This window comes from Nocardioides anomalus (assembly GCF_011046535.1).
Taxonomy (GTDB): domain Bacteria; phylum Actinomycetota; class Actinomycetes; order Propionibacteriales; family Nocardioidaceae; genus Nocardioides; species Nocardioides anomalus.
In genome coordinates this window covers 2,483,363-2,710,804 of the sequence record NZ_CP049257.1, presented here as the reverse complement: position 1 = coordinate 2,710,804, position 227,442 = coordinate 2,483,363, and the positions used below count along the sequence as shown (strand labels likewise).

Below are 227,442 nucleotides of genomic sequence, written 5' to 3'. Positions count from 1 at the left end.
CGTCGAGCGGCACGGCGGCCGGATCTGGATCGAGAGCGAGCTCGGCGTCGGCACCACGGTGCACTTCACGCTGCCCGCGGCCGCCCGGCGCACGGCGGACCCGGTGCCCCCCGGCGGCGGGGGCGACGGGCCGACCGGACCCACCGTCCTGGTCTGCGACGACGACGCCACCGTGGTCGAGCAGTTCGCGGAGATGCTGCGCGAGCACGGCTACCGCCCGGTCGGCGTCACCGACGGCGAGCAGGCCATCGACCTGGCCCGGTCGCAGCGACCCAGCGCGGTGGTGCTGGACCTGATGATGCCGGGCACCACCGGTGCGCAGGTGATGTCCACCCTGCGCAGCTCGCCGCAGACCCGCGACATCCCGATCGTGGTCATCTCGGGCATGGGTCCCGAGGCCGACCGTGACGCCGCCGGCGCGGCCGACGGGTGGCTGGTCAAGCCGGTCAGCGAGGAGCGGCTGGTCACGGCCGTCTCGCTGGTGATGAAGGACCACGTCGGCGAGGGCGTCGTGCTCCTCGTCGAGGACGACGAGCAGCTGGCCCAGGTCGTGAGCACGCTGCTGGCCGACGAGGGCCTGCGCGTCGTGCCGGCGGCCTCGGCCGCCGAGGCGATCGAGCGCGGTGCCCAGGAGCGCCCCGACGTCATCGTGCTCGACATCCGGCTCCCCCGACGGCGACGGCAGCGAGGTCGTCACCGCGTTCAGCCACCGCTGGCCCCTCGCCGACACCCCCGTCGTGGTCTACAGCGCCGCCGACGTGGACCCGGGCGCGCGCGAGGAGCTGCGACTCGGTAGAACTGTCTTCCTCACCAAGGGCCGCACCAGCCCCGAGCAGCTGCGGGACCAGGTGCTCGCGCTGGTCGGGGCGGTCACACGACAGCACGGGGTCACACAGGGAGAGGAAGATGGCGTCTTCACGCACTGAGTCCCTCGCCGCGGCTCCGGTCACCGGGCCGGCGACGACGGCGGACACCGCGGCGACCGCGACGACGGGAGGCGCGGCGGCCAAGGGGCTCACCATCTCGATCCGGACCGGCTCCGGCACCGGGCAGACGCCGCTGTCGGCGTTCGACTCGGCCCTGCTCGACGCCGGCGTCGGGGACTTCAACCTGGTGACCCTCTCCTCGGTCATCCCGCCGGCCAGCCGGATCCGCCACGTGGACGGCCCGCTCGCGGGCACCCACGGGGACCTGCTGTTCTGCGTGCGCGCCGAGGCCTTCGCCGACCAGCCCGGGCACACCGCGTGGGCCGGGCTCGGCTGGGTCACCGACGACACCGGCGGCGGGCTGTTCGTGGAGCACCACGGCACCAGCGAGGCCTCGGTCGTCGAGCAGATCGAGGCCAGCCTCGACGACATGAACCGGGCGCGCGGCGGGCACTACCGCGACCTGCAGATCACCGTGGCCTCGGCCGAGTGCGTCGACGCCCCCGTCTGCGCGCTGGTGCTGGCCGCCTACCGGGTCACCTCCTGGTACGACGGCAGCGAGCCGGCCCCCGCGGCCGTGGCCGCCGACGACGGCCTCGTCGCCACCCCGCCCGCAGCCTCCCCGGCCGCCGGCTCGGGTCCGGGCGGCACGCACACCCAGATCGCCGAGGAGTGGATCGCCGAGGACCACGGCACACCCGCCGGCACACCCCGCGTCTCGTCCAACGGCCACCGACCCGCCGCGGCCCGGCCCGCCCCGGCCCCGGTCTCGTCGGCCCCGGCCCTCGACCCCGACGGCCCGGTCAAGCGGATCAGCGTGGAGAAGGAGGTCGACTTCGCCACGGCGAAGCGCTACTACCAGCTGTACGTCGCGACGTTCGGCCAGCTCGACACCGAGGCCGCCGGGCGCCAGCTGCTCACCGAGGAGGAGTTCCTCGAGGAGATGCTCGACCCGCGGGTGCACAAGTACATCGCCTGGGACGAGGACGACAAGGCCATCGGCATGTCCACACTGGCCACCGACGTCGCGACGCTGCCGTGGGTCAGCCCGACGTACTTCCAGCACCACTGGCCCGAGGAGTTCGCCCGCGGCGCCATCTACTACCTCGGCTTCACCCTCGTGCACCCCGCGCACCGCGGCGCCGGCATCTTCCAGCTGATGATCCGCACCGCGCTGCAGCGGGTCGTCGACGACCGCGGCGTCGCGGCTTGGGACAGCTGCCAGGCCAACGACGAGCGCGGGATGAACGCCACCGCGGTCCGGCTGGTCGAGGAGGTCAGCGGGGTGACCCCGACGATCGTGGACCGGCAGACCTACTACGCCGGCCTGCTGGTCGGTGGCCTTCGCGAAACAGCCGCGCCCGACGCCTAGGGTCCCTACTCTGGGAGGTGACCCCGAACCGCGAGAGGCCGGCCATGCCCACACCGACCGTCCTGGTCGTCGACGACGACGAGAACATCCGTGACCTCACGCAGCTGGCGCTCGAGAGCGTCAGCGGGTGGACCGTGCTCACGGCCGACGGTGGGTACGCCGCGATCGACATGTGCCGCGAGCACCGTCCCGACGCCGTGCTGCTGGACATGATGATGCCCGACATCGACGGGCTCACGACGTTCCAGCAGCTCCAGGCCGACGAGCGCACCCGCGACATCCCGGTCATCCTCTTCACCGCCAAGGGCCGGCCCGGCGAGCGGCAGCCGTGGGAGGACACCGGCATCCGCGGCATGATCGCCAAGCCCTACAACCCGATGACGCTGGGGGACCGGGTCAGCGAGCTGCTGCACTGGAGCCTGCCCGAGGCGGGCTGAGCCCACCGCTCGCGTCGCCCGGCTAGGCGTGGTTGCCGGTCGTGGCCAGCGTCGCGCCCAGACCGATCATCATCAGCCCGCCGGTGGCGCCCAGCCGGTCGAGCCGCTCGGGCTTGCGCGCGAACCACCGCTTGGCGCGGGCCGAGGCCAGCGCCCAGCACGAGTCGGACACCGTGGCCATGAGGCAGAACAGCAGCCCGAGCAGCAGCAGCTGCGGCGCCGCCGGCCGGCTGTCGTCGACGAACTGCGGCAGGAACGCCGCGAAGAACACGATGGTCTTGGGGTTGGTCAGGCCGACCACCACCCCGATCCGCACCGACGTCCAGCCGCGCGACCGCGGCGCGGCGGCTGGGTCGTCCAGCGCGCGGCGCGCGTCGCCGCGGTGCCGGATCGCCTGCACGCCCAGGTGGACGACGTACGCCGCGCCGACCAGCTTGAGCACCGTGAAGGCGTTCGCGCTGGCGGCCACGACCGCGCCCAGCCCCACCGCGAGGAGCGCGATCTGCACCAGCAGGCCCAGCGCGTTGCCGACCACCGACAGCAGGGCGTCGGAGCGGCCCACGGTCAGCGCGCGGCCGATGGTGAACAGCAGGCTCGGCCCCGGCACCTGGATGAACAGTAGCGAGGCGATGACGAAGGCGAGCAGCGAGTGACCCACGGCGCGACGCTAGCGGCGCCGCGGGTCCTGGGGCGAGCGGGTTCTGCCGACCGGTGGGATCAGGCAGCGCCGGGGTTGAACGGCTTGACCTGGTCGGCCGGCGGCGCCTCGACCGAGACGTCGGCGCCCCAGTCGGAGAGTCCGAGCTTGATCGGCGCGCCCGCGATGTCCATCGTGAACTGGCGGATGCGGCCCTCGTCGTCGAACCACCACTCCTGGGTCAGGGTGTCGGGCAGGCCGGCCGCGCCGCCCGCCGCCTGCGGCATCTGCGAGACGAGCTTGGCGGTGTCGACGGTCGTCGTGTACTTGTCGAGCGTCTCGCCGTCGACCTCGTCGTCGCCGTCGTGGGTCGCCTCGGTCACCGCGGCGGCGTAGGTCTCGAACTGCTTGGCCGGGTCGAGCTGGTTGCCCAGGTCGCCCAGGGGGCTGCTCTTGTCGCCGGCCTCGATCGAGACCCACGAGTCACCGAACTGCGCACCCTTGAGGTAGATGGTCCCGTCGACCTGGCGGACCTCGAGGTCGCCCCCGAGCGCCGGCATGCTCAGCTTCACCGCGGTCGCGGGCGGGTCCTGGGTGTAGTCGGCGGCGCCGGTGCCCGAGCCCAGCTGGCCGAGGTCCATGGTCAGGTTGGCCGTCGTCGCCTCGTCCAGGGCGTTCTGCAGCACGTCGGTGAACTCCGCGGCCGTGACCGACTCGCCCGAGCCGCTCCCGGCGTCCTCGGTCGCGTCGTCGGTGGCGTCCGCGCTCGCGCTGGTGTCGTCGGACGCGCCGGTGCTGGCCGAGGCGCTGCTCGAGCTGCCGGTGTCGTCGGAGGCCTTGGACCCGCCGGAGTCGTCCCCGCCGCACCCGGCGAGCGCGAGCAGGGCGGCCGTGGCCGCCGCGGCGGCCAGCGTCCGGCGTACGGGACGGCGGGAGTGGCGGGGGAGCGAGCGCATGGCTACGACTGTACGGAGCCGCGCCCAGTCAGGGAGCGGAACGTCTGGAGCGTCACCACCGCGCTGCCGGCCGCCACGTCGTGCAGTCCCCGGCCGTCGGGGCGGTAGACCAGCGGCGGGATCACCACCGCGATCAGGACCTGGCGCACCAGCGCGAGGTGGAGCGGCAGCGGCCGCGGGTCGCCGTTCTCCCGCACCACCCGCAGCCGGGTGGCCACCTGCCCGAACGACCCGCCGCTCAGCGCGGTGAACAGCGTCGACTCGACGACGAAGACGCCCAGGACGTAGAACCCGGCCTCCTGGTCACCCGCCCAGTTCTCGTACCCGCCCACCGCGAACAGCACCACCAGGGTCGAGGCGAACCAGTCGACGGCCAGTGCGCCGATGCGCCGTGCCCACGTCGCGGTCTCCACGCCACCAGCCTCTCAGGCCGCTGGCGCGTCCCTCGAGTCCGGTGGCCGGGAGACCGCGACCTGAGCCCTGCGCATCGGCGCGCTGTTGGCCGGTGGTGTCTGGCGTACGGGCTGTTCACGGGGCCGGGACACCTGTTACACGGCCGAAACAATCGCGATACGGTCGAGAAACTGCCCCTGCATACGTTGCGCTGGACCTCAACAGCGTCAGGAGAGACTGCATGTTCCAGAACAGCGACGAGCTGCTCAAGTTCGTCAAGGACGAGGGCGTCGAGTTCGTCGACGTCCGCTTCGTCGACCTGCCCGGCATCGAGCAGCACTTCACCGTGCCGGTGTCCTCCTTCGACCAGAGCGTCTTCGACGACGGCCTGGCCTTCGACGGCTCCTCGATCCGCGGGTTCCAGGCCATCAACGAGTCGGACATGGCGCTGTTCCCGGACCCGACCACGGCGTACGTCGACCCGTTCCGCGTGGCCAAGACGCTCAACCTGAGCTTCTTCATCCACGACCCGATCACGGGCGAGGCCTACTCCCGCGACCCCCGCAACATCGCGCGCAAGGCGCTGACCTACCTCGGCACCACCGGGATCGCGGACACGGCGTACTTCGCGCCGGAGGCCGAGTTCTACATCTTCGACTCGGTGCGCTACTCCACCGACGCCAACGAGGGCTACTACCACATCGACTCGGTCGAGGGCTGGTGGAACTCGGGCCAGGAGGGCGACAACCGGGGCTACAAGACCCGCTTCAAGGGCGGCTACTTCCCGGTCGCGCCGTACGACCACTACGGCGACCTGCGCGACGCCATGGTCAAGAACCTCGAGAACTGCGGGCTGCTCGTCGAGCGGGCGCACCACGAGGTCGGCACCGCGGGTCAGGCGGAGATCAACTACCGCTTCGACACGCTGCTCAAGGCCGCCGACGACGTGATGAAGTTCAAGTACCTCATCAAGAACACCGCCTGGGAGGCCGGCAAGTCGGTCACCTTCATGCCCAAGCCGATCTTCGGCGACAACGGCTCCGGCATGCACGTCCACCAGTCCCTGTGGCGCGACGGCGACCCGCTGTTCTACGACGAGACCGGGTACGGCGGGCTGTCCGACACCGCCCGCTGGTACATCGGCGGCATCCTGCAGCACGCGCCCTCGCTGCTGGCCTTCACCAACCCGTCGGTGAACTCCTACCACCGCCTGGTGCCGGGCTTCGAGGCCCCGATCTCGCTCGTCTACTCCAGCCGCAACCGCTCGGCCAGCGTCCGGATCCCGATCACGGGCTCCAACCCCAAGGCCAAGCGCGTGGAGTGCCGGTTCCCCGACCCGTCGGCGAACCCCTACCTCGCGTTTTCCGCTCTCATGCTGGCCGGCGTCGACGGCATCAAGAACAAGACCGAGCCCCCGGCGCCCATCGACAAGGACATCTACGAGCTCCCGCCGGACGAGATGGCCGAGATCGACCAGGTCCCGACCTCGCTCGGTGCCGTCCTCGACTCCCTCGAGGCGGACCACGAGTTCCTGACCGTCGGCAACGTCTTCACGCCCGACCTGATCGAGACCTGGATCGACTACAAGCGCCAGAACGAGATCGCCCCCGTGCAGCTGCGCCCGCACCCGCACGAGTTCGAGCTGTACTACGACATCTGAGTCTTCCAGCGGACCGCCCGTGACCTGCTCATCAGGTCACGGGCGGTTCGTCGTCTCGGGGTCAGGCGTCCCGGCGCTGCAGCACGACCGCGGAGGCCACGAGACCGCCGAGGACCCAGGCGACCATGACGGCGAGCCCGACCCAGGGGGAGAGGGCGTGCGGCTGCGCCAGGGTGGTCGAGAAGCTCTGGCCGGCTCCGGTGGGCAGGTAGGCGGCGATGTAGGTGCCCCAGCTGGGGAAGACCAGCTCGAAGAGGATCGGCAGCACGAGGATCACGGCCAGGGTGGCGACGAGCGCTCCGGGGGTGCTGCGGACCAGCCAGCCGAAGACGCTGCCGATCAACCCGACGAGGGTGAGGTAGACACCGGTGCCGACCACGACCCGCAGCGTGCTGCCGTCGGACAGGCTGTACGTCGGGCGGTAGCCGGACAGGACCGACTGGGCGAGCAGGAACGCGACCACCGAGGCGACGACCATGGCCACGCCGACGACGACGGTGAAGACCACGGCCTTCGCCACCAGCACCGGCACGCGTCGCGGTACGGCGGCCAGGGTCGCCCGGATCATGCCGGAGCTGTACTCGCCGCTGACCACTAGGACGCCGAGCGCACCCATGAGCAGCTGGCCCAGGTAGTAGCCCTGCAGCGGCCCGGAGGCGACCAGATCCTCCGGGTCGACCCCCGCGGGGTGGCGGGTGTTGTAGGCGATGATCGCGCCGAAGGCGACCATGCCGACGACGGCGGCGGCCAGCACCAGCAGAGTCGAGCGGAGGCTGCGGAACTTGAGCCACTCCGAGGCGATGACGCCTCCCGCGGTGACCCGCCCGTCGACCCGGCCCTCGACGTGGGTGGCGCGGGCGACGGGTGCGGAGTCGTCGGCCGGGCGTGCGTGGGTGGAGGTGGTCACGAGGCGAGCTCCTGGCTGGGGTCGTCGGCGCGGTCCTGGTAGTCCAGGGACTCGCGGGTGAGGGCGAGGTAGGCGTCCTCGAGGGAGCCGGCGCTCGGGGTCAGCTCCCACAGGGTGATGCCCGCCTCGGCGGCGAGGGTGCCGACCTCACGGGCGGTGGTGCCGGCGACGGTCAGCGCCGGCTCGGTGGAGTCCTGGTCGGTGGTCACCGTCGCGCCGGACCGCTCGAGCGCCTGGGCCAGCCGCTCGCGGTCGGGAGTGACGACGCGGATCGAGTCCACGTCGGCCTCGCGGATGAAGTCGGCCATCGGCTGGTCGCGCAGCAGCCGGCCCTGGCCGATGACGATGACGTGGTCGGCGGTGACCGCCATCTCGCTCATCAGGTGCGAGGACAGGAACACCGTGCGGCCCTCGTCCGCCAGCCGGCGCAGCAGCGCCCGGATCCACCGGATGCCGTCGAGGTCGAGGCCGTTGACCGGCTCGTCGAGGATCAGCGTGTGCGGGTCGCCGAGCAGGGCGGCGGCCACCCCGAGGCGCTGGCCCATGCCGAGCGAGAAGGAGCCGACGCGCTGCCCGGCGACCGAGGTCAGCCCCACCATGTCCAGCACCTGGTCGACCCGGCCGCGGCTGATGCCGCTGGTCAGCGCGAGGGCGCGCAGGTGGTTGCGGGCGCTCCGGCCCGGGTGGATGCCGCGGGCCTCGAGCAGGGCGCCGACCTCGTGCAGCGGGGCGGCGTGCTCGGCGTACGGCCTGCCGTTGATCGAGACCGAGCCCGACGACGGGCGGTCCAGGCCGATCATCATCCGCATCGTCGTGGACTTGCCGGCACCGTTCGGACCGAGGAAACCGGTGACCACGCCCGGCCGGACGGTGAAGGAGAGGTCGTCGACCGCGAGCTTCGCGTCGTACCTCTTGGTGAGCGCTTGCGCTTCGATCATGACGACCTCTCGTGGTTTCCTCCCACGGTAGGCCGGACCACCTGCCGACAACCTGACTGCGCGTCCACGCCGGTCGCAGTCAGGTGTGTGACAGGTTGCGGGCGTCACCGTGCTGCCATGACCCAACGCACCGCCGTCGCTCCCGACGTACGACAGATGCTCAACAAGGTCCCCGAGGTGACCATCTGGTTCTGGGTGATCAAGATCCTGTGCACCACGGTGGGCGAGAGCTTCGCCGACTGGATCAACATGACCCTCGGGGTCGGCCTGGTGAAGACCGCCGTCCTGTTCACGGTCATCTTCGCCGTGGTCCTGGCCGTCCAGATGCGGCTGCGACGCTACGTGCCCGCGGCGTACTGGCTCACGGTCGTGGTGGTCAGCGTGACCGGCACCCTGTACACCGACATCCTCACCGACCAGCTCGGCGTGCCGCTGTGGATCAGCACCACCGTCTTCGCGGTGCTGCTCGCGGCGACCTTCTCGGTCTGGTACGCCCGCGAGCGGACCCTGTCCATCCACAGCATCGTCACGACCCCGCGGGAGAGCTTCTACTGGTTCGCCATCCTGGTCACCTTCGCCCTCGGCACGGCGACCGGCGACTGGTCGCTGGAGCTGACCGGCTGGGGTCCGGGCAAGTCGGTGCTGCTGCCGCTCGCCCTCATCGCCATCGTCACCGCGCTGTGGCGCTTCGGCGCCGACGCCGTGCTGACCTTCTGGGTCGCCTACATCCTCACCCGGCCGCTGGGCGCCAACATCGGTGACTGGTTCGGGCTGCCCAAGAGCGAGCAGGGGCTCGGGATCGGGGTGTTCGGGACCAGCCTGATCTTCCTCGGCGCGATCCTGGCCACCGTGGTCTACCTGTCGGTGACCCGGGCCGACGTGATCGAGGACGAGGACGCGCCGCGCACAGCGGCGCCGGAGTCGACCCCGCAGCGACGGCGCATCTCGCTCGTGGCCCTCGCCGCCACGGCCCTCGGCACCGTGGCCCTGCTGACCTGGGCCAACGCCCAGCCGCACGCCAGCGCGCTCGGCGAGGAGGGCCCCGCGCCCTCGTGCGGCAGCGGCTCCCCGTTGAGCCAGAGCCAGGCCACCGCAGCAGTGGGCAAGAAGTTCCCGTCCTCCTCAGTCGCGAACTACCGCACCATCGTGACCGACACTCAAGGGCTCGTGGACTCGGGAGACCAGAGGGGCGCACAGTCGCGCATCACCGATCTGGAGACCGCCTGGGACGACGACCAGGACACCTTGCAGCCGAAGGACTGCCAGGCCTGGACCTACGTCGACACCCAGATCGACGACGTGCTCTCCTCGATCCGCGACCAGAACCCCGACCAGGCGACGGAGGACAAGGCCATGCAGGCCCTGCTGACCACCCTCGGCTGACCCGCGTCCGCGACCGCGGCCAGTAGCGTCGGCCCGTGGCCACCGTCCAGGACTACGTGTGGTTCGGGGCCGGGCTGCTCGTCCTCGTGGCCGCGACCTGCCTGGTCGGGTGGCGGTCCGGGGTCGGTCTGGGCTGGTCACCGCTCACCTCCCTGGCCCGGGCGGTCCTCCAGCTGAGCGTGGTCGCCGTCCTGCTCCGGGGGATCCTCTCGGTGCCGGGGACGGTGGTCGCGTTCCTGGCCCTGATGCTGGCCACCGCGTCGTGGACGGCGTCCGGGCGGTTGCGCGAGCTGTGGCACGGCCGGCGCGCGGCGGTCGCCGGCGTCGCGGCCGGCGCAGCGGTCGCCCTCACGTCGATCTTCCTGTTGCGGCTGGTCGACCTCGAGGTGCGCTACCTGGTCGCCGTGGCGGGGATCATCATCGGCAGCGCGATGAGCGCCGCCACCCTGGCGGGCCGCAACTTCCTGCGCGGCTGCCGACACCGGCGCGACGAGATCGAGGCGTGGCTGTCCCTCGGGGCGACGCCGGCTCGGGCGCACCTGGACATCGGCCAGGAGGCCGTGCGGGAGTCGCTGCTGGCCAACCTCGACCAGACCAGGTCGACCGGGCTGGTGACCTTGCCCGGTGCGTTCGTCGGCGCGCTGTTCGGTGGCGCCAGTCCGGCGGAGGCGGCCCGGTTCCAGTTGGTCGTGCTGGCGGGGATCGCCCTGTCGATGACGGTGTGCGGGGTCCTGGTCACGCGGCTGCTCGGGCGCTCGCCGTACGTCCTCGGCGCGACCGCGGACGAGCGGTGAGGAGCACGGCGTACGTCGCGGACGCGAGCAGGGCGCCGAGCAGCAGCCCGCCGGCCACGTCGCTGAGGTAGTGCACGCCGAGGAAGACCCGGCTGGCCGCCACCAGCAGCGCGACCCCTCCGGCGCACCACCTCACCGCCGCGCGGCGCACGACGAAGGCGAGGGCGACCGCAGTGGTGGCCGCCGCCGTGGCGTGGCCGGACGGGTAGGACGCCGACCCCAGCACCGTGATGGGGTCGGCCCAGGACGGGCGTGCCCGGTCCAGCAGCAGCTTGGACGCCGGCGCCACGACCGCCTCGAGCAGGGTCAGCGCCAACAGCCAGACGGCCAGGTCCGCCCGCCGTCGGGCCTGCGCGACGGCGGCGGCGAGCAGCAGCACCACCCGCATGGGGTTCGGTGAGCCCCAGTCCGTGACGAATCGCCAGGCCGCCGTGCGACCTCCGTGGCCGTACGTCGCGTCGAATGCGCTCCGCGTGACGGCGTGGTCGAGCCGCAGCAGCGGCCCCCACGAGGTGGCGACCGCAACCGTGACGACGGCGACGCAGGCGGCCAGCACCGCGACCACTCGCCAGAGCCGTCCCGTCGCCTCGTCGTGGTGGGCCATGTGTGTCCGGTTACCCCGCGGACCGGTCCGCGCGACGGGCGTCGCCAGATCGGCAGGTTCTCGGCAGGCGCCGTCGGCACGCGGTCAGGTCGCGGTCAGGGTCCAGGCCGCAGCCTGGGCGCATGCTCCGGGACCGGGCTCGACAGGAACGCGCGCTCTTCCTCGGGATGCTGGTGTGCGCGGGGCTCGTCTTCGGCTGGGACCTCGACGTCTCCGGGTACGCCAACAGCTACTACTCGGCCGCCGCCCAAGCCGGAGCCGAGTCGTGGAAGGCGATGCTCTTCGGCTCCCTCGACCAGGCCAACGCGATCACCGTCGACAAGCCGCCGCTCGCGCTCTGGCCGATGTCCCTGTCGGTGCGGGCCTTCGGGATGTCGTCGTGGAGTCTGCTGGTACCGCAGGCGCTCGAGGGCGTCGGGTCCGTCGCGCTGCTCTACGCCTGCGTGCGACGGGCGACCGGAGCGGCGGCGCCCGCGCTCCTCGCCGGGCTCGTCTTCACGGTGACACCGGTCGCCGCGCTGGTCTTCCGCTACAACAACCCCGACGCGCTGCTCACCTTGCTGCTGGTGGGTGCCGCCTGGGCCGTCCTGCGTGCGGTGGACAGCCCACGGGCGACGTGGTGGCTGCTCCTGGCGGGGGCGCTCTGCGGACTCGGCTTCCTGACCAAGATGCTCGAGGCCTTCGTGGTCCTCCCGGCGCTGACGCTCACCTACCTGCGCCACGGTGCCGGCACCGTCGGAGCGCGCCTGTGGCGGCTGACCGGCGCCGGCGCCGCGGTGCTGGTCTCGGCGGGCTGGTGGGTCGCGCTCGTCGAGCTGTGGCCGACCGGCCGACGGCCGTTCGTCGGCGGGTCGCCCACCAACTCCGTCCTCGAGCTCGCGCTGGGCTACAACGGGCTGGGTCGGCTGACCGGCAGCACCACCAACACCGAGAGCTCGGCGACCGGCGGCGGGCTCGCTGCCACGAACCTGGCCCGGATCGGCCGCACCGACCTGGGTGGGGAGGTGATGTGGCTGGTGCCGGCCGCGATCATCCTCGGCGCGCTCGCCTGGAAGGTGAGCCGTCGCGAGCCGGCCCTGCGGGGAATCCGCCCGGGTCTGCTGCTCTGGACGTCCTGGGCGGCCGTCGGCACAACCACGTTCGCCGCGATGGCGGGCATCTTCCACTCCTACTACACCGTGGTGCTCGCCCCGGCCCTGGCCGCGGTGCTCGGCACCGGCACCTGGCTGGCCTGGCAGCGCCGCGACGATGTCCTGGTCCGGCGCCGTCTGTGCTGGTCGGTGCTGGCGACGGCACTGCTCGCCGCCGGGACCCTCGCCGTGGTCGGCGCCGACCTGGCCTGGGTGGCCCTCCCAGTGGTCGCCGTCGGTGTCGTGGTCGCCACGCTGCTCCACCCGGCGTCGGGTGCGGTGCGGGTCACCTCGCCACTGGCGGCCGCCGCTCTGGTCTCTGCGCTCGCCGGACCGGTCCTGTTCACCGAGGAGACGGTGCGGCTCCCGCACGTGGGGTCCGGGCCCATGGCCGGCCCGGGCCGGGCCGCGCCCACCACCGCGCTCCTGGCCGCGGGCGCCTCGCCGTTCCCCGGCCTGACCGGCTACCAGCCCCTCGCGCCCGGGGTCGTCGCGACCGTGGCGCGGGACTCGGACCGGTTCACCTGGGCGGCCGCGGCGATGGGAGCCAGGTCCGCGGCGGCCTACGAGTTGGCCCTCGACGAACCCGTCCTGGCCATCGGCGGCTACAAGGGGAGCGACCCGCTGCCGACACTGCACCGCTTCCAGGCGCTTGTGGCGGCCGGACAGGTCCACTGGCTCATCCCGGGCGGTACGGCGGGAGCGGCCGCGGAGGAGATCCAGCGCTGGGTCGCGGCCCGCTTCGCTCCGGTGGTGGTCGACGGGAGGCTGCTGTACGACGTGGCCGCCGGCCAGATCGCCGGTCAGGGTGCCTGACGGGTTCAGGTCGCTGACAGGTTCGGGCTCCTACCGTGCCGACATGGGCACCAGGACCGCGCCGCCTCCGCCGTCGATCGGGGCGCCGCGTCCTCGTTCGCGGTACGCCGAGGTCTGGGGCGCCGCCCTGCTGCTCACCTGCGCGGGCCTCGGGGTCTCCGCCGTGCTCCAGTCCCCGTTGCGGCCGCTCCTCGCGCTGGTCGTCACGATGGCGGTGTGGGGTGCGCTCGTGGGTGCTCTGGACCCGCAGAGAGCGAGCCGGCGAGGGGGGCCGTCCACGCCGCTGCGGGTGTCGGGCGGTGCGCTGGTCGGGGCGTGCGGGGTGCTCGTCCTGGTCGGCGTCGGCCACGACCCGGCCGCGGGCATGGCGAGCCTCGGGCTCCTCGCGGGAGTGAGCCCCTGGACCCTCAGGTGGATCGCCGGTCGGTGACGACCCGTCCACCCCGCGCCACCAGGGACACGACGTACAGGGGACGGTCCTGCGCCTCGACGTAGACCCGGCCGAGGTAGCTGCCGATCACGCCCATCATGACGAGCTGCAGACCGCTCAGCAGGAACATGCCCACACCCAGGAAGGCCCATCCGGGCACGGCCTGGTCGGGGTCGAGCACCCGGACCCCGAAGACGTAGGCGGCCAGCCCGACGCTGATGAGCGAGACGAGGAGGCCGGCCCGGCTGATCAGCCGCAAGGGAGTGGTGGAGAAGCCGAGGAGGCCGCTGGCCGCGAGCCGCGCCATGGCTCGGAGCGGGTAGCCGGACGTGCCGGTGGTGCGCGCGGCCCGGTCGTAGAGGACGGCCTCCTGCCGGAACCCGATGTGGGCGACGATGCCGCGCAGGAACCGGTCGTGCTCGCGGTAGCGGGCCAGCTCGGCCACGACCCGGCGGTCCATGAGCCTGAAGTCGCCGACGTCGCGCGGGATGGGCACGTCGGAGACCTTGTCCAGCGTCCAGTAGAAGGCCGAGGCGGTGGCGCGCTTGAAGACGCCGTCCTGCCGGCTGAGTCGTTGCGCGTACACGACGTCGACCCCGTGCTCCCACAGCGCCAGCAGCCGCAGGCTGACCGCCGGCGGGTCCTGACCGTCGGTGTCCATGACCACGACGGCATCCGCGTGTGCGCACAGGTCGATCCCTGCGGTGACGGCGACCTGGTGGCCGTGGTTGCGCGACAGCGAGACGACGGTGACGCGGTCGTCGTGCGCGCGGAGCGCCAGCAGCCGCTCCAACGAGGCGTCCCGGCTGCCGTCGTCGATGTAGACGAACTCGAAGGCGAGGTCCGGCCGGCACGAGGTGGCGTCGACGAGGTCGCGGTGGAAGGCGTCGATGCCGTCGGCCTCGTCGAAGACCGGTAGGACGTAGGCAACTGTCCGGGGGAGGTGCTCAGCCATCGAGGGCGCCGCCCCGGAGGCGCAGGCTCGCGAACACGTCGTCGAGCGGGGCGGCTCCGGGCGCCCGGCCCACCTCACGGAACCACTCGGTGCCCAGCACCCGGCGCCGGACCGGCGCCGGCAGTCGCAGGAGCAGGGCGAGGGTCCGGACGCCGTCGTCGCTGGCGACCTGGCTCGCGTGCGCCTCGAGGGCGTCGAGCTTGGCGTCGAGGTGCGGACGTACGTCGACGCGGTGGGTGAGCTCGGCGCGGGGGGTGAAGGACGTCTGGAAGTCGGGCAGGTCGGGCAGCGGGAAGAGGACGGCGCTCAGGCGCAGGAGCCGGCCGACGCGTTCGAGGAGGTCGCGGTCGACGGTCGCCTCGAGCACCACCGGGGTGCGGGCCATGCGGGCGGCGAGGAGCCCGGCCTGGTGGACCTGGACGTGGTCGGGGTGGCCGTACCCACCGGCCGCGTCGTAGGTGGTGAGCACGTCGGCGCGCTCCTCCAGCAGCACCTGGGCCAGCTCCAGGGCGACGTCGTGGGCGTCGAGCTCGGCGAAGGGCACCCGTCCGTCGTCGACCCGCTGACCGGCGACGAGCCCGGAGTCCGGGTGGCCGAGCGACACGACCCGGGCGGCGCCGATGGAGGCGGCGGCGGCGCGGAGCTCGGCCTCGCGGCGGCGGCCGAGCTCGGCCGCGTCGGGGTGTCCCGCCGCGAGGCCGGCCTCGCCGCTGGTGGCGACGACGAGGACGACGCGGTGTCCGTCGGCGACGGCGCGGGCGAGGGTGCCCGCGGTGAGCAGGGCCTCGTCGTCGGGGTGGGCGTGGAAGGAGACGATGGTGAAGCTCATCCGGCGAGCGCCTCCGTGCTGGCCGCGGTGACCCTGGCCGCCGCGTAGAGCTCCTCGTGCCGGGCCAGCGCCTCGGGCCAGCCGAAGGCGGGGCGCACCCGCCGGTTGTGGGCGGCCAGGCGGTCGCGCAGGTCGTGGTCCACGAGGAGGCGGACGAGCTGGGCGGCCAGGTCGTGGTCGTCGCGGGCGAGCAGCCCCTCGCGGCCGTGCCGGATGAAGGTGCCGACGCCGGAGTGGGCGCTGGCCAGGACCGGTACGCCGCTGGCCCGGGCCTCGAGCGCGGCGATGCCGAACGACTCGCGGTGCGCCGGGGCGAGGAAGACGCTCGCCGTCGCCAGCTCGCGCCGGATGGCCGCCCGGTCGAGGGTCCCGGTCAGCCGGACGCGGTCGCCGAGGCGGTGCCGGCGCAGGTGTCGCTCCATGGCGGCACGCTGTGGACCGTCACCGATCACCGTGGCGGAGAAGTCGGTTCGCGCCGCGGCGCCGCGCAGGATGTCCAGCAGCGGCAGCGCTCGCTTGACCCCGGTGAGCCTCATCACGCTCACGACGTGCGGTGGTCCGGGGTGTGGCTGCTCCGGCGCCGGGATCCACTCGTCCAGGTCGACCGCGTTGGGGACCACGTGCACCGGGACGTCCAGCAGCGCCCGCACCGGCGTGGCGGCCCGGTCGCTCACCGCGGCCCACGTCACCGGCCAGCGGCGCATCCCCCACAGCTCGCAGGCCAGCTCGGGCAGTGGCCCGACGTGGGTCCACAGCGAGTGGACCGTGGCGACGGTGGGGACGCCGGCTCGGGAGGCGCGCCGCGCCGAGCCCAGGGCGAACGGCGAGATGATCGAGACGTGCGCCTGCACGACGTCAGGGCAGAGCGAGCGGAGCCAGGCGTCGCCGGGAGCGGCCCGCCACAGCCCCGGTGCGGACTCGCCCGGTGTGGACGTCACGACCGTGACCTCGTGTCCCTGGGCTCGCTGCCGGGCGGCCAGGTCGCGCACGTGCAGCTCGATGCCGCCCAGCCGCGGCAGGTAGCAGTCGGTGACGTGGATGATCCTCACGCCGCCACCGGCCCCGCTGCCCGCTGCCGCCAGGTCCACCCGGCGAGCAGCACGCCGCCGACCGGGATCTCGAGGCCGAAGGTCAGCGCGCGGTAGACGAGCACGCCCGCGGCCACCCCGGCCGGGTCGGCCCCGGGCGCGAGGAGCAGCGCTCCGGCCAACCCGACCTCCACCAGCCCGAGGCCGCCGGGGGTGAGGCCGACGAGGGTGGCCAGCCGCTCGGCGCAGAAGGCGAGCAGGACGACCTCCCACGGGACGCCGGCGCGGGTGACGTACAGGCAGGACTCCAGCAGGGTGAACAGGAGCAGCGTGTACGCCGCCATCCCGAGGCTGAGCCGACCCCAGGCGCCGACGACGACGGCGGCCGCGACCCGGCGCACCTGCTCCACCCTGCGGCCGAGCCGGGCGGTCCAGCGCGGCCGACTGAGGAGCAGGCCGGCGAGCGCCGCCACGACGGGCAGCGCCACCGCGGCGGTCAGGACCACGTGCTCCAGACCGGGGGACACGGGCAGCCCCGTCAGGACGAGCGGCACCAGCAGTGCGGGGAGGACCAGCTTGGCCAGGACGTCCCACAGGTTGCTCACGACGGTGAAGGACGCGAAGCCGGCCGGGCTGAAACCCCACCGTCGGGTCATCTTGTAGTTGAGCGCGATGCCGGCGGCGCCGCCGAGGGGCAGGACGTTGGCCACCGCGCTGCCGGTCAGGCTGAGGAGCAGCGCCCGACGGTGGGTGAGCCCCGGCAGCGCGGCCGTGAGGGCCACGGTGTGCACGGCGAGCCCGGCGGCCCAGAGCACGACCAGCGCCGCGAGGGCACCTGCGGGCACCGAGGACACGGCGGCCGCCACGGCTCGCCACGGCGCCCCGGACACCCGGGGCAGCACGAGGACGAGACACGCAGCGCCGAGGACGACACCGGCGGCGTGCAGGAGGAGCCGCGCGGGGTGGGTGCGTCCGGTCCGCCGCCTCGGGCTGCTCACGCAGGCAGGATGGTCCGCCCCGCCTGCACGCCACCTGACCGCGACAGGCCAGCTCTGGTCAGGTCGTGTGCAGGTCGCCGGCCCGAGGCTGAGGCGTGGCCCTCGCGCGCATCTGGACCGTGACGGCGGCGTTCGTCGCGGTGACGCTCATCCGCTCCGCGGTCGTCGGGATCCCCGTCAAGGACCCGGGCGGGGCGTTCTTCGTGAGTCGGGTGGCTCTGACCGCAGCCCTCTTCGCGGCCTTCGCGCTCCTCGAGGGCTGGCTCCGGTCGCCCCGCGGACGGCGTACGCCGCGCGCCGTGTGGCAGACGGTCCGCAGCCGGTGGCCGCGGCGCCGGCTCGCGGTCGCGTGGTCTGCGCTGCTGGCCTACCACGTGGTCTACCTGAGCTACCACAACCTCAAGAGCTGGGACGTCCTCAACCGGCCTCGTGACGCCCAGCTGTCCGCGGTGGACCGGTGGCTGTTCCGTGGCCACTCGCCGGCCGTGCTCCTGCACGACGTGCTCGGCGAGGGTGTGGCTGCGCACCTCCTGCTCGGGGTGTACGAGGCGTTCCCCACCCTGGTCGTGCTCGTCGTGGCCGGCAGCGTGTTCACGCCGCGCCTCCGGTCGGGGCTGACCGTGCTCGCCTCGCTGATCTGGGTGTGGGTGCTCGGGGTCGCGACGTACTACCTGGTCCCCTCGCTCGGCCCGTTCCACGACCGCCCGCAGGACTTCGCGGGCCTGCCCGAGACCCTCGCGAGTCGGACGCAGGCGCTCTACCTGGCCCAGCGCGCGCACCTGCTGGCCCACCCGCATGCGCACGACGCCTTCGCCCAGGTCTCCGCCTTCGCGAGCCTCCACGTCGGCGTGACGACGGTGATCACGCTGATGGCCGGCCACCTCGGCCTGCGCCGGGTCCACCGGGTGCTGGTGGTCTTCCTGGCGTTGACCAGCGTGGCGACGGTCTACCTCGGCTGGCACTTCGCGGTGGACGTGCCGGCCGGTCTGGCCATCGGCTGGTTCGCGGTGCAGCTGGGCCGGTGGACCTCAGGCGGCGAGAGCGCCGACGGCCAGGGCCACGACGACGACCACGGCGAGCGCCAACCGGTAGCCGATGAAGGCGGAGAACGAGTGCCGCGCCACGAACCGCAGCAGCCACGCGATGCTCGCCAGTGACACCGCGAAGGCGACGGCGATGCCGAGGAGGAGCGGCCCGGCGGCACCCGCACCGGCCGCGTCCTTGAGCTCGTACAGCCCGGCGCCGGTCAGGGCCGGAACGGAGAACAGGAAGGACAGCCTCGTGGCGCGGACCCGGTCGAGCCCGAGCAGCAGTCCGGTGGAGATGCTCGCACCGGACCGCGAGAACCCCGGGAGGAGCAGCGCCAGGATCTGGCTGCTCCCGATGAGCAGGGCGTCGCGGACGCCCACGTCATCGCGTCGGGGAGCGCGCGCGGCGCGCCGGTCGGCCGCCGCCATGTAGAGCGAGCCCAGCACCAGGGAGGCCGCCACCACCCACAGGGAGGCCAACGGTCCCTCGATGAGCGGCTTGGCCAGGATCCCGACGGCGGCGAGCGGGATCGTCGCCAGCACGATCCACCAGGCGAGCCTGAACTCCTCCGTGCTGCGGGTCGGGGCGTGCACCAGGCCGCGGAGGCCGGCGACGGTGAGCGTGGCCAGGTCGCGGACGAAGTACACGAGGACCGCGGCGATCGCCCCGGTCTGGATGAGCGCGGTGTACGCCACGACCGCGTCGTCGCCGACGGGCAGGCCCAGCAGTGACTCGGTCAGCTTCAGGTGCGCCGTGGAGGAGACCGGCAGGAACTCGGTCAGCCCCTCGACCGTTCCGAGCAGGACCGCCTGCCACGTGTCGATGCTGGTCACGGCTGGGCTCCCCGGAGGTGGTCGACGACGGCAGGGCGGACCCGCTCCAGCCGAGTTGTGTGGAGCAGGCCCGCCAGCCGGAGCGTGTCACGCTCAACCTGCCGACAACCTGACCGGCACTCAGCGTCGCGGCAGCGTGACCTCGAACCTCGCGCCGGTGCTGCTGGGGGCGAGTGTGATGTCGCCGCCGAAGGAGCGTGCCACCCGTCGGGCGATTCCGAGACCCAGCCCCGCACCGCCGGCGCCGTGGGTGACGCCGGGCTCGAAGAGGTGCTCGCGCACGTCTGGGGAGACGCCCTCGCCGTCGTCGGCCACCGCGAGCAGGACGTGGTCGGGGTGGTCGACCGCGTCGAGGACGACCCGTCCGCGCGCGTGGCGCACCGCGTTGTCGACGACCGGCGACACCGCACGCACCACGAGCGCAGCCGGGGCGGCGATGCGCGCCGAGGAAGCCGCGGTCCGGTCCTCGACGACCGCGCGTCCGCCGACCGCCGCCTGCAGCGCGGGCGCGACCTCCGCCACCAGGCAGGTCTGGTCCCGGCCAGCGGCGGTGCCGTCGCGAGCGATGTCCAGCAGGGTCGCGATGACCCCCGCCATCTCGCGCGCGGAGGCCGAGATCTGCTCGAACTCCTGGCGCGCGTCCTCGTCGTCGACCCCGCGGAGCAGGGCCAGGTCCGCCGAGCCCTGGATGGCGGTCAACGGCGTGCGCAGCTCGTGGGCCAGCTCGGAGGTCAGCCGCTGCTCGGACAAGATGGCGGAGGCGACCCGGTCCAGCAGCAGGTCGAGCGTTGCGCCCAGCTCGCCGAGCTCGTCGTGCGGAGGGCCGAGGGCGAAGCGGTGGGTGAGGTCGTGCTCGCTCCACTCCGAGGCGCGCTGCGCCATCTGGGTGACCGGCCGGAGCGCCTGCTTGGTGACCCGCAGCGCGATGACTGCGGCGCCCGCGGTGACGAGCACGCCGAGCACGATGGTGGCCAGCAGGGCGTAGAACTCCGAGCGCTCGTACGGCGCCGTCTCCTGGCTGACGACGAGGACACCGTCCTCGCCGCTCGGGGTGGTGAACGGCGTGCCGAGGAGCCGCTCCTCGTCCGAGGGCCCGTCGACCGTGCGGGGTAAGTCGGTCGTGGCGAGGTCCCGGGCGGTGTCGCGCACGTCGTGCTCCACCGAGCCGGCCACGAGCCGGCCGTCGGCGTCGAAGACCTGCATCCCCGGCTCGAGGGTGTCCGGAGGAATGATGAGCCGGTCGCCCGAGGCCTGCTGGATGACCTTCACCGTGGCCTCGGAGCGGTCCGCCAGCACTTGGCGGATGTCGCGCTGCGCAGTCCAGGCCAGGACCAGCTGCAGGCCGAAGCCGGCGACGAGCATCGCAGCAGCCATCAGCGCGACCGTCGTCAGCACGATCTTGCCGCGGAAGGAGCGGGGCGCGAGACGACGCAGTCCCGTCGCCACTCGCCCGCCCCCGTCCTCGACGTCCATCACCGCAGTGTGTAGCCCACTCCACGCACCGTGGCGAGCTCCAGCGGCGAGTCGACCTCGCGCAGCTTGACGCGGATCCGACGGATGTAGGAGTCGACGGTGTTGTCGCTGACCATGCCGCCGTTGGGCCAAGCCGCCGCGACCACCGCCCGTCGTCGTACGACCTCGCCGGGGCGCGAGGTGATCGCGGCGAGCATCCGGAACTCGGTGGGGGTGAGCAGCGACTCCTTGTGGTTGCAGGCGACCGAGTGCCGCGCGGGATCGAGGACGAGATCGGTCGGCGCCTCGGCGACGACGAGTCGGCCCCGCTTCGCCAGGGCCTCGACGCGGGCGATGAGCTCCAGCACGTCGAAGGGCTTGGACAGGTAGTCGTCCGCCCCGGCGCTGAAGCCGGCGAGCCGCTCGTGCACGGCGCCGAGGGCGGTCAGGAACAGCACCGGGGCGGGCTGCCCGGCCGACCGGAGCGCCTGGCAGACGTCGCGGCCGTCGGCGTCGGGCAGCCCGATGTCCAGGATGATCACGTCGAGGGCGTCGTCGTCGGTGAAGAGCCGGAGCGCCTCGCCGCCGTCGTGGGCGTTGACCACCTCGTGGCCCGCGATCCGCATCGCGTCGTTCACCACGCGGCGGATGGCGAACTCGTCCTCGCACAGTCCCACACGTGCCATGTCGTCCCTCGTTCCGGTCGAGCGGGTCGTCACCGTCACGGTGCCGCGCCGAACCTGTCAGCAACCTGACTGGAGCCCGTCCCCGAGTCTGCCTCGTGGTCAGGTGTGGTGCAGGTGGGCCGCCGGATCCTGCAGAGCGTGAACACCGGAGGGGTCTTCGTCGTGTCGGGCAGCTACGGGGCCGGCCACGACGCTGCCGCCGACGCCCTGACCCAGCGGTTGCGCTCAGCCGGTCACCGCGTACGCCGTCTCGACGTGGCCGAGGAGCTGCCGTGGCGGATCGGCGCGCTGCTGCGCTGGCTCTACTTCATCCAGCTGCGGCTCCTGCCGGGCAGCTGGGGCTCCACCCTGCGCTTCCTGCAGCGCGACGGGTGGCCGCTCCGCCTGGTCCGCTGTCTGCTGGGGCTGCTCGGCCGTGGGCTGGCCGCGCAGGTCGCCGACGCGACGCTGGTGGTCTCGACCCACCCGTTCGCGAGCCAGGCTCTCGGGGAGGCCCGGGCGCGAGGTGCGCTCGACGTCCCGGTCGTCACCTACCTCACCGACGCCTCGGTGCACCGGCTCTGGGTGCACGGAGCGGTGGACCTGCACCTGGCCATCCACGAACTGACCGCCGGTCAGGCCCGCGCCCTGGGCGGCCGGACGGCCGTCGTCCGGCCGGTCGTGGCCGCAGTCGGCGTCCCGAGCCCTCTCGACTGGCTCGCCCCCTGGCCGGTCGACCGCCCGGCTGCCCTGGTCGTCGGCGGCTCCTGCGGCGTCGGAGACCTCCACCAGACCGCGGAGGACCTGCTGGCCACCGGGCTGGTCACACCCGTCGTCGCCTGCGGCAGCAACGACCGGCTCCGTGCGCAGCTCCGGGACGTGCCGGGCATCGTCGCCCTGGGGTGGCGCGACGACATGGCCGCTCTCGTCGCCGCTGCGTCGTGCGTGGTGCAGAACGCCGGCGGCATGACGTCGCTCGAGGCGCTGGCCGCGGGCACCCCGACGATCACCTACCGGCCGATCCCGGGTCACGGCACGACCAACGCGGAGGTCCTGCACCGTGCCGGGCTGGTGCCGTGGGCCTCGGACCCTGCCGACCTCCCGGGGGTGGTGGCCCGCGCACTCCTCCGATCGGCGCCGTCCGGGCTGCCGGCCGGCGCGCCCGACGTGCTGGAGACCCTCGAGCGCCACGCCCTGGTCGCGCCTACCCCGGCCCTGGTGGCGGCATGACCGGCCGACTCTCGGGCGTCTCGGAGCTCGCGCACGTCGCGCTGACCTACGACGACGGACCCGACCCGAGGTCGACGCCGGCGTTCCTGGCCCTGCTCGACCGGTACGCCGTGCGCGCGACCTTCTTCGTGCTCGGCCGGCACCTGGGTGACCTGACGCTCCTGAGGGACATGGCGGCGACCGGTCACGAGATCGGTGTCCACGGGTGGGACCACCGCCCGGCCGCCCTCCACGGGCCGGTCGCGCTGCGCGACGGACTGGTGCGCACCCGCGACCTCGTCGAGGACGCGACCGGCCACGCCGTGAGGTGGTACCGCCCGCCGTACGGCGTGACGACCGGCTCGCGCTGGGCGGCCAGCAGGGCCGGGCTGCAGACGGTGCGCTGGTCGGCCTGGGGCCGGGACTGGGAGCGCCGCGCCACCGCGGCGTCGGTCACCCGGCTGGTGACCGCGCAGCTGCGGCCCGGCGGCTGCGTCCTGCTGCACGACTCCGACCGCACGTCGGCACCCGGCTCGTGGCGGGCCACCCTGGGCGCCACCGAACGGCTGCTGCCCCACTGGCTCGCGTCCGGTCTCCGCGTCGGTCCACTCGCCGAGCACTGGTCGTGACCGCGCGCCTGTCCTGGCTCGCCGCGGCGGCGGCCGCCCTCGCCTGGCTGCCGTTCGTCACCAAGCCGCTCAGCCCCGACGAGGGCGGCTTCCTGCTCGTCGCCTCTCAGTGGCACCCGGGCCGGTCCCTCTACGGCCCGTACTGGGTCGATCGGCCACCCCTGCTGCTCACCGTCTTCGACCTCGCCGCTCACCTCGGAGGAGCAGTCGCGCTCCGGCTGATCGGCGTGCTCGCTGTCGTCGCCTCGGTCCTGCTGGCCGACCTGCTCGGCCGCAGGGCCGCGCCGCGCCGCTCGCTCACGCCCGCTGTCGTCGCTGCCGCATTCCTGTCCACACCGCTGTTCGGGACGACGATGGTCAACGGCGAGCTGCTCGCCGTGCCGCTGGTCCTGAGCGGGCTCGTCGCGCTCGTGCGGTCATGGACCGCCACGGGAGCGTCCGCCCTGGGCTGGGGTGCGGTAGCGGGCGTGACCGCAGCCGCCGCCGCACTGGTCAAGCAGAACGTCGTCGACGTGTTCGTCGTGGCCGCGGCCCTGGCCGTCCAGGCGCTGTGGGCACGGCAGGGCCGCCGGGCGGGTGCGCTCGTGGCGGGTGTGGTGCTGGGCGCGGCGGCCGCTCTCGTGGCGTGCCTGCTCTGGGCCGAAGTCCGCGGCACCGAGCCGGTCCGGCTGTGGGACGCCGTCGTCACCTTCCGGACCCAGGCGGACGCGGTCATCCGCCGTTCCGCCAACGGCGCCACCTCCGGACGGTTCCGCGAGCTCCTCGGGGCGGCCGCGCTGAGCGGAGCCCCGCTGGTCCTGGTCGTGCTGGCCCTCCGTGTGCGGCGGCCTCCGGAAGCCGCCGGGCGGCCGGACCTCCGCGTCCCGGCGGCCGTCCTGATCGGGTGGGAGCTGATCGGCATCGCCGGGGGTGGCAGCTACTGGCTGCACTACCTCATCGGCCTGGTGCCTGGGCTCGTGCTCCTGGCCGCGGCTGCTGCGCAGCGTCCCCCGGACCTGCGCCGCACCACCGCGGTCGCGGTCGCGCTCGCGGTCGCGTCCGCTTCCGTGGCCACCGTCACCTTCGCGGCCACCGAGCCGACGTACTCCACCGACCTCGCGGTCGCGACGTACCTGCGGGACCACAGCCGGCCCCGCGACACGGTCGTGGTCGGCTTCGGCCACCCCGACATCGTCTACGACTCGGGGCTGCGCAGCCCCTACGAGGAGCTGTGGAGCCTGCCCGTGCGTGTGCGCGACCCGCGCCTGACCGAGCTCACCCACGTGCTCGATGGTCGTCGGGCGCCGACGTGGGTGGTCGTCGACGGAACCTCGCTGGCGACCTGGGGTGTGGACGCCTCCACCGCGCAGACCGTGCTGGACACCCGCTACGCGCCGGCCACCACCATCGGGTCCTACGTCGTCTGGCGGCTCCACGCAGTCAGGTGAGCGGCAGGTCTCGACTCCTAGCGTCGCCAGCATGATCGACGTCTCGGGCACCCTCAGCGGGCTGGGTGGCCCTCTCAGCCTCCTCGTGATCGTGGTGATCGTCTTCGCCGAGACCGGGCTCCTGGCCGGCTTCTTCCTGCCCGGGGACTCGCTGCTCTTCACCGCCGGCGTGCTGCTCGCCGGAGGCGTCCTGCACCTGCCGTTCGCGCTGGTCGCGCTCGGCGTGGTGGTGGCGGCCTTCGCCGGGGACCAGGTCGGCTACCTCATCGGCCGCACGGCCGGCCCCCGTCTGTTCGCTCGACCGGACTCCCGGCTCTTCTCGCGCCGGCACGCCCTCCGGGCGCACGACTTCTTCCTGCGCCACGGACCCAAGGCGGTGGTGCTGGCCCGGTTCGTGCCCATCGTGCGGACCTTCACCCCCACCGTCGCGGGGGTCGGGGCCATGCCGTACCGCCGCTTCACGGCGTACAACGCCCTCGGTGCGGCGCTGTGGGGAGTCGGCATGCTCACCGCTGGCCACCTGCTCGGCGGGGTCCCGTTCGTGGCCGCGCACGTGGAGGTCATGACCCTGGCGGTCGTCGCGCTCTCCCTGGTCCCCGCTGCCGCCTCGGTGCTCCGGGCCCGGCGGACGCAGGTGCCGCAGGACGACGACGCCCCGGCCAGCGAGCTGTCCGGGGCGCCGAAGCCTTGAGTGGGAGGGGCTACTGCGAGCCTTCCGACCCCTCCGTGTCCGAAGCGTCCTGGTGGCCCGGCTCGTTCGGGTTCGCGTCGGGTCCGGTGTCGGTCGCGTCGTCGTTGGTCTCGCCGTCGGCCTGGTCGTCGCCGGGGTCCTCGGCCCCCTCGTTGGCCTCGTTCGACTCGTTCTCCTGCGCGTCGGGGACCTCGCCGTCGCCGTCGGACTTCTCCGTCGTCTGGCTCGACCCGTGGCGTCCGCTCGAGCCGCCGTCGGCGTGGGCACTGACCACGCCGCCGATCCCGAGCGCTCCGACGATCGAGGCAGCCGCGATCACGGCCGCGTTGCGGCGCAACCGGCTGGTCACGTTGAGCTTCATGGAACCTCCTGTGGTGGTGGTGGAACGTGTCCACGGTGACGCGAGAAGGCTGTGGTCCCGCTGAGACCGGCTGAGAGCACTCACAGGCGTGACTCGGGGGCGACGTCCTGATGCGGGTGCTGCTGGTGGAGGACGTCGAGGCGATGGCGCAGGCGGTCAAGCGGGGGCTGGAAGCCGAGGGGATGCTGACCGACGTGGTCGGTGACGGCCGCGCTGGGCTCGACCACGCGCTGACGGGTGACTACGACGCGGTGGTCCTCGACATCATGCTGCCGGGGATGAACGGCTACGACGTGTGCCGTGAGATGCGGGCGGCCGGTCGGTGGACGCCGGTGCTCGTGCTCAGCGCCAAGGACGGGGAGTACGACCAGCTCGACGCCTTCGACCTCGGCGCGGACGACTACCTGGTCAAGCCGTTCTCGTTCCCCCTGCTCGTGGCCAGGCTGCGAGCTCTCATCCGACGCGGCGGTGTGCCCCGGCCGGCCACCCTCACGGCGGGAGACCTCACCCTCGACCCCGCGACCCGCGAGGTCCGTCGCGGCAGCGTGCCCATCGAGCTCACCCCGCGCGAGTACGGGCTGCTCCACCACCTCATGCGCCACCGCGGGATGGTCGTCTCGAAGCTCGACATCCTCCAGAACGTCTGGGACTCCCAGCACGACGGGACCGACGCGGGCGAGAACGCGGTCGAGGTCTACATCGGCTACCTGCGCCGCAAGGTCGACGTGCCCTTCGACCGCACCGCGATCCAGACCGTCCGCGGAGCCGGCTACCGGCTCGCGGCGGACGGGGGCTGAGGGGTGCGGAGGGGCTGGTCGGTGCGAGCCCGGGCGACCGCGGCTGCGACCGTGGTGCTGGCCCCCGTGCTCGCCGCGGCCGGGGTCGGCGGCGTCTGGATCCAGCGCGAGGACGTGACCACCGGTGTCGCGTCCCTCACCGAGGATCGCGCCCGCACCCTGGCCGCCGACCTGCCCGACCAGGGAGCCCCGGCGGACCTGGCCGGTACGGAGGAGGTCGTCCAGATCATCTCCTCGACGACGGGTGAGGTCCTGGTCGCGACGTCGGAGGCCGGTGCCGAGCCGCTGCTGCCGGCGCCGACGGGCGCGGAACCCGTGCACCGGGTGATCTCGGGCGGGGTCGGAGGGGAGCCGGACCGGTACGCAGCGGTCGCTCTCCGCGCGGGCCGGGGCTCGACGTACGTCGTGGTGGCGCGGAGTCTGGAGTCGGTCGACGCGGCGACCGCGTCGACGACCGGCATCCTCCTGGTTGGTGGCCTGCTGGTGCTGGTCACCGCGGCCGGGTTGGTGTGGCTGGCGACCGGGAGGGCGCTGTCGCCCGTCGAGGCGATGCGCCGCCGGGCCGCGTCGCTGTCCGCCGACGACCTCGGCGCGCGGCTGCCCGTTCCCGTCGGAGGGGACGAGGTGGCCCGACTGGCCTCGACCCTGAACGAGCTGCTCGACCGCGTCGAGGACTCGACCCGCAGCCGGCGCCGGTTCGTGGCCGACGCCTCGCACGAGCTGCGCAGCCCCGTCGCCACGATCCGTGCCCTCCTCGAGTCCGACCGGGTGGCCGCCCACCCCGGCGGGCCGGCCGGGCTCTCGACGGAGGTGCTGGAGGAGACCGCGCGCCTCGCCGCCCTCATCGACGACCTCCTGCTCCTCGCGCGAGGAGACGCGAGTCGGCCCAGGGACCACGGGCCCGTCGACCTCAGCCGCCTCGTCACCAGCGAGGCCCGGCGCGCCCGCACCGTCCCGTTCGAGACCGACGTCGAGCCGGGGCTCCGGGTCGTGGGCGACCCGGCCCTGCTGCGAGCCGTCGTCCGGAACCTCCTGGACAACGCCGAGCGCTTCGCCACGGCCGGCGTTGTGGTGGCGGCCCACCGCCAGGGGGCGGAGGTGGTGGTCGAGGTGGTGGACGACGGACCCGGCGTACCCCCGGCCGACCGCGACCGCATCTTCGAGCGGTTCGTGCGCCTCGACGACAGCCGGAGCAGAGCGGCTGGGGGCACGGGCTTGGGGCTGGCGATCGTCCGCCAGGTCGTGTCCGACCACGGCGGCACGGTGACGGTGGGGCCCGCTGCCACCGCCGGCGCCCGCTTCGTGGTGCGGCTCCCCGTCGCCCCGCCCGTGGGCACGGACGCCGCGCAGCCGTGACGGGACTCCGACCCGCGGTCCTCGGCGGTCGCCGGGCTCAGTCGGACCCGGCCTCGACGGTGAACACCGACGAGACGCCCTCGCCCGCCATCCCCGGCTTGCACGACGCCGTGTAGGTGCCCTCCTCGAGCGCGACGACGAGGTCGCGGGACAGACCGGGGCCGACGTTCTCCACCTCGCCCAGGACCTGGCCCCCCGTCTCGTCCAGCACGTAGAACTCGGTGACCTCGGCGCCCTCGTTGCTGACGGTGAAGGTGAGCGTCCCGGCCGGGGCGCTGTCGGCGGACAGGTCGCAGCCGTCCTCGGTCGAGGTCACCGCGACCGCACGAGGGGCGGCGCCGCCGGCCGACGGACCCGGGTCGCTCTGCGTGCAGCCACCGGCCGCGAGGACCAGCCCGACCACGGTGACGGCCGTGCCCACCCACCTCATCGCACGGCGGCGGCGGGGGCCGCCGCGATCTGGCGGCGCCGGACGCCCCGCACGAACAGCACGACCACCGGCGCGGCGTACAGGATCCAGGTGGCGGCCTCGAGTCGGGTCGTGGCGGGGGAGAAGTTCAGGACGCCCTTGAGGACCGTGGCGTACCAGGTGCCGGGAACGACGGTGTCCGACACGTCGAACGCCATGCTCGTGAGCCCCGGGAGGAACCCGCCCTCCTGGAGGTCGTGGACGCCGTAGGACAAGACGCCGGCCGCGACGATGATCAGGAACCCGCCGGTCCAGGCGAAGAACGTGCTGAGGTTGATGCGGACCGCACCCCGGTAGAGCAGCCAGCCGAGGACCACGGCCGTGGCGAGGCCGAGCGCTGCTCCGACGAGCGGTTGCCACGTCGGTGCCGCCAGGCCGCTCGCCTCCCTGGTCCCCGCCTGGGTGGCCGCCCACAGGAACAGCGCGGTCTCGAGGCCCTCCCGGCCCACCGCGAGGACGCCCACGAGCACCAGCGACCAGGCGCTCCCTCCGGCGGCGTCGTCGATCTTGCCGCGGAGGTCGGCCCCGAGCCCTCGAGCGGCGCGCGCCATCCAGAAGATCATCCACGTGACGAACCCGACCGCGACGATGGACAGGACGCCGCCGATCAGCTCCTGGGCCTCGAAGGTCAGCCCCCGGGGGCCGAAGGTCAGGGCGGCCCCGAAGGCGAGGCTGATCGCGACGGCGACGGCCACGCCGCTCCAGATCCGGGGGAGCAGCTCGCGCCGGCCCGTCTTGACCAGGTAGGCGACGAGGATCGTCACGACCAGGGCGCACTCGAGCCCCTCGCGCAGTCCGATCAGGTAGTTCGCGAGCACGGTGGAGCCTTTCCAGGTGAGGTGAGCCTCACCTTGCTCGATCACCGGGAGCGAGATCAACCGGGCCCGCGAACTGTGCAGGTGGCGTGCAGGAACGGTGCAGGTGGTGCGAGGCGGTCAGGTGGTGTGCAGGCGGCGCGGTGCACCGTCGACGTCGTGGACCTCATCGTCATCCCGACCTACAACGAGGCGGAGAACGTCGTCGATCTCGTGGACCAGCTCCTGGGAGAGCTGCCCCGGGGAACAGCGCACGTGCTGGTGGTCGACGACAGCAGCCCCGACGGCACGGGGGAGCTGATCACCGCCCATCCGTTCTACGGCGACACGCTCCACCTCGAGACCCGCGAGGTGAAGGACGGGCTCGGCAACGCCTACCGGCACGGGTTCCGGTGGGCGCACGAGCGCGGCTACGACCGCGTCGTCCAGATGGACGCGGACGGCTCGCACGACCCCACGTCGGTGCGCCGCCTCCTCGCCGCGCTCGACGAGGCCGACATCGCGGTCGGCTCGAGGTACGTCGCGGGTGGCGTGACCAGGGACTGGCCCTGGTACCGGGAGCTGATCTCACGCGGCGGCAACCTCTACGTGCGGGCGCTCCTCGGGCTGCCCGTCCGCGATGCGACGTCCGGCTTCCGCGCCTACCGCTCGGCCGCCCTCGCCTCCCTCGTCACCTCCGGCGGGCAGGCGAACGGCTACAGCTCCCAGGTCGAGTCCACCTGGCGCGCCGTGGGCGCGGGGTTCGCAGTCCGCGAGGTGCCGATCACCTTCACCGAGCGACGGAGAGGGAGGTCGAAGATGGGCGTCGGCATCGTCGTGGAGGCGATGTGGCGGGTGCTGCGCTGGCGCTTCTCCGACCGCCTGGAGCGCCCGCTGGTCGAGTCCACGTGACACCTCGCCAGCCCGCCGGAGCTCGGCGACCTTGGGCTCACGGGCCCGGAGGACGTTCAGCGGGCGTTCAGCGGCCGTGCTCCAGGGTGGGCTCGACGCGGCGGTCGACGAGCGGGGGGTGCAGTGCGGCGCGACACCGGCAGCGATCGTGTCGATCAGTCGACCGTGCCCGACCTGCGTGACCGAGGACGGCCGGCGTCGATGCGTGACCCGGTGCTGCTGTTGACGGCCGCAAGCGCCGGCGATCCCGAGGCCTGGGAGGAGCTGTACGCCCGCCACGCCGGCCGCCTGGTGCTGTTCCTGAGCTGGCTCCCCACCGCGGACCGGTCGCTCTCCCCGCAGGATCTGGCCGCGCGGGCCTGGTTGATGGCCGCCTCCGAGCTCCCGAGGTCCCGGTCGGCCACTCGCGATTTCGAGGGCTGGCTGTTCGGCCTGGCCCGCCGTCAGGCAGTGGGACGTGGTCGGACGAGCATCGACGGCCGTCGCCCGCGGATCGAGGTGGATGCCGACCGGTCGAGGGGCCGGACAGGTTCGCCGACGGGGTCTCCGGCAGGCCACGCGAGAGTCGACCAGCTCCAGCGGGCCCTGGATGACCTGGACGCCCGCCACGCTGAGGTCGTGACCTGTGTGGACGTCGTAGGGCTCAGCACGCGGTCGACCGCGACGGCCCTCGGCATGACCCGGGTGGGGGTCCGTCTCGTCCGCCGACGGGCGCTGCGTCGTCTGAGCACGTTGCTCGACGAGTCGCTGCAGCGGACGGGGAACTGAGGACGACTCGACGCCGGTAGCGACTCGACGACGACCTCTCCTCGACCGCTTGCTGCATCAGCGACACATCGGGGCCCCTCCAGGCGCCTCTCCACGGCTGAGGTGGGCCCGTCCCGTCTCTGTGAGGACGAGCGTTCCGCGTCATCGACGGCAGCGTGCCGTGCTCACGAGCTAGCCAGTGATCGCGAAAGGTTGCGGCGCTCGTGCCTTGGCCGACGGCGGGTTCTCGGGGTGAGCCGGCGCAGACTCACAGGGCTCTGATCGCGGTGCCGAAGTCGGCCAGCGCTGCCCGGTAGAACCGGGGTCCGTAGGAGACGCGGGCTACACCCATGTCTCTCAGGGTCGCGAGGCTGAGGTGCGGGTTGCTGTTGCCGTTGATGGGGCTGTCGATGCCGGCGATGAGCTGCGCCAGGACGGTGGGGTCGCCGACACCGATGGGGTAGATGCAGTCGGCGCCTGCGTCGCGGTACAGCCGGCCGCGGCGGATGGCTTCGGCGACGCGCTCGTCATCTGGGACCGGACTGTTCGGGAAGAAGACGTCGACTCGGGCGTTGATGACCAGCGGTACGCCGGATGCGTCCGCCGCGGAGCGGACGTCGGCCAGCCAGCGTGCTTGCTCGTCGGCGTCCTTGAGTCCTCCGACGACGTGGTCGCTGTCTTCGAGGTTGCACCCGACGACGTCGATCTCGAGGAGCCGGCGAACCAGGTCGGCTGGCGCGATCCCGTAGCCGGCCTCGGCGTCCATGGTGACCGGTACGGAGACCGCCTTGGCGATGCGTCGGTTCGCAGCGAACATCTCTTCCCAGGGAGCTGCTTCCCCGTCTGGGTAGCCGAGCATGGCCGATACGGCTGCGCTGGCGGTTGCGACGGCTGCGAACCCTGCTTCTTCGACGACCTGGGCGCTGGCGGCGTCCCATGCGTTGGGGAGGACGAGCATGTCGCCGGTGTGGAGGCGTCTGAGGGTCTCGGCGAGCCCGGCGAGCCTGTCGATGTCGTTGTTGTTGATGGTCATTCGCCTGGTCCTGTCAGGTTGTGGGTGCGCGCTTGCCCGGCTCCCGGTTGGCCGGCCCGAGGGGGTGGTCCTGAGCCGGCAGTTCACCGCAGCGTCGACAGAGGACAGGGCGATGCGCAACCGTGGCCGCCCCAGGGGCTGAGGCAGTCGCCAGGGCGACCCGGTGGTGCTCGGTTTCTGGGGGATGCGGACGGTCACGCCTAGTCTTCGGCGGACTTGACCTCGACCAGAACGACGTTGACGTCGCCGGCGAGGAGCTCCCAGGAGTGGTCGAACGAGGTGTCCTGCCACACGACGGCCCCCGGGTTGAGGTCGACGAGCGAGGTGGTGCCGTCGGGCCAGGTGACCTTCTGGCGCCCGGAGCCGAGGTTGACGACGACCATCGGGGCGTGTGAGTGCATGTCGTTCTTCCAGCCCTGGGAGGCGCGTGCCTGGATGACGCGTACGTGCTCGTTCTCGAAGAGGATCTCGTGGCAGTCGGGGTCGACGATCGTGGCGTGCTGTGCCTGAGCGGTGTTCGTCATGGGTTCCGGCTCCTTCTCGTGGCGCCCGGGTGGGCGCGGTCGGTAGGCGCAACCACGGGTGTGGCGACGCTCGTGAGGTGGCGATCTCAGGTCGTGCGGTTGCGTTGGATCGCTTCCGCGATCTTCGCGATGCGCTGGAGTCGCGCGTCCCAGGTCTTGCCAACGGCATCGAGTTGGGCGACGGCACGGGCCAGTTGGGCTTGGTCGACCTCGTAGCGGCGTTCTCGACCAACAGTGGTCATGCGCACCAGGCCGACTCGATCCAGGACGTTCAGGTGCTTGGTGACGGCCTGGCGGGTGATGGGAAGCTCGTCGCTCAGCGATGTCGCTGTGCCGTCGCCCGCGAGCAGCAGGTCGACCATGCGCCTGCGGGTGGGGTCGCCGATCGCCGACCAGAGGTCATCGTCGACGACGGGACTCACGCGCTGGCCCCGACCCGGGCCGTGTAGGTGACCAGACGGGAAAGGAAGAGGTCCCATCCCGTCGTGTGAGCGCTGTACGTCTCGTCCCGGACCGATGCGTCCCAAGCCTTGTCCGCGAAGCCCGACTCGGAGAACCGCAGCAGGGTGCCGTCGCCCGCAGGGACGAGGTCGAACGTCACCAGGAGGGACCTCGGCGAGGTCCCCGGCTGGCCTGCGTCCTGGATCCACCGGAACGAGAAGCGGTTCGGGGGGTCCTCGTCGATGACGGTGAGGGTCTCGGACTTGCTCTCGTCGGCGCCGAACGTGATGCGGATCGTGCCGGCCTGGTCTGACGCGTCGGCTCCGTCCGACCACCACTCCCGCATGTGCTCGGGGGTGCTCACGACCTCGTAGACGACGTCGGGCGTCGCATCGATCCGTACTTCGCGTGCAATGGTGTCCCGCTCCATGTCGGTCCTCCTCGAGGTTGCAACCTTTGGTTGCACATGACCGTACGGCGCAGAGGGGCGAAATGCAACCTTCGGTTGCGTCACTCCGAATCCGAGCACTCAGTGATGACGGCCAGCGAGGTGGTGGTGGTGGCCGAGTCGGCCCTCGGCCCGCCGCGGCAGCTTCGCAGAAGAGCGACGACCATGCCGCCTTGCGGGCTGGACGGACCAGGCGCCGACAGTCGGCCTAGCCGGCCGTGGGCGGCTCCTGGCCACGAGGACTGTCACCACTGGGAGTGTGCAGTTCCACGCTCAGCACCGGGGCTGGACGTCACCCGCCCATGGGAGGAGTGACCACCGACCCGAGCCCCCACCAGTGAGCAGATCAGGACGCTGAACGCCCCCCAAGCGGTCTCTCGGACCCGAGACGTCCGCGTTCCGGCTGTTCAGCGCCCTGATGACTCCGACCCTAGGGGCGGCCACGTGACACACCGTTGCTCCAGAAGTGTGAATCGGCTGGACCCATGATGAGTCCGTGTGCGCCGAACCCGCCTTCCACACCGTGCTCGCCGCCGCCATCCAGACCCGCGGCACCACCCTCGCGGCCCTGCGGGTCCGACTCGCCGAACGGGGCAACCCGGTCAGCCCCGCCACGCTGAGCTACTGGCGCTCGGGTCGCCGCCGCCCCGAGGGCGCCGCATCGCTGGCTGCCGTTGAGGATCTCGAGCAGTTGTTGGACCTGCCTCGCGGGCACCTGACCTCTCGCCTCGGCCCATCCCGCCGACCGGGACCACCCGGCCGACGGGCTGACGTCCACGAGGTCGTCGCCGACCAGGCCGCGCTGGTGGAACAGGCCCTCAGCGACCTCGACCTGTCGGGACCGCTGGACCTCAGCGACGAGGCGCTGCACATCGTGGTCGAGGTCGACGCGAAGCGCTGCGTCAGGCACATCACCATCCGTGGCGTCTGGCGTTCCCTCAGGGAGGGAGCGCAACGCCTACCGCTGCTCTACGTCAACGACGGTCCCATCGTCGCGATGCCCGAGATCACCGTCGCGGGAGGGCGTCTTGGCCGCGACCTCTCGCGCCCCGAACTCGGGCTGGTCGCGATCGAGTTCATCTTGGACCGACCGCTCCCGGTCGGTCAGGAGACGATCGCGGAGCAACGCACCCGGTTCCTCGACGACCTCACCGACACCCACTACGAGCACTACCTCCGCAAGAAGCTCGCTGACCTCACGCTCTGGGTCCGGTTCGACCCGGAACAGCTCCCGACCACGGTCACGAGCTACACCGTCATCGACGACATCGAGACCGCAGAGCAGCTCAGCCTCGACGGCACCACCAACGCATCACGGTTCTTGCGCCCTTTCGGACCAGGACGCGCCGGCATCCGGTGGACCTGGGACTAGTTCCGCTGTGCGTGAGTGCCGGCGCGACGGTGCCGTCGTCAGCCCCGGTCGTGCGGGTCCTCGGCGCCGAGCCACGTCGCGTGGCCGTCGAGGACGCGGGCGACCGCGCCGTTGGGCACCGGGACCCACGAGGGCGTGCGGGACGTGGCCACCCCGAGGTCGTCGAGCGCGGCCCGGATGGCGTCGCCATGGCTGACCAGGACGGTGCCGTCGCGGACTCCGCCCACCGCCTCGGCCATGCGGGTGCGGAGCTGGTACGGCGACTCGCCGCCGGCCACGGGCAGGTGGGGGTCGGACCAGTTATGGGTCTCGGCCGCGGCCCACGTCTCGGCGTACGGCCGCCCCTCGAGGTCGCCGAGGTGCTGCTCGCGCAGGCGCTCGTCGAGGACGGGCTCGCCGTCGAACACCCCGCCGAGGACGTCGGCCAGGATCTTGGCGGTCTCGCGGGCGCGGACCAGGTCGCTGGTGCGGATCTGCGCCACCCGTTCGCCTGGGGCGAGGTCGGCGCGGATCAGCTCCCCGGCGGCCCGCGCCTGCGCCCGGCCGAGGTCGGTCAGGCGCGGGGCCACGGTCTGGCCCTGGGTGAGCTCGAGGAGGTTCCACTCGGACTGGCCGTGCCGCACGAGGTAGTACGGGCGGCGGGGCACGCGCGGGATCATGCCGGAGCCGCATCTTGGTAGCCTCAGCGGGCCAGCGACCTCGACCGAGGTCAGGGAACCCGGTGAGAATCCGGGACTGACGCGCAGCGGTGTGGGTGACGGGCGGGACACGACCGGGCATGCCCGGTCAGCCACTGGGTCCGCGAGGACCTGGGAAGGCGTGCCGACCCGGTTGATCCCGAGTCCGAAGACCTGCTGGCCCTGGTGGCGCGGTGCCGCCAGGAGGCTCCGGGCGACGCGCAGCAGCCCCTGACGACGGAGCTGCTGATGGCTCACGCGATGACGGTGCGGGACCGCACCGACCTGTGCCCGGGCGTCTTCCGCCCGTGGCCCGCCGAGGACGGGGGGCTGGTGCGGCTGCGGCCGACCGGCGGCCTGCTGCCCAGTCGGGCGCTGGTCGACCTGGTCGGGGTGGCCGAGGCGTACGGCGACGGGCGGGTCCACCTGACCAGCCGCGCCAACGTGCAGCTGCGGGCGCTGCCGCTCGAGGACGGCGCGGTCCCCGGGGAGGTCGTCGACGCGATCGAGGCGACCGGCCTGCTGCCCTCGCGCTCGCACGAGCTGGTCCGCAACATCATGGTGTCCCCGCAGAGCGGCTTCTGGGCGGGCAGGGTCGACCTGCGGCCGCTGGCCGACGAGCTGGACCGGCTGCTGTGCGCGGACCCGAGGCTGGCCGGGCTGCCGGGCCGGTTCCTGTTCGTGCTCGACGACGGGCGCGGCGACCTGCTGGACCGGACCCTGGACCTGGGCGTCGTCGGGGTCTCGCCCGCCGCCGTACAGCTGCGGCTCGGTTCCGAGCACTGGGGCGCGATGGTGCCGGTGGCCCGGGCGGCAGCGGAGCTGGTCGCGCTGGCGCACGTGTTCCTGGACGCCCGCGGTGAGGGCCCCGAGGCCCCGTGGCACGTCGACGAGCTGGGCGCGCCGCTCGAGCCGCCGTGCGAGCGGTACTGGGGGATCGGCGCCGAGCAGCCGCCGCTGCCCGACGGGGAGGTCCCGGGCGGCGTGCACCACGTCGTGGCCGACGGGGCCGTCGACCGGGCGCTGGCCGAGACCGTCGCGGCGGCCAAGGACGTCGTGGTCGTGACCCCGTGGCGCGGACTCTTCGTGCCGGACCGGGTGCGGCAGTGAGCGCGCTGCAGCCGCCGCCGCGGCGCTACGCCTACCAGACCGACGGGCCGTCGATCTACGTCGAGTCCTTCGCCACCATCCGGCGTGAGGCCCAGCTCGCGGCCGTCCCGTCGTCGGCCGAGCAGCTGGCGGTGCGGATGGTCCACGGCAGCGGCCAGGTCGACCTGGTCGACGACCTCGTCGTCCACCCCGACGTCGTCCCGCGGGCGCGCGCCGCCCTCGCCCTCGGGGCGCCGATCCTGTGCGACGCCCGGATGGTGGCGGTCGGCATCACGGCCGGGCGCCTGCCGGCCGACAACGCGGTGCACTGCTTCCTCGGCGACGAGCGGGTGCCGGAGCTGGCCAGGTCCTGGGGCACCACGCGCACCGCGGCCGCGGTGTCGCTGTGGGAGCCGCTGCTCGACGGCGCGGTGGTGGCCATCGGCAACGCGCCCACCGCCCTGTTCCACCTGCTCGAGATGCTGGTCGCGGGCGCGCCCCGGCCGGCCGCGATCATCGGGTGTCCCGTCGGCTTCGTGGGGGCGGTGGAGTCCAAGGACGCGCTGGCGTCGTTCGCCGCGGACCACGGCATCGACGTGCCGTTCGTGACCGTGCGGGGCCGGCGCGGTGGCAGCGCCATCACGTCGTCCGCGGTCAACGCGCTGGCCTCGGAGGTGGAGTGATGACGGCGTCGTCGGCCGGTCGCTTCTCGATCGTGGGTGTCGGCCCGGGCGACCCGGAGCTGGTCACGCTCAAGGCGGCCCGCCTCATCGGCGAGGCGGACGTCGTCGCCTTCCACGCAGGGGTGCGCAAGTCCTCCCACGCCCGCCGGATCGCCGGCGACCTGGTCCGCCCGGGCACGGTGGAGGAGGAGCTGCGCTATCCCGTCACCACGGGGACGACCGAGCACCCCGGCGGGTACGACGGCGCCATGGCCGACTTCTACGCCGCGTGCGCCGACCGGCTCGCCGCCCACCTCGAGGCCGGGCGGCACGTCGTGCTGCTGGCCGAGGGCGACCCGCTGTTCTACGGCTCCCCGATGGCCATGCACGACCGGCTGGCCGAGAGGTTCGAGACCCAGGTCGTCCCGGGCGTGCCGGCCTTCGCCGCGGCCACGGCGACCGCGCACACGCCGCTGGTCCGCCACACCGATGTGCTGACCGTCCTGCCCGGCACGCTGCCCGAGCCGGAGCTCGCGCGACGCCTGGCCGACACCCAGGGCGCGGTGGTCATGAAGCTCGGCCGCACCTTCCCCGCCGTGCGCCGCGCGCTCGAGGCCGCCGGCCGGCTGGAGGGTGCGGTGTACGTCGAGCGCGCCTCGATGGCCGACGAGCGCCGGCTGCCGGTCGCCGACGTGGACCCGGACACGGTGCCGTACTTCTCGCTGGTCGTGGTGCCCGGCGACACCGCCCACCGCGCCCCTGCCCCCGCACCGACCGCGGCCGCGGAGCCGGCCGCGGAGCTGCTGGTGGTCGGGCTCGGCCCGGGGCCGGACGGCTGGCTCACGCCCGAGGCGGCCGAGGCGCTGGCCGAGGTCTCGCACGTGGTCGGCTACGCGCCGTACGTCGACCGCGTGCCGCAGCGGCCCGGCCTGCAGCGGCACGCGTCGGGCAACACCGTCGAGCTCGACCGCGCCCGGTTCGCCCTCGACCTGGCCCTGCGCGGCGAGCGGATCGCGGTCGTCTCGGGCGGCGACGCGGGCGTGTTCGGGATGGCGGCCGCGGTCTTCGAGGCCGCCGAGGACCCGGCCTACGCCGGCGTCGCCGTGCGGGTGCTGCCGGGCGTGAGCGCCGTGCAGGCGGTCGCGGCCCGGGCCGGCGCGCCGGTCGGCGGCGACTTCGCGGTGGTGAGCCTCTCGGACCGGCTCAAGCCGTGGCCGGTCATCGAGCGGCGCCTGCGCGCGATCGCCGAGGCCGACCTGGTCCTCGCGGTCTACAACCCGGCCTCGCGGTCGCGCCGCGACCAGCTGGTCGCGGCCCAGAAGACGCTGCTCGAGGTGCTGCCCGCGGAGCGTCCCGTCGTGGTCGGCCGCGCGGTCGGGCGCGCCGAGGAGTCGCTCACGGTCACCACGCTCGGGGAGCTGGACGCCGACACCGTCGACATGTCGTCGCTGCTGATCGTGGGCTCGTCGGGGACGAGCGTCAGTCGGTCCGGACGCGTGTGGACGAGTAGAGGTGTGACTCCACCGCGCTGACGTCGTCGCGGGCCAGGGCCCGCCCGACCAGGATGACGGCGGCCTGGCGCAGGCCGGCCGCCTCGACCTGGTCGGCGATGTCGGCCAGGGTGCCGTGCAGGACCCGCTCGCCGGGCTGGGAGGCGCGGAAGACGACGACGACCGGGCAGTCCGCGCCGTGGTGCTCGACCAGCTCGGCGGCGAGCTCACGGACGCGGGTGATCGCCAAGTGCAGCACCAGGGTGGCGCGGGTCGCCGCGAAGGCGGCCAGCGACTCGGTCTGCGGCATCGCGGTCGACTGCGCCTGCGTCCTGGTGAGGACCACGGACTGGGCGACCTCGGGGACGGTCAGCTCCCGGCCGACGAGAGCGGCCGCGGCGGCGTACGCCGGCACGCCGGGCGTCACGTCCCACGGCACGCCGGCCGCGTCGAGGCGCCGGGTCTGCTCGGCCACCGCGGAGTAGAGCGACGGGTCGCCCGAGGTCAGGCGGACCACGTCGCGGCCCGCCGCGTGTGCGGCTACCAGGTGCGCGACGATCGCGTCCAGGTCGAGGCCCTGGGTGTCGACGCGCTCGGCGTCCGCGCGGCAGTGGCCGAGGACCTCGGCGTCGAGGTAGGTGCCCGGGTAGAGCACCACGTCGGCCCGGGCCAGCATCGCCGCGGCGCGCAGCGTGAGCAGGTCGGCGGCCCCGGGCCCGGCCCCCACGAAGTGGACGGTCACGGCCTGCTCCACGCCCACTGGACCACGGGCCGCGCCGGCGTCCAGCCCGTGAACCCGGCCAGCGGCTCGGCGCGCTCGACCGACAGCCGGGTCAGCTCGCCCCCGTGCTCGGCGTACTGCTCGAGCAGCAGGCGCTCGGTCTCCAGGGTCACGCCGTGCACCACGACCCGACCGCCCGGCCGCAGTCGCTCGCGGCAGGTGTCCAGGACGCCGGGTGCCGTCGCGCCGCCGCCGACGAAGACGGCGTCCGGGTCCGGCAGGTCCTCGAGGGCCTCGGGCGCCCGGCCGGTCACGACCTCCAGCCCCGGCACGCCCAGCGTGGCCGCGTTGCGCCCGATCCGCTGCGCGCGCGTCGCGTCGGCCTCCACGGCGACCGCCCGGGCCAGGGGGTGGCTGCGCAACCACTCGATGCCGACCGAGCCGGCCCCGGCGCCGACGTCCCACAGCAGTGCGCCCGGGTACGGCGCGAGGCGGGCCAGCGCCGAGGCCCGCAGATCGCGCTTGGTCAGCTGACCGTCGTGCTCGTAGGCCTCGTCGGGCAGCCCCGCGGTCCACTGGCCGGTGGCCGGACCGCGCAGCTCCAGGGCCAGCACGTGCAGCCGCGGGGCGATCGGACCGCCCTCGGCCGCGGTGGCGGCGTTGCGCGTCTCCAGGTCGGTGCCGAGGTCGCCCAGGGCGGTCATCACCGTGGCGCCGTAGTCGGCCTCCACCAGCAGCCGGGCCACGGCCTGCGGCGTGTGCTCGTCGGAGGACAGCACCAGCACCCGGTGCCCGGGCGCCAGGTGGCGCAGCACGGCCTCGAGCCGGCGGCCGACCACAGTCACGACCTCCGCGTCGTCCCAGTGCATCCGCGCGCGGGCCAGCGACACCGACGACACCGTCGGCACCACCGTGAGGCGGTCGGGTCCGAGCGTGCGCAGCAGGGTGGAGGCGATGCCCGAGACGTAGGGGTCGCCGGAGGCCAGCACGACGAGCTCGCGGTCGGCGTACGCCTCCAGCGGCGCGAGCGAGAACGGGCTCGGCCACGCCACCCGCTCCTGACCGGCCACGTCCGGGAGCAGTCCGAGCTGGCGGGTCGAGCCGAGCACGACCGACGCGTGCGAGACGAGCTCGCGCGCGGGGTCGCCCAGCCCGGGCCAGCCGTCGGCGGGCACCCCGACGACCGTCACGCGAGAGGGCAGGGCGGCGACCACGGGGCGTGACGCTATCGTGGCGCGCAGCTCCGAGGTGCCCCGAGGCTTGGGGAGAATCTGGGAAGCCGGTGAGAGTCCGGCACAGGCCCGCTGCGGTGACCAGGCGACGCACGACCCGACCTGGAAGTCCGAAGACCGGCCTCGGGGCGGTTCACCCCCAAGGCGAGCGAGCGGGAGCCTCACGTGCCGAAGCAGTACCCCTTCTCTGCGGTGGTCGGGTCCGAGGACATGGCCCTCGCCCTGGTGCTGACCACGATCTCGCCGGACGTCGGCGGCGTGCTCGTCCGCGGCGAGAAGGGCACCGCGAAGTCCACCATCGTGCGCGCCCTCGCCTCGGTGCTGCCGCCCATCGAGGTGGTCGCCGGCGACCGGTTCTCCTCCGATCCCCGCGACCCGGCGCCGCTGTCGCCGGACGGGCCCTTCGCCGCCGACGCCGCCACCGAGTCGCGCCCGGTCCGCCTGGTCGAGCTCCCCGTCGGCGCCACCGAGGACCGGGTGCTCGGCTCGCTGCACCTGGAGCGCGCGCTGTCGGAGGGCAGGGCGGAGTACGAGCCCGGGCTCCTCGCCCGCGCCCACCGCGGGATCCTGTACGTCGACGAGGTCAACCTCCTCCACGACCACCTCGTCGACCTGCTCCTCGACGCCGCCGCCATGGGCCGCTCGACGGTGGAGCGCGACGGCGTCTCGGTCGAGCACGCCGCCCACTTCGTCCTCGTCGGCACCATGAACCCGGAGGAGGGGGAGCTCCGACCGCAGCTGCTGGACCGCTTCGGGCTCACCGTCGAGGTCGCCGCCCCCCGCGACCCCGCCGCCCGGGTCGAGGTGGTCCGCCGCCGGATGGCCTTCGACCGCGACCCCGACGCGTTCGCCGCGTCGTACGCCGACGCCGAGCGCACTCTCACCGACCGCATCCAGGCCGCCCAGGCCCTGGTCGGCGACGTGGTCCTCTCCGACGCCGCGCTGCTGAAGATCGCCGAGGTCTGCGCGGCCTTCGACGTCGACGGCATGCGCGCCGACCTGGTCATCGCCCGCACCGCCGCCGCCCACGCGGCCTGGCACGGCCGCACCGCGGTGACCCGCGAGGACATCCGGGCCGCGGCCCGGCTGGCCCTGCCGCACCGCCGGCGCCGCAACCCCTTCGACGCCCCCGGGCTGGACGAGGAGCTGCTCGACCAGGTGCTCGGCGACCCCGAACCCGACCCCGAGCCCGAGCCGCCGACGCCCGACCGCGAGCCCGGCGCGGATGCCGAGGACGCCGGGGCCGCCGACGGCTCCGGTCCGGAGCCCTCGGCGTCCGGGAGCGACCCGACCGAGCCCGCCGACGGGCCCGCCGACGGCGCCGCCGATCCCCAGGCGGCACCCGCCCAGGACCCGTCGACCGAGCAGCCCGAGCAGCCCACGCCGCCCGCGCCGCCCGCGCCCGCCCCGCTCGGCGCCGGGGACGACGCCACGACGACGGTGGCCGCCGGCGCGCCGTACCGCACCCGGCTCTTCGCCGTCCGCGGCGTCGGCTCGGGGGAGTCCGGACGCCGCAGCCGAGCCGTCACCGAGACCGGGCGGCGGATCGGCGCGCGCCCCGGCACCCGCGGCCCGGTGCACGTCACCGAGACCGTGCGCACCGCGGCGCCGCACCAGCTCGCCCGTGGTCGGACCGGCGGCCCGCTCCGCTTCCTGCCGCAGGACCTGCGGGTCGCCGACCGGGAGGGTCACGAGTCCAACCTGGTGCTCTTCTGCGTCGACGCCTCCGGCTCGATGGCCGCCCGGCGGCGGATGGAGCAGGTCAAGACGGCCATCCTCAGCCTGCTGCTCGACGCCTACCAGCGGCGCGACAAGGTCGGCCTCGTGACCTTCCGCGGGCAGGAGGCCGAACTGGTCCTCCCGCCCACGCGCTCGGTGGACATCGCCGCCCGCCGCCTCGACGCACTGCCCGCCGGCGGCCGCACGCCCCTCGCGGAGGGGCTCCTCGAGGCCGCCCGGGTCGTCGAGCTCGAGCGCGTCCGCGACCCGCGCCGCCGCCCGCTGCTCGTCCTGGTCACCGACGGCCGCGCCACCGCTGGCGCCGACCCGGTCGGCCGCTCCCGCGCGGTCGCCGAGGGGCTGGCCCGCGCCGGTCTCGCCACGCTCGTCGTCGACTGCGAGAACGGCCCCTTCCGCCTCGGCCTGGCCCGCGTGCTCGCCGACCACCTGCGCGCCGACCACGTCCCCGTCGCGGAGGTCACCGCCTCGGTCCTGACCGCCGCCGTGAACGAGAGGGTGGCCTGAGGTGCCGCAGGGACAACCCGTCGCCGTGCCGGATGACGGCCTCACCACGGCCCAGCGCCGCCAGCTGCCGCTGCTCATGGTCCACACCGGCGACGGCAAGGGGAAGTCGACCGCCGCCTTCGGGCTGGCCATCCGCGCCTGGAACCAGGGCTGGGACATCGGCGTGTTCCAGTTCGTGAAGTCCGCCAAGTGGCGCATCGGCGAGCAGACCGTCCTCGAGCGCCTCGGCGAGCTGCACCGCGAGACCGGCGAGGGCGGCCCGGTCGAGTGGCACAAGATGGGCGCCGGCTGGTCGTGGTCGCGCAAGGCCGGCGAGGAGGCCGACCACGCCACCGAGGCCGCCGAGGGCTGGGCCGAGGTCAAGCGCCGGCTCGCCGCCGAGGCCCACGACCTCTACGTGCTCGACGAGTTCACCTACCCCATGGCCTGGGGCTGGGTGGACGTCGACGACGTCGTGGAGACGCTCGCGCACCGCCCCGGTCGCCAGTACGTCGTGGTCACCGGGCGCCGCGCCGACCCACGGCTCGTCGACGTCGCCGACCTCGTCACCGAGATGACCAAGGTCAAGCACCAGATGGACCGCGGCCAGAAGGGTCAGCGAGGCATCGAGTGGTAGCGCCGTGGTGAGCCTGCCGCGCCTGGTCGTCGCCGCACCCGGGACCGGGCAGGGCAAGACCACGGTCGCCACCGGACTGATGGCGGCGCTGCGCCGCCGCGGCACCGTGGTCAGCGGCCACAAGGTCGGGCCGGACTACATCGACCCCGGCTACCACGCGGTCGCCACCGGGCGACCGGGCCGCAACCTCGACCCGCACCTGGTGGGGGAGGAGCGGCTGGTGCCGCTGCTCCTGCACGGCGCGCGCCGCGCGGACCTCGCGGTCGTCGAGGGTGTCATGGGCCTCTACGACGGGCGCGTCGGCCACGCCGGCTTCGCCTCCACCGCGCACGTCGCGCGGGCGACGTCGAGCCCGGTGGTGCTGGTCGTCGACATCTCCCGCGCCTCGCGCACCATCGGCGCCGTCGTGCACGGGCTCGCGACCTACGAGGCCGGGGTCGACGTCGTCGGCGTCGTCCTCAACAACGCGGGCTCACCCCGGCACGCGGCCGAGGTCGCCGAGTCGGTCCGGCTCCCGGTCCTGGGCGTCGTCCCGCGCGCCGCCGCGCTGGCCACCCCGTCGCGGCACCTGGGGCTGGTGCCGGCGGCGGAGCGGGACGGCGCGGTCGAGGTCGTCGAGGCCTGGGCCGACGCGGTGGGCGAGCACGTCGACCTGGACGCCGTCCTCGCGGTGGCGAGCACGGCGCCGGACCTCGACGGCACCGCGTGGGACCCGCGGGCCGAGGTTGAGCCGGTGGCCGGGCGACCCGTGGTCGCGGTGGCCGGCGGCAGGGCGTTCACGTTCCGGTACGCCGAGACGGAGGAGCTGCTCCGGGCGGCCGGGTGCGAGGTGGCGACGTTCGACCCGATGGTCGACGCGCACCTGCCCGACGGCACCGCGGCGATCTACCTCGGAGGTGGCTTCCCCGAGGTGCACGCGCGCGAGCTCACCGACAACGTGGTGCTCCGGCGCGAGCTCGCGGCGGCGCTCGCGGACGGCGTCCCGACCGTGGCCGAGTGCGCCGGGTTGCTGTACTTGTGCGGGTCACTGGACTCCTCTCCCATGGTGGGCTCGATCGAGGCGACGGCGGCCATGACCGAGCGGCTGACGCTGAGATATCCGACGATGACCGCGGCCACCGACAACCTGCTGTCCCGGAAGGGTGAGTTGTCCACAGGCCACGAGTTCCACCGCACCCACACGGCCCCGGAGCGCGGCGCCCACGCGGCTTGGACGGTCGAGGGACGCGACGTCGGCTTCGCCGGACCGACCCTGCACGCGTCGTACCTCCACACCCACTGGGCCGGCCACCCGGTCATGGCCCAGCGGTTCGCCGAGGCCGCCGCCGGCCGTGGTTGACCTCCACCACCACGGCGACCGCGAGGTCGGCGCCGGCCTCCTCGACCTAGCGGTCAACGTGCACGACGGCCCGCGGCCGGCCTGGCTCGACGACGCGCTGCGCCGCAGCCTGGACGACGCGAGCGCCTACCCCGACCCCACCGGGGCCGAGGCCGCGCTGGCTCGACACCACGACCGGGAGCCGGCCGAGGTGCTGGCCACCGCCGGCGCCGCCGAGGCCTTCACGCTCGTCGCGCGGTGGCGGCGGTGGCGGCGCCCGGTCGTGGTGCACCCGCAGTTCACCGAACCGCACGCGGCCCTGGTCGCGGCCGGCCACGAGGTCACCGAGGTGATCCTCGAGGCGCCGTTCGCGCTCGACCCCGACCGCGTGCCGGACGACGCGGACCTCGTGGTCGTCGGCAACCCGACCAACCCCACCGGCGTGCTCCACGCGAGGGAGACGCTCGAGCGGCTGCGGCGGCCCGGCCGGGTGGTTGTCGTCGACGAGGCGTTCATGGACGCCGTCCCCGACGAGCCCGCGACCCTCGCGACCGCGACGACGCCGGGGCTGGTGGTGCTGCGCAGCCTCACCAAGCACTGGGGCATCCCGGGCGTCCGCGCCGGCTACCTGCTCGCCGAGGCCGCAGCCGTGGCCGAGCTGCGCCGCCAGCAGACGCCGTGGTCGGTCTCCAGCGCCGCCATCGCGGCGATGCGGGCCTGCTCCACGCCGGAGGCGTCGACGGAGAGCACCCGCCGCGCCCACGAGCTCCAGCGGTGGCGCGCCCACCTGCAGCGACGGCTGACCGAGCACGGCGTCGAGCACGTCGGCTCGCGCGCGCCGTTCGTCCTGGCCCGCGTCGGCGCGGGCGTGCACGCCGCGCTGCGCGAGCGCGGCATCGCCGTACGACGGGCCGACACCTTCCCCGGTCTGGACGCCAGCTGGGTGCGGATCGCGGTGCGCAGACCCGAGGTGGCCGACCACCTGGTGAGCGCTCTGTCGACGGTGACCGCGAGGGGCTAGAGTGCCCGTGCGGGCACGAGGAAGCCGGTGGGAATCCGGCGCAGTCGCGCTACTGTGACACCGCCTCCGGGCGGTGGAGCCAGACCCGAGTGTCCGCCACACCCCATCGAGCAGGGACGCAGAATCCCTGAGGAGGACACATGGCTCAGTCCACGCCCGTCGCCGTTCCGGTCGCGGTTCCCACCATCCCGTTCCGCGAGCTCCTGCCCTGGGCGCTCTTCTTCGGGTTGCTCGGGCTCGTCGTCATCTTCTTCGTCAGCGCCGACCAGGGCGCGGTCTCCATCCCGGCCGGCAACGCCATCCACGAGTGGGTGCACGACGGTCGGCACGTGCTGGGCTACCCCTGCCACTGAGCCCGCCGGCGCCCTCGCGCTGATCGCGTCCGTGGCCGAGCCGCGCGGCGCCTGCTGACCCACACCTCCACCCGACGGCGTCGCGACGCGTCGGGCCACTCGAACGGATCGTCATGACCGCACGCGCCTTCCTGGTGCGAGGACTCCTCATGGGCCTCCTCGCCGGCATCGCCACCTTCGTCGTCGGCTACTACGTCGCCGAGCCCCACATCGAGACCGCCATCAACCTCGAGGAGTCCGCGCCCGCCGCCGACGGCCACTCCCACGACGAGGCCACCGGTGGGCACACCCACGAGGAGGGCGGCACCGTCGTCTCCCGCCACGACCAGCGCACCTGGGGGCTGCTCACCGGCACCCTGAGCATGAGCGTGGTGTTCGGCGGCCTGCTGGCCCTCGTGGCGGCCGGGGTGGTCGGCCGGATCGGCACGCTGAGCGCCGGGCAGTCCACGGCCCTGGTGACCCTCATCGGCTGGGCGGCGGTGGTCCTGGTGCCGTTCCTGAAGTACCCCGCCTCCCCACCCGCCGTCGGCAACGCCGACACCATCGGCAGCCGCACGGGCTGGTACTTCCTGCTCCTCGCCCTCTCGCTGGTCGCCGCCGTCGCCTGCACCGTGCTGGCCCAGCGGCTCTGGGAGCGCGCGGGCGCCTACCCGGCGGTCGTGGCCGGCGTCGCGGCGTACGTCGTGGCGATGGTCGTCGTCGGACAGGTGCTGCCGACCGTCAACGAGCTGGGCGACTTCCCGGCGGACACGCTGTGGTACTTCCGCCGCTCCTCGCTCATCGTCACCGGCTCGATGTGGGCCGTCCTCGGCGTCCTCCTCACGGGCGCGGTGCGGCAGCTGGCCGACCGGGCGACGGCGGCCCGGGCGCGCCGCGAGCTGGCCCACAGCCTGTGAGGTCGCCGGACGCCGAGGTGCGCCGGGCCGCCGAGGAACGGCTGGCCGGGCTGGCCACACCGGCCGGCGCGCTGGGTCGCCTCGGCGACCTCGCGCTCTGGTGGGCGGCCTGCCAGGGTCAGGTGCCTCCGCGCCCGCCGGCCGACGTCCGGCTGGCGATCTTCGCCGGCGACCACGGGGTCGCCGCGCACGGCGTGAGCGCGTACCCCGCCGCGATCACCCAGGCGATGGTCGGCACGTTCGAGGCCGGGCGGGCCGGCGTCAACGCGCTGGCCCGAGCACACGACGTGAGCGTCCGGGTCGTCGACGTGTCCGTCGACAGCGAGAGCACCGGGCCGCACAAGGTGCGACGCGGCTCGGGCGCGATCCACCTCGAGGACGCGCTGAGCCCTGGCGAGACCGAGCGCGCGCTGGCGGTCGGGGAGCAGGTCGCGCGGGAGGAGCTGGCCGCGGGCGCGGACCTGCTGCTCAGCGGCGACATGGGCATCGGCAACACCACGCCGGCCGCCGCGCTGGTGGCCGCGCACCTCGGGCTGCCGGCCTCCGAGGTCGTGGGCCGCGGCACCGGCGTCGACGCCGCCGGGCTGGCCCGCAAGACCGAGGTGGTCGACGCGGCACTGCGGCGCGCGGGCGACCGCGTCGAGGACCCGGTCGAGGCCCTGACCGCGCTCGGCTCGGCCGACCTGGCCGCGGCGACGGCGTACGTCCTCACCGCCGCGCGCGCCGGCGTGCCCGTCCTGCTCGACGGGCTGATGGCCGTCGCATGCGCGCTGACCGCCGACCGCATCGAGCCGGGCGTCGCGGCCTGGTGCGCCGCGGGTCACCGGTCGACCGAGCCGGCCCAGTCGATCGCCCTCGACAAGCTCGGCCTCGAGCCGCTGCTCGACCTGGGGCTGCGGCTCGGTGAGGGCTCGGGTGCGGTGGCGGCCGTGCCGCTCGTGCGCAGCGCGGCCGCGCTGCTCAGCGACGTGGCCCTGCTCTCGGAGCTGCTCCCGGGTGGGTGACGGCTGGCGGCTCGCCGTCGGGACGCTCACCGCGCTGCCGGTCCGCTCGCCGGTGGCGCTGCGACCACGCGCGGCGCTGCTGCTCGCGCCGGTGGCCGTCCTGCCGCTGGCGGTCCCCGCCGCCCTGGTGCTGTGGCTGCTCCCGGTGCCGCCCCTGGTCGCCGGGCTGCTCGTCGTGGGCGTCCTCGCGCTCGGCACCCGGGCCCTGCACTGGGACGGGCTGTCCGACGTCGCCGACGGGCTGACGGCCTCCTACGACGCGGAGCGCTCACTCGCGGTGATGAAGACCGGGACCAGCGGACCGGCCGGCACCCTGGCGGTGGTCCTGGTCGCCGGTCTCCAGGCCGCGGCCCTCGCGGAGTACGCCGGCGCGTGGGCCGGTGCGCTCGCCGCGGGCGCGCTGATCTGCCTGTCGCGCTGTGCCCTGTGGATCGTGTGCGCCGCCGGTGTGCCGGCCGCGCGCCCGGACGGGCTCGGCGCCGTGTTCGCCGGGGTGGTCCCGCGACCGCTGTCGGTGGTCGGTGCTGTGCTGCTGTCCGTCATCGGAGGACTGGTGGTGCTCGGGTTGGTGGGGCGGGCCCGGGCCCGGATGGGAGGTGTGACAGGAGACGTGATGGGGGCGGCCGTCGAGGTCGCCCTGGCCACGACGCTGGTGGTGTGGGCGTGGGCGTTCTAGGGCGCGTCCTAGAGCACGAGCACGCGGCCGGCCACGACGAGGTGCACCTCGTCGCAGGCGGCGGCGAAGCGCTGGTTGACGGTGCCCAGCAGGTCGCGGAACAGGCGGCCCGAGCGGTGCTCGGGCACCACGCCGAGCCCGACCTCGTTGGTCACCAGGACGACGTCGTCGCCGAGCGCGGCGACGGCGGCGTCGCTGAGCGTCGTGACGTGGTCGAGCACGGTGGGGGCTGGGGCGTCCCACAGGCCGGCCTCGTCCACGACGGCGGTCAGCCAGGTGCCGAGGCAGTCGACGAGCACGGGTGCGTCGGTGGTCAGCGCGGCGGCGAGGTCGTGGGTCTCGACGGTGGTCCAGTGCGCCGGGCGGCGGGCCTGGTGGGCCGCGATGCGGGCGGCCCAGTCGGCGTCGTCGCGCGCCGGACCGGGCGCGACGTACCGCACCGCGGGCCGGTCGGCCAGCAGCGCCTCGGCGTGCGTGGACTTGCCGGAGCGGACCCCGCCCGTCACCAGGATGCGCATTGAGCGACCTCGCTCTCGGCTACGTCGCGGACCGGCTGGTCGGCGACCCTCGACGGTGGCACCCGGTGGCCGGCTTCGGGCGGCTGGCCGGCGCGCTCGAGCGGCTGACGTACGCCGACCGGCGGGCGCCCGGGGTCGGGCACCTGGCGGTGCTCGTCGGGGGTGCGGCGCTGGTCGGGCGTCGGGTGCCCGTGGCGCTGGCCACCTGGGTGGTGCTCGGCGGCACCAGCCTGGACCGCGAGGCGGCCGCGGTCGAGCGGCTGCTCGCGGCCGGTGACCTCGAGGCCGCGCGCCGCCAGGTCGGCCGGCTGGTGGGTCGGGACACGAGCGTCCTCGACGCGCACGGGGTGGCCCGGGCGGCGCTGGAGTCGGTCGCGGAGAACACCTCCGACGCCGTGGTCGCGCCGCTGGTGTGGGGTGCGCTCCTCGGGTCGCCGGGGCTGCTGGCCTACCGCGCGGCCAACACCCTCGACGCGATGGTGGGGCACCGCAGCGCGCGCTACGAGCGCTTCGGGTGGGCCGCAGCGCGCCTGGACGACGTGCTCAACCTGCCCGGCGCACGGCTCACCGCGCTGCTGGCCACGCTGCTCGGCGACGACCCCGCCGGCGCCTGGCGTGCCTGGCGCCGCGACGCGCGGCACCACCCCAGCCCCAACGCGGGTCCAGTCGAGGCGGCCTTCGCCGGGGCGTTGGGCGTCCGGCTCGGCGGCGTGAACGTCTACGCCGGACGCGCCGAGGACCGGCACGTGCTCGGCGACGGCCGCGCGCCTACCCACGAGGACCTGGCCCGGGGCCGGCGGCTGGCGAGCCGGGTGGGCTGGGCAGCGCTCGCAGCCTGCTCAGCCACGCGACTGCTCCGGCGACGTCGCTGACCTGCTCGACGCCCGGCGGGGGCGCCGGCCGGCGGACGACGACGACCGGCACGCCGAGCTCCGCGGCGGCGTCGAGCTTGGGGTGGGTGTGGTCGCCGCCGGAGTCCTTGGTCACCAGCACGTCGACGTCGTGCTCGACCATGAGCGCGCGCTCGCCGTCCAGGGTGTACGGCCCCCGGCTCAGCAGCAGCGTCCACCGCGCGGGCACCTCGGCCTCGTCGACCATCCGGGCCACCGCGACCGGCAGCCGCGCCGCGAAGGGCGCCAGCGACTGGCGGCCGACGGTGAGGAACGGCCTCGCGTACGCCGCCGCCCGCTCGGCGGCCTCCTCGTGCGAGTCGACCCAGACGTGGTCGCCGGACCAGCCCGGGCGCTGCAGGCGCAGGAGCGGTACGTCGGTGCACGCGGCCGCGGCGTGGGCGGAGATCCGCTGGGAGAAGGGGTGGGTCGCGTCGACCACCGCGTCGTGGTCGCGCGCGGCCACGCGCAGCCCCTCCACACCCCCGAAGCCGCCGATGCGCACCGCGCCGACCGGCAGCCGGGGGCGGGCCACCCGCCCGGCCAGGGACGTGGTGACGTCGTACCCGTCGGCCACGAGCGCCGCGGCGAGCTCGCGCGCCTCGCCCGTGCCGCCCAGCAGCAGGACCCTCATCGGATGCCCTCCCGCGCCAGCCGCAGCAGGCCGTCGACGTCGAGGTGCTCCTCGACCAGGTCGCCGAGCAGGTCGAGCCGCCGCTCGCGCGCGGCCGGGAACGACGCCCGGCTGGTGACGCCGAGCGCGTCGGCCAGGAAGCGCGCGCGGTACGCGTCGTCCTCCAGCGACCCGTGCACCATCGTCCCGACGACGGGGCCGTCGACCAGCGGGCCGGAGACCCGTCCGTGGTGGATCTCGTAGCCGGCGGGCTGGTGAGTGCGCAGCACCTTCTCCGCGCCGAACGTGGTGGTCAGCGCGAGCAGCCCCAGGCCCTCGGCCGTGGTCGGCGGCCCCTCGATGCCGTCCGGGTCGGCGATGGTCGTGCCGAGCATCTGGCAGCCGCCGCAGATCCCGAGCACCGGCCGCCCCGCCGCGGCGTGCGCGAGCACGGCCCGGTCGAGGCCACGCTCGCGCAGCCAGGCCAGGTCGGAGAGGGTGGCGCGGGTGCCGGGCAGCACCACGAGGTCGGCGTCGGCCAGCGCGCGCGGCGTCGAGGCGAACACGACGTCGAGGTCCGGCTCGAGGCCGAGCGCGTCGACGTCGGTGAAGTTGCTGATCCGCGGCAGCCGGACCACCGCGACGCGCGCGGTGCCCCCGGAGGAGCGGCGGCCCTCGAGGTCGAGCGCGTCCTCGCTGTCCAGCCAGACGTCGGGGTGCCAGGGCAGCACGCCGTACGTCGGCCGCCCGGTCCGCGCGGTCAGCTCGTCCAGGCCGGGCTGGAGCAGCGACCGCGCGCCGCGGAACTTGTTGACCACCCAGCCGGCGAGCAGCCGGGCGTCGTCCTCGTCGAGCAGCGCGAGGGTGCCGACGAAGGCCGCGAACACCCCGCCGCGGTCGATGTCGCCGACCACCACGACCGGCAGGTCGGCGTGCCGGGCCAGCCCCATGTTCACGTAGTCACCGCGGCGCAGGTTGATCTCCGCCGGGCTGCCGGCGCCCTCGGCCACGACCACCTCGAAGCGCGAGGCCAGGTCGTCGTACGCCGCGTGCGCGGCCCGCGCGAGGTGGGCGCGCCCGGCCTCCCAGTCCGTGGACGAGACCTCGCCCGCGGGGTGTCCCATCACCACGACGTGGCTGCGCTGGTCGCTGCCCGGCTTGAGCAGGACCGGGTTCATCGCGGCTTCGGGTTCTGCTCGCGCGGCCAGGGCCTGGACCCACTGCGCGCGGCCGATCTCGTCGCCGGCGCGGGTGACCATGGAGTTGTTGGACATGTTCTGGGCCTTGTAGGGCGCGACGTGCACGCCGCGTCGCGCGAAGGCCCGGCACAGCCCGGTCGTCACCACGGACTTGCCGGCGTCCGAGGTCGTGCCCGCGACCAGCAGCCCGCTCACCCGCCCAGCCGCCAGGTGTGCAGGACCCGGCAGTCGTGGTTGGCCCACCACTGCAGCTGGACGACCTCGGCCTTGGCCTCGACCGGCAGCGCCAGCTCGGCGCGCAGCCCGGCGAGGGTCGCGCCGGTCTCGGTGTGGTCGAGGGTGAGGTGGGGCAGCGGGTCGAAGGCGCCGGCGTACGGCGGCGTCTGCGGGAACGCCGCCACCAGTGCGGCGGTCAGCCGCGCGAAGGGTGCGGCCGGCTCCGGGGCGAGCATGAGCAGCCCGAGCGGCGTCTGCTCGAGCCGCTCGAGGGCGTAGGCGAAGGCCGGCTCCGAGGACACCACCTCGCCGACGACGGCCAGGTCCGCCGCGGTGGGAGCGCCGAGCCACGGCGAGAGCAGCGTGACATGGGCGTGCCCGAAGTCCGGCTCGGTCGAGACGAAGGACGCGTCGTACCGCTCGGTGCGCTCGCGCACGAACGGGTCGAGCTCCGGGACGGGCACGGCCAGCACCGTGTGCCCGCTCACCGCGGCGCCCGCAGCAGGAACACGTCCATCACCCAGTCGGCCTCGGCCCGGGCCGCCGCCCGCGCGTCGGCCAGCGCCGGCCGGACGTCGCCGACCCGACCGGCCACCAGCCGCTCCGAGGCGGCGCCGAGGTTCGCGCCCCACCAGATCGACCAGTCGTCCAGGCCGTCGAGCGACGCCCCCGAGGTGAGCATGACCACGACGTTGGTCTGACCCGCGGCGACGTCCTCGGCCAGCCGCCGCTCCGTCGTCACGTGGACCGGCGCGCCGACCTCGTGCAGCACGATCCCGTGCCGGGCGGCCAGCAGCTGCGGCGCCGAGATGCCGGCCACCACCTCGTAGGCCAGCCCGGTCGCCGTCACCACCCGGATCGTGGAGTCGTAGAGCGCCGGGTCGCCCCACACCAGGAAGGCCGGGTCGCCCGCGCGCGCGGCGATGGCCGAGCTCCAAGCCGCGGCCCGCGCGGCGTGCCAGTCGCGCACCGCGCCGCCGTAGTCCACCGGGTCCCGGTCCCGCGTGGGGTCGTCGACCTCGACGACCTCGAGACCGTGGGCCGCCGCCACCTCCCGGCGCACGGCGAGCAGCGGGTCGTCGGCCCCCTTGCGCGCCGCCACGACGTACGCCGACGCCCGCAGCGCCGCCGAGGCCTCGGGCGTGACGTGCTGAGGACCGCAGCCGATCCCGACGATCCGGACCACGGGAGCCGTCACTGCCGGTCCTCGAGGTCCCCCTCGAGCTCCAGGTAGACCTGCTGCATCTGGGCGACGACGTCCGCGTCGGGCTCGGCCCACAGGCCCCGGTCGATGGCCTCGTGCAGCTTCTCCACGATGCCGCGCAGCGCCCAGGGGTTCGACGTGCGCATGAACGCCTGGTTGGTCTCGTCGAGGACGTACTCCTGGGCCAGTGCCTGGTACATCCAGTCGTGCACCACGCCCGCCGTGGCGTCGAAGCCGAAGAGGTAGTCGACGGTCGCGGCGAGCTCGAAGGCGCCCTTGTAGCCGTGACGCTGCATCGCGCCGATCCAGCGCGGGTTGACGACGCGGGCGCGGAACACGCGGGTCGTCTCCTCCTGCAGGGTCCGGGTGCGCACGGCGTCCGGCGTGGTCGAGTCGCCGACGTAGGCCTTGGGGTCGGCCCCGGTCAGCGCGCGGACCGTCGCCACCATGCCGCCGTGGTACTGGAAGTAGTCGTCGCTGTCGGCGATGTCGTGCTCGCGGGTGTCGATGTTCTTGGCCGCGACCTTGATGCGCCGGTAGTTGGCGCGCATGTCGTCGGAGGCGGCGACCCCGTCGAGACCGCGGCCGTAGGCGAACCCGCCCCACGCGGTGTAGACCTCGGCCAGGTCCTGGTCGTCGCGCCAGGTCCCGGACTCGATGACCTGGAGGATGCCGGCGCCGTAGGACCCCGGCTTGGAGCCGAAGATCCGCGTGGTCGCGCGCCGCTCGTCGCCGTGCTCGGCCAGGTCGGCCCGGGCGTGCGCGCGCACGAAGTTCTGCTCCAGCGGCTCCTCGAGGGCCGCGACCAGCTGCACGGCGTCGTCGAGCATGGCCACGACGTGCGGGAACGCGTCGCGGAAGAAGCCGGAGATGCGCACCGTCACGTCGATGCGCGGCCGGCCCAGCTCCTCCAGGGAGATGACCTGCAGGTCGCGCACCCGCCGCGAGGCCTCGTCCCACTCCGGTCGTACGCCGAGCAGGGCGAGCACCTCGGCGACGTCGTCGCCGGAGGTGCGCATCGCGCTCGTGCCCCACACCGACAGCCCGACCGACTCGGGGTAGCCGCCGGTCTCCTCGCGGTACTTCTCGACCAGCGAGTCCGCCATCGCGAGGCCGGTCTGCCACGCGAGCCGGGACGGTACGGCGCGCGGGTCGACGGTGTAGAAGTTGCGGCCCGTCGGCAGCACGTTCACCAGCCCGCGCAGCGGCGAGCCCGAGGGACCGGCCGGGACGAAGCCGCCGTCCAGGGCGTGCACGAGGGCGTCGAGCTCGTCCGTTGTGCGCGCGAGCCGGGGCACGACCTGGGTGGCGGCGAAGGCCAGCACCTCCTGGACCTCGGGGGCGTCGTGCAGGGTGAGGGCGGCGGCCGGGTCCCAGCCGGCGTCCTCCATCCGCTGGACCAGGTCGTGGGCCTGCGCCTCGATCTCGTCCACGACGCCCAGGGCCTCGTGCCCCTCCTTGAGGCCGAGCGCGGCACGCAGCCCCGGGACGGCGTGGGACCGCCCGCCCCAGACCTGGGCGGCGCGCAGGATCGAGAGCACCAGGTTGACCCGGGCCTCGCCCTCGGGAGCGCCGCCGAGGACGTGCAGCCCGTCGCGGATCTGGGCGTCCTTGATCTCGCACAGCCAGCCGTCGACGTGCAGGACGAAGTCGTCGAAGGTCTCGTCGTCGGGCTGCTCCTCCAGCCCCAGGTCGCGGTGCATCTCGGCGGCGTGCATGAGCTGCCAGATCTCGCCGCGGATGGCCGGCACCTTGGCCGGGTCCATCGCGGAGATGTTGGCGTACTCGTCCAGCAGCTGCTCGAGCCGCGCGATGTCGCCGTACGACTCCGCCCGCGCCATCGGCGGGATGAGGTGGTCGACGATCACCGCGTGGGCGCGGCGCTTGGCCTGCGCACCCTCGCCGGGGTCGTTGACCAGGAACGGGTAGACCAGCGGCAGGTTGCCGAGCACCGCGTCGGTCGCGCACTGCGACGACAGTGCGGCGTTCTTGCCGGGCAGCCACTCCATCGAGCCGTGCTTGCCGAGGTGGACCACGGCGTGCGCGCCGAAGCCCCCGTCCGCCTCCTGGGCCTCCAGCCACCGGTACGCCGCCAGGTAGTGGTGGCTCGGCGCCATGTCCGGGTCGTGGTAGATCGCGACCGGGTTCTCACCGAAGCCGCGTGGCGGCTGGATGAGCAGCACGACGTGGCCGGCCCGGATGGTCGCGATCACGATCTCGTCGGCGTCGTTGACGAACAGCGAGCCCGGCGCCGCGCCCCAGGTCTCCACGATGCCGTCCATGAGCCCAGCCGGGACGTCGGCGGTCCAGCGCCGGTAGTCCGCGGCCGCGATCCGCACGTGCGCATCGGTGAGCTGGGCGCTGGTCAGCCACTCCTCGTCCTGCCCGCCGGCCGCGATGAGGGCGTGGATGAGCGCGTCGCCCGCCTCGGTGTCGTCCGCGAGGTCCAGCCCAGGCACGTCGCCCGGCTCGCCCAGGTCGTAGCCCTCGTCGCGCAACCGGCGCAGCAGCCGGATGGTCGAGACCGGGGTGTCCAGGCCGACGGCGTTGCCGACGCGGGCGTGCTTGGTGGGGTACGCCGACAGCACCAGCGCGAGCCTCCGCTCGGCCGGGGGCGTGCGCCGCAGCCGGGCGTGGTTGACCGCGATCCGCGCGACCCGCCGGCAGCGCTCGTCGTCGGCGACGTAGCGGGGCAGGCCGTCCTCGTCGATCTCCTTGAACGAGAACGGCGCGGTGATGATCCGCCCGTCGAACTCGGGGATCGCGATCTGGGTCGCCGAGTCCAGCGGCGTCACCCCGTCGACGGAGGCCTCCCACTCGGCGCGGCTGGTGGTCAGGCACAGCCCCTGCAGCACGGGGATGTCGAGGGCGGCCATCCGCTCGACGTCCCAGGCCTCGTCCTCCTCGCCGGCGCTCGCGGCCGCCGGCGTGCTGCCGCCGGCGGCGAGCACGGTGACGACCAGGGCGTCGAGCGTGCCGAGCGCGGCGTACAGCTCGTCGGGCGCGGACCGCAGCGAGCCGGCGAAGACCGGTACGCCGACCGCGTCGCCGGTCGCGTCGACCGCCTCGGCCAGCGCGTGCGCGAAGGCCTGGTTCCCGCTGGCCTCGTGGGCGCGGTAGTAGAGGACGCCGACACGGGGGAGGTCGGTGGCCCGGTCGGCCCGCTCGGCCATGCCCCAGGTGGGGATCGCGCGCGGCGGCTCGAACCCCTCGCCGGTCAGCAGCACCGTGTCGGAGAGGAAGGCGTGCAGCTGGGCGAGGTTCTCCGGTCCGCCCTCGGCCAGGTAGCGGTGGGCGTCGGCCGCCACCCCGATCGGCACCGACGAGAGCTCCATCAGCTCGGCGTTCGGCTCCTGCTCGCCGCCCAGGACGACGACCGGCATCCCGGTCGCCCGGATCCGCGTGAAGCCCGAGCAGAGGTCCTGCGGGGAGCCGAGGATCCGGCCCACGACCAGGTCGCAGCCCTCGATGACCTCGGCCATCGACTGGTGGCCCGGCCGCGCCGGGTTGGCGTAGACGTAGTCCGCGCCGGACGCTCGCGCCGAGAGCAGGTCGGTGTCGGACGTGGACAGCAACGCGATGCGCATGGTTTCTCCCGGGGTTCTCGCCCCTGTCGGCGGAGGTCCCGTGGCCAGTGTCTGGCTGTGCCGCGCGCTGACTGCTCGTGCGACTCACAGTGGCGGAACCGCCCCGGACTCGCACCGGGTTCCTGCTCCACGAGACGTGAGCCGTCAGCCTAGTCGGCCCGGGCGCCGGGGGAGCGGCCGCTCGGCGTGCGGACGACCGGGGCGCAGCTGCGACCGGCGACCGGGACCCGGGTCTACCTTCTGGTGGACCCGATGCTGACCACCGACGCGTGCACGCTGCCGACCTCCGAGCGGCCGCTGCGGCTGGCCGAGTTCGACGCACTCTTCGCCGACCACCTGGTCGGGCTCAGCGCCGAGGCCGAGGGCACCCGGATCCGGCTGCGCGGCGACCACGGTCTGGTCGACCGGGTCCGGGACCTGACCGCCCGCGAGTCCGCGTGCTGCTCGTTCTTCACCTTCGCCGCCCGCGGCACCACCACCGGCCCCACCACCGAGGTCGACCTCCTCGTGTCGGTGCCACCCGGGCGGCAGGAGCTCCTGGAGGCGCTCACCGCCCGCGCCGAGCGCGTCCAGAGCGCCTAGGGCGCCTAGGGCGCCTGGTCGCGCCGGGTCCGGGGGAGCCGCCGCTCGGCGTACGCACGGCCGGCCACGAGGTGCTCGGCGGTGATGGCCCGGGCGGCATCCGCGTCGACGCCGCCGTACCAGACGTCGTCGGGCTGCACGCTGACCACGGGCGCGTGGTTGCACGGCAGCTGGCAGCCGGTGTGGGTGATGAGGACGTCGTCGTCACCGAGGTCGTGCGCCATGCACGCCAGCACGAAGGCCTCGGCGGTCGCGTCGGAGCCGAGGGCGGTGCAGCGCGGTCCTCGGCACACGAGCAGCTGGTGCCGGTGGCGGGTGACGTCCTCCCAGGCCGCCGAGCGCAGCCCGGCCTCGTCGCCGTGCACCGGCCGGGTCTCCGCGAGCACCGCGCGAAGGTCGGCACGGTCCTGGACCAGCCGGGTCGCCACCGCCACCCGGGGTCGCGGCTCGGGCCGCTCGCGCCACCAGTGCGCGACGACCCGGCGCAGCCAGGACGCGGCGGGGGCGAGGGAGCCCAGGCTGACCCCGACCACGGTGACCTCCTCGAGGCCGGCGTCGGCGAGGCGGGTGAGCTCGTCGCGCAGCGTCGGGTCGCCTAGCTGGAGGTGCGCGACCGTGCCGCCCGCGTCGAGGGCGATCGCGGTGAGCTCGTCCTCGGCGACCACCTCACGCACCGACATCGCCACCACGAGCACCGCGGTCACGGGTCCACCTCCTCGAGCCGGTGGGACACCGGACGCCCAGCCCGCAGGAGGCTACTGCCCGTCCGGCGCGGTCAGGTCGGGCGGGGACTGCTCCCGCTCGCGCAGGCACAGGGCGACGACCACGGTGTCGTCGAGCCCGCTCTGGCTCAGCGGCCGGTCGGTGGGGATGAGCTCGCGGAGCACGTGGTCGACGAAGCCCTCGAGCCGGTCGGGGGCGCGGGAGACCACCTCGAGCAGCCGGTCCATGCCGGCGTCGAGGGTCTCGCCGGAGCGCTCGATCAGCCCGTCGGTGTAGAGCAGCAGGACCGAGCCCGCGGGCAGCGCGAACGTGGCGTCGTGGCGCCGGCGGGAGTCGCCGCCCACCCCGAGCAGCGGACCGCGGGCGTGGGGCGGGTCGAGGAAGGTCAGCTGCCCGTCGGGCAGGCGGACCAGCGGCGGCAGGTGGCCGGCCGACGACAGGGTCAGGGTCCAGGCCGCCTGGGTCGCCGGAGCGCTGCCCGGGCCGCCCGCGGCCGCGCGCGACGGCCAGTCGCCGGTGCGGCCCGACTGGAGCTCCTCGCGCTGGGAGTACGGCGTGGGCGGGCGCGGGGTGGGCGGCTCCAGGTGCAGGAACAGCGTCGAGGCCAGCCGACGCGACTCGTGGTCGGCGTCGGTGCGGACGGGCTCGGCGGAGCCGGGCAGCTGGAGCAGCTGGTCGACCTGCTCCAGCACGGCGGCGGGCAGCAGCCGGTGGGTCAGGGCGGTGGCGCGGAACAGGCCCTTCAGCTGTCCCATCGCCGCGGCGGCGTGGATGTCGTGGCCCTCGACGTCGCCGACGGCCACGCCGATGCTGTGGTCGTCGTGCTGGAAGAAGTCGAGGAAGTCCCCGCCGACCTCGGCGTCGCCGGCGCCCGGCAGGTAGCGGGCGTCGACCTCGAGCCACGGCAGCTCGGGCACCGCCGACAGCAGGCTGCTCTGCAGGGTGCGGGCGATCCGCTCCTTGCTGGCGTAGAGCCGGAGGTTCTCCAGGATCAGGCCGCTGCGGCGGCCCAGGTCGAGCCCGAGCAGCGCGTCGTCCTCGGTGAACGCCGGACGCTCGGGCGCGCGCGCCAGGACCAGCACGTCGCGCACGTGGTGGCGACCGGGCAGGGCGATGACCAGCGCCGAGGCCATCCGCAGCGAGGCGCCGACGCCGTCGCCCTGGCCCGGCTCGATCAGGTAGCCGAAGTCCTCGCCGGTGCCGGCCAGCGCCCCGGTGTCCGCGACGAGCCGGTACGGCGCGCCGTCGAGCAGCGAGCGCACGAGCCCGGTCGGAGGGACCTGCTCACGCACCTGGGCGGCGTACTGCTGGGCCGTGTCGCTCAGCGCCGGGTCCCGGTGGCGGGCCTGGTGGTCCACGACGCTGCCGGTCGCGTCGCAGTGGAAGATCATCGCGGTGTCGGCCAGCGCCGGCGCGAGCAGCCGGAGCATCCGGGCTCGCGCCTCGGCCTCGTCGAGCTGGCCGCTCAGCACCTCGGTGGCCTCGGCCAGCAGCGCCAGCCGGGCCTGGGCCTGCTCGGCCTCGCGCCGGGCGGCGTCGGCGACGGCCAGCGCACGGTCGCGCTCGCGGTCGGCCTCGACCCGCCCGCTCACGTCGGACTGCACGCCGACGAAGTGGGTGACCTGCCCCTCGGCGTCGAGGATCGGGGTGATGATCACCTGGTTCCAGAACGCCAGGCCGTCGCGGGTGTAGTTGAGCAGCGTGGTGACGATGCCCTCGCCGGCCTGCAGCGCCTCGCGGACGCGGGCCACGCTCTCCGGGTCGGTGCCCGGGCCCTGGAGGAAGCGGCAGTTGCGACCGACCGCCTCGTCGAAGCCGTAGCCCGTCGTCGTGGTGAACGCCTGGTTGACCCAGACCAGCGGCAGGTGGGGGTCGCGGGCGTCGGCGACGGTGAAGGACAACCCGGTGGCCAGCACGGCGCGGTCGCGCAGCGTCGCCTCCCGCTGGGCCAGCGCCTCGACGGCCGCGGTCGCCTCCTGCTCGTGCACTGCGAGGAACACCACCAGCGCGAACTCGTCCATCCCCGGAGCGCCGGTCATGGGTACGCCGACCACCCACAGCGGCTCGCGCTCCGCGCCCATCTCGCTGCGGCGCTGGGCGGTCACGGCCTGGCCCGGCACCGGCTCGGAGCGCAGCAGGCGGCTCAGCGGGTGCTCGGTCTCCGAGAGCACCTCGCCGCCCGGGTCGCGCAGGCCGGCGGCCTCGGACCAGGCGTCGATGCGCAGGGGGAGGCTGGTCCCGGGGGCCAGCTGCTGGGCCACGTCGTTGGCGTGGACCACCTCGCCCGCCGCCAGGTTGACCAGCAGTACGGCGGCCGGCGCGTCGCCGATCACCACGCGCAGCTCCGTCGCTGCCGACGTCATCGCCCCTCCATGGTCGTCCTCGTCCCGAGCCGAGTGGTGCGCGCAGCACCTCGACACCGCGTGCAAGTTTACGGGGCCGGACCTGGGCACCGTGCCGGGCCGGCTCGGTCCTTGGGCCACCCGACGTACCCTCGGTGCGGCGACCCGCCCCGGACCCGGGGGTCGGGCGCCTCGTCGAGGGAGTCCCGTGTCCACACCCGCGCCGCTCGTGGTGAGCCGGCACACGAGCCGCGGCGCCGACGTCCTCGCCGTGAGCGGCGAGCTGGACATCGCGACCGCGGCCGCGTTCCGCGCCGAGTTCGCCACGGTCCGCGACACCCTCCTGCCCACCCTGGTCGTCGACCTCAACGAGGTCAGCTTCATGGACTCCACCGGCGTCGGGATGCTGGTCGCGGTGCGCCGCTGGCTCCTGGCGCACGGCCGCGATCTCGTGCTGGCGTGCGCCGGAGGACAGCCCGTGAAGATCCTCCGGCTGGTCGGCCTGGACCAGGTCTGCACGATCGTGGACAGCGCCGAGGACCGGGACTGGGCCGCCGCGGGGGATTGAGACCCCTCCTCGCTGGGCAACGAGTGGGAGAGCTGGGCTCGACTTCACGCCAACACGGGTGGAATCGTCCACCCGCCCTGGGTGAAACGCTGGCTCTCGACGCCCCCGGCCGTGACTGTCGGCCGGGGGCGTCTCCCTGTCTCCAGGTGGCCACGTCCGACGCTAGCGGCGCCCACCGACAGCCACGGTGGCTCCGCACGCGGCACCGCCCGCCACCTGCCGTGCGGGTGACGGGCGGGTGACGGGCGGCGTGCTCCCTCGCGGGCGGTCAGACGCTGAGCAGCGCTACCAGGAAGGCGAGCACGGGCACGAGCCACAGCAGCGCCATGGCGATCGTGGAGCCGTGCGTCTCGATGCCCTCGCAGAACCGGTCGAGGCCGGGCCGCGAGGCGACGGCGGGTCCGGAGTGGGTGCTCATCGGCTCAGATCTCGGTGCGGCGCTCGCTGACGGACTGGGTGCCGTCGCTGTGCGTGGTGGTCGCGACGCTGTGGGCGCCGCGGGTGCGGTTGAGGCTGATCGCGGTCAGCGCCAGGATGACGACGCCGACCAGGGTCATGATCCAGCCGACCATGGTGAGGTCGACGCCGCTGATGCTGTCGGTGACGGCCAGCGCGAGGACGAGCCCCACGACGACCAGGAAGCCGCCGAAGCCGTAGCCCATGGTTGTGCTCCTTGTCTCGGTGACGGGCCTCGGGAGCCCGTCCGCTCCACAGGGCGTACCCGGCCTCCGGCGGCCGAACCCCGGGTGTGACCTGCGTCGGGGGTGCGGTCTAGAGCGATCTGGCCACTTCCTCGTCGGGTGTAACGCACGGGCCGCCCGGTGACAGGAAAAGGGACCGGTCAGGTGTCGAGCGCCCACAGCCCGAGGAGCACCTGCCGGACCTCCGCCGAACGGACCGGCCCCTCGGCCAGCGGTCGCGGCTCGCGGACCTGCGCGGCGCGGAAGCTGGCCGTGGCCATCCCGATCGGCACGGGGCGCAGGTCGGGCCGGGTGCGCAGCAGCTGCAGCCGCGTCCCGCGCCCGCCGCGCACCGGTCGCGGCGCGGTCAGGACCGTGGCCGGCGGGTGGACCCAGACCCGGCCGTCGTCGTCCTCGATCAGCTGGACCAGCTCGTCCCCGAGCGGCCAGCCGTGCGGCGCTGCGACGAGCAGCGCCTCGACGTCGCGGGGCGCGGCGCGGCCCAGCTCGGCGCGCACCAGGGCCTCGGCGGAGGCGCTCAGCCCGGTCCAGGCGGCCGAGGTGACGTGCAGGCGCTCAGCGACCACGCAGGTTGCCGCGCATCCCCTTCATGCTGGTCGGCACCGGGCCCTTGGGCAGCGGGATGGCCGAGCGCTGGGCGTCGAGCGCCTTGAGCCGGTTGAGGATGTCGGTCATCTCGGCCGGCTTGACCTCGCGGCCGAGCTTCTGCACGTGGCGCACCAGCTTGGGCAGCGGCACCTCGCCGGGGCCGTTGCCGCTGATGAGCTCGTGGATGGGGGTGTCGGCGACGACGCGCTCGTGCTTGCGTCGCTCGGTGGACATCAGCTGGCGCAGCCGGTTGGGGTTGCCCTCACCGATGAGCACGATGCCGGGCGGGCCGACGACGCGGTGCACGACGTCCTGCTGGCGGTTGAAGGCCACCGCTGGCTCGGTCTTCCACCCGCGACGCAGCATCCGCAACGCGGCCGCGGCGGCACCCGGCTGACCCTCCATCTGGGTGTACGCCGAGCGCTGGGCGCGCCGGCCGAAGACGATGAGCGCGGCCAGCGAGCCGAAGAGGAGCGCGCCGACGATGGCCAGGACGAGCCCGATCACGCCGCCGCTGGGCAGCAGGAAGTAGAAGACGACGAAGCCGAGCGCACCGACGAGCAGGAACGCGCCCAGGATCCACAGACCGATCCGGGGATCGGTCTTCTTCGACAGGCGGTAGGTGTCGCGGAACTGCTGGATCCGGCCGGTCTTCTCCGGCTCGGCCTTGGGGTTCGACATCGGGCTCTCTCTGGAACGGCTCGGGCTGCGGCTCAGCGCTCAGGCGGGGACGCCCTGGCGGGCGTCCACGGCCTGACGGTACAGCCGACCGGCGCGGTAGGACGAACGCACCAGGGGACCCGACATGACCCCCGAGAACCCGATCTCCTCGGCCTCGGCGGCCAGCTCGACGAACTCCTCGGGCTTGACCCAGCGCTCGACCGGGTGGTGGCGCAGCGACGGGCGGAGGTACTGCGTGATGGTGATCAGCTCGCAGCCCGCGTCGTGCAGGTCGCGCAGTGCCTGCGAGACCTCCTCGCGGGTCTCGCCCATGCCCAGGATGAGGTTGGACTTGGTGACCAGGCCGAAGTCGCGGGCCTGGGTGATCACGTCCAACGAGCGCTCGTAGCGGAACGCCGGGCGGATCCGCTTGAAGATCCGCGGCACGGTCTCGACGTTGTGGGCCAGCACCTCGGGGCGGGACTCGAAGACCTCACGCAGGAGCTCGGGCTTGCCGTTGAAGTCGGGGATGAGGTTCTCCACGCCCGTCTCCGGGTTGAGCTCGTGGATCGCACGCACCGTCTCGGCGTACAGCCAGGCGCCGCCGTCCTCGAGGTCGTCGCGCGCGACGCCGGTGATGGTGGCGTACTTCAGCCCCATCGTCTGCACCGACTCGGCCACGCGCCGCGGCTCGTCGCGGTCCAGCGGCTGCGGCTTGCCGGTGTCGATCTGGCAGAAGTCGCAGCGCCGGGTGCACTGGTCGCCGCCGATGAGGAACGTCGCCTCGCGGTCCTCCCAGCACTCGAAGATGTTGGGACAGCCGGCCTCCTGGCACACCGTGTGCAGGCCCTCGGACTTCACCAGGGAGTGGAGCTCGGAGTAGGCCGGGCCCATCTTGGCCCGGGTCTTGATCCACTCCGGCTTCCGCTCGATCGGGGTCTCGGCGTTGCGGACCTCGAGGCGGAGGAGCTTGCGTCCTTCGGGAGCCACCTGCGTCACGGGTAGAGCCTACGCTTGCCCCCAACGGTAACCGTATGGTTACCTGTTGTCGTGGACGTCTTCGGAGCGCTGGCCGACGGCACCCGCCGCTCGCTGCTCTCCGAGCTGGCCGGCGGACCGCGCCGGGTGGTCGACCTGGCCGCCCGTCACGACATCAGCCGGCCCGCGGTGAGCAAGCACCTGCGGCTGCTGCTCGAGGCCGGGGTCGTCTCGGTCGAGGACCGCGGCCGGGAGCGGTACTACGCGCTCGAGCCCGCGGCCCTGGGCCCCGTGGCGGCGTACGTCGCGGGGCTGACCGCAGGCCCGCTGCCGGAGCACGCCCTGGACGCCCTGGAGACCGAGGTCCGACGGACCACCCGAGAACGAGAGCAGAGGAGCACCCGTGACCAGCACACCGACCGGTCGGATCGAACGGCATGAGGGCCGACACGTGCTCGTGCAGACCCGGACCTTCCGCGCCCCCGTCGAGGACGTCTGGGCCGCGCTCACCGAGCCCGAGCGGCTGGCCCGCTGGATCGGCACCTGGACCGGCGACCCCACCACCGGCTCGGTCGACTTCCGGATGCTCTTCGAGGGCGACGACGAGGCCGCCGACGCCATGGCGATCCGGGTCTGCGAGCCCCCGCACCGGCTGCACCTGACCAGCCAGGTGGGCGACGAGCAGTGGCTGCTCGAGCTCGACCTCACCCACGCCGACGGCGTGACCACCCTGACCTTCCGCCAGCCCGGGATCGAGCCCGCGCAGGTCGGCGAGGTCGCGCCCGGCTGGGACTACTACCTCGACCGGCTCGTCGACGCCGTGTCCGGCGCCGACCCGGCGCAGCGGCGGTGGGACGACTACGCGGCCACCGGGGCGCACTACACCGAGCAGTGCTGAGTCCGGGTCACGCCTAGGGGCGGACGAGCTCGATCCGCGGTTGCTTGGCCGGGTCGGGCCTGGGCTCGTAGTCCGGCGTGGCGGCGTACGGCTGCCAGGCGAGGAGCTCGCTCAGCCGGGCCTGGAGGACCGGGAGCACCTCGGGAACGCCGACGCGGCGGCCCGTCTCGAGGCTCAGCGTGGTGACGCCGGCGTCGGCGATGCCGCAGGGGACGAAGCGGTCGTACCAGCCGAGGTCCACGTCGCAGTTGAGCGCGATGCCGTGCATGGTCACGCCCTGGGAGACGCGCAGGCCGATGGCACCGACCTTGCGCTCGGGGCGCACCTCGTCGGCGCGGAGCCAGACGCCGCTGCGGCCCGGGACGCGCGCGGTCGCCACGCCGAGGTCGCGGCAGGTGGCGATCATCGCCTCCTCGAGGCGGCGCACGAAGTCCACCACCAGCACGTGCTCGGGCAGCCGCACGATGGGGTAGGCCACCAGCTGGCCGGGGCCGTGGAAGGTGATCTTGCCGCCGCGGTCGACCTCGACCACCGGGGCACCGCCGCTGTCGGCCGGACGCTCGTGCGGCTCGGTGCGCTTGCCGGCGGTGTAGGTGGGCGGGTGCTCGAGCAGCAGCACGGTGTCACCGCGGGTGCCGGCCACGACCTCGGCGTGCACGCGGCGCTGCAGCTCCCACGCCTCGAGGTAGTCGACCGCCTCGTCGCCGAGCCCGACGACCTCGAAGACGGAACCTTCCACGTGTGCGAGCGTACGCCGACCCGGTAGGCACGGGCCGATGACCTTCCTCTCGGGAACCCCGCTCCGCGCACTGCTCCTCGCGGTGCTCGCCGTCCTCACCCCGCTCGCGCTGGCCGCCCCCGCCGGCGCGGTCTCGCAGTCCTCGGCCGCTGCGCAGCTCAGCGCGGCCGGCATCACGTGGACCTCCTCCGGCGGCTGCACCGATCCGGGCACCTCGACGTGCACCTCGTTCGAGGGCCTGCGCCAGGCCACCGTCGACGGCGCGGTCACCCTCGACGGCGCCAGCGGCTGCGCCCTCACCATCACCGGCGGCACCGAGACCGGGCACGCCGGCGGCACCTACAGCCACGCGGCCGGCTACAAGCTGGACTTCTCCCGGACCACCTGCCTGACCTCGTGGATCCACAGCGCCTACCGCTACACCGGCCTGCGTTCGGACGGTGCGGCGATGTACGAGGCCTCGTCGGGCAACGTCTACGCCGACGAGGGCAACCACTGGGACGTCACCTTCTACACCTGCGGCTGCTGATCCTCGCGCGCCCTCCCAGCCCCTGTGGATGAGCTCGGCACGACCCCCGCCGGTCGGGGTAGACCTGTCCCGTGCCCCTCCACCCGCCCCAGGATCCCGCCCCGCGCCGCCGCGCCCGGGCCGGGCTGCGGGGCGCGCTGCTCGGTGCGCTGGCCGCGCTGGTCACCGCGGCGGTGATCGGGGCCGGCGTGCTGCTGGGCGGGGCGCAGCGCGGCCCGATGGCGGCTGCGCCGCCGGCGACGCGGGCTCCGGCGGCCGTTCTCGGGGCCGCCGGAGCCGACGCCGCGCCACCCGAGGTCGCCGTGCTCCGGGCCTGGGACGCCGCCCGGGCCGACGCCTGGGCGCGCGGCGACCCCGCGCTCCTGCGGCCGCTCTACACGCCCGGCTCCGCCGCCGGCCGCCGCGACCGCGCCATGCTCCGCGCCTGGGCCGACCGCGGCCTGGTCGTCCGCGACCTGGCCACTCGGCTGCTCGCCGTCCGCACCCTCCAGCGCTCCGCGGACCGCTGGACGCTCCAGGTCACCGACCGCGTCACCGGTGCCGCGGCCGCGCGCGACGGCACCGCCCTCGGCCCGCTGCCGCGCGACGGCCCCACCACGCGCACCGTCCACCTGCGCCTGCTCGATGGGCGCTGGCGGGTGAGCGCCGTCCGGCCGGCCTGACCGCGCCCGGACGAACGAGCCTGGCGCGCCTAGCCGTTGCGCGGGCGCCGTGCTCCACGCCGATGTCGCACGACGGCCCCCGGGGGACGCCGCGCGTGCCGGGGCTGCCGCACGTGGACGAGCTGCGGGTCTGCGGCGGGGCGGTCACCGACCGCGTCACCTGCACCGCCGCCGCGCGCGACTGCACCGCTCTCGGCCCCCTGCCGCGCGACAGCCCCACCACGCGCGCCGTCCACCTGCGTCTGCTCGACGGGCGCTGGCGGGTGAGCGCCGTCCGGCCGGCCCGACCGCGCCCGACGTCTACCTGGGCTGCGGCACGTGGAGGAGCTGCGGGTCTGCGGCGGGCCGCCAGGAAGGCCTCAGTCCTCCGCGGCGAGCCCCGCGCGCACCACGGCGGTCACGTCGGGGTCCCGGAAGGAGTAACCCGACGCCTGGAGCGCGGCCGGCACGACGTTGAGCGAGCCGAGCAGCTCGGGCGCCATCTTGCCGGCGCCAACGTTCAGCGCGAACGACGGCACGCGCGCGAACGACGGCCGGTGGAGCTGGCGGGCGAGCTCGGCGGTGAACTCGGCGTTGGTCGGCGTCGTCACGCAGCACAGGTTGAACGGCCCCGAGGCGTCGGCGTGCTCGGCCAGGTGGACGGTGGCGCCGACCCAGTCGTGCAGCGAGATCATCGCCATGTGCTGGCGGCCGTCGCCGAGCTTGCCGCCGAGGCCGGCGAGGTAGAGCAGCCGCAGCTGCTTCAGCGGTGGGCTGCGGCGGTCCATGACGGGCGCGGTGCGCAGGACGCAGACCCGTGCCCCGGCCTCGGCCGCGGGGGAGGCCGCAGCCTCCCACTCCCGCGTCACCGAGGTGAGCAGGGCCTCGCCGCGGGAGTCGGCGTCCTCGGCGAGGACCTGGTCGCCGTGGTCGCCGTAGTAGGAGATGCCGTTGCCGGCCAGGAACGCCGGGCGCGACGTCGACGCGGCGATGGCCTCGGCCAGCACGCGGGTGGTCGTCACCCGGCTCTCGCGCAGCTCGCGGGCCCACTTCTCCGAGTGCGGGTTGCCGGCGGTGGGAGCACCGGCCAGGTTGACCACGACGTCGGCGGCCTCGACGGCCGCGGGGTCGAGGCGGCCGGCGTACGGGTCCCACGACGACTCGTGGGGACCCGACGCCGTGCCGCGCGTCAGCTTGGTGACCGTGTGCCCGCGCCCGAGCAGGGCCGAGCGCAGGTGCGTGCCGAGGAAGCCGGACCCGCCGGCGAGGAGAACGTGGACCACGATGGCCCGGTACCCCTCAGACCTCGAACGCGCCCGCCTCCAGCCGCCGCTTCACGTCCTGCAGGAACCGCCCGGCGTCCGCACCGTCGACCAGCCGGTGGTCGTAGGTCAGTGCGAGGTAGACCATGTAGCGCACCGCGATCGTCTCGCCGAGGTTCGGGTCGTCGATCACGACCGGCCGCTTCACGACCGAGCCGGGCCCGAGGATCGCCACCTGCGGCTTGTTGATGATCGGGGTGTCCCACAGGGCGCCCACGCTGCCGAGGTTGGTGATCGTGAACGTGCCGCCGGACAGCTCGTCCGGACCGATCTTGTTGGTGCGTGTCCGCTCGGCCACGTCGGCGATCTTCTTGGCCAGCCCGGAGATCGACAGGTCACCGGCGTCGCGCACGACCGGGGTGATGAGCCCCTTCTCGGTGTCCACCGCGAACGCGAGGTTCTCGCGGTCGTAGTAGGTGATCTCCCCGGCCTCGGTGTCGATCGTCGCGTTGAGCTTGGGGTGCTCCTTGAGCGCGTCGACCGTCGCCTTGGCGAAGAACGGGAGGTACGACAGCTTCACACCTTCGCGGGCCAGGAAGTCGGCCTTCACCGACTCCCGCAGCCGGGCGATCTTGGTGACGTCGACCTCGACGACCTGCGTGAGCTGTGCCGACGTCTGCAGCGAGTCGATCATCCGCTCGGCGATGATCTTGCGCAGCCGGCTGATCTTCTCGGTGGTCCCGCGGCGCGAGTCCGGCGTGACCGACGGGGGTACGGCGGCCGCCGGGGCGGCACCCGCACCAGCCCCGCCGCTCGGCGCGGCGGCCGCGGCCGGCTGGGCGGCGGCGCTCTGCTGGGCGCTCTGCTGGGCGGCCTGCTCGGCCTGGCGTGCCGCCTCGAGGACGTCCTGCTTGCGGATGCGACCGCCGACGCCGGACCCGGTGACCGTGGACAGGTCCACGCCGTGCTGGGCGGCGAGCTTGCGGACCAGGGGAGTGACGTACCCGGCGCCGTCGCCCGCGTCACCCGAGCCGTTGGAGGCGCCGGAGTCGCTCGACGACGAGGGCGCGGTCTGGGTGGGCGCGTCGGACTCCGTGGCCTTCGTGGGCGCCGGCTCCTCCGACCTGCTCTGGGTCGTGGACCCGCTCGTGTCGTCGGGCTGCGAGCTGCCCTCGGATCCGCCGGAGCCTGCGGACTCGGAGGACCCGGCGGACTCGGACGCGCCGCCCGAACCCTCGCCGGAGGCGTCGCGCGACTCGGCCTGCTCGGCCTGGGCGGCCTGCTCCTCGGCGCGCTCCTGCGCCTTGTCCTCGCCACCGCCGCCGGTGTCGTCGCTGGTGTCCTCGGCGCTGGTGTCCTCGGCGCTGGCGTCGCTCTGGCCGGCGCCCTCGCTGGAGCCGCCGTCGCTCGAGCTGGAGCCGGAGCCGCCCGTGGGCTGACCCGAGCCGACCAGGGCGAGCTCGGCGCCGACCTCGACGGTCTCGTCCTCGGCGACCTTGATCTCCAGCAGCGTGCCGGCGACGGGGAGGGGATCTCGGTGTCGACCTTGTCGGTGGACACCTCGAGCAGGGGCTCGTCGACGGCGACGTCGTCGCCGACCTGCTTGAGCCAGCGGGTGACGGTGCCCTCGGTCACGGACTCGCCCAGCGCGGGCAGGGTGACGGCGGTGGCGTCGCCGCCACCGGACCCGCCCGAGCCGCCGGAGCCGGACCCCGACCCGGACCCTGAGCCGGACTCAGGAGCGGAGGAGCCGGAGTCGGACCCCGCGTCGGAGTCGGACTTCTCGGCCTCGGGCGTCTCGTCGCCGGGCGGGAGTTCACCGGTCTCGTCGGCGATCTCCTCCTCCTGCTCGGCCTTCTTCTCGGCGTTCTCCTCGTCCTTGGGCTGAGCCTCGGGCGTGGCCGAGTCATCGGCCGACGCGTCGGAGTCCGAGCCGGAGCCGGAGGAGATGGAGCTCTCGTCCTTGTCGCCGATGACGCCGAGCACGGCGCCGACCTCGACGGTGTCGTCCTCGTCGGCCTTGATCTCCAGCAGCGTGCCGGCGACGGGCGAGGGGATCTCGGTGTCGACCTTGTCGGTGGAGACCTCGAGCAGGGGCTCGTCGACCGCGACCTCGTCCCCGACCTGCTTGAGCCAGCGGGTGACGGTGCCCTCGGTGACGGACTCGCCCAGCGCCGGGAGGTTGACTTCGGTGGCCATGTGTTTCCTTCGCTCTCGGGGCGGGTGGTCAAGCAGGGTGGTCAGGAGTGCGCGTGCAGGGGCTTGCCGGCCAGGGCCAGGTGCGCCTCGCCGAGCGCTTCGTTCTGGGTGGGGTGGGCGTGGACGAGGGGCGCCACGTCATCGGGGTACCCCTCCCAGTTGTAGATCAGCTGGGCCTCGCCGATGAGCTCGCCGACCCGGTCGCCGACCAGGTGGACGCCGACGACGGGGCCGTCGTTGCGGCGCACCAGCTTGACGAAGCCCTGGGTCTTGAGGATCTGGCTCTTGCCGTTGCCGCCGAGGTCGTAGGTGAGCGCGGTGATCGCGTCGGCGCCGTACTGCTCGGCGGCCTGCGCCTCGGTCAGTCCCACCGAGGCGACCTCGGGATGGGAGTAGGTGACCCGAGGGATGCCGGTCTCGTCGATGGGGGTCGGGTCGAGTCCGGCGATGGACTCGGCCACGAAGATGCCCTGCTGGAAGCCGCGGTGGGCGAGTTGGAGGCCGGGGACGATGTCGCCGACGGCCCAGACGTTGTCCAGGTTGGTCCGGCAGTGCTCGTCGGTGAGGACGAAGCCGCGGTCCGTGCTGACGCCCTGCTCGTCGTACCCCAGCCCGTCGGTGGCCGGCCCGCGCCCGACGGCGACGAGGAGGAGCTCGGCCTCGATGACGTCGCCGCCCTCGACGGTGACCGCGACGCCGTCGTCGGTGGTCTTCACGCTCTGGAACGGCGTGCCGGTGCGGAACACGATCCCGCGCTTGCGGAACGCGCGCTCCAGTGCCTTGGACGAGGCCTCGTCCTCGAGCGGGACCAGCCGGGGCAGCGCCTCGACGATGGTCACCTCGGCGCCGAACGAGCGCCACACGCTGGCGAACTCGCACCCGATGACGCCGCCGCCCAGCACGACGACCGAGGCCGGGACGCGGTCCAGCCGCAACGCCTCCTCGGAGGTCAGGACGTGGGTGCCGTCGACCTCGATGCCGAGGGTCTTGGGGTAGGAGCCGCTGGCCAGGACGACGTGCTCGCCGGTGTAGCGCCGCCCGGCCACCGTGACCTCGCGCGGGCCGGTGAGCCGGCCCTCGCCCTCGATGACGGTGATGCCGCGGCCCCTGATCAGCCCGGTGAGGCCCTTGAACAGCCGCTGGACGACGCCGTCCTTGTAGGAGTTCACGCCGGCCATGTCGACGCCCTCGAGCGTGGCGCGCACGCCGAACTGCTCGGAGTCGCGGGCCTGGTCAGCGACCTCTGCGGCATGCAGCAGGGCCTTGGTCGGGATGCAGCCGATGTGCAGGCAGGTGCCGCCCAGGTCGCCCTTCTCCACCAGGCCGACGCGCAGCCCGAGCTGGGCGGCGCGGAGGGCGCAGGAGTACCCACCCGACCCGGCTCCGAGGACCAGTACGTCGAACGCGTCGTCGAGCTCGGCCACGCCTTCATCTTTGCACCTGCGTCGCGTGTGTCCACACCGGCCTGAGGGCGGCCAGGGCACACTGGTCCCCATGTCATGGCTCGACCGGTTCCGTGGTGGCGGCCGGACGCGGATGAAGGCGCCGGCGCGCGACGGCTTCCGCACCGGCTCGACGCGCGTGCGCGCATCCGACGGCGTGGACCAGGACCACCTCAACGAGTTCGTGCAGAACCACCGCGGCGTCGAGGGCTTCGTGGAGCCCCGCACCGCGGTCAGCGACGTGACGCTGCTGCTCGTGGCCCACGACGGCGAGTGGACGCGCCGCCGGGTGCCGTCGGTGGACTGGGCGCACAAGTTCTGCAACCGCCACCAGGTGCCGTCCTACGACGCCGCCGTGGTCGGGATCCCGCAGCGGATGCGCGACTACAACCGCCGCAAGAAGCTCGAGGGCAACTAGCTCCGCGAGGAGGCCCGCGAGGCGGTCAGCCGGCCAGCGCCCGCGCGTAGTCGACCAGCGTCGTCACCGCGAAGCCGGTCCCGCCCGAGGTCACGTGGCCGTAGGGCCCGCCGGAGTTGTAGCCCGGCCCGGCGATGTCCAGGTGCGCCCAGGGCAGTCCGCCGGTGAACTCGCGCAGGAACGCCGCCGCGAACAGCCCGCCGCCCCACCGCACCCAGTCGTGCTGGGCCAGGTCGGCGACCCGGCTGCTGTGGATCCGCTCGTCCATGGCCTCGGGGATCGGCATCGGCCACTGCTCCTCGCCGGCCGTCCCGGCTGCGGCGAGCACCGCGTCGACGACGTCCTGCGAGCCCATCACGCCGGCCACCTTGTCGCCCAGCGCGACCACCATGTGCCCGGTCAGCGTGGCCACGTCGAGGATGACGTCGGGCTGCCGCTCGGTGGCCATGACCAGCGCGTCGCCCAGGACCAGGCGGCCCTCGGCGTCGGTGTTGGTGACCTCGACCGTCGTGCCGCCGTACATCGTCAGCACGTCGCCGGGTCGCATCGAGTCGCCGGAGACCATGTTCTCGGCCATCGGCGCGAACGCCGTGACCCGGATCGGGAGCCCGAGGCGGGCGATGGCCAGCGTGGCCTGCACGACCGCGGCGGCGCCGGCCATGTCGGACTTCATGTCGTTCATCGAGGCGGCCGGCTTGATGGTCAGGCCGCCGGAGTCGAAGGTGATGCCCTTGCCGACCAGCGCGAGGTGGGTCTTCGCCCCGCGCGGCGCGTAGCCGATCTCGACCAGCCGCGGCGGCGCGGCCGAGCCGCCACCGACGCCGAGGATGCCGCCACAGCCCAGTTCGGCCAGGGCCCGCTCGTCGCGGACCGTGACCGTCAGCTTCGGCGCGCCGCGGCCCTTGGACGCGTCCTTGACCGCCGCCTCGACCGCGGCGGCGAAGCTCGGCGGGGTGAGGTCACCGGGCGGGGTGTTGACCCAGTCGCGCGTGGTCGCCACGTGCTCGGCCACGAGCTGGGCGTCCTCGAAGGCCTGGACGTGCTCCTTCTTGCGCGCCGACGGGCTCAGCACGACCACCTCGCCGGGGCTCCTCGGCTTGTCGTCGTCGGCCTTCTTCTTGTAGGCCGTGTAGGTGTAGCCGCCGAGCACGAACCCCTCGGTCACGGCCCGGACCAGCTCGGGGGTGTCGGCCGGCAGCGCCAGCGCGACCGAGGCGGCGTTGCTCACCGACCGGGCCGCCACGCCCGCCGCGCGGCGCACGACGCGCGGGTCGAGCACGCCGTCCTCGCCCACCTTGCCGAGCCCGATCACCACCAGCAGCGGCGAGGTCAGCTGCTTGGCCGTCGGGATCTTCGCGACCTCGCCGACCTTGCCGGTGAAGCCGAGCGAGGCGAGCAGCGGACGGAAGGTGCGGCCGTAGGCGTGGGCCACCTCCTCGCCGCCCAGGGCGACCAGGGGACCGCCCTTGGCACCCTTGCCGCCCTGGACCACCCCGACGACCACCGCGTCGCAGCGGGTCTTCGCGGGGCTGGCGTTGCGCAGCGTGTAGGTGCTCATCGCCACAACATAGTCACGGTAGGTTCGCGGCATGGACGGCCCTCAGCCCGCGCCCGGTGGTGGCGCACCGCTGACCTCCCCACTGCACGAGCGGCACGTCGCCCTCGGCGCCAAGTTCGCCGACTTCGCCGGCTGGTCGATGCCGCTGGAGTACCCCTCCGGCGTGGTCAAGGAGCACACCGCCGTCCGCGAGGCCGTCGGCCTCTTCGACGTCAGCCACCTCGGCAAGCTCACCGTCACCGGGCCCGGCGCCGCGGCGTACGTCAACCGGACGCTCAGCAACGACCTCGGCCGGATCGCGCACGGCCAGGCGCAGTACACACTCTGCTGCGACGACGCCACCGGCGGCATCGTCGACGACCTGATCGCCTACCTGCACACCGACGAGCGCGTGCTGCTGGTGCCCAACGCCGCCAACACCGCCGAGGTCGCCCGCCGGCTCGGCGAGTCCGCTCCCGAGGGCGTGACGGTGCACGACCTGCACCGCGAGTACGCCGTCCTGGCCGTCCAGGGCCCCCAGTCCGACGAGGTCCTCACCGCGGTCGGCCTCCCCGCCGGCCACGACTACATGTCCTTCGTCGAGGCGCCCGTGCCCGGCGAGCAGACCGGCGACGAGGGCGTCGTGGTGTGCCGGACCGGCTACACGGGCGAGCGGGGCTACGAGCTGATCGCCTCCAACGCGGTCGCCGTACAGCTCTGGGACGCGCTGGTCGCCGCCGGTGAGCGGTTCGGCATGCTGCCCTGCGGGCTCGGCGCCCGCGACACCCTGCGCACCGAGATGGGCTACCCGCTCCACGGTCAGGACATCTCGCTGTCGACCACCCCCAACGAGGGCCGGCTCGGCTGGGCCGTCGGCTGGCAGAAGCCGGAGTTCTGGGGCCGCGACGTGCTGACCACGGAGAAGGAGGAGGGCCCGCGACGGGTGCTGCGCGGCATCCTCTCCACCGGCCGCGCCATTCCGCGGCCGGGGATGCGCGTCACGCTCACCGCAGACGTCGCCCTCGGCGAGGTCACCTCCGGCACCTTCTCGCCCACGCTGAAGAAGGGCATCGGTCTGGCCCTCATCTCGACCGTCGCCGCCCCCGACGCCGAGGTCGGCGTCGACGTGCGCGGGCGCCGCGAGATCTTCCAGCTCACCAAGCCGCCGTTCGTCCAGCCCTCGGTCCGCGAGTCGTGATGCTCCCCGACCAGCCCCCGACCTTCCGCCCGCCCACGCCCGCCGAGCGGCCCTGGAGCTGGCGACTGCTCGACGCCTCCGGCGCCGAGGTCGACGTCCCGGGCGACATGGCGGACCGCCGCTTCGCCTCCCAGGCCGACGCCGAGTCCTGGGTCGGCGAGATCTGGGCCGACCTCGCCGACGCCGGCGTCGATGCCGTCACGCTGCTCGAGGCCGACCGCGAGGTCTACGGGCCGATGTCGCTGCATCCCTGACCTAGGCCTGCGATCTCGCGCCGGGTCGGTCTCCGCCTGCTCTGGCTCGCCCCTGCTCGACTCTCGGAGCGGGGCGGGGGCCGCCGTCCGGTGCTCGTGGACTCGCGCCTGACGGTCCGGGCGCTCGCGCAGGCCCCCGTGCCGGCGGTCCTGCGCCGGACTGGGGGGCTCGCGCCGGGTGCCGGGGTGCCCGTTCCGCCGGGCGGCTCCAGCGGCCGCGCCCAGCGTCGTACGGCGGCCTGCGCGGATCGGGCAGCAGACCTCGGCCGGGCTGCGGCCCGGGCCGTCCAAGCTCCAGCGCCAGCCGTACCCGGTCAGCCCGTGCGCCGACGCGGCAGACCGCTGCTCCCGAGCCGCGGAGGCGCGGTCACCCGTTGCTCCCCTCGTGGCGATGGCGGGCCGCCGCGATCCGGCGCCCATGGTCGGCCGAACGGGCTCGCGGCCGGTGCTGGCCGGCGCACGGCCCGCTGCCGCTCAAGGGCCGCATGGGCGTGAGCCACGCGGCGGCTCATCGGGCGCCGGCGCCGGTCGCGGTGGCGAGAGCCCGGGCGGCTGGCGCGGTCGAGGCTCGTGGGACGCGGAGACGCATTCACCCGGTGGTCCTCCGGCGCCGGCGCCCGGCCGCCGCGGCCCAGCGCCGACGGCCGGCGCAAGAGCTCTGCGCCGACGCCCGGCCGCCGCGGCCCAGCGCCGACGGCCGGCCGCACGAGCTCTGCGCCCGTGCGGCCGGTGCGGGCCCGCGGTCCTCCCAGGCCGCGGAGCGGGCCCCGCCCGGTGGCTCTTCCCGTGGCGAGGACCGGGCCGCCGCGACCCGGTGCCGGCGGCCGGTCGCGGTGCGAAGGCTCCTGCGGCGGCCGGGCGCAGTGGCCAGGGCCCGTGCGCCGGCGCGGGGCCCGGCGCACGCCTCAGGCCGCGGAGGCGCGGCCGCCCGACTGCTCCTCGGGTGCCGGCGGCCGGCCGCGGCAAGAAGGCCCGTGTGGCGGCCGGCCGCAGTGGCTGGGGCCCGTGCGCCGGCGCAGGGCCGGTCGAGCTCCCCGTCCGCGGAGACACGGTCACCCGAGGGCCGGCTCCGCTGGCGGGCCGCCGCGGCGGGGGACCTGCCAGCCGGCGCGGGCACCCCGCCAGCCCTAGGCCGCGGAGGCGCGATCACCTGAGGGCTCCTCGGGTGCGGAAAGCCGGGGTGCGGCGGCGAGGGCGAGCGCGGCCGGCGCGGGGTGGGCTGCTGGAGCGCCGGCGGTCGCGGTGACGTCGCGGGTGCCGGTGTGGTCGCGCAGGAAGACGTAGCCGTGGGGGCTGGTCCACAGGTAGGTGCCGGGGTCGACGACGCGGTAGCGCCAGCGGCCGTGGGTCTTGTGGCGGTGGTGGCGGCGGCACAGGGGAGCGACGTTGCAGGAGCAGGTGGCGCCGCCCTCGGCCTCGGGCACGACGTGGTCGCGGTCGCAGCGGTCGGCGTGGTGGGTGCACCAGGGGAACACGCAGGTCACGTCGCGCAGGCCGGTCAGGTGGCGCAGCCGGTCGGAGACCTCGTAGGCGTCGACGGAGACGTGCTGGTCGGCGTCGACGACCGGGCGCACCAGCACGCGGGCGTCCGGGCGACCGCACCACTCGCGGACCTGGGCCGCGGAGACGAAGCCGGGCACGCCGTCGACGCGGGCCAGCTCCCCGGGGGCGGCGTCGGCCGCCAGGGCCGAGGCCGCGACGTGCACGGTGAGCACCAGGTCGAGCGGGGTGTCGCCGCGGGCGATCTGGCCGGCGGCCATCGAGCGGCGCACGGCAAGGGGGGCCATGCAGCCGAGGGCGGCCAGCGCCTGCGCCTCGCGCCGCACGGCGTGCTCGAGGTCGAGTGCGTCGGCCAGGTCGAGGACGCCCTCGACGGCGACCGTGCCGTCGGCCCGGACGTCGTGGACGCCGATGTCGAGGTGGCGTGCGCCCAGCCGGGCCTGACGGAGCTCCTCGGCGGCCTCGGGGTCGTGGCGCACGCGGGCCTCGTCGACCAGCCGCCCGAGCTGGGCCGGGCCGACCCGGTGGGCGACCGCCTCCACGTGCTGGTCGACGTACGCCGCGCCGTCGGGCGGGAGCGGCACCGTCTGCTGGGCGACCCGGCGCGCCCGCCAGGCCGGGAGGTCGCCGGCCTGGAGGCGCTCCCAGACCCGCGGCAGCCGGTGGGAGAGCTCGACGGCGTCGCCGAGCAGGAGGCGCCCGGCCCGGGCGGTCAGCCCGAGCGCGCAGGCCAGCTCGGCCACGCAGAACTCGGCCACCTCGGGCGCACCCTCGCCGGCGACCGGGAGCCCGCCCTCCCAGGAGCCGGGGTCGTCGGGGGGGCAGGGCGTGGGCGTCGGCCCAGGCCGCCGCCGCGGCGAGGATCCGGCGCTGCGCGGCCTCGGCGGCCTCGCGGTCGGCGCGCACGGTGGCGAGCAGGCTGCGGGCGATCGTGAGCTGGTCCGGGGTGGCGGTGGTGGAGGTCATGGGGTGAGTCCAGTGGTGGGCGCCGACGGCGGGGGGTGGTGGCGTCCGGGGGCTGTGCACAACTGGCCGGTGGGGGTGGGCTGTGGAAAGCAGGTGGCGGTCGGGTCCGCGCCCTAGGCTCGCGACATGCGCGCGGACGCGGACTTCATGGTCTTCGTCGCGGCGCGCTGGCCGGTGCTGGTCAGGACCGCGGTCACCCTCGGGATCCGGCCCGAGGAGGCGGCCGACGCGACGGCGGAGGCGCTGTCGCGGTGCCGTCGGCCGTGGGCCGACGTGGGTGGGGGTGCGGGGGGCGACGGACTGGTGCACGACGAGCTCGTGCGCGAGGCGGCCCGGCGCCAGCGCCTGCCCGAGGGCGAGCGCGCCGCCGCGGCCGAGCGGACCACGGTGCTGGCGCCGCCGACCCTGGAGGAGCTGCGCGACCGCGAGGCCGCCCGTCGGCGCGCCCAGCGGTGGCTGGCCCTCAAGGTCGCCGTGCCGCTCGTGCTCGTCGTCGCTCTGGTCACCGTCTTCCTGGCGGTCACGGGAGGCGAGGAGGACCACGAGCCCGGGAAGAAGGACGAGGGGGGCGTCGGTCCGGCCGAGGTCGAGCGGCAGGAGAACCCCGCTCCCGGCGTGGTCTGGTACGCCGACGGTGGGCTCCACCTCGCCCACGCGGTCCTGGAGGTCGACGGGCTGCGGGACATGACGGTGGTCGGCGACGGGGTGGTCTACGGCGACGACGAGGGCCGGGTCGTCTACGCGGGCGAGGACGGCGGCCGCGAGGTCCTCGGCCACAAGGCGCCCGGCGTACCGGTGGCCGCGACCGACGAGACGGGGCTGGCCGCGTGGTACGACCCGTCGACGAAGGAGGTCAGCATCGTCGACGCGGTGAGCGGCGACGTCCGGGTCCGCACGGAGGTCGACGACAACCCCGACGTGGTCTCCGTCGACGGCGACGTCGTCTACCTGGTGGGCACCGACGGCGCCCGGGCGCTGCTGCCCACCGGCCCGACGTCCCAGCTGCCGGTGAGCCCGGTCGCGCTGCTCGACGTCCGCTCCCGCATCCGGGTGTTCCAGCTGCCCCGCGACCGGATCCAGGTCGTGCAGTCGGCGTTCAACACCACCTTCCGGCTGCCCGGGCACGGCGCGCGCCTGGCCCCGGACGGCAACACCGTCGCCACGGCCGACCCGCTGACCGGCGCACCCGTGCTCTACGACACCCGCAGCGGCCAGCAGCTCGACCCCGGGGTGTCGCGGGACGAGCAGGTGCTGGCCGTCGAGCCGGGCGTCCGCAGCAGCGTCACGTACGTCGTGCGCAGCGGCGAGCGCCGGGTCCTGCGCACCTGCCAGCTCGGCACCGAGTCGACGTGCGAGGACGTCACCGAGCTGGAGGGCGAGGGAGCGGACCGGAGCGTGGTGCTGGCACGCTGACCGCATGCCCCACGCGTTCCGTCAGGTCGACGTCTTCGGCTCCCGGCCGCTGAGCGGCAACCCGGTCGCGGTCGTGCACGGCGCCGACGACCTCGACGACGAGCAGATGCAGCTCTTCGCGCAGTGGACCAACCTGAGCGAGACGACGTTCCTGCTCGAGCCGACCGGTCCCGCGGCCGACTACCGGCTGCGGATCTTCACCCCGGCCCGCGAGCTGCCGTTCGCCGGCCACCCGACCCTCGGCAGCGCCCACGCCTGGCTCGAGGCGGGCGGTGTCCCGCGCGGCGACGCGGTGGTCCAGGAGTGCGCCGCCGGCCTGGTCACCCTCGAGCGGGGCGAGCGGCTGGCCTTCCAGGCGCCGCCGTTGATCAAGGACGGTCCGGTCGAGGACGACGTCCTGGCCCGGGTGACCAGCGCGCTCGGCATCACCGCCAGCGACGTCGTGGACAGCAAGTGGTGCGACAACGGCCCGGGCTGGGTCGGCGTACTCCTCGAGGACGCGCACGCCGTCCTCGCCCTCCGCCCGGACCGTGACGCGCTCGAGGGGCTCGACGTGGGCGTGGCCGGGCCCTGGCGCGACCGTGGGGACGACGGGGCCGGCGACGCCGACGTCGAGGTCCGTGCCTTCGACAACCTCAACGAGGATCCCGTGACCGGCAGCCTCAACGCGAGCCTGGGCCAGTGGCTGGCCGGGACCGTCCTGCCCGAGGAGTACGTCGCGGCGCAGGGCACGGCCATCGGCCGGCGCGGTCGGGTGCACGTGAGGCGCGTGGGGGAGACGGTGTGGGTGGGAGGGGACACCCGCACGACGGTGCAGGGCGAGGTCCGCCTCAACGACTAGGTTGGAAGCGTGCAGCAGTACCTCGACCTCCTCCGCCGGGTCCTCGACGAGGGCGTCGAGAAGTCCGACCGCACCGGCACCGGGACCCGCAGCGTCTTCGGCCACCAGATGCGCTTCGACCTGAGCGAGGGCTTCCCGCTCGTCACCACCAAGAAGGTGCACACGCGCTCGGTCTTCGCCGAGCTGCTGTGGTTCCTGCGCGGCGACACCAACGTCAAGTGGCTGCAGGACCGCGGCGTGACGATCTGGGACGAGTGGGCCGACGCCGACGGTGACCTCGGGCCGGTCTACGGCTACCAGTGGCGCTCGTGGCCCACGCCGGACGGCCACCACGTCGACCAGATCGCCCAGGTCGTCGAGCAGATCCGGAGCGACCCCGACTCGCGCCGCCACCTCGTCAGCGCCTGGAACGTCGCCGACATCCCGGCCATGGCCCTCGCGCCGTGCCACACGATGTTCCAGTTCTACGTCGCCCCCCAGGACGACGGACCCGGCCGGCTCAGCTGCCAGCTCTACCAGCGCAGCGGCGACGTCTTCCTCGGCGTGCCGTTCAACATCGCCTCCTACGCCCTGCTGACCCACATGGTCGCGCAGGTCACCGGGCTCGAGGTGGGCGACTTCGTGCACACCCTCGGCGACGCACACCTCTACCTCAACCACCTCGAGCAGGCCGAGCTGCAGCTGACCCGCGAGCCCCGGCCGCTGCCCACGCTGCGCTTGGACCCGACCGTCACCGCGCTCGACGCCTTCGACCTCGAGCACGTCGCGCTCGAGGGCTACGACCCGCACCCCGGGATCAAGGCGCCCATCGCCGTATGACCAAGCGCGTCGTCCTCGTCGCCGCGGTCGCCCGCAACGGCGTCATCGGCCGCGGCTCGCAGATCCCGTGGAAGCTGCCCGGCGAGCAGCGGCTGTTCAAGGAGCTCACCATGGGCGACGTCCTGGTCATGGGCCGGGCCACCTACGAGTCCATCGGCCGCCCGCTGCCAGGGCGCACCACGATCGTGCTGACCCGTGACCCCGACTGGGGCGCCGAGGGCGTGCGGGTCGCGCACAGCCTCGACGACGCCCTGGTCCAGGCCGCGACCCTGCCCGGGGACATCGCGGTGGTCGGCGGCGCCGAGGTGTACGCCGCGGCGATGCCGCTCGCGACCGAGCAGGTCCTGAGCGAGGTCGACCTCGAGCCCGAGGGCGACGTCTTCTACCCGCCCTTCGACCGCCGTGCGTGGGTCGAGGCCGCGCGCGAGCACCACGAGGGGTACGACCGGGTCTTCCTGGTCCGCGCCTGACAGGCTGGGGCCATGGAGCTGCGCATCTTCACCGAACCCCAGCAGGGCGCGACGTACGACGACCTCCTCGCGGTCGCGCTCAAGGCCGAGGAGCTCGGCTTCGGAGCCTTCTTCCGCTCCGACCACTACCTGGCGATGGGCGGCGACGGCGGCCCCGGGCCGAGCGACGCGTGGACCACGCTGGCCGGGCTCGCGCGCGACACGAGCACCATCCGGCTCGGCACCATGGTGACCAGCGCGACCTTCCGGCTGCCGGGGCCGCTGGCCATCCAGGTGGCCGGCGTCGACGCGATGAGCGGCGGCCGCGTCGAGCTCGGCATCGGCGCTGGGTGGTTCGAGGCCGAGCACACGGCGTACGGCATCCCCTTCCCGCCCACCGGCGAGCGCTTCGACCGGCTCGAGGAGCAGCTCGCCGTCATCACCGGGCTCTGGTCGGCCGACGCGGCGTTCAGCCACACGGGGTCGCACTACACGCTCACCGACAGCCCGGCGCTGCCCAAGCCGGTGCAGCGCGACGGGTACGCCGGCGGGCCGCCGGTCATCATCGGCGGTCACGGCAAGAAGCGGACGCCCGCCCTCGCCGCGGCGTACGCCGACGAGTTCAACGTGCCCTTCACCGACGTCGAGAGCGGCCGCACGCAGTTCGGGCGGGTGCGCGAGGCCGCGCAGGGCCGCGAGCTGGTGTACTCCGCCGCCACCATCCTGTGCGTCGGTCGGGACGAGGCGGAGTTCCGCCGCCGGGCCGAGGCCATCGACCGCGACCCCGACGAGCTGCGCGCGACGTACGCCGGCGGCACGGTCGACGAGGTCGTCCGGCGGGTGGGGGAGTGGGCCGACGCCGGTGCGAGCCGGCTCTACCTCCAGGTCCTCGACCTGCAGGACCTCGAGCACCTCGAGCTGGTCGCCGCGGAGGTCGCACGCCAGGTCTGAGGCCGTGCCTTAGGTTCGTCCCGTGGACACCAGCAGCACGACCGTGACCGTCCCGACCGCCGACGGCGACATGCCGGCCCGGCTCTGGCTGCCCGAGTCGGGGAGCGGGCCGGGGGTCCTGCTGCTGCAGGAGATCTTCGGGGTCAGCGCCTACATCCAGCGCCGCGGCGCCGACCTGGCCGCGGCCGGGTACGTCGTGCTCGCGCCCGAGCTCTACTGGCGCCTGGACGAGCCGCCCCTGGACGAGACGGCCCCGGACGTCGTCGACGCCGCCATGGCCCGAGCCGGGCGCCTGGACCCGGACACGACGGTCGCCGACGCCGTCGCCGCCCTGGGCGCGCTGCGGGCCCGGTCCGAGGTGACCGGCCCCGTCGGCGCCCTCGGCTTCTGCTTCGGCGGTGGCCTGGCCTTCAACGTCGCGGCGGTCGCGCCGGTCGACTTCCTCGTGAGCTACTACGGCTCCGGTCTGCCCGGCCTGCTCGACCTGGCTCCGCAGGTCACCGTGCCGAGCCTGCACCACTTCGGGACGGCCGACGACTACATCGACGCCGAGAGCGTCGAGCGGGTGCGCGCGGCGGTGACCGCCCACGCGGACGTGTCGTTCGAGCTCTACGAGGGCGCCAACCACGCCTTCGACAACGACGACTTCTACTTCTTCCACCCCGAGGCCTCGGCCCTGGCCTGGGACCGGACCCTCGCCTTCCTGGCCGAGCACGCCTCGCGCTGACCGGTCGGGGCGAGCGCGGCCGATACCCTGACCCCATGAGCGACTCTCCGTCTGCCCCGTTCGGCCGCGTGCTGACCGCGATGGCGACGGCGTTCAAGCCGGATGGCTCGGTCGACGTCGACGGCACCGCCCGGATCGCCACCCACCTGGTCGACCACGGCCACGACGGCGTCGTCGTCTCCGGCACGACGGGAGAGTCGCCGACGACCACCGTCGCCGAGGACGGCGAGATCCTCGCCGCGGTCAAGGACGCCGTCGGCGACCGGGCCAGCGTCGTGGCCGGCGTCGGCACCAACTCCACCGCGCACTCGCTCGAGCTGGCCCAGCAGGCCGAGAAGATCGGCGCCGACGGCCTGCTCCTCGTCACGCCGTACTACAACAAGCCCGGCCAGGCCGGCGTCCTGCACCACTTCCGCACCGTCGCCGAGGCCACCGGCGTGCCGGTGATGCTCTACGACGTGCCGGGCCGCACCGCCACCCAGATCGCGCTGGAGACCTACGCCGCGGCCAAGCAGATCGAGACCGTCGTCGCGGTCAAGGACGCCGTCGGCGACTTCGCGCGCGGCGTGCGCCTGCGCGAGATGGGGTACGCCGTCTACTCCGGCGACGACGTCAGCAACCTCGGCTGGCTCGCCCACGGCGCCGCCGGCTTCGTCTCGGTGGTCGGCCACGTCGCCGGCGACCAGCTGCGCGCCATGGTCGACGCCTGGGACGCCGGCGACCACGCCGAGGCGCTGGCCGTGTTCACCCGCCTGCTCCCGGCCATCGGCGCGGTCATGGGCGTGCCCAACTACGGCGCGACCACCGCCAAGGCCGGCCTCCAGCTGCTCGGCGTGCTCGACAACCGCACGGTGCGCGGCCCGCTCGTCGAGCTCACCGACGACGAGGTCGCCGACCTGCGCGCCTCGCTCGAGGCCGCCGGCCTGCTCTAGGTCCACGCCCGGCGTCAGCGGCCCGAACGGGCCGTGACCGACACGCACTCCTGTGGTGGGTGTGACTGGAGTGACGAACGCCTAGGGTGGTGACGTGGCGACCCGTACGTCTTCCCCGCCGGGTTCGCGCACCAAGGGGTCGTCCTCGGACCGACCCACGACGGCGCGAGCACGGAGTACCCGCAACCAGAGCAGGACCTCGTCGAAGAAGAAGCCGGCGAGGCGTCCAGCCGCGCGCGGGGGAGCCGCGGCCAAGAAGGGCGCGGCGAGCCGCACCCGTCCGGCTCCGCGCGCCGTCCGCACCGGCCGCGGGCCGATCGCGCGCCTGTTCGACCTGGTCCTCAAGGCCGTGGCCCGCGTCTGGCTGGCCGTCGCGCACGGGGTGGGGGCGGTGGCCCGCGGCATCGGGCACGGCGCCCGCGACCTCGAGCCCGAGCACCGGCGCGACGGGGTGGGCCTGTTCGTCCTCGCGCTGGCCGTGGTGTCGGCGGCGGCGGTGTGGTTCCAGCTCGGCGGTCCGGTGATGAGCGGCGTGCGCGTCGCGGTCACGGGCTGCGTGGGCAAGGTCGGCTGGCTGGTCCCGCTGATGCTGCTGGTCGTGGGCTGGCGCAACCTGCGCGACCCGATCCACAACGGCCCGGCCGGTCGCCAGGTCGTCGGGTGGAGCGCGCTGGGCCTCGGTCTGCTCGGCGTGGTGCACATCGCCGAGGGCGACCCGCAGCCGGTCGCCGGCGACGCCGGTCCGCTGCGCGAGGGCGGTGGGGCCGTCGGGTACGTCGTGTCCTCGCTCCTGCTCGACCTGCTCCGCACGCCGTACGTCGTGGTGCCGCTGCTGCTCCTGCTGGCCTTCTTCGGCGTCCTGGTCATCACGGCCACCCCGCTCTACCAGGTCCCGGCCCGGCTGGCCGAGGCCCGCGACCGCGCGCTCGGCCGCCACCACGAGGACGAGGACGACGAGGTCGCCCCGACCCGCCGCGGCCGTCGTACGGACCTCGACCTGACCGACGAGATCGACCCGCTGATGGGCGACCCGGCGTACGACAGCCCGGTCCTCGAGGAGCGCGAGACCCGCAAGCGCCGCCGCAAGAAGCCGGAGCCGGTCGAGGACCCCGAGGCGACCCAGGAGCACCAGGTGCTGGCCCCGGCCGTCGAGGTGCCCGAGGAGGACACCAACGCCGAGCTCGAGCCGCCGCCGCACACCCCGCTGCCCGAGCGGGTCGAGCAGCTCGCGCTGTCCGGCGACGTGGTCTACCACCTGCCGGGCAACGACGTGCTCAAGCCCGGGTCGCCGCACAAGGCTCGGTCCAAGGCCAGCGACGAGATCGTGAGCCGGCTGACCCAGGTGCTGGAGGAGTTCGGCATCGACGCGCAGGTCACGGGCTACACCCGCGGCCCGACGGTGACGCGCTACGAGGTCGAGCTGGGCTCGGCGGTGAAGGTCGAGAAGGTCACCGCTCTGTCGAAGAACATCTCCTACGCCGTGGCCTCGGCCGACGTCCGCATCCTCAGCCCGATCCCCGGCAAGTCCGCGATCGGCATCGAGATCCCGAACCTGGACAAGGAGATCGTCTCCCTCGGCGACGTGCTGCGCTCGGGCACGGCCCGCAGCGACCACCACCCGATGGTGGCCGGGCTGGGCAAGGACGTGGAGGGCGGCTTCGTGGTCGCCAACCTCGCCAAGATGCCGCACCTGCTGGTCGCCGGCGCCACCGGCTCCGGCAAGTCGAGCTTCATCAACTCGATGATCACCTCGGTGCTGATGCGGGCCACGCCCGATGAGGTCCGGATGATCATGGTCGACCCCAAGCGGGTCGAGCTGAACGCCTACGAGGGCGTCCCGCACCTGATCACGCCGATCATCACCAACCCCAAGAAGGCCGCAGAGGCGCTGGCCTGGGTCGTGCGCGAGATGGACATGCGCTACGACGACCTGGCCAACTTCGGCTTCCGCCACATCGACGACTTCAACAAGGCGGTGCGGGCCGGCAAGGTGCAGGTCCCGCCGGGCAGCGAGCGCGAGCTCACGCCGTACCCCTACCTGCTGGTCATCGTCGACGAGCTCGCCGACCTGATGATGGTCGCCCCGCGCGACGTCGAGGACGCCGTCGTGCGCATCACGCAGCTGGCCCGCGCGGCCGGCATCCACCTGGTGCTCGCGACCCAGCGCCCCTCGGTCGACGTGGTCACCGGCCTGATCAAGGCGAACGTGCCCTCGCGACTGGCCTTCGCGACGTCCTCGCTGGCCGACAGCCGGGTCATCCTCGATCAGCCGGGCGCGGAGAAGCTGGTCGGCCAGGGCGACGGGCTGTTCCTGCCCATGGGCGCATCGAAGCCGGTCCGCGTGCAGGGCTCGTGGGTCACCGAGGCCGAGATCGCCACGGTGGTCAAGCACTGCAAGGCGCAGCTCGAGGCGACCTACCGTGACGACGTCACCGCGCCGGCCGCCAGCAAGCGCGAGCTCGACGACGACATCGGCGACGACCTCGAGCTGGTCATCCAGGCCGTCGAGCTGGTGGTGTCGACCCAGTTCGGCTCGACCTCGATGCTCCAGCGCAAGCTGCGGGTCGGCTTCGCCAAGGCCGGTCGCCTCATGGACATCATGGAGAGCCGTGGCGTCGTCGGGCCCAGCGAGGGCTCCAAGGCCCGCGACGTCCTCATCAAGCCCGACGAGCTCGACTCCGTGATCGCCACGCTGCAAGGGGAGCTGTGATGACCGACCTCATCCCGCGCGAGACCACCGACGCCGACCTGGTCAGCACGGGAGAGCATGTCCACCCGGACTGGGCGAACGTCCCCGACGAGCCCGAGGCCGACGAGGTCGTCGTACGCCGCAACGGCCGCGTGTCCGTCGTCCTGGCGGCGATCACCGCGCTGCTCGCGGCGGCGTACTTCGCGCGGGCGGTGACGGACTACCGGGTGCTCGACTGGGCGCTCTGCGTCGGGCTCACGGCCATCACGTGGGCCTACGTCTTCTCGTTCCTGGACTCGCGCATGCCGCTGCTCGTGGCCGACAGCCACGGCGTGCGGATCCGGCTGGGGCGGACCTGGCGCGGCATGGCCTGGTCGGACCTGGAGGAGGTCGAGCACACGCCGCGCGGCCGCGTGGTCCGTGACGGCCGGCTCGTGCTGTTCCCTCGCGACGTCGACGCCGAGCTCGACCTGCTCGGCCCGGCCGGTCGCCGGCACGCGCGCTTCACCGAGCGCATGCACGGCGCGCCGTTCGCGATGCCGCTCGGCCTGACGACACGGGTGCTCGGCGCGCACGGCGACCTCACTGCGGCGTTGGCGACGCTGGCCGACGGCCGCTGCGCGGTCGTCGAGGTCGTGCCCGAGGCGGCCGAAGAGGCGGCAGACGAGACGGTCGACGGGCTGGGCGACGGGCTGGACGACCACTACGAGGACCCGGACGCCAGCGTCGACACCGACACCGAGGCCACCGGCGAGATCCCCGTGGACCTCGACGCGGTCGCCCCCGACGCGGTCGCCCCCGACGTGGACGAGCCGCAGGCCGCGGCCGCCGTGGTGGCCAGCCCGACCCCCTCTCCACTGCGCGACGTCCGCCCGGCCGTGCGCGCCGACGTGGCCCGCGACCGCGAGTGGGACGTCGACACCGCCGCCGAGGAGCTGCCCGCAATCGCGTCGGCGACCTCGACGTTCGTGATCGAGGACCTGGCCGCCGTACCCACCGTCGACCCAGTCATCGGCCCCGAGCTCGCCGCCGCCCGCCGGCGGCTGCGGCTCAGCGTCGACCAGCTCTCCGAGCGCACCCGCATCCGGCCGCACGTGGTCGAGGCCATCGAGATCGACGACTTCGCGCCGTGCGGCGGCGACTTCTACGCCCGCGGCCACCTGCGCACGCTCGCGCGGGTCCTCGGCGTCGACGTGGCGCCGCTGCTCGCGACGTACGACGACACGTACGCCGACGCCCCCATCGACCCGCGCCGCGTCTTCGAGGCCGAGCTCGCCACCGGTCGCCACGGCTCGATCCGCGGTGTCAAGGGCGGTCCGAACTGGTCGGTGATCGTCGCCGCCGTGATGACCGTCGTGCTGGCCTGGTCGGTCGCGCGCCTGGTCATGGACCAGCCGCACAGCGTCACGCCGGCCTCGCCCTCGCTCGCTGACGGCTCCGCCGGGCTGACCAGTGGCGGCCAGTCCGCCGCCACCCCCGTGCCCGTGGTCGTGAGCGCCGCCGGTGGCGGCGCCCGGGTCGTCGTGCGCGACGGCACCGGCAAGGTCGTGTTCAGCGGCTCGCTCGCCTTCGGCCAGTCCCGCACCGTCCAGGTGGCCCCGCCGGTCCGCATCCAGACCACCGACGGCTCCCTCGAGGTCACCGTCGACGGCCGCAGCCACGGCGCGATGGGCAAGACCGGCGAGCCCGCCCAGGACGTCTACACGGATCGCTGATTGGATCGGCAACCACCGGGGCGGCAGAATCGGCGGGTGAGCCAGTCGTTGAGCGTCGCCCTCGTGACCCTCGGCTGCGCGCGCAACGAGGTGGACTCCGAGGAGCTCGCCGGCCGGCTGGCCGCGGACGGGTTCACGCTCGTCGAGGACCCGGCCGCCGCGGACACCGTCGTGGTGAACACCTGCGGCTTCGTCGAGCAGGCCAAGAAGGACAGCGTCGACGCGCTGCTCGAGGCGGCCGACCTCAAGGGTGACGGTCACGGCCCGCAGTCGGTGGTCGCGGTCGGCTGCATGGCCGAGCGGTACGGCGCGGAGCTGGCCGACTCGCTGCCCGAGGCCGACGCGGTGCTCGGCTTCGACGACTACCCCGACATCGCCGCCCGGCTTCGCTCGATCGTGGCGGGGGAGCAGCACGTCCCGCACGTGCCCAGCGACCGGCGCCGGCTGCTGCCGATCAGCCCGGCCGACCGGCCCAGCGGCACCGTCACCGTGCGCTCGCGGCTGACCACCGGCCCGACCGCGAACCTCAAGCTGGCCGAGGGCTGCGACCGGCGCTGCACGTTCTGCGCCATCCCCGCCTTCCGCGGCCGCTTCACCAGCCGCCGCCCGCACGACGTCCTCGACGAGGCGCGCTGGCTGGCCTCGGACGGCGTGCGCGAGCTGTTCCTGGTGAGCGAGAACTCCACGTCGTACGGCAAGGACCTCGGCGACCTGCGCCTGCTCGAGGCGCTGCTCCCGGAGCTCGCGGCCATCGACGGCGTGGAGCGGGTGCGCGTGTCCTACCTCCAGCCCGCGGAGCTCCGCCCGGGGCTGCTCGAGGCGATCGCGGGGACGCCCGGCGTCGCGCCGTACTTCGACCTGTCCTTCCAGCACGCCAGCGCCGACGTGCTCCGGCGGATGCGGCGCTTCGGCGACCCGGAGAGCTTCCTCGGGCTCCTCGACCGCGTGCGCGCCATCGCCCCGCACGCCGGTGTGCGCTCCAACGTCATCGTCGGCTTCCCGGGCGAGACCGAGCAGGACCTCGAGACGCTGTGCGACTTCCTGGTCGCCGGCCGCCTCGACGTGGTCGGCGTCTTCGGCTACTCCGACGAGGACTGCACCGAGGCCGCGACGTACGCCGACAAGCTCGACGAGGACGAGGTGCGCGCCCGCACCGCCCACGTCTCCCAGCTGGTCGAGGAGCTCACCGCCCAGCGCGCCGAGGAGCGCGCCGGCGAGGAGGTCACGGTGCTGGTCGAGGACGTCGAGGACGGGCCCGTCGGTCGCACCGACTTCCAGGGTCCCGACGTCGACGGCACCACCTCGCTCGTCGGCGCCGACGCCCGGGTCGGTGACCTGGTCCGCGCCGTCGTGGTGGACAGTGACGGGGTGGACCTGGTCGCGAGGGCGGTGTGAGCCGGTGACGCAGCCCCAGGTCGAGAGGCCGAGCAACCTCAACCTCCCGAACGTCCTGACCTGCATCCGGATCCTGCTCGTGCCGTTCTTCGGCGCCGCCCTCCTGGTCGACGACGGCCACTCCGTCGGCTGGCGCCTCATCGCCTGGGCGATCTTCGTGGTCGCCATGATCACCGACAAGATCGACGGCGACATCGCCCGCAAACGCGGCCTGGTCACCGACTTCGGCAAGATCGCCGACCCCATCGCCGACAAGGCCATGACCGGGATGGCGTTCGTCGGTATCGCGATCATCTTCGACAGCCCCTGGTGGTGGGTCATCACCATCGTGGTGCTCGTGCGCGAGTGGAGCGTCACCCTGCTCCGGCTCTCGGTCCTCAAGCGCGTCGTGATCGCCGCCGACCAGCTCGGCAAGCTCAAGACCACCGTCCAGGTCATCGGCCTCGGCGGCCTGGTCCTGCCGTTCCGCGACCCCGACCTGCCGGACTGGATGCACACGCCCGGCGACGTCCTCTACTGGCTCGCCGTCGTCCTGACCGGCGTCGCGGTGGTGCTGACCGTGGTGTCCGGTGCGCAGTTCTTCCTCGGCGTCTGGCGCCAGCGGCACGCCCTGCGGGGGCGCTGAGACCGCCGGGCCCTTGACGGACCGCCGAACGTCATCAAGAGTTCACGAGTCGCACCGTCTCGGGTCCGGTGGCGCCGCGTAGGTTCTCCGTGCCCGGGACCCCCCGGCACCCCTCGTCACACCTGCGTCGACCTCGTCGAGCCCCGGCTCGGCGGGGCCGCCCACCAGTCTCGGAGATCTCGCATGCCTTCATCCCGGCCGCGCCGTCGCGCCCGCCTGTCAGCGCTCGTCACGGGGGCCCTGGCCCTGGGTGGCGCCCCTCTCCTGCTCGCTCCCGGTTCCGCCGAGGCGGTCAGCGCCACGGTCCTCATCAACGAGGTCTACGTCAACGGCGGCTCCGCCGGCGCGACGTACACGAACAAGTACGTCGAGCTGCGCAACCTCACGGGTGAGGACATCGCCCTGAGCGGCATGTCGATCCAGTACCGCGCTCCCGGCACCACGGGCGCGTCCGGCATCATCACCCAGCTCACCGGATCCATCCCCGCCCACGGCTACTACGTCGTGGTCGGAGGCAGCAACGGTGCGAACGGTGCCGCGGTGCCGACGACGACCGGGGCGTCGCAGTCGGCGACCGGGTCCTTCAACCCTGGCGGCGGCGGCGGCACGGTCGCGCTGATCAACGGCTCGACCTCGGTCGACCTGGCGACCCTCTCGAACTCGGTCGACAAGCTCGGCTACGGCACCAGCAACGCCCCGGAGGGCGGCGCGTCCGGCGCCGGCCCGACCGGCAACTCGGTGACCATGTCGATCGGTCGCACGAGCGCGACGGACACCGACGTCAACACCGACGACTTCGCGGCGCAGACCCCGACCCCGAACGCCGACAACCCCACCGCCTCGGCGACGGTCGCCCTGACCAACCCCGGTCCACAGTCGGGCTACGTCGGCTACCCGATCGCTCCGCTCCAGCTGGTCGCGTCCGGCGGGGACGGCACCAGGAGCTACACCGCCACCGGCCTGCCGGCAGGTCTCTCGCTCGACCCGGCCACCGGTGTCGTCACCGGGACGCCCACCACGGCCGAGGCCCCGACGGTGACGGTGGGCGTGACCGACACCTCCGGCACCGACAGCGAGCAGTTCACCTGGACCATCTCCGCCGCCCCCGCCAGCTCGGCCATCGCGACGATCCAGGGCACGGGCTCGGCCTCGGCCCAGGTCGGCCAGCGGGTCGCGACGCAAGGGGTGGTGACGGCGCGCTACCCGACCGGCGGTCTCAACGGCTTCTTCGTCCAGACCCCGGGTCCGGACACCGCGAACGCCTCGGACGCGATCTTCGTCCAGGGGTCCGGCACCTACCCGGACGTCGGTACGTCGGTCGACGTGGTCGGGACGGTCAGCGAGAGCTTCGACCTGACCCGTCTCACGGGCGCGGTCTGGCGCGCACACACCCCGTCGCTCGGCGCGGTCCAGTACAAGACCGTCATCCCCGGGACCGACTGCCCCCTGCCCGGCGACACCTGCCTCAGCGGCGCGACGCTCGACACGGCTCGGGAGGTCGTCGAGGGTGAGGCCTTCCAGCCGGCTGCGTCGAACCCCTGGACCCTCACCGACGTCTACGACGGCCGCCCGTACTACGGCACCGGCGACGAGGGCGGCAGCTCCAACTTCGGCGAGCTCGGCGTGGCCGCCGAGAGCGACCAGGCCCTGGTGGCTCCGACGGAGCTCTTCGACGCCCAGACCCAGGCCGTCCAGGTGACGAACCGGACCAGGTGGAACGACGCCCACCGGATCGTCCTCGACGACGGGACGAGCACGAACTACTCGACCGTGAGCGGCTCCGCGCTGCCCTGGATGTCGAAGGACTACGTCCCGCGTGTGGGAGCATCGGTGACGTTCCCGGGCCCGGTGGTCCTCTACAAGGACTTCGGCGTGTGGCGGGTCGAGCCGTCCACCCCCGTCGCCGGTGTCCCGTCCTCGACGCAGCCCCAGCTCGAGCAGACCCGGGCGGCCGAGGCGGCACCGGCCCCCGTCGGCGGCGACGTCCGGCTGGCGACGTTCAACGTCCTGAACTTCTTCCCCACCACCGGCGAGGAGTACGTCGGCAACGGCCTGGGCGTCTGCACCTACTACGACGACCGCCAGGCCCACCACATCACCACCCGCAACTGCGGCAACCCGAGCACCGACTCCGGCAACGGGCCACGAGGCGCTGCGAACGCCGACAACCTGGCCCGCCAGCAGACCAAGATCGTCTCGGCCATCACGACCGCAGACGCCGACATCGTGTCGCTCGAGGAGCTGGAGAACTCGGCCAAGTTCGGCAAGAGCCGCGACTTCGCGATCGGCCAGCTCGTCGACGCCCTCAACCAGGCGTCGGCCCCGGGCACCTGGGCCTACGCCCCCTCGCCGACCGGGGCAGACCTGCCGCCGATCGGCGACGAGGACGTGATCCGGACCGGCTTCATCTACCAGCCGGCCGCGGTCTCACTGGTCGGGAGCTCGAGGATCCTCGTGGGCAGCGCGGCGTTCGCCAATGCCCGTGAGCCGCTGGCCCAGGCGTTCAAGAAGACCGGCGCGCCCGACTCGGCGGCGTTCACGGTCATCGTGAACCACTTCAAGTCCAAGGGCTCGGGCGCCGACGACGGCACCGGGCAGGGCAACTCCAACCCGGACCGCGTCGCGCAGGCCAACGCGCTCGTGGGCTTCGCGAACCAGTTCAAGGCCGACCGCGGCACCGACCGGGTCTTCCTGGTCGGCGACTTCAACGCCTACTCCCACGAGGACCCGGTGCAGGTCCTGGAGACCGCCGGCTACGCGGCCGTCGACTCGACCACCGACCCCGGTGAGGAGACCTACAACTTCGACGGTCAGATCGGCTCGCTCGACCACGTCTTCGCCAACGCCCCCGCGAAGGCCAGCGTGACCGGTGCCGACGTGTGGCCGATCAACGGGTACGAGTCGGTCCTCTACGAGTACAGCCGCTACAACGCCAACATCACCGACCTCTACGACGCCGGGCCGTTCCGGTCCTCCGACCACAGCCCGGAGATCGTCGGCATCACCGCCACCACCCCCGTGGCCCAGGCCACGGTCCAGTCGCCGCCGGCGGTGTCCGTGACCTACGGCCAGCCCACCGTCATCCCGGTCCAGGTGTCCGCCGCCGGCGCCGCCCCGACCGGCACGGTGACGGTCTCCCTCGGAGCGGCGACCCTGGGCACGGGCACCCTGACGGGCGGCCGCACCACGGTCACCATCCCGCCCAGCTCGCTCGCCCCCGGCACCTACTCCCTCACGGTGCGCTACTCCGGGGACGGCGCAGTGCAGCCAGCGAGCACCACGACGACGCTGAGCGTCGCCAAGGCCGCGTCGTCGGTCGAGGCGGACACCAAGCAGGACAAGCCGACCGTGGGCGACAAGATCAAGGTGGTCGTCGACGTCCAGGGAGCCGGCGGACTGCCGGCGACCGGGCAGGTGACCGTGGTCGTCAAGGGAGGCCGCGACGTCACGGCCACCCTGGTCAACGGCAGCGTGGTGGTCAAGGCCGGCCGGTACACCAAGCCCGGCAAGCGGACCGTCGTCATCACCTACCTGGGCAGCTCCACGCTCGAGGCGAGCACGACGACGCTCAAGGTCAAGGTCAAGCCGAAGACCAAGGGGGGCGGGCGGGGCTAGCCCGCCGTCCTACGCTCGGGGTCGTGGAGGTCGTCGCCGCGCGGGTGCTGCAGCTGCTGGTGGAGCGCGGCGCGACGGTCGCGACCGCCGAGTCCTTGACCGGCGGTCAGCTCGCGGCGGCGCTGACGGCGGTGCCGGGGGCGTCGCGGGCCTACCTCGGCGGTGTGGTCAGCTACGCGACGTCGGTGAAGGAGCGGGTGCTCGGCGTACCCGAGGAGCTGGTCGCGCGGTACGGCGTCATCTCGCCCGAGTGCGCGCTGGCCATGGCGCGGGGGGCGGCCCTGATCACCGGCGCCGACTGGGCGCTGGCCACGACGGGTGTGGCCGGGCCGGACCGGCAGGAGGGTCACCCGCCGGGCACGGTGCACGTCGGGCTGGTCGGGCCGGGGGTGGCCACGGCACTGGCGCTGGAGCTGGTCGGGGACCGGGCGGCGATCCAGGCGCGGACGTGCGCGGAGGCGCTGTCGGCGCTGGCGGGCATGCTGGACGGCGCCACGGCGGGGCGAGATGAGCCGCGGGAAGATCGGGGCCTCGGGTAGCGTTGACCACCCGTAGCCCCGCGAGGGACGAGAGGAGACCCGCATGGTGCTGTTCCGTCGGCTGCTCGGCGACGTGCTCCGCGCCCAGCGGATGCGCCGCGGCATGACGCTGCGCGAGGTCTCCGCCGAGGCCCGGGTCAGCCTGGGCTACATCTCCGAGATCGAGCGCGGTCAGAAGGAAGCCTCCTCCGAGCTGCTGTCCTCGCTGTGCTCGGCCCTCGACCTGCCGCTCTCGGTGGTCCTGCGTGAGGTCTCCGACCTCGTGGCCCTCGAGGAGTCCCTGGTCGACGCGCCCGCGTCGTCCGACGTCGTCGCCAGCGCCGCCTGAGCCGTACCCTCGAGCCGTGCTGAGGGCGCGTCGCACGGCCGCGGTCCTGACCGCACTGCTGTGCGCGCCTCTGGTGGCGCTCACCCCCATCGCCTCCGCCTCCAGCTCGGGGGCGGCCAATCCGCCGCCAGCGCCAGGGTTCTTCACGCCGTCGGTCGGTGACGACGAGACGTTCCGGGCCGATCTCGAGGGGTTGCGCACCCAGCTCGCCGGCGACGGAGCGCACGAGGTGTCGATCCCGACGCCGTCGGGTCAGGAGCAGATCTTCCTCGTCTCCGAGGACTCGGTGCTGGCGCCGGCGCTGCAGGCCGCCCACCCCGAGATCCGCACCTACGCCGGCCACGGCGCCGACGGCAGCAGCATCCGGCTCGACATCACGCCGCTGGGCATGCACGCCATGGTGCGCACACCCGGTGGGTCGGCGTGGTACGTCGACCCGGTGCGGACCGCCCCCGGCGAGAGCCGAGTGCGTGCTCGCGCCGGGGACGCCGTGTCCGCACCACCCGTCCGGAGAGAGGCCGAGGCGGCCGAGCGGTCTGCGCCGACGGCAGCCGATCCGTCCTCCGACCCCGGCGGGCTGGTGTCGACCCGGACCTACCGCCTGGCCCTGGTCAGCACCAAGAGCCTCGCGGACCAGGTCGGCACCGAGAACGTCACCGCGGCGAAGGCCACCTGGGTCAACCGTCTCGACCTCGTGTTCGGTGACGAGCTCGCCATCCGGTTCGAGATGGTCGACGGCACCGATGCGCTGAACCTCGACACCACGGCGAAGCAGACCGGGACGAACGGACCCTGCGCGCCGTCCGCCTGCTTCACGGCCACGTCGCTGGCGACCTGCGGCCCGGCCACGCTCACCCGGATGCCCTTCGCGCTCGAGCGGTTGATCGGGTCTGCGAACTACGACATCGGCCACCTCGTCTTCGGCGTCTCGGCGGGCTTCTCGAGTCGCGGGGTCGTGGGCGGCCCGGACAAGGCCGGCGGGTGCAGCGGGTCGGCGGACCCGACCGACGACGGCTACGTCCTCGACTACCTCGCGCACGAGATCGGTCACCAGATGGGGGCCGAGAGCACCTTCAACGGCGTCGACGGCCAGTGCACCGGAGGACCCAGCACGCGCGTCGAGCCCGGGTCCGGCTCGTCGATCATGGGCTACGCCGGCAGCTGCGGCAGCGACGATCTGCAAGCGCACGCCGACCCGTCGTTCTCGTTCGCGAGCGCGGACCAGATCGAAGCGGCGACCTCGACGCCCACCACGGCGAGCGAACGTCAGGTGGTGAACCTCAGCGGGTTCGTCACCGGGAACTCCTTCACCCTGAGCTGCGACGGGTGCCCCACGTCGGCGCCGGTCACTCGCGGGTCGGACTACGTCGCCTCGACGCTCGCCCAGCGGGTCCAGGAGGCGACGGGTGAGGCGGCCCGTGTCTCGGCCGTCACCGGCGCGGCGTTCACCGTCGACTGGGAGAGCACCGACGACGTGCCGACGCTGACCGTGCAACCGGTGGTCGGCGACTTCACCTCCTCCACGGGGACCATCTTCGACGGTGGGCCGACCGACCCGGGCGGCACCGTCACGGAGTCCACGAACCACGCCCCGGTGGTGGTCGCGCCGGCCGACCGCAACATCCCGACCGGCACGCCGTTCACCCTGACCGGCGACGGCAGCGACGAGGACGGAGACGAGCTGACCTACGTCTGGGAGCAGACCGATGCGGGCACCGCTCCCGGCACCGCGCTGCTGGACAACGCCAAGGAGGACGGGCCGCTGTTCCGGTCCCCGAGCAGCGAGGAGCGGACCGAGAGCGGCGACCTCCCGACGCGGACCTTCCCCGACCTCGACCAGGTCCTCAACGGCCCGACGAACGCGGCCACGGGCGAGTGCCCCGACCTGCCGGACAGCGGACCGGTGCCCCCGGGGACCGTGGACTGCTTCTCCGAGTTCCTGCCCACCAGCGACTGGCGCGGCGACGGGTCGCGGGTCCTGCACTTCCGGCTCACCGCCAGCGATGCCTCCCCGCCGGACGCCGGTCCGGACCACGCCGCCGGCCGCGGATCCGACGACGTCGCGCTCACGGTCGACCCCACGGCGGGGCCGTTCCTGGTCACCTCGCGGGCCACCGCGGGCACCCCCGGTGCGGGACCGGAGATCGTGACGTGGTCGGTCGCCGGCACCGACCGGGCGGCGCTCGCCCCGCTGGTGCGCGTCAGCCTGTCGATCGACGGAGGGCAGACCTTCCCGATCGAGCTGGCCTCGTCCACCCCGAACGACGGCTCAGAGCTCGTGGTGCTGCCCGAGGTGACCACCAGCCACGCGCGGATCAAGGTCGAAGCGGTCGGGAACTACTTCTTCGACGTCAACGACGCGGACTTCGCCATCGAGCCGACGGGTGGCAACGCGGCGCCCGTCGTGGACGCGGGGCCAGACGGGGTGGTGACGGTCGGCGCGGTGTTCACCTCCGCCGGTACCTTCGCCGACGACCGGCTGACCGGTGAGCAGCTGAGCGTCGACTACGGCGGCGGGGCCGGCCCGCAGCCGCTGGCCTTCTCCGGCGCGTCGTTCGCGCTGCAGCACACCTACACCTCGCCGGGCGTCAAGACGGTCACGGTCCGCGCCACCGACTACGCCGGACTGACCGCGACCGACACCGCCACCGTCACCGTGCGGACGACGTCGAGCACCACCGGCAAGGCCAAGCCGCGCAGGGTCCACCGCGGTCGAGGGTTCCGGGTCAAGGTCTCGGTCGCGTCGAGCGTCGCGCCGGCCGGAGAGGTCGAGCTGCGGCTCGGGACCAAGCTGCTCGGGGTGGCGACCCTGCGCGAGGCGCGCGCCACCGTGCGGGTCGGGGCCAAGCGGGCCGAGCAGCTGCGGGCCGGGCGCAACGAGCTCACCCTCGTCTACCTCGGCTCGCCGATCGTGGTGGGCAGCCAGACCCCGGTGAGCGTGCGGATGGTGCGGCCGAAGCGTTAGTCAGGTCTCGGGCTGGCAGCTCGGGCACCAGTACGACGCGCGCTCGCGTCCGACCGGGCCGCGCTTGCGCATGGCGACGGCGATGGGCGTGCCGCAGCGGCGGCAGGCGGACTTGTCGCGGCGGTAGACCCACAGGCGCTCGCGCTCGCGCAGGTCGCCGGTGGTCGTCTGCACCGGGCGCTCCTTGTTGAGGTCGAGCATCTGGCGGGCGCGGCGGACCAGGCGGGGGAGGCCGTCGACCTGGGCGACGGGGGTCTCGGGGTGGAGGCCGGCGACGAAGCAGAGCTCGGCGGCGTACATGTTGCCGATGCCGGCCAGGTTGCGCTGGTCGAGGAGGGCCTCGTGGAGGGGGCGGCCGGGGTCGGCGCGGAGGTTGGCCAGGGCATGCTCCTCGTCCCAGTCCGGGCCGAGGAGGTCGGGGCCGAGGTGGCCGACCACGTCGGGCTCGAGGTGGCGGGGGAGCAGCTCGACGATGCCGAGGGAGAAGCCGATGGCGACCGCGCGCTGGGTGGTGAGCACCACGCGGGCGTTGCTGGCCGCGCGGGGCCAGCGCTGGCCGGGGCGGACGACCTTCCAGCTGCCCTCCATCTTGAGGTGGGTGTGCAGCGTCCAGTCGCCGTCGCCGTGGGAGATGCGGGTGAGCAGGTGCTTGCCGCGCGAGACGGTCTCGAGCACGGTGCCGCCGCTGAGGTCGGCGGTGGCGTGCTGCGGCACCCGGAAGTCGGTCACGGTCAGCACCTGGCCGCTCAGCGAGCGGTCGAGCAGCCGGCCGGCGCGGTAGACGGTGTCGCCCTCGGGCACGCCGCCGCCTAGGCCGCGCGGAGCCGGAGCCCGCGCGGCGTGGTGACGAACCCGGCCGCGTCGAGCGCCTCGCGCAGCGGGGTGGAGCCGCCGCCCAGCAGCGCCTCGCCGTCGGCCCGCTCGACGGTGAGCCGGCCGAGCGAGCCGCGTCGAGCCGCCTCGGCCAGGGCCGCGGCGCCGGGGTCGAGCCGCTCGCGGTCCTCGCTCCAGGTGAGCAGGGTCTTGCCGCCGCGCTCGACGTACAGCGTCAGCTCGCCGTCGACCAGGACCACGAGGGCGCCCGCCTTGCGTCCGGGGCGGTGGCCGCCCTCGCTCTCGGGCCAGGGCAGGGCCGCGCCGTAGGGGTTGGCGGGGTCGGTGGCCGCCAGGCAGACCGCGACCGGCTTGGCCCCGTCGCCACCGTCGTCGACCTCGGAGAAGGTGCGCAGCCGGTCGATGGCACCGGCCGTGCCGAACTGGGCGGCGCCGAGGCCCTCGACGAAGTACCCCCGCCGGCAGCGACCGGAGTCCTCGAAGGCCGACAGGACCTTGTAGACCGCGGCGAATCCGCCCGGCTGCCGCTCGCTCATGACCGCGCCGCGGATGACCACGCCGTGCCGGTCGAGCAGGCGCTCGGCGGCGGCGTGGGCCCGGCGGGTCGGGTCCGTGTCGAGCTCGGGCAGCAGGGCCCAGCGACCGGCGGTCTCGGGCGGGCCGCTGCGCAGGGCCATCCCGCCGCGGCCGGTGGTGCTGGCCATGCGCGGGCGGGCGGGCGCGCGCTTGGTCCGGTGGGCCGCCCCACCGGCACGGGTGAGCGCACGCAGTGGGGTGAGGGTGTCGTTGCTGATCCGGCCGGCCCAGACGAGGTCCCACAGCGCGGCGCTCAGGGCCTTGTCGTCGCGGGCGCCGACCTGGGTGGCGAGCTGGCGGAAGAAGTACGCCCCGCCGCCGGCCAGCGCGTCGAGCACGGACTGGTGGAGCTCGCTGTGCTCGAACGGCTCGTGCTCCGGCAGCGTGAGCGGCGCCTGGTCGGCGAGGTGGAGGCTCACCCAGCCGTCGGAGCCGGGCAGCGAGCCGTGGCCGGCCCAGAGGACCTCGCCGGAGGCGGTGAGCTCGTCGAGGTACGACGACTCGAAGTCGCGCACCCGTGCGCTCAGCACCAGCGGCTCGAGCGCGCTGGCCGGCACCGGGGCGCCGGCCAGCTGGTCGATGACGCTCAGCACGCCGTCGACACCGCGCAGCCCGCCCCGGTTGCCCGTCGACGTGACGTGCTGCCAGGCGCTGAGGAACCGTCCGAGCGCGGCCGGCGGGACCGGCTCGACCTCCTTGCGCAGCCGGGCCAGGCTGCGCCGGCGCAGCGAGCGCAGCACCTCGGCGTCGCACCACTCCAGCCCGGAGGCGCCCGGTCGGAACTCGCCGTCGAGCACCCGACCCTGACCGCCGAGCCGCTGCAGCGTGAGGCGCACGACGGCGGCACCGAGCCCGAGCCGGGTGGCGACGTCCTCGGTGGTGAAGGGACCGTGGGTGCGGGCGTAGCGCGAGACCAGGTCGGCCAGCGGGTCGTCGACGGGGTCGGTGAAGGCGTCGGGAGTGCCCGGTGGCACGGCGACCCCGAGCCCGTCGCGCAGCCGGCCGATGTCCTCGATGGCGACCCAGCGCGGCTCGCCGGCCACCCGCACCTCGGCCACCCGCCGGGTGGCGGCCAGGGTGGCCAGGGCCTCCGGGGCGTCGACGCCCTCGGCCGTGCGGGCCGCGATCTCCTCGGCGGACAGCGGGCCGAGCAGGCGGAGCAGGTCGGCCACGCCCTCGGCGCCCCGGGCCCTGCGCTCCGGGGTGAGCCGTTGCAGCTCGTCCTCGACCTCGGTGAGCACCTGGGGGTCGAGCAGCTCGCGCAGCTCGGCGCGCCCGAGCAGCTCGGCCAGGAGGCCCTGGTCGAGCGAGAGGGCCGCGGCCCGGCGCTCGGCTATGGGGGAGTCGCCCTCGTAGACGAACTGCGCGACGTACCCGAAGAGCAGGCTGCGCGCGAACGGGCTCGGGGACGCGGTGGCCACGTCGGTGACCTGGACGCTGCGTTGCTCGACCGCACGCATCAGCTGGACCAGCGCGGGCAGGTCGTAGACGTCCTGGAGGCACTCGCGGACGGCCTCGAGGACGATGGGGAAGGAGGGGTACTTCGAGGCGACCTCGAGCAGGGCCGCGCTTCGTTGGCGCTGCTGCCACAGCGGGCTGCGGCGGCCGGGGTCGCGGCGCGGGAGCAGCAGGGCGCGGGCGGCGCACTCGCGGAACCGGGACGCGAACAGCGCCGAGCCGCCGACCTCCTGGGTGACGACGTCCTCGATCTCGTCGGGCGCGAAGACCACGATCTCGCCGCTGGGTGGCTCGGCGTCGGTGTCGGGGATGCGGATGACGATGCCGTCGTCGGAGGCGACGGCCTGGCCGTCGATGCCGAAGCGCTCACGCAGCCGGGCGTTGATGGCCAGCGCCCAGGGCGCGTGCACCGGCGTGCCGTACGGCGAGTGCAGGACCAGGCGCCAGTCGCCGAGCTCGTCGCGGAACCGCTCGACCAGCAGGGTCTGGTCGCTGGGCAGGACCTGGGTCGCCTCGAGCTGCTCGTGGAGGTAGGTCACGAGGTTGCCGGCGGCGTAGTCGTCGAGCCCCTCGGCCTTGGCGCGCTGCTCGGCCTTCTTCTTGGGCAGGCTGGCCAGCTCGCGGGTGAACGCGCCGACGGCGGCCCCGAGCTCGGCCGGCCGGCCGAGCGCGTCGCCCTTCCAGAACGGCAGCCGCCCGGGCACGCCCGGCGCGGGCGTGACCAGGACGCGGTCGTGGGTGATGTCCTCGATCCGCCAGCTGGTGGCGCCGAGGGCGAAGACGTCGCCGACGCGTGACTCGTAGACCATCTCCTCGTCGAGCTCGCCGACCCGCTTGCCCGGGCCCTCGCCGCCGACCAGGAAGACGCCGAACAGACCGCGGTCGGGGATGGTGCCGCCGCTGGTCACGGCCAGCCGCTGGGCGCCCGGACGGCCGGTGAGGGTGCCGGTGACCCGGTCCCAGACGATGCGGGGGCGCAGCTCGGCGAACTCGTCGCTCGGGTAGCGGCCGGACAGCAGGTCCAGCACCGCGTCGTACGCCGAGCGGGGGAGCTTGTCGAAGCTGGCCGTCCGCTTGACCAGGGCGTAGAGGTCGTCGACGCCCCAGGCCTCCATCGCGGTCGCCGCCACGATCTGCTGGGCCAGCACGTCGAGCGGGTTGGCGGGTACGCCGAGGCTCTCGATGGCACCGCTGCGCATCCGCTGGACCGCGACCGCGGTCTGGGCCAGGTCGCCGCGGTGCTTGGGGAACAGCACGCCCCGGCTGACCTCGCCGACCTGGTGACCGGCGCGACCCACGCGCTGGAGCGCGCTGGCCACGCTGGGCGGGCTCTCGATCTGGACGACGAGGTCGACCGCGCCCATGTCGATGCCGAGCTCGAGGCTGCTGGTGGCCACCACGGCGGGGAGCCGGCCGCGCTTGAGGTCGTCCTCGATGAGCGCGCGCTGCTCCTTGGACACCGAGCCGTGGTGGGCCTTGGCGATGACCGTCTCGGCCGCGCTGCTCGCCCCGGACTGGGCCATCACCTGCGCCGGGCTCTGGCCGGGCAGCAGCTTCTCGCCGCTGGCCCGCTCGAAGGCGATCTCGTTGAGGCGGGCCGTGAGCCGCTCGGAGAGGCGCCGGCTGTTGGCGAAGACGATGGTCGAGCGGTGCTGCTCGATGAGGTCGACGACGTGCTCCTCGACGTGCGGCCAGATCGACTGGGCCCGGCTGGGCTCCTCCTCGCCGGAGTCGTCGTACGCCTCCGGCGCGGTCATGTCCTCGACCGGCACGACGACCTTGAGGTCCCACTCCTTGGCGCTCGGCGGGGCCACGATCTCGACCGGCGCCGCACCGCCGAGGAAGCGCGCCACCTCCTCCAGCGGTCGCACGGTCGCGCTCAGCCCGACCCGCTGGGCCGGCCGCTCGAGCAGCGCGTCGAGCCGCTCCAGCGTGACCGCGAAGTGGGCGCCGCGCTTGGTGCCGGCCACCGCGTGCACCTCGTCGAGGATCACGGTCTCGACCCCGCGCAGGCTCTCGCGCGCCTGGCTGGTGAGCATGAGGAACAGCGACTCGGGCGTGGTGATGAGGATGTCCGGCGGCGCGGAGACGAGCTTGCGGCGATCGGCCGCCGCGGTGTCGCCGCTGCGCACGCCCACGGTCACCTCGGGCACCGGCTGGCCGAGCCGGTCGCCGGTGTGGCGGATGCCGGTCAGCGGGCTGCGCAGGTTGCGCTCGACGTCGACCGCCAGGGCCTTGAGCGGGCTGACGTAGAGCACCCGCGTGCGCTTGGTCTTGTCGGTCGGCCGCTCGCTGCTCAGCAGCCGGTCCAGGCTCCACAGGAACGCCGACAGCGTCTTGCCGGAGCCGGTCGGCGCCACCACCAGCGCGTGCCGGCCGGCCCCGATCGCCTCCCACGCGCCCACCTGCGCCGGCGTCGGCTCCGCGAAGGCCGCCGAGAACCACGCGCGCGTGGGCTCGCTGAAGCGGCCCAGGGCGGGGTGGGGCGCGGGGTCGGCGGACGACATGTCGACAAGTCTTGCTCAGACCACCGACAGTCGGCCGGTACCAGGTCCAGCCGGACGCCCGTGCCGGTCTGCGCGGTGGTCGACCTCCGGACGACCGGGCTCGATCCTCGTCGGTGGAGCCGGACCCGGTAACGCCGTAGACCACGGCCCTCGCCGCCGTCTGCGGGCCGGTCGCGGGCGGGTCCCTCGCCCCCTGCTGGCTCACCGAGGAGGCCGTCCTGCAGGTGCTCGGTGAGACCCGCGCCGACCGCTGAGTAGGTTGACGACCATGAGCGAGACGCCCGAGGAGCAGACCGAGCGGGAGCGGATCGATCGCCGGGCGGAGCTGCTGCCCGAGGAGGAGGCGGCGGGGAGCGACGACCCGGAGGCGCAGGCCGCGGCGATCCTGGCCGAGTCCGACGAGCGCGTCGCGGACTCCTCGGGCACGCGTGCGGAGTCGGTGCAGACGCCCGGCGAGGACGACGCCCACGACTGAGGCCCCCTGCGGCCACCGGGACCCGGACGTCCTGCGGGCCAAGCTGGCCCGGGTGCACGAGCCGCACGTGGGCGCGGTCAACCGGTTCGTCGAGGCGCTGGCGACGGAGCGCGGCGCGCCGGTGCCGTACGTCGACCCGGACTCCGGCGGCGTGGGAGCCCGGGTGCTCATGGTCCTGGAGACGCCGTCGCGGCGCGGCGCGCTGCGCAGCGGCATGGTGTCGGTGGACAACGACGACGCCACCGCGCGCAACCTGTGGCTGGCGCTCCGCGACACCGGCACGCCGCGCTCGCTCGGGCTGCTGTGGAACGCCGTGCCGTGGTACGTCGGGACCGAGCGCCGCAACGCCGCGGTGACGCGGGCCGACGAGGGTGCCGGCGCCGAGGTGCTGCTCCGGCTGCTGGCGCTGCTGCCCGAGGTGCGGGTGGTGCTGCCGTTCGGGCGGCCGGCGGGACGGTGCGTGGCCGTCGTCGGGGCGGAGCTGGCCGGGCGGGGGATCGCGGTCGTGGCGTCGATCCACCCGAGCCCGAACAACTACGCCGCCCGGCCGCACGCCCGCGTGGAGGTCGAGGGCGCGCTGGTCCGGACGCGGGGGCTGGCCGGTGGATGATGGCGCCATGAGCGACCTCGCCGACCGGCTGACCCGGGAGCTCGACGAGCGGCTCGCGGGCGCCGATGCGGCGCTGGCCAGGGACTACCCCGGCGAGCGGCCGGGCCGGCAGCCGGTGCACACGGTCTACGTGCCGGCCGACCGGTACGACGCGGGGCTGGTCCCGGCGTACGGCGCGGCCGCGCTCCGGGCCCTCGACGACCACGCGCGGGCCTTCGCGGACCTCGTCGGCGACGACGAGCTGGTGCAGCGGGTGCGGGCCAAGCTCGCGAGCGAGCCGGTGGAGGACCTGCGGGTCGACTTCGAGGACGGCTACGTCGGGCGCACCGACGAGGACGAGAGCGCGGACGCGGAGCGGGCCGCGAACGCGCTGGCCGAGAGCCAGCGCAACGGCGAGGCCGCGCCGTTCGGCGGCATCCGGGTCAAGTGCTTCGAGGCCGCCACCAGGGGGAGGGCGCTGCGCACGCTCACGGCGTACGTCGAGACCGTGCGCGAGGCGGGTGGCAGCACCGAGGGCTGGGTGGTGACGCTGCCCAAGGTGACCAGCGTCGACCAGGTCGAGGCGATGGTGCACGTGGCCGACACCCTGGACGTGTCCTTCGAGGTCCAGGTCGAGACGCCGCAGTCGATCCTCGGCCCGGACGGCACCGCGCTGGTCGCGCGGATGGTGCACGCGGGCGGGGAGCGGCTGACCGGGCTCCACTACGGCACCTACGACTACAGCGCGTTCGTCGGCATCGTGGCCGGCCAGCAGTCCCTGGAGCACCCGGTCGCCGACCACGCCAAGCTGGTCATGCAGGCGGCGGCCGCGGGGACCGGCGTGCGCCTGTCCGACGGCTCGACCAACGTCCTGCCGGTGGGCGACCCGGATCACGTCGAGGCGGCCTGGGCCAACCACCTGAGGCTGGTGCGCAGGAGCCTGGAGCGCGGCTACTACCAGGGCTGGGACCTGCACCCCGCCCAGCTGCCCACGCGGTACGCCGCGACGTACGCCTTCTACCGCAAGGGCCTGGCCGCCGCGCTGGACCGCCTCGAGGCCTACCAGCAGCGCGTGGAGGGCGGCATCGCCGACGAGCCGGCCACCGCCCGCGCGCTCGCCCGCTACCTGCTGCGCGGGCTGGACTGCGGTGCGGTCGACCCGGCGGAGATGCGGAACATCGACGCAACGCGGTTCCTCTAGGGTGCCGCCCATGGCGATCCAGCTCGGGGCGAACCAGTACGGCAAGGCCGAGAACCGCGTCGTCCGCATCGTCCGCGACACCCCGGTCCACGAGATCAAGGACCTCAACGTCTCCACCAGCCTGCGCGGGGACTTCGCCGACGCCCACACCCACGGCGACCAGGCCGCGGTGCTGCCCACCGACACCCAGAAGAACACCGCCTTCGCCTACGCCAAGCTCCACGGCGTCGACTCCGTCGAGGACTACGCGCTGGCCCTGGGGCGCCGGCTCCTGGACGCCGCGCGCGCCGCGCACGAGGCGGAGATCCGGGTCGAGGAGTACGCCTGGGACCGCCTCGGCCCCCACTCTTTCGTCCGCCGCGGCGGCGCCGTCCGCACCTGCACCGTGACCGTGACCCGCGGCGGTGCGAGGGTCGAGTCGGGCGTCGGGGAGCTGACCGTCCTCAACTCCACCGACTCGGAGTTCAAGGGCTTCCTGAAGGACGAGTTCACGACCCTGGCCGAGACCGACGACCGGATCCTGGCCACCTCGCTGGTCGCCACCTGGCGGCACGCGAGCGCCGAGCGCCAGGACTGGAACGCCTCCTACGACAAGGCCCTCGACACGATCCTCACCACCTTCGCCGGCACCTACTCGCGCGCGCTCCAGGAGACGCTCTACGCCATGGGCCGCGCGGTCCTCGAAGGCGACGACGGGCTGACGGACATCCACTTCCGGGCGCCCAACAAGCACCACTTCCTGGTCGACTTCAGCGGCTTCCGGGTCGACGGCCTGACCAACGACGGCGAGGTCTTCCACGCCGCCGACCGGCCCTACGGGCTCATCGAGGCCACGGTGGTCCGCACCCCCGAGGTCAGCCGCGAGCAGCTGCTGGCCTGCCTGGCCGTGCCGCGCTGGGCCGACGAGGTGCTGGCCGGAGGTCCGTACGCCGACCGCGAGGCCCTCCTCGGCCGGGCCGACGAGGCCGCCCGGCAGCTCAGCGACGCGGAGCTCGAGCAGGCCCTGGCCGGCCACCCGCGCATCGGCGAGCGCGGGGGAGCGCAGTCCCAGAGCGAGCAGTCCGGGGTCAGCCCGAGCGACCGGCTCGCGCAGGCCAACGCGGCGTACGAGCAGCGCTTCGACCGGGTCTTCCTCATCCGCGCCGCCGGCCGCGACGCCGAGGAGATCCTGGCCGAGCTCGAGCGGCGGATGCAGAACGACGACGCCGCCGAGCGCGCCGAGACCGTCGACAACCTCCGCCAGATCGCCCTCCTGCGCCTGGAGCAGTCCCTGTGAGCACGCTCTCGACCCACGTCCTCGACACCGCACTCGGGCACCCGGCCGAGGGGATCGCGGTGCGGCTGGAGACCCGCCAGGGCGAGCTGCTGGCCGAGGGCGAGACCGACGCCGACGGCCGGATCGGCTCGCTCGGCCCGGAGCTCGAGCGCGGGGCCTACGTCCTGCGCTTCGACACCGGTCTCTACGTCGACGGCTTCTACCCCGAGGTCGTCGTGGTCTTCACCGTCGCCGATCCCGACCAGCACCACCACGTCCCGCTGCTGCTCAGCCCCTTCGGCTACTCCACCTACCGTGGCAGCTGAGCTCGTCCTGCGGGCGCGCCGCGCGGTGCTCGGCGCCACCGAGCAGCCCGTCAGCGTCGTCGTGAGCGGCGGGAGGATCACCGACCTCGCGCCGTACGACGCGCCGCCGGCCGCCGCGCAGACCGTCACCCTCGACGACGACGAGGTGCTCCTGCCCGGCCTGGTCGACACCCACGTGCACGTCAACGAGCCCGGCCGCACGGAGTGGGAGGGCTTCGCCTCCGCCACGCGAGCGGCGGCGGCCGGCGGCGTGACCACGATCCTGGACATGCCGCTCAACTCCGTCCCGCCCACCACCACGGTGGCGAACCTCGAGGCCAAGCAGCGCGCCGCCGAGGGCCAGCTGCACGTCGACACGGGCTTCTGGGGCGGCGCGGTCCCGGAGAACCTCGCCGACCTCGCGCCGCTGCACGCGGCCGGTGTCTTCGGCTTCAAGTGCTTCCTGCTCGACAGCGGGGTGCCCGAGTTCGGCCACCTCGAGCCCGACGCCTTCGGGGCCGCCATGGCCGAGACCGCCCGACTCGGAGCGCTGATGATCGTGCACGCCGAGGACGGCCGCCTGCTCGACGAGGCCGCACTGGACGGCGGGCACTACGCCGGCTTCCTGGCCTCGCGGCCACCGGCCGCCGAGGAGGCCGCGATCGCGCTGGTCCTGGCCCAGGCCGAGGCCACCGGCGCGAAGGCGCACGTCGTCCACCTCAGCGCCGCCGCCGCGGTGCCGGAGCTCCGGGCGGCCCGGGCCCGCGGCGTCGACGTCAGCGTGGAGACCTGCCCGCACTACCTCACCTTCGCCGCCGAGCACGTCCCCGACGGCGCGACCGAGCTGAAGTGCTGCCCGCCGATCCGCGAGGCGGCCAACCGCGAGGCGCTCTGGGCGGCGCTCGACGATGTCGTCGACCTCGTGGTCAGCGACCACTCGCCCTGCACGCCGGAGCTCAAGGAGCAGGGCGGCGGCGACTTCGGCCGGGCGTGGGGCGGCATCGCCAGCGTCCAGCTCGGCCTCTCGACCGTGTGGACCGGCGCTGGCGAGCGCGGCCACGACCTCACCGACGTGGTCCGCTGGATGGCCCAGGCGCCGGCCGACCGGGTCGGACTGGCCCACAAGGGCCGGATCGCCGTCGGTGCCGACGCCGACCTGGTCCGCTTCGCGCCCGACGAGACGTTCACCGTCGACGTCACCCGGCTGCACCACCGCAACCCGGTCTCGGCGTACGCCGGCCGCACCCTGGCCGGCGTGGTCCGCGAGACCTGGCTGCGCGGCGTACCCGTGACCGGCGCCGAGCCGCACGGCCGGATGCTCAGGAGGAGCGCATGACCTACCACGTCCCCCGCGGCGGCCTGCCGCCCCAGACCGCGCTCACCACCGACCGAGCGCGGTTCACCGAGGCCTACGCCGTGGTCCCGGCCCGCACCCAGAGCGACATCACCGCGTCCTACCTGCCCGGCTGGACCGGGATGCGGATGTGGGTGCTGGCCCGGCCGCTGAGCGGGTTCGCCGAGACCTTCAGCCAGTACGTCGTCGAGGTCGCCCCCGGCGGCGGCTCCGACGACCCGGAGGCCGACGCCGGCGCCGAGGCGGTGCTGTTCGTGGTCGACGGCGCGCTCGAGCTCACCGTCGCCGAGGAGCGGCACACGCTGGAGCCGGGCGGCTACGCCTACCTGCCGCCCGCCGTCGCCTGGACGCTGCACAACCGGTCCGAGGCGACCGCGACGTTCCACTGGGTCCGCAAGGCCTACCAGCGGGTGCCGGGGCTCGACGCCCCCGAGCCGTTCGTGACCCGCGAGCAGGACGTCGCGCCGATCGAGATGCCCGGCACCGACGGTGCCTGGTCGACCACCCGCTTCGTCGACACCGCGGACCTGCGCCACGACATGCACGTCAACATCGTGAACTTCGCGCCCGGTGGTGCCATCCCGTTCCCGGAGACGCACGTGATGGAGCACGGGCTCTACGTGCTCGAGGGCAAGGCGGTCTACCTGCTCAACACCGACTGGGTCGAGGTCGAGGCCGGGGACTTCATGTGGCTGCGCGCGTTCTGCCCTCAGGCCTGCTACGCCGGTGGTCCAGGGCCGTTCCGCTACCTGCTCTACAAGGACGTCAACCGGCACGTCGGGCTGAGCCTGTGACCTCGCGACGTAGCCTGATCCGATCCGAGAGGAGGTGCGGATGGCCGAGGTGACCGTGAACGGCGAGCCGCGCGCCCTGGACGGCGTGCCGCTGCACACCAACCTCCTGGACTTCGTCCGCGGCTGCGGGCTGACCGGGGCCAAGGAGGGCTGCGCCGAGGGCGAGTGTGGCGCCTGCTCGTTGCTGGTCGCGCGCCCGGCTCCGGACGGCTCCGAGGGCACCGAGTGGACCGCGCTCAACTCCTGCCTGGTCCCCGCCGCGGCCTTCGACGGCCAGGAGGTCGTCACCGCCGAGGGGCTCGGCTCTCCGGACGCGCTGCACCCGGTCCAGCACGAGATGGCCGTCCGCGGCGGCTCGCAGTGCGGCTACTGCACGCCCGGCTTCATCTGCTCGATGGCCGCGGAGTTCTACCGCGACGGCCGCGACGACGGCTTCGACCTGCACGCGATCAGCGGCAACCTGTGCCGCTGCACCGGCTACCGGCCGATCCGTGACGCCGCCCACGCCCTCGGCACGCCTGAGGCCGACGACCCGCTGGCCACGCGTCGTACGGTGAGCGCGCCGGCGCCGGTGGCCAGCCGGCTGCACGACGGCGAGGCGGCCTACGTCCGGCCGGCCACGCTCGACGAGGCGCTGCAGCTGGTGCGCGACCACGAGGACGCCACGGTCGTGGCCGGCAGCACCGACTGGGGCGTCGAGGTCAACCTGCGCGGTCGCAGGGCCCACCTGGTGCTGGCCGTCGACCGGCTGGAGGAGCTGCGCGGGCTCACCGTGACCGACGACGAGGTCCGCATCGGCGCCGCGCTCACCCTCACCGAGCTCGGGCGCCGGCTCGAGGGCCGGCTGCCGCTGGTCGACGCGCTGCTGCCGCAGTTCGCCTCGCCGCTCATCCGCAACGGCGCCACCCTCGGCGGCAACCTCGGCACCGGCTCGCCCATCGGCGACACCACGCCGGTGCTGCTCGCGCTCGAGGCCTCGCTGGTGCTGGCGTCGAGCGAGGGCACGCGGACGGTGCCGCTGGCCGACTACTTCACCGGCTACCGGCGGTCGGTGCGCCGCCGCGACGAGCTCATCGCCGAGGTCGTGGTCCCGCTGCCGGCGGCCGGGCTGACGGCGTTCCACAAGATCGCCAAGCGGCGCTTCGACGACATCTCGTCGGTGGCCGTGGCCTTCGCGCTCGACCTCCGTGACGGGGTCGTCAGCAAGGCCCGGATCGGGCTCGGCGGCGTGGCGGCCACGCCCGTGCGCGCGCTGGCCACGGAGGCCGCGCTCGAGGGCCGGCCGTGGTCCGAGACGACCGTCGACGCCGCCGCGGAGGTGCTCCGCTCCGAGGGCACGCCGATCGACGACCAGCGGGCCAGCGCGGCCTACCGTTCGGCCGTCCTGGGTGACGCGCTGCGCAAGCTGTGGGTCGAGTCGTGACGCTCCTGAGCAGCCGCCCGGACCTCGCCGTGGTCGGCGAGGCGCTCCCGCACGAGGCGGCGGCGCTGCACGTCACCGGCCACGCGCTCTACACCGACGACCTGGTGGGCCGGACCAGCCGGGTGCTGCACGCCCACCCGGTCCAGGCGCCGCACACCCACGCCCGGGTCACCCGGCTCGACCCGGCGCCGGCGTACGACGTGCCGGGCGTGGTCCGCGTCCTCACCGCGGCCGACGTGCCGGGGATCAACGACGCGGGGATCAAGCACGACGAGCCGCTGTTCCCGAGCGAGGTGATGTACCACGGCCACGCGGTGGCCTGGGTCCTCGGCGAGAGCCTCGAGGCCGCGCGCCGCGGCGCGCTGGCGGTGCAGGCCGACTACGAGCCGCTGCCCAGCGTCCTCACCGTGGAGGAGGCCATCGCGGCGGAGAGCTTCCAGGGCGCGCGGCCGACCGTGACCCGCGGCGACTCCGCGGCCGGGATGGAGCGGGCCGCGCACGTCTTCGAGGGCGTGACGTCCTTCGCCGGTCAGGAGCACTTCTACCTCGAGACCCACTGCGCGCTGGCCCTGGTCGACGAGGCCGGCCAGGTCTTCGTGCAGTCCTCGACGCAGCACCCGACCGAGACCCAGGAGATCACCGCGCACGTGCTCGGCGTCCCGAGCCACGCGGTGACCGTGCAGTGCCTGCGGATGGGCGGCGGCTTCGGCGGCAAGGAGATGCAGCCGCACGGGCTGGCCGCGGTGGCCGCGCTCGGTGCCACGCTGACCGGTCGCCCGGTCCGGCTGCGCCTGACCCGGCAGCAGGACATGACGATGACCGGCAAGCGGCACGGCTTCCACGCCACCTGGCGCGCCGGCTTCTCCGCCGACGGCCGGATCGAGGCGCTCGAGGCCACGCTGACCTCCGACGGCGGCTGGAGCCTGGACCTCTCCGAGCCGGTGCTCTCGCGGGCGCTGTGCCACGTCGAGAACGCCTACTGGATCCCCGACATCACCGTCCACGGCCGGATCGCGCGGACCCACAAGACCTCCCAGACCGCGTTCCGCGGCTTCGGCGGCCCGCAGGGGATGCTGGTCATCGAGGACGTCCTCGGCCGCGCCGCCCCCGTGCTCGGCATCCCGCCCGCCGAGCTCCGGCGGCGCAACTTCTACGCCGAGGGCCAGGCCACGCCGTACGGCCAGCCCGTCCGGCACGCCGAGCGCATGCACGGCTGCTGGGACCAGGTGCTCGCCTCCTCGTCGTACGCCGCGCGGCGTGAGGAGGTCGACGCCTTCAACGCCGCCTCGCCGCACACCAAGCGCGGGCTGGCGGTCACGCCGGTGAAGTTCGGGATCTCGTTCAACTTCACCACGTTCAACCAGGGCGGCGCGCTGGTGCACGTCTACAAGGACGGCTCGGTCCTCATCAACCACGGCGGCACCGAGATGGGCCAGGGGCTGCACACCAAGATGCTCCAGGTCGCGGCCACCGCCCTCGGCGTGCCGCTGGGCCGGGTCCGGCTCGCGCCGACCCGCACCGACAAGGTGCCCAACACCTCGGCCACCGCCGCCTCGGCGGGCGCCGACCTCAACGGCGGCGCGGTCAAGAACGCCTGCGAGCAGATCCTGGAACGCCTCACGGCGGTCCGGGCCGAGCACCCCGACGCCTCGTGGGACGAGCTGGTCGCCGCGGCGTACCACGCGCGCGTGCAGCTCTGGGCGGCCGGCTTCTACAAGACCGAGGGCCTGTCGTGGGACGTGACCACGATGACCGGGACGCCGTTCAAGTACTTCACCTACGGCGCCGCCGTGGCCGAGGTCGAGGTGGACGGGTTCACCGGCGCCTCCACCACGCGCCGCGTCGACATCGTCCAGGACGTCGGCGACTCGCTCTCCCCGCTGGTCGACCTGGGCCAGGTCGAGGGCGGCTTCGTGCAGGGCGCCGGCTGGCTGACCCTGGAGGACCTGCGCTGGGACACCAGCGACGGTGAGGGTCGGGGGCGACTGACCACGCAGGCGGCATCGACCTACAAGCTGCCGTCGTTCTCCGAGCTGCCCGAGGTCTTCAACGTCGAGCTCCTCGAGCGGGCGCACGAGGAGGGCGTGGTCTACGGCTCCAAGGCCGTGGGCGAGCCGCCGCTCATGCTGGCCTTCTCGGTGCGCGAGGCGCTGCGCGACGCGTGCGCGGCGTACGGACCGCCCGGTCGGCCCTGCGAGCTGGCCTCGCCGGCCACGCCCGAGGCGGTCTACTGGGCGCTGAACGCCGCGCGGTCGGCGTCGTGACGACCTGGTTCGAGGCGGTGGCCTCGCTGAGGTCCGCGCGCGAGCCCGGCGTGCTCGTCACCGTCACCGACGTGCGCGGCCACGCTCCACGCGAGGCCGGCGCCAAGATGGTCGTCTCCGCCGCTCAGACCTGGGCGTCCATCGGCGGCGGGAACCTGGAGGAGGAGGCGGTACGCCGCGCGCGGGCGCTGCTGTCTTCGCCCGGTGGCCCCGAGTCGTTCACCGCCTCGCTCTCGGACAAGGCGCCGTTCCAGCACGGCGTGCAGTGCTGTGGGGGAGAGGTGACGGTCCTGCTCGACCCGCTGCCCGTCGTGCCCTCCGCCGCCGTCTTCGGCGTCGGCCACGTCGGCCTCGAGCTGGCCCGGATCCTGGCCCGCCACGACCTCGAGCTGCACCTGGTCGACTCGCGCCCGCTCCCCGACCTCGCGCCGCTGGCCGACGCGGTCGCGGCGGTGCACGCCCACGAGGTGCCGGTCATCCCCGAGCTGGTGCTCGCCGAGCTGCCGCGGGGCACGCACGTGCTGGTGCTGACCCACGACCACGCCGAGGACCTCGCCATCGTCGACGCGGCCCTGCGCTGCGACCACCTCGGACCGGTCGGGCTGATCGGGTCCTCGGCCAAGTGGGCGCGGTTCCGGCGCACGCTGCTGGAGTCCCACGCGCCCGACGTCGTGGACCGCGTGCAGACGCCGATCGGGTTGCCGGGGGTGACGACGTCCAAGGAGCCGGCCGCCATCGCGGTCGCCGTGGCGGCGGGGCTGCTGGCCGCGTTCGAGCGCGAGGGCGCCCGGGCATGACGACCTTCCGGGGCACGTTCCTGGACACCCCCGTCAGCCCGTTCCACGGCGGCACGCTGCGGGCCGAGGCCGACCTCGCGGTCACCGTCGAGGACGGCGTGATCACCGCCCGTGAGCCGTACTCCGCGGACCGGCACCCCGACGCCGTGGACCTCTCGGACGGCCTCGTGCTCCCCGGCTTCGTGGACACCCACGTGCACTTCCCGCAGGTCCGGGCCATCGGCGGGCTCGGCATGCCGCTGCTGGACTGGCTCGAGCAGTGCGCGCTGCCCGAGGAGGCGCGGCTGGCCGACGCGGCGTACGCCGCCTCGGTCGCGACCGACTTCGTCTCCGGACTGGTCTCGGCCGGGACCACCACCGCGCTGGTCTTCGGATCGCACTTCGCCGGCGCGGTCGACGCGCTGTTCACGGAGGCCACCCGCGTCGGGCTGCGGGTCACCTCCGGGCTGGTGCTGTCCGACCGGATCCTGCGCGAGGACCTCTTCACCACCCCCGAGCGCGCCTTCGCCGAGGGGCTCGAGCTGGCCAAGCGCTGGCACGGTGCCGGCCGGACCCGCTACGCCGTGACCCCGCGCTTCTCGCTGTCCTGTTCCGAGGCGCTGCTGGAGTCCGCCGGCGCGCTGCTGGCCGAGCAGCCCGACCTGTGGTTCACCTCCCACCTCAACGAGAACCTCGAGGAGATCGAGGGCGTCCAGCAGCTCTTCGGCTGCGACTACACGACCTCCTACGAGCGCGCCGGCCTCCTCGGTCCGCGCTCGGTGCTGGCCCACAACGTGCACCCGTCGCTGACCGAGCTGATGACGCTGGGCCGCCACGGCGCCGCCGTCGCGCACTGCCCGACGTCCAACGCCGCCCTCGGCTCGGGGCTGTTCCCGCTCGGCTCGCACCTGGCTCTCGGCGTCCGCGTCGGCCTCGGCAGCGACGTCGGCGCCGGCACCGGCTTCTGCCTGTTCAAGGAGGGGCTGCAGGCCTACTTCGCCCAGCAGCTCCTCGGCCGCGACGGCCACCGGCTCGCCGCCCGGCACCTGCTCCACCTGGCCACCAGCGCGGGCGCGGACGTGCTCGGCCTGGCCGACACGGTCGGCGACCTCGAGGTCGGCAAGGAGTTCGACGCGCTCTGGCTGCGCCCCGACCCCGACTGCACGCTCGCCGTCGCGCTCACCCACGCCACGTCGTACGACGACGCGCTGGCCAAGGTCTTCGCCCTCGCGGGACCCGCCGACATCGCCGGCACCTGGGTGGCGGGGGAGCGGCTCACGCCCTGAGCCGCCGGCGGGCCCGCTCGAGCACACCGGGCACGGCGGCCCGGTGCACCGGGCTGAGCGTGGTCCACGCGACCGCACCGGCGGCGTTGCGGGAGGTGACGTGGGTGGTCACCTCGACCCCGTCGGCGTACGCCGCCCACGTGAGCCAGGCGCGCAGGTGCCAGGACTCGGCGGCGACGACCAGCCGCTGGGGCGTGCGCTCCTCGACCCGCCAGCCGGCGATCCGGTCGGCGGCGGAACGCAGCCGGAGCTGCAGCACGCCGCGCCACAGGGCCTGGGCGCCCGCGCTGCCGTCGAAGGCCGCGTGCATCCACGCGTCGGCGTGGTGGCGGCCGCCGCCGTCGACCGCGAAGGTGTCCTGGTAGTCCACGCCGCCCAGCAGACCAGCGCGGCCGGGGGCGGCGCGTCCGCCGGCGGTCGCAAAGTCGGGTGAGCACTGTCCGACCCTCGTCGTAGGGTCACGACTCGTGAGCGACGCGATGATCTCGGCGCGCGGGCTGCGCAAGTCCTTCGGAGACTTCGAAGCGGTCAAGGGCATCGACGTCGAGGTGCGTCGGGGCGAGGCGTTCGGGTTCCTCGGGCCCAACGGCGCCGGCAAGTCCAGCACCATGCGGATGATCGCGGCGGTGAGCCCGGTCAGCGGGGGTGAGCTGCGGATCCTGGGTCTCGACCCGGCCACCGACGGCCAGGCCATCCGCGGGCGCCTGGGGGTGTGCCCGCAGGAGGACACGCTCGACACCGAGCTCAACGTGCGCGACAACCTGTTCATCTACGGCCGCTACTTCGGCCTGTCCAAGGCCGAGGTCAACGAGCGGGCCGACGAGCTGCTGGAGTTCGTGCAGCTCACCGAGAAGGCCAAGGCCAAGGTCGACGACCTCAGCGGTGGCATGAAGCGGCGCCTGACCATCGCCCGGAGCCTCATCAACCGGCCCGACCTGCTGCTGCTCGACGAGCCGACGACGGGCCTCGACCCGCAGGCGCGGCACGTGCTGTGGGACCGGCTGTTCCGGCTCAAGCAGGCCGGGGTCACCCTGGTCATCACCACGCACTACATGGACGAGGCCGAGCAGCTCTGCGACCGGCTCGTGGTGATGGACAAGGGGCTGATCGTGGCCGAGGGCTCACCGGCCGACCTGATCCGCGAGCACTCCACCCGCGAGGTGGCCGAGCTCCGCTTCGGCGTCGGCGAGCACGAGGCGCTGGCCGGCAAGATCGAGGACCTCGGCGACCGGGTCGAGGTGCTGCCCGACCGGCTCCTTGTCTACACCGACGACGGCGAGCGGGTGCTGAGCCAGGTCCACGAGCGCGGCCTGCAGCCGGTGGCCACGCTCGTGCGGCGCAGCACGCTCGAGGACGTGTTCCTGCGGCTCACCGGCCGGACCCTGGTCGACTGATGGCGACGACGACCGCGCTCACCCTCGGCGAGGGCATCCGCCGCCAGGCCGACTACTGGCGCGTGGTCTACCAGCGCACCTGGCGCGGGACGGTCATCAGCTCGTTCCTGGCCCCGCTGTTCTACGTGCTGGCCATGGGCGTCCTGCTCGGCGGCTTCATCGACGGCGACCCCGACGTGCTCGAGGGCGCGACGTCCTACTTCGACTTCGTGGTCCCCGGGCTCATCGCCGCGCACGCCATGCAGACCGCCGTGGGCGAGACGACGTACCCGGTCATGAGCATGATCAAGTGGCAGCGCGTCTACGACTCGATGCTGGCCACGCCGCTGACCTGCCGTGACCTGGTCGCGGCACACCTGACGTTCATCGCCTTCCGGCTGGCCACCACGTGCGCCGTCTACGACCTGGTGCTGGCGCCGTTCGGGGTGTTCGCGACCTGGTGGGGCGCGCTGCTGGCCTTCCTCGCGCAGGTCCTGGTGGGGATGGTCTTCGCGGTCTGGGTCTTCGGGTTCAGCGCGCGGCTGCACTCCGAGGAGGGGTACGGCGTGCTCTTCCGGCTCGGGATCTTCCCGCTGTTCCTGTTCTCCGGAGCGTTCTTCCCGGTCAGCAACCTCGGCGCCGCGGGCGCCTGGCTGGCCCGCGTCACGCCGCTGTGGCAGGGCGTGAACCTCTCGCGGATGCTCACCCTCGACCACGTCACCTGGTGGGTGGCCGGGGTCAACGCCGGGGTCCTGCTCGTGCTGCTGGCCGCGGGCTGGGTGTGGGCGGTCTCCGGGTTGCAGAAGCGGCTGGTCTGGTGAGCACCGCGCAGCCGCTCGGCGCGGTCCGGGCCACGGCGTTGCTGGTCGAGCGCAACTACATCGTCTACCGCAAGGCGTGGAAGCTGTTCCTCAGCGGCTTCTTCGAGCCGTTCTTCTACCTGCTCTCGATCGGCATCGGCGTCGGCGCGCTGATCGACACCTTCGAGTTCAACGGCCGCGAGATCCCGTACGCCGAGTTCGTGGCGCCCGGCATGCTCGCCGCCTCCGCGCTCAACGGCGCGCTCATCGACGCCACCTTCAACACCTTCTTCAAGCTGAGGTTCGTCAAGCTCTACGACCAGATGCTCGCCACCCCGCTGACCACGCGCGACGTGGCCCGCGGCGAGATCGCGTGGAGCCAGCTGCGCGGCTCGACGTACGCCGCCGCCTTCCTCGTCATCATGGCCGCGATGGGGCTGGTGCACTCGTGGTGGGCGGTGCTGGCCTTCCCGGCCACGCTGCTCATCGGGTTCGCCTCCAGCGCGGTCTGCATGGCGCTCACGACCTACATGCGCAGCTGGCAGGACTTCGACCTCATCACCCTGGCCCAGGTGCCGCTGTTCCTGTTCTCGGCGACGTTCTTCCCGATCACCGCCTACCCCGACCCGGTGCGGTGGGTGGTCGAGGGCACGCCGCTCTACCGCGGGGTCGTGCTGTGCCGCGAGCTCACCACAGGCTCACTGACGTGGGCCTCGGCGGTGTCCGTGGTCTACCTGCTCGCCCTGGGGCTGGCCGGGCTGTTCGTGGTCCGGCGCCGGCTCGACGCACTCTTGTTGACGTGACCACGTTCGCGATGCCCCGGCCGCACCCGGTGCTCCGTCCGCTGCTGGCGGTGGCCGGCGCGGGCGGCGCCGGGCTCGACCTGACCGACGACACCCTCACGGTCCGCCTCGGGCCCACCTGGCGCGCGACGATCCCGCGCGGCTCCATCACCTCCGCCGAGCGGGACCCGCGCCACACCATCAGCGTCGGAGCCCACGGCTGGCGCGGCGAGTGGCTGGTCAACACCAGCCCGCGCGGCCTGGTCGTGCTCCACCTCGACCCGCCCGCGGCCGCCCGCTGCCTCGGCGTACCCCTGCGCGTGCACACCCTGCGAGTCAGCCTGGACGACCCGGAGGCGTTCCTCGGCGCGCTGGGTCGAGGCTGAGGGCCCAGAGGGCGGTGTCGATCCAGCGCTCGAACTTCCACCCGACCTCGGGCAGCACCCCGACCCGCTCGAACCCGCACCCGCGGTGCAGCGCCTCGCTCGCCTCGTTGGGCAGCGCGATGACCGCCAGCACGGTGCGGACGCCTTCGGCGCGCAGCCGCGCCAGCAGCTCGGCGTACAGCAGCCGGCTGAGGCCGCGCCCGCGCGCCGCCTCGTCGAGGTAGACCGACACCTCCCGCGTGCGGTCGTACGCCGGGCGCGGGCGGTACGTCGACGAGTAGGCGAAGCCCAGCACCCCGTCGTCCTGCGCCACGAGGAAGTGGTCGCCCGGCCTGGTGCTCCCGACTTTCGCGGCCCACTGGTCGACGGGCGGTGGCACGAGGTCGAAGGTGGAGATCGCCGTGCGCACCTGCTCGTCGTAGATGGCGGCGATCCGAGGAAGGTCGGCAGGATCTGCGTCGCGCACCAGCACGGGCCCCATCATGCTGGGTGCGTGGCTGCTGAGATCGTCCCGGACACCAAGGACTGGACCTGGGTGCTGCGCGAGCCGTGCCCGGAGTGCGGCTTCGTGGCCGCCGACCTGGACCGCGACCGGATCGGGGCGCTGCTGCGCGACGACGCCGTGGGCTGGTCGGTCGTGCTCGCCCAGCCGGGCGCCACCGAGCGGCCGGACCCCCAGACCTGGTCCCCGCTGGAGTACGCCTGCCACGTGCGCGACGTGCACCGGGTCTTCGGCGAGCGCCTGGACCTGATGCTCGAGCAGGACGAGCCGACCTTCGCGAACTGGGACCAGGACGAGACGGCCGTGGCCGAGCGCTACGACCTCCAGGACCCCGCCGACGTCGCGCCCGCGCTGGTGGCGGCGGCCGAGGCCGTGGCTCGGCGCTACGACGCGCTGTGCGACGCCCCCGAGGCGACCTGGGCGCGCCGCGGGCTCCGCTCCAACGGCAGCGAGTTCACCGTCGACACCATCGCCCGCTACCACCTGCACGACGTGCTCCACCACAGGCACGACGTCCGGGCCTTCGCCGCCCGGGCCACCGCGGCGGCGTACGACGGGGGCGCGGAGGCCTTCAGCGCCGCCGTCGCCGAGCTCACCGACGAGGTGCGCGAGAGCCTCGACGCCTTCGCCGCGGCCGTCCAGGGAGCGGGCGCCGGGGGAGCGGTGCTCGAGGTCGGCAGCGGCGGCGGCCGCGACGCCGCGGCGCTGGAGGAGCGGGGGCTCACCGTCCGGCGCACCGACGTGTCGCGGGGCTTCGTCGACCGGTTGCGAGCCCTGGGCCACGAGGCGGACGTCCTCGACCCGCTGGGCGACGACCTCGGCGGTCCCTACGACGGGGTCTGGGCCAACGCCAGCCTGCTGCACGTCGCCCGCGCCGACCTGCCGACCGTGCTGGCCCGGCTCGCCTCGGCCACCCGCGCCGGCGGCGTGCTCGGCCTGTCGCTCAAGGAGGGCGACGGCGAGGCGTGGTCGACGCACGGGCACGTGCCGGCCCCGCGGCGCTTCACCTACTGGCGCGAGGGGCCGCTGCGTGCGGCGCTCGAGGGCGCCGGGTGGCGGGTCGACCACCTCGCCCGGCGTACCGGTGGCGGGGAGCAGGCCTGGCTCGCCGTCCGGGCTGTCCGAGGTGCCACCTAGGCTGATCGGGTGAGGCACACCGAGTTCTGGTCCCGGTTGGAGGACGCGCTCGGGCCGGGCTACTACCGGTCCTGGGCCGGTCAGTTCGTCATGGCCGAGCTCGGCGGGCGGACCGCGCAGGAGGCGCTCGACGCCGGCGTGTCGCCCAAGCAGGTGTGGGCCGCCGTCTGGCGCGCGCTCGACCTCCCGGCGGCCGTGAAGTGAGCGTCGCGGACGTCGCCGTGATCGGCGGCACCGGCTTCTACTCCTTCCTCGAGGACGCCGAGGAGCACGCCGTCACCACGCCGTACGGCGACCCCTCGGCGCCTGTCGCCGTCGGCACCGTCGCCGGCCGGCGGGTGGCCTTCCTGCCGCGGCACGGCAAGGAGCACCAGTTCCCGCCGCAGTCCATCCCCTACCGCGCCAACCTCTGGGCCCTGCGCTCGCTCGGCGTCCGCCAGGTCCTCGCGCCGTGCGCCGTGGGCGGCCTCGCGGCCTCGGTCGCGCCCGGCGACCTCGTCGTGCCCGACCAGCTCGTCGACCGCACCACCGCTCGCGTCGGCTCCTACGTCGAGCACGGCGCCACCCACGTGCCGTTCGCCGATCCCTACTGCCCCCGCGTCTCCTCCGCGCTCGCAGCGGCCGCGCCCGACGTCCAGCGCGGCGGCACGATGGTGGTCATCGAGGGACCGCGCTTCTCCACCCGCGCCGAGTCGCGCTGGTACGCCGCCCAGGGCGGCACCCTCATCAACATGACCGGCGCCCCCGAGGCGGCCCTGGCCCGCGAGATGCAGCTCTGCTACGCCACGCTGGCCCTGGTCACCGACATGGACGCCGGCGCCGAGGGCGACGACGGTGTCGGCCAGGCCGAGGTGTTCGCGCTGTTCAAGCAGAACCTCGAGCGCCTCACCGGCCTGCTCACCGCGGCCGTCGAGGCGCTGCCCGACCCGGACGGCTGCACCTGCGCGACCTGGGCCGAGGGCATCGAGCTCACCTACGACCTTCCCTGATCGGCCGGATCCTCCTAGGTTGCGGGCCATCCCGTTCCGCAACCCCGGAGGTCCCCCATGAAGCTCCGCCCCACCCCCGCGCTGGTCGTCGCCGTGCTGGCGCTGGTCGTCGCGCTCGGCGGCACGTCGTACGCCGCCGCCAAGATCGGCTCGGCCCAGATCAAGAACAACTCCGTCAAGGGCAAAGACGTCAAGGACGGCTCGCTGACCGGCAAGGACGTCAAGGACGGCTCGCTGACCGGCGCTGACGTGGCGGACGGCTCGCTGAGCCCGGCCGACCTGGCCGCCCGCACCTGTGCGGCCAGCGACGTGCTGGTCCTCGGCTCGTGCATCGACAAGGCGGCGACCGGGCCCTCCAGCTTCGCGGCCGCGCTCACCGACTGCAACGCCAAGGGCGGCCGGCTGATGTCGTGGCCGGAGTACCGCGTCCTGCGCGACCAGGCCGGCATCACCTGGGCCAACGGCAACCTCAGCCAGTACGAGTTCATCGACCTCCAGACCGTCAACGGTGCCATCGTCTATCCCAGCGCCGTGGACTTCGGGGGCGCGTTGGTCGGCGACGCCAGCGCCCAGATCTTCTGGCACCGCTGCGTCACGCCCCTCTGAGCCGACTGCCCGGAGCGCGGCCCCGCGTGTCGCACCCGTGTCGAACACCTGTTCGGCTACGTTCTGTCCACAGGTGCGACGCCGGGGCCGCTTCTCCACAGCCCGACGACCGGTAGGACCGGATGTCGGTGGCCATCCCTAGCGTCGGAGATGCACCTCACCACCCACCGACCCTGGAAGGCACGACCATGGCACAAGACCGGGAGAAGGCGCTCGACGTCGCTCTGGCCAACATCGAGAAGCAGTTCGGCAAGGGCTCGGTGATGCGGCTGGGCGACGAGACCCGCGCGCCGCTCGAGGTGATCCCCACCGGCTCCATCGCGCTCGACGTCGCGCTCGGCATCGGCGGCCTGCCGCGCGGGCGGGTCGTGGAGATCTACGGGCCGGAGTCCTCCGGCAAGACGACGGTCGCCCTGCACGCGGTGGCCAACGCCCAGCGCGCCGGCGGCATCGTCGGCTTCATCGACGCCGAGCACGCGCTCGACCCGGAGTACGCCAAGTCCCTCGGCGTCGACACCGACGCCCTGCTGGTCTCCCAGCCCGACTCCGGTGAGCAGGCGCTCGAGATCGCCGACATGCTGATCCGCTCCGGCGCCCTCGACCTGATCGTCATCGACTCCGTGGCCGCGCTGGTGCCGCGCGCCGAGATCGAGGGCGAGATGGGCGACAGCCACGTCGGCCTCCAGGCCCGGCTGATGAGCCAGGCGCTGCGCAAGATGACCGGTGCCCTCAACAACTCCGGCACGACCGCGATCTTCATCAACCAGCTGCGCGAGAAGATCGGCGTCATGTTCGGCTCGCCGGAGACCACGACCGGTGGCCGCGCGCTGAAGTTCTACTCCTCGGTCCGCCTCGACGTGCGTCGCATCGAGACGCTCAAGGACGGCACCGACATGGTCGGCAACCGGACCCGCGTCAAGGTCGTGAAGAACAAGGTCGCCCCGCCGTTCAAGCAGGCCGAGTTCGACATCATGTACGGCAAGGGCATCTCCCGCGAGGGTGGCCTCATCGACGTCGGCGTCGAGGCGGGCATCGTCCGCAAGGCCGGCGCCTGGTACACCTACGACGGCGACCAGCTCGGCCAAGGCAAGGAGAACTCCCGAGGGTTCCTGCGCGACAACCCCGACCTGGCCAACGAGATCGAGAAGAAGATCCTCGAGAAGCTCGGCGTCGTGCCCTCGGTGGCCGACGAGGCCGCGCCGGCCGAGCCCGTGGGCGTCGACGACTTCTGAGCCGACCCGGTCCCGACCGCCGCACACGGCGGCGGTCGGGGCGCCGGACCACGGCGACACGAGGAGGGCACGCGTGCACGACGAGACGAGACCGGCGCCCGACTGGCTCGGTGACGTGAGCGAGGGCGTCGACGCCTGGACGCGCCGTACGCCGGGCGAGCGGCCGGCCACCCCCGGCGAGGACGCCGGGGGCCGCGGGCCGGCGGCGCGCACCAGCTGGGGCACCCGGTCCGAGGAGCCTGCGGGCGGGGGCCAGCGTCGGCGCCCGGCCCGCGGCCGCAGCTCGGCCCGCCGCGGCCGGCGCGACCGCGAGGAGCAGCGACCCGACGCCCACCTGCCGCGCGACCCGGCCCGCGAGGCGCCGGCGGCCGATCCCGAGTCGGTGGCGCGCACCATCCTGCTCGACCAGCTCACCGGCCGGGCCCGCAGTCGCAAGGAGCTGGGCGACAAGCTCGCGGCCAAGGACGTCCCGGCCGAGGTGGCCGACGGCGTGCTCGACCGGTTCGAGGAGGTCGGGCTGGTCGACGACGGCGCCTTCGCCCGGACCTGGGTCAGCCAGCGGCAGCCGGCCTCGGGCGGCGGCAAGGGGCTGGCCCGCCGGGCCCTGGCCCAGGAGCTGCGCCGCAAGGGCATCGACGACGAGACCGCCCGCGAGGCCCTGGACGAGCTCGACCCGGCGGCGGAGGAGGAGGCGGCCCGCGAGCTGGTGCGGCGCAAGCTGCGCTCGCTGAGCCGGGTCGACGACGCCACCGCGACTCGGCGACTGGTCGGCATGCTGGGCCGCAAGGGCTACTCCAGCGGTCTGGCCTTCAGCGTGGTCAAGGACGAGCTGCGCGACGCCGGGCGCGAGGAGCCCCAGGAGCCGCACTCGGTCTGACGAGCACCGCAGCCGGCGCGAGCCAGGCGAGAGCCCGCCGGCGCCTGGGTGGAGCATGGGGGCGATGTCCGCCTACTTCCACCGCACCGGTGAGCACACGTTCGCCCCGACCGAGCACGTCAGCGGCGCCTGGGACCTCGACCAGCAGCACGTCGGGCCCTCGCTGGGCCTGCTCACCCACGCGGTCGAACAGAGGGCCGGCGACAAGGTGGCGACCCGCCTCGGCTTCGACATCCTCGGCGTGCTGCCGATGGAGGAGGTCGAGGTGCGCACGAGCGTGCTGCGCGCGGGGCGGACCGTCGAGCTGGTCGAGGCGGTGCTCAGCCACGCCGGTCGACCGGCGGTGAGCCTGCGGGCGTGGCTCATGGACGTCCGCGACACGAGCGCCGTCCGGGGCAGCGCGGAGGCGGAGCTGGCCGGGCCCGGGGAGCTCGCGCCCTGGGACCCGACCACGGTCTGGGGCGGCGGCTACCTCGCCTCGGCGCAGGTGCGCCGGGACGAGCGGGAGCCCGGGCGCGCGCAGTACTGGGTGCGCACCGACACCGTGCTGCTGGCGGACGAGCCCACCAGCCGGCTGAGCCGGGCGGCGGCGCTGTTCGACATCGCCAACGGCATGACCGTGCGCGAGTCACCCGAGCGGGTGCGCTTCCCCAACGTCGACCTCACCGCGCACCTGGTCCGACGCCCGGCCGAGGGCTGGCTGGGCTTCGACACCACGGTCACCTTCGGTCCGGAGGGCCACGGGCTGACCCGCAGCGTCCTCCACGACGAGCACGGTCCGCTCGGGGCCGTGGCGCAGACCCTGACGGTGCGGCCGCAGTGACTCCGGGATGAGGCCACAATGGGCTCGTGTCCGTCCCCGTCGTCGTGGTCGACCGCGATCGCGAGCTCCACGGTGTGGCGCGTCCGGGGGAGTCCTGGGCCGCGGCCGCGCGGCGCACGTGCGCCAGCCTGCACGCCGACCCCGAGCCGGTCGACCTGTCCGGTGAGGTCAAGCGCTTCGTCGTCGACCACGACACCCGGGTCACCACCCGGGCGATGACGCGAGGCGATCTCGACGACGTGGTCGCGTGGCGGCGCAGCGAGGCGGTCGAGCGCTGGTGGTCCCAGGGCGAGCTGGCCGACGCCGACATCGCCGAGAAGTACGCCGAGCGCGTCGACGGTCGCAGCCCCACCCGGATGTGGGTGATCGAGGTCAACGGCCGCTCGGTCGGGTTCGTGCAGGACTACCGGATCGGCGACTACCCGGAGTACGCCGTCCTCGGCCCGGATCCCGACGCCATCGGCGTGGACTACGCGATCGGCGCCGACCAGTGGCGCGGTCGTGGGCTCGGCCCGCGCGTGCTGTGGGCCTGGATGCAGCGGGCGCGGAGCCGTTTCCCGGAGGCGACGACCTACTTCGCGGCGCCCGACCACCGCAACGCCGCCAGCCTGCGGGTGCTGGCCAAGGCGGGCTTCGCGGAGGGGCTGTGGTTCGACGAGCCGCAGGCGGGCGGGGGCGTCACCACGGTGGTCGGCTGCACGCTCGACGTGCCGACGGTCATAGGTTGAGCCCGTGACGACGCTGACCGCCGCGGACCTGCGGCTCCCACCCGGCCCGGTCGACCTCAGCGCGCTGGACAGCGGGGCGACCCCGGGCTTCGACGGCGACAAGAAGGCCGGCAAGGGCGCGCTCATGGCGCTCGGCGACGAGCTGTCGGACCTCCAGGAGCGGCTGTACGCCGAAGGCGTGGCCGACGTCGGCCACGGCCGCGCCCTGCTGCTGGTGCTGCAGGGCATGGACACCTCCGGCAAGGGCGGGGTGCTGCGCCACACCGTCGGGCTGGTCGACCCCCAGGGCGTCTCGATCCACTCCTTCAAGCGGCCGACGGAGGAGGAGCTGCAGCACGACTTCCTGTGGCGCATCCGCAAGGCGCTGCCCGACAAGGGCCGCATCGGCGTCTTCGACCGCTCGCACTACGAGGACGTGCTCATCGGCCGGGTGCGTGAGCTGGCGCCGAAGAAGGAGATCGAGGAGCGCTACGACGCCATCAACGCCTTCGAGACCGAGGCCCTCGGCGCCGGGATCACGATCATCAAGTGCATGCTGCACATCTCGGCCGAGACCCAGCGCGAGCGCCTCCTGGCCCGCCTGGACGACCCGCAGAAGCACTGGAAGTTCAACCCCGCCGACGTCGACGAGCGCGCGCTGTGGCCGAAGTACCAGGAGGCCTACGAGATCGCGCTCGAGCGCACCAACACCGAGGTCGCGCCCTGGTACGTCGTGCCGAGCGACCACAAGTGGTACCGCAACCTGGCCATCGGCCAGCTGCTCCACGAGACCCTGCTGGCCATGAACCCGCAGTGGCCGGCCGCCGACTTCGACGTGGAGGAGCAGCGCCAACGCCTGCTCACCGAGGTCCCCCTGCAGTGATCCCGACCGTCGGCGTCACCCGCTACGTCACGCCGCTGCGCGAGGGCGGGGAGCCTGCCCGGCCTCGTCGAGGCCGACGACCTGGGCACCTACGTGTGCAAGTTCCGCGGCGCCGGCCAGGGACTGCGCGTGCTGGTCGCCGAGGTCGTGGTGGCCGGCCTGGCCGAGCGGATCGGGCTGCGCACCCCGCGGATCGTCGCGCTCGACCTCGACCCGCAGATCGCGCGGTACGAGGCCGACGAGGAGGTCCAGGACCTGCTCAACGCCAGTGCCGGGCTCAACCTCGGCACCGACTTCCTGCCCGGCTCGTTCGGCTTCGACGGCCACGTGCCCGCCGGCAGCACCGACCCTGCGCGGGTGCTGTGGCTCGACGCGTTCGTGGCCAACGTGGACCGGTCCTGGCGCAACCCCAACCTGCTGCTGTGGCACGGCAACCTCTGGGTCATCGACCACGGGGCCAGCCTCTACTTCCACCACGCCTGGGGCGGGGGTGTCACCGACCCGGCGCGGTTCGCCGCCCAGCCGTGGAGCGTGGACGACCACGTCTTCCGCGACCACGTGTCCGACCTCCCGGGGGTTGACGCCGAGCTGGGCGCGCTGCTGGGGGAGCAGGTCTTCGTCAACGTGCTGGCCGAGGTCCCCGACGAGTGGCTGGAGCCGGTGCCCGGCGCCGACGACGCCGAGGCCGTGCGCGCGGCGTACGTCGCCTTCCTCAGCGCCCGGCTGGGCACCCGCCAGTGGCTCCCGGGAGCGGCGGCGTGAGCGGGAGGCTGGCCTACGAGTACGTCGTGCTCCGGTGCGTGCCGCGCGTGGACCGCGAGGAGTTCCTCAACGTCGGGGTCGTCCTGCACTGCCAGATGGCGGACTTCCTCGACCTCGCCTGGCACGTCGACGCCGACCGGCTGCGCGCCCTGGATCCCCGCGTGGACGTCGCGCAGGTCGAGGAGTCGCTCGCCTTCGCGCACGCCGTCTGCGCCGGCCACCCCACCTCCGGCGCGGCCGGCGCGGAGCCGTTGCGCCAGCGGTTCGGCTTCCTCAAGGCGCCGCGGAGCACCGTCCTGCAGCCCGGGCCGGTGCACGGCGGCGTCACCACCGACCCGGCCCGTCAGCTCGAGCGCCTCCTGGAGCAGCTCGTCGGCTAGTGGTGGTGCTTCTTCTTGTAGGAGCAGCTCAGGACGCCGGCCAGGGTGACCGCGCTCGTCGCGCCCTCGTTCCACATCGCGGGGCCGAAGCCGACGCCCATCAGCTTGCCCTTGCGCGCGAAGGTGACCTGGCCGAAGCCGGGCACGGGGAAGGGCGGCACGTCGAGCGAGCTCCAGACCGGACCGTTGGGGTCGGAGCTGCGGAAGACGATCGTGGGGTTGCCCGGCGCGTAGTCCGCGAGCGGCACGTCGTAGTCCCGGTCGAACCCGGCGAATGCGGGCACGACCACGATGAGCCGCCACGCCTTGTCCGTCGACGTGGCGACGGCGGAGAACCGCTTGCGGCGCGACTGCTGGTAGCACTTCGCCTTGGTGAACGTCGCGAGCTCGGCGCTGCTGTCCGGACCGAGGACCGTCACCTCGTGCTGGGCCCCCGCGCGGTCGTGGTCAGGACCGGCCAGCGCCGACCCACCCGGAGCGAGGGCGAGCGTCATCGCGAGGAGTGCAGGGAGGAGTGCGGTGCGCAGAGCAGTGCCGAGAGCGGCGGTGCGGACGCGGGTCATGCCGCGAACCTAGACCGGGTCGGCCCCGGCGCGGATGACCTGTTCAGGCCATACCGCGACCGACCCCGTGCTGCTGGGGCCTCAGACGGGGACGAGCTCGACGGCGCCGACGGCGTACCGCGCAAGGACCGCCCGGGCCAGGTTCGGGTGCGCGCCCAGCGGCTCGGAGACCGCCACCGCACCGGCCTCGACCGCGAGCTCCGCGGCCCGGTCCGGCAGGAAGCCGGGAGCCAGGAACAGCGAGGCGACGGCGATGTGTCGGCGCCCCTCGGCGCGGAAGGCCCGCACGGCCTCGCCGGTGGCCGGCGGCGCGGAGGAGGCGAAGGCCGCGGTGACCGGCAGCCTGTGGTGGGTGCCCCACAGGCGACCGAGGCGGGCCACGGACTGGTTGGCCAGCGGGTCGCTGGACCCGGCCGCGGCCAGGACCAGGGCGTCGAGCTCGCGGACCCGGGCGTCGGCCAGCGCGGCGCGCAGCCGCTCGTCGAGCACCTCGAGGAACGACGCCTCGAGGCCGAGGATCGACGAGGCCTGGATGCGCACGTGCGGGTGGCGCTCGGAGGCGGCCGCGATGGAGGCGGGCACGTCGACCTTGGCATGATAGGCCTCGGTGAGCAGCAGCGGGACCACGACGATCTCCTCGTGGCCGGCCTTGACCAGCCGGTCCACGACGGTGTGGAAGTCCGGCTTGGAGAGCTCGAGGAAGGCGGCCTCGACCTTGAGGTCCGGGCGCAGGGCGCGGACCTCGTCGACCAGGGCCTTCACCGTGGCGGCGGAACGGCGGTCGCGGCTCCCGTGAGCCAGCGCGACCAGGGCAGGAGCGGCCATGTCAGGCCTCCCTTCTTTCCAGGAGCGTCCGGGTGCGGTTCATGAGTGGATGCCGCACTCGGTCTTGCCGGTGCCGGCCCACCGTCCGCTGCGGGCGTCTTCGCCCGGGGCGACGCGGCGGGTGCACGGAGCGCAGCCGATCGACGGGTAGCCGTCGTAGACGAGCGGGTTGACCAGCACCCCGTTCTCGGCGATGTAGCGCTCGACCTGCTCGTCGCTCCAGCGCGCGAGCGGGGAGACCTTGACCTTGCCCTTCTTGGCGTCCCAGCCGACGACCGGCGCGATGACCCGGTTGTGGGTCTCGGCGCGGCGCAGGCCGGTGGCCCAGGCGTCGTACGACGCGAGCGCGTCGGCGAGCGGCTTGACCTTGCGCAGCGCGCAGCACAGGTCCGGATCGGTCTTGTAGAGGTCCTTGCCGTACTCGGCGTCCTGCTCGGCCACGCTCTGCACGGGCGTGATGGTGAGCAGCGTGACGTCGAGGGTGGAGGCGACCGCGTCGCGGGTGCCGATGGTCTCCACGAAGTGGTAGCCGGTGTCCAGGAAGACCACGTCGATCCCGGGCACCACCTTGGAGGCGATGTGGGCCAGGACGGCGTCGCCCATCGAGGAGGTGACGCAGAACCGCTCGCCGAAGGTCGCGGCCGCCCACTCGATGATGGTCTCGGCCGGCGCGAGCTCCAGCTCGGCGCCCCAGTGCGACACCAGGTCGCGCAGCTCCTCGGGGGAGCGGCCCTCGGTCTGGATGCCGCGCGAGGCGCGGGCCAGCTCGGTCGACGCCGCACTCATGACGCGCTCCCGGTCGGACGCACCAGGCCGAGCATCTTGAGCGAGAACGCCCGCAGGCACGAGCGGCACTCCCACTGGCCGTGGCCCGGGCCGTCGGAGGCCTCGTGCGGCCACAGGTCGGTGTCCCCGCAGTAGGGGCAGTGGAAGGGGATGCCGCGCTCGCTCATGCGCTCGCTCCCGTCAGGCTCTTGTCGCCGCGGAGCAGCTCCTCGTCGGCCCGGGCCACCCACGCGGCGAAGGACTCGCCCGCGGTCCGGCCGGTCAGGTAGTTGCCGACGACCACGCCGACGTACTCGCCGAGCCCCTCGCTGGTCACCTTGTGCGCGCGCAGCTTGCGGCCGAAGTTGGCCTCCAGCCCCGTCGCGCCGCCGAGGTGGACCTGGAAGCCACCGACCTGCTGGCCCTCGTGCATGACCAGCTGGCCCTTGAGCCCGATGTCGGCGACCTGGGTGCGGGCGCAGGCGTTGGGGCAGCCGTTGACGTTGACCGTGATCGGCACGTCCAGCTCGGGGAAGCGCTGCTCGAGCTCCTCGACGAGGTCCGCCGCGCGCGCCTTGGTCTCGACGATGGCCAGCTTGCAGAACTCGATGCCGGTGCAGGCCATGGTGTTCTGCCGCCAGTTCGACGGCCGGGCCGGGAGCCCGATGGCGTCGAGGTCGGCCAGCAGCGCGTCGAGGCGGTCGGGGGCGACGCCGATGAGCACGATCTTCTGGTACGGCGTGAGCCGGGCGCCGGCCGCGCCGTGCTTCTCGATCAGGTCGGCCAGGGCGACCAGCTTGGTGCCCGAGACCCGGCCCGCGATCGGGGCCACGCCGACGTAGAAGTCGCCGTCCTGCTGCTCGTGCACGCCGACGTGGTCGCGGTGACCGACGGGCGAGGCCGGGGACTCGCAGGAGACCAGCTCGCGGCCGAGGTACTCCTTCTCCAGCACCTCGCGGAACTTCTCGATGCCCCAGTCGGCGACCAGGAACTTCAGCCGGGCCCGCGAGCGCAGTCGCCGGTAGCCGTAGTCGCGGAAGATCGAGGCCACGCCGGCCCACACGTCCGCGACCTCGTCGGTGGGGATCCAGACGCCGGCCTTCTGGGCGAGCATCGGGTTGGTGGACAGCCCGCCGCCGACCCACAGGTCGAAGCCCGGGCCGTGGACCGGGTGCACGGTGCCGACGAAGGCCACGTCGTTGGTCTCGGGGGAGACGTCGTGGCTCGGGTGGCCGGTCAGCGCGGTCTTGAACTTGCGCGGGAGGTTCGAGAACGCCGGGTCGCCGATGTAGCGGCGCTTGATCTCGGCCAGGGCCTCGGAGCCGTCGATGATCTCGTCCTTGGCCACGCCGGCGACCGGCGAGCCCAGGAACGGCCGCGGGGAGTCGCCGCACGCCTCGGTCGAGTCGAGCCCGGCCGCGTCCAGCCTGTCCCAGATGGCGGGGACGTCCTCGATGCGGATCCAGTGGTACTGGATGTTCTCGCGGTCGGTGACGTCGGCGGTGTCGCGGGCGTACTCCACGCCGATCTCGCCCAGCGCGCGCACCGCGGAGGCGTCCAGCAGCCGGCCGTCGGAGCGGACCCGGAGCATGAAGTACTCGTCGTCGAGCTCCTCCTCCTCGAGCATGGCGGTCTTGCCGCCGTCGAAGCCCGGGGCGCGCTGGGTGTAGAGCCCCATCCACCGGAACCGGCCGCGCAGGTCGGCGGGGTCGATGGAGGCGAAGCCGCGCTTGGAGTAGGTGTGCAGGATCCGGTCCCGCACGTGGAGCGGGTCGTCGTCCTTCTTGGACTGCTCGTTCTTGTTCAGCGGCTCGGTGTAGCCGAGCGCCCACTGACCCTCACCGCGCTTGGGGCGCGGGATCTGGGTGTGCTCGGCCTTCTTGGCGCTGAACCGGGGATCGGACATGCGGTGTCGGAGTCCTTCGCTGGGGGTGCCGCGCGCTTCGTCGAGCGCGACCGGGTTGACTGGTTCCGGCAGGGTCAGCGAGACCGACAGATCATGCTGCGCGTGCGCCCGAAGTCCACGTGGCGGCGTACCACGAGGTGCGTGTGGGTCACAGCGCTGATCACGTCCACCAGTCTCAGGTCGTGGACCCCCGACCCACAAACGGCTATCTCGTGATGCGAGACGCGTGACCGCGATGTGAGACGGGCCGGCGTCGTCCAGGCGGGGGATTGCGTCGGACGTGTCCTGGCTCACTAGGCTCCGACCATGGCCGACGTCGACGCCCTCATCAGCTCCGCCTACCAGCAGATCCTCGAGGTCATCGGCTCGGTCGAGCCGCGCATCGCGGACGCGACCCGCCAGGAGCTGGTCGACCAGCGCGCCTCGCTCAAGCTGATCGCCAGCGAGAACTACGCCTCGCCGGCCGTGCTGCTGACCATGGGCACCTGGTTCAGCGACAAGTACGCCGAGGGCACGGTCGGGCACCGCTTCTACGCCGGCTGCCAGAACGTCGACACCGTCGAGTCCCTCGCCGCCGAGCACGCCCGCGAGCTGTTCGGCGCACCGTACGCCTACGCCCAGCCGCACTCCGGCATCGACGCCAACCTGGTGGCTTTCTGGTCGATCCTCGCGCACCGCGTGGAGGGGCCGTGGCTGGAGAAGGCCGGCGCGAAGAACGTCAACGACCTCACCGACGAGGACTGGGAGACGCTGCGCCACGAGCTCGGCAACCAGCGGCTGCTCGGGATGAGCCTGGACGCGGGCGGCCACCTCACGCACGGCTTCCGGCCCAACATCAGCGGCAAGATGTTCCACCAGCAGCAGTACGGCACCGACCCCGCCACCGGCCTGCTCGACTACGACCAGGTCGCGGCCAAGGCGCGCGAGTTCAAGCCGCTGATCCTGGTGGCCGGCTACTCGGCGTACCCGCGCCGGGTGGACTTCGCCAAGATGCGCGAGATCGCCGACGAGGTCGGCGCCACCCTCATGGTCGACATGGCCCACTTCGCCGGTCTGGTGGCCGGCAAGGTCTTCACCGGCGACGAGGACCCGGTCCCGCACGCGCACGTCGTCACCACGACCACCCACAAGTCGCTGCGCGGGCCACGCGGCGGCCTGGTGCTGGCCCAGGAGGAGTTCGCCTCCTCGGTCGACCGCGGCTGCCCCATGGTCCTCGGCGGCCCGCTCTCGCACATGATGGCGGCCAAGGCCGTCGCCCTGGCCGAGGCCCGGCAGGACTCGTTCCGGACCTACGCGCAGAACATCGCCAACAACGCCCAGTCGCTGGCCGAGGGCTTCCTCAAGCGCGGCGCCACCCTGGTCACCGGCGGCACCGACAACCACCTGGTGCTCCTCGACGTCTCGTCGTTCGGCCTGACCGGCCGCCAGGCGGAGTCCGCGCTGCTGGACGCCGGCGTGGTGACCAACCGCAACTCGGTCCCGGCCGACCCGAACGGCGCGTGGTACACCTCCGGCATCCGGCTCGGGACCCCGGCGCTGACCACGCGCGGCTTCGGCCACGACGAGTTCGACACCGTGGCCCAGCTCATCGTCCAGGTCCTGCAGAACACCCAGCCCGGCACGACCAAGGACGGCGCCGCCTCCAAGGCCTCCTACGTCCTCGCCGACGGGGTGGCCGACAAGGTCAAGGACGCCTCCTCGGAGCTGCTGGACAAGCACCCGCTGTACCCCGGCCTGACCCTCGACTGAGCGTCCGGCCCGCGTCCGATGTGACGCAGGCCACCCGTTGGGGTACTCGCACGGCATGAGCGAGGCCACCAGCACGGACGAGACGGACCGGACCGCACCGCCGCGGGACCGCACGCACTTCCTCTACATCGCCGTGATCGCGGCGGTGCTCCTCGGCATCCTGCTCGGCCTGGTCTTCCCGGACTTCGCCGTGAAGCTGAAGCCGCTCGGCACCGGGTTCGTCTCGCTGATCACGATGATGATCCAGCCGGTCATCTTCTGCACGATCGTGATCGGCGTCGGGTCGGTGGCCAGCGCCGCCCGCGTCGGCAAGGTCGGCGGGCTCGCGCTCGGCTACTTCCTGGTCATGTCGACGGTCGCACTGGCCATCGGCCTGGTGGTCGGCAACATCATCAAGCCCGGCGACGGCCTGTCCATCACCGACGCCACCGCCAGCGCCGGCCAGGCGCAGGCCGAGGCGGGCCACGGCAGCACGACCGACTTCCTGCTCGGCATCATCCCGGACTCGCTGTTCTCCTCGCTGACCAGCGGTGAGGTGCTCCAGACCCTGCTCGTGGCCCTGCTCATCGGCTTCGCGCTGCAGCGGATGGGCGAGGCCGGTCGGCCGATCCTCAAAGTCATCGAGGTGCTGCAGCGACTCGTCTTCCGGGTGCTGGCCATGATCATGTGGGCCGCCCCGATCGGTGCGTTCGGCGCCATCGCCGCCGTCGTGGGCGAGACCGGCGTGGACGCGCTCAAGGGGCTCGCGCTGCTGATGGTCGCGTTCTACCTCACCTGCGCGCTCTTCGTCTTCGTCGTGCTCGGGACCATCCTGCGGCTCTTCGCCGGGGTGAACCTGTTCGCGCTGCTGAAGTACCTCGGCCGCGAGTTCCTCCTCATCCTCTCGACGTCCTCCTCGGAGTCCGCGCTCCCGCGCCTCATCGCCAAGATGGAGCACGCCGGCGTGGACAAGGCCACGGTCGGCGTCGTGGTGCCGACCGGCTACTCCTTCAACCTCGACGGCACCGCGATCTACCTGACCATGGCCTCGCTGTTCATCGCCGAGGCCCTGGGCGACCCGCTGTCCATCGGCGAGCAGATCTCGCTGCTCGTCTTCATGGTCATCGCCTCCAAGGGCGCCGCGGGCGTGACCGGCGCCGGCCTGGCCACCCTGGCCGGCGGCCTGAGCTCGCACCGCCCCGAGCTGGTCGACGGCGTCGGCGTGATCGTCGGCATCGACCGCTTCATGTCCGAGGCCCGCGCCCTCACCAACTTCGCGGGCAACTCCGTGGCCACCGTGCTCGTCGGTCACTGGACCGGAGGCCTGGACCGCGAGCGGCTGGACCGGGTGCTCTCCGGCGAGCTGCGCTTCGACGAGCGCGACTACATCGACGACGACCGCGAGCCCGCGGAGCCGGCCGAGCCGGTCGGGGTCGGTGCGCCGAGCGGTACGCCGGGGCGCGATCAGACCTGAGCCCCGTCCACTCCGGGCGGTCTCAGGCCACGGTCGGCGTGGTCCGCTCCACGACCGCCCGGAGCGCCGAGCGGCCGACGTCCAGCGCGCCGAACGTGCCGTCGTACGACGGGCCGAGCCGCGACGCGCAGAACACGTCGGCCACCTCGGCGGGGGAGAAGCGCACCAGCAGCGAGCCCTGCAGCACCGCCGCCATCCGGCCGGCCAGCCGCCGGGCGCCGCGCTCGAGGGCCTCCGCGTCGGTCATCAGCTCGCCGAGCAGGGCCAGGGTCTGGTCGATGGCCGCGTCCAGGCGGGTGTCGGCGCCGCGGGCCTGGCCGACCTCGGTGATCCAGGCGTCCAGCGCCTCCGGCTCGCGGCCCAGGGCGCGCAGGACGTCGAGGGCGTTGACGTTGCCCGAGCCCTCCCACACCGAGTTGAGCGGCGCCTCGCGGTAGAGCAGCGGCATCAGCGAGTCCTCGACGTACCCGTTGCCGCCCAGGCACTCCAGCGCCTCCGCGGTCATCGCCGGCGTCCGCTTGCAGACCCAGAACTTGGCCAGCGGCAGCGCGATCCGGCGCAGCGCCGCCTCGTGCGGGTCCACGAGGTCGTCGACCGCCGAGGCCAGGCGCAGCGCCAGCACCGTGGCGGCCTCGGACTCCACGGCCAGGTCGGCGACGACGTTCTGCATCAGCGGCTTGTCGGCCAGCAGCGAGCCGAACGCCGAGCGGTGGGCGACGTGCCACGACGCCTCCGAGACGGCCCGGCGCATCAGCCCGGCCGAGCCCAGCACGCAGTCCAGGCGCGTGGCCGCCACCATCTCGATGATGGTGCGCACCCCGCGGCCCTCGTCGCCCAGGCGCAGGGCGAACGTGCCGTCGAACTCCAGCTCCGAGCTCGCGTTGGACCGGTTGCCCAGCTTGTCCTTGAGGCGCACGACGTCGATCGGGTTGAGCGAGGCGTCCGGCAGCACCCGCGGGACCACGAAGCAGGTGACGCCGCCCTCGGCCTGAGCGAGCACGAGGAAGACGTCGTTCATCGGCGCCGAGGTGAACCACTTGTGCCCGTGCAGCGTGTAGGTGCCGTCGGCCTGCGGCACCGCCCGGGTCACGTTGGCCCGCACGTCCGAGCCGCCCTGCTTCTCGGTCATGCCCATGCCGCACAGGGCGCCGAGCTTCTCGCTCACCGGTCGCAGCCCGGGGTCGTAGGCGGTCGAGGCCAGCAGCGGCGTCCACTCCTTGGCCAGCGCGTCGTCCACGCGCAGCGCCGGCACCGCGGCGTACGTCATCGAGACCGGGCAACCGTGCCCCGGCTCGGTGTGCGACCAGGCCAGGAACCCGGCCGCCCGGCGCAGGTGGGCATCGGGGTCGCCGTCGGCCTGACGCTCCCACGGCGTCGCGCCGAGCCCGTGGCCCACGGCCCGGGTCATCAGCCAGTGCCAGGACGGGTGGAACTCGACCTCGTCGATGCGGTGGCCGTAGCGGTCGTAGGTCGTCAGCTCCGGGTGGTGCACGTTGGCCAGCCGGCCCTGCTCGCGCGCCTCCTCGCTCCCGGCCTCGGCCCCGAGCGGCAGCAGGTCGTCCAGCACCGCGCCCGAACCGTGCCGGACCACGGCCTCGGTGAGGGCCGCGTCGGCCGCGACGACGTTGTGACCGACCAGCGGCGGAACCTGGTTGGTGGCCGCCCGCAGGGCTGCACGATCAGGAGACCCCATGCCCCTACGGTAGAGGCCATGGTGGCCGAGCCCGTGCGGCCCGCCACCGCGGAGGACGAGGCGGGCGGCAGGGCCGACAGGAGCGGCGGGCCGCAGCCGGCCGTCGCCCCGTGGTGGCGTGGGCCGCTCGACACGCTGTGGCGGCTGGTCGTCTCCACGGTCAGCTCGTGCCTGCGCTACCGGGTCACCGGGCTGGCGGCCGAGGCGGCGTTCTTCGCGGTCCTGTCCGTCCCACCGCTGGCCTTCGGCCTGGCCGGCGGCATCGGCTACGTCACCAACCAGTTCGACCCCGGTCAGGTCGAGGAGATGCGCCGGGCCGTCCTGGACTTCTCCGGTCGGCTGCTCACCGAGCGCGCGGTCGACAAGGTCATCGAGCCGACCCTGAACGACGTGCTGCGCGGCGGCCGCTTCGACATCATCTCGCTCGGCTTCGTGCTCGCCCTGTGGTCGGGCAGCCGCGCCCTGAACGTCTTCATCGACACCATCACCGTGATGCACGGCCTGGGCGGGCACCGCGGCATCGTCCGGACCCGGGCGCTGGCCTTCCTGCTCTACGTGCTCGCGCTCGTCACCGGCATCGCCGCGATCCCGCTGATGCTCGCCGGGCCGCGCCTGGTCCGCGACACGCTGCCGGACCGGTTCGGCTTCCTCCTGTCGTTCTACTGGCCCGTGATCGGCGTGGTCTGCATCTGCTTCCTGGCCACGCTCTACCACCTGTCGGTGCCGGTGCGGACCCGGTGGCGCTTCAACCTCCCGGGTGCGGTGTTCTCGCTGGTGGCGTGGATCGTCGGCAGCTACCTGCTCCGGTGGGTGCTCACCGTGACCGCCGCCGACTCCCGGTCCATCTACGGACCCCTGGCCGCGCCGATCGCCGTCCTGCTGTGGCTCTACCTCGTGGCGATCGCCGTCCTCATCGGGGCCGCGGTCAACGCGGCCTTCGACAAGATCTTCGTCGGCGAGCGGTAGCGTCACGGCCGTGTCGGACAGCAGCGCGGACCCCTGGGCGCAGGGGTCGAGCGGTCGCGGCACCGTCTCGCTCCCCGAGCGCGCGGTCTCCCCGTGGTGGGCGCTGACCCGGCGGCTGCTGGCCGCGCTCGCGATCATGACCGGCACGGTGCTGCTGGTCTACTTCGATGCCGAGGGCTACCGCGACAACAACGCGCCCGAGAACGGCATCACCCTCATCGACGCGATCTACTACACGACCGTCACCCTGAGCACGACCGGCTACGGCGACATCGCGCCCGTCGCGCCGCACGCCCGGCTCATCAACGCCTTCGTCATCACCCCCGCCCGCATCGCGTTCCTGGTCCTGCTGATCGGGACGACCCTGGAGGTCCTGGCCTCCCAGGGTCGCGAGCTGATCCGCATCTCCCGCTGGAGGAAAGCCATGGGCCACCACGTCGTCGTCATCGGCTACGGCACCAAGGGCCGCAGCGCGGTCGAGACGCTGCTGAGCAGTGGGCTGGAGCGTGAGGCGATCGTCGTCGTCGACCCCGGCCAGGCCGCTCTCTCCGACGCGCACGCCGACGGGCTCGCCGTCGTCACCGGCGACGCCACCCGACGCGAGGTGCTGCGCCGCGCCGGCGTCGCGGACGCCGACCAGGTCATCATCACCACCAACCGCGACGACTCCAACGTGCTGGCCATCCTCACCGTGCGCCAGCTCAACCCCGAGGTCTACATCGTGTCCTCGGCCCGCGAGCACGAGAACGCGCCGCTCATGAAGCAGTCCGGCGCGAACTCCGTCATCACCTCCTCCGACGCCGTCGGCCGCCTCCTCGGCGTCTCGTCGCTCTCGCCCACCCTGGGCTCGGTCATGGAGGACCTGCTGACCTACGGGGAGGGGCTCGAGGTGGCCGAGCGCGACCTGCTGGTGACCGAGGTGGGCTGCCAGCCGCAGTCGCTGCCCGACCAGGTGATCGCCGTGGTCCGCGACGAGAAGGTCTACCGCTACTTCGACCCGGTGGTGACCCAGCTGGCCCGCGGCGACCGGCTCGTCGTCGTGCGGCCGGCCAAGGAGCTGCCGTGGGCCCCCCGCCCGGGCACCCACAACGAGGAGCTCTCCACCGACGACGAGTGAGCCTCGCCGGCATCCTCAGCGTCGCGTCATTCGAACACATGTTCGAAGTATATGCGACGCTACCGACATGGCGGGAGGGATGGGCGGGGGCTGGGGAAAACGGGGGGAGCGGCGTACCCCTGGCCGACCGGGTCCGCGCCGACCGCCCGCCGGTGCGGCAGGAGCCCGACCCCTGCCCGGCCCGGCACTGCTGGGTCTCCGGCGCCGTGGACGCCGAGGGCATCAAGCGCCCCGGGCTGCTCGTCGAGTGGCGCCAGGCCCACGGACGCTGGGAGGGCCGCGTGGTGTACGTCGCGCGGCTGCGACCGCTCGAGGCCGGCGGCGGCTGGATCACCGTGGAGGAGTGGCTCCCGGCCGAGCTGCTGAGCCCGCTCTAGGCCGGGGACGAGAAGGCCGCTAAATGAGTCGAACCGCTGGAGTCTCGGGTCACCAGCGGTTCGACGAGTGGAACGTTAGACCACGCGTGGGCCGGAGAGAAGGCGCAACGGCCGCGTCGGGCACAAACCCCCCGATCGGACTACGCGAACCACCCGAGTGACCCAAGTGCGGAGGGCTCTCAGTGCCCGGTCGGGCCACCGAAGCGGCCCAGGCGGCCCTCCTGGCGCTGCCGCTGACGGGCCTGCCGCTGCCGGCGCAGCCGCTTGACGAGCAACGGGTCGTGAGCGAGGGCGCCGGGGAGGTCGATGATCTCGGAGAGCGCCCGGTAGTAGGTCTCGGGCGTCAGGCCGAGCCGCTCGCGGATGGCGGCGTCCTTGGCGTCGGCGTACTTCCACCACTCGCGCTCGACGGTGAGGAGCTCGCGGTCGCGAGGGCTCAGGTCGACCATGCGCAGATCCTCTCAGGTGCCCTCCGACCGGTCAGAATCGGGGCGTTCTGGTGACCCAGGTCGCACTGCGGTGGTAAAGCGCGGGTGACAGTGGCCCGTCGCGGCAACGATTGCCCCACAGTCGGACCCCCTCCTGGACCCCAGTAACTGGGCTCTGACCTGCGAGGACGCCGTTCCTGTTACCCACCTGTGGAGGTTGGGAAGGACACCCCCGAGGGCATAGGTTCTCTCATGCAGCCGGTCTTTGGGGGGTCGGCTTCGACATGGGGGTTCAACTCGGCATGACGTTCTTCGGCACTCCGGCACGGAACACGAAGGATCCGCTGGTCAGCATCGTGGTCCCGGCGCTCAACGAGGCGCTGAACCTCTCGGTGGTCCTCCCGCAGCTTCCGCAGGTCCACGAGGTCATCCTCGTCGACGGCGGCTCGGTCGACGGCACCGTGATGGCCGCGCGCCGCGCGCTGCCCGGCATCATCACCGTGCTGCAGGGCCGCAAGGGCAAGGGCAACGCGCTGGCGGCCGGCTTCGCCCGGGTCACCGGCGACATCGTGGTCATGTTCGACGCCGACGGCTCGGCCGACCCGGCCGAGATCAGCCGGTTCGTCGACGCGCTCAAGCAGGGCGCGGACTTCGCCAAGGGCTCGCGGTACGTCGCGGGCGGCGGCTCGGCCGACATCACCCGCATCCGCAGCCTGGGCAACCGCTTCCTCAACGGTCTGTTCAACATCGGCTGGCGCTCGCGCTACTCCGACCTGTGCTACGGCTACAACGCCTTCTGGGCCGACCTGATCCCGCTGCTCGACCTGCCGGACCACAAGGCGCCCGCGCCCGCCAACGGCAAGATGCTGTGGGGCGACGGGTTCGAGATCGAGACCGTCATCAACTGCCGGTTCGCCGCGGCCGGCGTCTCCATCACCGAGGTGCCCTCGGTGGAGAAGCTGCGCATGTTCGGCGAGTCCAACCTGCGTGCCGTCTCCGACGGCATCCGGGTCCTCAAGACGCTGGTCACCGAGTGGCGCCGGGCCCGCCAGATCCGCCGGATGGAGCGCAAGCTCACCCAGCCGGCCCTGGCGCGGTCCGCCTCTGCCTCGGAGTCCCTGGCGGCCTGACGCGAGCGGTCCGGGCCCCGGCCCCGCCTCGGCGGGACCGGGGCCTCGTCCGCGCTCTGGCCCACCCTTGCGGGCTGATCCCCCCACGGGCATCCTTGGGGCGGGAGGCACGGGCGTGGGGGCCCGTGCCGTGGGGAGCACGGATCAAGGTGGGGGCCTTGTTGTTGGGGGGCAAGACGCGTGCGGAGCTCGCCGCGTCCAAGGAGCAGGCGTCGGACGAGGCGTCGGACCGGTCGTCGGACCGGTCCCCGGTGCGCGCCGAGGACCCGCCGCCGGAGGGCGTGCGGCCCCCTGAGCCGCTGACCAGCGCCGCGGGCTGAGCGCCCCCGGGCCGCCACCCGATCGGGTGCGTCCGCTCGGACGGTCTTCTCTGGTCGTCCGGGCCACGGGACACCCCCGGGAGCATGCTCCGAGGGTCCCAGCCCTACCCCACGGGGAGCTCCCATGCTCACGAAGATCCTGGGGGTCGCGCTCGCCGCGTCCCTCACGCTCGCTCTGCCCGCACCCTCACCAGCCGACACCTACATCGGGGACCCGGTCGCCCAGGACTTCACGACCAGCGCCGGCGGCTGGACCGCCGCGACGACGTACGAGGGGCTCTGCATCCCCCAGCTGCTCTGCCCCGGCGTCGACGAGCAGTACGCCGCCACCGGCGGCCCGGACGGCGACGGCTACCTGAGCACCCGGTTCAGCAGCGTCGCCTCGACCACCGCCGGCACCTCGACAGCGACGTGGCAGAGCCCGTCGTTCGTCTACCACGGCTTCGCCGGGGAGCGGCCGGCCTCGGTGACGTTCTCGATGAGCCTGCTGCGTGAGCTCGGTTCGCTGCTCGGCCTCGACGTGCAGAACACGTCGTCGTACCAGGTCGAGCTGGTCGACCAGACCAACGGCAACGCGGTCTCGGTCATCCCCGCCACCAGCATCGCCGCGGCGAGCGCGGGCTGGACCACCGTGAGCGCCTCGGTGAACCCGGCGCTGCTCAAGGTCGAGCGCAGCTACCGGATCCGGATCTCGTCGCGGTTCAACTCCCTGGCCGCCGTCGTGGGCACCGGGCAGGTGGGCTACGACAACGTCCGGCTCGTCACCGCCGACGAGAAGGGCGACACCGGACCCACGGTCCCGAACGGCGGCAGCGGCATCACCACCCGCACCCAGCTGCGCAGCCTGACCAAGACCTACATCCTGCCGGGCACCGCGCGGCTGCAGGGCGACAGGCTCAACATGAGGCTGCGCTGCCCGGCGCTGGCCGCGCCGTTGCCCTGCAAGGTCCAGGTGACCGGGCTGTCCGGCGGCAAGTTCTCCAAGCCCGCCACCGCCCGCAAGGTCATCAGCATCAGGGCCGGCGCGACCCGGACGGTGCGGATCCGCGTGAAGCCGAGGTTCGTCGCGACGTACCGCGGGGCGGTCAGGGCCCACCGCAAGATCTGGCTGAAGTCGACCGTCCGCGTCGGCACGGTCCGCGTCACCGTGCGCAAGCACGTGAAGCTCCGCTGACTCTCGGGACCCACGAGACCGGCCCCTCGCCCGCGCTGCGGGCGAGGGGTCGGGTGCGTGCGGCACACTGCTGCCCATGAGCCAGCCCGAGGCGCCTCCTCCTCTGTCGCCGCCTCCGTCGGTGCCCTACGGGCCGGGTGCGAGCGAGCCGGTCCCGGTCGCCTCCTCGTCGCCGAGCGCCGCCTCGACCGCCGGGCGCACCGCGGTCCGGTGGGGGATCCGCATCCTCCTGCCGTTCGTGCTGCGCGCCGTCTTCCGCGCGCTCTCGCGGCGCTGAGGAGCGCTGGTCAGGACAGCAGCAGCGCGCCGACCACCGAGACGACCAGGAAGGTGACGAGCGCGCCCGCCCACCCGGCGACCGGCCAGCCCAGGACCGCGCCCGCGAGCACCCCCAGGCCCAGCGCGATCCACACGCCGATCCCCGGGCCCTCCTCGTTCACCGGCACGCCGCGATCGTGGCACAGCCGAGTCACTCGGCGGACCACGCGAGGTGCCGGCGCGCCCGACTCGCTCGTGGAGCCGTCGCCCGCGTCTGCGTGTCCCCGATTCTGGGGCTGACCGGTAGGTTCCAGGACTCCTACGTTCGTGGCCGAGAACCTTTCGTCGTCTCGCGTCCACCACGGGAGCAGCCATGAAGAGAAGCCTGATCGCGGCTGTCGTCGTCGCACTGGCCACCACGCCGGTCGTCGTCAGCACAGCGGCGTCCGCGCAGGCAGCGGAGCCCTGTACGCCGTCCATCGCCATGGGCAAGCCGTTCCAGGACCCGGGCGGGTTCATCGTCTTCCCGGCGACCTACACCACCTGCGAAACCACCCGCGTCACCGTCAAGTTCCGCGACCGCGACGTGACTCCCAGCGGCTGGGCAGGCTCTGCAGGGACCGGTCCGGCCGGCTCGGGGACGACGTACGCCGGCACGTGCGCGCCCGACGGCAAGGCTCACCGCTGGGTCGGGTACGCCACGCTCAAGACCCCTACCGGCACCCTCATCGCGCAGACGCCGAAGGTCTACTTCAAGTCCGCACCGGTCGTGCGGAACTGCGCCCTTTGGTCGCCTCCGGCCACCTAGGAGACGGTCGTCACCACCCTGCTCACGCCACGGTGGATCTCCGTCACCCGGAGTGGCCGCGGCACCGCCTGGGGGATCGAAGCGGTGACGCGGCCTGATCTCGACACTACGTCGAGGTTGAATCCATGCTCGCTCGCCGCTGCGCGAGCGAGGCTCGTCCGACGAGGTGGGTGGCGGCAGACACCGCCGTGTCATCCTTTGCCACGAGGGCCGGTGGGGCGGCCTGGGGGTCGGCTGATCGGGGGATCGAGCCGAGTTCCGGTGCTCCGCCGGCCCCTCGTCACCGCCGGCCGACCCGGCCGCGCCGCGGCCGGTTGCGGACGCCCTGTACGCGCAGCCGCCCACCGGTCGGCGAGGTGGTAGACGCACCCCTCCCGCCCCACGAAGAACCCCCCGGGGCCGACACCCGGAGGGGCGCGTCCTGGCCACCGTAGGACGCGTCGTGGGGTGGGCTGGGACGCCCGGTTGCGGTTTCCCCAGGATCAGGGAGGTCGGTCGGGATGGGCGCGCGGCCCGCAGTTCGACAAGGGCGACCGGCCGAGTAGCCGTGGGACGTCGTCGCCGCTCGGCTGGGTGGCCGGGGGGCGTCGAGTCGGGAGGCGCCGCCGGCCCGCCGACGGCCCACCGGATGGCGCAGCCGCGTCCGGTGTTCTGGACGACGATCGGGTCGACGGCGGTCGGACTGCCCGGGACTCGCCCGGCAAGCGTGCAGGTCCTCCAGGACGAGAGCCGGGGGTGAAACGCTCCTGACCTGCGGTTCAGAGCTGGTCAGTGCTCCGGGCGTACGCAGGGCGTGTGTCGGCGCGACGACCGTTGCGTGGTGGTCATGTTCGTGGCCGCTGGCGCCGGCTGCCGACAGCCGGCCCGTCATCGACGGGGCTGGGAGGTCACCCGAGGTCGGCGGAAGCGACCACCCCTGACGAGCAACCACGCCACGGCCCGGGGTCCGTGCGTGCTCGGGCGCTCGCCTCACTGAACGGGCGGCCGCGCCGCCGCCTGGGGGATCGAAGCGGCGACACGACCTCAACCTCGACGCTACGTCCGGGTTCGCTCGATCGTCGCTCACCACGCTGTCGCCAACCTCACCCCGTGAGATGTACGGAACGTGAACACACCGTGGGACACTTTCCGCTCTGGGGCCGGCGGGGCGGCCTTGGGATCGGCTGATCGGGGGATCGGGTCGAACCCACGTGCCGCTCCGTCGGCGACAGCCACGGGCGCTCGACGCTGGTCTCGACGCAAGGTCGTCGGTCGGTGCATACCGGATCTAGGAGATGACGCGCGTCAAGACCGCGTTGCAGGGTTGTTCTCCACCGAGCTACCGGGGAGATCACATGGCGCGTCGCACAGCGCTGACGTCCGTGTCCGCCACCGCGGCGGTCATCGGAGCCGCACTCGTCGCTCTCAGCGCACCCGCCACGGCCGCAGCGACCGCGGACACCACGCCCCCGGCGCTCACCGCGCCCGCCCGCGGCGCGTTCGTGCCCAAGTCTCAGATCAGCGCCACCGAGCTCGACCGGTACGGCGACCCGACCAGCACCGAGCTCACCATGCTGGCGCAGTGGTCGGCCAGCGACCCCTCGCGCATCTGCGGCTACAGCACACGCGAGGTGTTCGAGGAGTACGCCACCGACTGGACTCCGTGGAGTCGTCAGACACGCCTGACGCGAGACGTGAGCGACTACGACGACCAAGAGGGCGGAGGGTCACTCAAGTTCAACGGCATCGACGTCCGGGCCCGCGACTGTGCCGGCAACATCTCCACCGCCTACATCGACCTCCAGCCGGTCGTCTTCCAACAGGACGGCCGCTCCTACGGCTACGGCAACCTCACCCCGCCCACCACCACTGGCGCCTGGTCGACCTCGAGCTGCGCATGCTGGTCGGCCGGCACCACCCTCAAGTCCAGCGCCAAGGGCGCCCGCCTGGACTTCCACCTCCCCGCCGGCCTCACCCCGGAGAAACCGGCCACGACCACCCCGCTCGCACTGGTCATGGAGCGGGCACCGGACCGTGGGAAGGCCCGCATCCTCGTCGACGGAGTCCAGGTGGCCTTCATCGACACCGGGTCGTCGACCAAGTTGCACCGCAGCGTCACGTGGACCGGCAGCGTCACCGCGGCCGTGCCGCACACCATCTCAGTGGTCAACGTCGCTACCTCTGGCCGGTCGCGCCTCGACGTCGATGCGTTGCTGACCAACGGCATCGCCTCGATGGGCCAGCCCTTGTGGTCCAGTTCCTCGGCGGGGTAGCTGACGAGGTGCCGTCACCTGAGGCAGACGGCGCCAGGCTCGGCACTGACTCGTGTCGGCTGGGATCGTCTGCACTGGCGCCTGTGCCACCTCTACCCGTCGCGTCGGGTCTCGACGACGTCTCGGGTGCGGCCCGAGCCTGTGGTCAGCGGTACTCAGGGTGTGTCGTCGCTCGCCTCAGCCTGTGTCGGGGACACGCCGGGCGTACCGACCTTCCGAGCGACAGAAGGCCCCGCCTCCGCGGAGAGCGGAAGCGAGGCCTGACCTGCGGGAAACAGCTGGTGGGCGATACTGGGTTTGAACCAGTGACCTCTTCCGTGTCAAGGAAGCGCGCTACCACTGCGCCAATCGCCCGGGATGGAGTTGTCGTGCGAGGTGGGTACGGGATTTGAACCCGTGTAGACGGATTTGCAGTCCGTTGCCTCGCCTCTCGGCCAACCCACCATCTTGGATGGGTCTGCCGAGACCCTCTCCGAGCGGACGACGAGGCTCGAACTCGCGACCTCAACCTTGGCAAGGTTGCGCTCTACCAACTGAGCTACGTCCGCCTGCTTCCGAGTCCGGTTGCCCGTCCTCGAGTGCGTGAGAACAGTAGCCGATGGTGTCGGGCAGACAAACTTCGCGGGGTCCTGGCGTGCCACGATGCGGTGGTGCGGGTGTGGGTGGGCGGCTCGGTGGTGGCGGATCCGACGGGGCCGGCGGTGGCGGTGAGCGACCACGGGTTCACGGTCGGGGACGGCGTGTTCGAGGCGGTCAAGGCGGTCGGCGGGCGGCCGTTCGCGCTGGGCCTGCACCTCGAGCGGCTGGCGCGCTCGGCCGTCGGGCTGGGCCTGCCGGAGCCGGACCTGGACGTGGTGCGCCGGGCGGTGGCGGCGGTGCTGGAGCCGGGGGAGGCGCTCAGCCGGATCCGGATCACCTACACGGCGGGTCCGGCACCGCTGGGCTCCGGGCGGGGCGACGGGGAGCCGACGCTGGTGGTCGTGGCGGCGCCCCTGCCGCCCGCGGCGGAGCGGGTGCGGGTGGCGACGGCCCCGTGGCCGCGCAACGAGCGGGGGGCGCTGGCCGGGCTCAAGACCACGTCGTACGCCGAGAACGTCGTCATGCTCGCCCACGCCCAGGAGCAGGGCGCGGAGGAGGCGGTGATGGCCAACCTCGCGGGCGACCTGTGCGAGGGGACGGGGTCCAACGTCTTCTACGTGCTCGACGGCGAGCTGCGGACGCCGTCCCTGGCCAGCGGGTGCCTGGCCGGGGTGACGCGGGCCCTGCTGCTCGAGTGGTACGGCGGGGGCGAGGTCGACGAGCCGCTCGCGCGGATCCAGCGCGAGGCGAGCGAGGTCTTCCTCGTCAGCACCACGCGAGACGTGCAGCCGGTGAGCCACTGGGACGGCCGCGCGCTGCCGGTGCCGGGCCCGGTCACCCAGGCCGCGGCGCGGGCCTGGGCCGAGCGCGAGGCGGCGATGCTGGAGCACCTCGGGTGATGCACTAGAGTCGCTCGTCGCCGGGGCGATTGGCGCAGTGGTAGCGCGCTTCGTTCACACCGAAGAGGTCACTGGTTCGAACCCAGTATCGCCCACCAGCAAGACCAGCAAGACCAGCAGCATCAGACAGCCACCCACTCGGGTGGCTTTCTGCATTTCCCGCGACGAGCACGGCGACGACCGTGTTTCGCTGGGCGAGCACGAAGCGGGGCACGGGGCTCGCGCGCGGAGCCCTGGGGGGCGTCCTCGGACCGGAATCCCAACCCCACAAGGACAACTCCACCATGCGACGTTCCCTCCCCCTCGCCGTCGCGTGCGCCCTCACGACGGCCTGGCTGCTGCCCGGCCAGTCGGCGTCGGCGGCGCCCGCGGCTCCTCCCTCCCAGGGCTACACCGCCAGTGCTCACGGCGACCTGCTCGACCTCGCGAAGGTCCAGGTCCTGCCGAGCCTGCTGCCCAACGCCGGCACGCTGACGACCCTCAGGGTCGGGCACGCGCAGGCGACCGCCGACGGCGCCAGCGCGACCCGCGCGACGGCGCAGTCGGCCAACCTCGACCTCGACCTGCTCGGCAACCGGTTGCCGGTCGACTCGGTGCAGACCGCGGCGCCGCCGACGTCGGGTCCGCTGAGCCGCGAGCTGGTCGACGTACCACTGGGCCCGCTGGCTGATGTGGGGTTGACCAGTGGCTCGGTGGTCGCGGCGGACGGTACGCCGTGCGTACCGTCCGTCGGCGGCCGCCGACTCGTCTCCAGGAGCACCACGACCCTGGCCACGGCGGCCGTCGGCGACGGCCTGCCGGGGGTGCCGTACCTGGCCCACGTCGGCGCCTCGGCGACCACCGCGACGACCGAGCTGGTGGACCGCCAGGACGGTCGCAGCGACGTGGTCTCGACCGCGACGACGACCGTCGGCGACCTCCGGCTGCTCGGCGGCCAGGTGCAGGTGCACGTCTCGGACCCGGTCACGCTGCGGGCGACCTCGAACGGCACGACGGGCACCGTGCAGCTGGTCGACCCGCCGACGATCACCGCGGTGGTCGGACCCCAGACGGTGCCGATCCCGCTCAACGGCCAGCCGGTCACGGTCCCGGTCGTGCTGCCCAGCAACCCGCTGCTCGACATCAGCCTGAGGATCACCGCCTTCACGCCGACCAACGCCTCCCAGGGCGCGCTCGGCCAGGCCACGCTGGACGACCTGCTGCGCGTCGAGCTGCGGGTCGGCCCGAGCGCGCTGCCGCTGGCCACGGTCAGCCTCGGCACGGCGCCGATGGCGGTCTCGGCCCAGGCGCCCGCGGGCGGCGTGGACTGCTCGGTCCCCACCAGCGACGACCCGGACGGCGACGGCCTGACCAACGCCGAGGAGCAGGCGGCCGGGACCAACCCCAACAACCCCGACACCGACGGCGACGGCGTCAAGGACGGCGCCGAGGTGCACACCTACGGCACCGACCCGAAGAAGGCCGACACCGACGGCGACGGGCTGTCCGACGGGGTCGAGATCGGCACGTCGCACACCGACCCGAAGGTCGCGGACACCGACGGCGACGGCCTGACGGACGGCAACGAGGTCAACGTGCGGCACACCGACCCCCTCAAGGCCGACACCGACGGTGACGGCCTCGACGACGGCGACGAGGTCACCCGTGGCACCGACCCGCTGGACACCGACACCGACAACGGCGGCGTGGGCGACGGCGCCGAGGTCCTCAACGGGACCGACCCGCTGAACCCGGCCGACGACGTCGCCGGCCTGGCCGACGCCGACCAGGACGGCCTCACCGACGGCGAGGAGGCCACGCTCGGCACCGACCCGCACGACGCGGACACCGACGACGACGGGCTGCTCGACGGCGCCGAGGTGCACGCCTACGGCACCGACCCGAAGAAGGCGGACACCGACGGCGGCGGCGTGCCCGACGGCACCGAGGTGGGCCGGCACTCCGACCCGCTCGACGCGGCCGACGACCTGCCGTCGGTCCCCGGCGGCCCAGGTGGTCCCGGTACGCCGGGCGACCCGGACGGCGACGGCCTGTCCACCACGCGCGAGCAGCAGCTGGGCACGGACCCGGCCAAGGCGGACACCGACGGCGACGGGCTCAGCGACGGCCAGGAGGTCCTCGGCCTGGCCGGCACGACGTGCCGGACCGACCCGCTGAGCCCGGACACCGACCACGACAGGCTGCTCGACGCCACGGAGTGGAACGGCTTCCGGATCAACCGCCGGGTCAAGCTGCGCCACCACCAGACCCAGGTCATCGGCGTCGTGCGGACCAACCCGTGCGGCAAGGACACCGACGGCGACGGGCTCGCGGACGGCAAGGAGGTCAAGGGCAAGCGGATCCACCAGCAGGTGCGCACCACGAAGGGCGTCGTGACCCTGCGGCGGCTGTTCAGCAACCCGGCGGTCAAGGACTCCGACCACGACGGCCTCACCGACCGCGAGGAGATCAAGGGCTCGCGCAACAAGGCCTACGACCGGCACCGCACCGACCCGCTGAACTACGACACCGACGGCGGTGGCGTGAGCGACGGTCGCGAGGTCCGGCTCGGCGCCGACCCCGCGGACTCGCGCAGCGCGCCGAGGCGGTAGCCCGGCCGGACGTGAGCGCCGCGCCCCGGGGAAACCGGGGCGCGGCGCCCGCGGGCCCGTCGTTACGATCGCCCCATGTCCGAGCTGAAGATCGCCCTCGTCCACGCAGGTCAGCGTGAGGAGCGGCAGGTCACGACGGGCACCAAGGCCTGGGAGCCGTTCCAGGACCAGCCGGACGTCATCGCCGCCCGCGTCAACGGCGCGCTCAAGGACCTCGCCTACGAGCTCCAGGACGGCGACGAGGTCGAGGGCGTGGCGATCGACAGCGCCGACGGCCACGACATCCTGCGCCACTCGGCCGCCCACGTGATGGCCCAGGCGGTCCAGGACCTCTTCCCGGAGGCCAAGCTCGGCATCGGCCCGCCGGTGCGCGACGGCTTCTACTACGACTTCGACGTGCCGACCCCGTTCGTGCCCGAGGACCTCGAGAAGATCGAGACCCGGATGCGCAAGATCATCAAGGAGGGCCAGCGGTTCTCCCGGCGCGTCACCACCGACGCCGACGCGCTGGACGAGCTGAAGGACGAGCCCTACAAGATCGAGCTCATCGGCCTCAAGGGCTCGGGCAAGAGCGACGACGCGGCCGAGGGCGCGAGCGTCGAGGTCGGCGCCGGCGAGCTCACCATCTACGACAACGTCCGTCGCGACGGCGAGGTCGCGTGGAGCGACCTGTGCCGCGGCCCGCACCTGCCGACCACCAAGCGGATCCCCGCGTTCAGGCTGATGCGCACCGCGGCGGCGTACTGGCGCGGCGACGAGAAGAACAAGCAGCTGCAGCGCATCTACGGCACCGCGTGGGAGTCCAAGGAGGCGCTGGAGGAGCACCTGCACCGGCTCGAGGAGGCCGAGAAGCGCGACCACCGCAAGCTCGGCCGCGACCTCGACCTCTACTCCTTCCCCGACGAGCTCGGCTCCGGCCTCGCGGTCTTCCACCCCAAGGGCGGGGTCATCAAGCGGGAGATGGAGGACTACGTCCGCCGCCGGCACATCGAGGAGGGGTTCCAGTACGTCGGGACCCCGCACATCAGCAAGGAGGGGACCTTCCACCTCTCCGGGCACCTGCCGTACTACGCCGACGGGATGTTCCCGCCCATGGAGCTCGAGGGCGCGAACTACTACCTCAAGGCCATGAACTGCCCCATGCACAACCTGATCTTCCGCTCGCGCGGACGGTCCTACCGCGAGCTGCCGCTGCGGCTGTTCGAGTTCGGCGGCGTCTACCGCTACGAGAAGTCCGGCGTGGTCCACGGCCTGACCCGGGTGCGCGGCATGACCCAGGACGACTCGCACTCCTACATCACCCCGGAGCAGGCCGACGCCGAGATCAAGCACCTGCTGGACTTCTGCCTCAGCCTGCTGCGCGACTTCGGGATCGACGACTTCTACCTCGAGCTCTCCACCCGCGACGACTCCAAGCCGGACAAGTTCGTCGGCACCGACGAGGACTGGGCCACCGCCACCGCGGTGCTCCAGCAGGCGGCCGAGGAGTCCGGGCTCGAGCTGGTCGCCGACCCCGGTGGGGCGGCGTTCTACGGCCCCAAGATCTCGGTGCAGGCGCGCGACGCGATCGGCCGGACCTGGCAGCTCTCGACCATCCAGTACGACTTCAACCAGCCCAAGGGCTTCGACCTGGAGTACCAGGCCGCCGACGGCACCCGCCAGCAGCCGGTGATGATCCACTCCGCGAAGTTCGGCTCCATCGAGCGGTTCCTGGGTGTCCTGGTCGAGCACTACGCCGGAGCGTTCCCGCCCTGGCTGGCGCCGGTGCAGGTCCAGGGCATCCCGATCGCCGAGCGGCACGTTGACTACCTGTACGACGTCGCGCGGCAACTGCAGAAGGCCGGGATCCGCGTCGAGGTCGACGAGTCCGACGACCGGATGCAGAAGAAGATCCGCAACGCCCAGCTCCAGAAGGTGCCGTTCATGATGATCGCGGGAGACGACGACGTGGCCGCCGGTGCGGTCTCGTTCCGCTACCGCGACGGCCACCAGGACAACGGCGTGTCGGTGGAGGACGCGATCGCGCGCGTCGTCGCCGCGGTGGAGTCGCGCGAGCAGGTGTGAGCTGAGCGAGCGTTGAGCGACCTGGCCAACCACTTCGGGGAGCGCGTCGCCGCGTCGTACGACGACGAGGCGGACGTGCGGTTCTCCGCGGCGCACCTGGAGGAGGAGTCGGGCTTCCTGGCCGACCTGGCCGGGGACGGCGGTCGTGCGCTGGAGCTGGCCATCGGCACCGGTCGGGTCGCGCTGCCGCTGGCCGCGCGCGGGGTCGAGGTGCACGGCATCGACCTGTCCGAGGCCATGGTCGCCCGCCTGCGGGCCAAGCCCCGCGGCGCAGAGATCCCGGTCGAGCTCGGCGACTTCAGCACCACCCAGGCCGGCGTGGGGCTGGTGGGGGAGTTCGACCTGGTCTACCTGGTCTTCAACACCATCGGGAACGTCGCCTCGCAGGAGGCCCAGGTCGCGACGTTCGCCAACGCCGCCCGGCACCTGCGCCCCGGCGGCTGCTTCGTGGTGGAGACGAGCGTGCCGGGGGTGCTCGGCGCCCAGGACGGCCGGCAGTTCCGGGTCTTCGACCACAGCGAGGAGCACGTCGGCGTCGACGAGTACGACCCCGTCACCCAGCTGATGTGGTCGCACCACTACACGCTGACCGAGGACGGGACCTACCGCCGCGCGTCGGTGCCGTTCCGCTACGCCTGGCCCGCCGAGCTGGACCTGATGGCCCGGCTGGCCGGGATGGAGCTGCGCGAGCGCTACGAGTGGTGGGACCGCACGCCGTTCACCGCCGAGAGCGAGTCGCACGTCTCGGTCTGGGAGAAGGGGTGAGGCTGCTGCCGCTCGCGGCGGCGGCCGTGCTGCTGGCCGGCTGCGGCAGCGCCTCCTCGGACGACGGCACCGCCGCACCGGAGCCCGCGTCCCCGAGCGCGTCGTCGGCCGCGCCGCCCACCGCACCGCCGGTGGACCCGCAGGTGCTCGAGCGGCACGAGTCCCTGGTCAAGCTGGCCGCCGCTGCCCAGGAGCAGGCGGCGCAGCTGAACGCCGAGGGCGCGTCGATCCCGCCGCGCGACGGCCCGGTGCTCGGCGCCGACATCAGCTGGCCGCAGTGCCCGCCCGGGATGGGCATCCCCTACAAGGAGACCTCGGGTCAGCCGATGCCCACCGCCCAGGCGGAGTACGTCGTCATCGGACTCACCAACGGCCCCGGCTTCCACGCCAACCCCTGCCTGGCCGACCAGGTGGCCTGGGCCGAGGGGCGGGGGCTGCTCGTCTCGGCGTACTCCGTGATCAGCTGGCCCGACGACGCCGCCCAGCAGCAGTACGGCGGGCTCCAGGAGGCCGGTCACGCCCAAGCGGAGTTCAACATCGCGTCGATGGAGGCGGCCGGCCTCGACTCGCCGGTGGTCTGGCTCGACGTCGAGCAGGTGCCGCACTACGAGTGGTCGACCAGCACGGCGGCCAACGCCGAGGTGGTGCTCGGCGCCGCGCAGGGCTACCTCGACGCGGGCTACCGGGTCGGGGTCTACTCCACGCCGGCCATCTGGTCCGGGCTGGTCGGCGACCTGAGCCTCGGCGTGCCCGAGTGGCGCGCCGCCGGCCAGACCTCGCGGTCCGAGGCCGAGAGCCGGTGCGGCGAGGACTGGTCGATCCAGGGCGGCGAGGCGGTGCTGGCCCAGTGGGTCGAGGACGCCCGCGACGTCAACGTCACCTGCCCGGGCGGGGAGCAGCGGCTGGGGGAGTTCTTCCGGAAAGTGTGACGCGGTGTCGCGCGTACCCCTTGACATCGCGACACCGTGTCGCAGTAATAGAGGCATGGCCTCCTCTCGACCCTCGGTGAGCTACCACGACACCCTGCGCACGCTGAGCGAGGCGTCGGTGCACCAGCACTTCGACGCCTTCGCCGACATCGCCTGGGACGACCCGGCGTACGCCGTGGACCCGCACGACCCGCGCTGGGTGCTGCCGGAGGCCGACGTCCTGGGCCGGACCGCGTGGTACCGCGGCCTGCCGCTCGAGGAGCAGGTCCGGGTCGGGCTCTACCGGCAGGCCAACGTGACCAAGGTCGGGCTGCAGTTCGAGCAGGTGCTCATCGCCGGGCTGATGAACTTCGCCTTCACCCTGCCCGAGGGCACGCCCGAGTTCCGCTACGCCACCCACGAGGCGACCGAGGAGTGCCACCACACGCAGATGTTCCAGGAGTTCGTGAACCGCTCGGGCCAGCGGGTGGCCGGCGCCCCACGGCTGTTCACGACCCTGGCGCCGCTGCTGCCGCTGTTCGCGAACCGGGTGCCGGTCGGCTTCTTCGTCGGCGTGCTGGCCGGCGAGGAGCCCATCGACCACGTCCAGAAGTCGATCCTGCGCAGCGGCGGGCCGCTGCACCCGCTGCTGGAGCGGATCATGCAGATCCACGTGGCCGAGGAGGCGCGGCACATCGGCTTCGCGCACACCTACGTCGAGCACCGCGCGGCCCGGCTCGGCCGGGGCCAGCGGTTCCTGCTGTCGCTGCTCGTCCCGGTGCTGATGCGCTGGCTGGCCGACGTGATCCTGGTCCCGAGCCGGCAGGCGCGGCGCGACATGGGCATCCCCGACGCGGTGCTGCGCGAGGTCTACTGGGACGCGCCGCAGTCGCGGTGGGTGCTGCGCGACATGTTCGGCGACGTGCGCATGCTGGCCGAGAACGCCGGCCTGGTGAACCCGGTCTCCCGCCGGCTGTGGAGGCGACTCGGCATCGACGGCCGGCCCTCGCGCTACCGCAGCCAGCCGGCGTCGGCGGCCGCCTGACCAGGGCCTCGCCGTGCCGTACGTCGTCACCCAGCCCTGCTGCGCCGACGCCTCGTGCGTGACGGCCTGCCCCGTCAACTGCATCCACCCGGCGCCGGGCGAGCCGGGGTTCGCGACGACCGAGATGGTCTTCATCGACGCGGCCACCTGCGTGGGCTGCGGCGCCTGCGTCACCGCCTGCCCGGTGGGTGCGATCGTCCCCGACCACGCGCTCCGGCCCGACCAGCGGCCCTTCGTCGAGCTGGCCGCGGAGTACTACGACGTCTTCCCGCACGCCGACCGCACCCCGGTCGCGCTGGTGCCGCCCCCGCGGCGCCCGGTCGCACGAGACCTGCGGGTCGCCGTCGTGGGCGCCGGCCCGGCCGGCCTCCACACCGCCGACGAGCTGCTGCGCCACCCCGGGGTGGGCGTCGACGTCTACGACCGGCGCCGCGAGCCGCACGGGCTCGCGCGGTACGGCGTCGCGCCCGACCACGTCGACACCCGCGGCATCGCCCGGCTCTTCGAGGTGATCGCGGCCCAGCCCGGCTTCCGCTACCGCCTCGGCGTCGAGGTCCGCTCGCGCGCCGACCTGCCGGAGGCCTACGACGCGGTGGTGTGGGCCACCGGCGCGAGCGCGGACCGTGCGCTCGGCGTACCGGGGGACGAGGGGGTGCTCGGCGCCACCACCCTCGCGCGCTGGGCCAACGGTGACCCGGAGGTCGCGCTCGCCCTGCCGGCCGTCGAGCGGGCCGTGGTCGTCGGTGCCGGCAACGTCGCCCTCGACACCGCGCGGCTCCTGGTCGGGCCGCGCGTCGGCGCCACCGAGGTGAGCGTGCTCGGGCGCCGCGGTGTCGAGCACGCGGCCCTCACCACCCCCGAGCTGGTGGGCCTGGCCGGGCTCGAGGGCGTCGACGTGCTGCTGCGCTCCGCCCCGCCCGAGGGCCGGGGTGTGCGGGAGCGGCTGCTGACGGACCTCGCCGCGCGGCGCCCCACGGGTCGGCCGCGGATCGTGCTGCGCTTCGACGCTCCGGTCACCGCGGTGCTGCCGTCCGGCGTACGGCTGGCCGACGGCGAGGAGCTCGCCGCCGACCTCGTCGTCGGCGCCGTCGGGCACGAGCACCAGCCGGTCGCGCACGAGCGCGGGCGCCTGCGCCCGGGGGAGTACGTCGCCGGCTGGGCCAAGCGCGGCCCGCGCGGATTCCTGGGCACGACCCGGGCCGACGCCCAGGAGAGCGTGGCCACCCTGCTCGACGACGTCGAAGCCGGCCGGCTCAGCCCCTCCCGCCCCCACCGGCCCCGGGCCTCGGCCTCTTCTTCTTGACCGTCACCCGGACCGACGCCGGCGCCGGGTCCGCGTTGCCCGCGGCGTCGACGGCGGTGACGGTGATCGTGTGCTGGCCCCGGCCGAGGCGGAAGGCCGCGCCGGACACGCACGGCTGAGCCGGCCCGCCGTCGACCCGGCAGGTGAACCGCGAGCCGGGCTCGGTCGAGGTGAAGCCCACGCTCACCGTGGCCTTGCGCTTCACCCTCACCCGCGCCGGCGGCGCCTGGGTGATGACCGTGTCGGGCGGGGTGGTGTCCGCCGGCGGGGCCGGCGGCGGCGGCACGGCGACGGCCACGGTGAAGGTGCGCGTGGCCGGGGTGGGGTCGGCGTTCGCGGCGGCGTCGCGGGCCCGGACCGCGAAGGTGTGAGACCCGTTCGCCAGGGTGCGCGTGTCCGAGCCGGACAGCCCCGGACTGGGCGTGCCGCACGCCGCGAAGCCGCCACCGTCGTAGGCGCACTCGAACGTCGAGCTCTCGGTGGCCGAGAAGCCGAACGACACCGAGGCGCCGGTGAGCGTCGAGCCCGCGGCCGGCCCGCTGGTGATCGTGGTGTCGGGCGCGGTGGTGTCGGGCGGGGTCGTCCCCACGGTGACGGTGGCCGCGAAGCCGTCCCGGTCACCGGCCCCCGCGGTCTGGAACGCGCCCGGAGTCGTGAGGAGGGAGCCGCTGCGGCTGGTGCCGCCGACGTGCACCGCCCCCGCGGTCTCGTCGTAGACCAGGCCGCCGAGCCCGTCGAGGTAGCTGGTGCCCTGGAGGGTCGTCGAGAAGCCCAGGCCGGCGTTCCCGCTGCCGCTCTGCACGACCTTGGTCACGAACGCCCGACCGCGGCCGGCGCCGCCGCCGAGCTCGTCCGGGGTGGTGTCGTACGGGTCGCCGGGCTGGCTCTCGCTGGCGACGACACCCCCGACGTAGGCCGCCCCGGTCGAGTCCACGTCGATCGCGGTCCCGCCCTCCGCGCCGCCGCCGCCGATGAGGGTGGAGTAGACGAGCGAGGCGTCGCCGCTCCGGGTGGTGTCGAACTCCGCGACGAAGAGGTCCTGCCCGTAGCAGCAGCTGCCGTTGCGTCCCTCGTACGGGTGCTTGAGCGGGAAGTCGCCGTTCGGTCCGCTGCCGGTGAGGCTCGTGCCCGTGATGTAGGCGGTCCCCTCGCTCGGGCCGACCGCGACGGCGTACCCGAAGTCGGACCCGTTGTTGGCGCTGCCGTTGCCGTCGGTGCCGATGCCGGTGGAGTACTCGAGGGTCGAGCCGTCGGCGGACAGCCGGCTCAGGTAGGCGTCGACGCCGTTGTCCTCGACGGGAGCGAAGCGCGTGGCGCTCGTCGTCGGGAAGGTGTCGGAGGTGCTGCCGTAGGCGAAGCCGGTGACGTAGGCGTGGCCCTGCGGGTCCACGTCGATGCCGTTCACCTCGTCCTGGCTCTGCCCGCCCAGGTAGGTCGCGTAGGCCCGCGCGCCCGAGGCGTCCAGCTTGACCACGAAGCCGTCGCGGCTCGTCCCTCTGGGGGTGAGCTGGTACGCGCCGGGCGAGGAGGGGAACGTCGTCGAGGCGTTGCCGGTCGACGCGGTGTAGCCGCCGGCGTAGGCGGCCCCGCTCGGGTCGAGTGCGATCGCCCGGACCTCCTCCTGGTCGCTGCCCCCGAAGACCGCGGAGTAGGTGAGGCCGTTGCCGGCGGGGTTGAGCCTGGTCACGAAGGCGTCGCCGAAGCCGGCGTCGCCGCTGGCGGTCGTGTAGGCGCCGGCCGTCGTCGGGAACCGCGACGGCGCCGAGCCGATCGACTGCGTCTGCCCGGCCACGTAGGCGCTCCCGGAGGAGTCGACCGCGACGGTGTCGGCGAAGTCCGTTCCGGAGCCGCCCAGCAGGGTCGAGTAGACGAGCGCCGTGCCCGCGGGGTTGAGCTTGGTGACGATCGCGTCGAGCCCGGACCGGCTCGTGTCGTAGGCCCCACCCGTCGTGGGGAAGGCGTCGGAGTCGGTCCAGCCCGACAGGTAGGCCGCGCCGGTGGCGTCGACCGCGATGTCGGCGACCCGGTCGTCGCCGGCGCCGCCCAGCAGCGTGGCGTAGCTCAGCACCAGCGGGTCGATGACCAGCGCCCGGGAGGGGTCGTGTGCGCCGAGGGAGAAACCCACCCGGTCGCCGTCCAGGGTGAACCGCGCCGGAACGGCGTCCCGGCCGTCCGGCGAGGGCTGGAAGGCGACGGGGGCGGCCTGCCGGATCCGGTCGGCCCCGGTGCCCACGACCAGCGCGCCGGTCCGGGTCAGCCGCAGCGCAGCGCCGTGGAAGTCGACGGCGATGCGATCGGGGTCGGCGCCGGGCGCGAGACGGAAGTCGTACTCGAGGGTTCCGGTCGTGCCGTGGTAGTCCAGGTCGACACCGGGGTAGACCTCGGCGTAGCGGACCCGGCCGAAGGTCGGCACGTCGGTGCGCCAGGCGCTCGGGTCGTCACCGCGCAGGTCGTTGAGCACGCCGGGCAGGCGCTGCTGGACCTGCGGCGCGACCTGCGCGGCGCCGGCCAGACCCATGACGACCGGCGTCCCGGTGCGCTCGCCGTGCTGGGGCACCACCACCGCCTCGCCGTGGCGCAGGGTGACCGTGCCGGCCGCCGTCCGAGCCGTGAAGGTGCCGCCGTCGCGCACGAAGGACAGCGGCAGCCGGGCGTAGGACTGCTCCGGTCCCGCCGAGGCGGTCGGCGGGTCGTCGTGGGGGAGCACCTGGGCCAGGGCGCCCTGGGCGCCGGGCCCCGCGGTGGCCGCGAGGGCCGGGGCGAGGAGCGCCACGGCGGCCGCGGCCAGGACCGCCCGCCAGGGGACGGTTCCTGCGAGACCTTCGGCGACAGCGACCACTGGACGACCTCCACTCGCGAACGGGCACACGACGCGCCCGTCCGCGGAGCATCGACGTGGCGAGCCCCGCGGCGCACCAGGGATAGCCCTGGACCTGCGCATCGGCCTCCAGGAGCCGCGGGGGTGCCGCCAGATACGTGCGCTCGCCACGAGACCGCGCGGCGCGGGCACCTATCCTCGTCCCATGGCAGCCAAGCGCGACGGCAGACAGCTGCGCTGGGACAGCCACAACGCCGCGCGACGCCAGCACATCCTGGACGCGGCGATCGCGGTCCTGGCCGAGTCCGCGCCGGGGGTGGAGGTCCACGTCCAGCAGATCGCCGAGCGGGCGGGGCTGAGCCGGACGGTCGTCTACCGGCACTTCGCCGACCGCGCCGACCTGGACCAGGCGGTGCAGGGGCGGGCGCTGGAGCTGCTGCGGGCCGAGCTGGTGCCGGCGCTGTCCTTCGAGGGCACCCCGGTCGACATCATCCGGCGCGTCGTGGCGGCGTACGTCGGGTGGGCGGCCGAGCACCCGGGCGTGCACGCCTTCGCACAGCAGGACCCGCCGGGCGGCGCGGGACAGATGGAGCAGGCGATCCAGCAGATCGCCGGGCAGATCGAGGACCTCATCAACGTCGGGGTCGAGGTGCTGCACGTCGAGCTCGACGCCGACGAGGTGGCGGCGCTGGACCCGCTGGTCTTCGGGCTGGTGGGGGCGGTGTTCACCTCGACCCGGCGGTGGCTCGCGCGGCCCGAGCTGCGTCCCGACCGCGAGCGGTTCGTGGAGCTGTTGACCGAGTCGGTCTGGGAGCAGATCGCGGGGCTGGCGCGGGCGCGCGGCGTGGACCTGGCGCCCGACGTACCCGTCGAGGCGCTGCTGGAGACCGCCCTGGACGGAGCGGCGGGGTGAGCGAGGAGCCGACCGAGGAGAGCGTCGTGCAGGACGGCGTGGGCGAGGCCGACGGCCTGGACCGGTTGTGGACGCCGCACCGGATGGCCTACATCCGCGGCGAGAACAAGCCCGCGGACGCCACCTCGGGGGAGTGCCCCTTCTGCCGGATCCCGTCCCTGCCCGACGAGGAGGGCCTGGTCGTGCACCGGGGCCGGACGGCCTACGCGGTCCTCAACCTCTACCCCTACTCGCCCGGCCACCTCATGGTCTGCCCCTACCGGCACATCGCGGACTACACCGAGACGACCGCCGAGGAGATGGTGGAGATCGGCGAGCTGACCAAGCGCGCGATGAGCGTCGTCCGCGCGGTGAGCGGCGCGGGCGGCTTCAACATCGGCATGAACCAGGGCCACGTCGCCGGCGCCGGGATCGCCGCCCACCTGCACCAGCACGTGGTCCCACGCTGGCCCGGCGACCAGAACTTCATGCCCATCATCGGCCGCACCAAGACCCTGCCCGAGCTGCTCTCGGACACCCGCGGGCTGCTGGCCCGGGCCTGGGCCGGCGAAGCGCCGTCCTAGCGCTTCTTCTTCGCGGTCAGCTCCTCCATCGAGCTGGTGGCCGCGCCGGCGGCCTTGTCCCGCTTGTCGGCGCGCTTCTCCTTGATCGACTTCGACGACTTGGCGGACTTGCTCTGGCGGGGTGACTTGTCGCTCATGGCGGTCCCAGCTTCGCGTCGCCCTGAGTGGCGCCGATGTCTCGACACTACGCCCGGCTGTCCAGCTCGGTCGGCGGTGCCGCTAGCGTCTAGCCACCATGCTCGACCGCTTCAAGGCCTTCTGGCAGGGCAAAGCCCTCGCCCCCTTCATCGACCTGTTCATCAGGCTGGGCATCAGCCCCGACGCCATCACGGTGATCGGCACGCTGGGCGTCTCGGCCGCTGCGCTGGTCTGCTTCCCGCAGGGCTGGCTGTGGCAGGGCGTGGTCGCGGTGACGGTGTTCGTCTTCAGCGACCTCGTGGACGGGGCGATGGCCCGCAAGGTCGGGCGCACCGACCTGTTCGGCGCGTTCCTCGACTCCACCCTCGACCGGATCGCCGACGCGGCGCTGTTCGGCGGCATGGCGCTGTTCTTCGCCTGGCAGGCCGAGGACCGGCTCTACCTCGTGCTGTCGCTGGTGTGCCTGGCCATGGGCTCGGTGACGTCGTACGCACGGAGCAAGGGCGAGCAGCTCGGCTTCAACGCCAAGACCGGGCTGGCGGAGCGGCCGGACCGGCTGGTGGGGCTGCTGGTGCCGACGTTCTTCGGCGACGTGCTCGGGATCCCGTGGCTCTACGAGATCGCGCTGTGGGTGATCGCCGCGCTCAGCACCATCACCGTGCTGCAGCGGATCCTGCTGGTGCGGCGCCAGGCGCTAGCGTCTGCTCCATGAGCGAGACACCGGAGACCGGCACCACCCGCGTGAAGCGCGGGATGGCCGAGATGCTCAAGGGCGGCGTGATCATGGACGTGGTCACCGCCGAGCAGGCGAAGATCGCCGAGGACGCCGGCGCCGTCGCGGTGATGGCGCTCGAGCGGGTCCCCGCCGACATCCGGGCCCAGGGCGGCGTGAGCCGGATGAGCGACCCGGACATGATCGACTCGATCATCGAGGCCGTCTCGATCCCGGTGATGGCCAAGGCGCGCATCGGCCACTTCACCGAGGCGCAGGTGCTGCAGTCGCTGGGCGTGGACTACGTCGACGAGTCCGAGGTGCTCACCCCGGCCGACTACGAGAACCACATCGACAAGTGGGCGTTCACGGTGCCGTTCGTGTGCGGTGCGACCAACCTGGGCGAGGCGCTGCGCCGCATCACCGAGGGCGCGGCCATGATCCGCTCCAAGGGCGAGGCCGGCACCGGCGACGTCTCCAACGCCGTCACCCACATGCGCACCATCCGCAAGCAGATCCGCCGGCTCACCGCGCTCGAGCCCGACGAGCTGTACGTCGCGGCGAAGGAGCTCCAGGCGCCCTACGACCTGGTCCGCGAGGTCGCCGCCAACGGCAAGCTGCCCGTCGTGCTGTTCACCGCCGGTGGCATCGCCACCCCGGCCGACGCCGCGATGATGATGCAGCTCGGCGCCGAGGGCGTCTTCGTCGGCTCGGGCATCTTCAAGGCCGGCAACCCGGCCCAGCGGGCCGAGGCCATCGTGCAGGCCACCACGTTCCACGACGACCCCGACGTGGTGGCCAAGGTCAGCCGCGGGCTGGGCGAGGCGATGGTCGGCATCAACGTCGAGGAGATCCCGCAGCCGCACCGCCTGGCCGAGCGCGGCTGGTAGCAGGGTCGGTCGACAGAGCCAGCCCGTCGGGCTGGTCCGACCGGGTGGTTGTCGTGCGGAGGCCGTGTCAGGCCCCCGGCGCACCGGGTAGTCATGCCGTGGGGGGTATGTCGTCCACAGACCCGGTTGGAGTCCCTCATGTCCCCTGCCCCGAAGCGTCGCCGCTTCATCCTCTTCGCCTGGGGCGCCAGCGCCCTGGCCGCTGTCGTGCTCGTGCTGGGCGTGAACGGCACCCTCTCGGCGTGGACCTCGGCGATCATCCAGAACACCAACAACACGGTCTCCACGGCCAACGCCGTCATCCTCAAGGAGACCGGCGGCGCCAACACCTGCTACAGCAACACCAACGCGAACAACACCTCGACCTGCGCGGCCATCAACAAGTACGGCGGCACGGCCACGCCCCTGACGCCCGGTGGCACGGCGACCACGGTCGACGTGACCTTCACCAACGTCGGCACCGGGGCAGCGTCGTCGTTCGTGCTCCAGCCCCAGAGCTGCTCGCAGACCCCGGCGACGTCGCCCGGTCCGCCGGCGATCAACAACCTGTGCACCAACGGTGACCTCACGGTCGCGGTCAGCTGCAAGGACGGCGCGACGTACGGCGCCGGCGCGGCCTGGACCGACCTCGTCTACGCCGCGGGCGCTCCCGGCGCCATGCCGGCCACGTTGACCCACACCGCCACTCTGGCGGTGAACGCGTCGTGGACCTGCCGGTTCACCCTGGCGCTCAGCTCGACCGCGAACCCGAGCAGCAGCGCCATCACGGTCAGCCAGGCGCTCTTCTGGGTCCTGAACGCCTGACGGTGAAGCGGCTCGTCGGGGTCGCCGTCGCGTCCCTGCTGCTGGTGGTCTGGGGGGCGACGGCGCCCACCCAGGGTGCGTGGAGCACCGCCCGCGTGGCCAACCAGCCCAACAGCAGCGCGACGGCGGCCCTGGCGGCCACGCACAGTGCCGGCACGTGCTCGGCCAGCCTCACCACGACCAGCACCGTCGCCTGCAGCGGCACGCCCGCGCCAGCAGGGGCGGCCACGGCGGGCGGCGTCACCGGCACCGACGCCCTGACCAACACCGGCACCGTGCCGGCGAGCCAGCTCACCCGGTCCGTCAGCGCGGCCTCCTGCGCCACGGTGAGGATGGACAACCGGGCCAGCGCCGGCAACGTGATGCTGCCGCGCTACGGCACCAGCTTCCGACAAGCCGACCCGTTCGGCACGACCAACGCCGTCGGGCTGGACGGGACGGGGTACGCCGCTGCGGTGAGCCAGCAGTCGCGCGCCGTCACCATCGGCGTGCGCTACGGCCTGGGCGTCTGGTTCCGCGCGTCCGCGGGGCAGTCCGGCCCCCTGCTCTCGCAGAGCGCCAACCCGGCCGGGGCCACGGGCACCGCCGACCGGACGCTCTACCTCAACGCCAACGGCACGGTCGGCTTCGCCTTCAACTCCCTCGGGACCGGTCGGGTCACGAGCGCTGCGTCGTACGCCAACGGCTCGTGGCACTTCGCCTACGCGACGATGACCGGGACCCTGCTCGGCCTGCTCGGCAACACGACCCTCTACGTCGACGGTGCGGCGGTCGACCAGAGCCTCGGTCTGATCCCGTACACCACGACCACCGGCTACTGGCGACTCGGCTCGGGTTCGACGGCGCTGACCGGCGGCAGCAACGCCACCTTCACCGGGTCGCTCAGCAACGCCGTGGTCTTCAACGACAACGCGCCGCAGTCGCAGACCGGCGCCGACCGCCTCTCCCAGGCGGCGTTCACCACCTGGGCCGGCACCGCCACCGACCACTGGCTGCTGGGCGACACCGGCACCACGACCTTCACCGGCGCGCAGCCGGTCATCGGCACCACCTCGCCGTGCACGATGCTCAACGTCGCCTGGACCTTCACCAGCCCGACCGCCACGGTCACGGGACCGGCCGCGCTGTCGGCCTTCGCCGACGGGACGGCCCGGACGGTGAGTGCCGCGCCCGGCCCGGGCGTCACGCAGGTCGGCTCGCTGACGATCACCCGCGGGTCGTCGTACAACGCCTACGTCTCGGGCCTGCGCCTCCACGTCCCCCTCACCGACACCCTGCGGGTCGGCACGACCAGCTGGGTGCTGACCTTCCAGTGGCAGTCCTCCGACGCGGTGGTGCTCGCGTGAGCGGCCGCCTGGTGGTCCGCGCGCTCGAGGTGGCGGTGCTGGCCGTGGTGCTCGCCGCCTTCGCCTACTGCGCGTGGTTCCGCTGGTCGGGCGGGCACTGGGAGCGGGTCGAGACGCCGTCCATGGGCACCACCGCTCCGGTGGGCACGCTGGTCTGGGTCCGGCCGGTCGACCCGGAAGCGCTGCGGTCCGGGCAGGTCGTCTCCTTCCGCCCGCCCGGTCGCCAGGACGTCTACACCCACCGCATCACCGCGGTGCACGCCGACGGCACGTTCTCCACCGCCGGGGACCTGAGCGGCCCGGACACGTGGACGATCCCGGCGGGCAACGTGATCGGGCGGGTGCAGTGGCTGTGGCCGGGGGCCGGGCGCGCCGTGGAGGCCGCGCCGATCCTCATCCTGGGCGGCGTGCTGACCTGGGGCGTCGCCCTGCTGTGGCGGCGCCAGACCGCCTCGGTCGTGCTGGTCGGCGCCGCGGCCACGCTCGCCGTCGCCGTCGTGGTCTTCCGACCGCTGACCGACGCCGAGCAGCTCGCGTTCGTGCAGGTGCCGGGCGGTGCCCGGGCGACGTACGTCGGGACCGGGCTGCTGCCCGTCCGCCTGGTCGCGCCGGGCGACGACTCGGTCGTGCTGCGCCCCGGGCAGGCCGGCTCGGTGGTGGCACGCCGGGCCGAGGACCGACGGCTCTCGGTGCGGCTCGAGCCGGACGTGCCGCGGTGGTTCTGGGTCGGCCTGGTCACCCTGTGCTTCCTGCCCGCGCTGGGGCGGACCGTCCTCGCGCTGCGCCGGCGACCCCAGGGTCCCCTGGCCCGGACGGACGGTGCGGTGACCGAGCGGCCAGACCCCGGCCGACGTTCGGTGGAACCGCCTCGCGTTCGCCGCACCCGCGGGCGGCGCGCGGTGTCTCATGGTCGCGTCGGGTGAGTCCGACGCAGACCACGGGGAGGTGGGCGGTGGACGGCTGGCTGGTGCCCGGAGCGCACCTCGAGCTCGCTCCGGTCTTCCTGCTCGTGGCGGTGGCCGCGGCCCTCGCCGTGCGGGCCGCCGTCGCGCGCCCGGAGCCCGACGAGCCCGGGTCCGACGACGAGGCCGCGCGCTCCTACGCTGGGCCGCGTGCCGCCCGTCCCGACCACCCCGACCGGCGGGGCGCTCCCCATCGGGGTGCTCGCCCTGCAGGGCGACGTCCGCGAGCACGTCGCGGCCCTGAGCTCGCTGGGTGTGGCTGCGCGCACCGTGCGCCGGGAGACCGAGCTGGCGAGCGTGGTCGGGCTGGTGCTGCCCGGCGGGGAGTCCACGACGATCGTCCGGCTGGCCCGGACCTTCGGGCTGCTCGAGCCGCTGCGCGCGCGGATCGCTGACGGGCTGCCGGTCCTCGGCACGTGCGCCGGGATGATCCTGCTGGCCGACCGGGTCCTGGACGGGGCGCCCGGCCAGGAGACCCTCGGCGGGCTCGACGTGACGGTGCGGCGCAACGCCTTCGGCCGCCAGGTCGACTCCTTCGAGGAGGACGTCGACGTCACCGGGCTCGACGCGCCGGTGCACGCCGTCTTCATCCGTGCGCCCTGGGTCGAGTCGACGGGTCCGGGGGTCGAGGTGCTCGCCACCGTCACGACGGGGCCGGCCGCGGGTAGGATCGTGATGGTCCGTCAGGGCCCGCTGATGGCGACGTCGTTCCACCCCGAAGTGGGTGGCGGCTCCGGGATCCACCGCATGTTCGTGGACCTGGTCGCCCAGCAGACGCAGTCGTAGGGAAGAGGTAGCCATGTCCGGCCACTCCAAGTGGGCGACCACCAAGCACAAGAAGGCCGTCATCGACGCCCGGCGCGGCAAGATGTTCGCCAAGCTGATCAAGAACATCGAGGTCGCCGCCCGGATGGGCGGGGGAGACCCCGGCGGCAACCCGACGCTCTACGACGCGATCCAGAAGGCCAAGAAGTCCTCGGTCCCCAACGACAACATCGACCGCGCGGTCAAGCGCGGCTCCGGGGCCGAGTCGGGCGGCGCCGACTACACCACGATCATGTACGAGGGCTACGGGCCGTCGGGCGTGGCGATGCTCATCGAGTGCCTCACCGACAACAAGAACCGCGCCGCCATGGAGGTCCGCACCGCCATGACGCGCAACGGCGGCTCGCTGGCCGACCCGGGCTCGGTGTCGTTCCTGTTCAACCGCAAGGGCGTCGTCGTCGTGCCGGTCGACCAGGAGGGCAAGCAGGTCTCCGAGGACGACGTGCTCGAGGTGGTGCTCGACGCCGGCGCCGAGGACGTCAACGACCTGGGCGGCGAGGCCTTCGAGGTCGTCTCCGAGCCCACCGACCTGGTCGGCGTGCGCACGGCGCTGCAGTCGGCCGGGATCGACTACGACTCCGCCGAGGCGCAGTTCGTGCCCGACATGCAGGTCGAGCTGGACCGTGACGCCGCCGGCAAGATGTTCCGGCTCGTGGAGGCCCTCGAGGACCTCGACGACGTGCAGAACGTCTTCGCCAACTACGACGTCCCCGACCAGGTGATGGCCGAGCTCGACGCCTGAGTCAGGCGGTCCGCGGCACCGCGGCCGAGCGGGCCGCGAAGGTCCAGGTCGACGTCGGGCCGTCCAGGTCGCGCAGGGCGTCCGGCGCCGCCGCCGAGACCATCCGCGCGACCGCGCGGTTGCTGGTCGTCGCGAACACCTCGACGTCGGTGACGCCGTGGGCCAGCAGGTCCTCGGTCAGCGCCCGGGCCAGCGCGGTGCCCACCCCCAGCCGGTGGAACCGGTCGGCCACCACGAGAGCCAGTTCGGCGGTCGTGGCGTCGAGTCGGGCCCAGAGCCCGTGCCCGGCCAGCTCGCTCCCGGCGAAGGCCAGCAGGGCCCGGCCCCGGGGCGGCTCCACGAGCAGCGCGTCCAGGACCCGGCGCGAGGGTGGGCTGGCCACCCCCGTCTGGAACCGTGCGTACGCCGACTCCGCGCTCAGCCCGCTGAGCAGCCCGGCCAGCCGGACCCGGTCGGCGGGGCCGCCGGGGCGCAGGCGGAGGTCGGCTGGCGTAGTTATACGAACGATCGTACTATTTGTCTCGTGATCGAGTCCACAGTGCGTGACGGTCGAATCCGACGCGGCGACGAGACCAGGCGGCGGCTGCTGCGGCGGGCCGTGGACCTGGCGTCGGTCGAGGGTCTGGACGGGCTGACCATCGGTCGCCTGGCCCAGGAGCTCGAGCTCAGCAAGAGTGGCCTGTTCGCGCACTTCGGCTCCAAGGAGGAGCTCCAGCTGGCGACCGTCCGCGCCGCGCGCGCGATCTTCGGCCAGACGGTCGTGACCCCGGCGCTGGAGCGGCCCCCGGGGCTGGACCGGTTGCGGGCGCTGCTGGACGGCTGGCTGGCCTACTCGCGCGGTCGCGCGTTCCCCGGCGGCTGCTTCTTCGTCCGCGCCACCCACGAGTACGCCGCCCGGCCCGGCGCCGTCCGCGACGCGCTGGCCGAGGTGGACCGCGAGTGGCTGGCCCTGCTGGGGGCGAGCGCCGTCGAAGCCGGCGAGACCGGCGAGCTCGCCGTCGACGGCGACGGGGCGCAGCTCGCCTACGAGCTGGCGGCCTACCTCGACGCCGCCAACGTGCGCTCGCTGCTCGACGGCGACCTGGCCGCCTACGACCGGGCCGAGGCCGCGATCGGCACCCGGCTGAGGGCCCTCAGCCGCTGAGCGGACCACCCGGCCCGAAGGCGAGCGCGGCGAAGCGCTCGCCGATGAGCTCGTGCGCCTCGGGCGAGGGGTGCAGCGCGTCGGGCAGCGGGAGACGCTCGTGGTCGGGCTCGCCGTACAGCTCCAGCCCGTCGAGGTGGGCCAGCGCCGGGTCGCCGCGCTGGGCCACCACCTCGGCGAGCACCTCCCGGATCACCCGCAGGGTCAGCCGGCCCGTGGCCACGTCGGCCGGGTCGCCGAGCGCGAGGAAGCGCACCAGTCCCTGACCGAGGGCCTCGACGTCGAAGGTGCCCGGGCCAGGAGTGTCCTCGTGGATCGGGCAGAAGAGGGGCGAGACCAGGACCAGCGGGGTGTCCGGGTGGCCGTCGCGGATCGTGTCGAGGAAGCCGTGCACGGCCGGCGCGAAGGCTCGGCGCCGCATCGCGTCGTGGTTGACCACGTTGATGCCGAGCTTGACGCTCAGCGCGTCGGCGGGGGTGTCGCGGATCGCGCGGGCCGTGAACGGGTCGACCACCGCGCTGCCGGCCAGCCCCAGGTTCACCAGCTCCACGTCGGCGCGCCGCGCCGCCACCGCGGGCCAGGTCGTGCTCGGGCTCGCGGCGTTGGAGCCCTGGCTGATCGAGCTGCCGTGGTGGACCCAGGTGCGCCGGGTGACGGGCGCGGGAGAGACCAGAGCGTCGGTGCGCAGCGCGATGAGGTGCACGGTCTCGTTCCAAGGCAGCCAGAGCTCGACGAGCTTGTCGCGAGCCGGGAGCCCGACGAACCGTGCCGTGCCCGGCTCGCCACGGGTCAGCGTCTCCCGGCCGGTGGCGAAGTCGCCCTCCACCACGTCGCCGGACGGCTGGGTCGTCTGCGCCACCAGCTCGCCGTCGACCCGCAGGTCGTAGAAGCAGTCCGGGCGGGCCGGGATCCCGGCGTACGTCGTGACCGAGCGCAGGGTGTCGAGCTCCACCACGCTCGCCGTCGTGCGGAAGACCAGGCGCACGCCCGAGGGCTGGGACTGCGCGGACAGCAGCTGGGCGTCGCCGCCGGCCTGGCGCCGGGCGCGCTCCGGGAGGCGGTGCGGCAGCAGCCCGCGCTCGGTCCGCTCCAGCTCGAGCGCCCCGCGGACGAGGTCCGGCGTGATCGGCGTGGTCTGCACGCAATCACCAAACCAGAGCGTTAGCGTTCGTGCGAACACCTGTTCGGACCGACCCGGGCCGGACCCCGACCCAGGAGGGCCCCATGCGCGTGCTCGGCATCGACCCCGGCCTCACCCGGTGCGGGGTCGGGGTGGTCGAGGGCGAGGTCGGGCGGCCGCTGCGGCTGGTCGACGTCGGCGTGATCCGCACCAGCGCGGACCTGCCCATCCCGGAGCGGCTGGTCAGCATCGAGCGCGGGCTCGAGGCCTGGATCGAGGAGCACCGGCCCGACGTGGTGGCGGTGGAGCGGGTCTTCGCCCGCTCCGACGTGAGCACGGTGATGGGCACGGCCCAGGCCAGCGGGATCGCGATGGTCTGCGCGGCCCGGCGGGGGCTGCGGGTCGCCATGCACACCCCGAGCGAGGTCAAGGCCGCGGTCTCCGGCAACGGACGCGCCGACAAGGCGCAGGTCGGGCTGATGGTCACCCGCATCCTGCGCCTGGACAGCACCCCCAAGCCGGCCGACGCGGCGGACGCGCTGGCCCTGGCCATCACCCAGATCTGGCGCGGCGGCGCCCAGTCCAGGATCGAGGCCGCGGCGGCCAAGGCCGGCGTGCAGGCAGGAGTGACCCGGTGATCGCGTTCGTCAAGGGCCCGGTGGCCCAGGTGACCCTGTCCACGGCCGTGCTGGAGGTGGGCGGCGTCGGCCTCGAGCTGCTGTGCACGCCGGGCACGCTGGCCACGCTGCGCACCGGCCAGGTGGCCACGCTGCCGACGAGCATGGTGGTCCGCGAGGACTCGCTCACGCTGTTCGGCTTCCTCGACGAGGACGAGAAGGCCTGCTTCGAGCTCGTGCAGACCGCGAGCGGCGTCGGGCCCAAGCTGGCCCAGGCCATGCTGGCGGTCCTGAGCCCCGACGCGCTGCGCACTGCCGTCGGCACCGAGGACGTCAAGGCGCTCACCCGGGTCCCGGGCATCGGCCAGAAGGTGGCCCAGCGGATCATCCTCGAGCTCAAGGACCGGCTCGGGCCGGCCCTCGGCACGACCAGCACCCGCGGCCCGGTCGCCGCTGCGCAGACCTGGCGCGACCAGGTGCACCAGGGGCTCACCGGCCTCGGCTGGCCCGGCAAGGAGGCCGAGCGCGCGGTCGACTCCGTGGCCGACCAGGCCGGCGACAGCCCCGACGTCGGCGCGCTGCTGCGCGCGGCCCTCCAGACCCTGTCGCGCGCGTGATCACCGTGCACAGTGACCTGACGGCGCCCGCCTGTGACGGGCGCGGACGCGATCGGAGGCACCCGTGAACGACCTGACGGCGCCGGACGCCGAGGTCGACGAGCGGGCCATCGAGGCCGCGCTCCGGCCGCGCTCGCTCGACGAGGTCGTGGGCCAGCAGCGGGTCCGCGACCAGCTCGGGCTGGTCCTCGAGGCGGCCCGGCTGCGCGAGCGGGCGCCCGACCACGTGCTGCTCTCCGGCCCGCCCGGGCTGGGCAAGACCACGCTGGCCATGATCATCGCCGCCGAGGTCGGCGCGCCGCTGCGGCTCACCAGCGGCCCGGCGCTCACCCACGCCGGCGACCTGGCCGCGATCCTCTCGGGGATGAACGACGGCGACGTGCTCTTCGTCGACGAGATCCACCGGATGTCGCGGGCCGCGGAGGAGATGCTCTACCTGGCCATGGAGGACTTCCGGGTCGACGTGGTCATCGGCAAGGGGCCGGGCGCGACCGCGATCCCGCTCGAGCTGCCGCCGTTCACCCTGGTCGGCGCCACCACCCGGGCCGGGCTGCTGCCCGGGCCGCTGCGCGACCGGTTCGGCTTCACCGGCCACCTGGAGTTCTACGCCCCGCACGAGCTCGAGCGGATCGTGCACCGCTCGGCCGGGCTGCTCGACGTACCCACCACCGGTGAGGGCGCCGCCGAGATCGCCTCGCGCTCGCGGGGGACGCCGCGCATCGCCAACCGGCTGCTGCGCCGGGTCCGGGACTACGCCCAGGTGCGCGGCGACGGCACCGTGGGCCTGGAGGTGGCCCGCAAGGCGCTGGACCTCTACGAGGTCGACGAGCTGGGGCTGGACCGGCTCGACCGCGGGGTGCTCGACGTGCTGTGCCGCCGCTTCGGCGGCGGCCCCGTGGGCCTGTCCACCCTCGCGGTCGCCGTGGGCGAGGAGCGGGAGACCGTGGAGGAGGTGGCCGAGCCGTTCCTGGTCCGGCTGGGCTTCCTGGCCCGCACCCCGCGCGGGCGTGTCGCCACCCCGGCCGCCTGGGCCCACCTGGGCCTCACGCCCCCCAGCGCACCGGAGCCCGTGCTCTTCGAGGAGTGAGCGGGCGCGCCCCCGACGAATCGGCGTTGGGGGGCCTCCGCCGTACACTTCCCCCTCGTGCAAGACGTGACTCCGCTGCTGTTCCTCGTGGGGATAGCGCTCCTCTTCTGGCTGCTGCTCGTGCGGCCGCAGAGTCGACGCCAGCGGGAACTCGCGCACATGCAGTCCACGTTGGAGGTGGGGGACGAGGTGATGCTCACCTCGGGCGTCTACGGCACCGTCCGCGACCTCGACGACACGGTGGTGCACGTGGAGATCGCCACCGGCGTGACCATCAAGGTCGCCCGCGGTGCGGTCGGGCAGGTGGTCCGCGAGGACGGCCCCGCCCCGGACGCGACCCCTGAGGTCTCGGAGGAGAACTGAGATGGCACGCAAGACCGCTCGGCCCGGCCGCACCCTGGTGGTGTTCTTCCTCGGGCTGGCGATCGCCTTCGGCCTGGTGGCCCTGGCCGGCAGCTGGAAGCCCGAGCTCGGCCTCGACCTCCAGGGCGGCACGAGCATCCGGCTGACCCCCAAGGGCAGCCCGAGCACCGAGTCGCTCAACGAGGCCCGCAAGATCATCGACCAGCGCGTCAACGGCTCCGGCGTCGCCGAGGCCGAGGTGACGGTGCAGGGCAACCGCTTCATCGTCGTCGAGATCCCCGGCTCCAGCCGGCGCGACCTGGTCGACACCGTGAAGCGCCAGGCCCAGCTGCGCTTCCGCGTCGTGGCCTGCTCCGACTTCAACCCCGGCGCCTGTGGCGCCAGCGCGCCCGGGACCGGCGTCCAGGACCCGACCGCGCCCGAGACCAACGCCCCGGGCACCGGCGTGACCGCGCCGGGCTCGCCCACCCCGGGTGACAGCGCGGCCCCGAGCGGCGCCCCCTCCGACGCCGTTCCCTCCGACGGCGCGCCGTCCGAGGCGCCCACCCCGTCGGGCACCGCACAGCGCGCCCCGGCCCACTACGCCGCGGCCGACACCACCGACTCGCCCTCGGCCGACCCGAGCGACAGCGCCTCGCCCAGTGACAGCGCGTCCGCGGACCCCTCGAGCGGCCCCTCCTCCGGAGCCAGCCCGAGCGACAGCGCGACCGCGCCCAGCGACGGCCCCACGCCGACCGGCACGCCGGCCACGCCGGCGCCGACCGGTGGCGACACCGTCGACGACCCGCTGACCTGGATCGACGCGCCCAACCAGGAGGCGGTCGACGCCTACAACGCGTTCACCTGCCCCCAGGACGGCACCCCGGCCAACGTCGAGGACGACCCGAAGAAGCCGCTGGTCACCTGTGAGTGGGACGCCGACACCGGCGTCGCCACCAAATACCTCCTCTCCGCGGCCATGATCGAGGGCACCGAGCTCGACGGGGCCGACGCCGTGATCCCGCAGAACGAGGTCAACTACGTCGTCAGCCTCGACTTCAACGGCAGCGGCACCAAGAAGTTCACCGAGATCTCCAAGGCCCTGGTCGGCACCGAGAAGCAGTTCGCGATCGTCCTCGACGGTCAGGTCATCTCCGCGCCGACCATGGACGGGCTCATCACCAACGGCCAGGCGCAGATCTCCGGCAACTTCACCCAGGCCAGCGCCCAGTCGCTGGCCACCAGCCTGAAGTTCGGCGCCCTGCCGGTCTCGTTCTCCGACTTCAGCGTCGAGACCGTGGGCCCGTCGCTGGCCGGCGACCAGCTGAGCGCGGGCATCACCGCGGGCATCGTCGGGCTGATCCTGGTGATGATCTACTGCCTGATCTACTACCGCGGGTTGGGCATCGTGGTGGTCTCCTCGCTGCTCGTGGCCGGTGCGGCGACGTACGCCCTGGTCCTGCTGCTGTCCAAGACCGCGAACTTCACGCTCACGCTGCCCGGCATCGCCGGTCTGATCGTGGCGGTCGGCATCACCGCGGACTCCTTCATCGTCTACTTCGAGCGCATCCGCGACGAGATGCGCGACGGCAAGTCGATGCGGGTGGCGGTGGAGGCCGGCTGGATCCGCGCCCGGGCCACGGCCCTGGCCGCCGACGCGGTGTCGCTGCTGGCCGCGGTGGTGCTCTACATCTTCGCGGCCGGCGTGGTCCGGGGCTTCGCGTTCGCCCTCGGACTCTCGACCATCATCGACCTCGCGGTGTTCTTCTGGTTCACCAAGCCGCTGGTCTCGGTGCTGGCGCGCTACCGGTTCTTCAACGGCGGCGGCAAGCTGTCCGGGCTCAGCGCCGAGACGCTGGGCGTGGACCAGATCGCCGCCGACCGACCCAAGGTGGCGCCCGCCACCCGCTCGACGACCCGCCGGGTCGAGGGAGGCACGCTCTGATGGGCAAGGTCAGCCGGCTCGGCAACAGCCTCTACACCGGGGAGCGCTCGATCGACTTCGTCGGTCGCAAGTGGCTCTGGTACGCCATCTCCGGGCTCATCGTCGCCCTGGCCGTCCTCGGCCTCGGGGTCAAGGGCCTCAACTACGGCATCGAGTTCACCGGCGGCACGCAGTACAAGGTGACCATCGACTCCGGTGCGACCCAGAAGGACGCCGACGACGTGCGCGAGGCGGTCGGCAACCTCGGCATCCAGAACGCCGACGCGCCGGTGGTGTCGACCTCGGGCAACAACTCGGTGCTCATCCAGACCGAGGAGCTCACCGACGAGGAGAGCACCGAGGTCAACCAGGCCATCATCGACACCCTCGGGGTGACCCAGCAGGACATCTCCCAGGACCAGATCGGCGCCAGCTGGGGCGACGAGGTCAAGAACCGCGCCATCCTCGGCCTGGTCGTCTTCCTGGTCCTGGTGATGCTGTTCATCTGGGCCTACTTCCGCGAGTGGAAGATGTCGGTGGCCGGCATCGTCGCGCTGGCCCACGACGTGATCATCACCGTCGGGGTCTACGCGCTGTCCGGTTTCGAGGTGACACCGGCGACCGTCACCGGTCTGCTCACCATCCTCGGCTTCTCGCTCTACGACACCGTCGTGGTCTTCGACAAGATCCGCGAGAACACCAAGAACCTGCGCTCCAGCCGCACGACGTACGCCCGGGCGGCCAACCTCGCGGTCAACCAGACCCTGGTCCGCTCGATCAACACCTCGGTGGTCGCACTGATCCCGGTCGGGGCGATCCTCTACGTCTCCGCCGTCCAGCTGGGTGCGAGCTCGCTCAAGGACCTCGCGCTGGCGCTGTTCGTCGGCATGGCGGCCGGTGCCTACTCCTCGATCTTCATCGCCACCCCGCTGCTGGTGCACCTGAAGTCCGGTGAGTCCGAGGTGCTGCTGGCCGAGCGTCGCCAGAAGGCCCGCGACAAGCGGACCGTCGACCCGTACGCCGCGGTGCCGGTCTTCACCGACGACATGGCCGTCGAGGACGACCCGGACGCCCGGCGCGAGCGCGGCGGCGTGCTGGTCGACGACGACGACTACGACGAGGACGACCGTGCGACGCGGCCGTCCGCCGACCCGGAGGCGATGGGTCGCGGACGCACCGTCCCGACCTCCCAGCGTCCCGTCGGCCGCAGCTCGTCGTCGGGGCGGCAGCAGCCGACCCGGGCGCCGAAGTCCAAGCGCAAGTAGCCGCCCGGTGACCCGTCCGGAGACCGAGGCCGCGGCGCGCGAGGCGCTGGAGCGGTTCATCGTCGACGTGCCGGACTTCCCCGAGCCGGGCGTCGTCTTCAAGGACATCACGCCGCTGCTGGCCGACCACACGGCGTTCGCGACCGTCGTCGAGGCGCTGGCCGACGCCGGCCGCGACGCCTCGGGCGCGACGGTCGTGGACAAGGTCGTCGGCATGGAGGCCCGTGGCTTCATCCTGGCCGCACCGGTGGCGCTCGCGCTGGGCGCCGGGTTCGTGCCGGTGCGCAAGGCCGGCAAGCTCCCGCGCGCGGCGTACGCGGTCTCCTACGCGTTGGAGTACGCCGAGGCGACGCTCGAGCTGCACGAGGACGCCGTCGCGCCGGGGGAGCGCGTGCTGCTCGTCGACGACGTGCTGGCCACCGGCGGCACCGTCGCGGCCACCCGGGAGCTGGTCGAGCGCGGGGGCGGGACCGCCGTGGCCGTGGCCGTGCTCATGGAGCTGAGCTTCCTGCCCGGGCGCGAGGCGATCGGCGACCTGCCGCTGCACAGCCTGCTCACGGTCTAGCGCGCGTAGGCTGGACCGGTGACCGAGGAGCGCACCGAGGAGCGCGTGGCCGCCGACGAGCAGCCCGCCCCGCCCGCGCCCCCCGGCGCCACCTGCGGAGCCGGCCAAGCCCGCCGAGCGGGTCCGGGTGCGCCGCAACGCCGCGCGCGCCGAGGAGCGCGGGGCCGGCGCCGCCGCCAGCCCGGGCCCGGCGACGACCCGGTCGATGCGTGCGCGCCTGGCCCGCGTGGCCACCCGCAGCCAGCCCGGGAACCCGGTCCTCGAGCCGCTGTTCCGCTCAGTGCGGGCCACCCACCCCAAGGCCGACCTGGCCCTGCTGGAGCGCGCGTACACCACCGCCGCCGAGATGCACGGCACCCAGATGCGCAAGAGTGGCGACCCCTACATCACCCACCCGCTCGCGGTGACCACCATCCTGGCCGACATCGGCATGACCGAGCCGACCCTCGTGGCCGCGCTGCTGCACGACACGGTCGAGGACACGCCGTACACCCTCGAGCAGGTCAAGGCCGACTTCGGCGACGAGGTCGCCCAGCTCGTCGACGGCGTGACCAAGCTCGACAAGGTCAAGTACGGCGACTCGGCGCAGGCCGAGACCATCCGCAAGATGATCGTCGCGATGTCGCGCGACATCCGCGTGCTGGTCATCAAGCTGGCCGACCGGCTGCACAACATGCGGACCCTGCGCTACGTGCGGCAGGAGACCCAGGAGCGGGTCGCCCGCGAGACCCTCGACATCTACGCCCCGCTGGCCCACCGGCTCGGCATGAACACCATCAAGTGGGAGCTCGAGGACCTCGCGTTCGCGACCCTGCACCCCAAGATCTACGACGAGATCGTGCGGATGGTGGCCGAGCGCGCGCCCTCGCGCGACCAGTTCCTGGCCGAGGTGATCACCGGGGTCGAGAAGGACCTGCGCGAGGCCAAGATCAAGGCCACCGTCACCGGCCGGCCCAAGCACTACTACTCGATCTACCAGAAGATGATCGTCGGCGGGCGCGAGTTCTCCGACATCTACGACCTGGTCGGCATCCGCATCCTGGTCGCGGACGACCGCGACTGCTACTCGGTCCTCGGCGTGCTGCACTCGCGCTGGAACCCGGTGCTCAACCGGTTCAAGGACTACGTCGCGATGCCGAAGTTCAACATGTACCAGTCGCTGCACACCACGGTGATCGGCCCGCAGGGCAAGCCGGTGGAGATGCAGATCCGCACCTTCGCGATGCACCGCCGCGCGGAGTACGGCGTCGCGGCGCACTGGAAGTACAAGGAGGACGGCCGCGCCGGCCTCGACACCGAGAAGCTCGGCGACCTCGACGACATCAACTGGGTCCGCCAGCTCATGGACTGGCAGAGCGAGGTCGAGGACCCGGGCGAGTTCCTGGAGTCGCTGCGCTTCGAGATCAACCGGGCCGAGGTCTACGTCTTCACCCCGCGCGGCGACGTGCAGGCGCTGCCGATGGGCTCGACGCCCGTCGACTTCGCCTACGCCGTGCACACCGAGGTCGGCCACCACACCATCGGCGCGCGCGTGAACGGCCGGCTCGTCCCGCTGGAGTCCACGCTCGAGAACGGCGACGTGGTCGAGGTCTTCACCTCCAAGGCGGCCAACGCCGGGCCTTCGCGCGACTGGCTGACCTTCGTCAAGTCCCCGCGGGCGCGCTCCAAGATCCGCCAGTGGTTCACCAAGGAGCGCCGCGAGGAGGCCATCGAGCGCGGCAAGGAGCAGATCGCCAAGCTGATGCGCAAGGAGGGGCTGCCCCTCAAGCGGCTGATGTCGCACGAGTCGCTCACCCTGGCCGCGGCGCACTTCAACATCGCCGACGTCACCGCGCTGTACGCCGCCGTCGGTGAGGGCAACCTCTCCGCACAGGCGGTCGTGCGCCGGGTCATCGAGGAGCACGGCGGCACGGACGCGGCCGCCGAGGACCTCGCCGAGGCCGTCACGATCACCGGCCGCCGCGGCCGCGGCAAGACCACCAGCGGCGGCGGCGACGCCGGCGTCATCGTCAAGGGCGCGCCCGACGTCTGGGTCAAGCTGGCCAAGTGCTGCACCCCGGTGCCGCCCGACGACATCCTCGGCTTCGTCACCAAGGGCGGCGGTGTCTCGGTCCACCGCACCGACTGCACCAACGCCGGCGAGCTGCGCACCCACCCCGAGAAGCTCCTCGAGGTCGAGTGGGCGCCCACCGGCCAGTCGACGTTCCTGGTCAACATCCAGGTCGAGGCCCTGGACCGGGCCCGCCTGCTCGCCGACATCACCATGGTGCTGTCCGACGCGCACGTGAACATCCTCAGCGCCAACCTCTCCACCACCCGCAACCGCGTGGCCAAGAGCCGCTTCACCTTCGAGATGGCCGAGGCCAAGCACCTCGACAACGTGATCAAGGCGGTCAGGGGAGTCCCGGGCGTCTTCGACGCCTATCGCGTCACGGGCTGATCGGCCCGAGCTCCGCTCCGCCGAGCGGGGTGGTCCAGACTGTGCCGGTGCGTGATCGGTGGGCCGTGCTGGCGATCGCCATCGTCACCGAGGTCACCGGCACGCTGGCGTTGCGGGGCGCGGTCGACCGCCCGTGGCTGTACGCCGTGACCGCGGTCGGGTACGTCGTGTCGTTCGCCGCGCTGGTCCGGCTGCTCAAGGCGGGGGCGGCGCTGGGCGTGGTCTACGGGATCTGGAGCGGGCTGGGGGTGGCGCTGACGGCGGGGTTGTCGGCGTGGCTGTTCGACGAGGCGTTCAGTGGGCTCATGGTGCTCGGCCTGGTGCTGATCGTCGGCGGGGTGCTGCTCATCGAGGCCGGGTCGCACCCGCCCGAGGAGCTCTCGTGAGCTGGGTCTACCTCATCGGCGCGATCCTCACCGAGGTCGCGGGCACGCTCTCGCTGCGGGTCGCGGCGGGCGGTCGCCGGGGGTGGTACGTCGTGGTGGTGGGCGGGTACGTCGTGTCCTTCGTCCTGCTCGCGGCGGCGCTGCAGGAGGGCCTCGGGATCGGGGTGGCCTACGGCATCTGGACCGCGCTGGGCGTCGCGCTCACCGCGGTGCTGAGCAACGCGCTGTTCGGCGAGCCGCTGACCCGGACGATGGTGCTGGGGATGGGCCTCGTCGTGGTCGGCGTGGCCCTGCTGGAGTTGGGCTAGGGCGTCGAGCCCGGCTTCACGCACAGCACCGGGCAGTCGGCGTGCAGGAGCACGCGCTGGGCCACCGAGCCCATGAGCAGCTTGCCGACCGGGGTGCGGCGGCGCAGGCCGAGCACGACGAGGGAGGCGGGGAGCTCGGCGGCCACGTCCACGAGCTGCTCGGCCACGTCGGGGGCGACGCCCTGGCGGACCTCGTGCTCCAGGCCGGAGGCGGTCAGCCGCTCCTCGAGGGCGGCGATCGCGTCGCTGCCGGCGTAGCGGTCGTCGACGTAGGAGTCGCCCTTGGTGCCGTTGACCACGACCACGCCGTGCCCGTGGTCGCGGGCCTCGGCCAGCGCGAAGTCGAGGGCGACGTCGCCGTACTCGTCGGGCGTCCAGCCCACCACCACCCAGCCCACTCAGACCAGCTCCTTCTCTCGCTCGACGGCACCCGGGGTCCCGGGGCCGCGGGGACCGCGCAGCCGGCGCAGCAGCGGCGGCCCGACCAGGGCCAGGACGATGACGACGTAGACCACGACCGCGAGCGGCTCGCTCCACAGTGCGGACGGCGAGCCGTCGGAGATGGTCAGCGCCTCGCGCAGCTTGGTCTCCATGAGCGGGCCGAGGATGACGCCGAGGATGAGCGGCAGCACGGGGAGCCCGAAGCGGCGCATGGCCAGCCCGAGCAGGCCGAAGACCAGCAGCAGGAAGACGTCGAAGGCGTCCTGGTTGGTGGCGTAGGCGCCGAGGGTGGCGAAGAACAGGATCCCGGCGTACAGCTGGGGCCGCGGGATCCGCAGCAGCCGTGCCCACACCGGCGCCAGCGGCAGGTTGATGACCAGCAGGAGCGTGTTGCCGATGAGCAGGCTGGCCAGCAGCGTCCACACCAGGTCCGGCTGGTCCTCCATCAGCTGCGGGCCGGGCGTGATGCCGTAGCCCTGGAGCGCGGCCAGCATGACCGCGGCCGTGGCGGTGACGGGCAGGCCGAGCGCGAGCAGCGGGACCATGGTGCCCGCGGCCGATGCGTTGTTGGCCGCCTCCGGGCCGGCCACGCCCTCGATCGCGCCCTCGCCGAACTCCTCGGGGTGCTTGGTCAGCTTCTTCTCGGCCAGGTAGGACAGGAACGTCGGGGTCTCCGCGCCGCCGGCCGGGATCGCGCCGAACGGGAAGCCCAGCGCGGTGCCGCGCAGCCACGGGCCCCACGAGCGCCGCCAGTCCTCGCGACCCAGGAACGGCTGGCCGACCGGGGTGATCCGCAGCGGCGCCCGGCGCAGGTGGGCCGCGACCCACAGCGTCTCGCCGAGGGCGAAGATGCCGACCGCGACGACGACCACGCTGAGCGGGTCGGCCAGCTGGGTGGTGCCGAAGGCCAGGCGCGGCTGGCCGGTGTTGAGGTCCAGGCCGACCAGCCCGATGAGCAGGCCGAGGAAGAGCGAGATGAAGCCGCGCAGCTTGCTCGAGCCGAGCACGGCGGTGACCAGGACCAGCGACATCACGGTGATCGCGACGTACGACGGGGCGCCGATGTCGACCGCGACCGAGGCCAGCGCCGGGGCGAAGAGCACCACGCCGAGCGTGCCGATGGTGCCGGCGATGAAGGAGCCGATGGCCGCGGTGGCCAGCGCCTGCGCTGCTCTGCCCTTCTTGGCCATCTTGTTGCCCTCGATGGCCGTCATCACCGAGGCGGACTCGCCCGGTGTGTTGAGCAGGATCGAGGTCGTCGAGCCGCCGTACATGCCGCCGTAGTAGATGCCGGCGAACATGATGAAGGCCTGGGTCGGCTCGAGTCCCGCGGTGACCGGCAGCAGCAGCGCCACGGCCATGGCGGGGCCGATGCCCGGCAGGACCCCGACGAAGGTGCCGAGCAGGACGCCGAGCGCGGCGTAGAGCAGGTTCTCCGGCGAGAGGGCGTGCAGCAGGCCGTCGCCGAGCAGGGAGAGGTTGTCCATCAGAGGATCCCGTCCAGGATGCCGGGGGAGAGCGGGATGCCGAGGCCGACGAAGAAGCCGTACCAGCTCAGCACCGAGAGGACCGTGCCGACCAGGACGTCACGCACCAGCGTGGTGGAGCCGAGCGACCACGCGGCGCCGGCGAAGAGCAGCGCCCCGGAGACGGCCCAGCCGAGCAGGCCCAGGGTGGCGATGGTGAAGACCAGGACGCCGACCAGCTTGGCCACGGTGACCCAGTCGGACGGCTGGTCGAGGTCGACGTCCTCGCCGGCCTCGGCCTCGGGCCGGTCGCCGCGGAGGGCGGCCAGGGCCAGCAGGACCGAGAGGACGACCAGGACGCTGCCGACGACGTAGGGGAAGACGCGCGGCCCGACCGGGTCGGCGAACCCGACGTTGAGGGTGGTCGCGTCGTGGACGGTGTAGGCGCCGGCCAGCAGCAGCACCGCGGCCAGGCCGAGCTGGGCGCGGTCCGGTCTGCGCTCGGCGGGTGCGGTGGTGCGGCCGGTGTCAGGGGTGGGTGTCCGGGTCTCGGTCACAGCAGACCGACCTCCTTGAGGGTGTTCTCCACGCGGGCGTCCTGCTCCTCGAGGAACTGGCCGTACTCGTCGCCGGTGACGAAGGCGTCGATCCAGCCGTTGGTCTCCAGGGCCTTCTTCCACTGCTCGCTGTCGTGCATCTCGGTGAGGAACTCCACGAGTTGCGCGCGGCGCTCGTCGGAGAGGTCCGGCGGGGCCAGGACGCCGCGCCAGTTGGCGAAGGTCAGGTCGACACCCGCCTCGGTCAGGGTCGGCACGTCGGCCGCGGTGCCGGTCATCCGCTCGGCGCCGGAGACCGCGAGCACGCGCAGGTCGCCGGCCTCGATCTGGCCCTCGAACTCGCCGAGGCCGGAGAAGCCGACCTGGATCTTGCGGCCGAGCAGCGCGCTGGTCAGCGGCCCACCGCCGTCGTAGGGCACGTAGAGGACGTCGGTCGGGTCGACGCCGACGGTGGAGGCGAGCTGCATCGGGAATAGGTGGTCCGGGCCGCCCGGGCTGGAGCCGCCGCCGACGACGACCTTGCGCGGGTCGGCCTTCCAGGCGGTGACCAGCTGGTCGATGTCCTGGAACGGCGAGTCCGCCGGGACCAGCACGCCCTCCTGGTCCTCGATGAGCTGGGCGATGGGGGTGGTGTCGGTGACCTTGTAGCGCAGCCCGAAGGAGTACGCCGAGCCGACCACGCCGAGGCCCATCGTCATCATCGTGTGGGTGTCGCCCGAGGCGCCCATGAGCCGGGTCAGGGCGACCGAGCCGCCCGCGCCGAGGATGTTGGTGACCTCGAAGGAGCCACCGGTGATGTCGCGGGCCTCCATCACGCCGACCGCGGCCCGCCCGGTCTGGTCGTAGCCTCCACCGGGGGAGTTCGGGATCCACATGGAGAGGTCCTTGTTGCGGTCGGCGTCCCGCGTCACGCCGCAGCCGGAGGCCGCGGTGGCCACGCCGAGCCCCAGGACGCCCGCGAGGAGCGAGCGCCGGGAGAGATCGGTGATCATGTGGTGACCGTCTCAGGGCGGTGTGGTGCCCGTCACTGTTGCGGAGGCAAGGGAGGTTGTGGACATTGCGGTCACGCAAGCGCGCCCGGCTCTCCCTCGCCTCGCAGTTCCTGGTCCTCCAGGTGGCGGTGCTCTGCGTCGTCGTGGCCGTCACCGGCGTGGTGTCCTTCCGCCAGAGCGAGGCCGACTTCAGCCAGAGCCGGGGCGCCCGACTGCGGGCCGCGGCCGAGGCGCTGGCCGGGACCGAGGCGGTCCAGGACGAGCTGGCCGCGCCGCGCTCGCGCACGGCGCTGTCCTTCTACGCCCAGCAGCGCGCGGACACCGTGGGCGCGACCGCGGTCTACCTGGCCGACGCCGAGGGGGTGGTCTTCGCCTCGACCGACCCCTCGACGTACGACCAGCGGGTGGACCTCGGGCCGGGGACGGTCCTGGACGGGCGGAGCTGGACCGGTGACATCAGCGACCGGGGCGACCGGGCCATCGCGGCCGAGGTGCCGGTCTACAGCAACGACGCGCCGGTGCGGCTGGTCGGGGTCGCGGTGGTGACCGAGGACTACCCCCCGTTCACCGACCGGCTCCGGCAGGCGCTGGACGACATGGCGGTCTTCCTCGGCCTCGGCCTGCTGCTCGGCGTCGTCGGCTCGTGGCTGCTGGCCCGGCTGATCAAGCGGCGCACCCGCGGGCTCGAGCCGGCCGAGATCGCCGCGCTGGCCGACCAGCGCGAGGCGCTGCTCACCTCGATCCGCGAGGGCGTGGTCGCCGTCGACGGCGCCGGCACGGTCACGGTCAGCAGCGCCACCGCCCAGGACCTGCTCGGGCTGCCGGCCGACGCGGTGGGTCGCCGCCTCGACGACCTCGGGCTGCCGGAGCCGGTGCACGGTCTGCTCGCCGGCACCGACGAGGTGCACGACGCGGTGGTCGTCGTGGGCGGCCGGGCCGTGGTGGTCAACCGCAACCCCGTGGCGGGCGCCGGCGGGACCGTCACCACCCTGCGCGACCGCACCGAGCTGCTGGCCCTGGAGAGCGAGCTCCAGGTCCGCCGCAGCGTCACCGACACCCTGCGGGCGCAGACCCACGAGTTCAGCAACCAGCTGCACACGATCTCCGGGCTGGTGCAGCTCGAGGAGTACGACGAGGTCGGCCGGCTCATCGGCACCCTGAGCCGGCGCCGCGCGGCGATCAGTGACGAGGTGACCGCGAAGGTGGAGGATCCGGCCGTGGCCGCGCTGCTCATCGCCAAGACCAGCCTCGCCGCCGAGCGCCGGGTCGACCTCGACCTGGCCCCGGACACCGCCCTGCCGCGCGTCGACGCCGACCTGTCCGCCGACCTGGTCACCGTGGTCGGCAACCTGGTCGACAACGCCGTCGACGCGGCCGGCGCCGACGGCCGCGTGGTGCTCGGGCTGCGCCTGGTCGGCGACGAGGTGGTCCTCGACGTGGCGGACTCCGGTCCCGGCGTACCCCCCGAGCGTGAGGCGGAGATCTTCCACCGCGGCTTCAGCACCAAGCCGGCCGACGCCGCCGGCCGCGGCGTGGGGCTGGCCCTGGTGCAGGTGGTCTGCGCGCGGCGCGGCGGCTCGGTCGCTGTCGGTCGCGCCCCGGACGGGGGCGCGGTGTTCACCGCGGTGCTGCGCTCGTGAACGCGCCCGACGCCTCCGCCGAAGCCTCCGGCGACGAGGAGCTCACCGTCCTCGTCGTCGACGACGACTTCATGGTCGCCTCCATCCACACCCGCTTCGTGGACCGGATCGACGGCTTCCGGGTCGTGGGCCAGGCCGCCACGGGGGAGGCCGCGCTGGCCGAGGTGGCCCGCCTCGACCCCGACCTGGTGCTGCTCGACGTGCACCTGCCCGACCTCTCGGGCATCGACGTGCTGCGCCGGCTGCGCGCCGACGGCCACGACGTGGGCGTGGTCATGGTCACCGCCGCCCGCGAGGCCGACACGGTCCGCGCCGCCGCGGCCGCCGGCGCCGCGCAGTACCTCGTCAAGCCCTTCGAGTTCGACGACCTGGCCCAGCGGCTCGCGGCGTACCGCCAGGCCGAGCTGGCCCTGCGCCGGCTCGACACCCCCGACCAGGAGGGCATCGACGCGGTCTTCGCCCCTCGGGCCCGCGTCCGCCAGCCCCTGCCCAAGGGACTCTCGGCCGAGACGGCCCGCCTGGTCGAGGACGCCCTGCGTGCCGCCGACGGCGACCTGTCGGCCGCCGAGGCCGCCGAGCGCGTCGGCCTGTCCCGGGTCTCCGCGCGGCGCTACCTCGAGCACTTCGTGGACCGGGGCAGCGCCACCGTGCGCCTGCGCTACGGCAGCGCCGGTCGGCCCGAGCGCCGCTACGCGCCCGTCTGAGGCAGCGAAGCCTCAGCTGTAGTCGGCGGAGACCTTGCGGGCCATGTCCAGGAAGGACTGGCGCGAGGCGAGGTTCTCCTCGAGCTCGCGCACCTTCTTGTCGTTGCCGGCCGCGCGGGCCTTGTCCAGGTCGGCCTGCACCTGGGCGATGGCGGACTCGAGCTGGGCCACCATGCCGTCGGCGCGGGCGGACTTCTCCGGGTCGGACTTGCGCCACTGCTCGTCCTCGAGCTGGCGCACGGCCTGCTCGACGGCGCGCATCCGGCCCTCGAGCTCCTTGATCCGGTCGCGCGGGACCTTGCCGGCGGCCTCCCACTTCTCGCCGAGGTCGCGCAGCGCCTTCTTGGCGGCCTCGAGGTCGGTGACCGGGACCAGGGCCTCGGCCTCGACCAGGAGGCGCTCCTTGACCTCGGCGTTGGCGGCGTACTCCGCGTCGAGGGCGGCGTTGGTCTCGTCGCGGGCGCCGAAGAAGTGGTCCTGGGCGGCCCGGAACCGGCGCCAGAGCTCCTCGTCGACGTCGCGCGGGGCGGGGCCGGCGGCCTTCCACTGGCGCATCAGGTCGCGGTAGCGCCCGGCGGTCGGACCCCACTCGGTGGAGCCGGAGATCGCCTCGGCCTCCTTGACCAGCCGCTCCTTGACCGAGCGGGCGGCGTCGCGCTTCTCGCTCTGCTCGGAGAAGTGCGCCTTGCGCCGGCGGGTGTAGGCCGTGCGCGCGCTGCTGAAGCGCCGCCACAGGGCGTCGTCCGAGGCGCGGTCGATGCGGGGGAGCGCCTTCCACTCGTCGAGCAGCGACCGCAGCCGGTTGGCGCCGGCGCGCCAGTCGCTGCCCTCGGCGATCTTCTCGGCCTCGCCGACGAGCCTCTCCTTGGCCTGCTTGGCCTCGGCCGACTTCTGGGCGCGCTCGGCCTTGCGGCTCTCGCGCTGCTCCTCGATGACCGGGGCCAGCGCGTCGAGGCGGGCCGACAGCGAGGCCAGGTCGCCGACCGCGTTGGCGTCGGTCACCTGGGCGCGCACCGTCTTGACCGACTCGGTGGCCTCCTCGGGCGACATCACGCCGGTGCGCACGCGGCGCTCGAGCAGCTCGACCTCGAAGGCGAGGGCCGCGAAGCGCTCGGTGAAGAAGGCCAACGCCTCGTCCGGGGTGCCCGCGGGGTACTGCCCGACCGAGCGCTCGCCGTCGGCGGTGCGGACGAAGACGTTGCCGTCCTCGTCGACGCGACCCCACTCGTGGACCGACCCCTGGCTCATCACTGCCGCATGGTAGTCAACGCCGTCGACGTGACCACCGCCCGGCCGCGAACCGATGCCAACCTGTTGCCTGCCCACCGATAGGGTTGACCGGTGCTGATCGCCGCCTTCCCCGCGGGTCCGTGGGGGACCAACTGCTACGTCGTGGCGACGGCTCCCGGCTCGGAGTGCGTGGTCATCGACCCGGGCATGGAGGCCACCGACGGCGTCGCGCGGGTGGTCGAGGAGCACCGGCTCAAGCCGGTCAGCGTGCTGGTCACCCACGGCCACGTCGACCACATGTTCTGCGTCGCGCCGGTCGCCGGCGGCTACGACGCGACCGCCTGGGTCCACCCCGACGACCGGCACCTGCTCTCCGACCCGCTCTCGGGCATGTCGCCGGAGACCGCTCGGATGATGCTGGGCGGCGACTACTCGTGGGAGGAGCCCGACGACGTCCGCGAGCTCGACGACCTCCAGGAGCTCGAGCTGGCCGGGGTGCGCTTCGTGGTCGACCACACGCCGGGCCACACCCGCGGGTCGGTGACCTTCCGCTCGCCGTACCCCGACCTGGACGACGTCTCCGAGGTCATGTTCGCGGGCGACCTGCTCTTCGCCGGCTCGATCGGGCGCACCGACCTGCCCGGTGGCGACCACCCGGCCATGCTGCGCAGCCTGGCCACCAAGGTGCTGCCGCTGGCCGACGACGTGGTGGTCCTGCCCGGACACGGCGAGCAGACCACCATCGGGCGCGAGCGGGCCACCAACCCCTTCCTGCAGGACCTCTGAGCAGATGAGCGACAAGCCGACCCCGCTGAGCGGGTTCCCCGAGCTGCTGCCCGAGCAGCGCGCCGTCGAGCGGCGGGTCATCGCGAGCCTGTCGCGCAGCTTCGAGCTGCACGGCTTCACCAACATCGAGACCCGCGCCGTCGAGCCGCTGGACCGGCTGGCCAAGGGCGGGGAGGTCGACAAGGAGATCTACGCCCTGCGCCGGCTCCAGGCCGACGAGGGCGCTGGCGACGCGGGCATCGGCCTGCACTTCGACCTCACCGTGCCGTTCGCCCGCTACGTCCTCGAGCACAGCGGCAAGCTGGAGTTCCCGTTCCGCCGCTTCCAGATCCAGCCGGCCTGGCGCGGTGAGCGACCCCAGGAGGGCCGCTACCGCCAGTTCACGCAGGCCGACATCGACGTGGTCGGCCGCGACGAGCTGCCCTTCCACCACGACGTCGAGGTGGTCCGGGTGATGCTCGAGGCGCTCGACGCGCTGCCGCTGCCGGACCTCTCCTTCCAGGTCAACAACCGCAAGCTGATCCAAGGGTTCTACCGCGGCCTGGGCATCCCCGACGTCACCGCGGCCATCCGCCAGATCGACAAGCTGGACAAGCAGCCGGCCGACGCGGTCAAGGCGCTCCTGGTCAGCGAGGCCGGCGCCACCGAGGCGCAGGCCGACCGCTGCCTCGAGCTGGCCACCATCCGGGTCCCCGACACCTCCTTCGTGGAGCGGGTCCGCGCGCTCGGCGTCGAGGACGAGTTGCTCGAGACGGGCCTGGCCGAGCTGGCCGCGGTGGTCGCGGGCTGCCAGGACGCCGTCAACGGCCACGTGAGGCTCGAGGCCAACCTGCGCATCGCCCGCGGCCTGGACTACTACACCGGCACCGTGCTCGAGGTCTTCATGGCCGGCTACGAGCGGCTCAAGTCGGTCGGCGGCGGCGGGCGCTACGACGCGCTGGCCAGCGACGGGCGCACGACGTACCCCGGCGTGGGTGTGAGCTTCGGCGTCTCCCGCGCCCTCATCCCGCTCTTCGCCGACGGCGTCCTGGCCCCGGGCCCCAAGGTGCCCAGCCAGGTGCTCGTCGCGCTCGTCGACGAGGAGTCGCGCCCGGCCAGCGACGCGGTCGCGACCGCCCTGCGCCGTCGCGGCATCGCCACCGAGGTGGCCGCGTCGGCGCAGAGGTTCGGCAAGCAGATCCGGTACGCCGAGCGGCGGGGCATCCCGTACGTCTGGTTCCCGGACAGCCACGAGGTCAAGGACATCCGCAGCGGCGACCAGGTCGCCGCGGACGCAGACAGCTGGACGCCAGCCACAGAGGAGATAGTGCAGTGATCCGCACCCATGACGCCGGCTCGTTGCGTGCCGAGGACGCGGGGCAGACCGTCACGCTCGCCGGGTGGGTGGCCCACCGGCGCGACCACGGCGGCGTGGCCTTCATCGACCTGCGCGAGGCCAGCGGCGTCGTGCAGGTGGTGATCCGCGACGAGGCCGTCGCGCACCAGCTCCGTGCCGAGTTCTGCCTCAAGGTCGTGGGCGAGGTGACGCTGCGCCGCGAGGGCAACCAGAACCCCAACCTCGCCACCGGCGACGTCGAGGTCGTGGCCACCGAGGTCGAGGTGCTCAGCACCGCGGCGCCGCTGCCGTTCCCGATCTCCGACCACATCGAGGTGGGGGAGGAGGCGCGGCTGAAGTACCGCTACCTCGACCTGCGGCGCTCCGGGCCCAACCACGCGCTGCGGTTGCGCAGCCAGGTCAACAAGGCCGCCCGCGACGTGCTCGACGACCACGGCTTCGTCGAGGTCGAGACGCCGACGCTGACCCGCTCGACGCCCGAGGGGGCCCGCGACTTCCTGGTGCCGGCGCGGCTGAAGCCCGGCAGCTGGTACGCCCTGCCGCAGAGCCCGCAGCTGTTCAAGCAGCTGCTCATGGTCGCGGGCATGGAGCGCTACTTCCAGATCGCGCGCTGCTACCGCGACGAGGACTTCCGCGCCGACCGCCAGCCGGAGTTCACCCAGCTCGACATCGAGATGAGCTTCGTCGAGCAGGACGACGTGCTCGCGGTGGCCGAGGACGTGCTGACGGCGCTCTGGGCCCTCGTGGGCCACGACGTGCCCACGCCGCTGCCGCGGATGACCTACGCCGAGGCGATGGCGCGCTACGGCACCGACAAGCCCGACCTGCGCATGGGTCTGGAGCTCGTCGAGTGCACCGAGTACTTCCAGGACACGCCCTTCCGGGTATTCCAGGCGCCGTACGTCGGCGCGGTGGTCATGCCCGGCGGCGCGAGCCAGCCGCGCAAGCAGCTCGACGCCTGGCAGGAGTGGGCCAAGCAGCGCGGGGCGCGCGGCCTGGCCTACGTGCTGGTCCAGGACGACGGCGAGCTCGGCGGCCCGGTGGCCAAGAACCTGTCCGACGAGGAGAAGGCCGGCCTGGCCGCGCACGTCGGCGCCCAGCCCGGGGACTGCGTGTTCTTCGCTGCGGGCCTGCCCAAGCCCAGCCGGGCCCTGCTCGGCGCGGCCCGCCTGGAGATCGGCCGGCGCGGCGGGCTCATCGACGAGGACGCCTGGAGCTTCTTGTGGGTCGTCGACGCGCCGCTGTTCGAGCCGGCCGACGACGCCACCGCCGCCGGTGACGTGGCCGTGGGACGCGGCGCCTGGACCGCGGTGCACCACGCCTTCACCTCGCCGCAGGACCTCGAGACCTTCGACACCGACCCCGGCAACGCCCTGGCCTGGGCCTACGACATCGTCTGCAACGGCAACGAGATCGGCGGCGGCTCCATCCGCATCCACCGCCAGGACGTGCAGAAGCGCGTCTTCGCGGTGATGGGCCTCGAGGAGGCGGAGGCGCAGGAGAAGTTCGGCTTCCTGCTCGACGCCTTCACCTACGGCGCGCCGCCGCACGGCGGCATCGCCTTCGGCTGGGACCGCATCACCGCGCTCCTGGCCGGGGTGGACTCCATCCGCGAGGTGATCGCCTTCCCCAAGTCCGGCGGCGGCGTCGACCCGCTCACCGCAGCCCCGGCGCCGATCACCCCGGAGCAGCGCAAGGAAGCCGGTGTGGACGCCGTTGCGGAGGAAGACGTCCAGGAGACCCCGACGCCCGCCTGAGGTCGTCCCGCGGGCCGAGACGAGATTGTTACCTGCTCGAGGCGCCGGATCTGTTGTCAAGTGGATTATCGTCGCCCGGGTTGTTCACCCGCGTGACCGGCGCTCGGGAGCGTCTCGACTGGAGGTGGCTGTGACTCTTGACCCTGGAGAGATGGTCGGGCAGCAGACAGCGCTCGCCCACGACGACGCGGTCGAGGACACCGCCACTCCCGGCAAGGAGATCGCCGGCAAGTCGCCCACGCAGATCGCCTTCGCGCGGCTGCGCAAGGACAAGGTCGCGGTGGTCTGCGGGATCGTCCTGGTCTTCCTGATCGTGGTCGCGGTGTGCGCGCCGCTCATCACCCGCGCGTTCCACATCTACTGGGACATCAGCGACCCCAACGCCCCCAACGTCAGCGAGGTCGTCGACTTCGACGGCTTCCCGAGCGTCGGCCCGCCGTTCCACCCCTTCACCTGGAGCCACCCCCTCGGCGTGGCGCCCAAGGTGGGCTACGACAACCTCGCCTACCTCGTCTACGGGCTGCGCACCTCGCTGCTCGTGGCCTTCTCGGCGACGATCATCTCGACCTTCGTGGGCGTCGTCCTCGGCCTGATGGCCGGCTTCTCGCGCGGCTGGCTGGACCGGGTCATCTCGTTCGTGACCGACCTGTTCCTGGCCTTCCCCTACCTGCTGGGGATGCTCGCCCTGGCGCCGATCATCGTCTCGCGCTTCACCCGCGACCTCGACAAGCTGGCCCGGGCGCAGCTGATCACCCTCATCAGCATCCTGGTGATCTTCGGCTGGATGGGTCTGGCCCGGCTGATCCGCGGTCAGGTCCTCTCGCTGCGCGAGCGCGAGTTCATCCTGGCCGCCGAGGTCATCGGCGTGCCGACCCGGCAGATCCTGTTCAAGGAGCTGCTGCCCAACCTGGTCGCGCCGATCGTGGTCTCGATCTCGCTCGGCCTGCCCGGCTTCGTGGCCGCCGAGGCCGGCCTGTCCTTCCTCGGGCTGGGGCTCACCGGGACACCCTCGCTGGGCAAGATGGTCTCCGACGCCACCCCGTACTACGCGGACTACGGGCTCTACCTGTGGCTGCCGGTCGGCGCGATCACGCTGCTGACCCTCTCCTTGAACCTCCTCGGTGACAGCGTGCGCGACGCGTTCGACCCGAGGACCCGCCGCTGAACGCCCCAGCGCCCGCGGCACAGATGCACCATCTACGAAAGGGAACCAAGGCGATGCGCCTGAAGAGATCGGCGGTGGCGCTGGCCACAGCCAGCCTGCTCGTCCTCGCCGCCTGTGGCGGCGGTGGCGACGACGACAACGGCGGCGGCGGTGACGCCAAGGGCTCGGTCGACACCGAGAACCTCGGCAACACCGGTGACGGCCAGGACCCGACCCGCGAGGGCCCGGCCACCATCGACGGCGCCAAGGAGGGCGGCACGGTCACCGTGCTGTCCACGGCCGGCCTGACCACGCCGATCGACCCGTCGGACCTCTACTACACCGACACCAACTCGATCATGACGTCGCTGGTCACGCGCTCCCTCACGCAGTACGACTACGACGACAAGACCGGTCAGATGGTCCTGGTCCCCGACCTCGCCACCGACCTGGGCACGCCGAACGACGACTTCACCGAGTGGAAGTTCACGCTGCGCGACGGCATCAAGTGGGAGACCGGCGACCCGGTCACCGCCGACGAGGTCGCCTTCGGCATCGAGCGCTCGATGGACAACAAGACCTTCCCGAACGGCCCGGGGCTCTACTACAGCAACCCCTACTTCCTGGGTGGCGACACCTACAAGGGCCCCTACACCGGCAAGGGCGCCAAGTCCGACGCGATCTCGGTGGACGGCAACACCGTCACCATCAAGATGAGCAAGCCGTTCCCGGACTTCCCCTACTACGCCTCGTTCCCGGCGATGGGCCCGATCCCGACGGACCCGGCGGTCAGCGACCCGGCGAAGTACGCCCAGCACCCGCTGTCGACCGGCCCGTACAAGATCTCGCAGTACACCGTCGGCAAGTCGATGACCCTGGTCCGCAACGACCAGTGGGACGCCAACACCGACCCGGCGCGCACGGCCTACCCGGACAGCTACGTCTTCAAGGTCGGCGGCCAGGACACCCAGATCGACCAGATCATGCTGGCCGACTCCGGTGACGGCAAGAGCACCATCAGCTACAACGACGTGCTCGCGCAGAACTACCGCAAGGCCACCGACACCAACCGCCTGGTCATCGGCGGTCAGCCCTGCACGTACTTCTACGCCGTCGACCAGCGCAAGGTGCAGGACAAGTCGGTCGCCGAGGCGCTGACCTGGGCGATCCCCTACGAGGACCAGATCCGCGCCAGCGGCCTGATCCCCGACGTGACCGCGGTCGCGACCCAGAACCTCATGCCCCCGGGCGTCCCCGGCCGTGAGGCCTACGACCCGGTCGAGGGTCACGGTGCGTTCGAGACCGACGCCGCCAAGGCCAAGCAGATCCTGACGGACAGCGGCAATTTGGGCTACGAGGTCAAGTTCCTGTTCTCGACCGACTCCGACAGCTCGGTCTCGAGCAAGGACACCCTGGTCAAGGGTCTCGAGGCGGCCGGCTTCAAGGCCACGCCCGTGGCGACCACGCTGGCCAAGTCGGTCGCGGACCGCGACGACGTGAACGGCGACATCAACCTGCGCAGCTACGGCTGGTGCTCGGACTGGCCGTCGGGCGCGACCTGGATCCCGCCGATCTTCCAGTCCACCGACCTCAACGAGGTGGGCTTCGGCACCAACGAGGCGGCCTTCAACAACCCGGACGTCGACGCCAAGATCAACGCGGTGTTCGAGCTGCCGGCCGAGGAGCAGCCGAAGGCGTGGAACGACCTCGAGCAGGAGATCATGTCGACCTACCTGCCAGTCGTCCCCCGCTACTACGGCGGTGTGGCGCAGATGCACGGCTCGCAGATCGAGGGCATGAACATCGACAACACGCTGGGCATGCCGACCTTCCGCGACATCTGGGTGAACACCGCGGGCTGATGCCCGTGCGCTGACACCCACACGGCTCGGCGCCGGGGCGGACCTCCGCGGTCCGCCCCGGCACCGGGTCCCCAGCCCACCAGACGGAGGCTCCCGGTTTGTTCGGCTACATCGTGCGCCGGCTCATGTCGGCGGCTCTGGTCGTCGTGCTGACGTCCATGATCGTCTTCCTGCTCTTCTTCAAGGGCCCCAGCAACCCGGCCCAGCCGCTGTGCGACCTCAACGGCAAGTGCACCCAGGAGAAGCTCGCGCTGCTCACCGAGCAGCTCGGGCTCAACGACTCGGTCGTGCACCAGTACGGCATCTGGGCCGGCGGCATCTTCCACTCGCGCGAGATCGACTTCGGCGCCACCTACACCTGCGACGCGCCCTGCCTGGGGATCTCCTACCGCAGCCGCGGACAGGTCACCGACGAGCTGTTCGAGAAGTTCCCCGCCACGATCTCCATCGCCGTCGGCGGCGCCTCGATCTACCTCGTCCTCGGCGTGCTGCTCGGCACCATCGCCGCGCGCAGACGCGGGACCTGGGTGGACCGGGGGCTGGTGGGCTTCAGCGTGTTCGTCTCCGCGGTGCCCTACTACGTCATCGCGCTGCTGGTGTGGATCTACGTGTCCCTGCAGTGGAAGCTGATCCAGGACACCTCCTACCACCCGCTGACCTCGGACCCGGTGCACTGGTTCACCGGACTGTCCCTGCCCTGGCTGGTCATCGGGCTGACCTCCTCCACGGCGTACGCGCGGTACTCCCGCGGCCAGATGATCGAGACGATGGGGGAGGACTACGTGCGGACCGCGGTCGCCAAGGGCGTCTCCCAGAGGGGGGTGGTCGTGCGCCACGCGCTGCGCGCTGCGATCGTGCCCATCGTGACGATCTTCGGCCTCGACTTCGCGTTCCTGCTGACGGGCACGGTCTTCACCGAGCAGATCTTCGGCATCGACGGGATCGGCCGGTGGGGGATCAACGCGCTCCGCTCACCCACGGACTTCCCGGTGGTCTCGGCCACCGTGCTGGTGGCCGCGGTCATCATCGTGATCGCCAACCTGATCGTCGATCTCCTCTACGCCGTCATCGACCCCCGGGTGAGGCTGGCATGAGCGCGACCTCCTCGCCGGGCTCCCTGGAGTCCGGCCGCGACACCTCGGGCACCGACGAGCCCTACCTCGTCGTCGAGAACCTCACCGTGCAGTTCCCGACCCACGACGGCCTGGTCCAGGCGGTCAGCGACCTGAGCTACTCGGTCCGCAAGGGCAAGACCCTCGGCATCGTCGGGGAGTCCGGCTCGGGCAAGTCGGTCTCGTCCATGGCCGTGCTCGGACTGCACGAGCCCCGCTCGACGCGGCTGTCCGGCTCGATCAAGGTCGGCGGCACCGAGGTGATCGGCGCGGACGCGACGACCATGCGGCAGATGCGTGGCAAGGACGTCGCGATGATCTTCCAGGACCCGCTCACCGCCCTGCACCCCTTCTACTCGATCGGCAAGCAGATCTCGGAGGCCGTGCGCCTGCACAACGACGTCTCCAAGCGCGAGGCGCGCTCGCGCGCCATCGACATGCTGGAGCGCGTGGGCATCCCGCAGCCCTCGCGCCGGGTCGACGACTTCCCGCACCAGTTCTCGGGCGGCATGCGCCAGCGCGCGATGATCGCGATGGCGCTGGCCAACAACCCGCAGCTGCTCATCGCCGACGAGCCGACCACCGCGCTGGACGTCACCGTCCAGGCCCAGATCCTGGACCTGCTCCAGGACCTGCAGCAGGAGTTCGGCTCGGCCATCGTGATGATCACCCACGACCTGGGCGTCATCGCCGAGATCGCCGACGACGTGCTCGTGATGTACGGCGGGCGGGCGGTGGAGAGCGGACCGACCAAGTCGATCCTCACGCTGCCCGAGATGCCCTACACCTGGGGCCTGCTCTCCAGCGTGCCGGACCTGTCCGGCGACACGGGCCTGAGGCTGATCCCCATCCCGGGCACCCCGCCGAGCCTGCTCAACCCGCCGGACGGCTGCGCCTTCCACCCGCGCTGCCCGCACGTGGACAAGGTGCCGGGCGACCTGTGCCGCACCACGCTGCCCGAGCTGGCCACGGCGTCGCAGCCGGGCCACCTCAAGCGCTGCCACCTGGTCAACCCCGACGAGATCTACCTCAAGGAGGTCCTGCCCGAGACCGCGCCCGACCTGATCGACCCGGAGACGGGGGAGCTCGTGCCCGAGCTCCGCGAGCAGGTGGACGGTCTGCAGGGAGACACGCCATGACCACGCCTCCCATCGACCGACCGGCCCTGCCGCTGCCCGAGAACGGGACGGGCGAGCCGCTCCTCGAGGTCCGCAACCTGACCAAGTGGTTCCCGGTGAACTCCTCGGGTGTCATCCGCCGCACCATCGGTCAGGTCCAGGCCGTCGACGGCGTCTCGTTCACCGTCCCCAAGGGCGGCGCCCTGGGCCTGGTCGGTGAGTCCGGGTGCGGCAAGTCGACGACCGGGCGCGTCATCACCCGCCTCTACGACCCGACCGCGGGGGAGATGTTCTTCGAGGGCCAGGACATGGCCAAGCTGTCGAAGAAGCAGATGCTGCCGCTGCGCCGCGAGGTGCAGATGATCTTCCAGGACCCCTACAGCTCGCTCAACCCGCGCCACACGGTCGGCACGATCGTCGGGGTGCCGCTGCGGGTGCACAAGGTGGTCCCGGACAACAAGGTGCTGTCCCGGGTGCAGGAGCTGCTCGAGGTCGTCGGCCTCAACCCCGAGCACTACAACCGCTACCCCAACGAGTTCTCCGGCGGCCAGCGCCAGCGCATCGGCATCGCCCGGGCCCTGGCCCTGCAGCCCAAGCTGCTGGTGGCCGACGAGCCGGTCTCGGCCCTGGACGTGTCCATCCAGGCGCAGGTGGTCAACCTGCTCCAGGACGTCCAGCGCGAGTTCGGCATCGCCTTCCTCTTCATCGCCCACGACCTGTCGATCGTGCGGCACTTCTGCCCCGAGGTCGCGGTGATGTACCTCGGCAAGATCGTCGAGATCGCCGACCGTGAGTCGCTCTACCACCGCGCGATGCACCCCTACACCCAGGCGCTGCTGTCCGCCGTACCGGACGTCAAGCAGGCCGCCATCGGGGGCCGCCGCGAGCGGATCCGGCTCACCGGTGACGTGCCGAGCCCGGTCGACCCGCCCTCGGGCTGCCGGTTCCGCACGCGGTGCCAGCTGGCCCAGGAGATCTGCGCGCGCCACGAGCCGCCGCTGATGCAGATCGGGCCGCGCCAGAAGGTCGCCTGCCACTTCGCCGGCGAGATCGGCCACCACCCGGCTCAGCCGGTGACGGCGCCGCTCTACCCCGAGGAGCCCGGAGCGAGCGCCTCGGCGCAGACGCAGGAGAGCGCCGACCGGATCAGGGAGGTCTCCTCCGACCCCGGGTGGGGCCCGCGCTGGCTGGACCTCGGCTCGGGCTCGGTGGTGGAGCGCTGAGCAGCGCTCGGCGTCCACATCCCGAGACCAGATCGTTACCGCGCCGCGACTTGCGGTGCGACCCGGAGCACATAGAGTCTCCGGAGCCGGTGGGGCCTACGGCTCCTTGACGCAGCCCAGGAGGAGACCAGGTGTCGCTCACTTCGGACCTCGAGACGACTGGCAGCGACGACGCGGTCGTCACCGCCGAGGACGAAGGCACCAGCGCGATCGCCGGCCGCTCGCCGATGCAGCTGGCCATGGCCCGCTTCCGGTCCGACCGGCTCTCGATGGTCTCGTTCTGGGTCTCGGTGCTCATCGTGCTGTGCGCGATCGCCGCGCCGATCCTGGTGGCCGTCGACGTGCTCAACCCCAACCAGTTCCACCAGGACCTGCTGGGCGACACCGGCGTCAACCCGGCCGGCCGCTTCGGCGGCGTCAGCTGGGACCACCCGCTCGGCATCGAGCCCTCGACCGGGCGCGACCTGCTCTCGCGGCTGATGCTGGCCATGACCTGGTCGCTCGGGATCGCGCTGACCGGGACCCTGCTCACCGTCATCATCGGCGTGGCGCTCGGCATCATGTCCGGCTTCTCCAAGGGGCTGCTGGACGCCACCATCGGCCGGTTCATCGACCTGACGCTGTCGTTCCCGCAGACGATGATGCTGCTGGCCCTCTCGGCGCCCGCGGTGTTCCTGCTGCGCGACACGGTCGCGGACTGGCCCGGGTTCGGGCTGCTGCACGACCGCGACCGCGCCAACGGTCTCTACGTGATCCTCATCCTCGCCGCGTTCGGCTGGCCGCCCGTGGCCCGCGTGGTCCGCGGCCAGGTGCTCTCGATCCGGGAGCGGGAGTACATCGAGGCGGCCAAGCTGATGGGCGCGTCGCGCAGCCGGATGTACTTCAAGGAGGTGCTGCCCAACGTCTGGGCGCCGATCCTGGTCTACATCACGCTGCTCGTGCCGGCCTACATCTCCGCCGAGGCCGCCTTCAGCTACCTCGGCGTGGGCATCAAGCCACCGACCCCGACGCTGGGCAACATCCTGGCCTACTCGGTCAGCTTCACCAGCGCGGACCCGACCTTCTTCTTCCTGCCCGGCTTCGTGCTGGCGCTGACCGTCGTCGTGTTCAACCTCGTCGGCGACGGCGCCCGTGACGCCCTCGACCCCAAGACCCACCGCTAGCACCACCCACCCGGGCCCCGCCCGACCACAGACTCAGCGCCGCCGTGACCCGGAGGCCGCTGCAGGTGCCGGACCACCGGCGCGACCAACAGATAGGAGAAGTTCGAATGGAGATGAGCAAGAAGCCGTTCGCCGTGCTCGCGGCGGCAGCGCTTGCGGTCTCGCTGGCCGCGTGCGGCAGTGACGACGACAGTGGATCCGGCGGTTCCGGCGGCTCTGGAGGCTCGGGCGGCAGCAGCGCCGAGGGCACCAAGGGCGGCACCGCGATCTTCTTCAACGGTGTCCGCAACACCGAGCACTGGGACCCCCAGCGCATGTACATCGGCCGCGACCTGAACAACTCCGGCCGACTGTTCTACCGCAGCCTCGTCGCTCTGCCCGCCAACGACGACCCGACGCCGGTCGCCGACCTGGCCACCGACACCGGCACGCCCAACGCGGACGCCACCCAGTGGTCGTTCACGGTCAAGGACGGCGTGAAGTGGGAGGACGGCAAGCAGATCACCTGCGAGGACTTCAAGTACGGCGCGTCCCGCAACTTCGCCACCGACGTGATCATCGGTGGCCCGGCGAACTACCTCTTCACCTACCTCGACATCCCGACCGACAAGGACGGGCTGTCGCAGTACAAGGGCCCCTACACCGGTGAGGGCCAGGAGCTGTTCGACAAGGCCGTCACCTGCGACGGCAACACGATCACCTACCACATGAAGAAGCCGTGGCCGGACTTCCCGCTGTCGATCGCGCAGCTGCGCTACCTGGACCCCTACCGCCAGGACCTCGACAAGGGCGACGCCAACAACTTCACGATCATCTCCAACGGTCCCTACAAGCTCGAGGGCGACTGGACCGAGGGCACGGGCGGCACGTTCGTCCGCAACGAGAACTGGGACCAGTCGACCGACACCATCCGCAAGGCGCTCCCCGACAAGTGGGACTTCCGCGAGGGTGACGAGGACGAGGCGATCTACGAGCAGATGTTCGCCGACTCCGGCGACGCGCAGTACGGCGTCACCGAGCGGCGCATCCCGCCGACGTTCTACGACCGGATCCCGGAGGCGGGCGACCGCTACACGCAGTACGAGTCGCCCTACGTCGACTACGTCCTGCCGAACTTCAACTCGCCGGTCTTCTCCGACCCGAAGTGCCGCGAGGCGCTGAAGCTCGCGACCGACAAGGCGGCCTGGATCCAGGCCGGTGGTGGCGACAAGGCCTTCAAGCCGGCCTACTCCGTGGTCAACCCCGCGGTCGACGGCTACACCGAGAACCCGGCCTTCGCCGACGTCCCCGACGAGGGTGACGCCGACGCGGCCAAGGCGGCCCTGGACGAGTGCTCGGCGCCCAAGCCGGTGGCGATCAAGTTCACCTACTCCGGTGGCACGCCGACCTCGGACAACCAGGCCTCGGCCCTGAAGGAGGCCTGGGACGCCGCCGGCTTCCAGACCGAGCTCGACCCGCTGGAGGACACCTACTACGACGTCATCCAGAAGCCGGACGCCGACTTCGACGTCACGTGGGCCGGCTGGGGTGCTGACTGGAACTCCATCGGCACCGTCATCCCGCCGCTGTTCGACAGCCGGATCAACATCACCGGCTCGTCCAACGGCAACGACTACGGCAACTACAAGGGTGGTCCGGAGGTGGACCAGATGATCGACGACGCCTACGCGCAGTCGGACCTCGACGCCGCCGCCGAGAAGTGGGCCGCCCTCGACGCCAAGCTCGGCGAGGACGTCGCCTACATCCCGCTGGAGATCACGCTGTTCAACTTCCTGCACGGCTCGAAGGTGACCGGCTACGTCAACGACTCCAACGTGAACGGCTACGCCGACCTCGCCCTCATCGGCGTGGAGAGCTGAGCACCAGCACCACCACGCACCACCAGCAGTGAACGCATCGACGGTCGGGGACCGCGAGGTCCCCGACCGTCGGTGCACGTGGAGTACATTCCGAGACGCACAGGAAGGCCCGCCGTGATCGCCTACATCATTCGGCGCCTCATCGCAGGGGCGGTGCTCATCGTGGTGATGAGCCTGGTCACCTTCGCGTTGTTCTTCGCCTCGCCGGTCGACCCGGCCAACTTCGCCTGCGGCAAGAACTGCTCCGAGGCCCAGAAGAAGGTCACCGCCGCGGCGTTGGGCTACGACGACAACTTCTTCGAGCAGTGGGGCAAGTTCGCCAAGGGCGTCTTCGCCGGCCGCGACTTCCCCGACGACCCCAAGGTCCGGGAGCAGGCACCCGAGACCATCGCCCACTGCGACGCGCCCTGCCTGGGCTACTCGCGTGAGCGCACCGCGACCGTCACCTCGCTGATCAAGCAGACCATGCCGGTCTCGCTGTCGATCGCGATGGTCGCCTTCATCTTCTGGATCGTCGGCGGCGTGCTGCTCGGCGTCATCGCCGCGCTCAGACGCGGGACGGTGATCGACCGCGGTCTGGTCGGGCTGTCCCTGGTCCTCTACGCCTTCCCGACGTTCTTCATCGGGCTGCTGCTCTACAAGTTCGTGGCCATCAAGTGGGGCTGGACCGACATCCCGCAGTACACGACCATCGCGGACGGCGGCGTCGCCGGCTGGCTGAGCAGCCTGCTCCTGCCGGCCATCACGCTGGCGGTCTTCTTCATGGCCGGCTACGTCCGCATGACCCGGGCCTACGTCCTGGAGTCGCTCTCGGAGGACTACGTCCGCACGGCGCGCGCCAAGGGGCTGCCCAAGCGGACCGTGACGTTCAAGCACGCGCTGCGAGCGGCGCTCACCCCGATCGTGACCATGGCCGGCCTGGACTTCGCCGGGCTGATGGGCGGCGCGATCATCACCGAGTCGGTCTTCAACTACCCCGGCATGGGCAAGCTCGCCGTGGCCGCCAACTCCGACTTCGACCTGCCCACGCTGGTGGGCCTGGTCCTGCTGCTCGCCTTCTTCGTCATCGTCGCCAACATCATCGTCGACCTGCTGTACGCCGTCATCGACCCGCGGGTGCGGCTGAACTGACCGCACGCAGACCAGCAGCGACCCAGGAGCGAAGGAACCCCGTGGCGGACACGAACAACACCGACAACAGCCTGAGCACCCCGAGGACCGGGAGGGCGGACGACTTCCTGGTCGTCGACGACCTCAAGGTGCACTTCCCGACCTCCGACGGCGTGGTCAAGGCCACCGACGGGCTGAGCTTCGTCCTGCCCCGCGGCAAGACGCTGGGCATCGTGGGCGAGTCGGGCTCGGGCAAGTCGGTGTCGAGCTCGGCCATCCTCGGGCTGCACCGCGGCTCCAGCGCGCTGGTCAGCGGCCGGATCGTCCTCGACGGCACCGACCTGCTCGCGCTCAGCGACGAGGAGATGCGCAAGCGGCGCGGCAAGGAGGTGTCGATGATCTTCCAGGACCCGCTCTCCGCGATGCACCCCTACTTCACGGTGGGCAACCAGATCGCCGAGGCCTACACCGTCCACAACGACGTCAGCAAGCGCGCCGCCCGCTCGCGCGCCATCGAGATGCTCGACCGCGTCGGCATCCCGCAGCCCGACCGGCGCGTCGACGACTACCCGCACCAGTTCTCCGGCGGCATGCGCCAGCGCGCCATGATCGCGATGGGGCTGATCAACAACCCCGGGCTGCTCATCGCCGACGAGCCGACCACGGCGCTCGACGTGACCGTGCAGGCGCAGATCCTCGACCTGCTCCAGGACCTGCAGCGGGAGTTCGACTCCGCGATCATCATCATCACCCACGACCTCGGGGTGGTCGCCGAGATGGCCGACGACGTGCTGGTGATGTACGCCGGGCGCGCGGTCGAGTACGGCCGGTGCAAGGAGCTCCTCACCCACCCCGAGATGCCTTACACCTGGGGCCTGCTCTCCAGCGTCCCGGACGTCACCGGCGACACCGACGCGCGACTGATCCCGATCCCGGGCAACCCGCCCAGCCTGCTCAACCCGCCCAGCGGCTGCCCGTTCCACCCCCGCTGCGCCCACCGCGACAAGGTGCCCGGCGACCTGTGCCGGACCGCGCGGCCCGAGCTGCTGCCCGGCAACCGCGGCGAGGGCCACCTCAAGGCGTGCCACCTGGCGAACCCCAACGAGGTCTGGGAGAAGGAAGTCCTCGTGGAGATCGCCCCCGACCTGGCTCAGGGGAGCTGACCCGTGACCGAGACCAACCAGACGCCGACCGCGAGCGGCGCCCACGCCGCCGGCACCGGCGGCACCGACGGCACCGACGAGCCGCTCGGCATCGACCCCGGCGCGGTCTTCGAGCCGCACGCCATGACCCAGAACCCGGTCGGCGCCAAGCCGATCCTGCGGGTCGAGGAGCTGCGCAAGTACTTCCCCGTGAAGTCCGGCGGCGTCGTCCGGCGCACCATCGGCCAGGTCCAGGCCGTCGACGGCGTGTCCTTCGAGGTCGTCGAGGGCGGCTCTCTGGGGCTCGTCGGCGAGTCCGGCTGCGGCAAGTCCACGACCGGTCGCCTGGTCACCCGCCTGCTGGAGCCCACGGCCGGGAGCATCGACTTCGACGGCCAGGACATCGCCAAGCTGTCGAGCTCCGGGCTCAAGCCGCTGCGCCGGGAGATCCAGATGATCTTCCAGGATCCCTACACCTCGCTGAACCCACGGCACACGGTCGGCTCGATCGTCGGGGCGCCCCTGGAGATCCACAAGGTCGTCCCCAAGAAGCAGGTGCTCTCCCGGGTCCAGGAGCTGCTCGAGATCGTGGGGCTCAACCCCGAGCACTACAACCGCTACCCGCACGAATTCTCCGGTGGTCAGCGCCAGCGCATCGGCATCGCCCGCGCGCTCACCCTGCAGCCGAAGCTGCTGGTGGCCGACGAGCCGGTCTCGGCGCTCGACGTCTCCATCCAGGCCCAGGTGGTCAACCTCCTGCAGGACCTGCAGAAGGAGTTCGGGATCGCCTTCCTCTTCATCGCCCACGACCTGGCCATCGTGCGGCACTTCTGTCCCGAGGTCGCGGTGATGTACCTCGGCAAGATCGTGGAGATCGGCGACCGCGACAGCATCTACAGCCACGCGCACCACCCGTACACGCAGGCGCTGCTGTCCGCCGTCCCCGACGTCAAGCAGGCCGAGGTCGGCGGCCGCCGGGAGCGGATCCGCCTCACCGGCGACGTGCCGAGCCCGATCAACCCGCCCTCGGGCTGCCGGTTCCGCACCCGCTGCCCGATCGCGCAGGAGATCTGCGCCAAGGTCGAGCCGCCGCTGCTCCAGATCGGGCCGCGCCACAAGGTGGCCTGCCACTTCGCCGGCGAGATCGGCCACCACCCGGCCGAGCCGGTGACCGCGCCGCTGCTGGCCGTCGACGGCCAGGGCAACGCCGACACCAGCGCCACCACGGACCCGACGGTCCTGGGTGGTCCCGGTTTCAGCGACCAGTGGTACGACCTGCAGACCAAGAGCCTGACCGGCCGCTGACCCGAGGCGGTCCGTAGGCTGCCGGACGTGGACGACGGGCTGTTCGACGTGCGGGCGCCCGCGGCCACGGGTGGCGGGTCGCTCAGCTCGGTCACGCACGCCGCGGCGCCCCTGGCCGTGCGGATGCGGCCGCGCACCCTGGAGGAGCTGGTCGGACAGGAGCAGCTGCGGTCCCCGGGCTCGCCGCTGCGGCAGCTGGTCGAGGGCGACCGCTCGATGTCCCTGCTGCTGTGGGGGCCGCCGGGCACCGGCAAGACCACGATCGCGGCGATCCTGAGCCAGCAGACCGACCGCCGCTTCGTCGAGGTCTCGGCGGTCTCGGCCGGGGTCAAGGAGGTGCGGGCCGCGATCGACGCCGCCCGCGCCGAGCTGGTGGCGACCGGCCACGAGACCGTGCTGTTCGTCGACGAGGTGCACCGCTTCTCCAAGGCCCAGCAGGACGCGCTGCTGCCCGGCGTGGAGAACCGCTGGGTCACCCTGGTCGCGGCGACCACGGAGAACCCGTTCTTCTCGGTCATCTCCCCGCTGCTCTCGCGCAGCCTGCTGCTGCGCCTGGAGTCGCTGACCGACGACGACGTCCGGGCGGTGCTCGACCACGCGCTGGCGGACGAGCGCGGGCTGGCGGGGGAGTACGTCGCGGAGCCGGAGGCGCTCGACCACCTGGTCCGGCTGGCCGGAGGTGACGCGCGGCGGTCGCTGACCTACCTGGAGGCGGCCGCCGGCGCCGCGGCCGCTCGCGGCAGCACGACCATCGACCTGGCCACCGCCGAGACCGCGGTGGACCAGGCCGCGGTCCGCTACGACCGGCAGGGCGACCAGCACTACGACGTGACCAGCGCCTTCATCAAGTCGGTGCGCGGCTCCGACGCCGACGCGGCCCTGCACTACCTGGCCCGGATGATGGAGGCGGGAGAGGACCCGCGCTTCATCGCCCGCCGCCTGGTCATCCTGGCCAGCGAGGACATCGGGCTGGCCGACCCGACCGCCCTGACCACGGCCGTGGCCGCCGCCCAGGCCGTGCAGCTCATCGGCATGCCCGAGGCGCGGCTCAACCTGGCCCAGGCCACCATCGCACTGGCCGTCGCCCCCAAGTCCAATGCCGTCACCACCGCGATCGGTGCGGCCCAGGCCGACGTGCGCGCGGGCCGGATCGGCTCGGTCCCGCCGCACCTGCGCGACGCGCACTACGACGGCGCCAAGAAGGTCGGCCACGGCACGAGCTACACCTACAGCCACGACGCGCCGTACGGCATCGCCGAGCAGCAGTACCTCCCCGACGTGGTCGCCGACGCGGAGTACTACCGGCCCACCGAGCTCGGCGCCGAGGCGGCGATCAAGGAGCGCTGGGCGCGGGTCCGCCGCATCATCCGCGGCAGGTAGGGTCGGTTCCCATGGTCTGGGTGCTGCTCGTCGCGACCGGCCTGCTGGCCGTGCTCGTCGGTGCGCTCGCCTGGCGGGTGCGCGGGCTCGAGCGGACCCTGAGGAGCACCCTGGAGCGGTCCCTGGCCGAGCCGGCGGCCCCGGCGGCGCCGGCCGAGCCGGTCCCCGCGCCCCAGCCGCAGTTCGTGATCACCCGGGTCGGCGAGCCCGAGGAGCCGGTCGCGCCGGCGCCCACGGTGCCGGCCCCGGTCTTCGCCGACCTGCTGCTCAAGGAGACCGTCGTGCAGACGGCGTCGCTGCTGCACGGCGTACGCCGCGCGCTCGCGCCCGAGACCCGCAACCGGATCCGCTTCCACGTGCGCCAGGAGGTCAAGCGCTCGCGCAAGCAGCGCCGCGCGGACCTGCGCGACTTCCGCCGCGAGTGGGCCGCTCGCCAGCGGGAGGGCACCGCCGCATGAACCGGGGGCTCTGGTTCGTCGCCGGAGCCGGGGCGGCGGTCTACGCGATGGTCCGTGGCCGCCGGGTGGCCGAGGCGTTCACCGTCGACGGCGTCCAGGACCGGCTCAACGGCCTGGCCGTGGGCGCGCGCATGTTCCGCGACGAGGTGGCCCAGGGCAAGGCCGAGGCCGAAACGCAGTTGCGCGAGCGCCTCTCGCTCACGCCTCATGGAAGACCAGAGCTGACCGCAGGACCGACACCAGAACAGGAGGGCAGGGGCTGATGGACTCCACCACGAGCGACGCGAGCAACGTGAGCGACGTGAGCAGCGCGAGCATCCGGCGGGACTTCATCGCGCACTTCGAGCGGGGAGGGCAGGTGGGCGCCCACACGGCCGTGCCCTCGGCCTCGCTCCTGCTCGACGACCCGACCCTGCTGTTCGTCAACGCGGGGATGGTGCCGTTCAAGCCGTTCTTCCTCGGCCAGGAGACGCCGCCGTACCCGCGCGCGACCAGCGTGCAGAAGTGCATCCGCACCCCGGACATCGAGGACGTCGGCAAGACCACGCGGCACGGCACGTTCTTCGAGATGTGCGGCAACTTCTCGTTCGGCGACTACTTCAAGCAGGGCGCCATCGAGCTGGCCTGGGACCTGGTCACCAAGCCGCGCGAGCAGGGCGGCTGGGGCCTCGAGGAGAGCCGGCTCTACCCGAGCGTCTACGTCGACGACGCCGAGGCGCTGCAGCTGTGGATGAAGGTCACGGGGCTGCCCCAGGACCGGATCCTCAAGCTCGGGAAGAAGGAGAACTACTGGTCGATGGGGATCCCGGGGCCGGGTGGCCCCTGCTCGGAGATCCTCTACGACCGCGGCCCCGAGCACGGCCCGGACTTCGAGGTCTCCGACCTCGGTCCGGACATGCCGACCAAGCTCGAGGACCGGCTGCTGGAGATCTGGAACCTCGTCTTCATGCAGGACGAGCTCAGCGCGGTGCGCTCCAAGGACGACTTCGACATCGCGGGCTCGCTGCCCAAGCAGAACATCGACACCGGCATGGGGCTGGAGCGCGTCGCGTTCCTGCTCCAGGGCGTCGACAACATGTACGAGATCGACGTGATGTTCCCGGTCATCGAGAAGGCCCAGGAGATCACCGGCCGCCGCTACGGCGCCGACCACGGCGACGACGTCCGCTTCCGGGTCGTGGCCGACCACGTGCGCAGCACGCTCATGCTCATCGGTGACGGCGTCACGCCCGGCAACGAGGGCCGCGGCTACGTCCTGCGCCGCCTGATGCGCCGCGCGATCCGCTCGATGCGGCTGCTGGGCTGCGAGGACCCGGTGCTGCCCGAGCTGCTGCCGGTCAGCCGGGACAAGATGGGCGAGACCTACGACGCGCTGCACCACGACTGGGACCGGATCGCCACCGTGGCCTACGCCGAGGAGGAGGCGTTCCGCTCCACCCTGCGCGCTGGCACGGCGATCTTCGACACCGCGACCGCGCAGGTGAAGCAGTCCGGCGGCCACGAGCTGTCCGCGGACCGCGCGTTCGCGCTGCACGACACCTACGGCTTCCCCATCGACCTGACCCTGGAGATGGCCTCCGAGCAGGGCCTCGACGTCGACGAGGTCGGCTTCCGCCGGCTCATGCAGGAGCAGCGCGAACGGGCCAAGGCCGACGCGCGCGCCAAGAAGGGCGCCTACCGCGACGGTACGGCGTACCGCACGGTCGCGGACGCGATGGGTGCGCCGGTCGACTTCACCGGCTACTCCGAGACCGTCACCGACGGCCGGGTGGCCGGGATCGTGACCGCGGACGGGGTGGTCGAGAGCGCCGCCGAGGGCGACGAGGTGGAGCTGGTCCTCGACCGCACCCCGTTCTACGCCGAGGGCGGCGGCCAGCTCGCCGACCAGGGCGTCATCGAGCTGTCCAACGGCGCGCGGCTGCGGGTCGAGGACGTCCAGTCGCCGATCACCGGGCTGATCGTGCACAAGGCGACCGTGCTCAATGGCGAGGTCACGCCCGGCCTCGAGGCGCACTCACTGGTCGACCTGCAGCGCCGCCTGTCCATCTCGCGCGCGCACACCGCGACGCACATGGTGCACAAGGCCTTCCGCGAGGCGCTCGGCGAGACCGCGACCCAGGCCGGCTCGGAGAACGCGCCCGGCCGCTTCCGCTTCGACTTCTCCGCCGCGGGCTCGGTCCCGGCGTCGGTGATGGCCGATGTCGAGGCGCGGGTCAACGACGTGATCCTGGACGACCTCCAGGTCCACGCCGAGATCATGAGCCAGGCCGAGGCCGTGCGCTCCGGCGCGATGGCGCTGTTCGGTGAGAAGTACGGCGACCAGGTGCGCGTCGTGTCCGTCGGCGACTGGGCGCGTGAGCTGTGCGGCGGCACCCACGCGGGCAGCTCCGGCAAGCTCGGCGTGGTCAAGCTGCTGGGCGAGTCCTCCATCGGCTCCGGCGTGCGCCGGGTCGAGGCCCTGGTGGGCTCCGACGCCTACCGCTTCCTGGCCCGCGAGCACGTGCTGGTCAACCAGCTCTCCGAGACGCTCAAGGCGCGTCCCGAGGAGCTGCCCGAGCGGGTCCACGACATCGTCGAGAAGCTGCGCGCGGCCGAGAAGGAGCTCGAGAAGGTCCGCGTCGGCCAGCTGCTCGCGCGCGCCGGTGAGCTCGCGGCCGGTGCCGAGCAGGTCGGCGGCGTGGCCCTGGTCGCCACGTCGGCGCCCGGCGCGTCCGGCGGCGACACCCGCACGCTCGCGCTCGACGTGCGCGGGCGGCTGCCCCAGGGCCAGCCCGGCGTGGTCGTGGTCATCGGTGAGGCCGACGGCAAGGTCTCCGTCGTCGCGGCCACCAACGACGAGGCGCGCGCCCGCGGGCTGAGCGCCAACGCGCTGGTCCGGGTGGTCGGTCCGCTGGTCGGCGGCAAGGGCGGCGGCAAGGACGACGTCGCGCAGGGCGGCGGCACCGACGTGTCCCGCATCGACGAGGCGCTGGCCGCGGTCCGCGCCGAGGTCGGGACGGTTGCGTAGCGGCGTCCGCATCGGCCTCGACCCGGGTGACGCCAGGATCGGGGTGGCCCGCAGCGACCCGTCCGGCCTGCTCGCCACCCCGGTGGAGACCGTCAAGCGTGGTCGCGGCGACCTGGACCGGCTCGTCGAGCTGCTGCGCGAGGAGCAGGACGGCGACCCCGAGCGGGTGCTGGAGGTCGTCGTCGGGCTCCCGCGCTCGCTGGCCGGCGGCGAGGGCCCGGCGGCCGCCAAGGTGCGCGCGTGGGCCGCGCAGCTGGCCCGACGCGTGGCGCCGGTGCCCGTGCGGCTGGCCGACGAGCGGCTCACCACGGTGAGCGCGGAGGCTATGCTGCGCGACCGAGGGCGCTCGGGGGCCAAGCGCCGCGCGGTGGTCGACCAGGCCGCCGCCGTCGTGATCCTCCAGCACGTGCTGGACACCGAACGCGCCAGCGGCAGCCCGCCGGGCGAGACCATCGAGGAGACCTGACCACCATGACCGACATGGACAGCCTCCTCGGCGACCAGGAGCCGCGGCCCGCGGGCAGCCGTCGCGCACCGCGCCAGCGCCGTCGCGGACCGGGCTGCCTCATCGCGCTGGTCGTGCTGGCCCTGCTGGCCGGCGCGGCGTACTGGGGCGTCACGACCGGGATCGACAAGATCAAGGACCAGTTCAGCTCGGCCGAGGACTACCCCGGCCCGGGCGGCGAGGACGTCACCTTCGAGGTCAAGCCCGGCGACACCGTCTCGGTGATGGCCCGCAACCTCAAGGCCCAGGACATCGTGGCCTCGGTCGACGCCTTCCTGGACGCCGCGGCCGGCGCGCCGGGCACCGACGCCATCCAGGCCGGCGCCTACCCGCTGCAGAAGCAGATGAAGGCCTCCGACGTCGTCGACGTGCTGGTCGACCCGAGCAACATCGTCACCAACGCCGTGACCATCCCCGAGGGGCTGCAGGTCGGCCAGATCATCGACGTGCTGACCGACAAGACCGACTTCAAGAAGGCGCAGTTCGAGAAGGCGCTCAAGGACCCGTCGCTGGGCCTGCCCGACTACGCCGGCGGCAGCGCCGAGGGCTACCTGTTCCCGGCGACCTACTCCTTCGGCCCCGACGAGCAGCCCGTCGACATGCTGCGCGACATGGTCGACCGGTGGAAGCAGGCGGCGGCCGACACCGACCTGGAGGCCAAGGCGCAGGAGCTCGGCTACAGCCCGCAGCAGATGATGACCATCGCCTCGATGCTGGAGGCGGAGGGCCGCGGGGACTACACGGCCAAGATCGCCCGGGTCATCTACAACCGGCTCGAGATCGACCCCAACCCGTCGGCCGGCTTCCTGCAGATCGACGCCACCGTCAACTACGCCCTCGGCAAGCCCGGCATCGCCCGGCTCACCCAGGACGAGATCGACTCCGTGGCCGACTCGCCGTACAACACCTACAAGCACAAGGGGCTCCCGCCCGGGCCGATCGAGGCGCCCGGCCAGGCGGCCATCGAGGCGGCGCTCAACCCGGCCGACGGCCCGTGGTTCTACTACGTGACGGTCAACCTGGCTACCGGGGAGACGAAGTTCGCCACCACCCCGGAGGAGTTCGCGGCGCTGCGGGCCGAGCTCGACGAGTACTGCGACACCCAGTCCGACCGCTGCTAGACCCACCACCAGGAGGAGCCCCATGAGGTGTGCGGTCCTCGGGGACCCGATCCAGCACTCGCTGTCCCCGGTCATCCACAACACGGCCTACGACGCGCTCGGGCTGGAGGGCTGGGAGTACGACGCCGTCCTCGTCGCCGCCGGCCACCTGGCCGGGTTCGTCGACGACCTCGACCCGGGCCGGTGGCGCGGGCTCTCGCTCACCGCGCCGCTCAAGCGCGAGGCGGTGCCGCTGCTGACCTCGCACGACCCGTGGGTGGACGCCACCGGCGTCTGCAACACCCTGCTCCTGGAGGAGGACGGCACCCGGCGCGGGCTCAACACCGACGTGACCGGCGCGATGGCGGTGCTGGAGGCGCACGACGGTGCGGTCGAGCGCGCGGTCGTCCTCGGCGGCGGCGCGACCGCCACCTCGGTCCTGCTGGCCCTCGCCGAGCGCGGGATGCGCCACGCCACGCTCGCGGTCCGCGACCCGGCCCGCGCCGGTGAGACCGTGCACGCCGTGGTCGGGCACCCGTCCCGGCCGCAGGTGGAGGTGGTCGAGCTGGCCGGGGTGACCGGGCTGTCCGGCGACGTGCTGGTCTCCACGGTGCCGGCCTCGGTGCAGACCCCCGACCTGCTCGCCGCGACGGCCGACCTGCCGCTGGTCTTCGAGGTCATCTACGAGCCGTGGCCCTCGCCGCTGGCGGCGGCCGCGCAGCGCGGCGGCCGCACTGTCATCAACGGGCTCGACCTGCTGCTGGCCCAGGCCGCCGACCAGCTCCGGGCCATGACGGGTCGCGACGACGTCCCCGTCGACGCGATGCGCGAGGCCGCCGAGGGCGAGCTGTCCGCACGGTCCGGGCGGTGACGCCCGAGCCCGTCACCGCGCTGGTCACCGGCCTGGCCGGCGTGGCCGCGGGCGGGTTCGTGCCGACCCTCATCGCCCGCGTGCCCGAGCCCGAGCTGGGCGAGCCGGAGGAGCCCGACAAGGGCGAGGACGACACCACGCCCCTGGACGAGGGGCCGCCCGAGGAGCCCAAGGAGGCCTACGCCGCGATCGCGGCCCGCCCCGGGCTGGCCTGGCAGGCCGCGGTGGCCTCGGGCGTCGCCGCGGCCGCGATCGGCCTGGTCACCGGGTGGGACGCCGACCTGGTCGTGCTGCTGCCGCTGGTGCCGGTCGGCGTGGCGCTGGCGGTCATCGACTGGCGCACCCGGCTGCTGCCCACCCGGCTGATCGCGCCGGCGTACGCCGTGACCCTGGTGGCCGTGGTCGTGGCCTTCTTCGCCTCGGGCGCGGACGTGGGCGACCTGGAGCGCACCGGCCTCGGCTGGCTGGCCTACGGGGGCGGGTTCTTCCTGCTGTGGTTCATCTACCCCAGCGGGCTGGGGTACGGCGACGTGCGGCTCGCCGGGGTGCTCGGGCTGGCCCTGGGCTGGGTCGGCTGGGCGGAGCTGGTCGTGGCCATCTGGGCCGGGGTCCTGCTCGGCGGGCTCCTCGGCGGGCTGCTGTCGGTGGTGCGCCGCCGGCGCGACTACCCGTTCGGTCCCTTCATGCTGCTGGGGGCCCTGCTGGGGGTCGTCCTCGGACAGCCTGTGCTGGACGCGCTGTACGGCTGAGAGACTTCCTCCCGTGACGTTGCGCTGGCTGACCGCGGGTGAGTCCCACGGCCCGTCCCTGGTGGCCATCCTCGAGGGGCTCCCGGCCCACGTCCGGCTGACCTCCGACGACGTGCGCGAGGCGCTGGCCCGTCGCCGGCTGGGCTACGGCCGCGGCGCCCGGATGAAGTTCGAGCAGGACGAGGTCACCCTCGTCGGCGGCGTGCGCCACGGCGAGACCCAGGGCGGCCCGGTCGCGATCGAGGTCGGCAACACCGAGTGGCCCAAGTGGCAGACCGTGATGTCGGCCGACCCGGTGGCCCCGGAGCTCCTCGAGGGCTCCGCGCGCAACGCCCCGCTGACCCGGCCGCGGCCCGGGCACGCGGACCTGGCCGGCATGCAGAAGTACGCCTTCGACGAGGCCCGACCGGTCCTCGAGCGCGCGTCGGCCCGCGAGACCGCGGCCCGCGTCGCGCTGGGCCGGGTGGCCTCGAACTTCCTGGAGCAGTCCGTCGGCGCCCGGATCGTGTCCCACGTCATCGAGCTGGGCGGCGTCCGTGCCCCCGACGGCCTCTGGCCGGCGCCCGAGGACGTCGAGCGGCTGGACGCCGACCCGGTCCGCTGCCTGGACGCCGACACGAGCAAGCAGATGGTCGAGCGGATCGACCAGGCCCACGAGGACGGTGACACCCTCGGTGGCGTGGTCGAGGTCGTGGTGCACGGGCTCCCGCCGGGGCTGGGCTCCCACGTGCACTGGGACCGCCGGCTCGACTCGCGCCTGGCGGGCGCGCTCATGGGCATCCAGGCCATCAAGGGCGTCGAGGTCGGCGACGGCTTCGCGCTGGCCGCGACGCCGGGCTCGCTGGCTCATGACGAGATCGTCCCGACCGAGGACGGCATCCGCCGGGTCTCGGGCCGCTCCGGCGGCACCGAGGGCGGCATGACCACCGGTGAGGTGCTGCGGGTCCGCGCGGCGATGAAGCCGATCGCCACCGTCCCGCGGGCGCTGCGCACCGTGGACGTGGCCACCGGTGAGGAGGCGACCGCGCACCACCAGCGCTCCGACGTGTGCGCCGTGCCCGCCGCCGGCATCGTGGCCGAGGCCATGGTCGCGCTGGTCCTGGCCGACGCCGTGCTGGAGAAGTTCGGCGGCGACTCGGTCGGCGAGACCCGGCGCAACGCCCAGTCCTACCTCGACACGCTGCGGTTCAAGTGAGGCCCCGGCTCGTCCTGGTCGGCCCGATGGGCGCCGGCAAGACCACCGTCGGCGCGCTCCTGGCCGAGCGCTGGGCCGTCACGGCCCGCGACACCGACGCCGACGTCGAGGCGCTCGAGGGCCGCTCGATCTCCGACATCTTCGTCGACTCCGGCGAGGGCCACTTCCGGGCGCTGGAGCGCCGGGCCGTGGCCGACGCGCTGGCCTCGCACGACGGAGTGCTGGCCCTGGGCGGGGGAGCGGTGCTCGACCCGTCCACCCGCGACCTGCTGGCCGGCCACACCGTGGTCTTCCTGCGCGTCGGGCTGTCCGACGCGGTCAAGCGGGTCGGCCTCGGCAGCACCCGCCCGCTGCTGCTCGGCAACGTGCGCGGCCAGGTCAAGGCGCTGCTGGACGAGCGGGCGCCGGTCTACGAGTCGGTGGCCACGCTGGTCGTCGACACCGACGGCCGCACGCCCGACGAGGTCGCCGACGAGATCGCGGCGGCCATCGGGGAGGCCCCGGCGTGACCACCATCCCCGTGGCCACGGCCGCGCCGTACGACGTCGAGGTCGGCCGCGGCGTGCGCGACCGGCTGCCGGCGCTGCTGGAGGGCGCCCAGCGGGTCGCGCTGGTGCACGCGCCGGGCCTCACGGTCCCGCTGGACGGCTTCGAGGTCCTCGACCTCGAGCTGCCGGACGGGGAGGCGGCCAAGACCGCCGACGTGCTGACCTCGTGCTGGGAGCGGCTCGGCGCGGCCGGCTTCACCCGCTCCGACGTCGTGGTGACCGTCGGGGGAGGCGCCACCACCGACCTGGGCGGCTTCGTGGCCGCGACCTGGCTGCGTGGCGTCCGGGTCGTCCACCTGCCCACGTCCCTGCTCGGCATGGTCGACGCCGCCGTGGGCGGCAAGACCGGCATCGACACCGGCGCCGGGAAGAACCTCGTCGGCGCCTTCCACGAGCCCGCCGGCGTGCTGTGCGACCTGGGCTTCCTCGACACCCTGCCCGAGGCCGAGCTGGTCAGCGGTCTGGGCGAGGTCGTCAAGTGCGGCTTCGTCGCCGACCCCGAGATCCTCGCCCTCGTCGAGAAAAACCCGAGCGCGGCGCTCGACCCCGCCTCCGACGTGCTGGCCGAGCTCGTCGAGCGCGCCGTGCGCGTCAAGGCCGAGGTCGTCGCCGGCGACCTGCGCGAGACCGGCGGCGCCGGCGGCTCGGTTGGCCGCGAGGTCCTCAACTACGGCCACACCCTGGCCCACGCCGTCGAGAAGGTCACCGGCTACACCGTGCGGCACGGGGAGGCCGTGGCCCTGGGCATGGTGTACGTCGCGGAGCTGGCCCGCCTCGCCGGGAGCCTCGACGACGAGACCGCCGCCCGGCACGCCGCCGTGCTGGCCTCGCTCGGCCTGCCCACCCGCTGGCACGAGGCGCCGTTCGACGACCTGCTCGCCGTGATGCGCGTGGACAAGAAGGCCCGCGGCAGCACCCTGCGCTTCGTCGTCCTCGAGGCCCTGGCCGAGCCGCGGATCCTGACCGGGCCGTCCGAGGAGCACCTGCGCGCGGCGTACGAGGTCCTGGCGTGAGCACCCGCGTCCTGGTCCTCAACGGACCCAACCTCGGCCGTCTCGGGCGCCGCCAGCCCGAGATCTACGGCACCACCACCTTCGGCGAGCTGGCTGGCCAGTGCGTGGAGTGGGGTCACGCCGTCGGCCTGGACGTCGAGGTCCGCCAGACCAACCACGAGGGCGAGCTGCTCGACTGGCTCAACACCGCGGCCGACGAGCAGACGCCCGTCGTGCTCAACGCCGCCGCCTGGACCCACTACTCCTACGCGCTGCTCGACGCCTGCGCGCAGCTCACCGCCCCGCTCGTCGAGGTGCACATCAGCGACCCGAAGCAGCGCCCTGAGGAGTTCCGGCACCGCTCCGTGGTCACGGCGTACGCCGTCGACGTCGTCGCCGGCCACGGCACCGACGGCTACCGGCTGGCCCTGGAGCGGCTGGCCGCCGCCCTGTAGTCAGAGCGCCTCGCAGGCGATCCCGTCCTTGTCGCGGTCGCTGCCCGCGTTGGCGACGTACAGCGGGACGCTCCGCTTGAACGTCGTCACCGGCGTGCCCGACGTCTGGTCGACCGCACCCGGCTTGCCCACGCCGTGCGGGTAGACCCGGTGCATGGCGTCGCAGTTGGCGAACTTCTTGGCCGGCTTGGCCTCCGCGGCCGGGCCGGCCAGCGCGAGAGCCGCGGCGGCGAGCGTGGCGGCGACCAGCGTGGTGAAGCGCTTCATGGGTGTCCCTCCCCGTCGTTCCCCCGTCGTACCGATCCGGAGCAGTGTGCACCCGCGCCGGGCCGCGCGCCCACGGTTTCGGCCCGGACCACCCCTGCTCGCTAGACTCGCCTGCTGCTGCCCAGGCGGCCCACGGACCCGGACCCTCCCCTCGACCACGAAGGCTGATCCACGCGCATGGCGACGACGAACGACCTGAAGAACGGCATGGTGCTCAACCTCGACGGCCAGCTCTGGCAGGTCATCTGGTTCCAGCACCACAAGCCCGGCAAGGGCGGCGCGGTCGTGCGCTCGAAGCTGAAGAACGTCGAGTCCGGCAAGACCGTCGACCGCACCTTCAACGCCGACGTGAAGGTCGACGTCGCGAACGTCGACAAGCGCACCATGCAGTACCTCTACAACGACGGCACGTCGTACGTCTTCATGGACACCGGCACCTACGACCAGGTCGAGATCAGCCCCGACGTCGTCGGTGACGCCAGCAACTACCTCCTGGAGAACCAGGAGGCCATCGTGGCCAGCAACGACGGCCGCGTGCTCTACATCGAGCTCCCCGCCTCGGTCGAGCTCGAGGTCACCTACACCGAGCCCGGCCTGCAGGGCGACCGCTCCACCGGCGGCACCAAGCCCGCCACCGTCGAGACCGGCGCGACCGTCAACGTCCCGCTGTTCATCACCACCGGCGAGCGCATCAAGGTCGACACCCGCGACGGGTCCTACCTGGGCCGCGTCAGCTCCTAGTGGCGGCCCGCAGCAAGGCGCGCAAGCGCGCACTCGACGTCCTCTACGCCTCCGACCTCCGCGGCGAGTCGGCCACCGACGCCCTCGCCCGGGCGGCCACCGACGGCGACGGGCCGACGAACCCCTACACGACCACCCTCGTCGAGGGCGTCGTCGCCCACCAGGCCCGCATCGACGAGGTCCTCGCGGAGTACGCCGAGGGCTGGACGCTCGACCGGATGCCCGCCGTGGACCGCAACGTGCTGAGGCTCGGGGTCTACGAGCTGCTGTACGTCGACGACGTCCCCGATGCGGTCGCCGTGTCCGAGGCGATGGCGCTCGTGCGGGACCTGTCCACCGACGAGTCCCCGCAGTTCGTGAACGGGATCCTCGGGGCGGTCCTGCGGAACAAGTCGTCGTTGGTGTAGCTGGGTGCTGGGTCTCGTGGTGCGGCTCTCGTGTTTCCGGCCGCCTGTGGGCTGACCCGGCCCCCGCCTGACCGCAGCCCCCTCACCGAACGCAACCGACGCCGTGTTGCACGCGACTGCTCCCAGCCCTCTTGCGTCCGGCATGCGTGCCCCACGCCGCGGGTCTAGCGTTCGGCGAGGGGGCTGCGGTCCGGCGGGGGCCGGGTCAGCCCACAGGCGGCCTGGTCGGCGGCGGCACCGTCTCGTCTCCGCCTTCACGGGTGGGGGAGCGGTGCGGTGCGGGTCATCGCACATCGGGACGCAAGCGTGGCCGCCACAGGCGGCCGCGCATTGCGGGCGGGGCTTGCCCCGCCCTTGAGCGCGTCTTACCGCCCCGACCGGGTCCCGCTGTCAAGGACGAACCACTCGGGCCGAAGGCCCCGCCGTTCGCCGCTTGCGGCGCCGAAGGCGTCCTTGACAGCGGGAGTCGGGGTGGTAAGCGCGCGGCCGCTACGCAATTGATCACCCCAAGAAGCAGAACCCGCACGGGCAAGCGAGAGCCCAGCGCGAAGGACCTGGCACGCTTGAGCGCATGGCGGATGCGCGTGAGGTGGACCTGGTCGTCGTCGGGCTCGGGCCGGGGGGGAGGCGTTGGCCACCGCGGCCGCGAAGGCCGGGCTCGAGGTCGTGGCCGTGGACAAGCACCTGGTGGGTGGTGAGTGCCCGTACTACGGGTGCATCCCGACCAAGATGATGGTGCGGGCCTCCGACCTGGTGGCCGAGTCGCGGCGGGCCGGCGAGCTCAGTGGTGACGTCCGGGTCACGACGAGCTGGAGCCCGGTGGCCGAGCGGGTGTCCACGCAGGCGACCGACCACTGGAACGACCAGGTGGCGGTGGACCGGCTGGCGGACGCTGGCGCGACCGTGCTGCACGGCGTGGGGCGGCTGGACGGGACCAAGCGGGTCGTGGTGACCATGCCCAACGGTGAGGAGCAGGCGTTCACCGCCCGGAGGGGCGTGGTGCTCAACCCCGGGACCCGGCCGGCGGCGCCGCCGGTGGAGGGGCTGGCGGACACGCCGTACTGGACCAACCGCGACGCCGTGCAGCAGACCGAGGTGCCGGGGTCGCTGGTGGTGCTGGGTGGCGGGCCGATCGGGTGCGAGTTCGCGCAGGTCTTCGCGCGCTTCGGGGTGCAGGTGACCGTGGTCCAGCACGGCGACCGGCTGCTCGAGCAGGACGAGCCCGAGGCGTCGGCGCTGCTGCAGGAGGTGTTCGCGCAGGAGGGGATCCGGGTGCTGACCGGCGCGCGGCTGAGGCGGGCGGCGTACGCCGACGGGGCGTTCACGCTGTCCCTCGAGGACGGCCAGGAGCTGCGGGCCGACAAGCTGCTGGTGGCCGCGGGTCGGACACCCAACCTCGACGACATCGGGCTGGAGACGGTCGGGCTGGACCCGTCGGCGCGGACCGTGGAGGTCGACGACCGGATGCGGGCCCAGGGTCCCGACGGCGGCGTCGACGGGCTGTGGGTGGTCGGCGACGTGACCGGGAAGGGCGCGTTCACGCACGTGTCGATGTACCAGAACGCCATCGCCGGGCGCGACGTGCTGGGCGAGGACGGTCCGCCGGCCGCGTACCACGCGCTGCCGCACACGACGTTCTGCGACCCGGAGGTCGCAGGGGTCGGGATGACCGAGAAGCAGGCGCGGGACGAGGGGCTGAGCGTCCGGACGGGCAGCACGAAGCTGGAGGAGTCCTCACGCGGCTTCACGCACGGTCCGGGCGCCAAGGGGCTCATCAAGGTGGTCGAGGACGCCGACCGCGGGGTGCTCGTCGGCGCCACCGTGGTGGGTCCGGCCGGCGGGGAGATCATCGGCTTCCTGGCCGTCGCGGTGCACGCCGCGGTGCCCGTGGACACGCTGCGGTCGATGATCTTCGCCTACCCGACGTTCCACCGGGCCATCGAGACGGCTCTTGCCGATCTGGGGGCGTGACCGCGCACCCCGCGGGGTATCGCCAGGGGTGGGTCGAGGGAAGGACCACCACTCATGAGCAGCATCGCGACCGACGCCAAGAACGCCGGGCAGCAGGCCCACGACAGCCACTGGATCGACACGGCGGCCCGGGTCGGGCTGGTCGCCTACGGGCTCGTGCACATCGTCATCGCGTGGCTGGCGGTGCAGCTGGCCTTCGGCGACCGTGAGGGCTCGGCCGACTCCACCGGTGCGGTCCAGCAGCTCTCCGAGCAGCCGTTCGGCCAGGCCCTGGTCTGGGCCGTCGCGGTCGGGATGTTCCTGCTGGCCGTCTGGCAGGCGCTCGAGGCGATCTTCGGCTACCGCGACGAGGAGGGCTTCACCCGCGTCCGCAAGCGCGCCACCTCGGCCGGCAAGGTCGTCATCTACATCGTCATCGGCGTCAGCGCGGTGAAGGCGGCCACCGGCTCCAGCAGCTCGTCCAAGAAGGGCGGCGGCACCGACTCCACCACCGCGACGGTCATGAACTGGCCGGCCGGGCAGCTCCTCGTCGGCGCCGTGGGCCTGGCCATCATGGGCATCGGCGGCTACCTGGTCTTCCGCGCCTACACCGAGAAGTTCGCCAAGCACATCAACGCCGAGGGCAAGAGCGGCACCAGCGGCCAGGCCTACCTGTGGGCCGGCAAGGCGGGCTACACCGCCAAGGGCGTCTCGTTCGGCATCGTCGGCGCGCTGTTCCTGTACGCCGCGCTCACCCACAACGCCAAGAAGTCGGGCGGGCTCGACCAGGCGCTGCACAAGGTGCTGCAGCAGCCGTTCGGCCCGTTCCTGCTGGTGCTCATCGCCATCGGGATCGCCGGCTACGGCGTCTTCTGCTTCGCGCGGGCCAAGCACTTCAACGACTGACCCGCACCCCTAGCGCGGCGGGCCGTCCGGGGCCGGCACCGACTCCAGCACCTCGACCGCATCGCCCACCCGCAGGGTCGCGCCCGGGGTGAGCGGGACCAGGTTCATCCCGAACCACACCGCGCCGTCCCAGCGCCGGTGCTGGGCCAGGGTGTACGTCGGCTCCTTGCGCCGCACCGCGGTCTGCTCGTCGGTCGTCGGGATGGCGCAGCGGTCGCAGCCCTTGACGAGCCGGAACTCCGCCTCGCCCACCCGCAGCCGTCGCCAGCCGTCCTCGACCCACGGCTCGGAGCCGGCCACGACCAGGTTGGGCCGGTAGCGGACCACCGGCACCGGTCCGTCCGCGGCGCGGGGTCCCGCGGCGATGAGCTCGTTCACCGCCGCGACCGACGCCTCGGTCACCAGCAGCAGCGGGTAGCCGTCGCCGAAGTGCATCGGCACCCCGGGACCGGCGTACGCCGGGTTGGCCGGGCGGCGCTCGGGGTCGTCGGCGTACACCAGCCGGACCGGCTCGCCGAGCACCGCGCTGAACCACGCGTCGGCCGCGGGGCCGGCGGGAGTGGCGCCGAACGGGGCCCGGCCGAAGACCGTGACCTGGACCAGGTCCCCGGGTGTCGGGAGGTCGACCTCGAGGTCCTTCGCCGACGGCGCGGCGACGCTCAGCCCGCCGTCCGGGCGCAGCCGCGGGTGCACGAGCAGGAGCTCGCGGTGCTCGCGTGCGGTGACGGTCTCGCCGGTCTCGTCGACCAGCATCCAGCGCCGGTCACCGGCCAGCCCCCAGGGCTCGACCACCGCGGCCTCGAGCTGCTCGCCGCGGCAGGACTTGACCGGGAAGCGGCGCAGCTCGCTCAGGGTGGGCACACCGGCATCGTCTCAGCATCGTCTCCGCCGGGGCGGGCCGGCGGTGGGACCGTCTTGGCGCCGGTGGTTGGGTGGGCGCCATGGCTGAGCCGGACGCGGGATCGACGCGCGACTGCGACGTGGTGGTGCTCGGGCTCGGCCCGGGCGGTGAGCACGCCGCGCTCAAGCTCGCCGAGGCGGGGCTGGACGTGGTCGGCGTCGACGAGGCGCTGGTCGGCGGCGAGTGCCCGTTCTGGGGCTGCACGCCGTCCAAGCTCATGGTCCGCCCCGCCGACCTGCTGGCCGAGGTGCACCGGGCCGACCGGCTGGCCGGCGCGAGCCGGGTGACCCCGGACTGGTCGCTGGTCGCGGCCCGGATCCGCGAGGCCAACCACGACTGGACCGACTCACAGCACGTCGAGCCGCTGGAGCACGCCGGGGTGAGGATCGTGCGCGGCCACGGGCGCCTGGCCGGCCCGGGCGTGGTCCGCGTCGAGCGGGAGGGCCTCGCCACGGTCCTGCGCGCGCGGCGCGGGGTGGTGCTCAACACCGGGACGTCGCCGGCGCGGCTGCCGATCCCCGGGCTGGCCGAGACGCCGTACTGGACCAACCGGGAGGTCATGACGATCACCGAGGTGCCCCAGCGCCTCGTCGTGGTCGGCGGCGGGCCCAACGGGCTGGAGCTGGCCCAGGTCTTCGCGCGCTACGGCGCCCAGGTGACCCTGCTCGAGGCCGCGTCGCGGATCGCGCCGCACGACGAGCCCGAGGCCTCGCAGGCGCTCACCGCGGTCCTGAGCGACGAGGGCGTCGACGTCCGCGCCGGGGTGGAGGTCGAGCGCGTCGACCACGACGGCACCTTCCACGTGGTGGTCGACGGCGAGACCCTCCACGCCGACGAGCTGCTGGTCGTGGCCGGACGGTCCACCAACCTCGCCGACGTGGGGCTGGAGACCGTGGGCCTGGACCCCGGGGCCGCGACCGTCGAGATCGACGAGCACATGCGGGCCGCCGACCGGCTGTGGGCCATCGGCGACATCACCGGCAAGGGCGCCTACACCCACGTCTCGCGCTACCAGGCGGCCGGCGCGGTCGCCGACCTCCTCGGCCGGGACGGGCCGGGCGCGGACTACCGCGCGGTCTCCCGGGTCACCTTCACCGACCCCGAGCTGGCCTCGGTCGGGATGAGCGAGGACCAGGCGCGCGCGGCCGGCCTCGATGTCAGGGTCGGGCTGGCGCACGTCGAGAGGTCCGCCCGCGGCTGGCTGCACGGCCCGGGCACCACGGGGATCATCAAGGTCGTCGAGGACGCCGACCGCGGCGTCCTGGTCGGCGCGACCGTCCTGGCGCCGTACGGCGGGGAGGTGATCGGCATGCTCGTCACCGCCGTGCACGCCGAGGTGCCCGTCGAGCGGCTGCGCACGATGCACTACGCCTACCCCACGTTCCACCGCGGGATCGAGGCCGCGCTCAAGCGATTGGGCTAGACCGGGCCCGGGGACGTTAGACGGCCCCCGATCCCGGGTATGGCTGCGGCAGCGGCCGGTACCCCTAGCCTGCCGCGGGAGGAGCCACCATGTCGCAGTCGAGCCACCCGTCGGACGACACCAGCGACCGGCTCTACACCCCGGAGGAGCTCGCGGCCTACGCCGCCGCGGAGGAGGCCAAGGAGGCCGCGGCCCGGGTGCGGCAGCCGGACCCGCTGACCGACCCGCTGAGTGACGCCGAGGCCACCGTGATCCGGCCGCGTCCGACGCTGGTCCCTCCGCAGGGCCAGTCCGTCCCGCCCAGCGGCCCGCCGTCGGGTCCGCCCACCGGCCCGCCCAGCGGCCCGCCCCGCTCCGGCCCGACCGGCCCGCCGCCCCCGCCGCCCGTCCTGCGGCCCGCGGGCGGTCCGCCCAGCGGCCCGCCGCCCCCGCCGCCGACCCGTCCGCCGGTGACCACCGCGCCGGTGCAGGCGCCGGCCCAGCCGGCGCAGCCCGCGGGTGACGCCGAGCCCCGGCGGTTCATGACGGCCACCGACTTCCTCGACCGGCGCGCCGAGGAGCAGGAGACCGGACCGGCCACCTGGGGCTGGCGCGGCCGCGTCCGCCGCTGGAGCGGCGGGATGATCAAGCCCAAGATGGGGACCGCCGAGCGGGCCTACACCCAGGACCGGGCCCTGATCCAGAAGGACTTCGACGGCCCCAAGACGATCGCCTTCATCAACCCCAAGGGCGGCGCGGCCAAGACCACCGGCGTGCTGGCGGCCGGCTACACCTTCGGCACCGTGCGCGGCGGCGGCGTGGTGGCGTGGGACAACAACGAGACCCGCGGCACCCTCGGCATCCGCGGCTCGCGCAGCGCGCACAACAAGACCACCAAGGAGCTCCTGGCCGACCTGCACAAGTTCAACGACGTCACCCAGTCGCGCATCGGCGACCTGGGCGCCTACGTCCGCTCGCAGGGCGACGCGCACTTCGACGTCCTGGCCTCCGACGAGAGCGCCAACGTCACCGGCCAGATCCACGCCGACGACTTCAACCGGCTGCACCAGCTGCTCACGCGCTTCTACAAGATCATCCTGGTCGACACCGGCAACAACATGCGCGCCGAGAACTGGCTGGCCGCGGCCGACGCCGCCGACCTCCTCGTGGTCACCTCGACCGTGCGCGAGGACACCGGCTACAGCGGCCTGTGGATGCTCGACGCGCTCCAGGACGCGGGCTACCAGAACCTGAAGTACAAGACCGTGACCGTGCTGTCCGACCCCTCGACCACCGTCGACGCCAAGCTGGCCGCCGACCTGGTCGACGTCTACCAGCAGCGCACCCGCGGGGTCTACCGCGTGCCCTACGACCCCGCCCTGGTCGCCGGCTCGGTGCTGCCGTACGCCGACCTGTCCGAGAGCACCCGGATGTCCTGGCTGCGGGCCTGCGCGGGGATGGCCTCGGCCCTCTGACCCGACGAGGGCCGGGCCGGAGCGTGGGTACCGGCGCGGTGTGCGCGCGATCGTCTACAGCGAGACCGGTCCCTCCTCCGTCCTGAGCCTGGCCGACCGGGAGGTCCCGGAGCCCGGCCCGGGTGAGGTCCGGGTGCGGCTGGTCCGCGCCGGGGTGAACCCCACTGACTGGAAGTTCCGGGCCGGCAACCTGCGCGGCTTCGACGAGGTCGTGCCCGGCCAGGACGGCGCCGGCGTGGTCGACGCGCTCGGCGACGGCGTGGCCGGGCTGGCCTCGGGCGACCGGGTCTGGCTGGTCCTGGCCCAGCACGAGCGGGCCCACGGCACCGCGGCGGAGTACACCGTCCAGGACGCCGCGCGCGTCGTCCCGCTGCCCGAGGGTGCGTCGTTCGACCTGGGCGCCTCGCTCGGCGTGCCGGCCGTGACCGCGCACCGGGCGCTGACCTGCGGGGAGTTCGGTCCGAGCCGGCTCGAGCCTGGCGCCATGGACCACATGACCGTGCTGGTGGCCGGGGGCGCGGGTGCGGTCGGCAACGCCGCCATCCAGCTGGCCCGCTGGGCGGGCGCGACCGTGGTGACCACGGTCAGCTCGCCGGAGAAGGCCGCGCTGGCCGCGGCGGCCGGCGCGCACCACGTCGTCAACTACAAGGACGACGACGCCGAGGCCGCCATCAAGCAGGCGGCGCCGGACGGCGTGGACCTGGTCGTCGAGGTGGCGCCGGCGCAGAACAACGACCTGGACCTCGCGGTGACCAGGACCCACGCGACGATCGCGATCTACGCCAACAACGGCGGCGACGAGTACACCGTGCCGCTGCGCCCGACGTTCTCCAAGAACCTGCGCTACCAGTACCTCATCCTCTACACCCTCGACGAGCGGCTGCGGCAGGCCGCGCTCGAGGACGTCTCCGCCGCGGTCGCCGCCGGGGCGCTGCGGGTCGGTGAGGACGCCGGCGTCCCGCTGCACCACTTTTCGCTGGAGCAGACGGCCGAGGCGCACGACGCCGTGCAGGGCGGAGCGGTCGGCAAGGTCCTGGTGGACATCGCCGAGGACTGACGCACACTGGTCCCGTGACCGTCCGGACGCCGACGATCGGCGAGTACCGCTGGCACCGGCGCTCCTGGCGGCGCTGGTCGGGCCGGGACTGGGCGCCGGCGACCTACTCGGCGTTCCCGCAGCGGCTCGGCCGCCCGCGCGAGTGGGCGACGTACCCCGAGCTGCCCGAGCTCCGGCGCGAGCGGCTGCTCGAGATCGCCGTGGACCTCGAGGTGCTCAGCGGCGCCACGGTGGTCCACCGCAGTGAGCGCGGCGTCACCCTCGCCCAGCGGCGACGGGTGACCCACGTCGGGCACTTCATCCTCACCGTCGTCACCGGCGGGCTGTGGGGCGTGGTCTGGGTCGCCGTCCTGCTGGACCGGCGCGAGGACCGGACCCGCTACGAGGTCGACGCCTGGGGCAACATCTGGCCGGTCGCGCTGTGACCGCGCCGTGACGGGTGCCCTCCGGGTCGTGCAGTGGGCGACCGGAGGCGTGGGCCGGGCCGCCATCGAGGGCGTGGTCAGCCACCCCGATCTCGAGCTGGTCGGGTGCTGGGTGCACGCGGCCGACAAGCACGGGCAGGACGCCGGCACCCTGGCCGGGCTGGACCCGCTCGGCGTCGCGGCGACGACCAGCGCCGAGGAGATCCTCGCGCTGGACGCCGACTGCGTGGTCTACAGCCCGCTGGTGCCCGACGAGGCCCAGGTCGCCGCGCTGCTGCGCTCCGGCAAGGACGTGGTGACGCCGGTCGGGTGGATCTACCCGGACCCGGCGCGCACCACCGAGCTCGAGGCGGCCTGCCGCGAGGGCGGCACGACGCTGCACGGCACCGGCATCCACCCCGGCGGCATCACCGAGCGGTTCCCGCTCATGGTCTCGGCGGTCAGCGCCCGGGTCACCCACGTGCGCGCCGAGGAGTTCAGCGACCTGCGCACCTACGGCGCCCCCGACGTGATCCGGCACGTGATGGCCTTCGGCGGCACGCCCGAGGAGGCCCTGGCCAGCCCGATGGCGGCGCTGCTCGGCGGCGGCTTCCGCTCGTCGGTGCGCATGGTCGTGGCCGAGATGGGCTTCGCCGCCGACCCGCGGATCGAGACCGTGCAGGAGGTCGCGGTCGCCACCGCCCCGATCGACTCGCCGATCGGCGTCATCGAGCCCGGTCTGGTGGCCGCCCGCCGCTTCCACTGGCGGGCGCTCGTGGACGGCGTACCGGTCGTCACCGCCACCGTGAACTGGCTGATGGGCCAGGAGCACCTCGACCCCGCGTGGTCGTTCGGCCCCGAGGGCGAGCGGTTCGAGGTCGAGGTCACCGGCGACCCGAGCGTGAAGCTGACCGTCCACGGGCTGCAGCCGGAGACCGTGGAGTCCGGGCTGGTCCGCAACCCGGGCGTCGTGGCCACGGCCAACCACTGCGTCAACGCGATCCCGTACGTCGTGGCGGCGGAGCCGGGCGTGCGGACCTACCTGGACCTGCCGCTGCTGGCCGGACGCGCGGCGCCGCACCTGTCCCGCGCGAGGGGGTAGGGTCGGCGGCGATCGAGATCCCCTTCAACGGGCCGTCCAGAGAGGCGGACAAGGAGGTCTGAGCACCGATGTGTGCACAGCAGCAGCCCGACCCACCCGCCGACCCCACCTCCGGACCACCGACCGAGGCCGGTGGCCGGACCGTCCTGGACGACCGGGACGTCGCGCGGGCCCTGACCCGCATCAGCCACGAGATCCTCGAGCGCAACAAGGGCGCGCACGACCTGGTGCTGCTCGGCATCCCGTCGCGCGGCGTGCCCCTGGCCCGTCGGGTCGCCGAGCGGATCGCCGCCGTCGAGGGCTACGACGTCCCGGTCGGCTCGCTCGACGTGACCATGTACCGCGACGACCTGCGCCTCAAGCCGGCCCGGGCGCTGCTGCCCACCGAGATCCCGCCCGGCGGGGTGGACGGCAAGGTCGTGGTGCTCGTCGACGACGTGCTGTTCAGCGGCCGGACCATCCGGGCGGCCCTCGACGCGCTCAACGACGTGGGCCGGCCCAGCGCGGTGCGGCTGGCGGTGCTGGTCGACCGCGGCCACCGCGAGCTGCCGATCCGCGCCGACTTCGTGGGCAAGAACCTCCCGACCTCGCTGGTCGAGCGGGTGCGGCTGCGGATCGCAGAGATCGACGGCGTGGACGACGTCGTCATCCAGGGTGAGGGGAGCGACGGGTGAAGCGGCACCTGCTGAGCGCGGGCGACCTGACCCGCGACGACGCCGAGCTGATCCTCAGCACCGCGGCGGAGATGCGCGAGCTGGCCGACCGGCCCATCAAGAAGCTGCCGGCGCTGCGCGGGCGGACCGTGGTCAACCTGTTCTTCGAGGACTCCACGCGCACCCGGATCTCCTTCGAGGCCGCGGCCAAGCGGCTCAGCGCCGACGTCATCAACTTCGCGGCCAAGGGCTCGAGCCTGAGCAAGGGCGAGAGCCTCAAGGACACCGCGCTGACCCTGGAGGCCATGGGCGCCGACGCGGTCGTGGTGCGCCACGGCGCGAGCGGCGCCCCGCACCGGCTCGCGCACTCCGGCTGGGTCCGCTCCAGCGTGGTCAACGCCGGTGACGGCACCCACGAGCACCCGACCCAGGCCCTGCTCGACGCCTTCACGCTCTACCGGCACCTGGGGGGCGGCCCCCTGGGCGAGTTCAGGTCCGGCAGCCTCGAGGGCCGCCGGGTCGCCATCGTCGGCGACGTCCTCCACTCGCGGGTGGCGCGCTCCAACGCGCTGCTGCTGCGCACCCTCGGCGCCGAGGTCACGCTGGTGGCCCCGCCCACGCTGTTCCCGGTCGGGGTGGAGACGTGGCCGGTCGAGACGTCCTACGACCTCGACGGCGTGCTGCCCAAGGTCGACGCGGTGATGATGCTGCGGGTCCAGCGTGAGCGGATGAGCGGCGGGTTCTTCCCGACCGCGCGGGAGTACAGCCGGCGCTACGGCCTCGACGCGCGCCGGATGGCCACGCTCCAGGACCACACGATCGTCATGCACCCCGGGCCGATGGTCCGCGGCATGGAGATCACCGCCGACGTGGCCGACTCGGCGCGCTCGGTGATCGTCGAGCAGGTCACCAACGGCGTCGCCGTGCGGATGGCCGTGCTCTACCTGCTGCTGGGAGGCAACGAGTCCGATGGCTGACTTCATCATCAGGGGCGCGCGCGTCCTGGGCGGCGACCCGAGCGACCTGCACGTCTCGGACGGCGTCCTCGTCGCCTCCGCGCCCGACGGGGCCGAGGTCGTGGAGGCCGACGGGCTGATCGCGCTCCCGGGTCTGGTCGACCTGCACACCCACCTGCGCGAGCCGGGCCGCGAGGACGCCGAGACCGTCGAGTCCGGCACCCAGGCGGCCGCCCGGGGCGGCTTCACCGCCGTGCACGCGATGGCCAACACCGAGCCGGTGGCCGACACCGCCGGCGTGGTGGAGCAGGTCTGGCGGCTCGGTCGCGAGGCCGGGCACTGCGACGTCCGCCCGGTGGGCGCGGTCACCGTCGGGCTGGCCGGGCAGCAGCTGGCCGAGCTCGGCGCCATGGCCGACTCCGCCGCGCAGGTCCGCGTCTTCTCCGACGACGGCAAGTGCGTGAGCGACGCGGTGCTGATGCGGCGCGCGCTGGAGTACGTCAAGGCCTTCGACGGCGTCATCGCCCAGCACGCCCAGGAGCCGCGCCTCACCGAGGGCGCGCAGATGAACGAGGGCGAGCTCTCCGGCCGGCTCGGCCTGGCCGGGTGGCCGGCCGTGGCCGAGGAGGCGATCATCGCCCGCGACGTGCTGCTCGCCGAGCACGTCGGCTCCCGCCTGCACGTCTGCCACGTCTCGACGGCCGGCTCGGTCGAGCTGATCCGCTGGGCCAAGGCCAAGGGCGTCGCGGTGACCGCCGAGGCCTGCCCGCACCACCTGCTCCTCACCGACGAGCTCGCGGCGACCTACGACCCGATCTACAAGGTCAACCCGCCGCTGCGCACCGGCGCCGACGTCGAGGCCCTGCGGGCCGGGCTGGCCGACGGCACCATCGACATCGTGGCCACCGACCACGCCCCGCACCCGCACGAGGACAAGGACTGCGAGTGGGCCGCGGCCGCCTTCGGGATGCTGGGCCTGGAGACCGCGCTCTCGGTGGTGCAGGAGAGCATGGTCGACACCGGGCTCCTGGACTGGGCCGGCGTGGCCGACCGGATGTCCTACGCGCCCGCTCGCATCGGCCGGGTCGCCGACCACGGCCGCCCGCTCGAGGTGGGCCAGCCCGCCCACCTCGTCCTCTACGACCCCTCGGTGCGCCGCACCGTCGACCCGACCGAGTCCGCCTCGCTGAGCCGCAACACGCCGTACGCCGGCCTGGAGCTGCCCGGACGGGTCGTCGCGACGTTCCTGCGCGGCCGGCCCACCGTGCTCGACGGCAAGCTCCAGTGAGCGAGCGCCGGATCCCCGTCCGGACGCCGTCGGGGACCTTCGAGGTCTGGACCCGCCGGGTCGGCGACGCCCCGGACCGGCAGGTCCTGCTCCTGCACGGCGGGCCCGGCGCGACCCACGAGTACCTCCTGCCGCTGGAGGAGCCGCTCGTCGGTGCGGGCTACGAGGTCTACTTCTACGACCAGCTCGGCTCGCACCGCTCCGACCAGCCCGACGACGTGTCGTTGTGGCAGATCCCGCGCTTCGTCGACGAGGTCGAGCAGGTCCGCGCCGCGCTCGGGCTGGACGACGTCGTGCTGTACGGCCAGTCCTGGGGCGGGATGCTCGGCATCGAGTACGCCCTGGCCCACCCCGAGCACCTGCGTGGGCTGGTCGTGTCGAACATGATGGCCAGCATCCCGGCGTACAACGCCTACGCCGAGCAGGTGCTGATGCCCGCCATGGACCAGGACGCGCTGGCCGAGATCAAGCGGATGGAGGCCGCCGGGGAGACCGGCGACCCGGCGTACGAGGCGCTGCTCATGGAGCACTACTACGTCGACCACCTCTGCCGGCTGCCGCTGGGGGAGTGGCCGCAGGTCGTCGTGGACTCCTTCGAGCACATCAACCACCAGGTCTACGACCTGCTCAACGGCCCCAGCGAGCTCGGCGCCACCGGCACCTTCCGCGACTGGGACCGCTTCGGGGACCTGGCCCGCATCGAGGTGCCGACCCTGGTGATGGGCGCCGAGCACGACACCATGGACCCCGCCCACCTGGCCACGATGGCCGAGCGCCTGCCGCGGGGCACCTACCACCACAGTCCGCACGGCAGCCACCTGGCGCTGGTCGACGACCACGACGCCTACGTCGCCGGCCTGCTGGCCTGGCTGGCCGAGCGGACCTGACCCACCCGTGGGCGCGGTCCCGACAGGTGGCCGCCCGCTGGTAGGGTCGCGGCTGACCGACATCCTTTAACTGGCCGTCCCGTGAGGCGGAGAAGGAGAACGGCTAGACCATGCCTGCCCCCACGAACGGCTCTGCGGTCCTCGTCCTCGAGGACGGACGCACCTTCCACGGCGAGGCGTACGGCGCCGAGGGCGAGACCTTCGGCGAAGCGGTCTTCAACACCGGCATGACCGGCTACCAGGAGACGCTGACCGACCCCTCCTACCACCGCCAGGTGGTCGTGATGACCGCCCCGCACGTCGGCAACACCGGCATCAACGACGAGGACGCGGAGTCCCGCCGGATCTGGGTGGCCGGGTACGTCGTGCGCGACCCCGCCCGGGTGCCCTCCAGCTGGCGCTCGCGGCGCAGCCTGGACGACGAGCTGCGCGCGCAGGGCGTGGTCGGCATCTCCGGCATCGACACCCGCGCCCTGACCCGGCACCTGCGCGAGCGGGGCGCCATGCGCGTCGGCATCTCCTCGACCGGCACCGACCCGGCCGCGCTGCTCGAGCGGGTCCGCGGCCAGGCCGAGATGGCCGGCGCCGAGCTGGCCGGCGAGGTGTCCACGCCCGAGACCTACGTCGTCGCGGCGGTGGGGGAGAAGCGGCTGACCGTCGCGGCCCTCGACCTGGGGATCAAGTCGATGACCCCGCACCGG

At 73.3% G+C, this 227,442-nt stretch carries 220 protein-coding genes, 4 tRNA genes, 4 pseudogenes and 3 riboswitches (2 of these 231 only partly in view); of the genes and pseudogenes, 158 read left to right on the top strand and 70 right to left on the bottom strand.

Translation table 11 applies throughout. The features are described from left to right. From G5V58_RS13660 to G5V58_RS13650, 3 genes are all read left to right on the top strand, one after another. Positions 1-796, top strand: partial view of an ATP-binding protein gene (locus tag G5V58_RS13660; protein WP_165233611.1) — the 3' end only. Its footprint begins 2,003 nt before the window's first position; 796 of the gene's 2,799 nt are visible here — the last part of the coding sequence; the start codon falls outside the window, past its left edge; the stop codon is at positions 794-796. 110 nt (positions 797-906) lie between these two features. After that, complete coding sequence (locus G5V58_RS13655; protein ID WP_165233608.1) at positions 907-2,298, top strand: pyruvoyl-dependent arginine decarboxylase; 1,392 nt, start codon at positions 907-909, stop codon at positions 2,296-2,298. Between the two features lie 44 nt (positions 2,299-2,342). After that, positions 2,343-2,735 (top strand): response regulator, encoded by a 393-nt coding sequence (locus G5V58_RS13650; protein ID WP_165233604.1) that lies wholly within the window; start codon positions 2,343-2,345, stop codon positions 2,733-2,735. A gap of 22 nt (positions 2,736-2,757) precedes the next feature. Here G5V58_RS13650 and G5V58_RS13645 read toward each other — a convergent pair whose 3' ends face one another. From G5V58_RS13645 to G5V58_RS13635, 3 genes are read right to left on the bottom strand one after another with little or no spacing between them, the layout of a single operon-like run. Beyond that, the gene (locus G5V58_RS13645; RefSeq protein WP_165233601.1) at positions 2,758-3,393 is read right to left on the bottom strand and encodes a LysE family translocator; all 636 of its coding nucleotides are present in this window, start codon (positions 3,391-3,393) and stop codon (positions 2,758-2,760) included. A gap of 59 nt (positions 3,394-3,452) precedes the next feature. Beyond that, complete coding sequence (locus G5V58_RS13640; RefSeq protein ID WP_165233598.1) at positions 3,453-4,328, bottom strand: LppX_LprAFG lipoprotein; 876 nt, start codon at positions 4,326-4,328, stop codon at positions 3,453-3,455. Positions 4,329-4,330: 2 nt separating this feature from the next. Continuing rightward, positions 4,331-4,741 (bottom strand): RDD family protein, encoded by a 411-nt coding sequence (locus G5V58_RS13635; protein ID WP_165233595.1) that lies wholly within the window; start codon positions 4,739-4,741, stop codon positions 4,331-4,333. 221 nt (positions 4,742-4,962) lie between these two features. Between G5V58_RS13635 and glnA the strand changes: the two genes are divergently transcribed. Further along, entirely contained in the window at positions 4,963-6,381 is a 1,419-nt protein-coding gene (gene glnA, locus G5V58_RS13630) for a type I glutamate--ammonia ligase (protein ID WP_165233592.1), read from the top strand. Between the two features lie 61 nt (positions 6,382-6,442). Here the strand turns inward: glnA and G5V58_RS13625 are convergent, their stop codons facing one another. Together G5V58_RS13625 and G5V58_RS13620 are read right to left on the bottom strand one after the other, a co-directional pair. Then, positions 6,443-7,288, bottom strand: coding sequence for an ABC transporter permease subunit (locus G5V58_RS13625; RefSeq protein ID WP_165233589.1), 846 nt, complete (start codon positions 7,286-7,288; stop codon positions 6,443-6,445). Further along, positions 7,285-8,226, bottom strand: a complete 942-nt coding sequence (locus G5V58_RS13620; protein WP_165233586.1) for an ABC transporter ATP-binding protein — start codon at positions 8,224-8,226, stop codon at positions 7,285-7,287. The genes G5V58_RS13625 and G5V58_RS13620 overlap by 4 nt, the downstream gene beginning before the upstream one ends. Before the next feature lie 117 nt (positions 8,227-8,343). Between G5V58_RS13620 and G5V58_RS13615 the strand changes: the two genes are divergently transcribed. Both G5V58_RS13615 and G5V58_RS13610 read left to right on the top strand, forming a co-directional pair. Next, positions 8,344-9,609 carry a COG4705 family protein gene (locus G5V58_RS13615; protein ID WP_230486619.1) on the top strand — a complete coding sequence of 422 codons (1,266 nt, stop codon included), beginning with the start codon at positions 8,344-8,346 and terminating at the stop codon, positions 9,607-9,609. A 35-nt stretch (positions 9,610-9,644) separates the two neighbouring features. Further along, positions 9,645-10,403 carry an ABC transporter permease gene (locus G5V58_RS13610; RefSeq protein ID WP_230486618.1) on the top strand — a complete coding sequence of 253 codons (759 nt, stop codon included), beginning with the start codon at positions 9,645-9,647 and terminating at the stop codon, positions 10,401-10,403. On the opposite strand, the gene G5V58_RS13605 is transcribed toward G5V58_RS13610, so the two are convergent. After that, complete coding sequence (locus tag G5V58_RS13605; protein ID WP_165233583.1) at positions 10,345-11,007, bottom strand: phosphatase PAP2 family protein; 663 nt, start codon at positions 11,005-11,007, stop codon at positions 10,345-10,347. The two genes, G5V58_RS13610 and G5V58_RS13605, sit on opposite strands and share 59 nt — an antisense overlap. Before the next feature lie 122 nt (positions 11,008-11,129). Between G5V58_RS13605 and G5V58_RS13600 the strand changes: the two genes are divergently transcribed. Both G5V58_RS13600 and G5V58_RS13595 read left to right on the top strand, forming a co-directional pair. Next, a complete protein-coding gene (locus G5V58_RS13600; RefSeq protein WP_165233580.1) occupies positions 11,130-12,953 on the top strand; it encodes a glycosyltransferase family 39 protein in 1,824 nt (607 codons plus the stop codon). Positions 12,954-12,996: 43 nt separating this feature from the next. After that, positions 12,997-13,383, top strand: a complete 387-nt coding sequence (locus tag G5V58_RS13595) for a hypothetical protein (RefSeq protein WP_165233577.1) — start codon at positions 12,997-12,999, stop codon at positions 13,381-13,383. Here G5V58_RS13595 and G5V58_RS13590 read toward each other — a convergent pair. Genes G5V58_RS13590 through G5V58_RS13575 form a run of 4 tightly spaced genes read right to left on the bottom strand, consistent with a single transcriptional unit; the run spans position 13,361 to position 17,193 of the window. Next, positions 13,361-14,338: a glycosyltransferase family 2 protein gene (locus G5V58_RS13590; protein WP_165233574.1), complete on the bottom strand. Its 978-nt coding sequence runs from the start codon at positions 14,336-14,338 to the stop codon at positions 13,361-13,363. The genes G5V58_RS13595 and G5V58_RS13590 overlap by 23 nt on opposite strands. Next, the gene (locus tag G5V58_RS13585; protein ID WP_165233571.1) at positions 14,331-15,167 is read right to left on the bottom strand and encodes a PIG-L deacetylase family protein; all 837 of its coding nucleotides are present in this window, start codon (positions 15,165-15,167) and stop codon (positions 14,331-14,333) included. Before G5V58_RS13585 ends, G5V58_RS13590 begins: the two co-directional genes overlap by 8 nt. Beyond that, the gene (locus tag G5V58_RS13580; protein ID WP_165233568.1) at positions 15,164-16,216 is read right to left on the bottom strand and encodes a glycosyltransferase family 4 protein; all 1,053 of its coding nucleotides are present in this window, start codon (positions 16,214-16,216) and stop codon (positions 15,164-15,166) included. The genes G5V58_RS13585 and G5V58_RS13580 overlap by 4 nt, the downstream gene beginning before the upstream one ends. Then, entirely contained in the window at positions 16,213-17,193 is a 981-nt protein-coding gene (locus G5V58_RS13575; RefSeq protein WP_165233565.1) for a lysylphosphatidylglycerol synthase transmembrane domain-containing protein, read from the bottom strand. The genes G5V58_RS13580 and G5V58_RS13575 overlap by 4 nt, the downstream gene beginning before the upstream one ends. Before the next feature lie 95 nt (positions 17,194-17,288). Between G5V58_RS13575 and G5V58_RS13570 the strand changes: the two genes are divergently transcribed. Next, the gene (locus G5V58_RS13570) at positions 17,289-18,350 is read left to right on the top strand and encodes a phosphatase PAP2 family protein (RefSeq protein WP_230486617.1); all 1,062 of its coding nucleotides are present in this window, start codon (positions 17,289-17,291) and stop codon (positions 18,348-18,350) included. On the opposite strand, the pseudogene G5V58_RS13565 reads toward G5V58_RS13570, so the two are convergent. The 3 genes and pseudogenes from G5V58_RS13565 to G5V58_RS13555 all read right to left on the bottom strand — a co-directional run. Then, a pseudogene (locus G5V58_RS13565) lies at positions 18,285-19,055 on the bottom strand (undecaprenyl-diphosphate phosphatase); the annotation flags it as partial. The gene G5V58_RS13570 and the pseudogene G5V58_RS13565 overlap by 66 nt on opposite strands. A 120-nt stretch (positions 19,056-19,175) precedes the next feature. Beyond that, positions 19,176-20,528, bottom strand: coding sequence for a sensor histidine kinase (locus G5V58_RS13560; RefSeq protein WP_165233559.1), 1,353 nt, complete (start codon positions 20,526-20,528; stop codon positions 19,176-19,178). Then, positions 20,528-21,193 (bottom strand): response regulator transcription factor, encoded by a 666-nt coding sequence (locus G5V58_RS13555; RefSeq protein ID WP_165233556.1) that lies wholly within the window; start codon positions 21,191-21,193, stop codon positions 20,528-20,530. The genes G5V58_RS13560 and G5V58_RS13555 overlap by 1 nt, the downstream gene beginning before the upstream one ends. Before the next feature lie 138 nt (positions 21,194-21,331). On the opposite strand from G5V58_RS13555, the gene G5V58_RS13550 reads away from it, so the two are divergent. Genes G5V58_RS13550 through G5V58_RS13535 form a run of 4 tightly spaced genes read left to right on the top strand, consistent with a single transcriptional unit; the run spans position 21,332 to position 25,128 of the window. Beyond that, the gene (locus G5V58_RS13550; RefSeq protein ID WP_230486616.1) at positions 21,332-22,402 is read left to right on the top strand and encodes an MGDG synthase family glycosyltransferase; all 1,071 of its coding nucleotides are present in this window, start codon (positions 21,332-21,334) and stop codon (positions 22,400-22,402) included. Beyond that, the gene (locus G5V58_RS13545; RefSeq protein ID WP_165233553.1) at positions 22,399-23,010 is read left to right on the top strand and encodes a polysaccharide deacetylase family protein; all 612 of its coding nucleotides are present in this window, start codon (positions 22,399-22,401) and stop codon (positions 23,008-23,010) included. The genes G5V58_RS13550 and G5V58_RS13545 overlap by 4 nt, the downstream gene beginning before the upstream one ends. Continuing rightward, the gene (locus tag G5V58_RS13540) at positions 23,007-24,437 is read left to right on the top strand and encodes a glycosyltransferase family 39 protein (RefSeq protein ID WP_165233550.1); all 1,431 of its coding nucleotides are present in this window, start codon (positions 23,007-23,009) and stop codon (positions 24,435-24,437) included. Before G5V58_RS13545 ends, G5V58_RS13540 begins: the two co-directional genes overlap by 4 nt. 31 nt (positions 24,438-24,468) lie before the next feature. After that, a complete protein-coding gene (locus G5V58_RS13535) occupies positions 24,469-25,128 on the top strand; it encodes a VTT domain-containing protein (protein WP_165233546.1) in 660 nt (219 codons plus the stop codon). Positions 25,129-25,138: 10 nt separating this feature from the next. Here the strand turns inward: G5V58_RS13535 and G5V58_RS13530 are convergent, their stop codons facing one another. After that, positions 25,139-25,489: a hypothetical protein gene (locus G5V58_RS13530; RefSeq protein WP_165233543.1), complete on the bottom strand. Its 351-nt coding sequence runs from the start codon at positions 25,487-25,489 to the stop codon at positions 25,139-25,141. A 110-nt stretch (positions 25,490-25,599) separates the two neighbouring features. Here G5V58_RS13530 and G5V58_RS13525 point away from each other — a divergent pair, with 110 nt between their 5' ends. Together G5V58_RS13525 and G5V58_RS26735 are read left to right on the top strand one after the other, a co-directional pair. Next, positions 25,600-26,286, top strand: a complete 687-nt coding sequence (locus G5V58_RS13525) for a response regulator transcription factor (protein ID WP_165233540.1) — start codon at positions 25,600-25,602, stop codon at positions 26,284-26,286. 549 nt (positions 26,287-26,835) lie between these two features. Then, positions 26,836-27,642: a HAMP domain-containing sensor histidine kinase gene (locus G5V58_RS26735; RefSeq protein WP_407939755.1), complete on the top strand. Its 807-nt coding sequence runs from the start codon at positions 26,836-26,838 to the stop codon at positions 27,640-27,642. A gap of 37 nt (positions 27,643-27,679) precedes the next feature. Here G5V58_RS26735 and G5V58_RS13515 read toward each other — a convergent pair whose 3' ends face one another. Both G5V58_RS13515 and efeU read right to left on the bottom strand, forming a co-directional pair. After that, the gene (locus G5V58_RS13515; protein WP_230486615.1) at positions 27,680-28,063 is read right to left on the bottom strand and encodes a cupredoxin domain-containing protein; all 384 of its coding nucleotides are present in this window, start codon (positions 28,061-28,063) and stop codon (positions 27,680-27,682) included. Between the two features lie 5 nt (positions 28,064-28,068). After that, positions 28,069-28,929, bottom strand: a complete 861-nt coding sequence (efeU, locus tag G5V58_RS13510) for an iron uptake transporter permease EfeU (protein WP_165233531.1) — start codon at positions 28,927-28,929, stop codon at positions 28,069-28,071. A gap of 156 nt (positions 28,930-29,085) precedes the next feature. On the opposite strand from efeU, the gene G5V58_RS13505 reads away from it, so the two are divergent. Together G5V58_RS13505 and G5V58_RS13500 are read left to right on the top strand one after the other, a co-directional pair. Then, positions 29,086-29,817: a polyprenol monophosphomannose synthase gene (locus G5V58_RS13505; protein ID WP_230486614.1), complete on the top strand. Its 732-nt coding sequence runs from the start codon at positions 29,086-29,088 to the stop codon at positions 29,815-29,817. Positions 29,818-29,940: 123 nt separating this feature from the next. Further along, on the top strand, positions 29,941-30,585 hold the full coding sequence (locus G5V58_RS13500) for an RNA polymerase sigma factor (RefSeq protein ID WP_165233525.1): 645 nt from the start codon (positions 29,941-29,943) through the stop codon (positions 30,583-30,585). Positions 30,586-30,832: 247 nt separating this feature from the next. Here the strand turns inward: G5V58_RS13500 and G5V58_RS13495 are convergent, their stop codons facing one another. The 4 genes from G5V58_RS13495 to G5V58_RS13480 all read right to left on the bottom strand — a co-directional run bounded on the left by G5V58_RS13495 (position 30,833) and on the right by G5V58_RS13480 (position 32,992). Then, on the bottom strand, positions 30,833-31,597 hold the full coding sequence (locus G5V58_RS13495; protein ID WP_165233522.1) for an isocitrate lyase/PEP mutase family protein: 765 nt from the start codon (positions 31,595-31,597) through the stop codon (positions 30,833-30,835). A 200-nt stretch (positions 31,598-31,797) separates the two neighbouring features. Next, positions 31,798-32,121 carry a hypothetical protein gene (locus tag G5V58_RS13490; protein WP_165233519.1) on the bottom strand — a complete coding sequence of 108 codons (324 nt, stop codon included), beginning with the start codon at positions 32,119-32,121 and terminating at the stop codon, positions 31,798-31,800. 86 nt (positions 32,122-32,207) lie between these two features. Then, positions 32,208-32,543 carry an ArsR/SmtB family transcription factor gene (locus tag G5V58_RS13485; RefSeq protein ID WP_230486613.1) on the bottom strand — a complete coding sequence of 112 codons (336 nt, stop codon included), beginning with the start codon at positions 32,541-32,543 and terminating at the stop codon, positions 32,208-32,210. Next, positions 32,540-32,992 carry an SRPBCC domain-containing protein gene (locus G5V58_RS13480; protein WP_165233514.1) on the bottom strand — a complete coding sequence of 151 codons (453 nt, stop codon included), beginning with the start codon at positions 32,990-32,992 and terminating at the stop codon, positions 32,540-32,542. Before G5V58_RS13480 ends, G5V58_RS13485 begins: the two co-directional genes overlap by 4 nt. Before the next feature lie 514 nt (positions 32,993-33,506). Here G5V58_RS13480 and G5V58_RS13475 point away from each other — a divergent pair. Beyond that, the gene (locus tag G5V58_RS13475; protein ID WP_165233511.1) at positions 33,507-34,382 is read left to right on the top strand and encodes a hypothetical protein; all 876 of its coding nucleotides are present in this window, start codon (positions 33,507-33,509) and stop codon (positions 34,380-34,382) included. A 38-nt stretch (positions 34,383-34,420) separates the two neighbouring features. Here G5V58_RS13475 and G5V58_RS13470 read toward each other — a convergent pair whose 3' ends face one another. After that, positions 34,421-35,029: a histidine phosphatase family protein gene (locus tag G5V58_RS13470; RefSeq protein WP_165233508.1), complete on the bottom strand. Its 609-nt coding sequence runs from the start codon at positions 35,027-35,029 to the stop codon at positions 34,421-34,423. Between the two features lie 27 nt (positions 35,030-35,056). Next, a riboswitch (cobalamin riboswitch) is annotated at positions 35,057-35,255 on the top strand. A gap of 65 nt (positions 35,256-35,320) precedes the next feature. Between G5V58_RS13470 and G5V58_RS13465 the strand changes: the two genes are divergently transcribed. The 3 genes from G5V58_RS13465 to G5V58_RS13455 are packed head-to-tail and all read left to right on the top strand — an operon-like array spanning position 35,321 to position 38,342. Next, positions 35,321-36,169, top strand: coding sequence for a nitrite reductase (locus G5V58_RS13465; protein ID WP_230486612.1), 849 nt, complete (start codon positions 35,321-35,323; stop codon positions 36,167-36,169). Then, on the top strand, positions 36,166-36,831 hold the full coding sequence (locus G5V58_RS13460) for a precorrin-8X methylmutase (RefSeq protein WP_165233504.1): 666 nt from the start codon (positions 36,166-36,168) through the stop codon (positions 36,829-36,831). Before G5V58_RS13465 ends, G5V58_RS13460 begins: the two co-directional genes overlap by 4 nt. After that, positions 36,831-38,342: a precorrin-2 C(20)-methyltransferase gene (locus G5V58_RS13455; protein WP_165233502.1), complete on the top strand. Its 1,512-nt coding sequence runs from the start codon at positions 36,831-36,833 to the stop codon at positions 38,340-38,342. The genes G5V58_RS13460 and G5V58_RS13455 overlap by 1 nt, the downstream gene beginning before the upstream one ends. On the opposite strand, the gene cobM is transcribed toward G5V58_RS13455, so the two are convergent. Then, a complete protein-coding gene (gene cobM / locus G5V58_RS13450; protein ID WP_230486611.1) occupies positions 38,290-39,042 on the bottom strand; it encodes a precorrin-4 C(11)-methyltransferase in 753 nt (250 codons plus the stop codon). The two genes, G5V58_RS13455 and cobM, sit on opposite strands and share 53 nt — an antisense overlap. Further along, on the bottom strand, positions 39,039-40,235 hold the full coding sequence (cbiE, locus tag G5V58_RS13445; RefSeq protein WP_230486610.1) for a precorrin-6y C5,15-methyltransferase (decarboxylating) subunit CbiE: 1,197 nt from the start codon (positions 40,233-40,235) through the stop codon (positions 39,039-39,041). The genes cobM and cbiE overlap by 4 nt, the downstream gene beginning before the upstream one ends. Positions 40,236-40,250: 15 nt before the next feature. Beyond that, positions 40,251-40,393, top strand: a riboswitch (cobalamin riboswitch). 25 nt (positions 40,394-40,418) lie between these two features. On the opposite strand from cbiE, the gene G5V58_RS13440 reads away from it, so the two are divergent. The 7 genes and pseudogenes from G5V58_RS13440 (at position 40,419) to G5V58_RS13410 (ending at position 48,381) form a co-directional block, all read left to right on the top strand. Then, positions 40,419-42,497, top strand: coding sequence for a VWA domain-containing protein (locus G5V58_RS13440; protein WP_230486609.1), 2,079 nt, complete (start codon positions 40,419-40,421; stop codon positions 42,495-42,497). Position 42,498: 1 nt separating this feature from the next. Continuing rightward, entirely contained in the window at positions 42,499-43,113 is a 615-nt protein-coding gene (gene cobO, locus G5V58_RS13435) for a cob(I)yrinic acid a,c-diamide adenosyltransferase (protein ID WP_165233498.1), read from the top strand. A 7-nt stretch (positions 43,114-43,120) separates the two neighbouring features. Next, positions 43,121-45,452: pseudogene (locus G5V58_RS26730) on the top strand (cobyrinate a,c-diamide synthase). Between the two features lie 140 nt (positions 45,453-45,592). Further along, a complete protein-coding gene (locus G5V58_RS13425) occupies positions 45,593-45,805 on the top strand; it encodes a CbtB domain-containing protein (protein WP_165233496.1) in 213 nt (70 codons plus the stop codon). A gap of 113 nt (positions 45,806-45,918) precedes the next feature. Further along, on the top strand, positions 45,919-46,701 hold the full coding sequence (locus tag G5V58_RS13420) for a CbtA family protein (protein ID WP_165233494.1): 783 nt from the start codon (positions 45,919-45,921) through the stop codon (positions 46,699-46,701). After that, positions 46,698-47,705 (top strand): nicotinate-nucleotide--dimethylbenzimidazole phosphoribosyltransferase, encoded by a 1,008-nt coding sequence (gene cobT, locus G5V58_RS13415; RefSeq protein ID WP_165233492.1) that lies wholly within the window; start codon positions 46,698-46,700, stop codon positions 47,703-47,705. The genes G5V58_RS13420 and cobT overlap by 4 nt, the downstream gene beginning before the upstream one ends. Continuing rightward, complete coding sequence (locus G5V58_RS13410) at positions 47,698-48,381, top strand: adenosylcobinamide-GDP ribazoletransferase (RefSeq protein ID WP_165233489.1); 684 nt, start codon at positions 47,698-47,700, stop codon at positions 48,379-48,381. Before cobT ends, G5V58_RS13410 begins: the two co-directional genes overlap by 8 nt. An 8-nt stretch (positions 48,382-48,389) precedes the next feature. Here G5V58_RS13410 and cobU read toward each other — a convergent pair whose 3' ends face one another. Then, a complete protein-coding gene (cobU, locus tag G5V58_RS25995) occupies positions 48,390-48,899 on the bottom strand; it encodes a bifunctional adenosylcobinamide kinase/adenosylcobinamide-phosphate guanylyltransferase (protein WP_230486606.1) in 510 nt (169 codons plus the stop codon). Between cobU and G5V58_RS13400 the strand changes: the two genes are divergently transcribed. Next, complete coding sequence (locus tag G5V58_RS13400; protein WP_230486605.1) at positions 48,899-49,771, top strand: cobalamin biosynthesis protein; 873 nt, start codon at positions 48,899-48,901, stop codon at positions 49,769-49,771. The genes cobU and G5V58_RS13400 overlap by 1 nt on opposite strands. Here G5V58_RS13400 and G5V58_RS13395 read toward each other — a convergent pair. Genes G5V58_RS13395 through cobN form a run of 5 tightly spaced genes read right to left on the bottom strand, consistent with a single transcriptional unit; the run spans position 49,668 to position 56,608 of the window. After that, entirely contained in the window at positions 49,668-50,423 is a 756-nt protein-coding gene (locus G5V58_RS13395; protein ID WP_165233480.1) for a cobalt-precorrin-6A reductase, read from the bottom strand. The genes G5V58_RS13400 and G5V58_RS13395 overlap by 104 nt on opposite strands. Next, on the bottom strand, positions 50,420-51,796 hold the full coding sequence (locus G5V58_RS13390; RefSeq protein WP_165233477.1) for a cobyric acid synthase: 1,377 nt from the start codon (positions 51,794-51,796) through the stop codon (positions 50,420-50,422). Before G5V58_RS13390 ends, G5V58_RS13395 begins: the two co-directional genes overlap by 4 nt. Beyond that, positions 51,793-52,305, bottom strand: coding sequence for a 2'-5' RNA ligase family protein (locus G5V58_RS13385; protein WP_165233474.1), 513 nt, complete (start codon positions 52,303-52,305; stop codon positions 51,793-51,795). Before G5V58_RS13385 ends, G5V58_RS13390 begins: the two co-directional genes overlap by 4 nt. After that, complete coding sequence (cobF, locus tag G5V58_RS13380) at positions 52,302-53,015, bottom strand: precorrin-6A synthase (deacetylating) (RefSeq protein ID WP_230486604.1); 714 nt, start codon at positions 53,013-53,015, stop codon at positions 52,302-52,304. The genes G5V58_RS13385 and cobF overlap by 4 nt, the downstream gene beginning before the upstream one ends. Next, the gene (cobN, locus tag G5V58_RS13375) at positions 53,012-56,608 is read right to left on the bottom strand and encodes a cobaltochelatase subunit CobN (RefSeq protein WP_165233471.1); all 3,597 of its coding nucleotides are present in this window, start codon (positions 56,606-56,608) and stop codon (positions 53,012-53,014) included. The genes cobF and cobN overlap by 4 nt, the downstream gene beginning before the upstream one ends. Positions 56,609-56,633: 25 nt before the next feature. After that, positions 56,634-56,762, bottom strand: a riboswitch (cobalamin riboswitch). 98 nt (positions 56,763-56,860) lie between these two features. On the opposite strand from cobN, the gene G5V58_RS13370 reads away from it, so the two are divergent. Next, positions 56,861-57,190, top strand: coding sequence for a hypothetical protein (locus G5V58_RS13370; RefSeq protein ID WP_165233468.1), 330 nt, complete (start codon positions 56,861-56,863; stop codon positions 57,188-57,190). A gap of 5 nt (positions 57,191-57,195) precedes the next feature. Here G5V58_RS13370 and G5V58_RS13365 read toward each other — a convergent pair whose 3' ends face one another. Next, positions 57,196-57,894: a (2Fe-2S) ferredoxin domain-containing protein gene (locus tag G5V58_RS13365; RefSeq protein WP_230486603.1), complete on the bottom strand. Its 699-nt coding sequence runs from the start codon at positions 57,892-57,894 to the stop codon at positions 57,196-57,198. A 51-nt stretch (positions 57,895-57,945) separates the two neighbouring features. Continuing rightward, positions 57,946-60,276, bottom strand: coding sequence for a SpoIIE family protein phosphatase (locus G5V58_RS13360; RefSeq protein ID WP_165233465.1), 2,331 nt, complete (start codon positions 60,274-60,276; stop codon positions 57,946-57,948). A 187-nt stretch (positions 60,277-60,463) separates the two neighbouring features. Here G5V58_RS13360 and G5V58_RS13355 point away from each other — a divergent pair, with 187 nt between their 5' ends. Then, positions 60,464-60,823 (top strand): STAS domain-containing protein, encoded by a 360-nt coding sequence (locus tag G5V58_RS13355; RefSeq protein WP_165233462.1) that lies wholly within the window; start codon positions 60,464-60,466, stop codon positions 60,821-60,823. Between the two features lie 268 nt (positions 60,824-61,091). Here G5V58_RS13355 and G5V58_RS13350 read toward each other — a convergent pair whose 3' ends face one another. The 5 genes from G5V58_RS13350 to lipA form a co-directional block, all read right to left on the bottom strand. Further along, positions 61,092-61,241, bottom strand: a complete 150-nt coding sequence (locus G5V58_RS13350) for a hypothetical protein (protein ID WP_165233459.1) — start codon at positions 61,239-61,241, stop codon at positions 61,092-61,094. A gap of 4 nt (positions 61,242-61,245) precedes the next feature. Then, positions 61,246-61,485 (bottom strand): DUF6458 family protein, encoded by a 240-nt coding sequence (locus tag G5V58_RS13345; protein ID WP_165233456.1) that lies wholly within the window; start codon positions 61,483-61,485, stop codon positions 61,246-61,248. Between the two features lie 179 nt (positions 61,486-61,664). After that, the gene (locus tag G5V58_RS13340; protein WP_165233453.1) at positions 61,665-62,090 is read right to left on the bottom strand and encodes a hypothetical protein; all 426 of its coding nucleotides are present in this window, start codon (positions 62,088-62,090) and stop codon (positions 61,665-61,667) included. After that, on the bottom strand, positions 62,080-62,793 hold the full coding sequence (locus G5V58_RS13335; protein WP_165233450.1) for a DUF4191 domain-containing protein: 714 nt from the start codon (positions 62,791-62,793) through the stop codon (positions 62,080-62,082). The genes G5V58_RS13340 and G5V58_RS13335 overlap by 11 nt, the downstream gene beginning before the upstream one ends. Positions 62,794-62,832: 39 nt before the next feature. After that, complete coding sequence (lipA, locus tag G5V58_RS13330; protein WP_165233447.1) at positions 62,833-63,771, bottom strand: lipoyl synthase; 939 nt, start codon at positions 63,769-63,771, stop codon at positions 62,833-62,835. 51 nt (positions 63,772-63,822) lie between these two features. Here lipA and G5V58_RS13325 point away from each other — a divergent pair, with 51 nt between their 5' ends. Both G5V58_RS13325 and G5V58_RS13320 read left to right on the top strand, forming a co-directional pair. Beyond that, entirely contained in the window at positions 63,823-64,191 is a 369-nt protein-coding gene (locus G5V58_RS13325; RefSeq protein ID WP_165233444.1) for an ArsR/SmtB family transcription factor, read from the top strand. Positions 64,192-64,201: 10 nt separating this feature from the next. After that, entirely contained in the window at positions 64,202-64,648 is a 447-nt protein-coding gene (locus G5V58_RS13320; RefSeq protein WP_230486602.1) for an SRPBCC family protein, read from the top strand. A gap of 13 nt (positions 64,649-64,661) precedes the next feature. Here G5V58_RS13320 and lipB read toward each other — a convergent pair whose 3' ends face one another. Then, complete coding sequence (gene lipB, locus G5V58_RS13315; protein WP_196240511.1) at positions 64,662-65,387, bottom strand: lipoyl(octanoyl) transferase LipB; 726 nt, start codon at positions 65,385-65,387, stop codon at positions 64,662-64,664. 37 nt (positions 65,388-65,424) lie between these two features. Here lipB and G5V58_RS13310 point away from each other — a divergent pair, with 37 nt between their 5' ends. Beyond that, a complete protein-coding gene (locus tag G5V58_RS13310; protein WP_196240510.1) occupies positions 65,425-65,916 on the top strand; it encodes a hypothetical protein in 492 nt (163 codons plus the stop codon). Positions 65,917-65,987: 71 nt separating this feature from the next. Continuing rightward, the gene (locus G5V58_RS13305) at positions 65,988-66,578 is read left to right on the top strand and encodes a hypothetical protein (RefSeq protein ID WP_165233435.1); all 591 of its coding nucleotides are present in this window, start codon (positions 65,988-65,990) and stop codon (positions 66,576-66,578) included. Positions 66,579-66,937: 359 nt separating this feature from the next. Here G5V58_RS13305 and G5V58_RS13300 read toward each other — a convergent pair whose 3' ends face one another. From G5V58_RS13300 to lpdA, 5 genes and pseudogenes are all read right to left on the bottom strand, one after another. Then, positions 66,938-67,840: a TIGR01777 family oxidoreductase gene (locus G5V58_RS13300; protein ID WP_165233432.1), complete on the bottom strand. Its 903-nt coding sequence runs from the start codon at positions 67,838-67,840 to the stop codon at positions 66,938-66,940. A gap of 16 nt (positions 67,841-67,856) precedes the next feature. Continuing rightward, positions 67,857-69,272, bottom strand: a complete 1,416-nt coding sequence (sucB, locus tag G5V58_RS13295) for a 2-oxoglutarate dehydrogenase, E2 component, dihydrolipoamide succinyltransferase (protein ID WP_230487355.1) — start codon at positions 69,270-69,272, stop codon at positions 67,857-67,859. 125 nt (positions 69,273-69,397) lie between these two features. Next, positions 69,398-69,454: pseudogene (locus G5V58_RS26725) on the bottom strand (hypothetical protein); the annotation flags it as partial. Positions 69,455-69,567: 113 nt separating this feature from the next. After that, positions 69,568-70,018: pseudogene (locus G5V58_RS26720) on the bottom strand (biotin/lipoyl-containing protein); the annotation flags it as partial. Between the two features lie 41 nt (positions 70,019-70,059). Then, the gene (lpdA, locus tag G5V58_RS13290) at positions 70,060-71,442 is read right to left on the bottom strand and encodes a dihydrolipoyl dehydrogenase (RefSeq protein ID WP_230486601.1); all 1,383 of its coding nucleotides are present in this window, start codon (positions 71,440-71,442) and stop codon (positions 70,060-70,062) included. Positions 71,443-71,512: 70 nt separating this feature from the next. Here lpdA and G5V58_RS13285 point away from each other — a divergent pair, with 70 nt between their 5' ends. Further along, positions 71,513-71,878 carry a hypothetical protein gene (locus tag G5V58_RS13285; protein ID WP_230486600.1) on the top strand — a complete coding sequence of 122 codons (366 nt, stop codon included), beginning with the start codon at positions 71,513-71,515 and terminating at the stop codon, positions 71,876-71,878. A 25-nt stretch (positions 71,879-71,903) separates the two neighbouring features. Here the strand turns inward: G5V58_RS13285 and G5V58_RS13280 are convergent, their stop codons facing one another. After that, positions 71,904-73,436 carry a leucyl aminopeptidase gene (locus G5V58_RS13280; protein ID WP_165233426.1) on the bottom strand — a complete coding sequence of 511 codons (1,533 nt, stop codon included), beginning with the start codon at positions 73,434-73,436 and terminating at the stop codon, positions 71,904-71,906. A gap of 31 nt (positions 73,437-73,467) precedes the next feature. Between G5V58_RS13280 and gcvT the strand changes: the two genes are divergently transcribed. Both gcvT and G5V58_RS13270 read left to right on the top strand, forming a co-directional pair. Continuing rightward, positions 73,468-74,613: a glycine cleavage system aminomethyltransferase GcvT gene (gene gcvT, locus G5V58_RS13275; protein ID WP_165233423.1), complete on the top strand. Its 1,146-nt coding sequence runs from the start codon at positions 73,468-73,470 to the stop codon at positions 74,611-74,613. Next, positions 74,613-74,867 carry a hypothetical protein gene (locus G5V58_RS13270; protein WP_165239075.1) on the top strand — a complete coding sequence of 85 codons (255 nt, stop codon included), beginning with the start codon at positions 74,613-74,615 and terminating at the stop codon, positions 74,865-74,867. Before gcvT ends, G5V58_RS13270 begins: the two co-directional genes overlap by 1 nt. 1,127 nt (positions 74,868-75,994) lie before the next feature. On the opposite strand, the gene G5V58_RS13265 is transcribed toward G5V58_RS13270, so the two are convergent. Continuing rightward, the gene (locus tag G5V58_RS13265; RefSeq protein WP_165233420.1) at positions 75,995-77,125 is read right to left on the bottom strand and encodes an HNH endonuclease signature motif containing protein; all 1,131 of its coding nucleotides are present in this window, start codon (positions 77,123-77,125) and stop codon (positions 75,995-75,997) included. A 334-nt stretch (positions 77,126-77,459) separates the two neighbouring features. Between G5V58_RS13265 and G5V58_RS13260 the strand changes: the two genes are divergently transcribed. The 15 genes from G5V58_RS13260 to G5V58_RS13190 all read left to right on the top strand — a co-directional run bounded on the left by G5V58_RS13260 (position 77,460) and on the right by G5V58_RS13190 (position 97,336). Next, the gene (locus tag G5V58_RS13260; protein WP_165233417.1) at positions 77,460-78,746 is read left to right on the top strand and encodes a hypothetical protein; all 1,287 of its coding nucleotides are present in this window, start codon (positions 77,460-77,462) and stop codon (positions 78,744-78,746) included. A gap of 4 nt (positions 78,747-78,750) precedes the next feature. Next, positions 78,751-79,587, top strand: a complete 837-nt coding sequence (locus G5V58_RS13255) for a PhzF family phenazine biosynthesis protein (RefSeq protein WP_165233414.1) — start codon at positions 78,751-78,753, stop codon at positions 79,585-79,587. A 9-nt stretch (positions 79,588-79,596) separates the two neighbouring features. Further along, positions 79,597-80,406: a thymidylate synthase gene (locus G5V58_RS13250; protein ID WP_165233411.1), complete on the top strand. Its 810-nt coding sequence runs from the start codon at positions 79,597-79,599 to the stop codon at positions 80,404-80,406. Next, positions 80,403-80,876, top strand: coding sequence for a dihydrofolate reductase (locus G5V58_RS13245; protein WP_165233408.1), 474 nt, complete (start codon positions 80,403-80,405; stop codon positions 80,874-80,876). Before G5V58_RS13250 ends, G5V58_RS13245 begins: the two co-directional genes overlap by 4 nt. Before the next feature lie 12 nt (positions 80,877-80,888). Further along, positions 80,889-81,806, top strand: a complete 918-nt coding sequence (locus G5V58_RS13240) for an LLM class F420-dependent oxidoreductase (RefSeq protein ID WP_165233405.1) — start codon at positions 80,889-80,891, stop codon at positions 81,804-81,806. A 22-nt stretch (positions 81,807-81,828) separates the two neighbouring features. After that, complete coding sequence (locus G5V58_RS13235) at positions 81,829-82,533, top strand: dienelactone hydrolase family protein (RefSeq protein ID WP_230486599.1); 705 nt, start codon at positions 81,829-81,831, stop codon at positions 82,531-82,533. Between the two features lie 35 nt (positions 82,534-82,568). After that, complete coding sequence (gene dapA, locus G5V58_RS13230; protein ID WP_165233403.1) at positions 82,569-83,465, top strand: 4-hydroxy-tetrahydrodipicolinate synthase; 897 nt, start codon at positions 82,569-82,571, stop codon at positions 83,463-83,465. Positions 83,466-83,559: 94 nt separating this feature from the next. Then, complete coding sequence (locus G5V58_RS13225) at positions 83,560-86,175, top strand: FtsK/SpoIIIE family DNA translocase (protein WP_165233400.1); 2,616 nt, start codon at positions 83,560-83,562, stop codon at positions 86,173-86,175. Further along, the gene (locus tag G5V58_RS13220) at positions 86,175-87,869 is read left to right on the top strand and encodes a helix-turn-helix domain-containing protein (RefSeq protein WP_165233397.1); all 1,695 of its coding nucleotides are present in this window, start codon (positions 86,175-86,177) and stop codon (positions 87,867-87,869) included. Before G5V58_RS13225 ends, G5V58_RS13220 begins: the two co-directional genes overlap by 1 nt. Positions 87,870-87,917: 48 nt before the next feature. Continuing rightward, the gene (rimO, locus tag G5V58_RS13215; protein ID WP_230487354.1) at positions 87,918-89,264 is read left to right on the top strand and encodes a 30S ribosomal protein S12 methylthiotransferase RimO; all 1,347 of its coding nucleotides are present in this window, start codon (positions 87,918-87,920) and stop codon (positions 89,262-89,264) included. A 4-nt stretch (positions 89,265-89,268) separates the two neighbouring features. Further along, the gene (gene pgsA, locus G5V58_RS13210; RefSeq protein ID WP_165233392.1) at positions 89,269-89,889 is read left to right on the top strand and encodes a CDP-diacylglycerol--glycerol-3-phosphate 3-phosphatidyltransferase; all 621 of its coding nucleotides are present in this window, start codon (positions 89,269-89,271) and stop codon (positions 89,887-89,889) included. A 183-nt stretch (positions 89,890-90,072) separates the two neighbouring features. Next, positions 90,073-93,504 (top strand): ExeM/NucH family extracellular endonuclease, encoded by a 3,432-nt coding sequence (locus G5V58_RS13205; RefSeq protein WP_165233389.1) that lies wholly within the window; start codon positions 90,073-90,075, stop codon positions 93,502-93,504. Between the two features lie 23 nt (positions 93,505-93,527). After that, on the top strand, positions 93,528-94,043 hold the full coding sequence (locus G5V58_RS13200; RefSeq protein WP_165233386.1) for a CinA family protein: 516 nt from the start codon (positions 93,528-93,530) through the stop codon (positions 94,041-94,043). 43 nt (positions 94,044-94,086) lie between these two features. Continuing rightward, entirely contained in the window at positions 94,087-94,371 is a 285-nt protein-coding gene (locus G5V58_RS13195; protein ID WP_165233383.1) for a helix-turn-helix domain-containing protein, read from the top strand. 16 nt (positions 94,372-94,387) lie between these two features. Next, positions 94,388-97,336, top strand: a complete 2,949-nt coding sequence (locus G5V58_RS13190; RefSeq protein WP_165233380.1) for a reprolysin-like metallopeptidase — start codon at positions 94,388-94,390, stop codon at positions 97,334-97,336. Here the strand turns inward: G5V58_RS13190 and G5V58_RS13185 are convergent, their stop codons facing one another. Both G5V58_RS13185 and G5V58_RS13180 read right to left on the bottom strand, forming a co-directional pair. Then, on the bottom strand, positions 97,337-98,137 hold the full coding sequence (locus G5V58_RS13185) for an Fpg/Nei family DNA glycosylase (protein WP_165233377.1): 801 nt from the start codon (positions 98,135-98,137) through the stop codon (positions 97,337-97,339). 8 nt (positions 98,138-98,145) lie between these two features. Continuing rightward, on the bottom strand, positions 98,146-102,711 hold the full coding sequence (locus tag G5V58_RS13180; RefSeq protein ID WP_165233374.1) for an ATP-dependent helicase: 4,566 nt from the start codon (positions 102,709-102,711) through the stop codon (positions 98,146-98,148). Between the two features lie 268 nt (positions 102,712-102,979). On the opposite strand from G5V58_RS13180, the gene G5V58_RS13175 reads away from it, so the two are divergent. The 11 genes from G5V58_RS13175 to G5V58_RS13125 are packed head-to-tail and all read left to right on the top strand — an operon-like array spanning position 102,980 to position 114,433. Next, a complete protein-coding gene (locus G5V58_RS13175; RefSeq protein ID WP_165233371.1) occupies positions 102,980-103,186 on the top strand; it encodes a hypothetical protein in 207 nt (68 codons plus the stop codon). A 52-nt stretch (positions 103,187-103,238) separates the two neighbouring features. After that, positions 103,239-103,796: a uracil-DNA glycosylase gene (locus G5V58_RS13170; protein ID WP_165233368.1), complete on the top strand. Its 558-nt coding sequence runs from the start codon at positions 103,239-103,241 to the stop codon at positions 103,794-103,796. Between the two features lie 7 nt (positions 103,797-103,803). Then, complete coding sequence (locus tag G5V58_RS13165; protein WP_165233366.1) at positions 103,804-104,976, top strand: DUF6986 family protein; 1,173 nt, start codon at positions 103,804-103,806, stop codon at positions 104,974-104,976. Positions 104,977-104,986: 10 nt separating this feature from the next. After that, a complete protein-coding gene (pucL, locus tag G5V58_RS13160) occupies positions 104,987-106,252 on the top strand; it encodes a factor-independent urate hydroxylase (protein WP_165233362.1) in 1,266 nt (421 codons plus the stop codon). Beyond that, complete coding sequence (gene uraH / locus G5V58_RS13155; RefSeq protein WP_165233359.1) at positions 106,249-106,557, top strand: hydroxyisourate hydrolase; 309 nt, start codon at positions 106,249-106,251, stop codon at positions 106,555-106,557. Before pucL ends, uraH begins: the two co-directional genes overlap by 4 nt. Beyond that, complete coding sequence (allB, locus tag G5V58_RS13150) at positions 106,547-107,872, top strand: allantoinase AllB (protein WP_165233356.1); 1,326 nt, start codon at positions 106,547-106,549, stop codon at positions 107,870-107,872. Before uraH ends, allB begins: the two co-directional genes overlap by 11 nt. Continuing rightward, complete coding sequence (locus tag G5V58_RS13145) at positions 107,869-108,684, top strand: bifunctional allantoicase/(S)-ureidoglycine aminohydrolase (protein ID WP_165233353.1); 816 nt, start codon at positions 107,869-107,871, stop codon at positions 108,682-108,684. Before allB ends, G5V58_RS13145 begins: the two co-directional genes overlap by 4 nt. 40 nt (positions 108,685-108,724) lie before the next feature. Next, positions 108,725-110,107, top strand: coding sequence for a xanthine dehydrogenase small subunit (locus G5V58_RS13140; RefSeq protein ID WP_165233350.1), 1,383 nt, complete (start codon positions 108,725-108,727; stop codon positions 110,105-110,107). Next, positions 110,104-112,371 (top strand): xanthine dehydrogenase molybdopterin binding subunit, encoded by a 2,268-nt coding sequence (locus G5V58_RS13135; RefSeq protein ID WP_165233347.1) that lies wholly within the window; start codon positions 110,104-110,106, stop codon positions 112,369-112,371. The genes G5V58_RS13140 and G5V58_RS13135 overlap by 4 nt, the downstream gene beginning before the upstream one ends. Next, positions 112,368-113,168, top strand: a complete 801-nt coding sequence (xdhC, locus tag G5V58_RS13130) for a xanthine dehydrogenase accessory protein XdhC (protein WP_165233344.1) — start codon at positions 112,368-112,370, stop codon at positions 113,166-113,168. Before G5V58_RS13135 ends, xdhC begins: the two co-directional genes overlap by 4 nt. Then, positions 113,165-114,433 carry a guanine deaminase gene (locus G5V58_RS13125; RefSeq protein ID WP_165233341.1) on the top strand — a complete coding sequence of 423 codons (1,269 nt, stop codon included), beginning with the start codon at positions 113,165-113,167 and terminating at the stop codon, positions 114,431-114,433. The genes xdhC and G5V58_RS13125 overlap by 4 nt, the downstream gene beginning before the upstream one ends. On the opposite strand, the gene G5V58_RS13120 is transcribed toward G5V58_RS13125, so the two are convergent. After that, positions 114,423-114,803 (bottom strand): DUF2867 domain-containing protein, encoded by a 381-nt coding sequence (locus tag G5V58_RS13120; protein ID WP_165233338.1) that lies wholly within the window; start codon positions 114,801-114,803, stop codon positions 114,423-114,425. The genes G5V58_RS13125 and G5V58_RS13120 overlap by 11 nt on opposite strands. Before the next feature lie 97 nt (positions 114,804-114,900). Here G5V58_RS13120 and G5V58_RS13115 point away from each other — a divergent pair, with 97 nt between their 5' ends. From G5V58_RS13115 to G5V58_RS13100, 4 genes are read left to right on the top strand one after another with little or no spacing between them, the layout of a single operon-like run. Then, positions 114,901-115,827, top strand: a complete 927-nt coding sequence (locus G5V58_RS13115) for an ABC transporter ATP-binding protein (RefSeq protein ID WP_456237787.1) — start codon at positions 114,901-114,903, stop codon at positions 115,825-115,827. Further along, entirely contained in the window at positions 115,827-116,627 is an 801-nt protein-coding gene (locus G5V58_RS13110; protein ID WP_165233335.1) for an ABC transporter permease, read from the top strand. Before G5V58_RS13115 ends, G5V58_RS13110 begins: the two co-directional genes overlap by 1 nt. Then, positions 116,624-117,409: an ABC transporter permease gene (locus G5V58_RS13105; protein ID WP_230486598.1), complete on the top strand. Its 786-nt coding sequence runs from the start codon at positions 116,624-116,626 to the stop codon at positions 117,407-117,409. The genes G5V58_RS13110 and G5V58_RS13105 overlap by 4 nt, the downstream gene beginning before the upstream one ends. Continuing rightward, positions 117,406-117,774: a hypothetical protein gene (locus G5V58_RS13100; protein WP_165233332.1), complete on the top strand. Its 369-nt coding sequence runs from the start codon at positions 117,406-117,408 to the stop codon at positions 117,772-117,774. The genes G5V58_RS13105 and G5V58_RS13100 overlap by 4 nt, the downstream gene beginning before the upstream one ends. Here the strand turns inward: G5V58_RS13100 and G5V58_RS13095 are convergent. Further along, positions 117,725-118,246 (bottom strand): GNAT family N-acetyltransferase, encoded by a 522-nt coding sequence (locus G5V58_RS13095; protein WP_230486597.1) that lies wholly within the window; start codon positions 118,244-118,246, stop codon positions 117,725-117,727. The two genes, G5V58_RS13100 and G5V58_RS13095, sit on opposite strands and share 50 nt — an antisense overlap. Positions 118,247-118,267: 21 nt before the next feature. On the opposite strand from G5V58_RS13095, the gene G5V58_RS13090 reads away from it, so the two are divergent. The 11 genes from G5V58_RS13090 (at position 118,268) to G5V58_RS13040 (ending at position 126,672) form a co-directional block, all read left to right on the top strand. After that, entirely contained in the window at positions 118,268-119,413 is a 1,146-nt protein-coding gene (locus G5V58_RS13090; protein ID WP_230486596.1) for a methyltransferase, read from the top strand. A gap of 9 nt (positions 119,414-119,422) precedes the next feature. After that, positions 119,423-119,617, top strand: a complete 195-nt coding sequence (locus tag G5V58_RS13085; protein ID WP_165233329.1) for a DUF3046 domain-containing protein — start codon at positions 119,423-119,425, stop codon at positions 119,615-119,617. Then, on the top strand, positions 119,614-120,402 hold the full coding sequence (locus G5V58_RS13080; RefSeq protein ID WP_165233326.1) for an S-methyl-5'-thioadenosine phosphorylase: 789 nt from the start codon (positions 119,614-119,616) through the stop codon (positions 120,400-120,402). The genes G5V58_RS13085 and G5V58_RS13080 overlap by 4 nt, the downstream gene beginning before the upstream one ends. A gap of 57 nt (positions 120,403-120,459) precedes the next feature. Then, on the top strand, positions 120,460-121,008 hold the full coding sequence (locus G5V58_RS13075) for a hypothetical protein (RefSeq protein WP_165233323.1): 549 nt from the start codon (positions 120,460-120,462) through the stop codon (positions 121,006-121,008). Between the two features lie 188 nt (positions 121,009-121,196). Beyond that, positions 121,197-122,240, top strand: a complete 1,044-nt coding sequence (recA, locus tag G5V58_RS13070; RefSeq protein WP_165233320.1) for a recombinase RecA — start codon at positions 121,197-121,199, stop codon at positions 122,238-122,240. A 73-nt stretch (positions 122,241-122,313) separates the two neighbouring features. Continuing rightward, positions 122,314-123,117 (top strand): regulatory protein RecX, encoded by an 804-nt coding sequence (locus G5V58_RS13065; protein WP_230486595.1) that lies wholly within the window; start codon positions 122,314-122,316, stop codon positions 123,115-123,117. 64 nt (positions 123,118-123,181) lie between these two features. Beyond that, positions 123,182-123,940 (top strand): thioesterase family protein, encoded by a 759-nt coding sequence (locus tag G5V58_RS13060; protein WP_165233317.1) that lies wholly within the window; start codon positions 123,182-123,184, stop codon positions 123,938-123,940. A 26-nt stretch (positions 123,941-123,966) separates the two neighbouring features. Further along, positions 123,967-124,668, top strand: a complete 702-nt coding sequence (locus tag G5V58_RS13055) for a GNAT family N-acetyltransferase (protein WP_165233314.1) — start codon at positions 123,967-123,969, stop codon at positions 124,666-124,668. A 13-nt stretch (positions 124,669-124,681) separates the two neighbouring features. After that, a complete protein-coding gene (locus G5V58_RS13050; RefSeq protein WP_165239061.1) occupies positions 124,682-125,530 on the top strand; it encodes a PPK2 family polyphosphate kinase in 849 nt (282 codons plus the stop codon). A 93-nt stretch (positions 125,531-125,623) separates the two neighbouring features. Then, complete coding sequence (locus tag G5V58_RS13045; RefSeq protein ID WP_230486593.1) at positions 125,624-126,292, top strand: HipA family kinase; 669 nt, start codon at positions 125,624-125,626, stop codon at positions 126,290-126,292. Continuing rightward, positions 126,289-126,672: a DUF3037 domain-containing protein gene (locus tag G5V58_RS13040; RefSeq protein ID WP_165233311.1), complete on the top strand. Its 384-nt coding sequence runs from the start codon at positions 126,289-126,291 to the stop codon at positions 126,670-126,672. Before G5V58_RS13045 ends, G5V58_RS13040 begins: the two co-directional genes overlap by 4 nt. On the opposite strand, the gene G5V58_RS13035 is transcribed toward G5V58_RS13040, so the two are convergent. The 5 genes from G5V58_RS13035 to G5V58_RS13015 form a co-directional block, all read right to left on the bottom strand. Beyond that, positions 126,669-127,235: a hypothetical protein gene (locus G5V58_RS13035; protein WP_165233308.1), complete on the bottom strand. Its 567-nt coding sequence runs from the start codon at positions 127,233-127,235 to the stop codon at positions 126,669-126,671. The genes G5V58_RS13040 and G5V58_RS13035 overlap by 4 nt on opposite strands. 81 nt (positions 127,236-127,316) lie before the next feature. Continuing rightward, positions 127,317-128,060 carry a sirohydrochlorin chelatase gene (locus G5V58_RS13030; protein ID WP_165233305.1) on the bottom strand — a complete coding sequence of 248 codons (744 nt, stop codon included), beginning with the start codon at positions 128,058-128,060 and terminating at the stop codon, positions 127,317-127,319. A 39-nt stretch (positions 128,061-128,099) separates the two neighbouring features. Then, positions 128,100-128,846 carry a phosphoadenylyl-sulfate reductase gene (locus tag G5V58_RS13025; protein ID WP_165233302.1) on the bottom strand — a complete coding sequence of 249 codons (747 nt, stop codon included), beginning with the start codon at positions 128,844-128,846 and terminating at the stop codon, positions 128,100-128,102. Beyond that, a complete protein-coding gene (locus tag G5V58_RS13020) occupies positions 128,843-129,013 on the bottom strand; it encodes a hypothetical protein (protein WP_165233299.1) in 171 nt (56 codons plus the stop codon). Before G5V58_RS13020 ends, G5V58_RS13025 begins: the two co-directional genes overlap by 4 nt. Then, positions 129,010-130,731, bottom strand: a complete 1,722-nt coding sequence (locus G5V58_RS13015) for a nitrite/sulfite reductase (protein ID WP_165233296.1) — start codon at positions 130,729-130,731, stop codon at positions 129,010-129,012. The genes G5V58_RS13020 and G5V58_RS13015 overlap by 4 nt, the downstream gene beginning before the upstream one ends. 306 nt (positions 130,732-131,037) lie before the next feature. Here G5V58_RS13015 and G5V58_RS13010 point away from each other — a divergent pair, with 306 nt between their 5' ends. Together G5V58_RS13010 and G5V58_RS13005 are read left to right on the top strand one after the other, a co-directional pair. Next, positions 131,038-132,480, top strand: a complete 1,443-nt coding sequence (locus G5V58_RS13010) for a glycine hydroxymethyltransferase (protein ID WP_165233293.1) — start codon at positions 131,038-131,040, stop codon at positions 132,478-132,480. Positions 132,481-132,535: 55 nt separating this feature from the next. Then, positions 132,536-133,933, top strand: coding sequence for a cation:dicarboxylate symporter family transporter (locus G5V58_RS13005; protein ID WP_165233290.1), 1,398 nt, complete (start codon positions 132,536-132,538; stop codon positions 133,931-133,933). A gap of 22 nt (positions 133,934-133,955) precedes the next feature. On the opposite strand, the gene G5V58_RS13000 is transcribed toward G5V58_RS13005, so the two are convergent. Continuing rightward, entirely contained in the window at positions 133,956-135,626 is a 1,671-nt protein-coding gene (locus G5V58_RS13000; protein WP_165233287.1) for an acyl-CoA dehydrogenase family protein, read from the bottom strand. 18 nt (positions 135,627-135,644) lie between these two features. On the opposite strand from G5V58_RS13000, the gene G5V58_RS12995 reads away from it, so the two are divergent. From G5V58_RS12995 to G5V58_RS12985, 3 genes are all read left to right on the top strand, one after another. Continuing rightward, positions 135,645-136,592 carry a YihY/virulence factor BrkB family protein gene (locus G5V58_RS12995; RefSeq protein ID WP_165233284.1) on the top strand — a complete coding sequence of 316 codons (948 nt, stop codon included), beginning with the start codon at positions 135,645-135,647 and terminating at the stop codon, positions 136,590-136,592. 10 nt (positions 136,593-136,602) lie between these two features. Continuing rightward, entirely contained in the window at positions 136,603-137,709 is a 1,107-nt protein-coding gene (locus G5V58_RS12990; protein WP_230486592.1) for a potassium channel family protein, read from the top strand. A 152-nt stretch (positions 137,710-137,861) separates the two neighbouring features. Continuing rightward, entirely contained in the window at positions 137,862-138,086 is a 225-nt protein-coding gene (locus G5V58_RS12985) for a hypothetical protein (RefSeq protein ID WP_165233281.1), read from the top strand. Positions 138,087-138,265: 179 nt separating this feature from the next. Here G5V58_RS12985 and G5V58_RS12980 read toward each other — a convergent pair whose 3' ends face one another. Further along, positions 138,266-138,535: a DUF3263 domain-containing protein gene (locus G5V58_RS12980; RefSeq protein ID WP_165233278.1), complete on the bottom strand. Its 270-nt coding sequence runs from the start codon at positions 138,533-138,535 to the stop codon at positions 138,266-138,268. Positions 138,536-138,816: 281 nt separating this feature from the next. On the opposite strand from G5V58_RS12980, the gene G5V58_RS12975 reads away from it, so the two are divergent. The 3 genes from G5V58_RS12975 (at position 138,817) to G5V58_RS12965 (ending at position 141,415) form a co-directional block, all read left to right on the top strand. Continuing rightward, positions 138,817-139,644 (top strand): glycosyltransferase family 2 protein, encoded by an 828-nt coding sequence (locus tag G5V58_RS12975; protein ID WP_196240509.1) that lies wholly within the window; start codon positions 138,817-138,819, stop codon positions 139,642-139,644. Positions 139,645-140,088: 444 nt separating this feature from the next. After that, positions 140,089-141,138 (top strand): hypothetical protein, encoded by a 1,050-nt coding sequence (locus tag G5V58_RS12970; RefSeq protein WP_165233272.1) that lies wholly within the window; start codon positions 140,089-140,091, stop codon positions 141,136-141,138. A gap of 76 nt (positions 141,139-141,214) precedes the next feature. Further along, positions 141,215-141,415 (top strand): hypothetical protein, encoded by a 201-nt coding sequence (locus G5V58_RS12965; protein ID WP_165233269.1) that lies wholly within the window; start codon positions 141,215-141,217, stop codon positions 141,413-141,415. Between the two features lie 10 nt (positions 141,416-141,425). On the opposite strand, the gene G5V58_RS12960 is transcribed toward G5V58_RS12965, so the two are convergent. After that, a complete protein-coding gene (locus G5V58_RS12960) occupies positions 141,426-141,584 on the bottom strand; it encodes a hypothetical protein (RefSeq protein ID WP_165233266.1) in 159 nt (52 codons plus the stop codon). A 185-nt stretch (positions 141,585-141,769) separates the two neighbouring features. Between G5V58_RS12960 and G5V58_RS12955 the strand changes: the two genes are divergently transcribed. Both G5V58_RS12955 and G5V58_RS12950 read left to right on the top strand, forming a co-directional pair. Continuing rightward, positions 141,770-142,204, top strand: coding sequence for a hypothetical protein (locus tag G5V58_RS12955; RefSeq protein WP_165233263.1), 435 nt, complete (start codon positions 141,770-141,772; stop codon positions 142,202-142,204). A gap of 1,274 nt (positions 142,205-143,478) precedes the next feature. Continuing rightward, entirely contained in the window at positions 143,479-144,456 is a 978-nt protein-coding gene (locus tag G5V58_RS12950) for a hypothetical protein (RefSeq protein ID WP_165233260.1), read from the top strand. A gap of 279 nt (positions 144,457-144,735) precedes the next feature. Here G5V58_RS12950 and G5V58_RS12945 read toward each other — a convergent pair. The 3 genes from G5V58_RS12945 to G5V58_RS12935 all read right to left on the bottom strand — a co-directional run bounded on the left by G5V58_RS12945 (position 144,736) and on the right by G5V58_RS12935 (position 145,004). Further along, a tRNA-Val gene (locus tag G5V58_RS12945) sits at positions 144,736-144,810 on the bottom strand. A gap of 19 nt (positions 144,811-144,829) precedes the next feature. Then, a tRNA-Cys gene (locus tag G5V58_RS12940) sits at positions 144,830-144,900 on the bottom strand. Positions 144,901-144,931: 31 nt separating this feature from the next. Then, positions 144,932-145,004: transfer RNA gene (locus G5V58_RS12935), tRNA-Gly, on the bottom strand. A 102-nt stretch (positions 145,005-145,106) separates the two neighbouring features. Between G5V58_RS12935 and G5V58_RS12930 the strand changes: the two genes are divergently transcribed. The 8 genes from G5V58_RS12930 to G5V58_RS12895 all read left to right on the top strand — a co-directional run bounded on the left by G5V58_RS12930 (position 145,107) and on the right by G5V58_RS12895 (position 154,610). Next, entirely contained in the window at positions 145,107-145,934 is an 828-nt protein-coding gene (locus tag G5V58_RS12930) for an aminotransferase class IV (RefSeq protein WP_165233257.1), read from the top strand. Between the two features lie 23 nt (positions 145,935-145,957). Beyond that, positions 145,958-146,032 (top strand) — tRNA-Val (locus tag G5V58_RS12925). 186 nt (positions 146,033-146,218) lie between these two features. Beyond that, positions 146,219-148,525, top strand: coding sequence for a hypothetical protein (locus G5V58_RS12920; protein ID WP_165233254.1), 2,307 nt, complete (start codon positions 146,219-146,221; stop codon positions 148,523-148,525). A 75-nt stretch (positions 148,526-148,600) separates the two neighbouring features. Next, positions 148,601-150,589 (top strand): threonine--tRNA ligase, encoded by a 1,989-nt coding sequence (thrS, locus tag G5V58_RS12915; RefSeq protein WP_165233251.1) that lies wholly within the window; start codon positions 148,601-148,603, stop codon positions 150,587-150,589. A 12-nt stretch (positions 150,590-150,601) separates the two neighbouring features. Further along, positions 150,602-151,354, top strand: coding sequence for a class I SAM-dependent methyltransferase (locus G5V58_RS12910; protein WP_165233249.1), 753 nt, complete (start codon positions 150,602-150,604; stop codon positions 151,352-151,354). Next, entirely contained in the window at positions 151,351-152,283 is a 933-nt protein-coding gene (locus G5V58_RS12905) for a glycoside hydrolase family 25 domain-containing protein (protein ID WP_165233246.1), read from the top strand. Before G5V58_RS12910 ends, G5V58_RS12905 begins: the two co-directional genes overlap by 4 nt. 55 nt (positions 152,284-152,338) lie before the next feature. Continuing rightward, on the top strand, positions 152,339-153,307 hold the full coding sequence (locus G5V58_RS12900; RefSeq protein ID WP_165233243.1) for an AurF N-oxygenase family protein: 969 nt from the start codon (positions 152,339-152,341) through the stop codon (positions 153,305-153,307). 13 nt (positions 153,308-153,320) lie between these two features. After that, the gene (locus G5V58_RS12895; RefSeq protein WP_165233240.1) at positions 153,321-154,610 is read left to right on the top strand and encodes an FAD-dependent oxidoreductase; all 1,290 of its coding nucleotides are present in this window, start codon (positions 153,321-153,323) and stop codon (positions 154,608-154,610) included. On the opposite strand, the gene G5V58_RS12890 is transcribed toward G5V58_RS12895, so the two are convergent. Next, entirely contained in the window at positions 154,561-157,383 is a 2,823-nt protein-coding gene (locus G5V58_RS12890) for a DUF7948 domain-containing protein (protein WP_165233238.1), read from the bottom strand. The two genes, G5V58_RS12895 and G5V58_RS12890, sit on opposite strands and share 50 nt — an antisense overlap. A gap of 250 nt (positions 157,384-157,633) precedes the next feature. Between G5V58_RS12890 and G5V58_RS12885 the strand changes: the two genes are divergently transcribed. Further along, positions 157,634-158,341 carry a TetR/AcrR family transcriptional regulator gene (locus tag G5V58_RS12885; protein WP_165233234.1) on the top strand — a complete coding sequence of 236 codons (708 nt, stop codon included), beginning with the start codon at positions 157,634-157,636 and terminating at the stop codon, positions 158,339-158,341. After that, positions 158,338-158,904, top strand: a complete 567-nt coding sequence (locus G5V58_RS12880) for an HIT family protein (protein ID WP_230487316.1) — start codon at positions 158,338-158,340, stop codon at positions 158,902-158,904. The genes G5V58_RS12885 and G5V58_RS12880 overlap by 4 nt, the downstream gene beginning before the upstream one ends. Here the strand turns inward: G5V58_RS12880 and G5V58_RS12875 are convergent. Continuing rightward, on the bottom strand, positions 158,901-159,041 hold the full coding sequence (locus tag G5V58_RS12875) for a hypothetical protein (protein WP_165233231.1): 141 nt from the start codon (positions 159,039-159,041) through the stop codon (positions 158,901-158,903). The genes G5V58_RS12880 and G5V58_RS12875 overlap by 4 nt on opposite strands. A gap of 98 nt (positions 159,042-159,139) precedes the next feature. On the opposite strand from G5V58_RS12875, the gene pgsA (G5V58_RS12870) reads away from it, so the two are divergent. The 7 genes from pgsA (G5V58_RS12870) to G5V58_RS12840 all read left to right on the top strand — a co-directional run bounded on the left by pgsA (G5V58_RS12870) (position 159,140) and on the right by G5V58_RS12840 (position 165,323). Beyond that, complete coding sequence (gene pgsA, locus G5V58_RS12870; RefSeq protein WP_165233228.1) at positions 159,140-159,754, top strand: phosphatidylinositol phosphate synthase; 615 nt, start codon at positions 159,140-159,142, stop codon at positions 159,752-159,754. Then, entirely contained in the window at positions 159,751-160,644 is an 894-nt protein-coding gene (gene pdxS, locus G5V58_RS12865; protein WP_165233225.1) for a pyridoxal 5'-phosphate synthase lyase subunit PdxS, read from the top strand. The genes pgsA (G5V58_RS12870) and pdxS overlap by 4 nt, the downstream gene beginning before the upstream one ends. A 138-nt stretch (positions 160,645-160,782) precedes the next feature. Further along, entirely contained in the window at positions 160,783-161,448 is a 666-nt protein-coding gene (locus G5V58_RS12860; RefSeq protein ID WP_165233223.1) for a hypothetical protein, read from the top strand. Positions 161,449-161,450: 2 nt separating this feature from the next. Beyond that, a complete protein-coding gene (locus G5V58_RS12855) occupies positions 161,451-162,794 on the top strand; it encodes a hypothetical protein (protein ID WP_165233220.1) in 1,344 nt (447 codons plus the stop codon). Then, positions 162,791-163,717, top strand: coding sequence for a S24/S26 family peptidase (locus tag G5V58_RS12850; protein ID WP_165233217.1), 927 nt, complete (start codon positions 162,791-162,793; stop codon positions 163,715-163,717). Before G5V58_RS12855 ends, G5V58_RS12850 begins: the two co-directional genes overlap by 4 nt. Before the next feature lie 189 nt (positions 163,718-163,906). After that, a complete protein-coding gene (gene pdxT / locus G5V58_RS12845) occupies positions 163,907-164,542 on the top strand; it encodes a pyridoxal 5'-phosphate synthase glutaminase subunit PdxT (RefSeq protein WP_230487315.1) in 636 nt (211 codons plus the stop codon). A 13-nt stretch (positions 164,543-164,555) separates the two neighbouring features. Then, positions 164,556-165,323, top strand: a complete 768-nt coding sequence (locus G5V58_RS12840) for a YebC/PmpR family DNA-binding transcriptional regulator (protein ID WP_165233213.1) — start codon at positions 164,556-164,558, stop codon at positions 165,321-165,323. A 1-nt stretch (position 165,324) separates the two neighbouring features. Here the strand turns inward: G5V58_RS12840 and G5V58_RS12835 are convergent, their stop codons facing one another. Next, a complete protein-coding gene (locus tag G5V58_RS12835) occupies positions 165,325-165,705 on the bottom strand; it encodes a GNAT family N-acetyltransferase (RefSeq protein ID WP_165233210.1) in 381 nt (126 codons plus the stop codon). Positions 165,706-165,846: 141 nt separating this feature from the next. Between G5V58_RS12835 and G5V58_RS12830 the strand changes: the two genes are divergently transcribed. Then, entirely contained in the window at positions 165,847-166,467 is a 621-nt protein-coding gene (locus G5V58_RS12830; RefSeq protein ID WP_230487314.1) for a TetR/AcrR family transcriptional regulator, read from the top strand. Here the strand turns inward: G5V58_RS12830 and G5V58_RS12825 are convergent. Beyond that, a complete protein-coding gene (locus G5V58_RS12825) occupies positions 166,457-167,608 on the bottom strand; it encodes an SGNH/GDSL hydrolase family protein (protein ID WP_165233207.1) in 1,152 nt (383 codons plus the stop codon). The two genes, G5V58_RS12830 and G5V58_RS12825, sit on opposite strands and share 11 nt — an antisense overlap. An 83-nt stretch (positions 167,609-167,691) precedes the next feature. Between G5V58_RS12825 and ruvC the strand changes: the two genes are divergently transcribed. The 10 genes from ruvC to G5V58_RS12775 all read left to right on the top strand — a co-directional run bounded on the left by ruvC (position 167,692) and on the right by G5V58_RS12775 (position 177,138). Continuing rightward, on the top strand, positions 167,692-168,225 hold the full coding sequence (ruvC, locus tag G5V58_RS12820) for a crossover junction endodeoxyribonuclease RuvC (protein ID WP_165233205.1): 534 nt from the start codon (positions 167,692-167,694) through the stop codon (positions 168,223-168,225). Beyond that, positions 168,222-168,821, top strand: coding sequence for a Holliday junction branch migration protein RuvA (gene ruvA / locus G5V58_RS12815; protein ID WP_165233203.1), 600 nt, complete (start codon positions 168,222-168,224; stop codon positions 168,819-168,821). Before ruvC ends, ruvA begins: the two co-directional genes overlap by 4 nt. A 64-nt stretch (positions 168,822-168,885) precedes the next feature. Beyond that, positions 168,886-169,908 carry a Holliday junction branch migration DNA helicase RuvB gene (ruvB, locus tag G5V58_RS12810; protein WP_165233201.1) on the top strand — a complete coding sequence of 341 codons (1,023 nt, stop codon included), beginning with the start codon at positions 168,886-168,888 and terminating at the stop codon, positions 169,906-169,908. 57 nt (positions 169,909-169,965) lie between these two features. Continuing rightward, entirely contained in the window at positions 169,966-170,271 is a 306-nt protein-coding gene (gene yajC, locus G5V58_RS12805) for a preprotein translocase subunit YajC (RefSeq protein WP_230487313.1), read from the top strand. A 1-nt stretch (position 170,272) separates the two neighbouring features. Further along, positions 170,273-172,195 (top strand): protein translocase subunit SecD, encoded by a 1,923-nt coding sequence (gene secD / locus G5V58_RS12800; protein WP_165233199.1) that lies wholly within the window; start codon positions 170,273-170,275, stop codon positions 172,193-172,195. Beyond that, the gene (gene secF / locus G5V58_RS12795) at positions 172,195-173,439 is read left to right on the top strand and encodes a protein translocase subunit SecF (RefSeq protein WP_165233197.1); all 1,245 of its coding nucleotides are present in this window, start codon (positions 172,195-172,197) and stop codon (positions 173,437-173,439) included. Before secD ends, secF begins: the two co-directional genes overlap by 1 nt. 7 nt (positions 173,440-173,446) lie before the next feature. Next, positions 173,447-174,004: an adenine phosphoribosyltransferase gene (locus tag G5V58_RS12790; RefSeq protein WP_165233195.1), complete on the top strand. Its 558-nt coding sequence runs from the start codon at positions 173,447-173,449 to the stop codon at positions 174,002-174,004. Between the two features lie 205 nt (positions 174,005-174,209). After that, a complete protein-coding gene (locus G5V58_RS12785) occupies positions 174,210-176,444 on the top strand; it encodes a RelA/SpoT family protein (RefSeq protein WP_165239049.1) in 2,235 nt (744 codons plus the stop codon). Positions 176,445-176,491: 47 nt separating this feature from the next. Then, complete coding sequence (locus G5V58_RS12780) at positions 176,492-176,830, top strand: DMT family transporter (protein ID WP_165233192.1); 339 nt, start codon at positions 176,492-176,494, stop codon at positions 176,828-176,830. Beyond that, entirely contained in the window at positions 176,827-177,138 is a 312-nt protein-coding gene (locus tag G5V58_RS12775; RefSeq protein ID WP_165233189.1) for a DMT family transporter, read from the top strand. Before G5V58_RS12780 ends, G5V58_RS12775 begins: the two co-directional genes overlap by 4 nt. Here G5V58_RS12775 and G5V58_RS12770 read toward each other — a convergent pair. From G5V58_RS12770 to G5V58_RS12755, 4 genes are read right to left on the bottom strand one after another with little or no spacing between them, the layout of a single operon-like run. Further along, positions 177,135-177,536, bottom strand: a complete 402-nt coding sequence (locus tag G5V58_RS12770) for a universal stress protein (protein ID WP_230487312.1) — start codon at positions 177,534-177,536, stop codon at positions 177,135-177,137. The genes G5V58_RS12775 and G5V58_RS12770 overlap by 4 nt on opposite strands. Continuing rightward, entirely contained in the window at positions 177,537-179,066 is a 1,530-nt protein-coding gene (locus G5V58_RS12765; protein ID WP_165233186.1) for a tripartite tricarboxylate transporter permease, read from the bottom strand. Further along, entirely contained in the window at positions 179,066-179,602 is a 537-nt protein-coding gene (locus G5V58_RS12760) for a tripartite tricarboxylate transporter TctB family protein (protein WP_165233184.1), read from the bottom strand. The genes G5V58_RS12765 and G5V58_RS12760 overlap by 1 nt, the downstream gene beginning before the upstream one ends. Then, positions 179,599-180,594: a Bug family tripartite tricarboxylate transporter substrate binding protein gene (locus G5V58_RS12755; protein WP_165233182.1), complete on the bottom strand. Its 996-nt coding sequence runs from the start codon at positions 180,592-180,594 to the stop codon at positions 179,599-179,601. The genes G5V58_RS12760 and G5V58_RS12755 overlap by 4 nt, the downstream gene beginning before the upstream one ends. Before the next feature lie 65 nt (positions 180,595-180,659). On the opposite strand from G5V58_RS12755, the gene G5V58_RS12750 reads away from it, so the two are divergent. Then, a complete protein-coding gene (locus tag G5V58_RS12750) occupies positions 180,660-182,234 on the top strand; it encodes a sensor histidine kinase (RefSeq protein ID WP_230487311.1) in 1,575 nt (524 codons plus the stop codon). After that, positions 182,231-182,938 carry a response regulator gene (locus G5V58_RS12745; protein WP_230487310.1) on the top strand — a complete coding sequence of 236 codons (708 nt, stop codon included), beginning with the start codon at positions 182,231-182,233 and terminating at the stop codon, positions 182,936-182,938. Before G5V58_RS12750 ends, G5V58_RS12745 begins: the two co-directional genes overlap by 4 nt. A 12-nt stretch (positions 182,939-182,950) precedes the next feature. Here G5V58_RS12745 and G5V58_RS12740 read toward each other — a convergent pair whose 3' ends face one another. After that, positions 182,951-184,186, bottom strand: coding sequence for a DUF349 domain-containing protein (locus G5V58_RS12740; protein ID WP_165233176.1), 1,236 nt, complete (start codon positions 184,184-184,186; stop codon positions 182,951-182,953). A gap of 93 nt (positions 184,187-184,279) precedes the next feature. On the opposite strand from G5V58_RS12740, the gene G5V58_RS12735 reads away from it, so the two are divergent. The 25 genes from G5V58_RS12735 (at position 184,280) to G5V58_RS12615 (ending at position 212,345) form a co-directional block, all read left to right on the top strand. Next, positions 184,280-184,954 carry an MBL fold metallo-hydrolase gene (locus G5V58_RS12735; protein ID WP_165233173.1) on the top strand — a complete coding sequence of 225 codons (675 nt, stop codon included), beginning with the start codon at positions 184,280-184,282 and terminating at the stop codon, positions 184,952-184,954. 4 nt (positions 184,955-184,958) lie between these two features. Continuing rightward, a complete protein-coding gene (hisS, locus tag G5V58_RS12730) occupies positions 184,959-186,269 on the top strand; it encodes a histidine--tRNA ligase (protein WP_165233170.1) in 1,311 nt (436 codons plus the stop codon). Next, the gene (gene aspS / locus G5V58_RS12725; RefSeq protein WP_165233168.1) at positions 186,266-188,047 is read left to right on the top strand and encodes an aspartate--tRNA ligase; all 1,782 of its coding nucleotides are present in this window, start codon (positions 186,266-186,268) and stop codon (positions 188,045-188,047) included. Before hisS ends, aspS begins: the two co-directional genes overlap by 4 nt. 151 nt (positions 188,048-188,198) lie before the next feature. Then, positions 188,199-189,212: an ABC transporter permease gene (locus G5V58_RS12720; RefSeq protein WP_165233166.1), complete on the top strand. Its 1,014-nt coding sequence runs from the start codon at positions 188,199-188,201 to the stop codon at positions 189,210-189,212. Positions 189,213-189,286: 74 nt separating this feature from the next. After that, complete coding sequence (locus G5V58_RS12715) at positions 189,287-191,053, top strand: ABC transporter substrate-binding protein (protein ID WP_165233164.1); 1,767 nt, start codon at positions 189,287-189,289, stop codon at positions 191,051-191,053. 98 nt (positions 191,054-191,151) lie between these two features. After that, the gene (locus tag G5V58_RS12710) at positions 191,152-192,147 is read left to right on the top strand and encodes an ABC transporter permease (protein ID WP_165233161.1); all 996 of its coding nucleotides are present in this window, start codon (positions 191,152-191,154) and stop codon (positions 192,145-192,147) included. Continuing rightward, positions 192,144-193,304, top strand: coding sequence for an ABC transporter ATP-binding protein (locus G5V58_RS12705; protein WP_165233158.1), 1,161 nt, complete (start codon positions 192,144-192,146; stop codon positions 193,302-193,304). The genes G5V58_RS12710 and G5V58_RS12705 overlap by 4 nt, the downstream gene beginning before the upstream one ends. Beyond that, positions 193,301-194,506 (top strand): ABC transporter ATP-binding protein, encoded by a 1,206-nt coding sequence (locus G5V58_RS12700; protein WP_165233155.1) that lies wholly within the window; start codon positions 193,301-193,303, stop codon positions 194,504-194,506. The genes G5V58_RS12705 and G5V58_RS12700 overlap by 4 nt, the downstream gene beginning before the upstream one ends. 131 nt (positions 194,507-194,637) lie before the next feature. Continuing rightward, positions 194,638-195,669, top strand: a complete 1,032-nt coding sequence (locus tag G5V58_RS12695) for an ABC transporter permease (protein WP_230487309.1) — start codon at positions 194,638-194,640, stop codon at positions 195,667-195,669. A 113-nt stretch (positions 195,670-195,782) separates the two neighbouring features. After that, positions 195,783-197,528, top strand: coding sequence for an ABC transporter substrate-binding protein (locus G5V58_RS12690; RefSeq protein WP_230487308.1), 1,746 nt, complete (start codon positions 195,783-195,785; stop codon positions 197,526-197,528). 114 nt (positions 197,529-197,642) lie between these two features. Continuing rightward, positions 197,643-198,659, top strand: coding sequence for an ABC transporter permease (locus G5V58_RS12685; RefSeq protein WP_165233149.1), 1,017 nt, complete (start codon positions 197,643-197,645; stop codon positions 198,657-198,659). Between the two features lie 71 nt (positions 198,660-198,730). After that, positions 198,731-199,801 carry an ABC transporter ATP-binding protein gene (locus tag G5V58_RS12680; protein WP_230487353.1) on the top strand — a complete coding sequence of 357 codons (1,071 nt, stop codon included), beginning with the start codon at positions 198,731-198,733 and terminating at the stop codon, positions 199,799-199,801. A 123-nt stretch (positions 199,802-199,924) separates the two neighbouring features. Further along, positions 199,925-201,085: an ABC transporter ATP-binding protein gene (locus G5V58_RS12675; protein ID WP_165239041.1), complete on the top strand. Its 1,161-nt coding sequence runs from the start codon at positions 199,925-199,927 to the stop codon at positions 201,083-201,085. A 27-nt stretch (positions 201,086-201,112) separates the two neighbouring features. Then, positions 201,113-202,465 (top strand): replication-associated recombination protein A, encoded by a 1,353-nt coding sequence (locus G5V58_RS12670; protein ID WP_230487307.1) that lies wholly within the window; start codon positions 201,113-201,115, stop codon positions 202,463-202,465. An 11-nt stretch (positions 202,466-202,476) separates the two neighbouring features. Then, on the top strand, positions 202,477-202,923 hold the full coding sequence (locus G5V58_RS12665) for a hypothetical protein (RefSeq protein WP_165233143.1): 447 nt from the start codon (positions 202,477-202,479) through the stop codon (positions 202,921-202,923). Further along, positions 202,920-203,186, top strand: coding sequence for a DUF6167 family protein (locus tag G5V58_RS12660; protein ID WP_165233141.1), 267 nt, complete (start codon positions 202,920-202,922; stop codon positions 203,184-203,186). The genes G5V58_RS12665 and G5V58_RS12660 overlap by 4 nt, the downstream gene beginning before the upstream one ends. Positions 203,187-203,224: 38 nt before the next feature. Next, positions 203,225-205,930, top strand: a complete 2,706-nt coding sequence (gene alaS, locus G5V58_RS12655) for an alanine--tRNA ligase (protein ID WP_165239037.1) — start codon at positions 203,225-203,227, stop codon at positions 205,928-205,930. Further along, entirely contained in the window at positions 205,923-206,396 is a 474-nt protein-coding gene (gene ruvX, locus G5V58_RS12650; RefSeq protein WP_165233139.1) for a Holliday junction resolvase RuvX, read from the top strand. The genes alaS and ruvX overlap by 8 nt, the downstream gene beginning before the upstream one ends. 14 nt (positions 206,397-206,410) lie before the next feature. Further along, positions 206,411-207,556: an endolytic transglycosylase MltG gene (gene mltG, locus G5V58_RS12645; RefSeq protein ID WP_230487306.1), complete on the top strand. Its 1,146-nt coding sequence runs from the start codon at positions 206,411-206,413 to the stop codon at positions 207,554-207,556. A gap of 22 nt (positions 207,557-207,578) precedes the next feature. Beyond that, complete coding sequence (locus G5V58_RS12640; RefSeq protein WP_165233135.1) at positions 207,579-208,406, top strand: shikimate dehydrogenase; 828 nt, start codon at positions 207,579-207,581, stop codon at positions 208,404-208,406. Continuing rightward, entirely contained in the window at positions 208,403-209,155 is a 753-nt protein-coding gene (locus tag G5V58_RS12635; RefSeq protein WP_165233133.1) for a prepilin peptidase, read from the top strand. Before G5V58_RS12640 ends, G5V58_RS12635 begins: the two co-directional genes overlap by 4 nt. Before the next feature lie 13 nt (positions 209,156-209,168). After that, positions 209,169-210,350, top strand: coding sequence for a chorismate synthase (gene aroC, locus G5V58_RS12630; protein WP_329957573.1), 1,182 nt, complete (start codon positions 209,169-209,171; stop codon positions 210,348-210,350). Continuing rightward, entirely contained in the window at positions 210,347-210,859 is a 513-nt protein-coding gene (locus tag G5V58_RS25985; protein WP_329957572.1) for a shikimate kinase, read from the top strand. Before aroC ends, G5V58_RS25985 begins: the two co-directional genes overlap by 4 nt. Next, a complete protein-coding gene (gene aroB, locus G5V58_RS12620; RefSeq protein ID WP_165233131.1) occupies positions 210,856-211,911 on the top strand; it encodes a 3-dehydroquinate synthase in 1,056 nt (351 codons plus the stop codon). The genes G5V58_RS25985 and aroB overlap by 4 nt, the downstream gene beginning before the upstream one ends. After that, positions 211,908-212,345: a type II 3-dehydroquinate dehydratase gene (locus G5V58_RS12615; RefSeq protein ID WP_165233129.1), complete on the top strand. Its 438-nt coding sequence runs from the start codon at positions 211,908-211,910 to the stop codon at positions 212,343-212,345. The genes aroB and G5V58_RS12615 overlap by 4 nt, the downstream gene beginning before the upstream one ends. Here the strand turns inward: G5V58_RS12615 and G5V58_RS12610 are convergent, their stop codons facing one another. Further along, positions 212,346-212,612, bottom strand: a complete 267-nt coding sequence (locus G5V58_RS12610; RefSeq protein ID WP_165233127.1) for an excalibur calcium-binding domain-containing protein — start codon at positions 212,610-212,612, stop codon at positions 212,346-212,348. It lies immediately after the preceding gene. 177 nt (positions 212,613-212,789) lie between these two features. On the opposite strand from G5V58_RS12610, the gene efp reads away from it, so the two are divergent. The 4 genes from efp (at position 212,790) to G5V58_RS12590 (ending at position 216,616) form a co-directional block, all read left to right on the top strand. Continuing rightward, entirely contained in the window at positions 212,790-213,353 is a 564-nt protein-coding gene (gene efp, locus G5V58_RS12605; RefSeq protein WP_165233125.1) for an elongation factor P, read from the top strand. Then, on the top strand, positions 213,353-213,760 hold the full coding sequence (nusB, locus tag G5V58_RS12600; RefSeq protein ID WP_165233122.1) for a transcription antitermination factor NusB: 408 nt from the start codon (positions 213,353-213,355) through the stop codon (positions 213,758-213,760). Before efp ends, nusB begins: the two co-directional genes overlap by 1 nt. A 630-nt stretch (positions 213,761-214,390) precedes the next feature. Beyond that, a complete protein-coding gene (locus tag G5V58_RS12595) occupies positions 214,391-215,731 on the top strand; it encodes a dihydrolipoyl dehydrogenase family protein (protein ID WP_230487305.1) in 1,341 nt (446 codons plus the stop codon). A 54-nt stretch (positions 215,732-215,785) separates the two neighbouring features. Further along, on the top strand, positions 215,786-216,616 hold the full coding sequence (locus tag G5V58_RS12590; RefSeq protein ID WP_165233119.1) for a DUF1206 domain-containing protein: 831 nt from the start codon (positions 215,786-215,788) through the stop codon (positions 216,614-216,616). A gap of 9 nt (positions 216,617-216,625) precedes the next feature. On the opposite strand, the gene G5V58_RS12585 is transcribed toward G5V58_RS12590, so the two are convergent. Beyond that, positions 216,626-217,477: an MOSC domain-containing protein gene (locus G5V58_RS12585; RefSeq protein ID WP_165233116.1), complete on the bottom strand. Its 852-nt coding sequence runs from the start codon at positions 217,475-217,477 to the stop codon at positions 216,626-216,628. 80 nt (positions 217,478-217,557) lie between these two features. Here G5V58_RS12585 and G5V58_RS12580 point away from each other — a divergent pair, with 80 nt between their 5' ends. From G5V58_RS12580 to carA, 10 genes are all read left to right on the top strand, one after another. Further along, positions 217,558-218,940, top strand: a complete 1,383-nt coding sequence (locus tag G5V58_RS12580; protein ID WP_165233113.1) for a dihydrolipoyl dehydrogenase family protein — start codon at positions 217,558-217,560, stop codon at positions 218,938-218,940. Between the two features lie 89 nt (positions 218,941-219,029). Then, positions 219,030-220,394, top strand: a complete 1,365-nt coding sequence (locus G5V58_RS12575; protein ID WP_165233110.1) for a MinD/ParA family ATP-binding protein — start codon at positions 219,030-219,032, stop codon at positions 220,392-220,394. Positions 220,395-220,434: 40 nt separating this feature from the next. Then, complete coding sequence (locus G5V58_RS12570) at positions 220,435-221,451, top strand: NADPH:quinone reductase (RefSeq protein WP_165233107.1); 1,017 nt, start codon at positions 220,435-220,437, stop codon at positions 221,449-221,451. 14 nt (positions 221,452-221,465) lie between these two features. Beyond that, positions 221,466-221,876 (top strand): hypothetical protein, encoded by a 411-nt coding sequence (locus tag G5V58_RS12565; protein WP_165233104.1) that lies wholly within the window; start codon positions 221,466-221,468, stop codon positions 221,874-221,876. Between the two features lie 7 nt (positions 221,877-221,883). After that, positions 221,884-222,957 (top strand): NAD(P)H-dependent amine dehydrogenase family protein, encoded by a 1,074-nt coding sequence (locus tag G5V58_RS12560; protein ID WP_196240587.1) that lies wholly within the window; start codon positions 221,884-221,886, stop codon positions 222,955-222,957. A 68-nt stretch (positions 222,958-223,025) separates the two neighbouring features. Continuing rightward, on the top strand, positions 223,026-223,631 hold the full coding sequence (gene pyrR / locus G5V58_RS12555) for a bifunctional pyr operon transcriptional regulator/uracil phosphoribosyltransferase PyrR (protein WP_165233101.1): 606 nt from the start codon (positions 223,026-223,028) through the stop codon (positions 223,629-223,631). Next, on the top strand, positions 223,628-224,587 hold the full coding sequence (locus tag G5V58_RS12550) for an aspartate carbamoyltransferase catalytic subunit (protein ID WP_165233098.1): 960 nt from the start codon (positions 223,628-223,630) through the stop codon (positions 224,585-224,587). Before pyrR ends, G5V58_RS12550 begins: the two co-directional genes overlap by 4 nt. Continuing rightward, positions 224,580-225,854: a dihydroorotase gene (locus G5V58_RS12545; RefSeq protein WP_165233095.1), complete on the top strand. Its 1,275-nt coding sequence runs from the start codon at positions 224,580-224,582 to the stop codon at positions 225,852-225,854. Before G5V58_RS12550 ends, G5V58_RS12545 begins: the two co-directional genes overlap by 8 nt. Beyond that, the gene (locus G5V58_RS12540; RefSeq protein ID WP_165233092.1) at positions 225,851-226,741 is read left to right on the top strand and encodes a proline iminopeptidase-family hydrolase; all 891 of its coding nucleotides are present in this window, start codon (positions 225,851-225,853) and stop codon (positions 226,739-226,741) included. The genes G5V58_RS12545 and G5V58_RS12540 overlap by 4 nt, the downstream gene beginning before the upstream one ends. Before the next feature lie 110 nt (positions 226,742-226,851). Next, a protein-coding gene (gene carA / locus G5V58_RS12535; protein WP_165233088.1) for a glutamine-hydrolyzing carbamoyl-phosphate synthase small subunit crosses the window boundary here: on the top strand, positions 226,852-227,442 show its 5' portion. Its footprint extends 543 nt past the window's final position; only the first 591 of its 1,134 coding nucleotides appear in the window; the start codon lies at positions 226,852-226,854; its stop codon lies beyond the right edge, outside the window.

Coding starts and splice junctions, on each gene's coding strand:
- G5V58_RS13270 (WP_165239075.1), top strand. CDS start 74,613: ATGCTCCCCGACCAGCCCCCGACCTTCCGCCCGCCCACGCCCGCCGAG.
- G5V58_RS12765 (WP_165233186.1), bottom strand. CDS start 179,066: ATGGACAACCTCTCCCTGCTCGGCGACGGCCTGCTGCACGCCCTCTCG.
- recA (WP_165233320.1), top strand. CDS start 121,197: ATGGCACAAGACCGGGAGAAGGCGCTCGACGTCGCTCTGGCCAACATC.
- G5V58_RS13010 (WP_165233293.1), top strand. CDS start 131,038: ATGGCCGACGTCGACGCCCTCATCAGCTCCGCCTACCAGCAGATCCTC.
- G5V58_RS12860 (WP_165233223.1), top strand. CDS start 160,783: ATGTCCCCTGCCCCGAAGCGTCGCCGCTTCATCCTCTTCGCCTGGGGC.
- G5V58_RS13535 (WP_165233546.1), top strand. CDS start 24,469: ATGATCGACGTCTCGGGCACCCTCAGCGGGCTGGGTGGCCCTCTCAGC.
- G5V58_RS13255 (WP_165233414.1), top strand. CDS start 78,751: ATGCCCCACGCGTTCCGTCAGGTCGACGTCTTCGGCTCCCGGCCGCTG.
- pdxS (WP_165233225.1), top strand. CDS start 159,751: ATGAGCGAGACACCGGAGACCGGCACCACCCGCGTGAAGCGCGGGATG.
- G5V58_RS13025 (WP_165233302.1), bottom strand. CDS start 128,846: ATGAGTGCGGCGTCGACCGAGCTGGCCCGCGCCTCGCGCGGCATCCAG.
- G5V58_RS12975 (WP_196240509.1), top strand. CDS start 138,817: ATGACGTTCTTCGGCACTCCGGCACGGAACACGAAGGATCCGCTGGTC.
- G5V58_RS12690 (WP_230487308.1), top strand. CDS start 195,783: ATGAGCAAGAAGCCGTTCGCCGTGCTCGCGGCGGCAGCGCTTGCGGTC.
- G5V58_RS13615 (WP_230486619.1), top strand. CDS start 8,344: ATGACCCAACGCACCGCCGTCGCTCCCGACGTACGACAGATGCTCAAC.
- G5V58_RS13180 (WP_165233374.1), bottom strand. CDS start 102,711: ATGTCGTCCGCCGACCCCGCGCCCCACCCCGCCCTGGGCCGCTTCAGC.
- G5V58_RS13035 (WP_165233308.1), bottom strand. CDS start 127,235: ATGACCCGCGTCCGCACCGCCGCTCTCGGCACTGCTCTGCGCACCGCA.
- G5V58_RS12755 (WP_165233182.1), bottom strand. CDS start 180,594: ATGATCACCGATCTCTCCCGGCGCTCGCTCCTCGCGGGCGTCCTGGGG.
- ruvC (WP_165233205.1), top strand. CDS start 167,692: ATGCGCGTGCTCGGCATCGACCCCGGCCTCACCCGGTGCGGGGTCGGG.
- gcvT (WP_165233423.1), top strand. CDS start 73,468: ATGGACGGCCCTCAGCCCGCGCCCGGTGGTGGCGCACCGCTGACCTCC.
- pgsA (WP_165233228.1), top strand. CDS start 159,140: ATGCTCGACCGCTTCAAGGCCTTCTGGCAGGGCAAAGCCCTCGCCCCC.
- G5V58_RS12885 (WP_165233234.1), top strand. CDS start 157,634: ATGGCAGCCAAGCGCGACGGCAGACAGCTGCGCTGGGACAGCCACAAC.
- G5V58_RS13195 (WP_165233383.1), top strand. CDS start 94,087: ATGGTGCTGTTCCGTCGGCTGCTCGGCGACGTGCTCCGCGCCCAGCGG.
- G5V58_RS13605 (WP_165233583.1), bottom strand. CDS start 11,007: ATGGCCCACCACGACGAGGCGACGGGACGGCTCTGGCGAGTGGTCGCG.
- G5V58_RS13465 (WP_230486612.1), top strand. CDS start 35,321: ATGACGGTGCGGGACCGCACCGACCTGTGCCCGGGCGTCTTCCGCCCG.
- G5V58_RS13015 (WP_165233296.1), bottom strand. CDS start 130,731: ATGTCCGATCCCCGGTTCAGCGCCAAGAAGGCCGAGCACACCCAGATC.
- G5V58_RS13595 (WP_165233577.1), top strand. CDS start 12,997: ATGGGCACCAGGACCGCGCCGCCTCCGCCGTCGATCGGGGCGCCGCGT.
- G5V58_RS12705 (WP_165233158.1), top strand. CDS start 192,144: ATGAGCGCGACCTCCTCGCCGGGCTCCCTGGAGTCCGGCCGCGACACC.
- G5V58_RS12545 (WP_165233095.1), top strand. CDS start 224,580: ATGGCTGACTTCATCATCAGGGGCGCGCGCGTCCTGGGCGGCGACCCG.
- G5V58_RS12980 (WP_165233278.1), bottom strand. CDS start 138,535: ATGGTCGACCTGAGCCCTCGCGACCGCGAGCTCCTCACCGTCGAGCGC.
- G5V58_RS13310 (WP_196240510.1), top strand. CDS start 65,425: ATGACCTTCCTCTCGGGAACCCCGCTCCGCGCACTGCTCCTCGCGGTG.
- glnA (WP_165233592.1), top strand. CDS start 4,963: ATGTTCCAGAACAGCGACGAGCTGCTCAAGTTCGTCAAGGACGAGGGC.
- G5V58_RS13245 (WP_165233408.1), top strand. CDS start 80,403: ATGACCAAGCGCGTCGTCCTCGTCGCCGCGGTCGCCCGCAACGGCGTC.
- G5V58_RS12970 (WP_165233272.1), top strand. CDS start 140,089: ATGCTCACGAAGATCCTGGGGGTCGCGCTCGCCGCGTCCCTCACGCTC.
- G5V58_RS13490 (WP_165233519.1), bottom strand. CDS start 32,121: ATGACGAACACCGCTCAGGCACAGCACGCCACGATCGTCGACCCCGAC.
- G5V58_RS12920 (WP_165233254.1), top strand. CDS start 146,219: ATGCGACGTTCCCTCCCCCTCGCCGTCGCGTGCGCCCTCACGACGGCC.
- G5V58_RS12665 (WP_165233143.1), top strand. CDS start 202,477: ATGGTCTGGGTGCTGCTCGTCGCGACCGGCCTGCTGGCCGTGCTCGTC.
- G5V58_RS13455 (WP_165233502.1), top strand. CDS start 36,831: ATGACGGCGTCGTCGGCCGGTCGCTTCTCGATCGTGGGTGTCGGCCCG.
- G5V58_RS13640 (WP_165233598.1), bottom strand. CDS start 4,328: ATGCGCTCGCTCCCCCGCCACTCCCGCCGTCCCGTACGCCGGACGCTG.
- G5V58_RS13165 (WP_165233366.1), top strand. CDS start 103,804: ATGAGCGACCTCGCCGACCGGCTGACCCGGGAGCTCGACGAGCGGCTC.
- G5V58_RS13655 (WP_165233608.1), top strand. CDS start 907: ATGGCGTCTTCACGCACTGAGTCCCTCGCCGCGGCTCCGGTCACCGGG.
- G5V58_RS13110 (WP_165233335.1), top strand. CDS start 115,827: ATGGCGACGACGACCGCGCTCACCCTCGGCGAGGGCATCCGCCGCCAG.
- G5V58_RS12740 (WP_165233176.1), bottom strand. CDS start 184,186: ATGAGCCAGGGGTCGGTCCACGAGTGGGGTCGCGTCGACGAGGACGGC.
- dapA (WP_165233403.1), top strand. CDS start 82,569: ATGAGCGACTCTCCGTCTGCCCCGTTCGGCCGCGTGCTGACCGCGATG.
- hisS (WP_165233170.1), top strand. CDS start 184,959: ATGAGCGACAAGCCGACCCCGCTGAGCGGGTTCCCCGAGCTGCTGCCC.
- G5V58_RS12640 (WP_165233135.1), top strand. CDS start 207,579: ATGAGGTGTGCGGTCCTCGGGGACCCGATCCAGCACTCGCTGTCCCCG.
- G5V58_RS13530 (WP_165233543.1), bottom strand. CDS start 25,489: ATGAAGCTCAACGTGACCAGCCGGTTGCGCCGCAACGCGGCCGTGATC.
- G5V58_RS13205 (WP_165233389.1), top strand. CDS start 90,073: ATGCCTTCATCCCGGCCGCGCCGTCGCGCCCGCCTGTCAGCGCTCGTC.
- G5V58_RS12950 (WP_165233260.1), top strand. CDS start 143,479: ATGACGCGCGTCAAGACCGCGTTGCAGGGTTGTTCTCCACCGAGCTAC.
- G5V58_RS12660 (WP_165233141.1), top strand. CDS start 202,920: ATGAACCGGGGGCTCTGGTTCGTCGCCGGAGCCGGGGCGGCGGTCTAC.
- G5V58_RS13545 (WP_165233553.1), top strand. CDS start 22,399: ATGACCGGCCGACTCTCGGGCGTCTCGGAGCTCGCGCACGTCGCGCTG.
- G5V58_RS13620 (WP_165233586.1), bottom strand. CDS start 8,226: ATGATCGAAGCGCAAGCGCTCACCAAGAGGTACGACGCGAAGCTCGCG.
- pyrR (WP_165233101.1), top strand. CDS start 223,026: ATGTGTGCACAGCAGCAGCCCGACCCACCCGCCGACCCCACCTCCGGA.
- G5V58_RS13075 (WP_165233323.1), top strand. CDS start 120,460: ATGAAGCTCCGCCCCACCCCCGCGCTGGTCGTCGCCGTGCTGGCGCTG.
- G5V58_RS12575 (WP_165233110.1), top strand. CDS start 219,030: ATGTCGCAGTCGAGCCACCCGTCGGACGACACCAGCGACCGGCTCTAC.
- G5V58_RS12965 (WP_165233269.1), top strand. CDS start 141,215: ATGAGCCAGCCCGAGGCGCCTCCTCCTCTGTCGCCGCCTCCGTCGGTG.
- secF (WP_165233197.1), top strand. CDS start 172,195: ATGGGCAAGGTCAGCCGGCTCGGCAACAGCCTCTACACCGGGGAGCGC.
- G5V58_RS13345 (WP_165233456.1), bottom strand. CDS start 61,485: ATGGGCTACGGCTTCGGCGGCTTCCTGGTCGTCGTGGGGCTCGTCCTC.
- mltG (WP_230487306.1), top strand. CDS start 206,411: ATGGACAGCCTCCTCGGCGACCAGGAGCCGCGGCCCGCGGGCAGCCGT.
- secD (WP_165233199.1), top strand. CDS start 170,273: ATGGCACGCAAGACCGCTCGGCCCGGCCGCACCCTGGTGGTGTTCTTC.
- G5V58_RS12700 (WP_165233155.1), top strand. CDS start 193,301: ATGACCACGCCTCCCATCGACCGACCGGCCCTGCCGCTGCCCGAGAAC.
- G5V58_RS13175 (WP_165233371.1), top strand. CDS start 102,980: ATGAGCGAGACGCCCGAGGAGCAGACCGAGCGGGAGCGGATCGATCGC.
- G5V58_RS13260 (WP_165233417.1), top strand. CDS start 77,460: ATGCGCGCGGACGCGGACTTCATGGTCTTCGTCGCGGCGCGCTGGCCG.
- G5V58_RS13360 (WP_165233465.1), bottom strand. CDS start 60,276: ATGACGTCGGCAGCGACGGAGCTGCGCGTGGTGATCGGCGACGCGCCG.
- G5V58_RS13280 (WP_165233426.1), bottom strand. CDS start 73,436: ATGAGCACCTACACGCTGCGCAACGCCAGCCCCGCGAAGACCCGCTGC.
- G5V58_RS13585 (WP_165233571.1), bottom strand. CDS start 15,167: ATGAGCTTCACCATCGTCTCCTTCCACGCCCACCCCGACGACGAGGCC.
- G5V58_RS12580 (WP_165233113.1), top strand. CDS start 217,558: ATGGCTGAGCCGGACGCGGGATCGACGCGCGACTGCGACGTGGTGGTG.
- G5V58_RS13140 (WP_165233350.1), top strand. CDS start 108,725: ATGGCCGAGGTGACCGTGAACGGCGAGCCGCGCGCCCTGGACGGCGTG.
- G5V58_RS13480 (WP_165233514.1), bottom strand. CDS start 32,992: ATGGAGCGGGACACCATTGCACGCGAAGTACGGATCGATGCGACGCCC.
- G5V58_RS12840 (WP_165233213.1), top strand. CDS start 164,556: ATGTCCGGCCACTCCAAGTGGGCGACCACCAAGCACAAGAAGGCCGTC.
- G5V58_RS13145 (WP_165233353.1), top strand. CDS start 107,869: ATGACCTACCACGTCCCCCGCGGCGGCCTGCCGCCCCAGACCGCGCTC.
- G5V58_RS13335 (WP_165233450.1), bottom strand. CDS start 62,793: ATGTCGAACCCCAAGGCCGAGCCGGAGAAGACCGGCCGGATCCAGCAG.
- G5V58_RS13495 (WP_165233522.1), bottom strand. CDS start 31,597: ATGACCATCAACAACAACGACATCGACAGGCTCGCCGGGCTCGCCGAG.
- G5V58_RS13420 (WP_165233494.1), top strand. CDS start 45,919: ATGACCGCACGCGCCTTCCTGGTGCGAGGACTCCTCATGGGCCTCCTC.
- G5V58_RS12875 (WP_165233231.1), bottom strand. CDS start 159,041: ATGAGCGACAAGTCACCCCGCCAGAGCAAGTCCGCCAAGTCGTCGAAG.
- cobU (WP_230486606.1), bottom strand. CDS start 48,899: ATGCGCATCCTGGTGACGGGCGGGGTCCGCTCCGGCAAGTCCACGCAC.
- G5V58_RS13650 (WP_165233604.1), top strand. CDS start 2,343: ATGCCCACACCGACCGTCCTGGTCGTCGACGACGACGAGAACATCCGT.
- G5V58_RS13425 (WP_165233496.1), top strand. CDS start 45,593: ATGGCTCAGTCCACGCCCGTCGCCGTTCCGGTCGCGGTTCCCACCATC.
- G5V58_RS13560 (WP_165233559.1), bottom strand. CDS start 20,528: ATGGACGTCGAGGACGGGGGCGGGCGAGTGGCGACGGGACTGCGTCGT.
- G5V58_RS12995 (WP_165233284.1), top strand. CDS start 135,645: ATGGTGGCCGAGCCCGTGCGGCCCGCCACCGCGGAGGACGAGGCGGGC.
- G5V58_RS12720 (WP_165233166.1), top strand. CDS start 188,199: ATGGTCGGGCAGCAGACAGCGCTCGCCCACGACGACGCGGTCGAGGAC.
- G5V58_RS13125 (WP_165233341.1), top strand. CDS start 113,165: ATGACGACCTTCCGGGGCACGTTCCTGGACACCCCCGTCAGCCCGTTC.
- G5V58_RS12610 (WP_165233127.1), bottom strand. CDS start 212,612: ATGAAGCGCTTCACCACGCTGGTCGCCGCCACGCTCGCCGCCGCGGCT.
- G5V58_RS13240 (WP_165233405.1), top strand. CDS start 80,889: ATGGAGCTGCGCATCTTCACCGAACCCCAGCAGGGCGCGACGTACGAC.
- G5V58_RS13220 (WP_165233397.1), top strand. CDS start 86,175: ATGACCGACCTCATCCCGCGCGAGACCACCGACGCCGACCTGGTCAGC.
- G5V58_RS13370 (WP_165233468.1), top strand. CDS start 56,861: ATGCTGACCACCGACGCGTGCACGCTGCCGACCTCCGAGCGGCCGCTG.
- G5V58_RS13350 (WP_165233459.1), bottom strand. CDS start 61,241: ATGAGCACCCACTCCGGACCCGCCGTCGCCTCGCGGCCCGGCCTCGAC.
- pucL (WP_165233362.1), top strand. CDS start 104,987: ATGGCGATCCAGCTCGGGGCGAACCAGTACGGCAAGGCCGAGAACCGC.
- G5V58_RS13285 (WP_230486600.1), top strand. CDS start 71,513: ATGTCATGGCTCGACCGGTTCCGTGGTGGCGGCCGGACGCGGATGAAG.
- G5V58_RS13030 (WP_165233305.1), bottom strand. CDS start 128,060: ATGGCCGCTCCTGCCCTGGTCGCGCTGGCTCACGGGAGCCGCGACCGC.
- G5V58_RS13000 (WP_165233287.1), bottom strand. CDS start 135,626: ATGGGGTCTCCTGATCGTGCAGCCCTGCGGGCGGCCACCAACCAGGTT.
- G5V58_RS13060 (WP_165233317.1), top strand. CDS start 123,182: ATGTCCGCCTACTTCCACCGCACCGGTGAGCACACGTTCGCCCCGACC.
- G5V58_RS12955 (WP_165233263.1), top strand. CDS start 141,770: ATGAAGAGAAGCCTGATCGCGGCTGTCGTCGTCGCACTGGCCACCACG.
- efp (WP_165233125.1), top strand. CDS start 212,790: ATGGCGACGACGAACGACCTGAAGAACGGCATGGTGCTCAACCTCGAC.
- G5V58_RS12900 (WP_165233243.1), top strand. CDS start 152,339: ATGGCCTCCTCTCGACCCTCGGTGAGCTACCACGACACCCTGCGCACG.
- G5V58_RS12675 (WP_165239041.1), top strand. CDS start 199,925: ATGACCCAGAACCCGGTCGGCGCCAAGCCGATCCTGCGGGTCGAGGAG.
- G5V58_RS12785 (WP_165239049.1), top strand. CDS start 174,210: ATGCGTGCGCGCCTGGCCCGCGTGGCCACCCGCAGCCAGCCCGGGAAC.
- thrS (WP_165233251.1), top strand. CDS start 148,601: ATGTCCGAGCTGAAGATCGCCCTCGTCCACGCAGGTCAGCGTGAGGAG.
- cobN (WP_165233471.1), bottom strand. CDS start 56,608: ATGCGCATCGCGTTGCTGTCCACGTCCGACACCGACCTGCTCTCGGCG.
- G5V58_RS26735 (WP_407939755.1), top strand. CDS start 26,836: ATGCGCCGCCGGGCCGCGTCGCTGTCCGCCGACGACCTCGGCGCGCGG.
- G5V58_RS13555 (WP_165233556.1), bottom strand. CDS start 21,193: ATGGCACGTGTGGGACTGTGCGAGGACGAGTTCGCCATCCGCCGCGTG.
- G5V58_RS12590 (WP_165233119.1), top strand. CDS start 215,786: ATGAGCAGCATCGCGACCGACGCCAAGAACGCCGGGCAGCAGGCCCAC.
- G5V58_RS13020 (WP_165233299.1), bottom strand. CDS start 129,013: ATGAGCGAGCGCGGCATCCCCTTCCACTGCCCCTACTGCGGGGACACC.
- G5V58_RS13600 (WP_165233580.1), top strand. CDS start 11,130: ATGCTCCGGGACCGGGCTCGACAGGAACGCGCGCTCTTCCTCGGGATG.
- G5V58_RS13590 (WP_165233574.1), bottom strand. CDS start 14,338: ATGGCTGAGCACCTCCCCCGGACAGTTGCCTACGTCCTACCGGTCTTC.
- G5V58_RS13525 (WP_165233540.1), top strand. CDS start 25,600: ATGCGGGTGCTGCTGGTGGAGGACGTCGAGGCGATGGCGCAGGCGGTC.
- G5V58_RS13395 (WP_165233480.1), bottom strand. CDS start 50,423: ATGAGGGTCCTGCTGCTGGGCGGCACGGGCGAGGCGCGCGAGCTCGCC.
- G5V58_RS13005 (WP_165233290.1), top strand. CDS start 132,536: ATGAGCGAGGCCACCAGCACGGACGAGACGGACCGGACCGCACCGCCG.